Source organism: Priestia sp. AB, from assembly GCF_028369225.1.
Lineage (GTDB): Bacteria > Bacillota > Bacilli > Bacillales > Bacillaceae_H > Priestia > Priestia megaterium.
Window position 1 is genome coordinate 282,644 of the sequence record NZ_JAQMYN010000004.1, and the last position, 224,334, is coordinate 506,977.

254 protein-coding genes, 6 tRNA genes, 1 rRNA gene, 3 other RNA genes, 4 pseudogenes and 2 riboswitches (2 of these 270 only partly in view) are annotated in these 224,334 nt (G+C 38.6%); of the genes and pseudogenes, 91 read left to right on the forward strand and 177 right to left on the reverse strand.

Annotated elements, in window-relative coordinates:
* On the forward strand, positions 1-1,342 hold the 3' portion of the coding sequence (locus POF52_RS14610; RefSeq protein ID WP_271993258.1) for an alpha/beta fold hydrolase. It extends 47 nt beyond the left edge of the window; only the last 1,342 of its 1,389 coding nucleotides appear in the window; the start codon falls outside the window, past its left edge; it ends in the stop codon at positions 1,340-1,342.
* A gap of 34 nt (positions 1,343-1,376) precedes the next feature.
* On the opposite strand, the gene POF52_RS14615 is transcribed toward POF52_RS14610, so the two are convergent.
* Both POF52_RS14615 and POF52_RS14620 read right to left on the reverse strand, forming a co-directional pair.
* Positions 1,377-1,706, reverse strand: a complete 330-nt coding sequence (locus POF52_RS14615; RefSeq protein ID WP_271993259.1) for a 4Fe-4S dicluster domain-containing protein — start codon at positions 1,704-1,706, stop codon at positions 1,377-1,379.
* The gene (locus POF52_RS14620) at positions 1,706-3,304 is read right to left on the reverse strand and encodes an FAD-dependent oxidoreductase (RefSeq protein ID WP_271993260.1); all 1,599 of its coding nucleotides are present in this window, start codon (positions 3,302-3,304) and stop codon (positions 1,706-1,708) included. The genes POF52_RS14615 and POF52_RS14620 overlap by 1 nt, the downstream gene beginning before the upstream one ends.
* Before the next feature lie 483 nt (positions 3,305-3,787).
* Between POF52_RS14620 and POF52_RS14625 the strand changes: the two genes are divergently transcribed.
* The 5 genes from POF52_RS14625 (at position 3,788) to POF52_RS14645 (ending at position 8,887) form a co-directional block, all read left to right on the forward strand.
* Entirely contained in the window at positions 3,788-4,576 is a 789-nt protein-coding gene (locus tag POF52_RS14625; protein WP_271993261.1) for an ABC transporter permease subunit, read from the forward strand.
* Positions 4,577-4,598: 22 nt separating this feature from the next.
* Complete coding sequence (locus tag POF52_RS14630) at positions 4,599-5,600, forward strand: taurine ABC transporter substrate-binding protein (RefSeq protein WP_271993262.1); 1,002 nt, start codon at positions 4,599-4,601, stop codon at positions 5,598-5,600.
* A 63-nt stretch (positions 5,601-5,663) separates the two neighbouring features.
* Positions 5,664-6,476 carry an ABC transporter ATP-binding protein gene (locus POF52_RS14635; protein ID WP_334314407.1) on the forward strand — a complete coding sequence of 271 codons (813 nt, stop codon included), beginning with the start codon at positions 5,664-5,666 and terminating at the stop codon, positions 6,474-6,476.
* Positions 6,477-6,489: 13 nt separating this feature from the next.
* The gene (locus POF52_RS14640) at positions 6,490-7,425 is read left to right on the forward strand and encodes a TauD/TfdA dioxygenase family protein (RefSeq protein ID WP_057273586.1); all 936 of its coding nucleotides are present in this window, start codon (positions 6,490-6,492) and stop codon (positions 7,423-7,425) included.
* A 31-nt stretch (positions 7,426-7,456) separates the two neighbouring features.
* A complete protein-coding gene (locus POF52_RS14645) occupies positions 7,457-8,887 on the forward strand; it encodes an MFS transporter (protein WP_271993264.1) in 1,431 nt (476 codons plus the stop codon).
* A 105-nt stretch (positions 8,888-8,992) separates the two neighbouring features.
* Here POF52_RS14645 and POF52_RS14650 read toward each other — a convergent pair whose 3' ends face one another.
* A complete protein-coding gene (locus POF52_RS14650; RefSeq protein ID WP_271993265.1) occupies positions 8,993-9,535 on the reverse strand; it encodes a GNAT family N-acetyltransferase in 543 nt (180 codons plus the stop codon).
* Positions 9,536-9,628: 93 nt separating this feature from the next.
* Between POF52_RS14650 and POF52_RS14655 the strand changes: the two genes are divergently transcribed.
* Together POF52_RS14655 and POF52_RS14660 are read left to right on the forward strand one after the other, a co-directional pair.
* Positions 9,629-10,102 carry a hypothetical protein gene (locus POF52_RS14655; RefSeq protein WP_271993266.1) on the forward strand — a complete coding sequence of 158 codons (474 nt, stop codon included), beginning with the start codon at positions 9,629-9,631 and terminating at the stop codon, positions 10,100-10,102.
* 262 nt (positions 10,103-10,364) lie between these two features.
* On the forward strand, positions 10,365-10,553 hold the full coding sequence (locus POF52_RS14660; protein ID WP_271993267.1) for a hypothetical protein: 189 nt from the start codon (positions 10,365-10,367) through the stop codon (positions 10,551-10,553).
* Positions 10,554-10,571: 18 nt separating this feature from the next.
* On the opposite strand, the gene POF52_RS14665 is transcribed toward POF52_RS14660, so the two are convergent.
* Complete coding sequence (locus POF52_RS14665; RefSeq protein ID WP_271993268.1) at positions 10,572-11,756, reverse strand: M20 family metallopeptidase; 1,185 nt, start codon at positions 11,754-11,756, stop codon at positions 10,572-10,574.
* Positions 11,734-13,086 (reverse strand): LLM class flavin-dependent oxidoreductase, encoded by a 1,353-nt coding sequence (locus POF52_RS14670; RefSeq protein ID WP_271993269.1) that lies wholly within the window; start codon positions 13,084-13,086, stop codon positions 11,734-11,736. Before POF52_RS14670 ends, POF52_RS14665 begins: the two co-directional genes overlap by 23 nt.
* A gap of 448 nt (positions 13,087-13,534) precedes the next feature.
* On the opposite strand from POF52_RS14670, the gene sfnG reads away from it, so the two are divergent.
* Positions 13,535-14,608: a dimethylsulfone monooxygenase SfnG gene (gene sfnG, locus POF52_RS14675; protein WP_271993270.1), complete on the forward strand. Its 1,074-nt coding sequence runs from the start codon at positions 13,535-13,537 to the stop codon at positions 14,606-14,608.
* Between the two features lie 42 nt (positions 14,609-14,650).
* Positions 14,651-15,871: an acyl-CoA dehydrogenase family protein gene (locus POF52_RS14680; RefSeq protein ID WP_271993271.1), complete on the forward strand. Its 1,221-nt coding sequence runs from the start codon at positions 14,651-14,653 to the stop codon at positions 15,869-15,871.
* Between the two features lie 29 nt (positions 15,872-15,900).
* Here the strand turns inward: POF52_RS14680 and POF52_RS14685 are convergent, their stop codons facing one another.
* Positions 15,901-16,833, reverse strand: a complete 933-nt coding sequence (locus tag POF52_RS14685; protein ID WP_176584299.1) for an NAD(P)-dependent alcohol dehydrogenase — start codon at positions 16,831-16,833, stop codon at positions 15,901-15,903.
* A 170-nt stretch (positions 16,834-17,003) separates the two neighbouring features.
* Between POF52_RS14685 and POF52_RS14690 the strand changes: the two genes are divergently transcribed.
* The 4 genes from POF52_RS14690 (at position 17,004) to POF52_RS14705 (ending at position 21,488) form a co-directional block, all read left to right on the forward strand.
* Complete coding sequence (locus POF52_RS14690; RefSeq protein WP_026106650.1) at positions 17,004-17,696, forward strand: response regulator transcription factor; 693 nt, start codon at positions 17,004-17,006, stop codon at positions 17,694-17,696.
* A complete protein-coding gene (locus POF52_RS14695; protein WP_047932190.1) occupies positions 17,689-18,693 on the forward strand; it encodes a sensor histidine kinase in 1,005 nt (334 codons plus the stop codon). The genes POF52_RS14690 and POF52_RS14695 overlap by 8 nt, the downstream gene beginning before the upstream one ends.
* A gap of 100 nt (positions 18,694-18,793) precedes the next feature.
* Positions 18,794-19,555, forward strand: coding sequence for an ABC transporter ATP-binding protein (locus tag POF52_RS14700; RefSeq protein ID WP_271993272.1), 762 nt, complete (start codon positions 18,794-18,796; stop codon positions 19,553-19,555).
* Positions 19,545-21,488 carry an FtsX-like permease family protein gene (locus POF52_RS14705; RefSeq protein WP_271993273.1) on the forward strand — a complete coding sequence of 648 codons (1,944 nt, stop codon included), beginning with the start codon at positions 19,545-19,547 and terminating at the stop codon, positions 21,486-21,488. Before POF52_RS14700 ends, POF52_RS14705 begins: the two co-directional genes overlap by 11 nt.
* Positions 21,489-21,536: 48 nt before the next feature.
* Here POF52_RS14705 and POF52_RS14710 read toward each other — a convergent pair whose 3' ends face one another.
* The 3 genes from POF52_RS14710 to POF52_RS14720 form a co-directional block, all read right to left on the reverse strand.
* On the reverse strand, positions 21,537-22,151 hold the full coding sequence (locus tag POF52_RS14710; protein ID WP_271993274.1) for a GNAT family N-acetyltransferase: 615 nt from the start codon (positions 22,149-22,151) through the stop codon (positions 21,537-21,539).
* Between the two features lie 110 nt (positions 22,152-22,261).
* Entirely contained in the window at positions 22,262-22,861 is a 600-nt protein-coding gene (locus tag POF52_RS14715) for a dienelactone hydrolase family protein (protein ID WP_271993275.1), read from the reverse strand.
* A gap of 5 nt (positions 22,862-22,866) precedes the next feature.
* Positions 22,867-24,069 (reverse strand): aminotransferase-like domain-containing protein, encoded by a 1,203-nt coding sequence (locus tag POF52_RS14720; protein WP_176584305.1) that lies wholly within the window; start codon positions 24,067-24,069, stop codon positions 22,867-22,869.
* Between the two features lie 514 nt (positions 24,070-24,583).
* Between POF52_RS14720 and POF52_RS14725 the strand changes: the two genes are divergently transcribed.
* The 3 genes from POF52_RS14725 (at position 24,584) to POF52_RS14735 (ending at position 25,720) form a co-directional block, all read left to right on the forward strand.
* Entirely contained in the window at positions 24,584-24,910 is a 327-nt protein-coding gene (locus POF52_RS14725) for a PadR family transcriptional regulator (protein WP_028409358.1), read from the forward strand.
* Complete coding sequence (locus POF52_RS14730) at positions 24,911-25,450, forward strand: DUF2812 domain-containing protein (protein WP_271993276.1); 540 nt, start codon at positions 24,911-24,913, stop codon at positions 25,448-25,450.
* Positions 25,451-25,543: 93 nt separating this feature from the next.
* A complete protein-coding gene (locus POF52_RS14735; protein WP_016764944.1) occupies positions 25,544-25,720 on the forward strand; it encodes a hypothetical protein in 177 nt (58 codons plus the stop codon).
* A 40-nt stretch (positions 25,721-25,760) separates the two neighbouring features.
* Here the strand turns inward: POF52_RS14735 and POF52_RS14740 are convergent, their stop codons facing one another.
* From POF52_RS14740 to POF52_RS14800, 13 genes are all read right to left on the reverse strand, one after another.
* Positions 25,761-26,537: a sulfite exporter TauE/SafE family protein gene (locus POF52_RS14740; protein ID WP_271993277.1), complete on the reverse strand. Its 777-nt coding sequence runs from the start codon at positions 26,535-26,537 to the stop codon at positions 25,761-25,763.
* Positions 26,538-26,607: 70 nt separating this feature from the next.
* Positions 26,608-26,832, reverse strand: a complete 225-nt coding sequence (locus tag POF52_RS14745) for a sulfurtransferase TusA family protein (protein ID WP_176584307.1) — start codon at positions 26,830-26,832, stop codon at positions 26,608-26,610.
* A gap of 24 nt (positions 26,833-26,856) precedes the next feature.
* On the reverse strand, positions 26,857-27,984 hold the full coding sequence (locus POF52_RS14750; protein WP_271993278.1) for an MBL fold metallo-hydrolase: 1,128 nt from the start codon (positions 27,982-27,984) through the stop codon (positions 26,857-26,859).
* 66 nt (positions 27,985-28,050) lie between these two features.
* Positions 28,051-28,602: a sulfurtransferase TusA family protein gene (locus POF52_RS14755; protein ID WP_271993279.1), complete on the reverse strand. Its 552-nt coding sequence runs from the start codon at positions 28,600-28,602 to the stop codon at positions 28,051-28,053.
* 55 nt (positions 28,603-28,657) lie between these two features.
* Positions 28,658-28,954: a rhodanese-like domain-containing protein gene (locus tag POF52_RS14760; protein WP_271993280.1), complete on the reverse strand. Its 297-nt coding sequence runs from the start codon at positions 28,952-28,954 to the stop codon at positions 28,658-28,660.
* A gap of 22 nt (positions 28,955-28,976) precedes the next feature.
* Entirely contained in the window at positions 28,977-29,333 is a 357-nt protein-coding gene (locus tag POF52_RS14765; protein ID WP_271993281.1) for a rhodanese-like domain-containing protein, read from the reverse strand.
* A gap of 27 nt (positions 29,334-29,360) precedes the next feature.
* On the reverse strand, positions 29,361-29,843 hold the full coding sequence (locus POF52_RS14770; RefSeq protein WP_013058040.1) for a DsrE/DsrF/DrsH-like family protein: 483 nt from the start codon (positions 29,841-29,843) through the stop codon (positions 29,361-29,363).
* A 47-nt stretch (positions 29,844-29,890) separates the two neighbouring features.
* A complete protein-coding gene (locus tag POF52_RS14775) occupies positions 29,891-30,118 on the reverse strand; it encodes a sulfurtransferase TusA family protein (RefSeq protein WP_028409366.1) in 228 nt (75 codons plus the stop codon).
* 92 nt (positions 30,119-30,210) lie between these two features.
* Positions 30,211-30,471: a metal-sensitive transcriptional regulator gene (locus POF52_RS14780; RefSeq protein WP_047932200.1), complete on the reverse strand. Its 261-nt coding sequence runs from the start codon at positions 30,469-30,471 to the stop codon at positions 30,211-30,213.
* Positions 30,461-30,820, reverse strand: coding sequence for a hypothetical protein (locus tag POF52_RS14785; RefSeq protein WP_047932201.1), 360 nt, complete (start codon positions 30,818-30,820; stop codon positions 30,461-30,463). Before POF52_RS14785 ends, POF52_RS14780 begins: the two co-directional genes overlap by 11 nt.
* A 345-nt stretch (positions 30,821-31,165) precedes the next feature.
* Positions 31,166-31,483 carry a hypothetical protein gene (locus POF52_RS14790; RefSeq protein WP_029323073.1) on the reverse strand — a complete coding sequence of 106 codons (318 nt, stop codon included), beginning with the start codon at positions 31,481-31,483 and terminating at the stop codon, positions 31,166-31,168.
* 301 nt (positions 31,484-31,784) lie between these two features.
* The gene (gene fabI, locus POF52_RS14795; protein WP_074679795.1) at positions 31,785-32,564 is read right to left on the reverse strand and encodes an enoyl-ACP reductase FabI; all 780 of its coding nucleotides are present in this window, start codon (positions 32,562-32,564) and stop codon (positions 31,785-31,787) included.
* 130 nt (positions 32,565-32,694) lie between these two features.
* Entirely contained in the window at positions 32,695-33,567 is an 873-nt protein-coding gene (locus POF52_RS14800; protein ID WP_176584314.1) for a LysR family transcriptional regulator, read from the reverse strand.
* A 114-nt stretch (positions 33,568-33,681) separates the two neighbouring features.
* On the opposite strand from POF52_RS14800, the gene POF52_RS14805 reads away from it, so the two are divergent.
* Positions 33,682-34,575, forward strand: a complete 894-nt coding sequence (locus tag POF52_RS14805) for a DMT family transporter (RefSeq protein ID WP_176584315.1) — start codon at positions 33,682-33,684, stop codon at positions 34,573-34,575.
* A gap of 33 nt (positions 34,576-34,608) precedes the next feature.
* Here POF52_RS14805 and POF52_RS14810 read toward each other — a convergent pair whose 3' ends face one another.
* The 3 genes from POF52_RS14810 to POF52_RS14820 form a co-directional block, all read right to left on the reverse strand.
* Positions 34,609-35,100, reverse strand: coding sequence for a GNAT family N-acetyltransferase (locus POF52_RS14810; RefSeq protein WP_271993282.1), 492 nt, complete (start codon positions 35,098-35,100; stop codon positions 34,609-34,611).
* A 23-nt stretch (positions 35,101-35,123) separates the two neighbouring features.
* Complete coding sequence (locus tag POF52_RS14815) at positions 35,124-35,306, reverse strand: hypothetical protein (protein WP_271993431.1); 183 nt, start codon at positions 35,304-35,306, stop codon at positions 35,124-35,126.
* A 170-nt stretch (positions 35,307-35,476) separates the two neighbouring features.
* On the reverse strand, positions 35,477-36,187 hold the full coding sequence (locus POF52_RS14820; protein ID WP_271993283.1) for a GntR family transcriptional regulator: 711 nt from the start codon (positions 36,185-36,187) through the stop codon (positions 35,477-35,479).
* Positions 36,188-36,294: 107 nt separating this feature from the next.
* On the opposite strand from POF52_RS14820, the gene POF52_RS14825 reads away from it, so the two are divergent.
* The gene (locus tag POF52_RS14825) at positions 36,295-36,456 is read left to right on the forward strand and encodes a hypothetical protein (RefSeq protein ID WP_271993284.1); all 162 of its coding nucleotides are present in this window, start codon (positions 36,295-36,297) and stop codon (positions 36,454-36,456) included.
* Between the two features lie 13 nt (positions 36,457-36,469).
* On the forward strand, positions 36,470-37,909 hold the full coding sequence (gene bglA / locus POF52_RS14830) for a 6-phospho-beta-glucosidase BglA (RefSeq protein WP_271993285.1): 1,440 nt from the start codon (positions 36,470-36,472) through the stop codon (positions 37,907-37,909).
* Between the two features lie 76 nt (positions 37,910-37,985).
* Here bglA and POF52_RS14835 read toward each other — a convergent pair whose 3' ends face one another.
* The 5 genes from POF52_RS14835 to POF52_RS14855 form a co-directional block, all read right to left on the reverse strand.
* On the reverse strand, positions 37,986-38,135 hold the full coding sequence (locus tag POF52_RS14835) for a hypothetical protein (RefSeq protein WP_176547889.1): 150 nt from the start codon (positions 38,133-38,135) through the stop codon (positions 37,986-37,988).
* 200 nt (positions 38,136-38,335) lie between these two features.
* Positions 38,336-39,733 (reverse strand): NCS1 family transporter, encoded by a 1,398-nt coding sequence (locus tag POF52_RS14840; RefSeq protein WP_271993286.1) that lies wholly within the window; start codon positions 39,731-39,733, stop codon positions 38,336-38,338.
* Positions 39,734-39,978: 245 nt separating this feature from the next.
* Positions 39,979-40,242 (reverse strand): excalibur calcium-binding domain-containing protein, encoded by a 264-nt coding sequence (locus tag POF52_RS14845; RefSeq protein ID WP_176584320.1) that lies wholly within the window; start codon positions 40,240-40,242, stop codon positions 39,979-39,981.
* A gap of 104 nt (positions 40,243-40,346) precedes the next feature.
* Positions 40,347-41,279, reverse strand: a complete 933-nt coding sequence (gene bla / locus POF52_RS14850; RefSeq protein WP_271993287.1) for a class A beta-lactamase — start codon at positions 41,277-41,279, stop codon at positions 40,347-40,349.
* 171 nt (positions 41,280-41,450) lie between these two features.
* The gene (locus POF52_RS14855; RefSeq protein WP_271993288.1) at positions 41,451-41,996 is read right to left on the reverse strand and encodes a cupin domain-containing protein; all 546 of its coding nucleotides are present in this window, start codon (positions 41,994-41,996) and stop codon (positions 41,451-41,453) included.
* A gap of 137 nt (positions 41,997-42,133) precedes the next feature.
* Here POF52_RS14855 and POF52_RS14860 point away from each other — a divergent pair, with 137 nt between their 5' ends.
* Together POF52_RS14860 and POF52_RS14865 are read left to right on the forward strand one after the other, a co-directional pair.
* Positions 42,134-42,751: a LysE family translocator gene (locus POF52_RS14860; protein WP_176584323.1), complete on the forward strand. Its 618-nt coding sequence runs from the start codon at positions 42,134-42,136 to the stop codon at positions 42,749-42,751.
* A 117-nt stretch (positions 42,752-42,868) separates the two neighbouring features.
* Positions 42,869-43,051 carry a hypothetical protein gene (locus POF52_RS14865; protein WP_176584022.1) on the forward strand — a complete coding sequence of 61 codons (183 nt, stop codon included), beginning with the start codon at positions 42,869-42,871 and terminating at the stop codon, positions 43,049-43,051.
* 25 nt (positions 43,052-43,076) lie between these two features.
* Here the strand turns inward: POF52_RS14865 and POF52_RS14870 are convergent, their stop codons facing one another.
* Positions 43,077-43,391, reverse strand: a complete 315-nt coding sequence (locus POF52_RS14870; RefSeq protein ID WP_176584324.1) for an MGMT family protein — start codon at positions 43,389-43,391, stop codon at positions 43,077-43,079.
* A 354-nt stretch (positions 43,392-43,745) separates the two neighbouring features.
* Between POF52_RS14870 and POF52_RS14875 the strand changes: the two genes are divergently transcribed.
* On the forward strand, positions 43,746-44,297 hold the full coding sequence (locus POF52_RS14875; RefSeq protein WP_271993289.1) for a MerR family transcriptional regulator: 552 nt from the start codon (positions 43,746-43,748) through the stop codon (positions 44,295-44,297).
* Positions 44,298-44,329: 32 nt separating this feature from the next.
* On the opposite strand, the gene POF52_RS14880 is transcribed toward POF52_RS14875, so the two are convergent.
* From POF52_RS14880 to rnpB, 3 genes are all read right to left on the reverse strand, one after another.
* Positions 44,330-45,214 (reverse strand): LysR family transcriptional regulator, encoded by an 885-nt coding sequence (locus tag POF52_RS14880; RefSeq protein ID WP_176584326.1) that lies wholly within the window; start codon positions 45,212-45,214, stop codon positions 44,330-44,332.
* A 358-nt stretch (positions 45,215-45,572) separates the two neighbouring features.
* A complete protein-coding gene (locus POF52_RS14885) occupies positions 45,573-45,962 on the reverse strand; it encodes a VOC family protein (RefSeq protein ID WP_176584327.1) in 390 nt (129 codons plus the stop codon).
* A gap of 221 nt (positions 45,963-46,183) precedes the next feature.
* Positions 46,184-46,572, reverse strand: an RNA gene (gene rnpB / locus POF52_RS14890) — RNase P RNA component class B.
* A 248-nt stretch (positions 46,573-46,820) separates the two neighbouring features.
* Between rnpB and POF52_RS14895 the strand changes: the two genes are divergently transcribed.
* The 3 genes from POF52_RS14895 (at position 46,821) to POF52_RS14905 (ending at position 50,419) form a co-directional block, all read left to right on the forward strand.
* The gene (locus POF52_RS14895; RefSeq protein ID WP_176584328.1) at positions 46,821-47,639 is read left to right on the forward strand and encodes a histidinol-phosphatase; all 819 of its coding nucleotides are present in this window, start codon (positions 46,821-46,823) and stop codon (positions 47,637-47,639) included.
* Between the two features lie 290 nt (positions 47,640-47,929).
* Positions 47,930-49,510, forward strand: a complete 1,581-nt coding sequence (locus tag POF52_RS14900; protein ID WP_271993290.1) for a histidine kinase N-terminal 7TM domain-containing diguanylate cyclase — start codon at positions 47,930-47,932, stop codon at positions 49,508-49,510.
* Between the two features lie 144 nt (positions 49,511-49,654).
* Positions 49,655-50,419: an MBL fold metallo-hydrolase gene (locus tag POF52_RS14905; protein ID WP_271993291.1), complete on the forward strand. Its 765-nt coding sequence runs from the start codon at positions 49,655-49,657 to the stop codon at positions 50,417-50,419.
* 69 nt (positions 50,420-50,488) lie between these two features.
* Here POF52_RS14905 and POF52_RS14910 read toward each other — a convergent pair whose 3' ends face one another.
* The 3 genes from POF52_RS14910 to gdh all read right to left on the reverse strand — a co-directional run bounded on the left by POF52_RS14910 (position 50,489) and on the right by gdh (position 52,677).
* Positions 50,489-50,626, reverse strand: coding sequence for a hypothetical protein (locus POF52_RS14910; protein ID WP_162871491.1), 138 nt, complete (start codon positions 50,624-50,626; stop codon positions 50,489-50,491).
* 131 nt (positions 50,627-50,757) lie between these two features.
* Positions 50,758-51,747: a DUF4003 family protein gene (locus tag POF52_RS14915; protein ID WP_271993292.1), complete on the reverse strand. Its 990-nt coding sequence runs from the start codon at positions 51,745-51,747 to the stop codon at positions 50,758-50,760.
* A gap of 144 nt (positions 51,748-51,891) precedes the next feature.
* Complete coding sequence (gene gdh / locus POF52_RS14920) at positions 51,892-52,677, reverse strand: glucose 1-dehydrogenase (RefSeq protein ID WP_176584332.1); 786 nt, start codon at positions 52,675-52,677, stop codon at positions 51,892-51,894.
* Positions 52,678-53,124: 447 nt separating this feature from the next.
* On the opposite strand from gdh, the gene POF52_RS14925 reads away from it, so the two are divergent.
* Together POF52_RS14925 and POF52_RS14930 are read left to right on the forward strand one after the other, a co-directional pair.
* Complete coding sequence (locus tag POF52_RS14925) at positions 53,125-53,751, forward strand: nitroreductase family protein (RefSeq protein WP_034655063.1); 627 nt, start codon at positions 53,125-53,127, stop codon at positions 53,749-53,751.
* Positions 53,752-53,814: 63 nt separating this feature from the next.
* Positions 53,815-55,119, forward strand: coding sequence for an aldehyde dehydrogenase (locus POF52_RS14930; protein WP_176584333.1), 1,305 nt, complete (start codon positions 53,815-53,817; stop codon positions 55,117-55,119).
* 40 nt (positions 55,120-55,159) lie between these two features.
* Here the strand turns inward: POF52_RS14930 and POF52_RS14935 are convergent, their stop codons facing one another.
* The 4 genes from POF52_RS14935 to POF52_RS14950 all read right to left on the reverse strand — a co-directional run bounded on the left by POF52_RS14935 (position 55,160) and on the right by POF52_RS14950 (position 59,081).
* Positions 55,160-56,530 carry a DUF2254 domain-containing protein gene (locus POF52_RS14935; protein WP_271993293.1) on the reverse strand — a complete coding sequence of 457 codons (1,371 nt, stop codon included), beginning with the start codon at positions 56,528-56,530 and terminating at the stop codon, positions 55,160-55,162.
* A gap of 338 nt (positions 56,531-56,868) precedes the next feature.
* On the reverse strand, positions 56,869-57,639 hold the full coding sequence (locus POF52_RS14940; RefSeq protein ID WP_271993294.1) for a TPM domain-containing protein: 771 nt from the start codon (positions 57,637-57,639) through the stop codon (positions 56,869-56,871).
* Positions 57,639-58,208 carry a LemA family protein gene (locus tag POF52_RS14945; RefSeq protein ID WP_016766606.1) on the reverse strand — a complete coding sequence of 190 codons (570 nt, stop codon included), beginning with the start codon at positions 58,206-58,208 and terminating at the stop codon, positions 57,639-57,641. The genes POF52_RS14940 and POF52_RS14945 overlap by 1 nt, the downstream gene beginning before the upstream one ends.
* A 630-nt stretch (positions 58,209-58,838) precedes the next feature.
* On the reverse strand, positions 58,839-59,081 hold the full coding sequence (locus tag POF52_RS14950) for a spore germination protein (RefSeq protein WP_016766605.1): 243 nt from the start codon (positions 59,079-59,081) through the stop codon (positions 58,839-58,841).
* 220 nt (positions 59,082-59,301) lie between these two features.
* Between POF52_RS14950 and POF52_RS14955 the strand changes: the two genes are divergently transcribed.
* From POF52_RS14955 to POF52_RS14965, 3 genes are all read left to right on the forward strand, one after another.
* A complete protein-coding gene (locus tag POF52_RS14955; protein WP_013058076.1) occupies positions 59,302-59,619 on the forward strand; it encodes a winged helix-turn-helix transcriptional regulator in 318 nt (105 codons plus the stop codon).
* Between the two features lie 30 nt (positions 59,620-59,649).
* Positions 59,650-60,285, forward strand: a complete 636-nt coding sequence (locus tag POF52_RS14960; RefSeq protein WP_176584336.1) for an FMN-dependent NADH-azoreductase — start codon at positions 59,650-59,652, stop codon at positions 60,283-60,285.
* Between the two features lie 482 nt (positions 60,286-60,767).
* On the forward strand, positions 60,768-61,403 hold the full coding sequence (locus tag POF52_RS14965; RefSeq protein ID WP_013058078.1) for an FMN-dependent NADH-azoreductase: 636 nt from the start codon (positions 60,768-60,770) through the stop codon (positions 61,401-61,403).
* A gap of 60 nt (positions 61,404-61,463) precedes the next feature.
* Here the strand turns inward: POF52_RS14965 and POF52_RS14970 are convergent, their stop codons facing one another.
* Positions 61,464-62,003 carry a GNAT family N-acetyltransferase gene (locus tag POF52_RS14970; RefSeq protein WP_176584337.1) on the reverse strand — a complete coding sequence of 180 codons (540 nt, stop codon included), beginning with the start codon at positions 62,001-62,003 and terminating at the stop codon, positions 61,464-61,466.
* A 198-nt stretch (positions 62,004-62,201) separates the two neighbouring features.
* On the opposite strand from POF52_RS14970, the gene POF52_RS14975 reads away from it, so the two are divergent.
* From POF52_RS14975 to POF52_RS14990, 4 genes are all read left to right on the forward strand, one after another.
* Complete coding sequence (locus tag POF52_RS14975) at positions 62,202-62,411, forward strand: hypothetical protein (RefSeq protein ID WP_271993295.1); 210 nt, start codon at positions 62,202-62,204, stop codon at positions 62,409-62,411.
* Positions 62,412-62,415: 4 nt separating this feature from the next.
* Entirely contained in the window at positions 62,416-62,928 is a 513-nt protein-coding gene (locus POF52_RS14980) for a hypothetical protein (RefSeq protein ID WP_176584338.1), read from the forward strand.
* Between the two features lie 177 nt (positions 62,929-63,105).
* Complete coding sequence (locus tag POF52_RS14985; protein ID WP_271993296.1) at positions 63,106-63,999, forward strand: tyrosinase family protein; 894 nt, start codon at positions 63,106-63,108, stop codon at positions 63,997-63,999.
* A 232-nt stretch (positions 64,000-64,231) separates the two neighbouring features.
* Positions 64,232-64,501, forward strand: coding sequence for a YjcZ family sporulation protein (locus tag POF52_RS14990; RefSeq protein ID WP_034276228.1), 270 nt, complete (start codon positions 64,232-64,234; stop codon positions 64,499-64,501).
* A 69-nt stretch (positions 64,502-64,570) separates the two neighbouring features.
* Here the strand turns inward: POF52_RS14990 and POF52_RS14995 are convergent, their stop codons facing one another.
* From POF52_RS14995 to POF52_RS15010, 4 genes are all read right to left on the reverse strand, one after another.
* Complete coding sequence (locus tag POF52_RS14995) at positions 64,571-65,548, reverse strand: ring-cleaving dioxygenase (protein WP_271993297.1); 978 nt, start codon at positions 65,546-65,548, stop codon at positions 64,571-64,573.
* A 211-nt stretch (positions 65,549-65,759) separates the two neighbouring features.
* Complete coding sequence (locus tag POF52_RS15000) at positions 65,760-66,383, reverse strand: FMN-binding negative transcriptional regulator (protein WP_176584341.1); 624 nt, start codon at positions 66,381-66,383, stop codon at positions 65,760-65,762.
* Positions 66,384-66,658: 275 nt separating this feature from the next.
* Complete coding sequence (locus POF52_RS15005) at positions 66,659-67,036, reverse strand: hypothetical protein (RefSeq protein ID WP_013058086.1); 378 nt, start codon at positions 67,034-67,036, stop codon at positions 66,659-66,661.
* Between the two features lie 23 nt (positions 67,037-67,059).
* Positions 67,060-67,233, reverse strand: a complete 174-nt coding sequence (locus POF52_RS15010) for a hypothetical protein (RefSeq protein WP_176521191.1) — start codon at positions 67,231-67,233, stop codon at positions 67,060-67,062.
* Between the two features lie 293 nt (positions 67,234-67,526).
* Here POF52_RS15010 and POF52_RS15015 point away from each other — a divergent pair, with 293 nt between their 5' ends.
* Positions 67,527-68,093, forward strand: a complete 567-nt coding sequence (locus POF52_RS15015; protein WP_176584343.1) for a CBO0543 family protein — start codon at positions 67,527-67,529, stop codon at positions 68,091-68,093.
* Positions 68,094-68,312: 219 nt separating this feature from the next.
* Here the strand turns inward: POF52_RS15015 and phaZ are convergent, their stop codons facing one another.
* The 3 genes from phaZ to POF52_RS15030 all read right to left on the reverse strand — a co-directional run bounded on the left by phaZ (position 68,313) and on the right by POF52_RS15030 (position 70,228).
* Positions 68,313-69,209 carry an intracellular short-chain-length polyhydroxyalkanoate depolymerase gene (gene phaZ / locus POF52_RS15020; protein ID WP_176584344.1) on the reverse strand — a complete coding sequence of 299 codons (897 nt, stop codon included), beginning with the start codon at positions 69,207-69,209 and terminating at the stop codon, positions 68,313-68,315.
* 207 nt (positions 69,210-69,416) lie between these two features.
* A complete protein-coding gene (locus POF52_RS15025; RefSeq protein ID WP_013058089.1) occupies positions 69,417-69,608 on the reverse strand; it encodes a hypothetical protein in 192 nt (63 codons plus the stop codon).
* An 89-nt stretch (positions 69,609-69,697) separates the two neighbouring features.
* Positions 69,698-70,228, reverse strand: coding sequence for an ECF transporter S component (locus POF52_RS15030; RefSeq protein ID WP_271993298.1), 531 nt, complete (start codon positions 70,226-70,228; stop codon positions 69,698-69,700).
* A gap of 422 nt (positions 70,229-70,650) precedes the next feature.
* Between POF52_RS15030 and POF52_RS15035 the strand changes: the two genes are divergently transcribed.
* A complete protein-coding gene (locus POF52_RS15035) occupies positions 70,651-71,154 on the forward strand; it encodes a DUF1456 family protein (RefSeq protein WP_176584346.1) in 504 nt (167 codons plus the stop codon).
* Between the two features lies 1 nt (position 71,155).
* On the forward strand, positions 71,156-71,863 hold the full coding sequence (locus POF52_RS15040; RefSeq protein ID WP_271993299.1) for a M48 family metallopeptidase: 708 nt from the start codon (positions 71,156-71,158) through the stop codon (positions 71,861-71,863).
* A gap of 53 nt (positions 71,864-71,916) precedes the next feature.
* Here the strand turns inward: POF52_RS15040 and fbp are convergent, their stop codons facing one another.
* The gene (fbp, locus tag POF52_RS15045) at positions 71,917-73,845 is read right to left on the reverse strand and encodes a fructose-1,6-bisphosphatase (RefSeq protein ID WP_176584348.1); all 1,929 of its coding nucleotides are present in this window, start codon (positions 73,843-73,845) and stop codon (positions 71,917-71,919) included.
* A 765-nt stretch (positions 73,846-74,610) separates the two neighbouring features.
* Positions 74,611-75,486: a YitT family protein gene (locus tag POF52_RS15050; protein ID WP_013058095.1), complete on the reverse strand. Its 876-nt coding sequence runs from the start codon at positions 75,484-75,486 to the stop codon at positions 74,611-74,613.
* Positions 75,487-75,776: 290 nt separating this feature from the next.
* Here POF52_RS15050 and POF52_RS15055 point away from each other — a divergent pair, with 290 nt between their 5' ends.
* The gene (locus tag POF52_RS15055; RefSeq protein WP_013058096.1) at positions 75,777-75,977 is read left to right on the forward strand and encodes a cold-shock protein; all 201 of its coding nucleotides are present in this window, start codon (positions 75,777-75,779) and stop codon (positions 75,975-75,977) included.
* A 183-nt stretch (positions 75,978-76,160) separates the two neighbouring features.
* Here the strand turns inward: POF52_RS15055 and POF52_RS15060 are convergent, their stop codons facing one another.
* The 4 genes from POF52_RS15060 to POF52_RS15075 all read right to left on the reverse strand — a co-directional run bounded on the left by POF52_RS15060 (position 76,161) and on the right by POF52_RS15075 (position 80,660).
* Complete coding sequence (locus tag POF52_RS15060) at positions 76,161-76,331, reverse strand: hypothetical protein (RefSeq protein ID WP_176584349.1); 171 nt, start codon at positions 76,329-76,331, stop codon at positions 76,161-76,163.
* Between the two features lie 310 nt (positions 76,332-76,641).
* Entirely contained in the window at positions 76,642-76,845 is a 204-nt protein-coding gene (locus POF52_RS15065; protein ID WP_013056405.1) for a cold-shock protein, read from the reverse strand.
* Positions 76,846-77,133: 288 nt separating this feature from the next.
* Positions 77,134-78,537, reverse strand: a complete 1,404-nt coding sequence (locus tag POF52_RS15070) for an MFS transporter (RefSeq protein WP_271993300.1) — start codon at positions 78,535-78,537, stop codon at positions 77,134-77,136.
* Between the two features lie 908 nt (positions 78,538-79,445).
* Positions 79,446-80,660 (reverse strand): threonine synthase, encoded by a 1,215-nt coding sequence (locus POF52_RS15075; RefSeq protein WP_271993301.1) that lies wholly within the window; start codon positions 80,658-80,660, stop codon positions 79,446-79,448.
* Positions 80,661-81,166: 506 nt separating this feature from the next.
* Between POF52_RS15075 and POF52_RS15080 the strand changes: the two genes are divergently transcribed.
* Together POF52_RS15080 and POF52_RS15085 are read left to right on the forward strand one after the other, a co-directional pair.
* Positions 81,167-81,838, forward strand: coding sequence for a MarR family winged helix-turn-helix transcriptional regulator (locus POF52_RS15080; protein ID WP_271993302.1), 672 nt, complete (start codon positions 81,167-81,169; stop codon positions 81,836-81,838).
* A gap of 53 nt (positions 81,839-81,891) precedes the next feature.
* A complete protein-coding gene (locus tag POF52_RS15085; RefSeq protein ID WP_271993303.1) occupies positions 81,892-83,418 on the forward strand; it encodes an MDR family MFS transporter in 1,527 nt (508 codons plus the stop codon).
* 327 nt (positions 83,419-83,745) lie between these two features.
* On the opposite strand, the gene POF52_RS15090 is transcribed toward POF52_RS15085, so the two are convergent.
* From POF52_RS15090 to POF52_RS15110, 5 genes are all read right to left on the reverse strand, one after another.
* Positions 83,746-84,522, reverse strand: coding sequence for an SDR family NAD(P)-dependent oxidoreductase (locus POF52_RS15090; protein ID WP_271993304.1), 777 nt, complete (start codon positions 84,520-84,522; stop codon positions 83,746-83,748).
* A gap of 190 nt (positions 84,523-84,712) precedes the next feature.
* Entirely contained in the window at positions 84,713-84,847 is a 135-nt protein-coding gene (locus tag POF52_RS15095; RefSeq protein ID WP_255323389.1) for a hypothetical protein, read from the reverse strand.
* 205 nt (positions 84,848-85,052) lie between these two features.
* Positions 85,053-85,289 carry an abortive infection protein gene (locus POF52_RS15100; RefSeq protein WP_176584355.1) on the reverse strand — a complete coding sequence of 79 codons (237 nt, stop codon included), beginning with the start codon at positions 85,287-85,289 and terminating at the stop codon, positions 85,053-85,055.
* A gap of 170 nt (positions 85,290-85,459) precedes the next feature.
* Positions 85,460-85,687 carry a hypothetical protein gene (locus tag POF52_RS15105; protein ID WP_271993305.1) on the reverse strand — a complete coding sequence of 76 codons (228 nt, stop codon included), beginning with the start codon at positions 85,685-85,687 and terminating at the stop codon, positions 85,460-85,462.
* A gap of 29 nt (positions 85,688-85,716) precedes the next feature.
* Entirely contained in the window at positions 85,717-86,154 is a 438-nt protein-coding gene (locus POF52_RS15110; RefSeq protein ID WP_271993306.1) for a helix-turn-helix domain-containing protein, read from the reverse strand.
* 260 nt (positions 86,155-86,414) lie between these two features.
* On the opposite strand from POF52_RS15110, the gene POF52_RS15115 reads away from it, so the two are divergent.
* Both POF52_RS15115 and POF52_RS15120 read left to right on the forward strand, forming a co-directional pair.
* Entirely contained in the window at positions 86,415-86,921 is a 507-nt protein-coding gene (locus tag POF52_RS15115; protein ID WP_271993307.1) for a CcdC protein domain-containing protein, read from the forward strand.
* Positions 86,922-87,140: 219 nt separating this feature from the next.
* Positions 87,141-88,085 carry a phosphotriesterase family protein gene (locus tag POF52_RS15120; protein ID WP_271993308.1) on the forward strand — a complete coding sequence of 315 codons (945 nt, stop codon included), beginning with the start codon at positions 87,141-87,143 and terminating at the stop codon, positions 88,083-88,085.
* 88 nt (positions 88,086-88,173) lie between these two features.
* On the opposite strand, the gene POF52_RS15125 is transcribed toward POF52_RS15120, so the two are convergent.
* Entirely contained in the window at positions 88,174-89,436 is a 1,263-nt protein-coding gene (locus POF52_RS15125) for a SulP family inorganic anion transporter (RefSeq protein ID WP_271993309.1), read from the reverse strand.
* A 992-nt stretch (positions 89,437-90,428) separates the two neighbouring features.
* Positions 90,429-90,734 carry a hypothetical protein gene (locus POF52_RS15130; protein ID WP_271993310.1) on the reverse strand — a complete coding sequence of 102 codons (306 nt, stop codon included), beginning with the start codon at positions 90,732-90,734 and terminating at the stop codon, positions 90,429-90,431.
* Positions 90,735-91,335: 601 nt separating this feature from the next.
* Between POF52_RS15130 and POF52_RS15135 the strand changes: the two genes are divergently transcribed.
* Positions 91,336-91,617 carry a DUF4190 domain-containing protein gene (locus POF52_RS15135; protein WP_271993311.1) on the forward strand — a complete coding sequence of 94 codons (282 nt, stop codon included), beginning with the start codon at positions 91,336-91,338 and terminating at the stop codon, positions 91,615-91,617.
* A gap of 506 nt (positions 91,618-92,123) precedes the next feature.
* Complete coding sequence (locus POF52_RS15140) at positions 92,124-92,309, forward strand: hypothetical protein (protein WP_042452448.1); 186 nt, start codon at positions 92,124-92,126, stop codon at positions 92,307-92,309.
* 90 nt (positions 92,310-92,399) lie between these two features.
* Here the strand turns inward: POF52_RS15140 and POF52_RS15145 are convergent, their stop codons facing one another.
* Both POF52_RS15145 and POF52_RS15150 read right to left on the reverse strand, forming a co-directional pair.
* A complete protein-coding gene (locus POF52_RS15145; RefSeq protein WP_251530303.1) occupies positions 92,400-92,657 on the reverse strand; it encodes a hypothetical protein in 258 nt (85 codons plus the stop codon).
* A 56-nt stretch (positions 92,658-92,713) separates the two neighbouring features.
* Complete coding sequence (locus POF52_RS15150; protein WP_257061847.1) at positions 92,714-93,121, reverse strand: DUF1878 family protein; 408 nt, start codon at positions 93,119-93,121, stop codon at positions 92,714-92,716.
* A 159-nt stretch (positions 93,122-93,280) separates the two neighbouring features.
* Between POF52_RS15150 and POF52_RS15155 the strand changes: the two genes are divergently transcribed.
* Positions 93,281-93,481, forward strand: a complete 201-nt coding sequence (locus tag POF52_RS15155) for a hypothetical protein (protein ID WP_271993312.1) — start codon at positions 93,281-93,283, stop codon at positions 93,479-93,481.
* A gap of 62 nt (positions 93,482-93,543) precedes the next feature.
* Here the strand turns inward: POF52_RS15155 and POF52_RS15160 are convergent, their stop codons facing one another.
* Positions 93,544-94,041, reverse strand: a complete 498-nt coding sequence (locus POF52_RS15160; protein ID WP_271993313.1) for a hypothetical protein — start codon at positions 94,039-94,041, stop codon at positions 93,544-93,546.
* A 114-nt stretch (positions 94,042-94,155) separates the two neighbouring features.
* Between POF52_RS15160 and POF52_RS15165 the strand changes: the two genes are divergently transcribed.
* Together POF52_RS15165 and POF52_RS15170 are read left to right on the forward strand one after the other, a co-directional pair.
* Positions 94,156-94,326, forward strand: a complete 171-nt coding sequence (locus tag POF52_RS15165) for a hypothetical protein (RefSeq protein ID WP_271993314.1) — start codon at positions 94,156-94,158, stop codon at positions 94,324-94,326.
* Positions 94,327-94,340: 14 nt separating this feature from the next.
* Positions 94,341-95,114, forward strand: coding sequence for a Cof-type HAD-IIB family hydrolase (locus tag POF52_RS15170; RefSeq protein WP_271993315.1), 774 nt, complete (start codon positions 94,341-94,343; stop codon positions 95,112-95,114).
* Positions 95,115-95,140: 26 nt separating this feature from the next.
* Here the strand turns inward: POF52_RS15170 and POF52_RS15175 are convergent, their stop codons facing one another.
* From POF52_RS15175 to POF52_RS15185, 3 genes are all read right to left on the reverse strand, one after another.
* Positions 95,141-95,506, reverse strand: coding sequence for a cupin domain-containing protein (locus POF52_RS15175; RefSeq protein WP_271993316.1), 366 nt, complete (start codon positions 95,504-95,506; stop codon positions 95,141-95,143).
* A 31-nt stretch (positions 95,507-95,537) separates the two neighbouring features.
* A complete protein-coding gene (locus POF52_RS15180) occupies positions 95,538-96,791 on the reverse strand; it encodes an erythromycin esterase family protein (RefSeq protein WP_271993317.1) in 1,254 nt (417 codons plus the stop codon).
* Positions 96,792-96,931: 140 nt separating this feature from the next.
* On the reverse strand, positions 96,932-97,996 hold the full coding sequence (locus POF52_RS15185; protein WP_271993318.1) for a beta-carotene 15,15'-monooxygenase: 1,065 nt from the start codon (positions 97,994-97,996) through the stop codon (positions 96,932-96,934).
* A 232-nt stretch (positions 97,997-98,228) separates the two neighbouring features.
* On the opposite strand from POF52_RS15185, the gene POF52_RS15190 reads away from it, so the two are divergent.
* Complete coding sequence (locus POF52_RS15190; RefSeq protein ID WP_176584366.1) at positions 98,229-98,531, forward strand: hypothetical protein; 303 nt, start codon at positions 98,229-98,231, stop codon at positions 98,529-98,531.
* Positions 98,532-98,962: 431 nt separating this feature from the next.
* Here POF52_RS15190 and POF52_RS15195 read toward each other — a convergent pair whose 3' ends face one another.
* Together POF52_RS15195 and POF52_RS15200 are read right to left on the reverse strand one after the other, a co-directional pair.
* Entirely contained in the window at positions 98,963-99,289 is a 327-nt protein-coding gene (locus tag POF52_RS15195) for an antibiotic biosynthesis monooxygenase family protein (protein ID WP_271993319.1), read from the reverse strand.
* Between the two features lie 63 nt (positions 99,290-99,352).
* Positions 99,353-100,075 (reverse strand): FxLYD domain-containing protein, encoded by a 723-nt coding sequence (locus tag POF52_RS15200; RefSeq protein ID WP_271993320.1) that lies wholly within the window; start codon positions 100,073-100,075, stop codon positions 99,353-99,355.
* Positions 100,076-100,257: 182 nt separating this feature from the next.
* On the opposite strand from POF52_RS15200, the gene POF52_RS15205 reads away from it, so the two are divergent.
* Positions 100,258-101,082 carry a hypothetical protein gene (locus POF52_RS15205; RefSeq protein WP_271993321.1) on the forward strand — a complete coding sequence of 275 codons (825 nt, stop codon included), beginning with the start codon at positions 100,258-100,260 and terminating at the stop codon, positions 101,080-101,082.
* A gap of 57 nt (positions 101,083-101,139) precedes the next feature.
* On the opposite strand, the gene POF52_RS15210 is transcribed toward POF52_RS15205, so the two are convergent.
* Complete coding sequence (locus POF52_RS15210) at positions 101,140-102,597, reverse strand: S8 family serine peptidase (protein ID WP_271993322.1); 1,458 nt, start codon at positions 102,595-102,597, stop codon at positions 101,140-101,142.
* A gap of 257 nt (positions 102,598-102,854) precedes the next feature.
* On the opposite strand from POF52_RS15210, the gene POF52_RS15215 reads away from it, so the two are divergent.
* On the forward strand, positions 102,855-103,721 hold the full coding sequence (locus POF52_RS15215; RefSeq protein ID WP_271993323.1) for an alpha/beta fold hydrolase: 867 nt from the start codon (positions 102,855-102,857) through the stop codon (positions 103,719-103,721).
* A 240-nt stretch (positions 103,722-103,961) separates the two neighbouring features.
* Here the strand turns inward: POF52_RS15215 and POF52_RS15220 are convergent, their stop codons facing one another.
* The 9 genes from POF52_RS15220 to POF52_RS15260 form a co-directional block, all read right to left on the reverse strand.
* Positions 103,962-105,425 carry a sensor histidine kinase gene (locus POF52_RS15220; RefSeq protein ID WP_271993324.1) on the reverse strand — a complete coding sequence of 488 codons (1,464 nt, stop codon included), beginning with the start codon at positions 105,423-105,425 and terminating at the stop codon, positions 103,962-103,964.
* Positions 105,413-106,090 (reverse strand): response regulator transcription factor, encoded by a 678-nt coding sequence (locus tag POF52_RS15225; protein WP_271993325.1) that lies wholly within the window; start codon positions 106,088-106,090, stop codon positions 105,413-105,415. Before POF52_RS15225 ends, POF52_RS15220 begins: the two co-directional genes overlap by 13 nt.
* A gap of 7 nt (positions 106,091-106,097) precedes the next feature.
* Positions 106,098-106,868, reverse strand: a complete 771-nt coding sequence (locus POF52_RS15230; RefSeq protein ID WP_271993326.1) for an ABC transporter permease — start codon at positions 106,866-106,868, stop codon at positions 106,098-106,100.
* A gap of 13 nt (positions 106,869-106,881) precedes the next feature.
* A complete protein-coding gene (locus POF52_RS15235) occupies positions 106,882-107,709 on the reverse strand; it encodes an ABC transporter permease (RefSeq protein WP_271993327.1) in 828 nt (275 codons plus the stop codon).
* Positions 107,706-108,431: an ABC transporter ATP-binding protein gene (locus POF52_RS15240; RefSeq protein ID WP_176584376.1), complete on the reverse strand. Its 726-nt coding sequence runs from the start codon at positions 108,429-108,431 to the stop codon at positions 107,706-107,708. Before POF52_RS15240 ends, POF52_RS15235 begins: the two co-directional genes overlap by 4 nt.
* A 63-nt stretch (positions 108,432-108,494) precedes the next feature.
* Entirely contained in the window at positions 108,495-108,758 is a 264-nt protein-coding gene (locus tag POF52_RS15245) for a YesK family protein (RefSeq protein WP_042452457.1), read from the reverse strand.
* Positions 108,759-108,825: 67 nt separating this feature from the next.
* Positions 108,826-109,902, reverse strand: coding sequence for a DUF4030 domain-containing protein (locus POF52_RS15250; RefSeq protein WP_271993328.1), 1,077 nt, complete (start codon positions 109,900-109,902; stop codon positions 108,826-108,828).
* Positions 109,886-110,413 carry an RNA polymerase sigma factor gene (locus tag POF52_RS15255; protein WP_176584378.1) on the reverse strand — a complete coding sequence of 176 codons (528 nt, stop codon included), beginning with the start codon at positions 110,411-110,413 and terminating at the stop codon, positions 109,886-109,888. The genes POF52_RS15250 and POF52_RS15255 overlap by 17 nt, the downstream gene beginning before the upstream one ends.
* Positions 110,414-110,562: 149 nt before the next feature.
* Positions 110,563-110,874 carry a hypothetical protein gene (locus POF52_RS15260; RefSeq protein WP_271993329.1) on the reverse strand — a complete coding sequence of 104 codons (312 nt, stop codon included), beginning with the start codon at positions 110,872-110,874 and terminating at the stop codon, positions 110,563-110,565.
* Between the two features lie 559 nt (positions 110,875-111,433).
* Here POF52_RS15260 and POF52_RS15265 point away from each other — a divergent pair.
* The 3 genes from POF52_RS15265 to POF52_RS15275 are packed head-to-tail and all read left to right on the forward strand — an operon-like array spanning position 111,434 to position 112,654.
* Positions 111,434-111,916: a DUF2975 domain-containing protein gene (locus tag POF52_RS15265; protein WP_171776865.1), complete on the forward strand. Its 483-nt coding sequence runs from the start codon at positions 111,434-111,436 to the stop codon at positions 111,914-111,916.
* Between the two features lie 29 nt (positions 111,917-111,945).
* Complete coding sequence (locus tag POF52_RS15270) at positions 111,946-112,425, forward strand: DUF2975 domain-containing protein (protein WP_176584380.1); 480 nt, start codon at positions 111,946-111,948, stop codon at positions 112,423-112,425.
* A gap of 10 nt (positions 112,426-112,435) precedes the next feature.
* Complete coding sequence (locus POF52_RS15275) at positions 112,436-112,654, forward strand: helix-turn-helix domain-containing protein (RefSeq protein WP_013084157.1); 219 nt, start codon at positions 112,436-112,438, stop codon at positions 112,652-112,654.
* A gap of 270 nt (positions 112,655-112,924) precedes the next feature.
* Here POF52_RS15275 and POF52_RS15280 read toward each other — a convergent pair whose 3' ends face one another.
* Both POF52_RS15280 and POF52_RS15285 read right to left on the reverse strand, forming a co-directional pair.
* The gene (locus POF52_RS15280; protein WP_271993330.1) at positions 112,925-113,344 is read right to left on the reverse strand and encodes a GNAT family N-acetyltransferase; all 420 of its coding nucleotides are present in this window, start codon (positions 113,342-113,344) and stop codon (positions 112,925-112,927) included.
* 190 nt (positions 113,345-113,534) lie between these two features.
* The gene (locus POF52_RS15285; RefSeq protein ID WP_271993331.1) at positions 113,535-114,377 is read right to left on the reverse strand and encodes a LysR family transcriptional regulator; all 843 of its coding nucleotides are present in this window, start codon (positions 114,375-114,377) and stop codon (positions 113,535-113,537) included.
* A 117-nt stretch (positions 114,378-114,494) separates the two neighbouring features.
* Here POF52_RS15285 and POF52_RS15290 point away from each other — a divergent pair, with 117 nt between their 5' ends.
* Entirely contained in the window at positions 114,495-115,238 is a 744-nt protein-coding gene (locus POF52_RS15290; RefSeq protein WP_271993332.1) for an SDR family NAD(P)-dependent oxidoreductase, read from the forward strand.
* Between the two features lie 80 nt (positions 115,239-115,318).
* Here POF52_RS15290 and POF52_RS15295 read toward each other — a convergent pair whose 3' ends face one another.
* From POF52_RS15295 to iolE, 16 genes and pseudogenes are all read right to left on the reverse strand, one after another.
* Positions 115,319-116,038, reverse strand: a complete 720-nt coding sequence (locus tag POF52_RS15295) for a nucleotidyltransferase domain-containing protein (protein ID WP_271993333.1) — start codon at positions 116,036-116,038, stop codon at positions 115,319-115,321.
* 64 nt (positions 116,039-116,102) lie between these two features.
* A pseudogene (locus tag POF52_RS15300) lies at positions 116,103-116,489 on the reverse strand (sugar phosphate isomerase/epimerase family protein); the annotation flags it as partial.
* A 209-nt stretch (positions 116,490-116,698) separates the two neighbouring features.
* A complete protein-coding gene (locus POF52_RS15305) occupies positions 116,699-117,004 on the reverse strand; it encodes a hypothetical protein (RefSeq protein ID WP_271993334.1) in 306 nt (101 codons plus the stop codon).
* Between the two features lie 122 nt (positions 117,005-117,126).
* Positions 117,127-118,176 (reverse strand): LacI family DNA-binding transcriptional regulator, encoded by a 1,050-nt coding sequence (locus tag POF52_RS15310; protein WP_013084165.1) that lies wholly within the window; start codon positions 118,174-118,176, stop codon positions 117,127-117,129.
* Between the two features lie 252 nt (positions 118,177-118,428).
* On the reverse strand, positions 118,429-119,310 hold the full coding sequence (locus POF52_RS15315) for a sugar phosphate isomerase/epimerase family protein (RefSeq protein ID WP_216875281.1): 882 nt from the start codon (positions 119,308-119,310) through the stop codon (positions 118,429-118,431).
* Between the two features lie 89 nt (positions 119,311-119,399).
* Positions 119,400-120,437 (reverse strand): Gfo/Idh/MocA family protein, encoded by a 1,038-nt coding sequence (locus tag POF52_RS15320; protein WP_271993335.1) that lies wholly within the window; start codon positions 120,435-120,437, stop codon positions 119,400-119,402.
* 64 nt (positions 120,438-120,501) lie between these two features.
* Positions 120,502-121,689, reverse strand: coding sequence for an MFS transporter (locus POF52_RS15325; RefSeq protein ID WP_271993336.1), 1,188 nt, complete (start codon positions 121,687-121,689; stop codon positions 120,502-120,504).
* A gap of 113 nt (positions 121,690-121,802) precedes the next feature.
* Positions 121,803-123,260 (reverse strand): CoA-acylating methylmalonate-semialdehyde dehydrogenase, encoded by a 1,458-nt coding sequence (locus tag POF52_RS15330; protein ID WP_271993337.1) that lies wholly within the window; start codon positions 123,258-123,260, stop codon positions 121,803-121,805.
* Positions 123,261-123,284: 24 nt separating this feature from the next.
* Positions 123,285-124,292, reverse strand: coding sequence for a 5-dehydro-2-deoxygluconokinase (gene iolC / locus POF52_RS15335; protein ID WP_271993338.1), 1,008 nt, complete (start codon positions 124,290-124,292; stop codon positions 123,285-123,287).
* Positions 124,293-124,307: 15 nt separating this feature from the next.
* The gene (gene iolB / locus POF52_RS15340; RefSeq protein ID WP_271993339.1) at positions 124,308-125,126 is read right to left on the reverse strand and encodes a 5-deoxy-glucuronate isomerase; all 819 of its coding nucleotides are present in this window, start codon (positions 125,124-125,126) and stop codon (positions 124,308-124,310) included.
* A 94-nt stretch (positions 125,127-125,220) separates the two neighbouring features.
* Positions 125,221-127,143 (reverse strand): 3D-(3,5/4)-trihydroxycyclohexane-1,2-dione acylhydrolase (decyclizing), encoded by a 1,923-nt coding sequence (gene iolD / locus POF52_RS15345; protein ID WP_176584390.1) that lies wholly within the window; start codon positions 127,141-127,143, stop codon positions 125,221-125,223.
* A gap of 599 nt (positions 127,144-127,742) precedes the next feature.
* On the reverse strand, positions 127,743-128,498 hold the full coding sequence (locus tag POF52_RS15350; RefSeq protein ID WP_271993340.1) for a DeoR/GlpR family DNA-binding transcription regulator: 756 nt from the start codon (positions 128,496-128,498) through the stop codon (positions 127,743-127,745).
* Positions 128,499-128,877: 379 nt separating this feature from the next.
* Positions 128,878-129,717, reverse strand: coding sequence for a class II fructose-1,6-bisphosphate aldolase (gene fba, locus POF52_RS15355; RefSeq protein WP_074680827.1), 840 nt, complete (start codon positions 129,715-129,717; stop codon positions 128,878-128,880).
* A 46-nt stretch (positions 129,718-129,763) separates the two neighbouring features.
* Positions 129,764-130,621, reverse strand: coding sequence for a 2-keto-myo-inositol isomerase (gene iolI / locus POF52_RS15360; protein WP_271993341.1), 858 nt, complete (start codon positions 130,619-130,621; stop codon positions 129,764-129,766).
* Positions 130,622-130,643: 22 nt separating this feature from the next.
* Positions 130,644-132,062: a sugar porter family MFS transporter gene (locus POF52_RS15365; protein WP_271993342.1), complete on the reverse strand. Its 1,419-nt coding sequence runs from the start codon at positions 132,060-132,062 to the stop codon at positions 130,644-130,646.
* A gap of 20 nt (positions 132,063-132,082) precedes the next feature.
* Positions 132,083-132,976 carry a myo-inosose-2 dehydratase gene (gene iolE, locus POF52_RS15370; protein WP_271993343.1) on the reverse strand — a complete coding sequence of 298 codons (894 nt, stop codon included), beginning with the start codon at positions 132,974-132,976 and terminating at the stop codon, positions 132,083-132,085.
* 937 nt (positions 132,977-133,913) lie between these two features.
* Between iolE and POF52_RS15375 the strand changes: the two genes are divergently transcribed.
* Positions 133,914-134,174 carry an HPr family phosphocarrier protein gene (locus POF52_RS15375; protein WP_176584395.1) on the forward strand — a complete coding sequence of 87 codons (261 nt, stop codon included), beginning with the start codon at positions 133,914-133,916 and terminating at the stop codon, positions 134,172-134,174.
* 155 nt (positions 134,175-134,329) lie between these two features.
* The gene (locus POF52_RS15380; protein ID WP_271993344.1) at positions 134,330-135,385 is read left to right on the forward strand and encodes an NAD(P)-dependent alcohol dehydrogenase; all 1,056 of its coding nucleotides are present in this window, start codon (positions 134,330-134,332) and stop codon (positions 135,383-135,385) included.
* Between the two features lie 79 nt (positions 135,386-135,464).
* Here POF52_RS15380 and POF52_RS15385 read toward each other — a convergent pair whose 3' ends face one another.
* The 3 genes from POF52_RS15385 to POF52_RS15395 all read right to left on the reverse strand — a co-directional run bounded on the left by POF52_RS15385 (position 135,465) and on the right by POF52_RS15395 (position 136,711).
* A complete protein-coding gene (locus POF52_RS15385) occupies positions 135,465-135,854 on the reverse strand; it encodes a MerR family transcriptional regulator (protein ID WP_016764980.1) in 390 nt (129 codons plus the stop codon).
* Between the two features lie 248 nt (positions 135,855-136,102).
* A complete protein-coding gene (locus tag POF52_RS15390) occupies positions 136,103-136,279 on the reverse strand; it encodes an aspartyl-phosphate phosphatase Spo0E family protein (RefSeq protein WP_016764981.1) in 177 nt (58 codons plus the stop codon).
* A 243-nt stretch (positions 136,280-136,522) separates the two neighbouring features.
* Positions 136,523-136,711 (reverse strand): hypothetical protein, encoded by a 189-nt coding sequence (locus POF52_RS15395; protein WP_013058178.1) that lies wholly within the window; start codon positions 136,709-136,711, stop codon positions 136,523-136,525.
* Positions 136,712-136,986: 275 nt separating this feature from the next.
* On the opposite strand from POF52_RS15395, the gene POF52_RS15400 reads away from it, so the two are divergent.
* Positions 136,987-137,514, forward strand: coding sequence for a cupin domain-containing protein (locus tag POF52_RS15400; RefSeq protein WP_176584398.1), 528 nt, complete (start codon positions 136,987-136,989; stop codon positions 137,512-137,514).
* A 536-nt stretch (positions 137,515-138,050) separates the two neighbouring features.
* Here POF52_RS15400 and POF52_RS15405 read toward each other — a convergent pair.
* The 4 genes from POF52_RS15405 to POF52_RS15420 form a co-directional block, all read right to left on the reverse strand.
* Positions 138,051-138,206, reverse strand: coding sequence for a hypothetical protein (locus tag POF52_RS15405; protein WP_176584399.1), 156 nt, complete (start codon positions 138,204-138,206; stop codon positions 138,051-138,053).
* Between the two features lie 185 nt (positions 138,207-138,391).
* The gene (locus tag POF52_RS15410; protein WP_271993345.1) at positions 138,392-139,099 is read right to left on the reverse strand and encodes a hypothetical protein; all 708 of its coding nucleotides are present in this window, start codon (positions 139,097-139,099) and stop codon (positions 138,392-138,394) included.
* Between the two features lie 15 nt (positions 139,100-139,114).
* Positions 139,115-140,269 carry a ParM/StbA family protein gene (locus POF52_RS15415; protein WP_176584401.1) on the reverse strand — a complete coding sequence of 385 codons (1,155 nt, stop codon included), beginning with the start codon at positions 140,267-140,269 and terminating at the stop codon, positions 139,115-139,117.
* Positions 140,270-140,649: 380 nt separating this feature from the next.
* On the reverse strand, positions 140,650-141,519 hold the full coding sequence (locus tag POF52_RS15420) for an STAS domain-containing protein (RefSeq protein ID WP_271993346.1): 870 nt from the start codon (positions 141,517-141,519) through the stop codon (positions 140,650-140,652).
* 232 nt (positions 141,520-141,751) lie between these two features.
* Here POF52_RS15420 and POF52_RS15425 point away from each other — a divergent pair, with 232 nt between their 5' ends.
* Positions 141,752-141,964 (forward strand): cold-shock protein, encoded by a 213-nt coding sequence (locus POF52_RS15425; RefSeq protein WP_271993347.1) that lies wholly within the window; start codon positions 141,752-141,754, stop codon positions 141,962-141,964.
* 397 nt (positions 141,965-142,361) lie between these two features.
* On the opposite strand, the gene POF52_RS31170 is transcribed toward POF52_RS15425, so the two are convergent.
* On the reverse strand, positions 142,362-143,696 hold the full coding sequence (locus POF52_RS31170) for an SH3 domain-containing protein (protein WP_442956643.1): 1,335 nt from the start codon (positions 143,694-143,696) through the stop codon (positions 142,362-142,364).
* A gap of 347 nt (positions 143,697-144,043) precedes the next feature.
* On the opposite strand from POF52_RS31170, the gene POF52_RS15440 reads away from it, so the two are divergent.
* The 3 genes from POF52_RS15440 (at position 144,044) to POF52_RS15450 (ending at position 146,011) form a co-directional block, all read left to right on the forward strand.
* Positions 144,044-145,255: an AGE family epimerase/isomerase gene (locus POF52_RS15440; RefSeq protein ID WP_271993348.1), complete on the forward strand. Its 1,212-nt coding sequence runs from the start codon at positions 144,044-144,046 to the stop codon at positions 145,253-145,255.
* Between the two features lie 133 nt (positions 145,256-145,388).
* The gene (locus tag POF52_RS15445; RefSeq protein ID WP_016764990.1) at positions 145,389-145,691 is read left to right on the forward strand and encodes a hypothetical protein; all 303 of its coding nucleotides are present in this window, start codon (positions 145,389-145,391) and stop codon (positions 145,689-145,691) included.
* A 17-nt stretch (positions 145,692-145,708) separates the two neighbouring features.
* The gene (locus tag POF52_RS15450) at positions 145,709-146,011 is read left to right on the forward strand and encodes a hypothetical protein (RefSeq protein ID WP_218039764.1); all 303 of its coding nucleotides are present in this window, start codon (positions 145,709-145,711) and stop codon (positions 146,009-146,011) included.
* Positions 146,012-146,057: 46 nt separating this feature from the next.
* Here the strand turns inward: POF52_RS15450 and POF52_RS15455 are convergent, their stop codons facing one another.
* On the reverse strand, positions 146,058-146,999 hold the full coding sequence (locus tag POF52_RS15455) for a magnesium transporter CorA family protein (RefSeq protein WP_176584406.1): 942 nt from the start codon (positions 146,997-146,999) through the stop codon (positions 146,058-146,060).
* A 165-nt stretch (positions 147,000-147,164) separates the two neighbouring features.
* Here POF52_RS15455 and POF52_RS15460 point away from each other — a divergent pair, with 165 nt between their 5' ends.
* Positions 147,165-148,022 (forward strand): STAS domain-containing protein, encoded by an 858-nt coding sequence (locus POF52_RS15460; protein ID WP_271993349.1) that lies wholly within the window; start codon positions 147,165-147,167, stop codon positions 148,020-148,022.
* A gap of 41 nt (positions 148,023-148,063) precedes the next feature.
* Here the strand turns inward: POF52_RS15460 and POF52_RS15465 are convergent, their stop codons facing one another.
* The gene (locus tag POF52_RS15465; RefSeq protein WP_016764994.1) at positions 148,064-148,288 is read right to left on the reverse strand and encodes a hypothetical protein; all 225 of its coding nucleotides are present in this window, start codon (positions 148,286-148,288) and stop codon (positions 148,064-148,066) included.
* Positions 148,289-148,319: 31 nt separating this feature from the next.
* Positions 148,320-149,189, reverse strand: a complete 870-nt coding sequence (locus POF52_RS15470; protein WP_013058194.1) for an SDR family oxidoreductase — start codon at positions 149,187-149,189, stop codon at positions 148,320-148,322.
* A 222-nt stretch (positions 149,190-149,411) separates the two neighbouring features.
* Between POF52_RS15470 and POF52_RS15475 the strand changes: the two genes are divergently transcribed.
* The 3 genes and pseudogenes from POF52_RS15475 to POF52_RS15485 all read left to right on the forward strand — a co-directional run.
* Positions 149,412-149,750 (forward strand): general stress protein, encoded by a 339-nt coding sequence (locus POF52_RS15475; RefSeq protein WP_013084198.1) that lies wholly within the window; start codon positions 149,412-149,414, stop codon positions 149,748-149,750.
* Positions 149,751-149,831: 81 nt separating this feature from the next.
* Entirely contained in the window at positions 149,832-149,987 is a 156-nt protein-coding gene (locus POF52_RS15480; protein ID WP_169305194.1) for a hypothetical protein, read from the forward strand.
* Positions 149,988-150,094: 107 nt separating this feature from the next.
* A pseudogene (locus POF52_RS15485) lies at positions 150,095-150,448 on the forward strand (SDR family oxidoreductase); the annotation flags it as partial.
* Between the two features lie 45 nt (positions 150,449-150,493).
* Here POF52_RS15485 and POF52_RS15490 read toward each other — a convergent pair.
* The 5 genes from POF52_RS15490 to POF52_RS15510 all read right to left on the reverse strand — a co-directional run bounded on the left by POF52_RS15490 (position 150,494) and on the right by POF52_RS15510 (position 155,500).
* Complete coding sequence (locus tag POF52_RS15490; RefSeq protein ID WP_271993350.1) at positions 150,494-152,149, reverse strand: M14 family metallopeptidase; 1,656 nt, start codon at positions 152,147-152,149, stop codon at positions 150,494-150,496.
* Positions 152,150-152,630: 481 nt separating this feature from the next.
* Positions 152,631-153,215 (reverse strand): hypothetical protein, encoded by a 585-nt coding sequence (locus tag POF52_RS15495; protein WP_271993351.1) that lies wholly within the window; start codon positions 153,213-153,215, stop codon positions 152,631-152,633.
* 155 nt (positions 153,216-153,370) lie between these two features.
* A complete protein-coding gene (locus POF52_RS15500) occupies positions 153,371-154,450 on the reverse strand; it encodes a DNA alkylation repair protein (RefSeq protein ID WP_176584409.1) in 1,080 nt (359 codons plus the stop codon).
* 2 nt (positions 154,451-154,452) lie between these two features.
* Entirely contained in the window at positions 154,453-154,833 is a 381-nt protein-coding gene (locus POF52_RS15505) for a GNAT family N-acetyltransferase (RefSeq protein ID WP_334314409.1), read from the reverse strand.
* A gap of 181 nt (positions 154,834-155,014) precedes the next feature.
* Positions 155,015-155,500 carry a DUF2306 domain-containing protein gene (locus POF52_RS15510; RefSeq protein WP_176584410.1) on the reverse strand — a complete coding sequence of 162 codons (486 nt, stop codon included), beginning with the start codon at positions 155,498-155,500 and terminating at the stop codon, positions 155,015-155,017.
* 389 nt (positions 155,501-155,889) lie between these two features.
* Between POF52_RS15510 and POF52_RS15515 the strand changes: the two genes are divergently transcribed.
* A complete protein-coding gene (locus tag POF52_RS15515; RefSeq protein ID WP_176584411.1) occupies positions 155,890-156,360 on the forward strand; it encodes a hypothetical protein in 471 nt (156 codons plus the stop codon).
* Between the two features lie 58 nt (positions 156,361-156,418).
* Here the strand turns inward: POF52_RS15515 and POF52_RS15520 are convergent, their stop codons facing one another.
* From POF52_RS15520 to POF52_RS15540, 5 genes are all read right to left on the reverse strand, one after another.
* Positions 156,419-156,664 (reverse strand): hypothetical protein, encoded by a 246-nt coding sequence (locus POF52_RS15520; RefSeq protein WP_034650149.1) that lies wholly within the window; start codon positions 156,662-156,664, stop codon positions 156,419-156,421.
* A complete protein-coding gene (locus tag POF52_RS15525) occupies positions 156,639-158,198 on the reverse strand; it encodes a sodium:solute symporter family protein (protein ID WP_176584412.1) in 1,560 nt (519 codons plus the stop codon). Before POF52_RS15525 ends, POF52_RS15520 begins: the two co-directional genes overlap by 26 nt.
* A gap of 281 nt (positions 158,199-158,479) precedes the next feature.
* Positions 158,480-159,175 (reverse strand): FadR/GntR family transcriptional regulator, encoded by a 696-nt coding sequence (locus POF52_RS15530; protein ID WP_016765006.1) that lies wholly within the window; start codon positions 159,173-159,175, stop codon positions 158,480-158,482.
* A 225-nt stretch (positions 159,176-159,400) separates the two neighbouring features.
* Positions 159,401-160,030, reverse strand: a complete 630-nt coding sequence (locus POF52_RS15535; protein ID WP_271993352.1) for a CPBP family intramembrane glutamic endopeptidase — start codon at positions 160,028-160,030, stop codon at positions 159,401-159,403.
* Positions 160,031-160,134: 104 nt separating this feature from the next.
* Positions 160,135-161,064 carry a hypothetical protein gene (locus POF52_RS15540; protein ID WP_271993353.1) on the reverse strand — a complete coding sequence of 310 codons (930 nt, stop codon included), beginning with the start codon at positions 161,062-161,064 and terminating at the stop codon, positions 160,135-160,137.
* A gap of 114 nt (positions 161,065-161,178) precedes the next feature.
* Here POF52_RS15540 and POF52_RS15545 point away from each other — a divergent pair, with 114 nt between their 5' ends.
* A complete protein-coding gene (locus POF52_RS15545) occupies positions 161,179-161,679 on the forward strand; it encodes a GNAT family N-acetyltransferase (RefSeq protein ID WP_271993354.1) in 501 nt (166 codons plus the stop codon).
* Between the two features lie 73 nt (positions 161,680-161,752).
* The gene (locus tag POF52_RS15550; protein WP_176584416.1) at positions 161,753-162,442 is read left to right on the forward strand and encodes a YoaK family protein; all 690 of its coding nucleotides are present in this window, start codon (positions 161,753-161,755) and stop codon (positions 162,440-162,442) included.
* Between the two features lie 38 nt (positions 162,443-162,480).
* On the opposite strand, the gene POF52_RS15555 is transcribed toward POF52_RS15550, so the two are convergent.
* Together POF52_RS15555 and POF52_RS15560 are read right to left on the reverse strand one after the other, a co-directional pair.
* Complete coding sequence (locus POF52_RS15555; protein ID WP_176584417.1) at positions 162,481-162,690, reverse strand: hypothetical protein; 210 nt, start codon at positions 162,688-162,690, stop codon at positions 162,481-162,483.
* Between the two features lie 52 nt (positions 162,691-162,742).
* Entirely contained in the window at positions 162,743-163,501 is a 759-nt protein-coding gene (locus tag POF52_RS15560; RefSeq protein WP_013084219.1) for a DeoR/GlpR family DNA-binding transcription regulator, read from the reverse strand.
* 164 nt (positions 163,502-163,665) lie between these two features.
* On the opposite strand from POF52_RS15560, the gene POF52_RS15565 reads away from it, so the two are divergent.
* The gene (locus POF52_RS15565) at positions 163,666-164,541 is read left to right on the forward strand and encodes a Cof-type HAD-IIB family hydrolase (RefSeq protein ID WP_271993355.1); all 876 of its coding nucleotides are present in this window, start codon (positions 163,666-163,668) and stop codon (positions 164,539-164,541) included.
* 28 nt (positions 164,542-164,569) lie between these two features.
* On the opposite strand, the gene POF52_RS15570 is transcribed toward POF52_RS15565, so the two are convergent.
* On the reverse strand, positions 164,570-164,800 hold the full coding sequence (locus POF52_RS15570; RefSeq protein WP_271993356.1) for a DUF3953 domain-containing protein: 231 nt from the start codon (positions 164,798-164,800) through the stop codon (positions 164,570-164,572).
* 11 nt (positions 164,801-164,811) lie between these two features.
* Positions 164,812-165,777: a 2-hydroxyacid dehydrogenase gene (locus tag POF52_RS15575; RefSeq protein WP_271993357.1), complete on the reverse strand. Its 966-nt coding sequence runs from the start codon at positions 165,775-165,777 to the stop codon at positions 164,812-164,814.
* A 126-nt stretch (positions 165,778-165,903) separates the two neighbouring features.
* On the opposite strand from POF52_RS15575, the gene POF52_RS15580 reads away from it, so the two are divergent.
* From POF52_RS15580 to POF52_RS15590, 3 genes are all read left to right on the forward strand, one after another.
* Positions 165,904-166,392 (forward strand): DUF2500 domain-containing protein, encoded by a 489-nt coding sequence (locus POF52_RS15580; RefSeq protein ID WP_271993358.1) that lies wholly within the window; start codon positions 165,904-165,906, stop codon positions 166,390-166,392.
* 153 nt (positions 166,393-166,545) lie between these two features.
* The gene (locus POF52_RS15585; RefSeq protein WP_176584421.1) at positions 166,546-166,743 is read left to right on the forward strand and encodes a hypothetical protein; all 198 of its coding nucleotides are present in this window, start codon (positions 166,546-166,548) and stop codon (positions 166,741-166,743) included.
* A gap of 78 nt (positions 166,744-166,821) precedes the next feature.
* On the forward strand, positions 166,822-167,262 hold the full coding sequence (locus tag POF52_RS15590) for a DUF5391 family protein (protein ID WP_271993359.1): 441 nt from the start codon (positions 166,822-166,824) through the stop codon (positions 167,260-167,262).
* 77 nt (positions 167,263-167,339) lie between these two features.
* Here the strand turns inward: POF52_RS15590 and POF52_RS15595 are convergent, their stop codons facing one another.
* Both POF52_RS15595 and POF52_RS15600 read right to left on the reverse strand, forming a co-directional pair.
* Positions 167,340-167,474, reverse strand: coding sequence for a hypothetical protein (locus POF52_RS15595; protein ID WP_271993360.1), 135 nt, complete (start codon positions 167,472-167,474; stop codon positions 167,340-167,342).
* Positions 167,475-167,602: 128 nt separating this feature from the next.
* Entirely contained in the window at positions 167,603-168,214 is a 612-nt protein-coding gene (locus tag POF52_RS15600; protein WP_271993361.1) for a transglutaminase-like domain-containing protein, read from the reverse strand.
* 138 nt (positions 168,215-168,352) lie between these two features.
* Here POF52_RS15600 and POF52_RS15605 point away from each other — a divergent pair, with 138 nt between their 5' ends.
* Together POF52_RS15605 and POF52_RS15610 are read left to right on the forward strand one after the other, a co-directional pair.
* Positions 168,353-168,985: a LysE family translocator gene (locus POF52_RS15605; protein ID WP_271993433.1), complete on the forward strand. Its 633-nt coding sequence runs from the start codon at positions 168,353-168,355 to the stop codon at positions 168,983-168,985.
* Positions 168,986-169,136: 151 nt separating this feature from the next.
* Entirely contained in the window at positions 169,137-169,277 is a 141-nt protein-coding gene (locus POF52_RS15610; RefSeq protein ID WP_013058226.1) for a hypothetical protein, read from the forward strand.
* Between the two features lie 85 nt (positions 169,278-169,362).
* Here POF52_RS15610 and POF52_RS15615 read toward each other — a convergent pair whose 3' ends face one another.
* From POF52_RS15615 to POF52_RS15625, 3 genes are all read right to left on the reverse strand, one after another.
* Positions 169,363-169,776 (reverse strand): DUF5301 domain-containing protein, encoded by a 414-nt coding sequence (locus tag POF52_RS15615; RefSeq protein WP_271993362.1) that lies wholly within the window; start codon positions 169,774-169,776, stop codon positions 169,363-169,365.
* 31 nt (positions 169,777-169,807) lie between these two features.
* Entirely contained in the window at positions 169,808-169,972 is a 165-nt protein-coding gene (locus tag POF52_RS15620; RefSeq protein ID WP_013084226.1) for a hypothetical protein, read from the reverse strand.
* Between the two features lie 161 nt (positions 169,973-170,133).
* Positions 170,134-170,334, reverse strand: coding sequence for a helix-turn-helix transcriptional regulator (locus tag POF52_RS15625; RefSeq protein WP_013084227.1), 201 nt, complete (start codon positions 170,332-170,334; stop codon positions 170,134-170,136).
* A gap of 238 nt (positions 170,335-170,572) precedes the next feature.
* Here POF52_RS15625 and POF52_RS15630 point away from each other — a divergent pair.
* Positions 170,573-170,752 (forward strand): annotated as a pseudogene (locus tag POF52_RS15630) (hypothetical protein).
* On the opposite strand, the gene POF52_RS15635 reads toward POF52_RS15630, so the two are convergent.
* From POF52_RS15635 to POF52_RS15675, 9 genes are all read right to left on the reverse strand, one after another.
* A complete protein-coding gene (locus POF52_RS15635) occupies positions 170,730-171,230 on the reverse strand; it encodes a GNAT family N-acetyltransferase (protein ID WP_271993363.1) in 501 nt (166 codons plus the stop codon). The pseudogene POF52_RS15630 and the gene POF52_RS15635 overlap by 23 nt on opposite strands.
* A 144-nt stretch (positions 171,231-171,374) precedes the next feature.
* Positions 171,375-171,992 carry an acetate uptake transporter gene (locus POF52_RS15640; RefSeq protein WP_095379008.1) on the reverse strand — a complete coding sequence of 206 codons (618 nt, stop codon included), beginning with the start codon at positions 171,990-171,992 and terminating at the stop codon, positions 171,375-171,377.
* Between the two features lie 142 nt (positions 171,993-172,134).
* A complete protein-coding gene (gene metE / locus POF52_RS15645) occupies positions 172,135-174,429 on the reverse strand; it encodes a 5-methyltetrahydropteroyltriglutamate--homocysteine S-methyltransferase (RefSeq protein ID WP_271993364.1) in 2,295 nt (764 codons plus the stop codon).
* Positions 174,430-174,578: 149 nt separating this feature from the next.
* A riboswitch (cobalamin riboswitch) is annotated at positions 174,579-174,767 on the reverse strand.
* Positions 174,768-174,846: 79 nt separating this feature from the next.
* Positions 174,847-174,957: riboswitch (SAM riboswitch) on the reverse strand.
* A gap of 80 nt (positions 174,958-175,037) precedes the next feature.
* Positions 175,038-175,289 carry a hypothetical protein gene (locus POF52_RS15650; protein ID WP_013084231.1) on the reverse strand — a complete coding sequence of 84 codons (252 nt, stop codon included), beginning with the start codon at positions 175,287-175,289 and terminating at the stop codon, positions 175,038-175,040.
* Between the two features lie 306 nt (positions 175,290-175,595).
* Positions 175,596-175,730, reverse strand: a complete 135-nt coding sequence (locus tag POF52_RS15655; protein WP_255323393.1) for a hypothetical protein — start codon at positions 175,728-175,730, stop codon at positions 175,596-175,598.
* A 144-nt stretch (positions 175,731-175,874) separates the two neighbouring features.
* Entirely contained in the window at positions 175,875-177,254 is a 1,380-nt protein-coding gene (locus tag POF52_RS15660) for a sugar porter family MFS transporter (RefSeq protein WP_271993365.1), read from the reverse strand.
* A gap of 147 nt (positions 177,255-177,401) precedes the next feature.
* On the reverse strand, positions 177,402-178,826 hold the full coding sequence (gene araA, locus POF52_RS15665) for an L-arabinose isomerase (RefSeq protein WP_271993366.1): 1,425 nt from the start codon (positions 178,824-178,826) through the stop codon (positions 177,402-177,404).
* Positions 178,827-178,855: 29 nt separating this feature from the next.
* Complete coding sequence (locus POF52_RS15670; protein WP_013084234.1) at positions 178,856-179,554, reverse strand: L-ribulose-5-phosphate 4-epimerase; 699 nt, start codon at positions 179,552-179,554, stop codon at positions 178,856-178,858.
* Positions 179,548-181,179, reverse strand: a complete 1,632-nt coding sequence (locus POF52_RS15675) for a xylulokinase (protein WP_271993367.1) — start codon at positions 181,177-181,179, stop codon at positions 179,548-179,550. The genes POF52_RS15670 and POF52_RS15675 overlap by 7 nt, the downstream gene beginning before the upstream one ends.
* A gap of 338 nt (positions 181,180-181,517) precedes the next feature.
* Between POF52_RS15675 and POF52_RS15680 the strand changes: the two genes are divergently transcribed.
* Entirely contained in the window at positions 181,518-182,624 is a 1,107-nt protein-coding gene (locus tag POF52_RS15680; RefSeq protein ID WP_271993368.1) for a GntR family transcriptional regulator, read from the forward strand.
* 90 nt (positions 182,625-182,714) lie between these two features.
* Here the strand turns inward: POF52_RS15680 and POF52_RS15685 are convergent, their stop codons facing one another.
* The 5 genes from POF52_RS15685 to POF52_RS15705 form a co-directional block, all read right to left on the reverse strand.
* Positions 182,715-183,698 carry an HD domain-containing protein gene (locus tag POF52_RS15685; RefSeq protein WP_271993369.1) on the reverse strand — a complete coding sequence of 328 codons (984 nt, stop codon included), beginning with the start codon at positions 183,696-183,698 and terminating at the stop codon, positions 182,715-182,717.
* A 116-nt stretch (positions 183,699-183,814) separates the two neighbouring features.
* Positions 183,815-184,192 (reverse strand): hypothetical protein, encoded by a 378-nt coding sequence (locus POF52_RS15690; protein WP_271993370.1) that lies wholly within the window; start codon positions 184,190-184,192, stop codon positions 183,815-183,817.
* Positions 184,193-184,389: 197 nt separating this feature from the next.
* Positions 184,390-185,757 (reverse strand): nucleoside recognition domain-containing protein, encoded by a 1,368-nt coding sequence (locus POF52_RS15695; protein WP_442956644.1) that lies wholly within the window; start codon positions 185,755-185,757, stop codon positions 184,390-184,392.
* Between the two features lie 13 nt (positions 185,758-185,770).
* Complete coding sequence (locus POF52_RS15700) at positions 185,771-186,502, reverse strand: FeoB small GTPase domain-containing protein (protein WP_176584433.1); 732 nt, start codon at positions 186,500-186,502, stop codon at positions 185,771-185,773.
* Positions 186,495-186,752, reverse strand: coding sequence for a FeoA family protein (locus POF52_RS15705; protein WP_271993372.1), 258 nt, complete (start codon positions 186,750-186,752; stop codon positions 186,495-186,497). Before POF52_RS15705 ends, POF52_RS15700 begins: the two co-directional genes overlap by 8 nt.
* A 433-nt stretch (positions 186,753-187,185) precedes the next feature.
* On the opposite strand from POF52_RS15705, the gene POF52_RS15710 reads away from it, so the two are divergent.
* Complete coding sequence (locus POF52_RS15710; RefSeq protein WP_176584434.1) at positions 187,186-188,115, forward strand: DUF3298 and DUF4163 domain-containing protein; 930 nt, start codon at positions 187,186-187,188, stop codon at positions 188,113-188,115.
* 232 nt (positions 188,116-188,347) lie between these two features.
* Here POF52_RS15710 and POF52_RS15715 read toward each other — a convergent pair whose 3' ends face one another.
* Positions 188,348-188,515, reverse strand: coding sequence for a hypothetical protein (locus POF52_RS15715; protein WP_013058248.1), 168 nt, complete (start codon positions 188,513-188,515; stop codon positions 188,348-188,350).
* Positions 188,516-188,647: 132 nt separating this feature from the next.
* Here POF52_RS15715 and POF52_RS15720 point away from each other — a divergent pair.
* Positions 188,648-188,821, forward strand: a pseudogene (locus tag POF52_RS15720) (VOC family protein); the annotation flags it as partial.
* 140 nt (positions 188,822-188,961) lie between these two features.
* Here POF52_RS15720 and POF52_RS15725 read toward each other — a convergent pair.
* The 3 genes from POF52_RS15725 to POF52_RS15735 all read right to left on the reverse strand — a co-directional run bounded on the left by POF52_RS15725 (position 188,962) and on the right by POF52_RS15735 (position 191,399).
* The gene (locus tag POF52_RS15725; protein ID WP_271993373.1) at positions 188,962-190,167 is read right to left on the reverse strand and encodes a hypothetical protein; all 1,206 of its coding nucleotides are present in this window, start codon (positions 190,165-190,167) and stop codon (positions 188,962-188,964) included.
* Between the two features lie 295 nt (positions 190,168-190,462).
* A complete protein-coding gene (locus POF52_RS15730; RefSeq protein WP_097822971.1) occupies positions 190,463-190,846 on the reverse strand; it encodes a FixH family protein in 384 nt (127 codons plus the stop codon).
* Positions 190,847-191,051: 205 nt separating this feature from the next.
* Positions 191,052-191,399 carry a DUF6054 family protein gene (locus tag POF52_RS15735; protein ID WP_028409537.1) on the reverse strand — a complete coding sequence of 116 codons (348 nt, stop codon included), beginning with the start codon at positions 191,397-191,399 and terminating at the stop codon, positions 191,052-191,054.
* 143 nt (positions 191,400-191,542) lie between these two features.
* On the opposite strand from POF52_RS15735, the gene POF52_RS15740 reads away from it, so the two are divergent.
* Positions 191,543-191,962 (forward strand): MarR family winged helix-turn-helix transcriptional regulator, encoded by a 420-nt coding sequence (locus tag POF52_RS15740; protein ID WP_176584437.1) that lies wholly within the window; start codon positions 191,543-191,545, stop codon positions 191,960-191,962.
* Positions 191,963-192,008: 46 nt separating this feature from the next.
* Here POF52_RS15740 and POF52_RS15745 read toward each other — a convergent pair whose 3' ends face one another.
* Positions 192,009-193,172, reverse strand: a complete 1,164-nt coding sequence (locus POF52_RS15745; protein ID WP_271993374.1) for a DUF4179 domain-containing protein — start codon at positions 193,170-193,172, stop codon at positions 192,009-192,011.
* Positions 193,173-193,191: 19 nt separating this feature from the next.
* Positions 193,192-193,701 (reverse strand): sigma-70 family RNA polymerase sigma factor, encoded by a 510-nt coding sequence (locus POF52_RS15750; RefSeq protein ID WP_271993375.1) that lies wholly within the window; start codon positions 193,699-193,701, stop codon positions 193,192-193,194.
* Positions 193,702-193,849: 148 nt separating this feature from the next.
* Here POF52_RS15750 and POF52_RS15755 point away from each other — a divergent pair, with 148 nt between their 5' ends.
* Positions 193,850-194,863, forward strand: coding sequence for a S66 family peptidase (locus tag POF52_RS15755; protein WP_271993376.1), 1,014 nt, complete (start codon positions 193,850-193,852; stop codon positions 194,861-194,863).
* A 34-nt stretch (positions 194,864-194,897) separates the two neighbouring features.
* Here the strand turns inward: POF52_RS15755 and POF52_RS15760 are convergent, their stop codons facing one another.
* Positions 194,898-195,251 carry a DUF4181 domain-containing protein gene (locus POF52_RS15760; RefSeq protein WP_271993377.1) on the reverse strand — a complete coding sequence of 118 codons (354 nt, stop codon included), beginning with the start codon at positions 195,249-195,251 and terminating at the stop codon, positions 194,898-194,900.
* Positions 195,252-195,443: 192 nt separating this feature from the next.
* Between POF52_RS15760 and POF52_RS15765 the strand changes: the two genes are divergently transcribed.
* Positions 195,444-196,094 (forward strand): DUF975 family protein, encoded by a 651-nt coding sequence (locus POF52_RS15765; RefSeq protein WP_013058258.1) that lies wholly within the window; start codon positions 195,444-195,446, stop codon positions 196,092-196,094.
* A gap of 48 nt (positions 196,095-196,142) precedes the next feature.
* On the opposite strand, the gene POF52_RS15770 is transcribed toward POF52_RS15765, so the two are convergent.
* The gene (locus POF52_RS15770; protein ID WP_271993378.1) at positions 196,143-197,057 is read right to left on the reverse strand and encodes a DMT family transporter; all 915 of its coding nucleotides are present in this window, start codon (positions 197,055-197,057) and stop codon (positions 196,143-196,145) included.
* Between the two features lie 514 nt (positions 197,058-197,571).
* On the opposite strand from POF52_RS15770, the gene POF52_RS15775 reads away from it, so the two are divergent.
* Entirely contained in the window at positions 197,572-198,417 is an 846-nt protein-coding gene (locus POF52_RS15775) for a C40 family peptidase (protein ID WP_271993379.1), read from the forward strand.
* 57 nt (positions 198,418-198,474) lie between these two features.
* Here POF52_RS15775 and POF52_RS15780 read toward each other — a convergent pair whose 3' ends face one another.
* On the reverse strand, positions 198,475-199,140 hold the full coding sequence (locus POF52_RS15780; protein ID WP_176584444.1) for an MOSC domain-containing protein: 666 nt from the start codon (positions 199,138-199,140) through the stop codon (positions 198,475-198,477).
* A gap of 434 nt (positions 199,141-199,574) precedes the next feature.
* On the opposite strand from POF52_RS15780, the gene POF52_RS15785 reads away from it, so the two are divergent.
* Positions 199,575-200,750, forward strand: coding sequence for a NupC/NupG family nucleoside CNT transporter (locus POF52_RS15785; RefSeq protein WP_271993380.1), 1,176 nt, complete (start codon positions 199,575-199,577; stop codon positions 200,748-200,750).
* A gap of 344 nt (positions 200,751-201,094) precedes the next feature.
* Here POF52_RS15785 and POF52_RS15790 read toward each other — a convergent pair.
* The 12 genes from POF52_RS15790 to POF52_RS15845 all read right to left on the reverse strand — a co-directional run bounded on the left by POF52_RS15790 (position 201,095) and on the right by POF52_RS15845 (position 205,021).
* Positions 201,095-201,185, reverse strand: a tRNA-Ser gene (locus POF52_RS15790).
* A 114-nt stretch (positions 201,186-201,299) separates the two neighbouring features.
* Positions 201,300-201,376 (reverse strand) — tRNA-Arg (locus POF52_RS15795).
* 9 nt (positions 201,377-201,385) lie between these two features.
* Positions 201,386-201,470: transfer RNA gene (locus POF52_RS15800), tRNA-Leu, on the reverse strand.
* Between the two features lie 10 nt (positions 201,471-201,480).
* Positions 201,481-201,557: transfer RNA gene (locus POF52_RS15805), tRNA-Met, on the reverse strand.
* Between the two features lie 18 nt (positions 201,558-201,575).
* Positions 201,576-201,668, reverse strand: a tRNA-Ser gene (locus POF52_RS15810).
* A gap of 15 nt (positions 201,669-201,683) precedes the next feature.
* Positions 201,684-201,760: transfer RNA gene (locus POF52_RS15815), tRNA-Ile, on the reverse strand.
* A 340-nt stretch (positions 201,761-202,100) separates the two neighbouring features.
* On the reverse strand, positions 202,101-202,952 hold the full coding sequence (locus POF52_RS15820) for a tyrosine-type recombinase/integrase (protein ID WP_271993381.1): 852 nt from the start codon (positions 202,950-202,952) through the stop codon (positions 202,101-202,103).
* A 124-nt stretch (positions 202,953-203,076) separates the two neighbouring features.
* Positions 203,077-203,192 (reverse strand): 5S ribosomal RNA (gene rrf, locus POF52_RS15825).
* Between the two features lie 52 nt (positions 203,193-203,244).
* Positions 203,245-203,509, reverse strand: an RNA gene (ffs, locus tag POF52_RS15830) — signal recognition particle sRNA large type.
* A gap of 13 nt (positions 203,510-203,522) precedes the next feature.
* Positions 203,523-203,711, reverse strand: a non-coding RNA gene (gene ssrS, locus POF52_RS15835) — 6S RNA.
* A gap of 343 nt (positions 203,712-204,054) precedes the next feature.
* Positions 204,055-204,234, reverse strand: coding sequence for a small acid-soluble spore protein H (locus tag POF52_RS15840; protein WP_271993382.1), 180 nt, complete (start codon positions 204,232-204,234; stop codon positions 204,055-204,057).
* Between the two features lie 526 nt (positions 204,235-204,760).
* Complete coding sequence (locus POF52_RS15845; RefSeq protein ID WP_271993383.1) at positions 204,761-205,021, reverse strand: hypothetical protein; 261 nt, start codon at positions 205,019-205,021, stop codon at positions 204,761-204,763.
* Between the two features lie 356 nt (positions 205,022-205,377).
* Between POF52_RS15845 and POF52_RS15850 the strand changes: the two genes are divergently transcribed.
* Positions 205,378-205,533: a hypothetical protein gene (locus POF52_RS15850; protein ID WP_271993384.1), complete on the forward strand. Its 156-nt coding sequence runs from the start codon at positions 205,378-205,380 to the stop codon at positions 205,531-205,533.
* Between the two features lie 205 nt (positions 205,534-205,738).
* Here POF52_RS15850 and POF52_RS15855 read toward each other — a convergent pair whose 3' ends face one another.
* Positions 205,739-206,743 (reverse strand): AbaSI family restriction endonuclease, encoded by a 1,005-nt coding sequence (locus tag POF52_RS15855; RefSeq protein ID WP_271993385.1) that lies wholly within the window; start codon positions 206,741-206,743, stop codon positions 205,739-205,741.
* A gap of 434 nt (positions 206,744-207,177) precedes the next feature.
* Between POF52_RS15855 and POF52_RS15860 the strand changes: the two genes are divergently transcribed.
* Positions 207,178-207,729: a DUF4352 domain-containing protein gene (locus POF52_RS15860; RefSeq protein WP_013084258.1), complete on the forward strand. Its 552-nt coding sequence runs from the start codon at positions 207,178-207,180 to the stop codon at positions 207,727-207,729.
* 184 nt (positions 207,730-207,913) lie between these two features.
* Here the strand turns inward: POF52_RS15860 and POF52_RS15865 are convergent, their stop codons facing one another.
* Complete coding sequence (locus POF52_RS15865) at positions 207,914-208,528, reverse strand: TetR/AcrR family transcriptional regulator (protein ID WP_176584448.1); 615 nt, start codon at positions 208,526-208,528, stop codon at positions 207,914-207,916.
* Positions 208,529-208,717: 189 nt separating this feature from the next.
* Between POF52_RS15865 and kynU the strand changes: the two genes are divergently transcribed.
* From kynU to kynB, 4 genes are all read left to right on the forward strand, one after another.
* A complete protein-coding gene (kynU, locus tag POF52_RS15870) occupies positions 208,718-210,004 on the forward strand; it encodes a kynureninase (RefSeq protein ID WP_271993386.1) in 1,287 nt (428 codons plus the stop codon).
* A 116-nt stretch (positions 210,005-210,120) separates the two neighbouring features.
* The gene (locus POF52_RS15875) at positions 210,121-211,563 is read left to right on the forward strand and encodes an amino acid permease (RefSeq protein WP_271993387.1); all 1,443 of its coding nucleotides are present in this window, start codon (positions 210,121-210,123) and stop codon (positions 211,561-211,563) included.
* A gap of 39 nt (positions 211,564-211,602) precedes the next feature.
* Positions 211,603-212,457, forward strand: a complete 855-nt coding sequence (kynA, locus tag POF52_RS15880; protein ID WP_271993388.1) for a tryptophan 2,3-dioxygenase — start codon at positions 211,603-211,605, stop codon at positions 212,455-212,457.
* Positions 212,458-212,489: 32 nt separating this feature from the next.
* A complete protein-coding gene (kynB, locus tag POF52_RS15885) occupies positions 212,490-213,119 on the forward strand; it encodes an arylformamidase (protein WP_271993389.1) in 630 nt (209 codons plus the stop codon).
* A 90-nt stretch (positions 213,120-213,209) separates the two neighbouring features.
* Here kynB and POF52_RS15890 read toward each other — a convergent pair whose 3' ends face one another.
* The 12 genes from POF52_RS15890 to POF52_RS15945 form a co-directional block, all read right to left on the reverse strand.
* Positions 213,210-213,413: a 4-oxalocrotonate tautomerase gene (locus POF52_RS15890; protein ID WP_271993390.1), complete on the reverse strand. Its 204-nt coding sequence runs from the start codon at positions 213,411-213,413 to the stop codon at positions 213,210-213,212.
* 78 nt (positions 213,414-213,491) lie between these two features.
* The gene (locus POF52_RS15895; RefSeq protein ID WP_271993391.1) at positions 213,492-214,280 is read right to left on the reverse strand and encodes a 2-keto-4-pentenoate hydratase; all 789 of its coding nucleotides are present in this window, start codon (positions 214,278-214,280) and stop codon (positions 213,492-213,494) included.
* Positions 214,281-214,282: 2 nt separating this feature from the next.
* Entirely contained in the window at positions 214,283-215,308 is a 1,026-nt protein-coding gene (gene dmpG / locus POF52_RS15900; protein ID WP_271993392.1) for a 4-hydroxy-2-oxovalerate aldolase, read from the reverse strand.
* Positions 215,298-216,215, reverse strand: coding sequence for an acetaldehyde dehydrogenase (acetylating) (locus POF52_RS15905; RefSeq protein ID WP_271993393.1), 918 nt, complete (start codon positions 216,213-216,215; stop codon positions 215,298-215,300). Before POF52_RS15905 ends, dmpG begins: the two co-directional genes overlap by 11 nt.
* A 23-nt stretch (positions 216,216-216,238) precedes the next feature.
* Positions 216,239-217,018: a 2-keto-4-pentenoate hydratase gene (locus POF52_RS15910; protein WP_271993394.1), complete on the reverse strand. Its 780-nt coding sequence runs from the start codon at positions 217,016-217,018 to the stop codon at positions 216,239-216,241.
* Positions 217,019-217,042: 24 nt separating this feature from the next.
* A complete protein-coding gene (locus POF52_RS15915; RefSeq protein ID WP_271993395.1) occupies positions 217,043-218,512 on the reverse strand; it encodes an aldehyde dehydrogenase in 1,470 nt (489 codons plus the stop codon).
* Positions 218,509-218,982 (reverse strand): RidA family protein, encoded by a 474-nt coding sequence (locus POF52_RS15920; RefSeq protein ID WP_271993396.1) that lies wholly within the window; start codon positions 218,980-218,982, stop codon positions 218,509-218,511. The genes POF52_RS15915 and POF52_RS15920 overlap by 4 nt, the downstream gene beginning before the upstream one ends.
* A complete protein-coding gene (locus tag POF52_RS15925; RefSeq protein ID WP_271993397.1) occupies positions 218,954-219,997 on the reverse strand; it encodes an amidohydrolase family protein in 1,044 nt (347 codons plus the stop codon). The genes POF52_RS15920 and POF52_RS15925 overlap by 29 nt, the downstream gene beginning before the upstream one ends.
* Positions 219,982-220,530, reverse strand: a complete 549-nt coding sequence (locus POF52_RS15930) for a 3-hydroxyanthranilate 3,4-dioxygenase (RefSeq protein ID WP_271993398.1) — start codon at positions 220,528-220,530, stop codon at positions 219,982-219,984. The genes POF52_RS15925 and POF52_RS15930 overlap by 16 nt, the downstream gene beginning before the upstream one ends.
* An 88-nt stretch (positions 220,531-220,618) precedes the next feature.
* Positions 220,619-221,176 (reverse strand): NADPH-dependent FMN reductase, encoded by a 558-nt coding sequence (locus tag POF52_RS15935; protein WP_271993399.1) that lies wholly within the window; start codon positions 221,174-221,176, stop codon positions 220,619-220,621.
* Positions 221,177-221,231: 55 nt separating this feature from the next.
* Complete coding sequence (locus POF52_RS15940; protein WP_271993400.1) at positions 221,232-221,777, reverse strand: FAD synthetase family protein; 546 nt, start codon at positions 221,775-221,777, stop codon at positions 221,232-221,234.
* 87 nt (positions 221,778-221,864) lie between these two features.
* On the reverse strand, positions 221,865-223,343 hold the full coding sequence (locus tag POF52_RS15945) for a 4-hydroxyphenylacetate 3-hydroxylase family protein (RefSeq protein WP_271993401.1): 1,479 nt from the start codon (positions 223,341-223,343) through the stop codon (positions 221,865-221,867).
* Positions 223,344-223,718: 375 nt separating this feature from the next.
* Between POF52_RS15945 and POF52_RS15950 the strand changes: the two genes are divergently transcribed.
* A protein-coding gene (locus tag POF52_RS15950) for a Crp/Fnr family transcriptional regulator (protein WP_271993402.1) crosses the window boundary here: on the forward strand, positions 223,719-224,334 show its 5' portion. Its footprint extends 14 nt past the window's final position; the window shows 616 of its 630 coding nt (coding positions 1-616); the start codon lies at positions 223,719-223,721; the stop codon falls past the right edge of the window.

Genomic DNA, 224,334 nt, shown 5'->3' on the forward strand with positions numbered 1-224,334 from the left:
CGGACTTCAAGTACTCCCTATGTCCACTTCACCTGTTCAAGCTGAAGCAGCGGCAAATGCTGCTCATCATTCAGCAAAAGTTGAAGTCAAACGAGCAAACGCATTTTTAACGAATGTCGCCAACGGCAAAACAACAGAAGCTAAGCGCTACTTTTCCCGCAGCCTGCAGTCCAAAATGAGTGAAGACAACCTAAAAATATGGTGGTCAGCTCTAACGGCTCAGTTTGGTTCTGTAAAAAAGATTGGTACATCTGTACAAGGTGAAGTCAATACCGTTCATCGAAATATAGAAATCCCAATTGAATTTGAACACGTATCAGCTACTTTAACCGTTCGATTTAGTCAAAATCGTCAAATTGATGATTGGCGAATCGTACCGGAGGAGCGCCAGTTTTCGTTTTCCAAACCGCCTTATGACACCCCTAAGAACTACAGTGAAAAACAGCTTTCAATCGGCAAAGCACCTTACGAACTTCCAGCAACGCTTACTCTTCCAACACGTTCAAAACATCAAAATGTACCTGTTGTCATATTAGTTCACGGATCAGGACCTTCTGATCAAGATGAAACGTTTATGAGCTTAAAGCCGTTTCGAGATCTGGCTTCTGGACTGGCTTCTCAAGGAATCGCCGTTTTACGCTACAACAAGCGTACATACGAACATACAGCTAAAATGTCCGGTGAAAGTAAAATAAACGTTGACGATGAAACAACGGATGATGCCGTACTCGCAGTCAAAGCAATGGCAAAACAAAAAGGTATCGACAGCCGCAATATTTTTATACTAGGACACAGTCAAGGCGGCATGATGATGCCCAGAATTTTAAAGCAAACGCAGGACAAAAGCGTGCGCGGCTCTATTTTACTTGCTGCACCGAGCCGCACACTTCCACAGTTAATGCTTGAACAATTTGCCTATCTTGTATCGCTGAATCAGCTTCCGAAAGAGCAGCTTACTTTTTTTCAGCAGCAGTTTGCCATTTTACAAGACCCAAGCTTTTCGCCAGCTCAGCCGCCAAAAGAGTTCCTGCTTGGCACGCCTTATTTTTGGTATGACTTAGCTCACTGGCACCCTGCAGAAGTCGCAAAATCTCAGGACACGCCTCTGCTTTTTTTACAAGGAGCGCGTGATTATCAAGTAACGACGGAAGATTTTGAAGGCTGGAAACAAAGCTTATCTCAGCGTCCCAACACTTCTTTTAAGCTTTATCCAAAGCTCAACCACTTTTTCACAGAAGGAACTGGTGAAAAAAGCACGCCCGATGAATATGCTGTTTCAGCCAACATTCCTTCTTATATCATTGATGATATTGTCAAATGGGTTCGTGAAACGCAAAAGTAAAGAAAAAAGAGCGGCTTTGTCCGCTCTTTTTTGTCTATTTCCTATTTAAGATGATATGCGACTGATCGGAAGAAGCGGTGGATTTTCTTCCTTTTCCCCAGCCTACAGCTTCTCGGTAACTTCCAAGCAGGTGCTGATTAATTAGGTGCTGTTCATCTACTTCTGAAGTTTGTTCAGCTAAAGGCGTCACATATAAAGCATCTACCGGACAGTACAGTTCACACATAAAGCAAGTTTGACAATCGGATTGACGAGCTATGGAAGGAGCACCTCCCATTCGAGAGTGGTCAAAGACATTTGTTGGACAAACGGATACACAAAGATTGCAGTTAATACATCGGTCTTCACTAAGAAGCTCGATCATTAAATAACCCCCTTTACGTGATTAGAAGATTTTGTACCTAAGGGTCTCGCCCAGACTTCCTGCACCCCTCCGCTTAGAATGCGGTAGTGTTGCTTGGAATCCATAAACGGAAAATCGTCACGCCGGTGCATTCCTCGCGTTTCTTTTCTTTCTAATGCACTTGTATACATCCATCGCGCCGTTGCCGTCATGGCCGCAAGCTCTCGACTTCTCACGATGTTTCTTTCTTTATCATATACTCCATTCTTCAACTCATTCCACACGGCATTTAACTTCATAAGGGAATCTTGCATTCTTACTTCTGAACGGAACCAGCTTCGATCATATGGAAAGACTTCACGCTGAACCGATGCTATCATTTCCTTCGTATCAGCTGCATCAGAAGAAGCTACTGACTTTGTGATTCCTGACGCTTCTGATAAGCCTTTTGCATGTCGACTTCCGGCATTTTTCCCTTGCTTAACAGCAAATACTGCCGCTGCTTTTCCTGACCAGCAGCCTGAAGAGATAGCCCACGCTGCATTATGGCTGCCTCCTCCGGTAAATCCTCCGCAGATTAATTCGCGCGTTGCCGCATCTCCGGCTGCATATAAACCTGGAATGTCGGTTCTACACGTTTCATCTGTAATGTGAATACCTCCTGTTCCTCTAACAGTTCCTTCAAAACGCAGGGTGATTGGAAACATTTGAGTAAAGGGATTTATATGAAGACGATCAAATGATAAAAAGAAATTTGGCTGTGATAAGCGCATGGCTTTTTGAATGCTTTCATCCGCTTTGTCCAGCCTTGCATAAACGGGCTGGGTCATTAACGTTCTGGCAATGATGGAACGTCCTTTATGAGAACCGGCTCCTTCAATCACTGTACCGTCTTCATAATAAAATGTAGCCCATTTATAAAATGCAGATTTTGTGATTGGAGAAAAAGCTGGCGAAATCGAATAAGCATTTGAAAACTCCATACCTGAAAGGGCCGCACCTGCTTCTGTAGCTAATAAGTAACCGTCTCCTGTTAAAACATTTGTACCGAGTGCTCCGCTCAGAAATGCACACCCTCCCGTTGCAATCACAACTGCAGCAGCCTCCACTCTCCATTTTTCTTGCGTTTGATTATTGATTCCGCACGCACCTGCCACACCGTATTCATCTGCAAGAAGCTCCAGTGCGGGGCTATGGTCCAAAATCTGAACGTCTGCTTTTTGAAGCTGACGCCGCATTAATCTCATATATTCAGGCCCTTGAAGAGTCGTTCGCTGAGAAATCCCTTTTTCATCTACTGGAAACGGATAGCCAAAATGAGCTAACTCATTTACTTGGTCAAACGTACAATCAAGCACTCGCTTCATCCAGCTTCTTTCGGCTAAATATCCTCCCCGCTCTTCCCTGCTTTTCATCGCGGTCATCTGTTCATCAGAAGTGGGCTTTACATACCAAACTCCTGTACCAGAAGGCGCAGTTGCTCCGCTCGTTCCGCAATATCCTTTATCAACAAGTACAGCTTTTGCACCTTCTTTAACTGCTTGCAGAGCTGCCCATGCACCAGCAGGGCCTCCTCCAATAATTAATACATCTGTATGAAAATGAAAGTCGGCAGTCATATACGGATCCTCCTCTTAAAATGTTTACGCTCTCAAAAACCTTATTAAGAAAAAAACTTACTTACTGTCCATTCGACTATTTTGCTCATCGCTAAATCTATACCAACTATTCTGTTCCAGAATCCAATTTTTCCATAGCAGCCGTTCAATAAAAAAAGGAGACCAGTCCATTTGTTTCACCACAATGGTCTGGCCTCCAGTTGCCTAGTAGGCGCGTTTTTTCGTACAGCGTCAGAAATACCAAGTAATTCACTTTGTTTAATTATATATTAAAAGTTTATGCTAGGATTGTCAATGATTATGTTATTCTTAGAATTTATTTCGATTATTTTTATCTCTTATTGACAACTCTATGAATTTTTTGGTAAATTAATCTCACTAAACATATAGGATTTAAAAACCTACCAGTCAACTGGAGGCTCTCATTCTTTTTAAAAGATGAGAGTCTTTTTTGTTTAGAAAAACTTAAAAAGGAGGGATAAAGTGAAAAACACGTTGGTGGCAACTAAATCATTTAAAGTAAAAGGACTATCTTTTCTGAGTGTACTTATGATCCTCCTGCTTTGGACGCTTTTAAGTACACTTAAATGGGTAGATCCAATTTTTCTACCTACGCCTCAGAGCGTTTTGCATTCATTTATTAGTTTAGTAGTAGAAGGATACAAAGGAACATCTCTTGTTACTCACTTGTCTGCAAGCTTGTATAGGTTATTTACAGCCTTGCTGCTTGCTTTGCTTACAGCTATTCCGCTTGGGATTATATGTGGCTACTCTAAATACATACTGGCAATTTTTGATCCAATTATTGAATTTTATCGTCCGCTTCCTCCGTTAGCTTACTATGCACTTCTTGTTCTATGGTTAGGAATTGATGAAGGATCTAAAGTAGCACTACTGTTTTTAAGTGCCTTCGCTCCACTATTTATCGCAACAGTTGCAAGCGTACAACGCGTACCGCAGGACCGAATTAACGGGGCACTAACATTAGGTGCAACAAAGTTTAATGTATTTATTCACATCATTCTTCCATCTGCTCTGCCGGATATTGTGACAGGACTACGCACGTCCATTGGAATCACCTATGCAACGTTAGTCGCTGCTGAAATGGTTGCAGCTACTTCAGGAATTGGCTGGATGGTACTTGATGCAAGCAAATATATGCGAAGTGATATTGTCTTTGTGGGCATTATTATCATGGGTCTAATCGCTATACTTATTGATAGCATTATTCGCTTTTACCAACGCTTAGCCTTTTCATGGGTAGGAAAATAGAGCTTACTTAGGAGGAACATGGATGAAAAAAGGAATACTTGGTTTATTGCTATGCTTTATATTAGTCGTTTCCGGCTGTTCGAGCACTACATCTGGTTCTGAAAATGATGTACCGAAAGAAATACGTTTAGGCTATCAAGCTTCACCTAATGGAGAATTGTTAGCAAAAGCCCGTGGCTCATTAGAAAAGAAATATCCAGAAACTCAAATTAAATGGATTAAATTTGAGTCAGGCCGAGATATCAACAATGCCATTGCGGGAGGAAGCATTGATTTTGGACTCGTTGGAACACCGCCCGGCGCAATAGGAGCGGCTAATAAACTTCCTTACAAAGTGTATTATTTACATGATATTATCGGCGAAAGTGAAGCCTTAGTAGTAAAAAAAGGTGCGGACATAAAATCTTTAGAGGATTTAAAAGGAAAAAAAATTGCCACTACTTTTAGTTCAACGGCCCACTACAGCTTACTAAGTGCGTTAAAAAACAAAAACATTGATCTTAAAAAAGAAAATATCACACTACTAGACATGCAGTCTCCCGATATTTTAGCCGCTTGGAATCGCGGTGATATTGACGGTGCGTATGTATGGCAGCCTCTGCAAACAAATTTAATTCATGCTGACGGAAACGTGTTGATTTCATCCAAAGAAGTAGCCAAGCAAGGAAGCATTACAGGAGAATTTGGAATTGTTCATGAGGATTTCGCTAAAAAATATCCGAATATTGTGAAAGGATATATTTCGATCTTAAATGAATCCGTTAACTATTATCACAAAAATCCAGAAAAATCAGCAGAACTATTGGCTAAAGAATTGAACTTAACACCAAAACAAAGCTTAAAAACGATGCAGCAGCTAACCTGGCTAAATAAATCAGATCAAAAAGCATACTTTCAATCTAATGGTAAGTTGGCGCATGTGTTAAAAGATACAGGAGATTTTCTAGAAGCTCAAAAAGATATTCCTTCTTCTCCCGATTTAAAAACGTATCAACAAGCACTGCTAAATAATTTTTCTAAATAGTAGCGGGAAGTATCTCTTGCGGTCAGTCGAGGGATACTTTCTCGGTCAAAAGGAGTGATACATTTGAAAACTAGTGTTGCTGTTGAAGAAAGACCTAAACGTGTCCATAATCCTAAAGCCGTCGATGTAAAAAGCGTTGATTTCGCTTATGCTCAAACAAAACGTGAGCATCTCATACTACAAAATATTAATCTTTCTTTATATGAGCATGAGCTTGTTTGTGTATTAGGGCCATCTGGATGTGGCAAATCTTCACTTTTAAATATTCTAGCAGGCTTCCAACATCCTACAACAGGTACAGTCATGATTCATGGAGATGAACAGACCAAGCCTAATCCAGACGTTGGCGTTGTTTTTCAGCATCCTAATCTATTTCCCTGGCTGACTATTGAAAAAAACATTGAATTTGGATTGAAGATGCAAAAAGTCACCAAAGAAGAACGTAAACAGCTTGTTGCAAATTACCTGCAGCTGGTTGATCTAACGTCTGCTTCTAAAAAACTTCCTCATCAGTTGTCAGGAGGAATGAAGCAGCGAGCAGCCATTGCTCGAACACTCGCGACAGACCCTAAAGTTATTTTAATGGATGAGCCTTTTAGTGCTCTTGATGCGCTAACGCGGGAAGCGATGCAGCAACATTTATTAACCATTTGGAACCAAACAAAAAAGTGCATCTTTTTTATTACTCATGATGTAGAAGAAGCTCTTAAACTCGCAACTCGAATCATTGTGATGCACCCAAAGCCCGGAAGAGTCGTCTTAGATACGCAAAATCCATTACAGTCGGGACGTTACGAAGAAGGAACTTTTCAATATCACGAAAAGTTCATGGAACTGCGACAGTTTTTCATTTCAAAGATAAGAGAACAAGCATAAGGAGATGAACACAGTGTCTAATAATCTTTCTAGCTACCCAAGGCCTCTTCAGTTTCTTAACCGCGAGGTAAAAGAAGGTCCTCGTTTGTTAAAACGGTTGCCAGATGGTGTTGAAGAAAAGCCTTATACTTTCTTTTCCATTAAGCCCCTCACACCGATTATCGGTGCTGAAATCGAAGGTCTAGATTTATCCAAGCCTCTTGCAAAAGAAGTGCAAGAAGAATTAAATCGGGCTTTTTTAGAATGGAAAGTGCTTTTTTTTCGCAATCAAGAAATTACAAGCGAACAACATCTTGCTTTTGCAAAGCTATGGGGAGATCTTGAAGTACACCCTTTTTACAAACCTGCTTCACAAGAGCAAGCGAAAGAAATTGTACAATTCTCTAGAAATCAGAAACAAGGAGGATCTGAAAATGTTTGGCATGCAGACGTCACATTCCGCGAAAGCCCTGCCAAAGCTTCAGTACTTCGATTAATTGAAGTGCCTCCTGTGGGCGGCGATACGCTTTGGGCAGATATGGCTGCAGCATATGACAACTTGCCTGAGTCCATAAAAAAACAAATTGAAAATTTGAAGGCTATTCATGACTTCACTCCTTCTTTTGCTCATTTATTACAACCAGATGAACTGAAGGCTTTTCAACGAGAGTTTCCAGCGGTTGAACATCCTATTGTACGTACTCACCCTGAAACAGGTCGTAAAACGCTTTTTGTCAATTCATCCTTTACTACTCATGTTGTAGGTTTAGAACATTCTGAAGGCGAACAGTTACTTCAATCTTTGTTTAGGCAAGCTCATGTTCCAGAATACCAAGTACGGTTTCGTTGGGAAGTAAATTCAATTGCCTTTTGGGATAACCGTGCAACACAGCATTATGCTGTATCGGACTATTATCCTCATATCCGAAAAGCTGAGCGCGCGGCTATTATTGGCGATCGTCCTTTTTAACATTCGTTACATGCAGATTGGAGGTTAAGAAATGGGAAGCAGTAACACACATGTAATTCAATCGCGTCAAGACATTATCAACTTTGTTAATTCAAATCCAGTTACCTCTAAAAGCTGGAAAATCATTTTAGTAGCGTTAGGCGGCATTTTTGTCGATGCCTATGACTTTACCAGTCTTGGAATTGGAGCTGATCAGTTAAAAGAACAGTTTAACCTTTCTCCTGCCGGCCTTGGAAGTCTTACAGCTATTATGGCCCTCGGCGCTTTGTTAGGAGCTACTGTAGGAGGATACTACACCGACAAATTCGGCCGCAACAAAATGTTTTTAATTGATTTATTTTTTATGGTGTTCTCCGCTCTTGGCGCTGCTTTAGCAACTGATTTAGTTTGGTTATTTATCTTTCGATTTTTAATGGGTGTAGGCGTAGGACTAGATGTTCCCGTAGCGCTCAGCTTTATTGCGGAGTTCAGCAATTTAAAGAAAAAAGGTCAATACGTGAACTTGTGGTGTCCCCTGTGGTACGTGGCCGCAACTGTTACTGGACTTGTTGTTCTGCCTTTTTATCTGCTCGGGCAGCATGAGGATATTTGGCGCTGGTCAGTAGGATTTGGAGCTGTTGCTGCACTAATCGTGCTAATTTTGCGCTACCGCTACATGGATGAAAGCCCGATGTGGGCCGCTCATCACCTTCCCCTTAAAGAAGCTGTCAAGGTATTAGAGAAAACCTATGACATACAAGTCACGGTGGCTAAAAATGCAAAAGAAAAACCATTATCTCGTTCAAAAAAACTGTCTTACAAAGCTATTTTCCAAGGAAAGTATCGGGCTCGGACATTTCTAGCTTCCATCATTACGGCTACTCAAAGTATGCAGTACTTTGCCGTTGGCTTCTATATCCCAACCATTTCCACGCTTATTTTTGGCAAAGGAATGATTTATGCAATTATCGGTACTCTTTTCTTTAATTTATTTGGTATTATTGGCGGCTTTACACAATCAAGGCTAACTGAACAAGTCGGCATAAGAAAACTTGCCATTACAGGGTATACCATTTGCTCTTTAAGCTTAGTCCTGATGGGGCTCACAGGCGATACACATTTTATTGCGCTGCCGATTTTATTTATTGCTTTATTTATTTTTGGTCAATCTTTTGGCCCCGGAGCGCAAGGAATGACAATGGCCACTCTTTCTTACCCGACTGAACTGAGAGGACTAGGCTCTGGATGGGGGCAAGGAACAACGCGTATCGGCAGTATTTTAGGTTTTTACTTATTTCCGGTTGTCCTTTCAATTGGCGGGATCTATACGACGTTTCTCGTCCTTACAATCGTTCCCGTTATTGGATTGATCGCGACGATTCTTATTAAGTGGGAGCCTATTGGCACAGATGTCGAAAAAGAAGAAGAACAAGGATTTGAAAGCAATAAAAGCTTTAGTAAAAAAAGCGAGGTCTATCATTAACCATCATTCTAGTAAAAACGGAAAACACGCAAAACACCTTCAAGTGCAGTATGCTTGAAGGTGTTTTTTTCTTTAAATATCGATAGAATAAGGACGCAAAAAAAGCTATACAAAGCGCCCCATCACAACCGTATCATAGAACTTGCCGTCTGACAGCAGCTTGTCATTTTTTAATACCCCTTCTATTTCAAACCCGAACTTTGTATATAAATCAATCGCTTTTTTATTGGTCTCTAGCACATTCAGCGTCATTTTCTTCATGCCCGCGCTATCTGCCCATAATATAGACTGCTGTAAAAGCTCTTTGCCAATTCCGTATCCCCAACGTTCTTGTGCGATGCATACGCCAAACTCTACTTTGTGGGCAATTCGTTTCAACTCATTACCTTCGCACCTTGAAAATCCGACAATTTCATTATGTACAACCGCTACTAAAAATAAGTTTCGTTTACTTTCCATGTCACGACTAATAAGCTCTTCAAAATCCTCTTTATTCATATACCCTTCTCCTGGCTCACGATCTAAGTTTTCCGTTTCTCCGTCTAGCTGAACTCTTAGGTGAGACAATTCATCTGCATCGCTAGCGGCAGCTGAGCGAATGATGTACTGAAGTCCTTTTACACGGTAAATCTGCTGATTGATGACCATCGTATTCCTCCAAACGTCTTTATTTCATTAAATCTATCAATTGAATTTAATTTCCTTTACTATAAATATTATACATACAGAGATGAAAGAGAGTTGAACAAATTGGTCTGGTTATTGCTTTTAACCCTATACGGCATTTACAAGTTCTATAAATCAAGGAGACCACTAACGAAGTTTGATCATTTTTACGAGAGAGCGTTTGATCTGGAAGAGAAAAAGCGTTACGGAGATGCGCTTAATATACGTAACCAAGGAATTGAACTCCATACCCTTACCGATTTAGAACGAGCTGATTTACATTTAGCAAACGGGCATATGCTTTTGAAACTAAAGCAGTATGAACAAGCAACGAAACACTACGACGCCTCATTTAAACTAGCAAAATATGAAAAATTCCCTTACTCAGAAGGATTCGACGAAGTCATTGAAGCTTACTTGTATGCGGGGCGTAAAGAAGATGCGCTGATAATAACCAACGACATGTTAAAACGGCAAAGCTATGACCAAAAATTTAAAAAGCTAGAGCCTTTAAAAGAAAAGCTTCTTTCATATGAAGACTCATGGTAAAATTAAACAAATGAAAGCGTATTATTAAGAGCGATTGAGGTGAATGTAATGGTCATAACCGTTATTGTAGGAGTGCTGGGTTTGATTGGTTTAATTGCAGCAGGATTTGCGACAAATTATAAAGATACGAAGTAAGATGTCGTAAAGAAGAGTCGGCGGGACAAACGTAGTTTAGTTGAAAAAAGATCCGAACCATAAACTGTTGGGATCTCTTCATTGTGCTGGCGAACGTGAATTTAATCTATGTAGTAGCTTCTAGCTGTTGGTTGGAGGACAAGACGAAGACTCCTGCGGGAAAAGCGGAATAGGTGAGACCCCGCAGGAGCGTATGCGACGAGGAGGCTCACCGCCCGCCCGCGGAAAGCGAAGTCTTGCCTGGAAATCAACAGCGGTGTCACAAGCGACCCATACGAGCTCCTTTGTCCTTTTTTTCGTCTTTAGATTGGAGTAATTTTATGTCTGAATTTTTTTAACGAGCCAATAGCTTTTCTGTTATGCGCAAAAACATCTTTACTCCAATTTCAAGCGAGGCTTCATCTACCGTAAACTTTGGATGATGATGAGGGTACATGATGCCTTGTTCTTCATTTCGCGCTCCGATGTTAAAAAATGCTCCTTCCGTTTCCTGCAGGTAAGCTGAAAAATCTTCTCCTCCCATTTTAGGAGACAGCGTTTTAACCCGTTCTTTTCCATATTCTTCGATAGCTGTTTCTTCAATTAAACGCGTAATTTCTTCAGAGTTAATGACGGGATGATAGCCTTTTTCATATGTGAAGGTGTACTCCGCACCGTAAGCTTCTGTTAATCCTTTTACGATACGGTCAATTTGTGCCGGAACTTTTTCTCGCAGAGCTGCATCAAAGCTGCGAACGGTACCGTTCAACTCCACTTTATCAGGAAGTACATTGTGCGTAGTTCCTCCGTGAAATTGTGTAACTGATACGACTAATTTATCAATTGGATTGGTCGTTCTTGAAACAATGGTTTGAAGGTTGGTCACAATTTGCGCTCCTACAACGATTGCATCAACTGCTTCATGAGGCGCTGCGGCGTGTCCTCCTTTTCCTTTAATCGATATATTAAACGTGTCAGGCGATGCCATCATAGGACCTGCAAGCACGCCGATTTCTCCGACGGGAAGACCAGAATTCAAATGCGTGCCAATCACGTAATCCACACCTTCCATCACGCCTTCTTTGACAAGCTCCTGCGCTCCCCCGGGCAGCAGCTCTTCTGCGTGTTGAAAAATCAAGCGGATTTCTCCTTTAAATTCATTTCCTAATTGAGAAAGAACAGAGGCTACCCCTAGCAAAATAGCCGTGTGACCGTCATGGCCGCATGCATGCATCACGCCTTTATGAACCGAAGCAAATGCAAACGTGTTTTCTTCTTCAATCGGAAGCGCGTCCATATCCGCTCGAATCGCAACCACTTTTCCCTGCTCTTTTCCTATTAACCTAGCCACCACGCTTGTTGGTGTAGGACGCGTAATTATAAAGTTTCCAAACGAACGAAGCGTATCTTCAACAAACTGAGCCGTTCGGTGCTCTTGAAACGATAATTCAGGATAGCGATGAAAATGTCTTCTCCATTCAATTACCTGCTTCTTCAAGCTTTCTGTGACGCTGTATTCACCGATTGGTTTGACTGTCATAAACAAATTCCCCCTTTGTTTGACTATATCGATTGGCTGGAACGGAAAGATTTAAATTTCCGCGCAGCGTATCGCTTTCATATGAAGTGTCGTAAAGTCCTCGCTCTTGTAAAATAGGCACCACTTTTTCCACAAACTGATAAAACGTCTCGCTCATAAACGGGCGATGCACAAATCCATCCGCTGCTTCCTGCTCATACCATTTTTGCATTTCATCCGCTACGTGCTCAGGTGTTCCTGAAAACGGCGAACGAGGCAAAATTGTTTCAAGTGCCACTTGTCTTAACGTTAACTTTCGAGCAGCCGCTGCTTGTTTAATTTTATTTGTAGTGCTTTGAAACGCATTTGCTCCGATATCGCCTAACTCTGGAAACGGTGCGTCTAGGTCAAATTGCTGAAAGTCGTAGTCATCAAAAAAACGAGCTAAATATGTAATAGCGTGATCAATTGGAATTAGCGCAGCAAGCTCCCCATATCTTCTTTCTACATCTTCCTCGCTATCTCCTATAATTAAATCAATACTTGGAAAAATGAGAAGCTCTTCAGGATTTCTCCCGTAATTTTTTGCTCTATTTTTCATATCTCGATAGAATGCCTGCGCCTCTTCTAGTGTATGTGCATTTGTGTAAATCGCATCCGCATTTTCCGCTCCGAATCCTCTTCCTCTTTCTGATGAGCCAGCTTGAAACACAACTGGATGTCCTTGCTTTGAACGAGCAATATTTAAAGGCCCTTGAACTTGAAAATGCTTGCCTTTAAATCCAAGCGTATGCATTTTTTTCGGATCAAAAAACTGAACGGCTTCTTTTTGATAGATAAAAGCATCATCTTCCCATGAATCCCACAGTCCTTTTACTATGTCGAGATGCTCTTTTGCAATTTCGTATCGTTCGCTGTGAAGAGGAAGATACCCTCTCCTGTGATTGCGCGCTGCCCCTTCTTGCGGAGAAGTAACTACGTTCCACCCCGCTCTCCCGCCGCTTATATGATCAAGAGACATCAGCTGACGAGCGATTGTAAAAGGCTCACTGAAACTTGTTGAAACCGTCCCAACTAGTCCGATGTGACTCGTAGAAGCAGCGAGAGCTGACAGCAGCGTAATGGGCTCAAAACGATTTAAAAAGTGAGGAATAGACTTTTCAGATATGGCTAATCCATCCGCAATAAAGATAAAGCTGAACAGTCCTTTTTCCAATATACGCGCTTGTTTCTTATAAAACTCAATATTAATGCTTGCATCAGGCTCTGCGTCCGGATGTCTCCATCCATCCGTCGTACTTCCAAGGCCTTTAATATTTGCTCCTAGCTTTAGCTTTCTTTTCTCACTCACCGTATACTTCCTCCTTTTTACGACAATTAAAAAGAGATGCTTTGATTGTTCAAAGAAAGCATCTCCAGTGATCTGGTCGATCGTTTTTAAACGGCTATTTATTTGGAAAAAATAGATGTTTATTTCTCATTTGTTTAACATATTTGAATAGTATACTCACTATTCCTATAAGTCAAGTTTGTTTTTAGTTAAAATAGATGATCTCTTCCTTCTTTAGTTAAACTTAATTACGATTTCATTTCTTTTAAATTTCTTAAAACTCACTTTGACTATCGGAATAACCAGTGATATAACTATATGTACATTCAGCATCCGTACCGCCTGTCAGGCTACTGAAGGCTCTTATCTTCTCTTCAACTTGAAGCGAGATAAGAGCCTTTGGCATTTAAGGAGATGAATGTTTACCCTGCTCATTTATTTTCACTACTTAACTAAGGAGGCGTTACATATGAGTTTGCAATTTGCTTATTGGGCCCCGAACGTAAGCGGAGGCCTTGTCATTTCCAACATTCCTCAAAAAACAGAGTGGTCATTTGAAGCAAACAGCCGGTATGCGCAAATTGCCGAACAGGTGGGCTTTGATTATGTTCTCTTGCAAACTAGGTTTTTTGCAAGCTACGGAGCTGAAAATCAACTAGAAGCTGCGACACTCGCTTCTGCTTTGGCCGCCACTACTAAAAAAATCAACATTATTACAGCGGTTCTTCCCGGGTTATGGCATCCCGGCGTATTTGCTAAAATCATTTCGACTATTGACCATATCAGCAGCGGACGCGTCTCTGTGAACGTTGTAAGCGGCTGGTTTAAAGGCGAATTTAACGGCTACGGCGAACCATGGCTAGATCATGATGAGCGCTACCGCCGTTCTGAAGAATTTATTAACGTGCTTCGAGAGCTATGGAAAAACGAAACGACTACGTTCAAAGGAGACTTTTACCGATTAAATGACGCACCGTTAAAACCAAAGCCTCTTCAGCCGCCAAAAGTATTTCAAGGAGGAAACTCTAAAGCAGCCCGTGAAATGGCAGGCCGAGTATCAGACGTTTATTTCATGAACGGCAACTCGATTGAAAACTTAAAAAACCAAATTGAAGATGTAAAAGCAAACGCAAACGGCCGTGATATTCAATTTGGCGTGAACGGGTTTGTCATTGTTCGTGAAACAGAAGAAAAAGCAAAACAAGTGCTAAAAGAAATTGTGCTACAAGCGGATAAAGAAGCCGTTGAAGGGTTTGAAAGTCAAGTGCAATTTGCGGGAAAAGCTTCTCCTGAAGGTGAAGGCATGTGGGCAAACTCTTCATTTGAAAACTTAGTTCAGTATAATGATGGCTTTCGAACTGGCCTTATCGGAACGCCCGAACAAGTCGCCAATCAAATTATCGAACTGAAAAAAATCGGCGTGGATATTATTTTAACAGGTTTTTTACATTATGAAGAAGAAATCGAAACGTTTGGCGAAACCGTTATTCCGCTCATAAGACAAAAAGAACAGGAGCTAAAAGAAAAAGCAGGTGCATTATAAATAGTTTATCGTAACGAACATTAAAATTTTTGGAGGTATGTTATGTCAATCGAAGTTTCTGCACGTCCGGTATATAATCAATCTACGCGCGTTTATTACGCATCTATCCGCGAGAAAATCGCTTCTCTTGTAGATGAAGTGATCCGGCCTAATGCAGCCCTTACAGATGAAGAAGGCGTTTTTCCACGGAAAAATTTAGAAGCGCTTATTAAAGCAGGCTGGGGAAATATTCTTGTACCAAAAGCATACAGCGGCTTAGAACTTGATCACGTGGCTTTTGCGATTGTAGCTGAAGAAATTGCAAAAGCTTGTGCTTCCACTGCTTTGGTTTACGTGATGCATGTCGGAGCGATTCAAACTATTACGCTGTACGGAAACGACGATCAAAAGAAACGCTGGTTACAACCAATTGACCAAGGGCTGATTGGTACGTACTCTACAAGTGAAAAAGCCTCAGGAGGACACTGGTGGTACAACTTCAGTCAAGCGCAGCGAAATGGCGAAGATTATGTAGTTAATGCTGACAAATCCTTTACTACGAGCGCCGGGCAAGCTGATTTTTATATCGTCCAAACACGCAGTCCTGAAGCACAAGAAGCAACGGATATTAGCTTTTTTATTGTAGATGGAAAATCAGACGGCATCACCGCAAGTCCATGGGAAGCGCTGGGCGTTCGCGGCAATCACAGCGGTCCGATTTCTTATAAAAATGTACACGTGCCAAAAGAAGATCTTCTAGGCAGTGAAGAAACAGGGAAAGAAATTGTCTTAAACGGCGTTTCCCCTATTTATTTAATTGGCCTTGGTTCTGCTTGGCTTGGCGTAGCGGAACATGCGCTAGAGCTTGCGGTTAACCATGCAACGCGAACGATTCACCGCGATTTTAATAACCAGCTTAGCGACTATCAAGTCATTCGCCAGCAGATTGCCGAAGCAAAAGTTCTCATTGAAAGCACAAAACCATGGCAAATTGACTTGGCAGAACAGCTTGATATTTTACAAGCTGAACAAAAAGCACAGGGTGTTCTTACCCTTCCGCTGACTGAATTTAAAGTTCATGCTTCAGAAGTAGCCAACAAAGCGACGCGAATTGCCTTGGATGTAAGCGGCGGATACGGCTATAAAAAAGGCCCTATTGAACGCTTGTTTCGAGATGCCAGAGCGGGCATTGCTATGGGTCCTTCTAATAATATTGCCAGAGAATGGATTGGAAAGAATCTTGTAGGACTTCCGCTTGAACTTTGGATTAAAGGCGGAGAGTAAAGTTTAATATCGTAAAAAAGGAGAATCCTCTATAGAGATTCTCTTTTTGAATTTTTTAACGTAACAACTACACTCCCTATTTTATGTCCGGTTTCTACATACTCATGAGCTTCTGGAATTTGTTCTAAAGAATAGCATCTATCAATCACTGATTTAATCCTCCCTTCTTCCATCAGCTTTTTAAGAAGCAATAAATCTTTTGTCTGCACTTTCGCAATTCCTTGCCCTTCGACCGAAACAAAACGTCCATTTAAGGCTAACGCTCCCTTGCACTGATTTTTTGTGATTTTTCCAACGGCATCAAAAATAAGATTATATCTTTCTTCTTTTTTACTAAAATCTTCGTTTTGGTAGTCGATGACGTAATCTGCTCCTAAAGATTTTACTAGTTCACTATTTTTAGCACTGCACACGCCTGTCACTTCAGCTCCGTAATAGCTCGCAAGCTGTACAGCGGCAGTTCCTACAGCACCTGAAGCACCGTAGATAAGCACTTTTTGCCCGGCTTGAATGTTTCCTTTTCTAAAAAAATGCAGCGCCGTCGTGCCTCCGAAAGAAATAGAGGCGGCTTCTTCATGGGTTACATTCTCTGGCTTTACGGCTATCGTCCCCTTTTCTGGTAAGCAGATATATTCCGCATATCCTCCGAACTTCATGCCTGTCATCGCAAAAAGCTGGTCGCCTTTTTTGAACCGCGTTACGTTCTTTCCGACGTCCTCTACTTCTCCGGCCAGCTCTACGCCTAGTATTGATTTTCTAGGCTTCCGTAATCCTAAAACTATTCGCATTGGAAGCCATAACAGCAGTGGACTGTTAAAGCTCCTCACTCTGCAGTCGCCCGATGTGACCGTGGTGGCATGAATTTTTATCAGTATTTCATTCTCTTTTGGAATAGGCTTTTCCACTTCTTCAAGCTGAAGAACATCTGGTTTACCATACTTTGTACATACCATTGCTTTCATAACAGCTCTCCTTTTTTCACTAGAGTTCAATATATGTTTATAAACTATGCTCGTCAAAAGCTATTCTTTCACATTTTATAAAAAACGCTGGTGAATCTACTATCCCATATGGTAAATAAAAGGATATTGCTATAAAATAAGTATAAAAACAGAAAGCGTGGTACGTGTTATTGTTTAAACTTCTTTTAATTGAAGACGATGTAACGCTGTTTAACGAACTGAAAGAACGGTTGGAGCAATGGTCTTATGATGTTTACGGCATCCGTGATTTCAGTAACGTTATGCAGGAGTTCAGCGAGGTAAAACCTGATTTAGTTATTATGGATATTCAGCTGCCGAAGTATGACGGATTTCACTGGTGCAGAATGATTCGTTCTCATTCAAAAATCCCTATCATTTTTCTATCTTCACGTGATCATCCTTCTGATATGGTAATGTCTATGCAGTTTGGCGCAGACGACTTTGTGCAAAAGCCGTTTCATTTTGATGTGCTTGTAGCAAAAATACAGGCCCTTCTCCGCCGCGTGTATAATTACAGCGTTGAACAAGTAAACCTTCTTTCGTGGCAAGGAGCTACGATTGATTATGAAAAAAATAAAGTATCAGCGGGATCTACAGCTATTGATTTAACCAAAAATGAAATCTTTATTTTAAAATGCTTAATACATAAAAAGAATACGATTGTAAGCCGAGATGAACTGATTAATAGTTTGTGGGAAGATAAACGGTTTATCAGTGACAATACGCTGACGGTAAACGTCAATCGCCTGCGAAAAAAATTAGATGAAATTGGACTTGGAGCTTTTATTGAAACAAAAGTCGGCCAAGGCTACGTAGCCATTGAAGAGGAACGCTATGATTAAACTCTTTATTCGGGAGCGTCTAAGCTGGATTCTTTTCTTTTTCATCATACATTTTTTTATGCTTTTTATCGCGTATATTGATGAATCCATTCCTCTGTCTTCGATTCTCTATATCGTGTTTTTATCATCGATTATCTTTCTTATTTTCTGCGTCTTCCGCTATCACAAAGAAACGAAATTTTATCAAAAGCTAAAAGATGAAGAGGACTTCTTTGATTCTTCTACTCTTTCTCATCCGCTGCGTCCGTTTGAAAAGATTGTTCAGCGAAATCTGATGCAGCAATTAGAACAAGCGAAAAAAGATGGCGTGCAAACTCTGCTGCACGTGACGCAGGAAAAAGATGAACTGTTAGCTTGGATTCACGAAATTAAAACGCCGTTAACTGCGATGCATTTAATAATTGAACGCTTAGAAAATCGAGAAGTTAAAGCAAACTTGACGTTCGAGTGGCTACGTATTCACTTTTTACTTGATCAACAGCTGCATCAAAAGCGCATTTTCTTTATCCAAAATGATATGTATATTGAACATCTGGATTTAGAGTCCCTTATTTTCACTGAAATCAAAACGCTGCAAGCTTGGTGCATGCAAAAAAATATTGGGTTTGATGTGGACTTACAGGCAGAACGTGTACTGTGTGACGCAAAGTGGCTTTCGTTTATTATGAGACAGCTGTTAACAAACGCAGTCAAGTACAGTGAAGAATCTGATGTGATGATTAGAAGCTACGAGCACCGCGGTCAAGTATACATCGAGGTAAAAGATAACGGACGGGGCATTTCTCCTCAAGATATGCCGCGCATTTTTGAGAAAGGTTTCACCTCAACTACGCAGCATGAAGACGGCCGCGCTACAGGCATGGGCTTATATCTCGCTCAAAAAGCTGCGCACGCTCTTTCTATTCACATTGGCGTGCAGTCTGCTCTTAATGAAGGCACAACTTTTACACTTGCCTTTCCTAAATCAAATGATTTTGTGGATATGAAAAGCATGTGACAAAAATGTCACATGCTTTCGTTATTTGTTCGCTGAATCAAAGGAAAAGCTAAAGCCCTTTTTCTATAATAAACGTATCAGATTAAAGGAGTGAATACATATGAACATATTAGAAGCAACTAATATTCATAAAAGCTACGGAAATAAATTTAATAGACAAGAAGTATTAAAAGGTGTAGACATTACGATTATGAAAGGAGAATTTGTAGGAATTATGGGCGCTTCAGGCTCAGGCAAGACGACTCTTCTGAACGTGCTTTCCTCCATTGATAAAATCAACGGAGGAACCATCAAAATCGAAGGAAATGAAATTAGCAGAATGAAAGAAAAGCAGTTAGCAAACTTCCGAAAAACACATTTAGGTTTTATTTTTCAAGACTATAACTTGCTTGATACGCTGACAGTGAAAGAAAATATCCTCTTGCCTCTTTCCGTTGCGAAAACTCCTTCAGCAGTAGCTCACAAAAAATTTGACGTGCTGGCCAAACAGCTCGGCATCTATGAGCTGAAAGACAAATATCCAAGTGAAATTTCCGGGGGACAAAAACAGCGTACTTCCGCTGCAAGAGCCTTTATTCATGAGCCAAGCATGATTTTTGCTGATGAACCCACAGGTGCTCTTGATTCAAAAGCGGCCAGCGATTTGCTAAACAAACTGACCGAGCTTAATGACAAAAGAAGCGCAAGTATTGTGATGGTAACGCATGACCCAGTGGCAGCCAGCTATTGCAGCAAAGTCATTTTTATAAAAGACGGACAAATTTATACGCAGCTGTACAAAGGCGATCAAACGCAAAAAGTCTTTTTTGACGATATTATGAAAACTCAAGGCGTGCTAGGCGGAGTTCAACATGAACATTAATCAGCTGATTTTCCGCAACTTCAAAAAGAATGTAAAAAACTATTATTTATACGTTTTTGCACTAATTTTCAGCGCAGCTTTATATTTTGCTTTTGTCACGCTGCAGTATGACCCCGCTCTTGATGCAACCAAAGGTTCGATTAAAGGAGGCGCAGCGGTTCGGGCCGCTTCTGTTTTACTTGTAGCTATTGTTTCTATCTTTCTATTATATGCAAACACGATATTCATCAAGCGGCGCAGTAAAGAAATTGGCTTATTTCAGCTAATTGGCATGACCAAAACAAAAATTTTCCGTATTTTGACCGTTGAAAATTTTATGTTGTATTTTGCCTCACTGATTGTCGGCATTTTAATCGGGTTTTCGTTTTCAAAAGCGGTCATTATGATTTTGTTTAAAATCACGGATACAAAAGGCATTGCCAAGCTTCATTTTTCTGAAGAAGCCTTGATTCAAACGCTGATTGTGTTCGGCGCTATTTATTTGCTGATTATGACGATGAACTATCTTTTTATTAAAAGACAGACCATTTTGGCACTATTCCGCGTTACGTCATCAACAGAAAGCAAAACAAAAAAAATCAGTATTCTTGAAATTATTATTGGAATTCTTGGCATGATCTTTATTGCTTCCGGCTACTATATTTCTGCTAAATTGTTTGACGGATCTTTTACAAGCATGAATGCTTTGTCTATCGCAATGGTATCCATTTTAGCTTCGGTTATCATCGGAACCTATTTGTTTTATAAAGGCTCAGTTCGCTTTTTATTAAATCTCATGCGAAAAAGCAAAAAAGGCTATTTATCGATTAACAATGTATTATCTCTTTCTTCCATTATGTTTCGGATGAAATCAAACGCACTGTTGCTAACGGTTATTACAACCGTATCGGCTCTGGCTATTGGCCTATTGTGCTTGAGCTACATCTCTTATTATTCTGCTGAAAAGTCGGCCGAAGATTATGTGCCTAACGATTTTTCTATCAATAATACAAAAGATGCAGCTTCGTTTAAAGCTGCGCTGAATCGGAAGAAAATAGCCTACACGGAAAAAAAGATCGACGTCACCCAAGTAAAAGCAAACGTAAAAAGCATCTTAGAAAATAATTTGGAAGCCCCGATGGTAGACTCGTCCGCTATGTTTTTTTCGGTTGTTAGTGAAAAATCTGTTAGTGGTGTAAATGTAGCTCAAAATGAAACTTTGTTTACCGGCTATAATGATATGCTTCAACGAGTAAATTCATTTAAAGATTCCGGGGAAATTGAGCTAAAAGGAAAGAAAGAAGTCATTCCGCAAAAGTATATAGGCTTAAATCGAAAATTTCTCTTATCTACTTATTTTACGAGCGGTATGCCTACTATGATTGTAGACGATTCCGTGTTTAATGAGCTGAAAAAAGACGTGGATCCTTCTATTCAAAAAGAATCTTCTGTGTACACAGGGGTAGATATATCACAAGAAAATGACTTACCAAAAGCAAACGAGATTTTCAAAAAAATGAAGTTGGACAATCATAACTTCAATGATTCGCGTATCGAAACGGTAAAAAGCCAAAAGCAGACTATGGGTCTAATTATGTTCATTGTCGCTTTCCTTGGACTAGCATTTTTAATCACATCAGGGTGCATTCTTTACTTTAAGCAAATGGATGAAAGTGAAGATGAAAAACCAAACTATACGATTCTTAGAAAATTAGGCTTTACCGAAAAAGACTTATTAACCGGCATAATAATTAAGCAGCTTTTTAACTTCGGCATTCCGTTAGTCGTAGGTTTACTACACAGTTATTTTGCCGTACAATCCGGGTGGTTCTTATTTGGAACAGAGCTTTGGACACCAATGATTATCGTTATGATTATCTATACGGCCCTGTACTCTATTTTTGGTATTTTATCTGTTCTTTACTATAAAAAAATTATTAAAGAAGCTCTTTAAAAATCAAAAGCACAAGCTATAGCTTGTGCTTTTGATCTTTACATGCCATTAATTACTGGCATTTTCTTTATTTCCCTGACTGGCTGTATGTAAAAAACTTTCTAGTCGCTTTTTGACAAACGGCCACTCGTCGTCAATTACACTGAAAATAACTGAATCTCGTACGTATCCATCAGGTAAAACCATGTGTTTTCTGGTGATGCCTTCTTGCGTGGCACCCAAGCGTTTAATAGCCGCTCTAGATCGATTGTTTCGTACATCCGTTTTGAATTGAACGCGGTGAAGCTTCAGCTCTTCAAAACAGTATTTTAATAATAAATACTTACACTCCGTATTGACCCGGGTGCGCCACACGGATGGATGATACCACGTCCACCCTATTTCGACGCTTTTGTTGGGAAGTGATATATCTAAAAATCTTGTGCTTCCTACAATCGAATGTGACTCTATATCAAACACAGCAAAAGGCAGCTCTCTTCCCTCTTGCTTTGCTTTTAAAGAACTTTCAATCAGCCGTTTCATATCACTTAGACGATGAACTTTTACCGGGAGATGCTCCCAAATTCCTTTCGGTTTTGCAGCTTCATATAATTCTTGTTCATGTGTTTTTTCAAGCGGCACTAGCTTTACCGCTGTTCCTACAAGCTCAACTGACTGTAACATAACCTCGCTCCTTTTCGATACATTTAAAGTAAATGTTAATACATGTATATGTACTGAAAAAGGGTCAGTTTCTGCTTATTGTAGGGTATCACTTTCAGCATATATAGCTATTAATCAGCTAAGTGTTTTTTGAGAAACTCACTTATTGTTTGGAAGGCTTGGTCCGCTGATTCTTTATTAAAGGTGTGTGAAAAAGGATTCATAAAACCATGACCACCATAAAACTTTTTGATTTCCAAAAGCGGCTCTCTTTTTTGCTCTAATGAATTTATTAAACAGTCTACATCAAATGTTTGCTCTTCAGCAGGAAAAATAAGAAGAGTTGGACAAACAGGACTTCTATTTACATAATCTCTAATACGCGATCCGTAACAGCCAATCACGAAGTTACACAAATTATTTTCACTGCATAGCCACGATATCGTGGCTCCTACACTGAAGCCTATAACTCCTACTTCTTCATATTCTTGTTTTAATTGAATTAACATGTTAGTAATTCGTCTTGAACCCTCATCAATCCCAATGTTTTGAACAAAGTTTTGATAAGCCATTCCTTCTTCTTCATAACTATAGGAAACGTCCTTAGATAATAAGTTAGGACAGATAATATCTGCCTCTAACTTAGACAATTTCTCTTTCATAAACTTCATATGATCGTTCACACCGTATATTTCATGAATTAATAAAATTGCTTTATTTGATTTTTCCATTTCTTTTATAAAACAGTCGTTTCCCTTGTCAATTCACGATGCAATACGTCTCCCATGCGCTTCATGCCTTCAACGATTTGTTCAGCAGACATATTAGAGTAATTCAAGCGCAGCGCGTTGTTTCTTGTGCCGTTTGGAAAGAATGGCGTTCCAGGCACACAGGCTACGTTATTTTTTAGACACTCTGAAAAGATATGTGCTGAATCGATACCTTGGGGCAGTTCTACCCAAATAAACAATCCGCCTTCTGGCTTACTGTAAGACAAATTCTCCGGAAAAAATTCTTCAATGCACGACAGCATTTGGGTACATCGCTCTTTGTATACCGCTTTAATTTTTTGAATGTGCTCTTCGATATCGTAAAGCTCCATGTACTTAGCCGTTACGCGCTGAGCAAAGCTGTCCGTATGCAAGTCAGCCACTTGCTTAAACGCTACGTACTTATCAATGAAAGCTTCGTCTGCACATACCCAGCCGATTCGAAGGCCTGGTGCAAAAATTTTAGAGAATGTGCTGATATAAATCACTCTGCCTTCTGTATCAAAATGCTTAACCGGCGGCAGCGCTTCTCCGGCAAATCGGACTCCTCCGTACGGATTATCTTCTACAATCAGCACGTCGTATGCATTCGCAAGTTCGATCATTCGCTGACGTCTTTCCCGCGTTAATGTACGCCCTGTAGGGTTTTGAAAATCAGGAATCGTATAAATAAATTTAGCATGCGGATTTTCCTGAAGCTTTTTCTCTAGCTCTTCCATAATCATTCCGTCTTCGTCCATGTCTACTTCTACAAACGTCGCATTGTAGGATTTAAATACGTTAATGGCCGCTAGGTACGTTGGGCTTTCACAGATTACCACGTCTCCGTCATTAAGAAACAGTCTTCCGGTAAGATCGATTGCCTGCTGAGATCCGGACGTAATTAAAATGTTCAAAACCGTGGACTCAATGCCGATGTCCTGCATTCGTTTAGAAATTGCTTCTCGTAAAGGGATATACCCCTCTGTTGTACTATATTGAAGCGAAGCGGCTCCGTCTTCATTTAATACGGCGCGGCACGCATCGTTCATTGCTTCAACGGGAAATAGTTCCGGTGCTGGAAGTCCTCCTGCAAACGAAATGACTTCTGGTCGTTCCGTTACTTTTAAGATTTCACGCGTTTCAGAGGATTTTACAAGACTAGCTCGTTGGGCAAATTTATCTTTCATTGATGATCATTCCTTTTCTAGATTTTAAACTTTTAATAACGAGTTAATTATTCGAATAGTCAGAAAAATTAAAACGAAAACTTCCCCTATGAACTCAGGCTTCTTTTAAGCCTTGGAAGATGCCTTTTTAATAGACAACCAGCATCTGCTTGCTCGCTGACTCTTCATTTCTTCTTGATGTCACGTCCTCCTTTCGGTACATATTTTTCTCATTCACTATTTGTAATACAAATCAAAGGTCGTACGATAAATATGGCCTTGTATTTAATGTATGTTAAAAAGGATAACATAAAAATCAAATAAATAAACAATAAATTCTATAAATTCTTAATTTTTTATGCAAATATATTTATCTTAGTAAATTATTTTGTAAGATCCCTTCCCCTTTATACTCATTAAATCGTTTTATGAGGGAATCGCAAACCTATAATTTAACATTTTCTATTGACTATATATCATTAAATGATATATATTAATTAACGATATATCATTTAATGATATAAGGAGGTTGAATATGCCGCGAAACGATTCATTAGAGACAGGGGAACTTACCGATACGTCCTACTACATCTTAGTGTCCCTCATAGAAGCAAAACACGGGTATCTTATTATGAAAACTATTGAAGACATGACCAATCAACAGTTTTCAATTGGACCTGCATCCATGTACACCACGATTAAAAAGCTTCTTGCAGCTGAGTTAATTATGCTTTTTAGCGAAAGCAAAGACAAAAAGAAAACGTATGTTGCAACGGAAAAAGGAATTCAGTTTTTAAAAAAAGAAATTCAGCGCCGTAAAGAAATGATTAAACACGCTGAAGATGCTTTAGGAGGTTTATAAATGAAAAAGACAAAATACATAATGAGCGGGGGAACGGCTTTTGCAGAGCAAGAAGATTTACAAAAGCTCAGCGACTATGCTAAAAAAGGCTGGCTCTTAGATCGTTTCGCATTTTTAGGATATACCTTAAAAAAAGGAGAGCCTCAAGACCTTCAATATTCACTGGATTTTCAGGAAAATGCAGATGATGAATATTTTCTCCTTTTTAAAGATGCTGGATGGCAGCACGTTTGTTCAGAGGGGCATGCCATGCACATTTTCAGCGCATCTCCGGGAACAAAACCTATCTATTCCGATATAGAGACTATTATTGACAGATACAAACGAGAAAAGCATTTCGTAGGGAAAGCAGCGCTATCTATTCTTGCCATTATGATGTTTCTTCTGCTTTTTAACGCTATGAGCTCATACGGTTGGTTGCCAGAAGCAGTGGGAATGATTAGCGGCATTTTATTAATAATTTCAACAGTGCTTCTAGTATTTCCAGGACTTCCTTACTTAGCGTATCAGCGTAAGTTGAAAAAGCTTCGTAATATTTAAAAATTCCCTTTTCATTGACCTTCCGTGTAAAACCCTTTATAATCCTTATTAACTCGATAAGATTTAAAGGTTTTAGTACAGGAGTGATGAAAAGTGAAATGGCTTCATTTGCTGTTTAATGAACGATGCCCTAAATGCAAGCAAGTGTTGAATACATCAAAATCCAATGCGCTTCGCTCTACTGTTGTAAAAGTATGTCCGTCTAACCACTATCAAAAAGAATTTCATCCTGCGCTTGAAATGTTTGTGGAAAGTGATGAAGTACTATAAAAAAAGCTAACGCTATGGATTCCCATAGCGTTAGCTTTTTTTATAGCAGCCCCCACCAAATCTTAATTGCCGTTGCTAAAATCAAACAGGCAAGAATCCATTGAAGCACTTTTGTATTCATTTTCTGACCAACTTTTGCACCAATTGGCGAAGCAATCAGGCTGGCAGCAACTAAGATAAGTGCCGGTATAAATGGAACTTGATGCGTCACCAGCTTTCCAACCGTTGAGCCAATGGAAGAAATGAAGGTAACGGCCAGTGAAGTTGCGATGGTAATTCGAGTTGGAATTTTAAGCACTACGAGCATTACCGGAACTAAAATAAAGGCCCCTCCTGCTCCTAATACTCCTGCTACGGCTCCGATAAGCAGTGATAAAATAGACGCTAATCCTTTATTGAATTGAAGCTCCCCATCTTTGTTCCAATCTAAATTTTTCTTTGGAATAAACATCATAATAACCGCAATGAGACCTAAAACTCCATACACAACATTTAATCCTTGTTCACTCATATAATGTGAGCTGTAGCTTCCAAGCATGCTGCCGATTAGGATATTACTGCCCATATATAAAATTAATGATTTATTTAAAAATCCGCTTTTTCGATACGCCCATACGCCGCCTAATGTGGCAAAGAACACTTGAACAGCTCCTGCACCTGAGACTTGATGAGCCGTTAATGCTTCGACTCCTACTAACGGAGGAATATATAACAGCATCGGATAATTAATAACAGACCCGCCAATACCGACCATACCGGAAATAAACGACCCAATAAATCCAATAAGAAAAAGCGTGATGATAAATGTAAGATCCATCTATAGTCGCTCCGTTTCATATAAGGAAAGGGTACCTTTTACAAGAGATACCCTTTTCGTCCATTTTTTCTTATCCTTTTTTAATCCAAAATTTAAGAACGTCGCTTTCTTCTGTCTGAAGAAGCTCATGACCGCCAGATTTCGCCCAAGCTGCAAGGTCGTTTTTTGCCCCTTTATCCGTTGCGTGAATCTCTAACACTTGGCCAGCTTCTAGTTCATTCATTGCTTTTTTTGTTTTAACAATCGGCATTGGACATGCCAGCCCTTTTGCATCTAGTACTTTAGTTGATTCCATTTCTCTCTCTCCTTTGTTTAGGTTTTAGCGAATCGCACAGCGGTTTGGTCCAATCTCCATTTCACGCTGTTTTTCTTCATCTGGACTTACTTTCCCCATATTGGTTTCACGAATTTCTTGATACGCATTTGGCTGCGGCGGTAAGTTGTCTGTTACTAAGTGTCTGAACTCTGCTTCGTCTTTAATATTTAATCCGTGATTTTCCTCAAACAACGTACCTAACTTTTCAGCTACGCTGCCGTTGTCATTTAGCTCATCAATAATCATAAAATGAGCTGGCAATACGATTAACTCGTCTGACAATGCTTTATAGCGTGTATAAAGCGTCTCGCGCAGATCGCCTACCCAGTCTTCAGCCATACCAGCTAAATCAGGACGTCCAATTGAATCGATGAACAAAATATCACCTGAAAGTAAGTATTGATCGTCTACGATGAAAGAAGTTGATCCAATCGTATGCCCCGGTGAATAAAGAGGCTGAATCGTAATCGCTGTGTTACCAATCACGACATCACTGCCTTCTTCTAAAGCCTTGTAGTCAAAAATCACTTCTTCTGCATCTTTTGGAGGCAGCCAGTACGCTGCATTTGTTGCTTCCGCAATGACTCTTCCTCCTGAAATGTGATCTGCATGAAGGTGCGTATCAAACACATGCTTAACAGTGACACCAAGCTCTTTGGCAAAGTTGATATACACATCTGCCATACGCGTCGCATCAATAATAGCAGCTTCACCGTTTGATACGATCATATAAGATAAGCATCCTTTGCCGATACGAACAAACTGATAAATTTCTCCGCCGTCTTTTAAATCTCCGACTTTAACGGGCTCTAAATATTCACTCCATGCTTTCATACCGCCTTTAAGGTACGATACGGTAAGCCCCACTTCTGAAAGCATGTCAGCTACCATCACGGATGAACCTTCTTTGGCGCAGACAACTAACACTTCTTTATCAGAAGGGATTTTTTTTAAGATTTCTTCTACTCCGTCTAAAAGATCGAAGTATGGAACATTTAAATGATCGAAGTAATGACCTTCAATTTTCCAATCGCTAAAATCATTTTCATTACGAACATCCAAGACAAATAGCGGTTCTTTATTAATAATTTTAGCTGTAACTTCTTTTGCAGTAAGTACATGCACTGTCATATTAAAATACCTCCTTAGGTATATGAACTATCAAAATTTTTTAATCCATTATAATCGATTGGTTATTTATTCTACTTTACCTGTCCAGTCACGCATACCAGGAACCACGTTAACTAAGTGTTTAAATCCTTGCTTTTTCATCGTTTGCCCTGCCATTTCACTTCGTCTTCCAGAGTGGCAAATAATATAAATTTCATTCTCTTTATTTAGCTCATTCGAACGTTTTTCTACTTCACCAAGCGGGATATGAACTACGCCTGGAATATGAGCTTCATCGTATTCTTCTACTTCACGAACGTCTAAAATATGAAGATGTTCATCATTCTCTACTTTTTCCGCAAATTCTTCTAATGAAATTTCAGGAATTGGCGTTACGTTTTCTTCAGCGCCGCCTTTACGAAGAAAGTGGTGAAGAACGTCACCTGCTGCCTCGGTACCTAAATACTCATGACCTGTGCTTTTTGCCCACGCTTGTAAGTCAGCCGTAGAGCCTTTATCCGTTGCTTGGATTTCTAGTACTTGACCTGCTTCTAATTCATTCATTTTCTTCTTTGTTCTTACGATTGGCATTGGGCATGCTAACCCTTTTGCATCTAATACGAAGTTTGCTTGCATCATTTCTTTTTCCTCCTTGGTTTAAATACTAGTAGGGGTATATTTTTATCTAAAAAAATTAGACGGTTTCCCCTTTCCATCCCATCATTCCGCCTGTCATATTCGTTACACTGTAGCCTTGCTGCTCAAGAAAACGAGCTGCCATTCCGCTTCTGCCTCCAGAACGACAGACAACAATATAATTCTTTGCTTTATCTAACTCATGCATACGGAATTCTAATAAAGGAAGCGGGATATTTAACGCGTTTGGAATTTTACCTGTTTTTACTTCCTCTACTTCACGCACATCTAAAATGTGAATTTGTTCTTGTTTTTTTACTAATAGTTCTACTTCTTGTGCCGCTATTGTCTTCACGCTACGTCTCCTCCTTCTTGATTTATCTCCACGTATTCATGCCGCCTTTAATGTTGGTAATGGATGTAAAACCTTGCTTTTTCAACAGTTTACTTGCTTTCATACTTCTCATTCCGCTTTGACAAATAACGACTACTTCTCTGTCTTTTGAAAGCTGGCTTGTTTGCGCTGGCAGTTCTGGTAAAGGAATGTTTCGAAATCCTTTAATGTGTTTAGTCCGAAATTCATGCGGTGTTCGCACATCGATAAACTGTTTATGTTTATTTTTTAACTCTGCTTTTAATTCCATCGTCGATATTTGCTGTATTCCTTTTACTGGTGCAAAACGCTGATACAAAAACCACAACAGAAAGACGATAATAAGCGCATTGATAATCATATTAACCCTCGCTTCATGAGTTATCTTTTAGATGAATAAGTTTACGTTTCCGTCTTCTGCGTCGGCTAAATACGCCGCTACGCCCGCATATTCAATATTATCTAACAGTTCTTTTTCCTGTAACCCTAGAAGATCCATCGTCATCGTACAAGCCACTAGCTTCACATCTTGTTCTTGTGCCATTTCGATAAGCTGCGGCAGCGTTAGAGCATTATGCTTTTTCATTACGTTTTTAATCATTTTAGGTCCCATACCTGCAAAGTTCATTTTAGATAAGCCCATTTTATCCGCACCGCGCGGCATCATTTTGCCAAACATCTTTTCTAAAAATCCTTTTTTCACCGGCACCATTTCTTCTTTACGAAGCGCATTCAATCCCCAAAACGTATGGAATATCGTCACTTCATGGTCATAAGCAGCCGCTCCGTTGGCAATAATATAAGCTGCCATCGCTTTGTCATAATCACCGCTAAATAATACAATTGTTGTTCGTTTCTTTTGTTCAGTCATGTTGTTCCTCCTATTACCCTATGGGGTATATTTGTTTTTAAAAAAAATTAGCCTTTTTGAATGTAAAAGATAAATGTACTGCCTTCTTCTTTAAAATCAATAAGCTCGTGTCCTGTTGATTTTGCCCACGCTGTTAAATCACTTTTAGCACCTTTATCTGTTGTTTGCACTTCTAATACTTGGCCTGTTGTTAAAGTATCCATTGCTTTTTTTGTTTTGACGATTGGCATTGGACAAGCTAATCCTTTTGCATCTAAGACATGATCAATTTTCATAATATTTATCTCTCCTTTTTATATACATATACCTGTAAGGGTATATTATATTAAATAATGATATTCGTCAACTTTAAATAAGGTGACAATGATTAACGACTTTTCACTAACAGCTGTACAGCTTCTTTCACTAACCCTTCCGTTGGCTCTCCTTGCTGAAGGCTTTCTCTGACGCACTGTTCAAGATTGCTGCTCACAATGACTCCCATTGTGCGATCAATGGCACTTCTTGCAGCAGATAATTGAGTCACGACGTCTCGGCAGTCTTTTCCTTGCTCCATCATGCTGAGTACGCCTTTTAGCTGCCCTTCAATTCGGCGCAGGCGATTTTTCACCTGTTGGTTATACTCCATAATCGAATACCTCTTTCTTTCCTTTACTTTTACACACTGCTAACTCATAGCTGCGTACTTCAAAACCTTTTTTTCGTAAGAACCGTACGCCTAAATTTAACTCCACTCTATCTCCGGCAATCAGATGAACGCTGCCCTGTGGAATTTCTGAATAAAAGCGTTTGAGATATGCATACGGAATAACTATACTAATCGAATCGTGAACTTCATGATAGTGACGAATATCTACAACCGTTCGCCCAAGTTCTTTTGCTTCAGATTCACGTATGCACTGTATTCTTTTAACGGGATAATAACGTCTGTATGCAATAAATAAAATAGCAAGCAACAACACTGCTATATAGAGCATAACCATCACCGCCTTGCTATTGAATTAATGTTGTTTACACGCTCTATATTATACCCCTATAGGTATATTGTCAAGCGAGAAAATTATATTTAATTTTGCTTGTTTACATTGATCCTTTCATACGAAACAATCCACTTTATACAGCTTAGGAATCATGAATGCTTTCTTTAACTTGCTTTATCATGTGTACCCCCCCCCTATAGAGCAAACAGACTTTCCCGTTTTCATACATCACCTGGACTCATATAAATTACTAAAAAATAAGCTTACTGCACCATTCACCATCTGCACACAAAAGGGTCCAGTTCTCCTTGGGAACTGGACCCTTTTGTGTTAAAAAGCTGATTAGCTTTGATGATAAATATTATGCCATTGATTCCATGAACTGTGTGGATGCTGCTGGTGCCACTGATTCCATGGCACATATGGATTTTGCTGATGCCACTGATTCCACGTACCGTGCGGATACTGATGATGCCACTGATTCCATGGTGTGTATGGATGTTGTTGATGCCATTGATTCCACGTACCGTGCGGATACTGATGATGCCACTGCTCCCAAGGTACATGAGGATGTTGCTGATGCCACTGATTCCACGTGCCTTGAGGATGCTGATGATGCCATTGTTCCCATGGAATATAATGTTGCTGTCCTTGATGCATATTTCGTCAACTCCTTTTCCTTTGCCACATCATATGTTCTTTTTAGGATTTAGAGCTTATCTATTTTAAAATATAGGCGTTTGATTAATTGTGAATTAAATTACGTATTTTTTCTCTTTACTTATAGGCATGAGCTTTTGTTTTACAAGTGGAAGCACGTATTTATCTAGAAGTATAGAATGAATATTTCTTATGATTCACCTTATTGCTAATAATACTTCTTTAAAAGGTCTGTGTTTTTTGGGATGCATTTGTCTTCCCATGAAAAAAACACCTTCTCATTCGAGAAGGTGTTTAGGAATTAACCTACAATATTGTAACCAGCGTCCACGTGTACGATTTCTCCCGTTACGCCGCGTGAAAGGTGGCTCAGTAATACAACCGTCATGTCGCCAACTTCTGCTTGCGTTACGTTACGCTTAAGAGGTGCTTTTTCTTCAACGTGGTGAAGAATTTGGTTAAAGTCAGAAATGCCTTTCGCTGCAAGTGTACGAATTGGACCTGCTGATATTGCATTTACGCGGATATTGTCTTTCCCTAAGTCTAATGCTAAGTATTTTACTGAAGACTCAAGCGCTGCTTTCGCTACGCCCATTACGTTATAGCCTTCAACTGCGCGCTCTGCACCAAGATAGCTCATCGCTACAAGAGAACCGCCTTCTGTCATAAGAGGTTTTGCTGCTTTCGCTACGGCGATCAATGAATAAGCGCTTGTATCTTGAGCAAATGCATATCCGCTTCTTGATGTATTGATGAACTCACCGTTTAAATCCTCTGAGTGAGCAAACGCAACAGAGTGAATCACTCCGTGAACTGTGCCTGCTTCTTCTCCGATTTTTTTGAACGCTGCTTCAATGCTTTCATCGCTGTTCACGTCACATTCAGCAATTAGTGATGCTTGAATTTCATTTTTTTCTAGCAGCTTGTTCAATTTCCCTAGTGAACGCTCTTTACGGTATGTAAAAATTAAGTTTGCTCCTACTTGATGAAGGGCTTTTGCAACACCCCAAGCAATACTTCTGTCGTTGGCAACTCCCATAATCACAATGTTCTTGTTCTTTAATTGTAATAAATCTTCCATATTATCCTCCAAAAAAAATTAGTCATCAATGATGACTAATAGGTAATTGTATAGCTTTATTATAGCACAAAGATGCGCTTAGTTCCTAAGAGTCTTATGAATTAACCGATTTTGCTCTATAAATAATCTCCTACTTATCCGAATCCTGCAGCCATGATTGCGTTGTTTCAGCAAATTTTTTGGCTGCAGGTGAAAGATGATAACGAGTAGCTAGACCAATTGAACGGTAGCTGTCTACTTGAAACGGAATCGCACGCAGCTCTTGCGGGATCGAATCCAAAAGCATTTCAGGTAAAATGCTAATTCCTAAGTGATGCGTAACCATCGATAAAATAGCACTTTCATCCATTAATTCAAAACGAATGTCAGGCTGAATGCCACGTTCCTCAAACAGTTGCTTAATATCATGATAACCGCCGTATGTCGGCATAATAAACGGTTCTTTCTCTAGATCTTCAAAAGAAACGGTTTTCTGATGGTATAGAGCACTTTGATTTGATACGACGCACAGCAGCCGGTCTTTTTTTAAAGAAATAATATGAAATTGACTTGAATGCGTAATGTTGATAAAGCCGCAGTCTATTTCTCCGCTCAGCAGCCACTGTTCAATTTCAAGGTAGTCACCTTCCTTGAGCTGAATTTGAATGTCAGGATAGTTTTTCTCCATCAGCCGAATAATTTCAGGAAGCCATTTGGTTGACACACTTTTAAAAATACCGATTTTAATCGTTCCTTTTGCAAGACCTAAGAGACTGGCTGCTTCTTGATGAACTTTTTCATTTTCTTGCAGCACTTTCCGAATAGCAAGCAGCATCGTTTCGCCTTCTGTTGTTAAGGTAATACCTGATCTGTTTCGATTTACAAGCGAGAATCCAAATTCCGATTCAAGATTTGTAATAGCATGACTGACCGCTGATTGCGTGAGTGCCATCGCATCTGCCGCTTTTGTAAAGCTTTGCAACTCCGCTACTTTGTTTAAAATTTCATATTTTACTAAACTCATTTTACCCCGTCCTAACATGAATTTAATTCACGTTTATCATTATAAAGATTCATTTTATTAATATCAAATTCCTTTGTATACTGTGGGTACATGATAAAAAATGGAGGTTTGAACGTGAGTTACCGCACACGAGCAAATATGATGATGATTGGGGTAAACGTATTTTGGGGTATGTCGTACGTGTTTATGAAAATGGGGCTGAGTTCACTCGGATCATTTACCATTATTGCGCTTAGATGTTTGATTGCTTTTTTCATTGCCGGGCTGTTTTTTCATAAGCCTTTACGGCAAATGACGTGCAAAACGATTTTATCATCCGCTATTTTAGGCTTTTTACTGTTTTCCGTTTTTGCATTTGTCACGTTTGGCGTCAGCATGACGTCTGCTTCAAACGCCGGATTTCTTGTCAGTTTAACGGTCATTTTTGTTCCGTTGCTCCACTGCTTGTTAGTGAAGAAGCTTCCTTCTTGGCCGATTGGGCTTGGTATTATCACTACCCTAACCGGTATAGGTGTTTTAACTTTAAAGCACTCCTTTCATATGAATACGGGTGATGTGCTTTGCATTGGGACTGCACTGTGTTATGCCATTCATATTACGTTAACTGGCACGTTTACCAAAAATGAAAACCCAATTGCTCTCGGCATTTTACAGCTAGGGTTTGCTGGATTGTTTGCACTGCTTTGCAGCTTTTTATTTGAACACCCAAGCATTCCTACTACTTTATCATCATGGATTGCCATTTTAGGTCTTGGCGTTCTTTGCAGTGCGATTGGATTCATTTGTCAAGCCATTGCCCAGCGCTACACAACTCCTACTCACACAGGACTTATTTTTGCAACAGAGCCTATTTTTGCTGCGCTGTTTGCCGTTCTTTTTTTGCATGAACTGTTTACGCTTAAAGAACTGATTGGTTCTGTTATTGTGGTTGCGGGGATTTTAATTGCTCAGTTAGACAATTTGCTACTTAAAAAAAGAGTTCATTATCAAGAGACATTGCCAAAGTAAAAGCCGCTAGATTTATGAATCTAGCGGCTCACTTTATACCTTATATGTATAAAACTTTTTATCTACGTTCATCACCGGGAAATTCTCAGGCAGCTTTTCTTTCTCTATATGTTGAAACCCATTTTTCTCATAAAATCGATGAGCAGCTCTATATTGTAACGTGGTTCCTAAATATATTCTTTCCACTTCTCTCTGTTTTGCCCACGCGATGGCTGTATGCAATAACCGATGAGCTGTTTTGAAGTTTGCTCCTCTATAAGACTTTGCTACAAACATTTTCCGCAGCGCTACTTGACGGCTGCCAATGTCTATTAAAGCTACGTTTCCTACTACTCTTTCGTTGCAAACAGCAATCCAGAAGTTTCCGTTTCCCTGTTGATAAAAGCTTTCGATTTCAAACAAATCAGGCTGATCTTTTTCCGTTATCGGAATTTGGTATTCTTGCTGCTGAATATGAAGAATTAAATCCACTACTTGCTGTTGATACTTGCTAGTATATGGCTGAATACTGATACTTTCACTCAAAACCTCCACCGCCTCTAATCAGTTTACTCCATCTTACTGTTGACTGTTTTTAATACTGCACAGCCTACGTTCATTATAAAATCAATTACAACACCTGCAAGAATTGATATCACACCTACAGCGATAAAATCGCCTTTAGTCGGCTGAAATAAATTCATAGAAAGCAGGCCAAACATAAAAAGCATTGGAATAAGATAACTCAGCATCTTTTTCAACTTCGCACCTCATTTCCTTATCTTTATAAACCCTGTAACCATTTTATCGTATAGTAATTTCCTATTTATTACAATCATTATCTTATTTCATATTTTTATCGAAAAAATGAAATAAAGTGCCTGCCTCTCGTTCCTTACTAATTGAGAGACAGACACTTTTTTTATAAAACATGACTAGTTGCTTGTAAAAAGAACTGAGATTGTTCGTAGTTGTACGTTACTTTTGAAAAGTCAAACGGCTGGCCGTTGGCTAAGTGAAAAAGCGTTTCAATAAACAATTTAGGATCCCCTTCTTTTAACTCTAAGTACGTGGCTTCTTCTTCGTTCAGCTTGCCGACGTGAAGATATAGATCAGAAAACCCGATTTTTAAGCCGAGCCCTTCTTTAATGTAATGAAAAATAGACTCTGACACAATTTCGTTGTTTAAGTATGTAACGATGGATTTATTATAAAATGATTCTTCTAGACACAGCGTCTGGCCGTTAATATACCGTACTCTTTTGACATAATACGCGTCGCTATCTTCGGCTATGTTTAAATTTAACGCGGCTTCTTGCGTCGGCTTTCGTACATCTAGCTCAATCACTTCCGATGTTAAATGAAAATCTTCTAGTTCGCTTGTAAATCCTTGGTTAGAAAGCAAGCCGATATAGCCTGTTCGTTTATGACGGCGGACAAAAATGCCGCTTCCTCTCACTTGAAAAACCACGCCTTTTTTCTCCAGCAGATCTAGAGCTTTTGTTACCGTACTCTTGCTTGCCTTAAACTGCGCCATAAGCGTTTCTAATACAGGCAGCTTTTCTCCTTGCTGAAGCTTGTGTTCTTCAATATAGGTTTCAATTTCAATTGCAATTTGTTGGTATTTGATCATAGCTATACCTCTTTACTGAATTTGTCTCAAGAATAACACGATTATACCATAATCTAACTCCATACCATAAATTTTAATTATTCATTAATTATTATTTTATTAGGGTATTGATAAATTGTATCGATACAATTATACTGAAGCGTATAATCAACAAAGAGGTTACAATCACGCCGGTTATTATCACCAATTCAAGCGCTTATCGAGAAGTGATTGTTGAAGATATTGAAAATAGCGGGCTGAATCAAACATTATTTACCGTAGTGAAATAAGGAGGAACTAACAATGACAAAAATGCCAAAAAATTTTTTATGGGGCGGCGCATTAGCAGCTCATCAATTTGAAGGTGGATGGAACCAAGGCGGAAAAGGACCGAGCGTAGTAGACGTTATGACTGCAGGTGCGCACGGTGTAGCGCGACAAATCACTGAAACAGTGGAAGATGATAAATTTTATCCAAATCACGAAGCAATTGATTTTTATCACCGCTACAAAGAAGATATCGCGCTGTTTGCAGAAATGGGCTTAAAATGCTTGCGAACATCTATCGGCTGGAGCCGTATTTTTCCTGAAGGCGATGAAGCTGAGCCAAACGAAGAAGGACTAAAATTCTACGACGATGTATTTGATGAACTGTTAAAGCATGGAATTGAACCGGTTATTACGCTGTCTCACTTTGAAATGCCCCTGCATTTAGCTCGAGAATACGGCGGATTTAGAAGTCGAAAAACGGTGGACTGCTTTGTGAAGTTCGCTGAAGTTTGTTTCAACCGCTATAAAGACAAAGTGACGTACTGGATGACGTTTAATGAAATCAACAACAAAATGGACGTAAACAACCCTCTTTTTCTATGGACGAACTCCGGCGTTTCTGTAAAACCGGGTGAAAACGCAAAAGAAGTGATGTATCAAGCGGGACATCACGAACTTTTAGCAAGTGCTCTTGCCGTATCAAAAGGAAAAGAAATCAATCCAAATTTCCAAATTGGAGCGATGGTGTCACACGTGCCAATTTATCCTTATTCTTCAAATCCTGAAGATGTGATGTTAGCAGAAGAAACAATGAGACAGCGCTACTTCTTCCCTGACGTTCAAGTTCGCGGCTATTACCCAAGCTATGCGTTAAAAGAATTCGAACGAGAAGGCTATCATATTCCGTTTGAAGAAGGCGATGAAGAAATTTTACGAAATGGAAAAGTGGACTATTTAGGCTTCAGCTATTACATGTCAACAACGGTTAAAAGCGACGTTGAAGCTGATAACACGGGCGATATCGTAAACGGCGGATTGCCAAACGGCGTAGCAAACCCTTATATCAAATCAAGCGATTGGGGCTGGTCGATCGATCCAACGGGCTTGCGCTATACGTTAAATCGCTTCTACGACCGCTATCAAATTCCATTATTCATCGTAGAAAACGGATTTGGCGCCATTGATACGGTTGAAGAAGACGGTTCTATTCATGACGCATCGCGAATTGAATATTTAAAATCGCACATCGAAGCGTTAGAAAAAGCCGTGACGTACGATGGCGTTGATTTAATGGGCTACACGCCGTGGGGAATTATTGATATTGTTTCCTTTACAACAGGCGAAATGAAAAAGCGATACGGCATGATTTATGTCGACCGTGACAACGAAGGAAACGGATCAATGAAACGCTATAAAAAAGATTCATTTAACTGGTATAAACATGTGATTGAAACAAACGGTGAAGAACTATAAAAAATTAGAAAAGATGGGCTCCTGCGTAAAGACACAGGAACCCATCTTTTTTAGTGTAAGAATAAATGCAAATTTCTTATCTCGGTCTATCTACTAGCTGTGTTTGCGCAATTTCTGTTTGTTTAATTCCCGCTCGTTGAATTTCATCAGCAAACGATTCATGTTTCAGCGTTTTGATTACCTTTTCGCTTCCATCTCGAAGAGTATACACTCTAAATTCATACATACTCTGCCCTCTCCTTTAAGCTATGATTGATGCGATACATTAGATGCGCTCCTGTTAAAAGCAACTCATAATAGAAGTAACTTTTTACTCTTCTTTACTTTACCCACTTTTTAGGAAACTAGACAAAGAGATTTAATCTGACGCGATAGAAAACAAACAAAAAGCCTTTGCGGCAAGCAAAGGCTTTTATCGATGGAATGTTAGTATTCAAAGATGGTTCCTTTTTTAAATTTTGAATGTTTAAAAGTAAATTTCGTCAAAAGAATATACGCAACTCCTGCAACTACCACTCCTATAATCCAACTCAAATCGACTTCGATAAACGCAGCACCTGCACCGATGAGCATCGCAAGCATGGCGCATGGATTGCAGCCGGAGAACGGCCCTTTTTCTTGATACAATTCTTCTACGTTTACTCTTTGTTTTCGTAAAATATAGTAATCGACTAGTAAAATAGAAACAATCGGCCCTAAAAAAGCAGAGTAAATTAAAATGAACAGCCCAAGACCTGCAGCTGACGAATCTTGAACAAGCACCCAAGGGAATGAACAGAAAGCAAGCAGTCCGGTAATCGTAACCGCTACTTTATAGTTTGCTTTTGTCAGCAGCGTAATCACATACGTAGGCGGAATAATATTCGCCACCATGTTTACGGCAATCACGCCAATCACAATAAAAGCCGATACAGCGACAGTGATATACGAATTATCCACTACAACCGCGAACGCTTTAACTGGATTGGAAATACCCGTAGCAGAAGCAAGCATTGCCCCGATTGTAAGAACGAATCCATAGGCTACTAGAATTGGTGTAAAGTATAAGAACCCACGCTTTGTGTCGCTAATTCCTGGCTTCAGTTCTCTAGAGTAATCGGCTGCGCTTAGAAAAATCGCTGCATAATTCCCCATGAACATCATAATGAAAGAAAAGAACGGAAGTCCCCATGAACCTTTTGTATGTACCCACTTCTCCCCTACTACTTCACTATGAGAAGTTAAAAGAACGCCGAATACGTAAACAAGGCCAAGCAATATGATGATTGAAGCAAGCATCTCTACCCATTTAACCGCGTGGAAGCTGTACAGGGAAAGCACAATTTGCAGCAGCTGAATGATAATAAAACAAAGAACAAGATTGTCAAAAGACCCTTTACTCACAATTTTCCCGATTTCGTTTAAAGCTGTACCGCCTGTCCAGCTTTGGAAACCATACCAAATGATCGCTGGAATACCTCGTAAAAGAGACGAGATAACGGATCCTTTTATTCCAAAAGACATTCGAAGCTGCATCACATACGGTATGCCGGTCTTATAGCCAATTCGATCGTTTAATACAAAAAAAGTAGAAATAATACCAATGGCAATAATCGCTGCCACAAACGTTTGAAAAAGATTTAATACCGCAGTACCTGCAATTACCAAGCTAGCTCCAAGCGTCATATTTCCTAAATTAACGCCGTCTCCAATCCACATAAACATATAAGACATCGGAGTTAGCTTTCGATCACTTTCCGCTTTTGGCTTTAGTGACGGATCAAGACCTGCATCTTGATGAGAATGCACCTCTTCGATAACGGAATTTGTTGCATTTGTAGACACTATACACTCAACTCCTTTTTTATGATATTTCCACTCTCGTTCCTTACATTAGATGTAAGTTAAACTAACATATACATAGTTTATACAAATTCCAACGGAAGTTCATTATTATTTATGTGAATTTTCTGATATTATTTTGTGCGATTTGACTAATTTTTGACCTCAGCTCGCAATATACAGAAGTTGATGATAATAAAAAATCCAAGCGCTTATTATAAGCGCTTGGATGAGTGATGAGCTAGTATTTATTTTTCACAGGCAATGTAGTCTTTATCTCGATCTAGCTTTGTATTGGCATCATACAGTGATTTTGACACATACGGTTTGTACTTTGTTTTGCCGCCTTTATTTTTCACATTAGCCGCACGAGCTACGCCGCCTTTGTAGTCTTTGTTTAATTCCGTGCAGTTTTTGTAAGATTTAGCTGCCGCATCTACGCTTGAAACTGTGCTAAAAGATACGCTCGTTAATAAACCGAAAGATAGAACAATTGGAAAAATCTTTTTCATAAGAGATACTTCCTTCCTATACTTTTCCTAATTAATAATAGAATGTTCTATCGATCTTTTCAATCTTTTTTTTACATTTAAACTACTATTATCCAAATTTATTTTTATTTACGAGTAACTTTAAGAGCCTTGACCGCTTGTTTAGCCGCTTCTGCAATTAGTTTATCATTATACTCCACATCTTTTTCCGTACGATTGGAAAGGATCGCAAGAACAATTGGCTCTCCGTTTGGCGGCCAAAGAATGGCAATATCATTTCGCGTTGCGTATGAGCCTGCGCCTGTCTTATCGGCTACTTCCCAGCTTTTCGGCACGCCCGCTCGTATTAACGCATCCCCTGTTGTGTTTCGCTTCATCCAATCTGTTAAAAGTGCACGTTTGTCTTCAGGAAGTGCCTGTCCAAGTACATATTTTTGAAGACTTGCAGCGAGTGCTCTTGGTGTACTTGTATCGTGGGTTTCTCCTGGATTCACTTCATTTAAATCCGGTTCAAAGCGCTCAGGCAGCGTCACATCGTCTCCTATGTTTTCTAAAGCTTCTTTAAATCCGTCCGGTCCGCCCAGCTGCTGCAGAATTAAGTTCCCTGCCGTATTGTCGCTGTAGCGAAGTGATGCATCCACGAGTTCTCGAAGAGTCATGCCTGTATCCACGTGCTTTTCTGTAATTGGATTATAGTTTACAAGGTCATCCCGCGTATAAAAGATACGCTCGTTGAGATCTTCGATTGACTTCTGCTGTAAAAGTGCGCCGACAGCAAGAGCCTTATGAGTAGACGTATAGGCAAAACGCTCGTCCGGGTGATACGTTACCGTTTTATTTGTACCGGTATCTAATGCATAAATGCCAAGATTCGCATCATATTTGTCTTCAAGCTTAGCAAACTCTCGATCACTTTTAGTTTCTTGTCTTTGACATTTTACCGTTTCGGCATGTACCTCGCTGCTTGAAAAGCCTACAACCGCGGCGCACGAAAGAGCGAATACAGGCAGCATTTTTTGGAGCTTTGAAGCGCGAAACATCTTTTTCCATGTCTTCATTACCCTTCAACACCTTTCAAAAAAAGTATTTAGTATGTATTCTCTTAGGTAGAGATTACCAACAATGCTATTTTATCAATTGTTTACTCTCACAAACATGATAGTTTTATCACATTTATATAATAAAAGTGTCTCACACTGAAGATGAGCAGTATAAAAACCGTAAGTACTTTAAAAAACAGGCGGCGTAACGGAAAATAAAATAACGGCTTTCTCTTCAAACGTATTCTCCCATTTATGATTCAGATGCGAAGGGATTTTGACACTATCTCCTTTTTCTAGCACATATACTTCCTCTTCCAAATACACTTTAATTTTCCCTTCTAAGACGTATGCCACTTCCTCTCCTTTATGTGCTAAAGGAGCTTCTGATGAAGCCATCATCGATGGTACTTCCATAATTGCCGTAGCTAGATTCCCTGTGAAATCGGGTGATAACAGCGAATACGTTAGCTCTTTTACCTTCATTGTTTTACGCTCATTCGACCTTACGACTAAATGAGATGTGTTTATTTCTTCGAGCAAAAAACTGAAGGTAGGCGCATCGAAGCTTTTTGCTAAAAGTTTAAGCGTTGAAATGGACGGGTTAGCTAATCCCCGTTCAATTTGACTTAACATAGATGGCGTGATGTCCGCTAATTTTGCTAATTCTCGACTGCTTAGCCCCTTTTCTTTTCGAAATTTCTCTACTTTTTTTCCAATATCTATGTTTTCCATGATGATTCCTCCGTAAAAGATGTTTAATTATATTTAATTTTATTAAATTAAACTTAATAAACGGCGTTACTTATGTTAAATTATATTTAATAAATAAATTATAATTTAATACTATCACAGTAAGGAGGAAGAAAAAAATGAATGACATCTTGACCTTTTTGGTTCTCACATTATTTGTTATTATGAGTCCTGGTATCGATACTGCTCTTATCACCAAACGAACGATGGTAGATGGACAAACGGGTGGCTATAAAATGGCGTTAGGATTAGCAAGCGGTTCTTTAGTTCACACACTCGCCGCTACGTTTGGTTTATCAGCTCTTCTTCTTCAGTCAGCTCTTGCATTTGAAATCGTAAAATACGCAGGAGCCGTCTATTTAATGTACTTAGGAATTTCTGCTTTCCTTTCTAAAAAAAACGATACAGGTTCTTCTGCAAAAGAAGAAAAAACAAAAGAAACATCTGCTTTTCGTCAAGGTCTTGTCTCAAACGTTCTAAATCCAAAAGTGGCCGTGTTTTTCTTAACTTTTTTACCTCAATTTGTTCAAAGTGATCAAAACGTAACGCTTCAATTACTTCTGATGGGAATAACCTATACGATTCTGGCTATCACGTGGTTTTTCGTATTCGTCTTTTTTATTAACTATTTACGAAAATGGCTCACAACACCTAGCGTTCAGCGCTTTATGGATAAAGCAACGGGCGTCGTGTTAATTGGGTTTGGATTAAAGCTTGCTTTTGAAAAACATAAATAAGAAAATATGTTAGTTGAAGGAAGTTCCGAACGAGTTTGATTCTTGATGGAGAATCAAACTCATTCGGATTTTTTTATTATGATGGTGGACGCAGGTCTAATCAGGTGCTTCTAGCTATTGATTGGTGGGCAAGACGAAGAGTCCTGCGGGAAAAGCGGAAATGGTGAGACCCCGCGGGAGCACAAGCGACGAGGAGGCTCAGCGGCCGCCCGCGGAACGAAGTCTTGCACGGAAATTAATGGCGGTGTCACAAGCGGTTCAGCTCCTTTATCTCGTTTGTTCATCTTTAGATGGAATTGATTTCGTTATATCTCAATTTCTTTTGTTATTTATACACGTCAGGTTCATAGAGATAGACTTTAAGATCAAGCTTTCCATCCGAAGAAACGAGTATTCCTTCCGCTTCGAGGGAAAGTTTTTGAACAACGTACATTTCTTCGTTTTTAAACCCAATTTCTCCTTTAGAATTAATGACTCTGTGCCAGGGAAGATTATGTTTCTTACTCATCGAATGCAAGACTCGTACAACTTGCCTTGCACCTCGGGGACTACCAGCCAAGCGGGCGATTTGTCCGTATGTCATTACTTTCCCCGATGGTATTTGTTTAATAAGTGCTACTGCTCGTTCTGTAAAACTCAAGTCGCTCCTCCTTTCGTTTCTTCTTTAGTACAACATTACCATATTAAATAAACAGTGAAGTAATCACTCGATTTTTCTTCAGCAACATTATAAGATAATAGATAAGCGGTCCACTCATCATTGTTTAATCTACTTCAGACAAGTGTTTGCTGATTATTCCCTATTCTTCAACTAACAAATCTTTGTGGGAGTGCCAGCTTATACCTCATTTATGACACTGTGATTATAAAAACGTTACAGAAACCAACACAGCAAAGTACGTAGAAGCGTTACGTGATAAGATAAACAGTAGATACCAGTACAATTTCAAATGGATGCTGACGAATAAGTAATCATTTAAAAAGTGGTGAGAAAATGACAAAATGGCTTAGTGTAAAAGAATTATCTGAAGAAACGAGTATTCCTACTTCAACCATCAGAAGATATATAGATAAATTCCAATATTTCTTTATACAAAAAGAGGATCATCGACCAAAACAATATGAAGCTGCGGCTGCGACCGTTTTACTGAAAATTAAGCAGCTTTATGATGAGGGCTGTCAAGCAGAAGAAATCAATGAAGCGCTGCAAAAAGAATTCTCTTTGACTACAAGCGAGGATCAAGCTGCCGTGTCTCTAGAAGAAGCCGAAGAGGACACAGCAGAAGCAGCTGACCAGCCCGAGGCCGACGACCAGCAGCCGACACCTCCCGAACAGCCGGTACAGCCGGTACAGCCTTCACCCCAACAAGAGCCTGATACAAAACAAATTCTTCAGGAAAAAGATAAGCAGCTCATTCAATCTTTGCGTAAAAGCTTGCGTGAACAGCAGGCCATTTCAGAATTAGTAGAAGCTTCAAAAGAAAGCAGCGTAGTAGGTAAAAAGAGATCGATTATAAAACGATTATTCCAACGAAAAAAGGACTAAGTTTGTAAACAAATCTAGGCTACGAAACACCTTTATTTCTGCTCATGGAATTTATGTAAAACAAAGTTTCTAAACTGTTTAACAGCCGGCGATAGATACCTTCCTTCAATCCATGCTAGTCCAATTACTCGGTGGCAGTTGGCTTTAGCTAATGGGATTTTCACTATTTTACTTTGATCGATTCCGTGTAAATCTGGAAGGATAGAAATTCCTAAGCCGGCTCCTACAAGTCCCGCTACGGTATCAGCTTCCTCTCCTTCAAACATGATGTGAGGCTTTACCCCTGTCTCTTCAAATAACTGCTCAAACGTAAGGCGAAGAGAAAAACCTTCTTTTAAGTGAATAAAGGATTCCTCAGCAATTTCTTCTAGTGCAATACTTTCACGGCGAGCGTACCGATGATTTTTTTGCACAATCACAAACAGTTCTTCACTCCAAAGATGACGCCATTTAATAAACGATTTCTCTTCCATCGGCGCAATCAAACAAAGATCCAGTTCACCGAGCTGCAGCTGCTCAAGAAGAACGTGAGAAGGACTTTGCCTCAGCTGAAAATTCACCTTAGGATATAAGCGGCGAAACGACGCGATTAAATCTGGAATCAAATCTGTGCTGAGCGTATGTAAAAATCCAAGTGACACCTGCCCTTTTTCAGGATCTAGCAGCGCTTGAATTTCCTCCTGTCCTTTATCAAATTCTTTCATTATGTTATCTACACGCTTTAAAAAAGCTTTACCATATCGATTTAATTGAATGGAACGTCCTTGCCGGTCAAATAGAGGCGCTCCTACTTCCTCTTCAAAACGAGCGATTGAACGACTGAGCGCAGGCTGCGTAATTAACAGCTCTTCTGCTGCCCGCGTCATATGCTGCGTACGTGCTAGCGTTTGAAAATATTTAAACTGCTGCCATTCCATTTTACACCATCTCCTTATCAAGCGGCTCTACTCATTACATAGATGTATGAAAAATATGATTATAATGAATTATACATTATAAATAGCGAGTGTTACGATAAAAATTGGAAACATACTCGAGGATGTTTTTTGTTCATCTTGACGATTGCTGTATACGGCATCTATAAAATTTTGTAATCATCATTTTCTAGAAGAAAGAAGGATTTGGTATGAAACGTAAGGAAAGTTATTAAAAAGCTAACTAAGATATCGTAGTAAATACACATCAAAAAAGACCTTTCTATCACCATAAAAGAAAGGTCTTTTTTGAGAATCTAACACACATTTTTTCTTGTATGTACCTCTTAAAGTAAACTTTTTAAAGTTTAACCCGTTCTACTAACTGCAGCAACTCATCATTAGGTCCGTGAAATAAAATCATACGGCCGCCTTCAAGCGTTGGCTGAGGCTCAGATGATAAAAATTCAATTCCTTTGCTCTTATAATGTTGAATTGCCTTATTTATATCTTCTACCGTAAAGGCAAGGTGGTTAACAATCCCGCTTTTGTTATACTCTCCAATTGGATCAATATCTCGAATGAGCTCAATTTCAATACCCGGCTGTTCTTCAAGATACAAAAAAGCCATCTCTCTCTTTTCGTTAGAGCCTTGAAGGCGAACTTTGAAGCCAAACATATCACAGTAGTAGTGAATCGTTTCATCCATATTTCCAACAATAATTGCTGTATGCTCCATTTTTTTAATCATGAATATTCTCCCTTTCCCCGTATTTAGTAAGTACAAGTAAACTATACCGCAATTTAGACAATATGTATTTCCATATACCTTGAATTCTCATACTATAGTTAGGGAAATTCAAGCACTCTATCAATGGGTCGGCTATGATTTGAAAAATAACAAATAAAAAAACAAACCTCATTGGTTTGTTTTGGTTACGTATTTTATAGTCAGTCTCTGTTTCAACAACGTTCGATAAGCCATGTTTTGTACCTTTGTACTGCAAACGATTTTACTCTCGTACTCAGGCGGTAATCATCTATCTACGATTACACATGTAACCGTCCGTCTCTCCGTTGAATTCCTTAGAGACAGTTCCCCTACCATTGTTTGGGTTTCTCGCTCGTGGGGTTTACCGCGTTCCACCTTTGCTGTTTCCAGCAAAGCTTCGTCACTGTGGCACTTTCAGGGATACTCGACCATATCCGAGGACTTAGGTGGTTTTTCCCGCCGTCAGCTAAGCTATAAGCCAAGCTGCCCTAGCTTATTTTTTCACTAGGCACGAACACTACGGGCATCTCAGCACCGTGCGAGCATGGACTTTCCTCTACATCAAATGATGCAGCGATTACCTGAACGTTATTTCAGATCGTGTATGAGTAGTATATGTGTTTTAGCTTGCCGAATCAAATGTAACTTTTGGTATGGATTCCATGTCAATTTTTGCAGTAAATTAAATAAAATAACTTGTTTCTGTACACTCTTTTTAGTAGATGAAACATCCGTAAGCCCAAGAAATATTCGCTTCATCCATTTCTAAGGGTGATACTTTGTTTCTCTGTAGAATACTCTATAAACCACATAAAAAGATGACAGAGGTGATGAAAAATGAAGGCTGACTTAAAATTTGATTTTCATACCCATCACGACCGATGCGGACATGCTCGCGGAACGATTCGAGATTATATAGAGGCATCTATTGATAAAGGCCTTGATATCATTGGGATTTCGGATCATTCTCCTTATTTTGCGAGCGAAGAAGACCAGCCGTATCCTCACATTGCGATGGGAAAAAGCGCATTCTCCGGATATGTAGCTGAGATTTTGAAACTAAAAGAAGAATATAAAGAAAAAATTGAAGTGCTGTTAGGCGTAGAGTCTGATTTCTTTCCCCAGCATGCGGAGATATATCGTAGCTACTATAAAAAATATCCGTTTGACTACATAATCGGCTCTGTCCATCAAGTTGATGAAGTCAGCATCTTTCATAAAACGCGCTGGGAAGGTCTTTCTCAGCAAGAAAAGCAGCGCACGAAAGAAACGTATTATCAATTGATCGAAGAATCTGCCCGGAGCAAAATGTTTCAGATTCTTGGCCATATTGATGCCATGAAAGGATTCTATCCTTCTTTTTCTTCTATTCAGACAGCTGTAATCGATCAAACGCTAAAAGTGATTTCAGCACATGACATTGCTATAGAAGTGAATACATCAGGCAAAACCAAAGACTGCGGAGGCTGGTATCCTGCAGACGCTATTTTGGAAAGAGCCCTGCACTACGGGGTACGCATTACATTTGGTTCCGATGCCCATGACCCGGAGCGCATTGGAGACGACTTTGAACTAGTAAAAAAGCGCCTTAAAGAAATAGGTTTTACAGATTGGGTCTTTTTCAGACAGAAAAAAATGCAGGTGACACCTTTGTAAAACAGTAAACTTAAATACAAATATGCCTGAAGACACGCAGATGAAGGAACATCCCGTGTTTTCAGGCATGTGTTTTTTACCGAGAAACTTTGACTTTTGTAGCTGAAGATAAATCTTCTCCGTTCGTTTCAGCTACTTGTTGTTTAGGCACCATTTTTTCATCGTCCAGACCTATCCTTATAGTCCCTCTACTATCTCCAACACTACTAATTTCCTACATAAAATATCCACATTTCATTTCAATTGTGCTACATTTAACTAAAAATGATTTCTTAATGAGGGACACGATTGTGAATTTAGATTTAACAGCTTATATAACGCTTATCTGTACGTCCGGTGTTCTTAATTTATACTTGTGCTTTTACGTGTTTATTAAACGTCACCACTACAGCAATATTGCGCATTTATTTATTCTTCATACAGGTTTCACCGCTATTTATTGTATGGGTGCGGCCTTTAGCTTACTATCTGTTAATCTTGAGGAAATGAAATTTTGGACCGTCGTTCAATACGTGGGCATGCCTTTTTCGCCTCCTGCAGGGCTGCTGTTTGTTATGCAGTATGTCGGCATAAAGGTAAGGAAAAAACATATTTTTGCCCTTTTTATCATTCCATTTATTAGTTTGATTATGGTCGCAACAAATAACTGGCATCACCTTCATTACCGCGTGTTTGAAATTGACCCAGTTTTAGGTGCTCCTTACATTCATCAAGAAATTGGACCATGGTACACGATTCACGGCATGTTCATCTTTTCGTCTATGTTCGTTGCTTTTTTTCTCGCCGTTTACCGCTGGAAAGAAACAGCCAAAGCTTACCGCCTGCAGTTAATTGCATTAATGGTCGGGCAATTAGTCCCTATCGTCACAGCTTTTGTCTATTTAATGGGCTTTACGCCGCAGGGAATTGATCCAGTTCCGATGGTTTTATGGGTTTCTTCTTTTTTATATTTATGGTCCATTAACTCATCGGGTATGTTTACAGTCATGCCCGTTGCGAAAGATGCGATATTTAACAGTATCAATGACGGTGTTATCGTGCTTGATGAAGCTTACAGATTAATTGAATTTAACTTAGCGTCGAAGAACATGTTTCCGCAGCTGAAGAAAGCGATGTTTGGAAAACGGTTTGCTGATATTTGGTTCACGCTATCGGGCAGTTCATTTCCTTTTACATTCGAAAATAAAAACAGCAGTCAAGAGCTGCAGCTTTTTTCTGGGGACCAATCTCAGTATACGCATCAAGTTCGCACCTCTCCTTTGCAGTATGCTAACAACAGTCACGGCTTGCTGCTTATTTTTACGGATATCACGGAACTAAAAAGACTTCAGCTAAAGCTTGAAAATCAAGCTTATTACGATGAGCTGACGCAAATTTATAACCGCAGGGCATTTTTTCAGCACAGCAAGCAAGCGTTCGATGAAGCAAAAAAGTCCGCTTCTTCTTTTACGCTTCTTTTACTTGATATTGATTATTTTAAAAAAGTGAACGATACGTATGGTCATTATACCGGCGATCAGGTGCTTGTACATGTCGTAAAAGCCTGCCAGTCCGTATTACCGAAAGGAGCGCTTTTTGCTCGGTACGGCGGTGAAGAGTTTGTACTCACGCTAAAGGGCTATACATCATCAGAAGCTGAGGTCCTTGCCAATCAGCTTCGCAGGCACGTTGAGACTCAGCCCTTACGTATCAATGAAGAAACCATTTCTGTTACGCTAAGCCTTGGAGTAGCCCAAGCAGCAAAACAAGAAAACGACACGTTGGATGACCTTTTAAATAAAGCAGATATTGCTCTGTACGCTGCCAAACAAAACGGACGCAACCAAGTACGTTTGTATGAAGAGAAAAAAGAAATGCTAAAAAGAACCTGAACATCATTGTTTCGGTTCTTTTTGCTTTTGACTAATATTCTTTCATTTATCAAGTAAAAGGGCTAAAAGACTTGATTTTGTTTATGTATTTGAAAAACGCTCATCTTATAAACTGTATGTAGATCAAAAAAAGGAGAGATAGAGATGAAGATTACACATATTCGAAATGCTACTTTACTTGTTGAATACGAGGGAAAAACGTTTTTAATTGATCCTATGTTAGCGAAAAAAGGTACGTACCCTCCTTTCCCAAATTCGATCAGACAAGATCAAAACAACCCTTTAGTCAACTTACCGATATCCGTTGAAGAAATTATTGCTGATGTAGATGCGGTTATTGTCACTCACCTCCATTTAGACCATTTTGACGATGCCGCTAAACAGGCATTGCCAAACGATATCAAAATGTTCGTTCAAAATGAAGAAGATGCCTCAGTAGTAAAAGAAGCTGGTTTTAAAAATGTAGAAGTACTTACGCAAAACACGGTTTTTGAAGGCGTTGAATTAATCAAAACAAAAGGCGAGCACGGAAGAGGAGAAATTTTAAAGCGTACTGGTTTAGTGTGCGGCGTTGTTTTTAAACATAAGAGTGAAAAAACCCTCTATGTAGCTGGAGACACGGTATGGTATTCCGCTGTTGAAGAAGAAATCAACACCCATCAACCGGATGTCATTGTCGTAAACGGTGGTGATAATCAATTTTTAGAAGGCGGTTCTCTTGTAATGGGGAAAGAAGATATTTACGAAGTTTTTAAAGCGGCCCCTCGTGCTACGATTATTTCTGTCCATATGGAAGCTGTAAATCACTGGACGCTATCAAGAGAAGAGTTAAAAAGCTTTATCAACGAAAAAGACATGACATCTCACGTCTTTGTTCCAGATGATGGCGAGGTTTATACTTTTAAGTAGAAGAGATTGAGACATAACAAAATCATTCCAATCTAAAGACGGACAAATGAGATCACTTGAATCGCTCGCTTATGACACCGCCGTTGATTTCCGTGCAAGACTACGCTTTCCGCGGGCGGCCGATGAGCCTCCTCGTCGCTTGCGCTCCTGCGGGGTCTCATCTGTTCCGCTTTTCCCGCAGGAGTCTTCGCCTTGCCCTCCAATCAACGGCTAGAAGTAACTAAATTGAGTAAACCTACCTTCCCTCTGCCAATAAAAAATTCGACCGATTCATCGTTCAGGTCACCCTTCAACTAACATACTTTTGCCCCAGCCTCTTTTTATAGCCGTTTCATTTATCAAATAGTAGTCGTAGTAGCAACCGCTGAAGTGCTCGCAATAACCGCTAGCATAGCCGCTTGCTGAGCTTGAATAATAGTTTCAATCGTTGTATAGATGCCCGTTTCGACCAGTCTAGAATCCTTCAGCTTTTCACTGATAACTAAATTAACCGCCAGCATAACATTGATGTCTTTCTGCCATTTGAAAAGTTTGTCTGCGTTTAGCTGTTTCACTACTTCATGGATGATTTCAATTTCAGTTTCTGGTTTTTCAAATAGTGCTAATAAGCCAATGACCGGGTAATGCATCGCTTTCACTTTGAAACCTGACGATTCGCAGGCTTCTTTTACAGATACGCATATTTCAATAAGGGTATCCGCATGTAGGTTTTTATCGATTGCGAGAATATGACTTAAAAATTGAAGGTCATTTCCTTTTTTAAATCCATGCTGCGCCAATGTCATATAAAAGTGTTCAATTTCATGCATGAGATCATCAGTGAACTCACTTGTTTCAGCTAATAAAACCGCAAGAGGTACATCACCGCTTGATGTGAGGAAGAGATGCTTTTTTTTCATGCCCTGATAAATTTCTACTGACCTTCGAACCATTTCTTTATGACTTCGACTTGACTCATTCGACAGCATAGCCGAAGCCGCAATATACGTAAATGCGCCTCTCGTAAACCCGCCTTGTATCAATTGGTCGTATACATCCAGAAACTCATGAAACGTTTCTTTTGGATTCTTATAGCGAGTGTCTAGCATGGCTGCGATCGTAAATCGCTGCGATGATTTTAATGTAGAAAACATTCCTACTTGATTTTTAATATAGTCACTTAACTCAATATAAGGCTGAAGCTGAAGCGATTTGCCTTTCACTGCATACATAGAAGCGATAGCCATAAACTGCTTCGGATCTGCCACTTTCCATTTGAGTTCATTTTTTAAGCTGATATAAAAACCTCTATACTGATCTACTTTTTGTTGAATCGTTTCCGGTAGCATATCAACACGTCCTTTATTCGTCGTTAGCTTATATACGCAACACTTCAATAAAAGTTTCAATATTTGGTAAATACGCCGTACATTTATGACAATACGAAAAAGACCCCGGAATATTCCGAGGTCTTTTTCATTCAGTTCTACCTATTAACCTCTTCCCGCTTGGAAAGAAGGATATTTTGTCATACCGCCATCAGCAAATAGTGTAATACCTGTTACGTAGCTTGCTTGTGACGATGCTAAGAATGCTGCAACTGCTGCTACTTCTTCCGGATTGCCGATGTAGCCCATTGGAATCATGCTTTCTACGTCTGCACGCTGTTCCGGATCTGCGAATTTTTCAGCGTTGATTGGCGTATCGATCGCGCCTGGTCCAATGTTATTTACGCGAATACCTTTTGGCGCATATTCAAGAGCCAACGTTTCCGTCATTAGCTTCATACCGCCTTTACTTGCTGCATAGTGAACAAATAGTGGCCAAGGAATCATTTCGTGAACGCTGGACATGTTAATAACGTTTCCTTTAATGTCATTTTCAACAAAATATTTAATCGCTTCGCGGCTTCCTAAAAACGCGCCTGTTAAGTTTGTATCGATTACTTGATTCCAGTTTTCTAATGATAATTCATGTGAAGGAACCGGGTTTTCAACACCAGCATTATTAACCATAACGTCTAATGTGCCAAACTCTTTAACAGCTGTCTCTACAAGGTTCACAACGTCTTCTTCTTTTGTTACGTCGCCTCGAACAATAATTGCTTGACCGCCAGCTTGTTCAATTTCTTTTTTTACTTCTAGCGCTTCATCTTCATTGCTGCGGTAGTTTACAACCACTTTTGACTGCTCTTGACCAAAACGAACGGCCATTGCGCGACCCAATCCTTTTGATCCGCCTGTTACAACTACTACTTTATCTTTTAAATCTGTATACATCTTGAAGTCCTCCTAATTTTTCTGCCTGATATGTCTTGCTATACTGTACTAACTATGAATACAGTTTAGGTTTTAAAAAGAGAATAAACATTTCTCTATCTCTTCTTTCTTAAACTGTCATTCATTTAAAAAGTAACAAATTCACTTTTGCCTCTTTTCGTTACTTATCGTAACCAAGAGAAATAAAGTAGTCAAACTTTTTGTTTTATCATTCTTATTATTTATTTTTATCACTTACTCTCTTCATCTCTATTCCCCCCAGGATATGGTTTCACACTTCCTATTAACCCCGCTTCAAAAGTTTAAACTTTTTCCCTTGCAATTCTTAAATCAATGTATTATATTGTTGATGTATCAATTATTGATACGTCAAACAATTGTCTGCAATCAAAAATATGGGAATGACAATAAATAAGTTTAACGCCTAAAAAGAAAGGAATAATGACTATGACTACAAAAGACTTTAACGAAATTGCTTTAAAACGCCGTTCAATTAAAAATTATGATCCTTCAGTAAAAATCAGCCGTGAGGAAATGGAAGAAATTCTTACAGAGGCTATGCGTGCTCCTTCTTCTGTTAATATGCAGCCGTGGCGCTTTGTTGTAATTGAAACGCCGGAAGGCAAAGAAAAATTAGCTAAACTTGCGAAATTTAACAGTGAACAAGTTCATACATCTTCAGCTGTTATTGCCGTGTTTGGTGACATGAACAACGTCGAATATGCAGACGAAATTTTCGGAAAAGCAGTAGAGCTTGGCTATATGCCTCAGGACATTAAAGAACAGCAGCTAAATTTCTTTAAGCCGATTTACGAAAACATGCCAAAAGCAGATATGAAAGACATCGTGCTAATTGATTCAGGTCTTGTATCTATGCAGCTTATGCTTGTTGCTCGCGCTCACGGATATGATACAAATCCAATCGGCGGATACGAAAAACACTTAATCGCAGAAGAATTCGGTTTAGATAAAGAACGTTATCTTCCAATTATGCTTATCTCAATCGGGAAAGCGGCAAGCGAAGGCCATGCTTCTTACCGTTTACCGGTCAATACGGTTACAACTTGGAAATAAGCAGCAGCTAGTTCTATTTAGTAAATAAAGGGCTAAAATTGTGAAGTAAAAGGAGATTTTCTGATGAATAACTATCAAGAACTTACAAAAAAACAGCTTTCATTCTTTAATAGCGGTAAAACAAAAGACGTTGCGTTCCGTATCGAAACGCTAAAGAAATTAAGAGAACTTGTTGTACGTCATGAAGACGACATTTTAAAAGCAGTAAAAGCTGACCTTAACAAACCAGAATTTGAAGCAAAACGTGCAGAAGTTGGTCTTGTGCTAAGCGAAATCGACTTTGCAGTTGAAAATCTTGCAGAATGGGCAGCGCCAAAAGAAGTAGAAACACCATCTACTCATGCAGGAGCAAAAAGCTACATTTATCAAGATCCATACGGTTTAGCTCTAGTGATTGCACCTTGGAACTATCCGTTCCAACTTGCTGTATCACCAGTAGTAGGCGCCATTGCTGCAGGTAACTGCGTGGTGTTAAAGCCTTCTGAATTAACACCTCATACGTCAAGCCTTCTTGCTAAGATGTTTAATGAGAACTTCCCTGAAGAATACTTGACGGTAGTCGAAGGTGAAGTGGAAACAAGCACGGCTTTACTAAAAGAAAACTTTGATTACATCTTCTTTACAGGAAGTACAATGGTCGGAAAAATTGTGGCAGAAGCTGCTGCTAAACATTTAACACCTGTTACGCTAGAACTAGGCGGAAAAAGTCCTACAATTGTACACGAAGATGCAAATATTGAAGAAGCAGCAAAACGCATTGCGCGCGGTAAATTTGCAAATGCTGGTCAAACTTGCGTAGCACCAGACTACATTCTTGTTCAACGAAATGTAAAAGACGAGCTGCTAGCTAACCTAAAAGAAGTCGTAACAAACACGTACGGCGAAGATGTTTCACAAAACCTAGACTTCCCTCACGTAGTGAGCGAAAAGCATTTTGATCGTCTCAACAGCTTCTTAACAAACGGAGATATTGTTTTTGGAGGCAAAACGGATCGTTCTCGTCTGTTTATTGAACCAACTATTCTTGACAACATCTCATGGGAAGACAATGTGATGCAAGATGAAATCTTTGGACCAATTCTTCCAGTCATCGTATACGATGGAATCTCAGAAGTAATTGAAGCAATCGTAAAACGTCCAAAACCATTAGCACTTTATCTTTTCTCTGAAGATGAAGCAGTCCAAGATCACATCTTAAACAGCGTGTCATTCGGCGGCGGCTCTATCAATGATACGATTAACCATATGACGTCTCACTACCTTCCATTTGGCGGCGTTGGTGACAGCGGAATGGGTGCGTATCACGGAAAAGCAAGCTTTGATACATTTTCACATGCTAAAAGCATCTTAAAACGTTCAAATAAATAAATAAATAAAAAGCCGAAGTCAGCGTCTGACTTCGTTTTTTTTATTCCTTCATCTGTTTGGCGATTTGTTCATATTGCTCTTCTTTTTTTGTAGAAACCGCTAAATCACAAAGAATATGCAAAAAGTACTTTTTATCTTGAACAAATAAATACTCTTCTTCAAAACCTTTAGAAATGTATACAGCAAACTCCCAAATATCGTCGTAATAAGCCGGTCCAATGGCCTCAGCGAGATTTCCAAGCGTTTTGAGCAGCTCCATCGTGATGATAATATTCCGTCTCGCATAGTGCCGGATATTAGCGAATCCATCATATAAAAAGTCCTCAAATTTTTTATCAGGAATCACCATTCGTATCACGCCGCTGTCATCCACTAAATAAGAAGAAAATTGACTAACTTCACAAATTTCCCGAAGAATATCGCTAATTTGATGAATGGAGTTAACCGCCGTTTTAAAATCATCATTCCCCAGTGATTTAACTGCCATCTCCACAAACTTCGTAATGATATACGTAGTATCTTGAATATCAGTCTGAGATTTTCCTACATGGATATATTGGTGAAAGACGGTACAATCCATTTCATCGTGCTCTGTCGAATCTCTATGCCAATAATAAAACAATACGGTTCCGCTGAGCACATAATCCCCTACTTCACGCTCCATTTTTATAACTAAATTATGCTCTTTGGCGCAGTGAATCAATCGGCTGTAGTTCAGCGTTTGAATATAGCCGGATGTTTGAATACATACCGGCTTTTTCTCTCCTTCTGGAAAAGAAAATTGTTCGCTATGACTAGACTTTGTTCGGTGAATCTCCAGTTCCTCTCGAATCGTTGTCTTAATCGCTTTTATGGACGCTGTTTTCATCGATTGAGTCATATGATTTACTTGCAGCCACCTAACAGAATGATTAATAAAGTAGACAAACGTGCCCGCACTAAAAACAGACAGGGCTGTCGTCACAAACGGAATCGCAAAATATCCGTTTACTTGAGAGCTGTTTAAAAATAAAAACACAAAAAGTGTATACAAAAAACTCCCTATGAAAATACCCAGAATTCGCTGAGTAGACTTAGAAGAAGCAAAGTTTTTTAACACGCGAGGAGAAAACTGAGCTGCAAATGATGTAAACACAACAAGCATTAAGTTGAAGGTAAACGTCGTAATCGATAGAATTCCCGGCATAATCGTACTTACTAACGTATTGGTTAAATCCATGTTGATTGAAAAAAATGAAGGAACCTTCTCTCCTACTTTGCAATAATAGTCCAGAAACAGCGTCAATGCAGCTAAAAGGACAGAAAAAAGAGCATAAATTAAAGGACTAAACCATATTTGGCTATTTAGCTCATCTTTAAAAGCACGAGGAGAGAGCTGTTTCCTTGCCGCTATCCATCTAAATGTATTCATACAAAACTCTCCTTTTTATTTGTAAATCTCTAACTTTTTTCTTAGTTCCCTAATTTTTTTTGGTTATGCTTATACAGTGGAAAAAAATCTTTTTTTAAAAATATAGGTACACAAAGCAAAAATGAAATTGACACATACCTCATTAATTCAATCTAAAGACGCACAAATAGGATATATGAGCTGAACTGCTAGAAAGAACTGAATGAACATATGAAAGCTATGTTCACCATACAAATAAAAAATCCGAACGCGTTGGATTCTCAATCAAGAATCCATCTCGTTCGGATCTTCCTTCCACTAACCTAATTTTATCTCAGCCTCTTTTTACTCTTATCTTTTTACCAGCCCCGGCTCGCTCCGCCGCCTCCAGAGCTGCCGCCTCCCCCTCCGCGAGGACCGCTGCCGTTGCCACCGCCACCGCCTCTTCCTCCAAATATGACAAGGAAGTTTAGCAGAAATTGCGTGATCGCTCCTTTAAAAAAGACGAAGTCTAGAATAAGTAAGCCCACAATAACAGCTGCAATCAGCAGCGTTTGAAGAGTTGTTAAATGAACACCGCTATCAGAGGGCGGAGATGCTTTTGGCACTTTTTGTTCAAAATCTGTTCCTAAATCATACTCTTTCACCACTTGGTTATAAACAGCTTTGTATGTGCTTTCTAGCGCCGTATCGTATTTGCCGTTTTTCAAGTTAGGAATAGCATAAGAATCTAAAATTTCTCCAGATTTGATATCGGTGATAGCTCCTTCTAACCCATATCCTACTTCGATTCGGATTTTTCGTTCTTTTTTAGCGAGCAAAATAAGAACGCCATTGTTCAGCTTTTTATCACCTAGTTTGTACTTTCGAAACGCTTCATTCGCGTACTCTTCTACATCCGCATCACTTAATGAATTCACGGTAAGAATCGCTACTTGAGCTTTCGTTTCATCATCCAATTTTCTGCCCATTTGGTTTATTTCAGCTTTTTCCTGATCGTTTAATAAATGAGCAAAATCTTGAACGTAAATATCGCCTACCGGATTTGGAATATCAGGTGCAGCAAAAGCAACGCTTACCATATTACATAAAAGAGACAATAATAAAGCAAACGAAGCAAGAAATTTCATCACTTATCGCTCCCAAAATCAACTTTCGGCGCTTCTTTTTCTTCATTTGTTACTTCAAAATACGGCTTTTTTTCAAAGCCGAACGTACCCGCTAACATGCTTTTAGGAAATCTCTTAACCGATTTATTGTATTTCGCAACTTCATCGTTATAGTCTTTACGTGCTACAGCGAGTCGATTTTCCGTTCCTTCTAAACTATCCATTAAGCTTCTGAAGTTTTCATTCGCTTTTAAATCCGGATATTTTTCAACCACTACGAGCAGGCGGCTTAATGCGCCGCTTAACTGTTGATTAGCATCAGCTTTATCTTCAGGAGTTTTCGCTCCCGCTAGCTGCGCTCTTGCTTGAGTGACTGAATCAATTGCTTCCTGCTCATGCTTAGCATAGCCTTTGACCGTTTCCACTAAGTTCGGAATTAGATCAGCTCTTCTTTTTAATTGATTATCTATTTGGGAAAATTTATTATCTACATCTTCCTCTGCGCTAACAAGGCTATTGTAAGAGCTCACTCCGTAAATTACAACAAGCACTAACACAATGATCGTAGCGATCAAACCTTTGTTTTTCAATGTACTACCTCTTTTCTTCATCAAAATTATGTATCTACTTACTAGTACGAATCATACCCTAAAAAGATTCATTTTTTACCAATTTTATTTGTTTTGAACGCATACCGTAGATGAAGCATCTACTAACGATCAATCCCTTTATACTACTCTCATCGCAAACTCCTCATTTCTCAAACACGTTTCTCTATCTAGTCTTTCTATAATCTAGTACATGTAATCCTTGTTCATTTTATCTTATTTCATACATATAAAAAAGGAATGACTAAGAATCATTCCTTTTTCTGCATGTAATACTGCTATAGGTAATAAATTTGTTCAAAAGAACTCGCCAAGTAGTCAAATCCGCGAGGACGCAGTGTTTCAAACTGCTGATGAATTTTTATTCTTTCTTCTGACCCTAGAGGAAGGTCATATCTCTGTTTTCCCCTATATACTATTCAAAAAGTGAAAAGATGCTTGTACAATATGTAAAAAGTTTTAGAAAAGGCCTATATAATAGATTTGCGAACTTTCATCAGGTCAATCTATCTTCATTGTCACTAGCAAAACACTCTCTTATCATGAATAAGTACTTACTTATCAACATAAAAAAGCTGCTTACAACTTTATCTGTTATAAGCAGCTTACCCTTTATACCTGATTTCCATATACCCCATCAATATTCGCAACAGCGGTTTGATCAAATATATCTGCATCCATATTTGTGTTTTTCATTCGCGCACAAGCAGCTGAAATGTCTCCATATGTTGAGTTGATTCCAACAGATTTAACATCTGCCGTGTGTCCGTTGTGAAGAACTTCTCCAAAATTCATCGATCCGTTTCTCGCCATACCATTAATTCTTGTGTTACAGATGTTAATAACTCCTGCCATGGCCATACCACCTTTCCTTAAAGAGAATTCGTACATCGTATGCTGTGACAAGCCTATGTGTGAAAAGTTTTCAAGAAGTGAAAAGCAAAGTACAAATACTAGTGAAATTATTCAATTTCCCCTGCTTCACCCAAAGTTTCCACATGTTTTTATGCTTTTTCTGTTACAATAAATGCATAAGTTATTTTTCATCCATATTGTTTGAAGGAGGATACGTAATATGGACGAACCAAAAGATATTCAACCTAAAGTAGAAAAGAGTTTTGAACTTATTGGCAAAAAGTGGACAGGATTAATTATTTATGTACTGATGAGCGGTCCTAAGCGCTTTAGTGAACTAAATGAAAGTATACCAGCCTTAAGCAGAAGGCTTTTGACAGAACGGATTAAAGAGCTTGAAGACCACGGCATCGTTGTTCGAAATGTCATTCCGGATCGCCCTATTCGCTCTGAATATTCGCTGACTCAAAAAGGAACAGAGTTAGGTAAAATATTAGGGCCGATTAGCCAGTGGGCAGAAAGCTGGGTCCAAGATTAATAAAACTACTCCATAGAAAGGATGAGCATCATGACAAATGTTCTCTATATTACTGCACACCCTTTAGCTGAAGACGAATCACTTAGCATGGCTGTAGGGAAAGAATTTATTGACGTGTATAAGCAAACGCATCCAGATGATGATGTGGTTCATTTAGATTTATATCAAGCAGATATTCCATACTTAGATGCAGACGTATTTAACGGCTGGAAAAAGCTTCGTTCTCACTCTTCCATCCAGGATTTATCAACGGATGAACGATTAAAAGTGGGACGATTAGCCGAACTAGGCGGACAGTTCGTACTCGCTGACAAATATATTTTTGTCACGCCAATGTGGAATTTCTCCGTTCCTGCGATTATGAAGACGTACATTGACGCGATTACCGTGTCAGGTAAAACCTTTACATATACAAAAGAAGGCGCTCAGGGATTGCTTAAAGGAAAAAAAGCGATTCACATTCAGTCCCGCGGAGACGTGTATTCCCAAGGCCCTGAAATGGCAAGAGAAATGGGCCACCGCTACTTAGAAATCATGATGGACTTCTTTGGAATCGAAGCCTTTGAAAGCATTATTATCGAAGGGCAAGTAAAATTCCCGGATCAAATTCCGCAAATTAAAGAAAAAGCACTCCAAAAAGCCCACTCAATGGCCAAAACGTTTTAAATTCAATAAAAATCAAAAAGACCTCGAAGCAGATCGAGGTCTTTTTCTTTTCTTTCCTCCCTTATATTTCCCTTGAAATAATCATCACCTTCCTGCTCGTTTTACGCTCAAAATAGGTTTAAAGGAAAGATGAAACGCTGTTATTTTCTGTTACTATTAATAACGAGTAAAACAAAAATAGACGCTTTTTCGTTTTCGTTTTTTAATTATCTACGTTCAAAAAAGATAGTTCCTCTAAATGAATAACGTTTAGAATGACGCTCTATGCTGAAATAAACCTTGTTTTCAAAGGGTTCAGCTGCAAAACCCAAAAGCGTAATACTCTTAAAAACGTTTGTGAATATGATAAAACCCAATAAAAAACCTTTGACTAAATTTGTTACTTAAGTTACTATTAATAACGTAGTAGATGTTTTCGAACATATTATCTTTAATTCATGAAACAACATTTATATATTGAAGACAGAAAGGTGAAAAGAATTATGGCAAAAGTATTATATATTACAGCAAACCCTAACGATGCTACGCAATCATTCAGTATGGCTGCGGGAGATGCATTCATTAACGAGTATAAAGAAGTAAACCCAACAGATGAGATTGTTCACGTTAATTTATATCAAGAACATATCCCTCACATCGACGGCGATGTATTCAGCGGGTGGGGTAAACTTGGAAGCGGCGCAGAATTTGACGCGCTTACTCCTGAAGAACAGCGCAAAGTTGCTCGTTTAAACGAGTTAAGTGACCAATTTGCTCAAGCGGACAAATATGTATTTGTTACACCAATGTGGAACTTCTCATTCCCACCAGTGATGAAAGCATACTTAGATGCTGTAGCAGTAGCTGGAAAATCATTTAAATATACAGCAGAAGGTTCTGTAGGTCTATTAACAGATAAAAAAGCGTATCATATTCAAGCAAACGGCGGTATCTACTCTCGCGGCCCTGCTGGTGAATTAGAAATGGGTCACCGCTATATGCGCATTATGATGAACTTCTTCGGCGTTCCTTCTATCGGAAGCCTATTTGTAGAAGGACAGGCTGCAATGCCAGATAAAGCACAAGAAATTAAAGAAGACGGCATTGCTCGCGCTAAAGAAGCTGCACGTACGTTCTAATAACAAATATAAGCATAAAAAAAGGAACATCTCCCCGTGTTCCTTTTTTTATGCTTGCAATTATATCTTTGCTTCCTCGCGCAGTAGCGAATAAACATATGTATCAAACGGGATGCCGTTTTGGAACAGATACTCTCTTAGCGTCCCTTCCTTTTTAAATCCTAATTTGCTCAACAAGGCGATAGATCCACTATTTTGCGTAAATACAATCGCTCCTATACGATTGTATTGAAGTTCGTTGAAGCCATAAGAAATCGCTTCATGAACGGCTTCTGTTGCGTATCCTTTGTTCCAATACTCCGGAAAAAGAGCATAGCTTACGTTCGCTTTCTTATGCTCAGAAGACCACTCTTGAAACCCTATTGTTCCAATCAGCTTTTCTTTTCCTTTTAGCTGAATCCCCCATTTAATCAATTGCTTTTCTTCGTAGCCTTTGGAAAAATTCTTAATGATCTCCTTCACTTGGTTGATCGATTCTAAAGGTTTTTGCCCGTAATAGCGCAGAACCTCTTCATCAGAAAAGCATTCTAAAATCTCACCGGCATCATCTTCTACAATTTTTCTTAACATCAGCCGTTTTGTCTCTAATTCCGGAAACATTTTCTTCCCTCTTTTCTGTGCAGCTTATCTATCTACGGTAAACCATACTATTCTCCTCTCAACTAGCAATATCCTGCTAAAATCCTGCCCGGGAGGACTCATTTCCTATCCAAATAGTCGATTTACAGCGGAGATAGTGGTATTTTATATAGTGGGCATAAGTTGCTTTTTATCAACACAGAGGCGGTGAACGCATAAATGAACCAAGGTAAAGAATTGCTGTCCACGATACACGCTCTTCAAAAAGAGCTGCAGCAAGAAAAAGAAAACCGTGCGTATATGCAAAAAGATATGGACGAACTAAGAAGCGCTTTATTACAATCAGAACAAGTAAAGCAAAACTTAATTGATCAGCTAGAAAAGAAAGTCGATTTGATTTTAACGTTGATTCAAAAAGGAGACGCATAAAGGAATGGATTTTTTTAAAAACAGCAAAATACTATACACTATTGTGGCACTTGTTATTGCCCTCATCGCTGTATTTACCAACAATTCGCCCATTTCCCTCATTCAGCAGCATGAAAATTCAAGCAATACATCGAGTAGCACATCGGACACTACATCAAGCAACCAATGCTCTGCAGAGACTCAAAGCGACAGGTTATTTACCGGCAAAGAACTTGTCTTACAAGAAGGAAATGATAAATACGGATATTGCCACATTATCGCGCATATGCAAAAACCAGGCGTTGACAACTATCAAGGTAAAAGCCAATTCAGCAAGTATTTAAATGAAAAACAAGCGATGTCTGTTGCTGAAGAAGTCATCAACGAAGGCGAAGACGGCACCAACAATAAATCTGGCAACTACGTTAAAGAAAAGTATATTAGTTCTTTAAACCAAGAAGTTAGAGTTGTGTATACTGACTACAGAGGCAAAGACTATGACTACAGCGTAACGACCATGTATCCAATTGGTCATTAATAATAATGCAGTGAATAAAAGCAGGCGCATGCCTGCTTTTTTTATTTTACCTCTATTCATGATTTACACCTTTAAAAAAGTCTCTGTAAATTTACAGTAGCACTTTTACCTCTTGGACATATTCTAAATATAAAAAAGAAACAGCCCCTTGCTTCTTTTTTAGAAAGAGGTTAAAAAATGAGTAACAAGTACAGAGTTAGAAAAAACGTATTACATCTTACCGACACGGAAAAAAGAGATTTTGTTCGTACCGTGCTAATACTAAAGGAAAAAGGAATATACGACCGCTATATAGCCTGGCATGGCGCAGCAGGTAAATTTCATACGCCTCCGGGCAGCGATCGAAATGCAGCACATATGAGTTCTGCTTTTTTGCCATGGCATCGTGAATACCTTTTACGATTCGAACGTGACCTTCAGTCAATCAATCCAGAAGTAACCCTTCCTTATTGGGAATGGGAAACGGACGCACAGATGCAGGATCCCTCACAATCACAAATTTGGAGTGCAGATTTTATGGGAGGAAACGGAAATCCCAAAAAAGATTTTATCGTCGATACCGGGCCATTTGCAGCTGGGCGCTGGACGACGATCGATGAACAAGGAAATCCTTCCGGAGGGCTAAAACGTAATTTTGGAGCAACGAAAGAGGCACCTACACTCCCTACTCGAGATGATGTTCTCAATGCTTTAAAAATAACTCAGTATGATACGCCGCCTTGGGATATGACCAGCCAAAACAGCTTTCGTAATCAGCTTGAAGGATTTATTAACGGGCCGCAGCTTCACAATCGCGTACACCGTTGGGTTGGCGGACAGATGGGCATTGTGCCTACTGCTCCGAATGATCCTGTCTTCTTTTTACACCACGCAAATGTGGATCGTATTTGGGCTGTATGGCAAATTGTTCATCATAATCAAAACTATCAGCCGATGAAAAACGGGCCATTTGGTCAAAACTTTAGAGATCCGATGTACCCTTGGAATACAACCCCTGAAGACGTTATGAACCATCGAAAGCTTGGGTACGTATACGATATAGAATTAAGAAAATCAAAACGTTCCTCATAACCCGTTCTAGAAACAGCAGTATACAATCAAAAACAGGTAAACCCCTTCCCTTCTGAGATAACTTATAAGACCACAAGCATCGTAAAACTCACTGCTTCATTTCCATTCACCATAAAATATAGTTAATCAACCATAATTGGGCTGTGAATAAGCTTCATATAAGGACCTTGGAACATATGAATAAGTTATCAAAGCTTTATAAAAGTTTTATAAATGAAGGGAAGAAATTAAAATGCATAATAACGTAAACGCACCTTTTAGTTCTAATGAAAATATGCCATTCTCACCTGCTATGGCTCACCACGCCTATACAGCTCCCGCTTATGAGCACATGATTCCACACTGCGGGTATTCAATGCCGGACTATGGATATATGGTTCCTGAATGTGGATATGGCGTTCCTCACCACGGATGTAATGGTTTTGCCATTATCATCGTACTGTTTATTTTACTCATTATTATTGGTGCATGCGGTTGCGGTTTCTGGCACGATGAGTGTTAACCTAAAAAACTCCAGTATAAATACTGGAGTTTTTTCATGTCTTAATAGGCGGCAGGCACCTTCAGAATTCTATAGCTTTTCATCCAAATCTAGGGGTCTCAACTTTTCTTCGATTTCTTTGCGCTTCGGCTCTAAAAATGGCGGCAGAGCTAATGTTTGGCCCATCGTTTCAAGCGGTTCATCGGTCGCAAATCCAGGTGTGTCCGTTGATAATTCAAATAAAATGCCGTTTGGTTCTCTGAAATAAAGTGCTTTGAAATAGTATCGTTCTACTTTACCGGAATTCGGCAGACTGTTTTCATTTAATCGAGCTGCCCACTTATTGTATTCTTCTTCATTTGGAACACGGAATGCAACGTGATGAACGCCACCGCGCCCTAAGCGAACTTTCGGTAAATCGGGTCTCGTTTCAATATGAACTTCAGCTCCGCTTCCGCCTTCACCTGTTGCATAAACCAAAATATCTCTATGATCTCCTGCAAGAGATGGATAAGAACCCACGTAGCGAAATCCCATAATATTTGTCAGTACGTCAACAGTTGGTTCTGGCGTACCCACCGTTAGTGTGACCGGTCCTAAGCCGATAATCGCATGTTCTAACGGAATATCTTCGCACTTCCACGGCACGCCTGCGCTTACCCCTTTTTCACCGTTGTCCGCGACAAGAAGCAAACGTGTACCTTCATAATCTTTAAATGCTAACGTATCACGATTAGCTCGTATAGCTATTTCTTCATATTCCACTCCGTACTGCTCAAAGCGCTCTTTCCAAAAGTGTAAAGAATCCGTACTTTTAACGCGAAGCGAAACAGTCGAAATGTCAGATGCACCTTGATGCGTTCTTGCAAGCCCCGGAATATCAAAAAACGTTACTTCCGTTCCTGGCGTCCCTTCTCCATCTGCATAAAACAAGTGGTAAGACTGAGTGTTATCTTGATTCACCGTTTTTTTTACTAATCGCATGCCTAAAACTTTAGTGAAAAACTGATAGTTTTTCTCAGCTTTCCCCGTCAAAATAGATACATGATGCAACCCTAACAATTCCATCTGCTCCGCCTCTTTTCATAATATATAAATTTTTTAACTTCCACTAAAATTATCTTTAATTTAATTATCTTTAATTAAAGATAATTTTAAAGGATATACAGCCTGTTTGTCAATAACAAGAAAATGTTGTGAACATAAAAAAGAAACTAAACACATAGTTAGTTTCTCTTTATCTTCCCTTTAACAAACTGCTGATCTTTTCCAACAGCGGTTACTTTTTAAGCACGCACTGCACATTTTGCTTCATCAGCTCCGCAATTTTTGTTTCATTTTCACGAGACGTCTGCTCTAATTTTTCTATGACTAACTGCTGTCTTTCGACTGAATGATTTTGACTTATCTTTTGTTTGCCTTCCATTTTGCTGATGTCGATTTTAAACCCAATGATTCCTTTGCTTAAACCATTCATATAAGCAGGATCAACGTCATTTAGTGTATATGTACTGCTCGGGCTTTCATATTTCTCCACCATCTTCCTCAGCAGCCCAAGCAGTTCTGTTGGTTCTTCAATCATTTTCATGGTGCCATACACGTGAACAGCTTCATAATTCCATGTGGGTACAGCTTGATTCGTTTCATACCAAGACGGTGAAATATAACAGTGAGGCCCTTGAAAAACAACCAAAATTTCTTGATTTTCAGCATCTTTCCACTGCAGATTCGGACGAGCAAAATGTCCGTATAAAGCTTTTTCTTTCCGGTTTAACATCAGGGGCAAATGAGTAGCATAAGGCTTTTCATTATGATACGAAAACAAAGTGGCAAATCCATTGTCTTCAATAAATTCATACATTATTTGTTCCTCATTCACTTTAAAATACTTTGGAATATACATCGGCGCTTCTCCTTTATCTCTTATTTAGTAAAAGATATAATACTATACGTGTTTGCAACAGCGTCAGTTATGAACTTTTTATGGAGGTCAGCAAACATTTAACCATTTATGAATAGATTTTTTAAGAAGCTTATGCTATACTACTGCGATGTAAACCACTGTTTTTTTATATGTATTTATTTAGCACATGATGCAATTAGATGCATGTTGGTTAAATAAAGCTTCAGAAACTCCAAAAAAAGAAGAGCTTGTTTAAAACAGCTCCTTTCTCACGTTTATCTATACAATTGAGGATTTTTTTCTCGTTTGATAGGTCCGCCTTTGGCTATATGCCACTCAATGACGCGGTCGGTCAAACGATCGTATACGTCGTCTTCTAAATATGGATCTTCTGCCGAAGTGAGCAAGGTGTGAACATCGGCTTTTATTTCGGCTAACATAGCTGTGCTAAATACGTCCGGATCATTCAATACGTCTAGTATATATAGCACCAGCATCTCAAATCCGCCGTCCCAATTGGCATTTCCGTTGCCTTGAGCTTCACAGCGAAGCTTTTCAATGGCCCGGATGACTTCTCCTTCTACGATATCCGACTGCCCATTTCTCGGGACATAGTTTAACCATAGTTCTTTTGCTTCGTCAAAATACTTCATTCTGAACTCCTTCTTTCAAAACTTTATTCCTTTTTGTTCCTTTGATTTATTGCCGTTCCAAATGCAACACCTAAGGCTGTGCCGACCGCAATGCCGAACCCAATATTATCCATAAGCATACCGAGAGAAGCCCCCATCGCAACGCCCATCCCTAACCCCATTCCCAGATAATCTGTCTTTTTCTTTTCTTCAGACAAAAAACCACTCCTTTTTTCTACTATTTTATTGCTACCTTTTATACGTAAAAACCGCGCTAAAAGTTTCATAAAAATGGAAAAAGCAGTCGCTGTAACTGCTTTTTAAATGATGAGCTGATGAACGGCCTCCCCGAGCAGCAAGACCGAGGTAAGCATGCAGATCATACCAAATACGTACATCGTTTTACGTGCAGAAAAATACAAACAACTCAACAGGGAAAGGTATCCAAACCTTAAGAAAAGGGCATTTTAAAAGTAACGAAATTTTGCTTACTTAAAAAGGATGGATTACATTGACACCAAACCAACAGGAATATCTAAAAAAAATACATAGCATACAAGAAAATCTAGCCAAAACGTGGGCTGAATACTGGCAGCAATACTCCACTCCAGGCTCTTGGCAGTTTTGGGTTACCTTGGGCGCTTTCATTTTACCTTTAGTCATTCTCTATTTTTTTATTGATCGAAAAAAAGCCTTTCACTTAGGGTTTTATGGATTTAACGTGCACGTTTGGTTTCACTATAGTGACACCGCTGGAGTTTATAACGGGCTGTGGACGTATCCTTACCAAATCAACACAATCATACCCGTAAGCTTTAGCCTAGATGCTTCGCTTATTCCTGTCTCTTTTATGCTTCTTTATCAATGGACAATTAACCATCATAAAAATTACTATGTATATGCAACTGTTCTTTGTTTGTTTTTTGCTTTTATTTTCAAACCGCTATTAACAGGGATTGGCTTTTTCCAGCTGCATGAATGGGCTACTTACAGTTATTTATTTGTAGTTTATCTGGGTGTGATACTGCTATCAAAATGGATTACCAATCTGTTTCTTTATTTTGAAAAACAACATTAAATTTGATAAGTCCACTCAATAAAAAAACGTAAGCCTTTTTGAAAAGATCTTACGTTTTTTGTGATTGTTTTATTTACTAGCTGTCTGCTTCCTCAGAAGGTAACAGGCTTTGTTCATCTCAAAGCATTTTGCAGGCAGCTCCTTTTCTTTGTGTTAATTTAGAACATGCTGCATCTAGCAATAATAAAACTTCTGTTAGCAGCAAAAATCTCACTTTTTCTAAGCCCTGCTTAAATTAGCGTTGTATAAGTCCATTAAACTGCTTAAATCATCCAACAACGGGCAGTGGCCTACGCCTTTCATAATCTTTAACGTCGCATTTTCCCCTATGCCTTTCGCGATGTCAGATGCATCTCTTGTGGAGACCATCTTATCTTCATCGCCTTGAATAACCATAGTAGGAATCGTAATTTTTCCCACCTCTCCTGTTCCTTCCACAACACCGTTAAAATCGTTTGAAATATTAAATCTCATGAGGGCGTAATTGATATCAATTAAGTTGCGCTGCTTGATCGTTCCTTCTAAATATTTTTCAAATTGATCAGCAGACGGCTTATTTTTTGTATATAAAAATTGGCGCAGCATCATTTTTAAAAACCATGTGTTTTTTGTTTCTTTTGCATTTTCGACCATTCTAAATGCTTCTTTTACTTCTTCTTTGGTTTGTATAAAATTGTTAGGAATAGGCAGTTCTAGGAACGTTCTTCTTGGAATGGGGTAGCCTTTAATGTTGACGGAGCTTAAGAGAATTAAATTTTTGGCATCATCAGGATGATCAATCACATATTGCATAGCAACTGCTCCTCCTAATGACCACCCGCTTATTGTAAAAGCAGACAACTTTAAAGCATCCGCAAACAGTTTGACATCATCTGATAAGTCTTTGATTGTGTGGATAGGTGTATGATAAGTGGAGTCTCCAAATCCTCTTAAATCGATCGCATACGCTGTGATATGTTCTGGAAGTTCATTCATTAACACATCCCAGTTAAGGGAAGAATTCATGTTTCCGTGAATTAACAAAAGTACCTCTTTTCCGCCTTTTTTCATTCGGTAATTTACTGTTTCACCATTCGGTAATTCTACTTTTGCTTGTTCTAAAGCAGATACGGTCATCGCTATTTTCCTCTTTTCTTATATAATTAGAACGATCGGTAGCATTCATTTTTTAATACCCTATTTATCAAGATTTAAGCAGTTAGAAAGAAGTTGTGCAAAAGCCAACATAATGCTATGTTATTCTACTTGCTAAAAAAGACAGCCAAATACGCGATTCGGCTGCCTTTTTATAATGAAGAAATATACGAATGAGCAACAAGGCCATTACTTTTTCGGTGCGTCCAGTGCTTGATAGGCAAGCTGATATTTCCCGCCTTCAGCCACTTCTGCATGGTACAGAGCTTTAAGAGCAAAGTTTTTTTCAAGGCTGTGCTCTTTCATCAGTCCATTCAGCTTACCTTGCAGTTCCTGATTGTCTTTAATAAGTTGCTTCATCTGTGATTTTAAATATTTCATGGTGTTTTCCGCTCCTTTCACTTGATGAATATCTATCAAGTATATCACTTAAGGATCGGATAATGGTAAAACGACTTACGATTGAGCGATTAAATCTGTACAGCTCTGTTCTTTAAGCGTGCTACAAGCGGAACGACGATGATACCAGCGATAACCACTTGCATCACATTCCCCGGTATAGAGCCCAGCGGGAGGATCCAGTTACCGTAAAGAATCACTTCGGCAAAATAGTAGCCGACGACTTTTACAATCAGCGCAGCAACAACTGCCAGTGTGTTCACAAGTGCTCTTTTACCAGGTGCTTTTTCTGAGATAAGACCTGCTAAAAAGCCCATTGCCCCTACGATAATAAACGTAAACGGCGCCCATGCTGTCCAGCCGGAGATGAGGTCGAATAACCCCATTCCAAAAGCCCCGGCGATGGCTCCTGTCTTTTTGCCGTAAATAAAGGCTGCTATAAAAAGAGGAACGTTGCCTAAATGGATGAGGCCTCCGTTACCCATGATTGGAAGCTTGATGTTGATAAACATTGTCGCTACAAACGTCAGTGCGATAAAAAGTGCATGCATAGATAAAGCTTTGATTTTGGTTGATTCTCTTGGTGAGTATGTTGAATTCATCTGTTGACCTCTTTCTTTTTTTACTACTATCATACTCCTAATTACATACTAAATAAATACGTAAAACTATTTATTTAGTAAGGTATATCATTCTAGCAGCACAAAGGGATCCGCTAACTTCAAAAATTGTCCTATCTGTTCTTAAAAAAATAAAGCTGCTTCTGCTTCCTTTAGCAGACTGCGGCGCCTAATTTTTGTTATGGTAAAGAGTCTGTTCGGGCATAATATGAGCAAATCGTTCTTTTTCAAGAGTTGACGAAGGCTGATAAATATGAGAAGTTATATGTTTGTAGAAATGCATGGAATAACCTAGAATTCCAGCGGAACCTGTTACTATAATTGTACTGATATCGACCAAGTTCGTTCAGATTGTGGCAGTCATGATTTTTACATACAGCAAGCAAGTTATAGGAGGAGCAAGAATGGATAATAACGATATTTTAATTAGATTACGATATGCCTTGGATTTAAAAAATACAGAAATGGTAGAGATCTTTAATCTTGGCGGGGTAGACGTAACAAAAGAAGACGTATTAAAGATCCTTACGAGAACGCCGGACGAAGAAGACGAGGATGCAGTTCATGCGGACGAACACATCACGTGCAGTAACAATATGTTAGATTCTTTTTTAAACGGTTTTATTACCTTTAAAAGAGGAGAACAAGACCCTAAACCAGGGCAAGCACCTCCAGCGCCAGTTCAAAGCAATCAAAATATGTATAACGTCTTATTAAAGAAAGTAAAAATTGCTTTGTCCCTAACCAGTGAAGAGATGTTAGAAGTATTCGACGACGGTGGCATACGTGTATCTAAAGCAGAATTAGGTGCTTTGTTACGAAAAAAAGGCCACAAAAATTACAAACCGTGCAAAGAGAATTTTGCACGAAAATTCCTAAGAGGCTTAACCGTACAATATAGAGGATAAAATGATACACACTTTTTCAAATCAGAGTATCCATTATGAAATACGATATAAAAATCGAAGTTCTTTTGTGATTAAAGTAGACGGATACGGAACGGTCGAAGTCCTTGCTCCCAAAGGAACGTCTACTGAACAAGTACGGATGTTATTAGAGAACAACTGGGCATTGATTCAGCAAAAAATAAACGAAATGAAAGATAGAACGCATGGACCAAAGAAAAAAGTCTATGAACACGGAGAACGCTTTTTGTATGTAGGAAAAAACTATCCGATACAGATTCATCACGATTCGACCATTACAAAGGATTCTGTAGTGTTTGAAGCGAACACGCTTCAGATTTATGTCAATCAACACGACGATGAAGCGATAAAACAAGCGCTCAAACGCTTTTACTATCAACAATGTAAAGCGCTAGTAACCAAGAGTATCTCCTCCTATCAAAAACATTTTAAAACAAAGCCGCGCTCCATTTCGATTTCCGACAGCAAAAAAGCGTGGGGCACGTGTGATTCCAAGCGTCAGCTAACCTTTAACTGGCGGCTGGCAATGGCACCGCAGCACGTCATTGATTACGTAGTCGTTCATGAAATGTGCCACATGGTTCATATGAATCACGACCGGTCGTTTTGGCGTCTTGTCGGTAAAATCATGCCCGATTATCGTGAACAAGAGAACTGGCTGGAAATGTCGAGCTGGGAAATGACAGTGTAGTGGCTACATAAAAAAGAGCAGAAGCCCCGGGGCATACTGCTCTTTTTTTATCTTTAACTATAGCGATATTTTCTTAAATCTTTTAAAATCGAAATTTCTTTTAACAATTCTTCTCCGACGTTTGTTTCTAAAACCATTTTTCTTTCTAGTTCTTTATCAACCAATCGCTTTACGGATAAAACGTCCGTTCCTTCTAATAAAATCTCTTCTTTTGAATTAAAGTGTTTATGAGCGACTAGCTGCATACCGTAAGAATTATATAATAATGTATAGCCAGCAATCCCTGTTGTGGACTGATACGCTTTTGAAAAACCGCCGTCAATAACAATCATCTTTCCATTTGCTTTGACTGGGTTTTCTCCTTCAATTTCTTTGACTGGCGTATGACCATTAATGATATGACCATGATCCGGATTCAGCTTAAATTCTTCCAGAATGTTTCGGCAGACTTCTTCATTTTCCCGTAAGTAGTAATACGGATTCTTTTTTTCTTTATGCGTTGCTTTATCACTGATAAAATATCGTTCAAACGTCGTCATTGCGCGTTTCCCGAAAAGTGATGAATATTCCCCTGTCCATAGGTACCAGACCATATCTGTTGCCAAATCATCCGTTTCTTCAGGATGTGCAAAAGCCTCTTGTAAATAATGTTCAAACACATCAAGCAAGTTGCGTCCCGCATACGTTTTATCTTCTATCGTCATTTTTTCCATGTTTCCTTCTTCATCTAAAGGAATGCAGCCGTGTATTAATAAGTTTCCGTTGTATTTTAAATAAAGGCTGCCTTTTTTCATCAGAAACTTCATATGTCTCGCCAGTTTTTCCGAATGCTGTACAGAAAGCAGCAGTCTTTCCATTACCTGCTCTTCTTCTTCTAATAGCTGATCAGGCTGCGCCGGATTAATCGTTGCAAAGCAGCTGTTTTCTAGCTGATACGTGTTTCCGTATATCGTAATTTCATTTTTATCATAATCAATTTTTTCAAGCAACAGCCTTTCTGACATATTAAAGAAAGGACGTCTTTTTATAATCGGACTTTCAAGCTTGAACTGAATCATCGCAATAGCCTGATGAATTTTCGTAATTTGTAGTCGCTCGTGATCGGATAGTTTATCACTTGAGCTTACCTTTGGTCTAAAAGCAGGATTATCATCATAATATTTCTCCGCCAGGTTAAGCAGCGGTCTCAGGTTAATGCCATATACGTCTTCAATAATATCTAGATTGTCGTATCTCGCGCAGATACGAATAATATTGGCAAGACACACTTTCGAACCCGCAAAAGCCCCTAGCCATAGCACATCGTGATTTCCCCACTGAATATCAACGGAGTGATAGTTAATCAGCGTATCCATAATTTTATCCGGTTCAGGTCCACGGTCATAAATATCCCCTACTACGTGCAGATGGTCCACAACCAATCTTTGCGTCGTATAAGCAAGTCCTATAATAAGCTTATCGGCTTGTCCTAGAGAAATAATCTGCTGAACAATCTTTGTATAGTACTGTTCTTTATTTGTAAATTCATCCGTTTTATATAGCAGCTCTTCAATAATGTACACAAATTGATTTGGCAATGCTTTACGCAGTTTAGAACGCGTGTATTTAGAAGAAGCGTACGAAATGAGATTAAGCATACGATCAATGATTTCTGTATACCATTGATAGAGTTCCTTTTTGTTTCGAAACTGCGCTTTAATCAACGGTAATTTTTCTTCAGGATAATACACTAATGTCGCAAATTCATTGATTTCTTTGTCTGATAATACATTTTTAAAAAGGTCTTTGATTTTCTCTTTTACATTTCCCGAACCGTTTCGCAGCACGTGCTGAAAGGCTTGATATTCGCCGTGTAAATCACTGACAAAATGTTCGGTCCCCTTTGGCAGATGAAGAATAGCTTCAAGGTTAATAATTTCGGTTACCACTTTTTCTTCCGTATCATACTTTTGTGCAAGTAAATCTAGGTATTTTGTGTTCAAAACTATGTATCCCCTTTCAACGTTCACCATTTAGTATAACCACCGTTATAACCTTGTAAGATAAATTGTGATCATAATGTAACGCACCTCTTATTTAACTCTTTTCTCTCCACGCCTCACCCCTTTATTTTAACCTATTTTAAGTATAGGTAAAATGGTATAAACTCTATTTGTTTATAAAGATTAAACGATCTTGCCCCTTTAAAGATGACAGCTAGCTGGTAACATAAAAAAACCTGCTGATCTCAGTCAACAGGTTCGATACATATGAAAGAAGCGCACATAATTAAGAAAGTTTACTCCGACCTCTATATAATAGCAGGGTTTTTCTTCCCTAGCTGTGAGATATCTCACAGCGTTAAGACCTTGCTGGTGTTACAATAAAAATGACCTTTCTGAGACAGGAAAAGTCATCCTTTGTATTATATAAGAAACATCATTCTGGTGAATCTCTGTTCTTTTATGTTCAGAGATTTTTTCTGTTGGATTTGTTGGATGACGAGAAAAATCGAGGGAAAATCATCACATTAATGTCTGCTGATACCTTATCTACCCTAATTCTGACCGTTTCACTATTTCAGCATATCCGGTTTTAAAACCCGCCCCTAAGCAATTTAGCTATACAACGGGCGCCCTGTACTAAATGGATTTTGCAATATAAAAAAGCAGCGGATGTAAAACATCACGCTGCTTTTCTTATCTCTACACTCCAACCTAAAAGTGAATTATTACAGAGTGTTCATACAAATGTAGTGATTGGTGAACTTAGTGAATATTATTCTTTCTGAAATTACCGCCTTTAACTTCCGCTACGTCATATACCGTAACAAAAGCCGTCGGGTCAATTTCGTTGATAATTTCTTTCATTTTGCTTTCTTCCAAGCGGTTGATTACGCATGTGATTTCCTTAAATTTTTCATGAGAATAACCGCCGTAAGCTTCTTTGTATGTAGCGCTTCGACCTAAACGATCACGTATTGTCTCTACCATTAACGCAGGCTGAGAAGTGATAATCTGGAAGGTTTTCGATCCGCTTAACCCTACTTCTACGATGTGAATAACTTTGGATGCAATAAAGTATGCAATTGCAGAAAGAATCGCGCCTTGCAGGCCAAATACTAATGAAACGAAAATAAATACAAATGCATTTAAGAACAAAATAAGATCACTTGTTCCAAACGGCAGTTTTCGAGAAAGCAGCACGGCCAGCATATCGATGCCATCTAAGGCTCCGCCGTTACGAAGTGCAATTCCCATTCCAAACCCAAGGATAATACCGCCAACAACGGTTACGAGTAATGTATCTCCTTCAATAATTGCTGGAGTGTGATGCATGAGGCTAGTACCGACAGCTAATGAGACAATTCCGAGGATGGAAAATATGGCAAAGCTTTTCCCAATTTGTTGATATCCTAACCATACAAAAGGAATGTTGATAACGGCGATGAGAACCCCAAGTGGCAAGCCAAATAGGTTTGAAGCGACGATGCTAATTCCTGTTACCCCTCCATCTGAAACATGGTTTGGAATTAAGACAGTTTCTAAGCCGTAAGCTGCAATAATTCCTCCGATAATAACCATTAATGCTCGGAAAGCAATTTTTAGCCGCTTAGGCCTGTGATGTTTTTTAGTTGTGTTCATATAATTCCTCACTTTTAAATGTTTTTTACTATTTAAGTGTACCACAAACATTCTCTTTATTTGAACTAAGGAGGCTCACGTATCGTTTTTTAGCTCACATAGTGCAAACATAGATAAAAGAGAAATTGTAGCTGTACAGACTCTACCCTTGCAATAAGTCCCTAATTCTGTTAAGTTTAAGAAGAATTATTTTTGTTCGGTAAAGATTGATAAGTTACATAACTTTCGTCTATAGATTTGAGCAAGGATAGTAACACAATGTGTGCGTGTCACACTAGGAGGCAACAATTATGGAACAAGGTAAAGTAAAATGGTTTAACGCAGAAAAAGGTTTTGGATTCATCGAACGCGAAAACGGAGACGATGTATTCGTACATTTCTCAGCAATCCAAAGCGAAGGCTTCAAGTCTTTAGACGAAGGTCAAGCAGTTACATTTGACGTAGAACAAGGTCAACGCGGCCCTCAAGCTTCTAACGTTCAAAAAGCGTAATCCATCATAAATATAAAAAGACAGACTCCATGGAGTCTGTCTTTTTCATTCCCTTGAAAATGCCATAATAAAACCCTATCCACTGAGGAATAGGGCTTATTAATACAAAAATAGTAATCGGTAATACAAATGGTAAATTCAGTATAGCATAGTATAGGCAAAATCCAAACTATAAATCAATATTTATTCGCGTTTCATTAATTCTTCTTCAAAGAAAAACGTACTTGGATATTTATCCACTGTATAAGAGTATCTTTTCATGTTTTTTACGTAATGGCTTTTTAAGATGATCACTTTTTCATTAGATGCTTTTATATTTACAATTTCTCCATTGGAAAATAAGCTTATACTCATATCCCTCATCCTCTCTCGTATCAAAAATAATCAAATTTTTAACTTTATTTATCGGGAAATATAATGTGTTAATCCAGCGAAGGATAGTTATTTTTGAGACCTTCAGGCGTATATGTACTCCTAAAGTATACAGTTCTATAACCATAAGGGGGTTTTTTCTATTTTTTTGGGACACGGGATTTTACATATAGGTAGCTCTGCTTTGATAGCATTCTGTCTCCAATGTCTCTACTTATTTTTTACGTAATCTTTTTAAATTATTAAAATCCAAAGCAAAAAGACCCCTATGTGGAGTCTTTTTTAGTTTTAATTATGCTACTTTATGAACGTTAGCAGCTTGTGCTCCACGTTGGCCTTGTTCGATGTCAAACGTTACTTTTTGACCTTCTTCTAATGATTTAAAGCCTTCACCTTGAATAGAGCTGAAATGTACGAATACATCGTCTCCGCCTTCGATTTCGATAAAGCCGAAGCCTTTGTCTGCATTAAACCATTTCACTGTACCTTGTTCCATAATTGTTGCCTCCTGGTGTGGAATACTCCACGCTTGTATTACTACCCTTGTCCAACCATACTATCTTAAGATAAAAAATTCTATGGAAGACATTTCTCTTCTCTCAATCTTATACCGAACAAAAATAATTAACTTAATCGTAACATACAGAATCAAAGATAGCAAATACAGGGAATGGGATAAATGATTGAATGATAAAAAGAGCCTTCTCTATGCGATATAAGGAGAAGGCTCTTTTTAAGTGTTCATATTTTGCGCAGCAGTTAATGCAGTTGCTGTTTATTTACTTTATTTTTCTGTTTGCTCTGTGTGCCACCATAATGAATCTTTTGGATTTTCAACGGCTTCATTGTATTCAGATTTAGAAGCAACCGTTGGGTATGAACCTTTGAGTGATTTTCCTGCCGTGTTCGCAAACAGGAACAAGATTACGAAGAATCCAATGATACTCACAATCGTTAAATAGAACGCTGGAGCCAAGTGATTGCCCGTTGCGTGAACTAACCATGTCGCAACCAATGGCGTCGTTCCACCAAAGATAGAAACTGAAACATTAAACGTGATCGCTAATGTACGGTAGCGAATATCTGTGTAGAACATTGTTGGCAGCGTTCCTGGCATTGTTCCTTCATACGTAGCAAGTAAAACACCTAGAATAAGAATACCGATTGAAACAAATACTAAACCATTTAAGTTGATTAAATAGAACGAAAAGGCTGACAGTAAGCTCAATCCGCCTAAACCGATTAAGAAAACTTTCTTGTTTCCGATTTTGTCGCTCAGTTTTCCAAACATAAGAGCAAGCGGCACCATTAAAATCATAACTGCCGTAATTAATACCGTACCAACTGTGTTTGATAAACCAATAATTTCATTCAAATAAGAAGGCATGTACGATAATAGCATATAGTTTGTAATGTTAAAGAAAGCCACGGCTACGAAACAAACAAACACATCTTTTTTGTGATTTTTTAAAATAGAGAGGAAGCTTTCTTCTTCAACTTCGTCTTCGTTGGAAAGTTCATTTTCAAAAATAGGTGTTTCCCCTAAACTTCTTCGTAAATAAAAACCAATAAGTCCTAAAGGCAATCCTAATAAGAAGGGAATTCTCCAGCCCCATGAGGCCATTTGTTTATCCGACAGAATAAAAAATAGTAAGCTAGCTAGCAGTGAAGCAAGAATATAACCCACAAGTGTACCGATTTCTAGTCCACTTCCAAGCACATTTCGCTTGTTATCTGGAGACGATTCTGCAATATACACCATCGCACCAGCATATTCACCACCAGTTGAAAAACCTTGAATGATTCGTGCAATTAATAAAAGGATGGGTGCCCATATACCGATTTGATCATATGTAGGTAACAACCCAATGAGTAATGTGGAAAAGGCCATTAAAATAATGGTAGTGGTTAAAACGACTTTCCTTCCTAACTTGTCCCCAATTCTACCGAATATAACACCGCCTAATGGACGCATTAAAAAGGCAATCGCAAATGTAGCAAATGTGAACACTAATTTGAGCTGATCATTTTCAACTGCACTAAAAAAGTTTTGACTAATAATCACGGCTAAATATGAATACAAGCCAAAGTCAAACCATTCCATCGCGTTTCCTACTCCTGTAGCAAAGACGCTTTTTTTAGCTGTGTCAATATCTACGACGTTAATTTTTTTCTTATTAAACTTCATTTCATTACGTCACCTCCGCGGTATACGATTATACAAGACTGAGTAGTAAAGTCAAATTTGACTTACTATATTTCACACTTAAATGTATTGTAACTCTCTTTATTTTTAAGTAAAAAACGAAAACTATTCATGTGATGTTAAATATTAAAAAAGGTTATAGCTAAAGGGATTGAAGCCAAAAATTGCTGAGAAAGGAACGCTAACAAATAAATGAATTAAAACCAAAATAAACTTTTTTTATTTCAACGTACAATTCATCGCTATTTAAAAAACGATTTTCGCCTAAAATAGGGATCGTTTTCGATGAAATTACAGTCGCTGAAATAGTATCTTGGCGTTAAAGAGAGCGCATCTGGTTCACAATGTGCTTGGTAGCAATTTCCACTCAGGTTATCTGACAATTATTGTTACAACCCATTAGATATAAGCTTTATTTTGTAATAGATACACTGTTTCTATTACAAAAATTATGTAGCCTTAAAAATAAATATAAAGCTCGTTCTAACAAGTGCAGCAATGGATGATTCGGTCCATAGAATAAAACTTTAAGAGTTGGCTGGGGGTCGAGGGATAAAAATTCAACTCCTTTCTCTGTATAATCGTTCGTGGCTTCAAGTAAGTTTTCTACTGTAAAAGCAAGCTGGTTTACAGTGTTACTTTTGGCATATTATTCAACTTCCGTAATATTCCAGCTCCACTCCCTCACCACGCTGTTTTTCCGGATAGAAAGATACTCTCTTTCTTCTCTTAGATACCCCCTAAGACAAACTTTAAACCTAAATACACCCGTATAGTTTTGAACATAAAGATTCACACTTATTACATTTTTTTACATTGGATAAACATTTTATCTGCATTAACATAAAAAATAGACCTTCGCTTAGAAGAAGATCTATTTTTTACTTGCTTTATTTTTTAGTAAGGCTGCCATTTCGCTCTAAAACAGGGACTTCAATATCTACCGTATTTGGATATTTAACTCCAAGCCCTGTATTTAAAGCAACAACCGTTTCGTTTTCTTTAATCCATCCTTCTTCTCGCAAACGGCGTGCAGCTAAGAATGTAGCAGCGCCTTCAGGGCAAATGAACGAACCTTCAAGCTGCGCAACCTTTTTTTGCTCTTCAACAATCTTATCTTCTTCAACCGCAATAGCACATCCATTTGTATTGTATACTGCCTCTAAAACAAGAAAGTCTCCGATCGCTTTTGGTACGTTGATCCCAAAGGCAATGGTTGAAGAATCCGGCCAAAATTCAGATTCTTGTTTTCTTTCATTCCATGCTTTTACAATAGGCGCGCAGTTTTCAGCTTGTACCGCAACTAAACGAGGAAGATCACCTTTAATCCAGCCAAGGTCTTTTAATTCATTTAACGCTTTATAGATTCCGATTAAGCCAACGCCCCCTCCTGTTGGATATAAAATCACATCAGGAAGATTCCAAGAAAACTGTTCAGCAATTTCTAAGCCCATTGTTTTTTTACCTTCGATTCGGTACGGCTCTTTAAGCGTAGAAGCATCATAAAGACCCCAGGCTTTAATAGCTTCACCGACAATTTTACCCGCATCGCTGATGAGTCCATCGACTAGGTAAAGGTCAGCTCCAGCGACAGCACACTCATTTCGTGTAATAACAGGCGCATCTTTTGGCATCACAACGGTTGCTTTTATGTCAGCGCGTGACGAATAAAGCGACCAAGCAGCTCCAGCGTTGCCATTTGTAGGCATCGCTAACTGTTCAACGCCCAGTTCTTTTGCTTTTGACACCCCTACAGCGGCGCCTCTAGCTTTAAATGATCCCGTTGGAATAATACCTTCATCTTTCATATATAAGTTTGGAATGTTCATTTCTTTACCTAGCTTAGGCATTTTTATAAGCGGAGTCATCCCTTCGCCTAAGGAAACGACGTTTTTAGGATCTTCTACTGGAAGCAGCTCATGATATCTCCATAGATTTGGTTGTCTGCTTTGGACATCTTCTGGACTTAGATTGTCTTTCAGTCTCTCTAAATCATACGCTACTAATAAAGGTGAGCCACATTCACATAATTGATGTTTTTCTTTTGGACTATATTCATTTTTACATTTAGGACAATATAAGTGAGAAACATAACTAAACGACATCATACACACTCCTTTAAACTCTGTAAACATACCTATATACATTATAATTTATATTATTTTTATCAGAATTGTAAGGTATGATTTACCCATAATTTTTTGAACATTAAAAAATCAATAAATCCCTATTACATTAGGATTTTTATTCTTTTTCTCACTTTGTTTATATTCTTTTTTTAAAGTCAACATCAGTGAATTTAAATAAAAATGCGGAAAGAAATGTAATTCGCACTTTAGTTATAGGATTAATCATTTAAGAAGTAGTAACTGCTCTTCGAATTTCACCACAGAAACGTTTACTGCTATTCAAAATAAAATTTACTTAGCAAGACCTTTAACTATTCAGCTTTTATACATATGTTTAACTTTGTCAAAATATCTTTTTTATAAGATATTGACATTTTAATAAGGTACCTTTACTATTTGGTAAGGTACCTTATCTTTTTTTGAGAAGATAAAATTTTTTGTGCAGATAAGGATAACGTTAAATTAGTAAGGAGGCTTTTATCGTGAATGAAAGAGATAACGAATATTTACACGAGCAAGATTTGATTGATCAATTTTTCAGGTTCCAGAGACAGCTGGCAAGATACCAGCGACACTACTTTGTTAATCGAAGAGATGCTGGAGCACTAGGTGATCAGCACCGGGGGCAAGGACGGATATTAAAATTATTAAAATTGCAGCCTAAAACTACACAAAAAGAGCTGTCGTACTTACTGGATATGAGACCTCAGTCAATAGGTGAATTACTTAGTAAGTTAGAAAGAAAAGGTTACATTGTTCGTACGCCATCTGAGAAAGATCGGCGAGTACTTTCCGTTGAGCTAACAGAAGCTGGACTAGAAGCTATCGAGGCTACGGAGGAACAAGACAATAACTCAGGCATCTTTGATGTTCTTTCAGAAGAAGAGCAGGATACTCTTTCACATTTAATGCAAAAGTTAAATACTTATTTAGATGAAGAAATGTTAAAACAAGGTCATGATGAAAATCAAGAATTTCGAAGCCCTAATGACCTACGAGGATTTGGACCTCACCATAGATTTTTTGGCGGTGATCCAGAGCATGGTCCAAGAAGTTTTGGGCGCGGACCTTGGGGAGGCGGTGCTGAATTTAGAACACCGAGATTTAGAAACCGAAATTCCCGAGAGACTAATAGAGATAATAACGAGAAATGATTCACATGCTGTTTAGTGATCATTTCTAATAATTTCACGAGAGGAAACGCAATATGGAAAACATCTCAAATGTTGGAGAACAAGTTTTAAATAATAAAAACAATAAAATACTAGTAATGACTGGATTAATGATTGGAATTATTTTTTCTGAGCTTGATGAAACAGTTGTAAATACAGCCATGCCAACGATTATACGTGATCTTGGCGGATTATCTATGTATGGCTGGGTTGCAGGCATCTATATGCTAGCTCTATCTGCTTTCATGCCTATACTAGGAAAATTAGCCGATTTATTTAGTCGAAAAAAAGTCTACTTCGCTTCTATGGCTTTCTTTATTGGAGGCTCCATTATATGCGGGCTTTCTCATTCAATGATTATGCTTTTAATTGGACGAGGAATTCAAGGACTTGGCGCGGGTGGCTTAATGCCATTAGCCATGACGATTTCGAGTGATTTATTCCCTGTTGAACAACGAGCAAAAGTTCAAGCGTTTATGGGACCAGTTATGTTTATCCCTATGCTTTTAGGTCCGTTAATGGGCGGCTTTTTTGTAGATCAAGCAAGCTGGCACTGGATTTTCTTCGTAAATATTCCTGTAGGATTAATAGCAGTTATTTTTTTAGCAAGTGGGTTAAAAGAAGTACATGAAAGAAAAAAAGTAACAATTGATTGGGCAGGAGCTATTCTTCTAGTAGCTGCAATCATTTCGTTATTAATTACGCCTGTTTTAGTCGAGAACGAAGGGTATACGTGGAGCTCTCCATTTATCGTTTCGCTACTATGTGTAGGCGTGATTTTAATTGGACTGTTTATTTGGGTGGAATCAAAAGTGATTGAACCTATTGTACCGCTGCATCTATTTAGAAATCGTAATATTTTAGTATTGTCACTGCTTGTTTTTACTGTAGGCTGTGGATTGATGGGCTCATTCTCATCTTTCCCTTACTTTGCACAAAACGTATTAGGCCTTACTCCTACAGAATCTGGGTATTTAACTTTGCCCATGATGGTAGGTGCTGTTGCAACTTCAATCGTTTCTGGATTTCTATTAACAAAAGTTCGGTACCGCGAATTATTCGTGATTTCTTTCATTATGCCTGTTATCGGTTTTTATTTATTTTCTAAATTAGATATTAGTACCACTACCCTGCAGATCATTATTTTCTTTTTTATCACCGGTCTTGGTTTAGGCGTTATGTTCGGTGGAGATAACTTAATTGTTCAAGAATCTGTAGAAAAAGAACACAAAGGAATTGCCTTGGCAACCGTTCCATTGTTTCAGTCTATTGGCGCAACTGTCGGAGTAAGTATGTTTGGGACGCTATTATCTTCCACACTTACGTCAAAGCTAAGCAGTTTAGGCGATGAATTGCCTAAAAGTATGGCAAATAACATGAATAGCCTGGCAGCAGGAGGAATTCCAAACGGACTTACTCCAGAATTATTTATGAAAATTAAAGTTTTATTTATTGAATCGTTTCAGCATATCTATACTTACGCATTTGTACTTACGATCATTGCCTTTGTTTTATGCTTCTTTCTAAAAAAAGAAGTGCTATCTTCAAAATCAGAAGAGTAATAAAAGAGATTCTTGCTTTACAAAGGTGTATTTGTACAACAGTCGTTCCGAAAAATGCAAAAGCCAATTCGAATTTAACACGAATTGGCTTTTTTTATTAATAGATTAAAGGTTTTATCTTAGTTATTTCGGATTTATATTACCATCAATTGTACTCTTGATTGTTCCTTCTTTTTTTAAATAGATTTATTCACACTCTCTTTTTTAAAGACTCCTGTTAAAAGCGTAACGAGTCCTATTAAAAAGAAAATAGGAAACAATAACATCATTAATGCAACTCCTGCAAAACCTTCGCATCCCCTTAAATATCTTTTTATTCCATTATTCTTACTCAAACCTAAACCCAATTCCACCATCTACAATAATGTTTTGACCCGTAACAAAAGAAGCGTCATCCGAAAGAAGCCACTTTACTGCTTTGGCCGCTTCAAGCGGATCACCAATTCTGCCCAGCGCGTTTAGCTTTTGATAAGATTCATTGAGCTTTACTTTTTCCTTTGAAGATAGGTCTGAAAATCTTTCTTCTAACATAGGCGTACGAAATGCACCCGGGCAAAAAGAGTTAATTCTTATATTTTGATGGCCATATTCCTGAGCAACTGATTTCGTTAAAGCGATCACACCGCTTTTTCCAGCCGCATATACGCCAGTCCCCGCTGAACATAAAATCGCGTCCATTGACGATGTATTCACAATGATACCGCTGTTTTGTTTGGTCATTACCTGCAGCTGATACTTCATACAAAGCCATACACTTTTTAACGTAACGTTAATTAAATGATCAAAGTCCTCTTCTTTGAATTCATGTGTAGCACTAGAGGAAGCCTCAGTGTTAGCCGCATTGTTAAAACCCACGTCAATTTTTCCAAATGTAGAGTATGTTTGGCTAACAAGGTTTTTAACATCTTGACTATTCGTTACATCGGTTTTGATAAAAAGAGATCGAGGAGACCACTTTCTTAATCCTGAAAGAGCTTCTTCTCCTTTTTCACTATTTCTAGAAGCGATCACAACATGCATGCCTTCTTTTGCAAGTAATTCCGCTGTTGCTAAACCAATCCCCGACGTTCCACCCGTAATAATACCTACCTTTTCTTCACACATACGTTTCTCCCCTTTTGCGTTTAATAAGATCTCAACAAATTAAATTTAGCAGCATTAGTCATAAGAGTTATTCAGCTTTGGATAGATTAATACCTGCTTCGGAACTCTAAAAAGAGAGTGAGACCACAAACTAAAGCAATTAAATCTAAAGTCTAGCAAATTGGAGAAAGGAGCTAGTATAAGTCACTTGCTACACCGCTGTTAATTTCCGTGCAAGGCTTCGCTTTCCGCGGGCGCCCGCTGAGCCTCCCCGTCGCTTACGTTCCTGCGAGGTCTCACCTATTCCGCTTTTCCCGCAGGAGTCTTCGCCATGCCCTCCAATCAACCGCTAGAAGCACCTACCCACATAAACGAAACCTACGTCCATCACAATAACAAAAAAATCCGAACGAGTTTGATTCTCCATCCCTCGTTCGGATTCACCTTCAACTAAACTACTTTTGTCTCAACCTCTTTTAATTAGCCACTAACTTGATTATGAGAAACAGATAAAGTAGATTTTTGATTCCATAAATAGAAAGCATAACCGCTTAAAAATGAATTCTCGTTCTAAACGACATGTTTTGTTGAAAAGAGAAGAAATGCTGCCACTTTTTTGTTTTTGTGAGATAAAAAGCTATTCCTATTGCCAAAGGAACGATTCCTAAAAACTGAAGATAATGTGTAGTAGGATGCGTCATGCTCACGTATGCACCGTTTACCACAAACCAAAAAATGACTAAGATTTCTAGACCAATAACTTTCCACAAAAGTTTTGACTTAATCATTACTAAACCAACTTTCTCCTTTAGCTTTCATTAATAACCTATACTATTTAAGAATTTTATATGTTACTGACTCTTTTATCATTTGAGCTCGTAGAAAGTACTGAGTAAAGTTTAAGGCAACGTTCTATGCGTTTAAAATAAGGAGATGGTTTTCTCCTGTTTTACTGTGATTATACAAGGTACAAAAACGCACAAAATCCTGCCCATGTGACATAATCACTGAGCTCCATCTTTTTACCGCCTCTAACAAGTACATTTACAGCCCAATTCAAAGCACTTCCCTCAGACGTTTTATCTACATACTTTCTTGCTAAAGCGTATGCGACCACTCGAAATAAGTAATAGCTGGCTAAACATAAAAGAGATATGATCATAAAATTCAATTTCAATTCTTTCACCTGGTACACCTCATCGTTTTTCTGCTATTTCATCCTTGTTCATAAAAATCTTTTTTGACGTCTTTTAAAAGTTTTAAGATATCTTTATAAAAACAAGTAATTAACATTCCAGCGATGTTGGTTACCATCATAATCATAAGATTGCCGATAATCAGGCTAAGAAAAGTACCAAGAAACATAATACCTATTCCGATATAAAAACCTGGGTGAAACAGTTCATCGTCGTCCTTTTTTTCTTCTTCACGAATGTTTATTCTGTTTTGTAATGTGGCATCCTTTTTAATAAATTCATCAATAGTCGTCTCGTAGATGTCGCTTAATTTTAAAAGATGCTGAATGTCAGGATAGCTTTTATTATTCTCCCACTTATGTATGTGCTGTACCGATACACTCAGCTGCTCAGCAACCTCTTCTTCCGAAATCTTTTGTTCTTCTCTTAACTTTTGCAATTGATTTCCTAACCTCAACTCATTCACCTCTATAACTATGACAGCGTGTAAACAAAATTTATTTACACTACGCTTTCTATAATTATAACATATTATGGTAAAAAAGAGATAAACAGTTAATGAAGCATATACAAAAAACTAAAACGGCAGTCATAAAAAATAATGAGAATTCTCATGTGTAAAAAATGAAAGAATGCACTTTTATCTTCATCCTTTTATTGTTTATACTAAATAGTGGATTGTACGAACATCCAAATAAAAAAGGAGGAAACATGACGATGGAAATGCTATTTATTTATATATTGGTTATCGCTCTTATTGGATTCATTATTTGGAGAAGGGTTAAAAAGAGACATAGACCCATTAAAAGGAATGGACTTGGTATATTAGCTCCTATTTTGTTCATATTAATTGCATTTTCACTTAGTCTAAGTCAGATGATGCACATACCAGGCCAGCCCTTTCACTTACCACCCTACTGGGAAATGCTGATTGCTGGTGTATTAGGTGTTATATTCGGGCTCATTATGCTTAGCCAAACGGACTATGAAGTAAGAGAAGACGGCTTCATTTACTCAAAGCCAAATAAGAATTTTAAATATGTGATTATCGCTATTATCTTTATAAGAATGGCTTTGAGCCAGTACTTTAAAGGGTTAGATTCGATAGACTTCGCGGTCTTAACGATGACGCTAGCTTTTATATATATTGTCATTTGGAGAGTTGGCAGCTATCTAAAATTTCGTAAATTAAACGGTGATAATTACAGCGTAAATGCTGGGTAATCATCAATATGAATGGTCCTTCTTTCTGCTTGGAAAGAAGGATTTTTTGTCATAGGGAGTAAAAGTACCGCCTGTTGTGTAAGACAATAAATATGTTGTATAATACAATATGTGTTTTTTATAACGGTAGTCTATATATAAAAATAAAACAGATTAAATTAAAAATGTACCTGGTCATCCACTGTTTGATTTACAGGTAGGTTATGAAAGGAATATACTATGACATTTATCAATTCTGTAACAGGCCCAGTCAACGCGTCAGAACTAGGGCTAACGTTAATCCATGAGCATATGCGCGTTCGTTCTGAATCTGTTCATGCACAGTTTCCTCATTTGTATGATGAAGAACAAGAAGTTGCAAAAGCAGTCGAACAAGTAAATCGTGCGAAGGCACTCGGAGTCAAAACAATCTGTGATCCTACGGTGATGGAACAAGGGCGGGATATTCGTTTTATTGAACGAATTGCCCGTGAAACAGACACTCAAATCATTGCAGCCACAGGAATTTATACGTATAACTACATCCCTACCCATTTTCAAACTCGAAGCATTGACTATATGGCAGACCTGTTTGTTCGAGACATTGAAGTCGGCATTCAAAACACGTCGATCAAAGCAGGTTTTCTAAAATGCGCTACGGATGCACCTGGAGTAACGGCTGATGTAGAAAAAGTAATGCGCGCTGTAGCACGAGCTCATAAAAAAACAGGCGTGCCGATTATGACCCATTCACACCCCGCTAGCGGCACAGGCTTAAAGCAGCTTGATATCTTACTGGATGAAGGCGCTAATCCGAATCAAATCCTTATTGGACATACGGGAGATACGGATAACCTTGAATATATTTCAAATATTTTAAAACAAGGGGCTTTTATTGGAATGGACCGCTACGGTTTGACAAGAGAATGTTCAACTGAAAATAGAAATGAAACGGTCATTGAATTGGCTAAACAAGGATATTCAAACCGCATGTTTCTATCACAAGACTACTGCTGTACAATGGACTGGTTTCCAGAAGGCGTGATTGAAGAACGTTTTCCAAAATGGTCGATGAGCTTTGTGTTAGAGGAAGTCGTGCCGGAATTAAAAAGAAAAGGCGTAACGGAACAGCAGATTCAGCACATGCTTTTTGATAACGCCCGCTGTTGGTTTGAGGGAAAGTAATTGAGACAGTCTTTTTCATTACTACTAAAACCCCCACTGTCTAAGCCTACAGCGGGGGTTTTTACGCGTATTATTTTATATGCTTACATTAACCAGTTTTTCTTAATAGCTTTTGTTTTTCTTGGCTCTTTTTCACCATAAAGTGTACACCACACAGGCATAATCCAACGGCGATTCCAATTGTCAGGTTTGTAAACACCGTTAATGAAAATGTCGTAAGTAAAACCACTGAATGAAACGATTTTTCTTTTATTACCTTTGCGAACTGTTCTTTTTTACTGATATTCCACGCTACGACCATCAATACGGGTGCGAGACTGGCAAGCGCTACGTATGAAGCATACGGAGCAAGCACCAGCAGCACAATCAACACAAAGATAGCGTGCGTGATTCCTGCAATTGGAGATGAAGCGCCGTTTTTAATATTGGTAACCGTTCTTGCAATTTCTCCTGCTGCGGGAATACCTGAAAACATCGGCGTTACCATGTTTACGATTCCCTGGCCAATCAGTTCTTTTTTGCTGCTGTGCTTTGATTTTGTCATTTCATCTGCAACGCGAGCTGTCAGTAAAGATTGTAACCCTACAAGTACAGCAATGACAAATGCAGAAGGTAAAAGAGTGACCACCCTCTCCACTGTTATATCTGGAAACGCTGGCGCCGGGAAATGACGAGGTATCTCTCCGTAAATGGAACCAATGGTTTCAAACTGATTGGAAAAGAAAAAAGATGCCAAGCCCGTTGATACAATAATTCCAAGTAAATAAGACATTCCCAGCGACTTAGGTGAAAAGTAAAGAACAATTAAAATCGTAGCTAAGCACAGTCCTGCTGTAGCGATACTATAGATGTTGATGAAGTGTAAATTACCAAAGATCTCTTTTATATTCAAATGAAAAAACTGAAATTTGTCAATCGCGTGCAGCCCAAGAAAGTTTGGAATCTGCCCGCTAAAGATAATCAGCGCAATTCCTGACTGAAATCCTACAATAATAGAGGATGGAAAATACTTGATTAAAGCTCCTACTTTACATAGCGCAAAGATAATGAGGAGAATTCCGGACATAAAGCCGGCAATTAATAAGTTTTCATAGCCATATTGCAACACAATCCCTAATAAAACAGGAACAAATGCACCGGTAGGTCCCGCGATTTGAAACCTACATCCACCTAAAATAGCAATTAGCAAGCCCGCTACAATCGTTGTATAAAGTCCTGTAACAGGCGATATTCCAGAAGCTATCGCAAATCCTAACCCTAAAGGTATAGCTATAATGCCAACAACAATACCCGATAGTATATCTTTCTTCAAATGCTGCAAGGAGTAATTTCGAAAAACCTCTAGATTCATAAGTGTACATCAGCCTCCATTTTAAGTAGTGAGGTTACCCATTCGTATTTTCGTCATACAACCCTATTGAGCTTTCAACCACTCAAAATAAGGTGGGCTACTCGATTACTTTTATTTTAAAGGAGACAACTTACAAAAAAATAAAGAGGAAATTAGAAGTTTCTTAGCAAGTTATTAAAATTTTCTTAAAAATTATTGCTATTTATTCCTTTAGTTATTTTTGATGTATTAAATTTCTTTGTTATTAATCAAGCACGCTAACTAGACCCTATAGTAACTATAGAGTCTATGGGCCAGGCTGCACAGATTTTTAAGATTAAGTAGACTACGAGGACTGCCTCCAGTGGTTTAATTATATCGGAATTCATAGGACGCTTAGTTTCATAAGTCCGATTAATCACAAACTTGAACACTTTAAAATAGTGGTCTCGTTTAGTGCTGACATACCATAAACAAATTACGGGAAACCTAAAAAACAGAGGCTTTGAATTAATAAGCTACATAATACCAATTCCTTTGTAACTTTTTTATTTCTTCAAACTTCAGACCAAAATCGCCGATGAAGGTTTACGGTTGTTTGGGTCATAAACAAAACCTGAGAAATGGCCGAAGAGCCCACTGTTTGTAAAGAAAAGTACGGAAATTGCCTTTCCTTTGGTTTCTACTGCAACCTCAGCTCGACCTCTAGATACGCTCGCATACTCTTTAGGTAAAGCAATTAGTGATGAGAGGTCGGGTTATTGGGGAAAAAATTGAACGATGGGTAGTTGGCTTCATCGGGTTTCAGGACACCTTTTTATATTTTAGTTGCCACTTCTTCCCTCTTCTGCTGATGAATTATCACATATCCTTTTTCTTCTTTTCTTCTTATTAAACAAGTTTAGCCAAATAGTCAGCAGCCCCTCCCTAGAACATACGAGTCCTCTTGAAATCATACAAAAATAAAAAAGACAGAATTTCTCCTGCCTTTTTGCATATGTAATTCCTCTTCGTTATGTCAACTCAGCGCTTTTAGCCAGCATAAAAGCAGAGATACTAAACAAAACAATAACTAAAGAAGCGGCATGTAACAATAAAAAAAGAAATTTTTGACCGCCTCTAATGAAGAACGAATAAATCATTCCTAGGATTGTCACTAAGATTAAAAGTGCTGCTGCTATTTTAATTACTATAGCAAAGAAAGCTCCCGCAAATACAATTGATGGAATAAAAGACACTACAATAATGATATACAAAATCAGTGTAGCAATAAAAGCGTTTTTTGATACGTTTGAAGCCTGTTTAAACAAATTGCCCATATAATCTCCTTTCTCATTTTAAAACTGCATCTTTTACTATAATACATGTGCATAAAGGACACAATTAACTTTTGTAAAAGTGCTTATTACTTAAGCTTGATCACCAATCATATCAATTTAAATTTGTAATACACGCAGCATATGAGATCCTGAGCGCGTAAAAGATTCACGTTTTGTATAAGACACATGTCTTTATGCTGCAGACAAACATGCTTATGTATTGTTTGAAATGTAGCTAATTTAATAGCAGCATGCACAAAGAATGCCGTCATAATCGCACATGATAAATACAGAAAAGCATCCGGTATAAACAATTCCATTTATTCACATCCTTATGGATTATTGTATCATATTTTCCTTAATTTAGGTTAAATGTTTTATGAAGCAGATTTAATCTAAGGTAGCCCGCAAAATCGATTTTCTTATAGAAGTCAAAAAACAGGTTTCTTTTTGTACATGTCATCATACGTTTGACGAAACGGCGCATAGAAAATATACCGGGAAACATATAATTCTAAAAATTTCTACTTTTATTAGCAAAAAGGATATTATTCCTTTTTATGGTATAATCAAAAAATATCATTTATAGGGAGTGAATCTATTGGAAACTAATACAAAACCTCAAGTAAACACCAACTCTATTGTTTCTCTAACTCTAGGTATTCTGTCCATTTTTATTCCAATCATCGGGTTTATTACAGGTATTATTGGAATTATCTTCTACAAAAAAGCATCAAATCAAATAGCTGCTACCAATCAAAGCGGTAAAGGACTCGCTATTGCCGGGCTGATTTGCAGTATAGTAGGCGTAATTTCTCAGCTGTTTTTTGTACTGGGGATTATTACGTTTATGTTTGGCGGAACGACGGTTGACTATGAATAAAACAGGTCAATTAAAAAACGTAAGAAAATCGGGGTGTAGATAAGATTATTAAAATTTCTATATGAAAGAATAAAAGCTTGATTTTCGACTATTCGAAGATCAAGCTCTTAAAATTCAAACGTTAACTATGACACATTGTTACTGCACCTATAGCTTTTAATGTAACTTGCAAAGGAGAATAAAAAATTAAACCTAGCGTTGAATCCAAAATAAAAGAAATAGTAATTGTTTTACTTACTTTATTACTAGTAATCTCTGTGTTGATTAACTGTTCTAGCTATTTTAATAGTTCAGAGATAAAAACGTTTACTTCAAAATGTTATGATAACGGCGGAGAAGCCATAGTAGAAATACATAATCCAATTACCAATGACTATTCTTTTGAATGTAAATAAATGAGTTAGACTGCACCTAATCACTCAATAAGCTTTTTTAAAAGAGGGTTAACGATTTAGCCATCTTTTATACGTTAAAACATAGACGTATCAAGTCAAAAGGAGTTTTTTATGAAACATGTTATATTAGGCATCTGCGTATTTTTCTATGCAGTACTATTAGAATATCTAAAATATAACTATGGTCTTAACCTTGTAGGAAAGGTGCTAATTCTGTCCGTTTTAACTGGAATTACGTATAAAATTATTGAGAAAATATATGAGAATCGAGCAGCTACAACAAAGGATGAGGAGTAACGTTAAGTCAGCGTACTATTTTAATTGTTTCTACAGTGTGCTTACTAAAGGTTCTCTAAATGAGAATCTTTAGTATCTCTTATGTATCTGCTATGAAAAAAGATTGCCGATGAAGATAATAAATCCTGTCACTAGAATTAATCCAGCACTAATTACCAGCGTTAGAATACTTCTTAGAGCCGATGCCCAATTGTTTATTCCAAAGAACCCTATAATGCCGACGAAAAATAGAATCATCGCTAAACAAAAATTTATATTAAATAACGCTGGGTGATTAAAAGCGATGAAAAAGAACACAACGCACAGTAACGCACACATAAATGACCAAAAGTTGATAATTCGTGCCACTTCAATTAAACTTCCTTCCCTTTAAACTCTACATATTTAAAACCCTCTTAAATCATTTATTTCAAATCTGTTTTTAAACGCTTCAAGAAAAAATCACAAACTTCGGTTTGAATAAACTGCTTCTTCAAACTGCACAATAAATATTCTAGTTCAAATTCCTGATAAAAAATTTTAGTCACATACATTTTTAATTCTTCTAGCGTAGGTGGTTCTGACGCATATAGTTTATCTAACGAAAGGTTAAATTGAGAGAACAGCTGATCATTTTGATACCATTCGAAAATTTCTTCACCTTTTATTCGGTAGCTAAACACACCTAGTATTTTTAAGAATGCATTGACTTGATTTTCTTCAAATTCATGATCAATCGTGAACATAAAAAAAGGGTGTTCCTCTGCGTTAATCATATGTTTCATCAGACTCATTTGATATTTTAATAGCTTTACTTCTTTTACTACGTCCAACTTCTTCACATCTTTCTTAATATACTCTGTAAATTTTACCATAATACGGTAGTTACAATAAACCATTCATAATACTTTTATCTATTTGTAATTAATTGGATAACAAGGTATATTGTTATAAATAGGAAATTATTTTATAAACTGAAAGCGAGGATACATATGGGTCTATTAATGATTACTGCCATTATCACTTTATCGGTTATCTTGGACTACTTTATTTTTGACTATGATGATAAACACTGGGGCTGGTTAAAAAAAGCTTCTAAACCAGTTAGAAGAAGTGTTATTGGTTGTTACTTGCTTATGTCATTTGTTATTTATTTTGGTTTGAGTCTTCCATATATTAAGCCTTTTTTATAAATACTAGTCTACCTAAACTGGTTAGCCTATAACTCTTACCCAAAAGTTACAGGCTAACCAACTCACTTAACCACCACTACAAATTGTTTGTCTTCAAATGTAAACATTTCTCCTAATTCATAGATGTACTTCTTTTTATTTAATTTATAATGCTTTCCAAAATAAAGCGTTTTTAAGTTAATAAACGTATCTAGACTTGAATCTTTTTCTTCCGCTTCATCACCGTCCAAGCAAGAATATAATTCCATGTGACAGCCCTCTACAAGGCATTCCTCAATATAAGTAAACAACGCTCTTATTGATTTAGAATGTGCATCACAAGATACTTCGTAGATATAGGGCAAGGTGAATGCGTGCTCTATGTCACTGTACCCGTCGGTTAAGTGATTGATACTAATACCGTACGCATCTTCTTCTTTCTCGTAGATTGTAATTAGCTTATCTTTCTTTTGATTTCGATTAAAAGGAGAAACTTCGGATAAAGGCACCAGCGTTTCTTTTGTGCTAAAGCTTCCTGTAGGCAATTCATAAGGAGAACCTATATAGCGATGTACGGTCATACTCGTCACTTCTCTTTCTCTTTGCTTATGTAAAATACTATTATTCTATCGCTTTCACTAAGATTACATACAAATCCAAGGAAAATATGTATAATAAAGCCAGGAGGTGACAGCATGAAAAAACTACTGCCTTTTCTATTTTTAGCCGCTCTTTATTTGTATGACTCTTCATACAACCATACTGCTTTTTTACATAAACCAGTTGTTTCGGCGTTTTCATATGCGGCAGCTATCTTAGTTTGTGCATTATTATTTGCAAATGTAAAAAAAGATAGAGCTGTTTAAGCAAGGAGATTACTATGAGCTATAAAATCGTATTCTTTGACGTGGACGGAACTCTTACTCATCACGAAAACGGGACTATTTCCGCTAAAACTCGAGAGATTGTAAAAAGCTTAAAACATAAAGGAATAAAAGTTGTTGCCGCAACAGGCAGACCTTTATCTCTCTGTGAAGAAATTAAAGAATTAGGCATAGATACGCTCATTACCGCAAACGGAGCGTTTACTGTACATAATGAAGAAGTCATTTGTAAGCTGTCCATGGACAAGCACGTCGCGCGCGAAGTCTTTGAATATGCAGCCTCGCAAAATCACGGTCTTTCATTTTATACAAAAGAGCTCAGCATGAACGGAATCAAAGATGATAATATTTTAAAAGCCCTGAAGGAAACATTATCGCTCAGTGATTATCCTCAAATGAATGAGCGTATTTATGACGAAGATATTTATTTAATGTGTCTATATGGTGATGATAAAACGGCTGAGCAGTATACGCAGCGATTTCCTCATTTAATGTTTAAAAGATGGCACCCTTTTGTCGTAAGTGTTCTTCAAGAAGAAATTACAAAATCGGTAGCTATCCTGAAGGTCTTAGACTATTTTAACATCGATCAATCCGAGGCTATCGCATTCGGAGACGGAGAAAATGACATCGATATGATAGAATTAGCCGGCCTTGGAATTGCGATGGGGAACGGATCTGATAAGTTAAAAAACGCCGCAGATTTTGTCACGAAGAAATCGGGTGAAGACGGGATTGAGTTTGCCCTTAAAAATTTTGAAGTCCTATAGAAAAGTGGCACGCCTAGATAACTTATCTAAGCGTGCTTTTTTCTTTCCATAAATGTTTCAGGATGTAGCTCCTCCGATTGAATGACAATGGCCGTCATGCCGGTTTCACTTCCCGATGTATGCCACTCTCCTTTTTCCCACAGTACTGCTTCTCCACGTTTAATGGATATTCGTTTTTGATTCTCTCCTGTTACCCATCCCTCACCTTCGACTACGATAAATAGCTGAGAGATAGGAGCTTGATGATGCCCTATCGTTCCTTCTCCTTCTATATACATATAACCGATCGTAGCTGCTTCATTTGTTCGTGCCATTTTTATGTAAGTGGCTAAATGCGACTGATATTTTTCTACTTTTTTGCCATGTTCTTTGCTGCATTTATAGATTTTCAATGTGCACCTCTTCTTTGTTCATTACGATTTCTTATTTATTTTTACTGCGTTTAAGATACTCAGGCGGAGACACAGACTCAACAAATAAAGCACCGTCTAGCTGGTCACGCGGTACAAATAAAGTTGGCATAGTACCACTTTCTAAAAAGATCGTTTTAGTAAATATCCATTTGTTGTCTGATTTTTTTTCAAGCTGTGAGAAATCAGTAAATAAGGCCGGTGATTGCACTTGATGCATATAGTCCTCTAGACTTTTTTTAGGCGGCTTCTCTATTTTATATGGCTGCCCTGTATCCGTATGTATTTCACCTTCATACATAAATAAGCCTAAGTAATAAGACTGTTTTTTTATTTCATTAGAGACAATCGCTCCTAGAGGTTCAAATCCCGTAAACGTTTTGTATTGTTTAAAGATATGAAGATTATGTGCCCAAATAATGATGTTTTCCTCAGGATACAGCTCCTGACAAACCCACTCTAGATTTTCCTTCATCCTTTTTTCTCTTACTTTTTTATACGTTCGATGATTATGGTGAATATGGTTAATAAAATATAAGCGATTTTGCAGGCATCGAATAATTATTTTAACTTTACATACAAGCTCTTGATTTTCAAGATGCAAAACGTATTCTTCAAGTAGATAAGCTTCTAAATCTCCTATCACTGCGCTTGCTTTTTCTTTAAACTCTGCAAACTCACGTAGCATTTCTGCTGGGACTTTTTTTCTTCTCGCTTTATATTGCCCTAGCTGGTAGTACCATTTATATATACTTGATTCAATGTATTCTATCTTTTCTATCACGTCTTCAGACACTACGGGACTCAGCTGCTGAACAAATTTTACGAAAAGATCAGGATTAGAAGAAGGGTTAATATCTATTCCTATTAAACTTAAATCTGATTTTTTCATTAGCTGAAACAAAGGCAGATTTTCTTTTGTTGCCCATAAAGAATAAACGGCGTTTTTTAAAAAGTCTTCATCTGTAAACTCTTCCTTTAACTCATTAGCGCTGTAGCATTCAGCTAATCCGCTTTCAAATGCCAGTACGGTAAAATTCATTTCTTTATGTAGAAATTCTATTATTTTTGACTTCATCATATTATGTTCTCTTATGTTGTGACCATTTTCCCCTAACCACACAGTTCTCTTATCTTTTACGATATGACGGAGAAATTCAAACTCTTGAGGCGTACATTCAGCCGGTTCGCTTAAATGAATTGAGTTTTTAGATAGCCACTTCACAGAGTTTAAATACCTCTCTTTTCCTTTTGAAAAAATCCCCATATTCTATCCTCCTTCACCAAGTTACCTATTACTTCCATTTTACTAAAATACAGCTAACACTTCACTATTTATGTCCAATAGCTGATCAGCAGCAAAAAGACCTTATAGATACTCCTATAAGATCTTGTTTTTCTAAAGTTCTAGATCAACTCATCCCGCTGAGCTTTCTCCAAACGCTCTTTGACTATTTTTTTAAACGCGTGAGGATCATCTACGCGAATGGCAACCTGCTTGTATTTCTTTTTGATTCCCATAAAAAGCGTTGCTTCGATTGGAGATTTTAGTGTTAGTAAAAGATCAGGATGAACGGTTTCAAAATCGCGTGCGATAAATTCAATCGTGGTGTTAGGGATTTTTTGTTCGAGGATGTGAGTATCTTCAATTATTTCTTCAATATCTTGAAATCTGATTTTCATACGCTTGGCTAAGCCAAAAGAAACGTATAGACAATCATCGTCCACTCGCAAAGGGTTAAGCCTTAATGCTTGAATATCTCCTAAAAAGAAAACAATGCTGTAAATATTAAGAATCAGTAAAACGATTGAAAGAATGATAGACGTATTATGCAGCAGCCAGTGAAGCCCTAATGTTTCAATGACAATCGCATGAATAATCATAATTTGAAACGTAATAAAACTTGAGCGTTTATACAGAGTAAACGTATTCCCTTCATTACTGGGCTGCTTCTTCCACGTTCCAAATGCATAGTAAAACATCAGCATTTCTGAATAAAGGATGTGTATAAACGTTTGGTTGGGGAACTTTTCGTTTACAGCCCGCGAAAAAGAAAATAAAAGCGGCAAAGAGCTTGATTTGATCCTTCTCAAAATAGGCGGTACGTTTTTAACTAGCATAAACAACAGTGAAAATTCAAATAAAATGAGTAGTCTTTCTATGCCAACACCTAGCCACGTAACCGACTGAAAAGAAGCCAAGTATTCACTTGGAATGATAAAACGCGCAGCAATAAGGCCTGTGGCCATTAATACGATAAAATATTTCACGCTAAACTTACGCTGCCAGGCTAGAAATAAGAGTGGAGCCACAAGGCTTAAGTCTAAAATAGAACCTACTACTACTCCGTTGAGATCAGCAGGCAGCGACTGAAGTCCAAAAGAAGAATGATACAACACGTAATTTGAGCTTATCACTAACAGCAGTAAAAAAAGAGCAACAAAAGAAACTGTTTTTTTATGAAGAACCAAACAATCCACCTCACTTTAGTTAGTGAAACACGCAAATTCCTGTTACTTCCATTTTACCAGTGGAATTGATTTAAGTCACTTTGTAGCGTGACATTATGTTATAAAATCATTTTTTTCACCAATTTTTTTATACAAATAATTTACAATGTAAAAAGAGTTTGACATTTATGGAACTGATGATAAAATAATAAATGTAAAATACTTTTTACATTTATAATAAGGAGGAGTAAGAATGGATTGGGTTAAAATTGTGTATTCATTCATCCTGTTAGTTTGCGGAATTTTGATTTTTGTTACATCATCTTCTCGAAAAGGTGATGAAAGGAAGAAGTTTATCAGCACGAAGGCTCAATCATACGCATTTGTGGTAGTTATAGGTATGCTGATTTTAGAAGTTATAGAGTCCATTTATCGGACTTTTCAAGGAAAAAGTTCTTATGATGGCATTGGCATTTCGCCGCTAATATTTCTAACGATGATTTCAGTTGTATATTTGATAACGTTTCTCACCTACAGAAAAAAATACGGTGATTAAATGAAAGATCACGAGTAAGAAATAAAGAAGTTCAGCTCATCTTTCCTGATGAAACGATAAATATAGCCTTACTTTATAATTAGCTTTTAATACAGCCTCTAGATGATATACGACAGTAGATGAGCTTGTTATAAGAGTTTTATTAACAAGGAATAACTAGACCTCCTACTGAGGTTTTTTTTGTGCACTCTTAAAATAAAACATCTCCCGTAACTAAAGTCAGGAGATGATATCATAAACGTTTAGTTCATTAGCGTTTTCTCACTCTCTATTCCATTTCTCAAGTGATTCAACAATTCTATCGTTTTGTTTAACAATCGTTCTTAGCTTTGCTTCTAATGAACACAAAGGGATAAAAACGGCTATAAATTCTACAATAGCTAAAAATATAAAGGCTTCTCCCCTTTTTTAAATAATCAACCATATACTCCCTACATTTCAAAAAAGCTATGTCTTTCCACTTTGCACACTCTAAGCGAAAACGTTTGATACCATTCTTTTTTTCCTTTGTGCTGGGCTGCGCGGTGGGCTGAGTTTTCTTTCCACCTTCTTATTGATTCTAAGGAATCCCAGTATGAAACGGTAATGCCTAAATCTTGATCTCTAGCACTTTCTATTCCTAAAAAGCCTTTTTGTTTAGATGCAAGCTCCACCATTTTATCTGCCATTATCCCGTAACCCTTCTCTCCTTCTGTTCTTTCAGAAGCGAAAATGACAGCATAATAAGGGGGATCAGGGGTTTTAGCAATTCCAGGCATCTTAATTTCCTCCTTTAAATAAAGTCTAATTAATCACAAAAAGAGTCTAATGTGAAGACTCTTTTACTCTTGATACGTAGAAGCTACTACTTTATATTTTTTCACTTTTGCTAGTTCTTTATCAGGGATTTCCGATGAAGTAGCGTCAAAAGGAATGGATTTTCCAGGAGTCAGCTGCGCTTCTTCGGATTGAAATATAGTTCCTATAAACTCATTTTGTTTTCCATACAAGGCTCCACCAACCAGAATATATTCAGTAGATTCTTTGGTATTGTTTGTAGCTGTTCCTTTAATATGTAGGATGTGATTCTCTTTTTCCTGACTCATTGCGTCGCCTTTAATTTTCAAGCTCTGCACATTACTTGCAGGTTTTATCGGATTAATCTTGACCTTTACATTATATGTATCTGGTTCTTTATTAATAATTCCTTCCGCTGAAATGTACCCTTCCTCGCCCGGCTTTAGTACATAGGGAGCAAGATGAACGTCGGGGTCACTTGGAATAATATGCGGATCAAGGACTTTTCCAGTTTTGTTTACATATTTTATTGTTGTATCGTTTACATTAAGCGTTTGGTCACTTTCATTTTTTATAACCGCAGAATAACTCAGTACGTGATCATGAGTGATGGAATCTGCAAGTGTATAACTTTTTTCTTCTATTATTTTTATTTTCCCTTCTTTCGTTTTTTCTTTCTTATGCTGGGCATTGTCCGTTTCCTTGTTGCATCCAGCCAGAATGAACAAGAATGCTAAGAGTATTCCTAGCAGCAGTCTTACTTTCATGATGATTCCTCCGTTTAATACTATTTTTTTCACAAATTCCATTATAATACTTTTTTGGATTTATCTAAAGGGAATTTCACACCTAATTAGAATATGCTAAAATTATAAAAAGATAAATATTCCATTTATGTGATATAGTTCTTTACATATAAGTAATAAACAAATAGAAATGGAGTTTCAACATGAGGAACATAAGCAAGATAACAACTGGGACCATTACGATAGCTTTGGCGCTTGGATTAATGGGGTGCAGTCACACAAGTTCAAACAATGAAAGCATAGATGGAAGCGAGGCAAAAAAAGAGCTGGCTATAGAGCTGAAATTTCTCCAAAACGAGTCCGAACGCTTAATCAATAAAGACGGAAAGATAGAAGATAAAACGTTTCAAAGCTATAAAAACGATTTTAACCTGCTTTCTGCGTCTATTAATAGTACGTCAAAAGTAGAAACACAAAGTGATAGCGAGCTAAAAGAAAGCATAGCCCACTTAACAAAAGACGTAGATACTTTAACAGAAAAAGAGTATGTAAAATCCTATAAAAAATTTAATTCAAGTAAGACTATTTATGAAGTTACGCTAATGAACAATATGCATGACGTTATAGGTGCAACAAAAATTTCAGAAAAAAGCAATAACGTGTTAGACTCATTTGATGATAAACACTTCCATTCTTCTGAAGCACAAATAAAAAAAGATATGGGGCCTGCGATTGATCATATCAACACCGTATCTAAATATAAAATAGAGCTCATGCAAGACGAAATCCAAAAGCATCGCGATAGTTTCACCAAGCTGCAGCTTGAACAATTAAAAAAAGCCACTCATAATTTTGATTTGTCTCTCAACGATCAAATTAAATCGATTCAATCCTATCAACCTATAAGTGGAGATTATAATATAAGCAGAAACTTTCGCTATAATTCCTATGATAAATATACGAATGCCTGTGTATACATTACCGACTTCGAATCTAATTTAGGAATTGCTAAGGCCGGTGAATTTTAAGAAAACCTCTCTAAAATTAGTTTTAGAGAGGCTTTTTGGCTACATTTATTACAAACGCTAGTTCTTTATATCTTTTAACGCTCTATAAGCATTTGCTTCTCCTGAACCAAATAAAGCGTCATGTCCTTTTTTTCCATAGTCAAAAGCTGTTTGCTTAATACGTGCTGTTACTTGAGCGGGTTTATACTCAGGATGAGCTGCTTTAAGAACTCCTGCAATTCCAGCTACTTGAGGAGTTGCCATGGAAGTACCAGCATTTAACTCATAGGAAGTCCCTAAATACGTAGGCCATGTACTCAGAATTAAATTGCTTGGATCAGCCGCTGCAGGATCATTGGTTTTGGCATATTTCTCTCCAAAATCCCCTCCTGGAGCCGCCACGTCAATGGCACTGTTTCCATAGTTAGAGTAGAAAGCAAGCTGCTGAGTAGACCATTTTGTAGAAGCCGAGACATTAATCACTCCTGGCATTTGTGCCGGTACAACAGTTGCAGGACCTTTGACACTTATTCCATACGGTTCATACAGGGTATTTAAAAATTCATTTACTTCCTTTTTATTATCCAAATTCAAACTTTCATTTCCGCTACCGGCTACGACCGTTACGCCATTTTTTACTGCGTACTGAATGGCTCTTTTCCAAAGCAGTGTTTCAGCAATTGATTTATAACTTTCTCCTTCAATAGTCATTTTGTTATTATTATAGAAACGAAGAGACATATTAATAACATCGACTTTATCATTGGTTGCGGCAATAATTCCGTCTATAATCCAAGCAGGCATTCCAAGAGCTTGCTCTGAGTACAGGACGCGATAAGAACGTATTCCGAGTTCTGGTCCTACTCCTTTTACTTTTCCGTTCGCTCCGATGATCCCGGCAACATGCGTACCGTGTCCATTACGATCTTTTATATCTGCGGGATCCCCAGTTTCAGATTCATCCATTCCAGCCGGAACAAGATTACGTCCACCTAGTATATTATTTTTCAAATCAGGATGAGATGCATCAATACCCGTATCAATTACTCCCACCACTGCTTTATGAGTTGTACTACCGTCTTTATTTTTATATCCGCCTGTTTCTACATCATAAGATTTTCCGCCATTTGTCACTCGTTGAATATCCCACTGAGAGTCCCAATAATTCTCTGCATTCTGTGAGCTGATCATATTAGACTTATAGTTATAAGGACTAACTGATGTTTTGTCCAAGCTTAGAGGAATTTCCCTGTTAGCAGCTTCGATCGAAGAATTCCCTTTTAAATTATTAAGAAAAGAAGACTGTTCAGATTGAGCTTCTATCCCTCCTACTTCAGGAAGCGCTTTAGTCACTTTGCCACCAGCTTTTTGAATAATCTCTTGATAGTTGTCTGGCAATCCATTTTTAAAAGCGATTGTGTATGTGTTACTTACCTTTTGATCTTGACTCTTAGCTTGAGTAGGAACTCCGCCAACGGCAAACATTCCTGCTCCTACTGCCAGTGAAAGCACCGTATGTAGAATTTTCTTTTGCATATGTCTCCTCCTATATATGGAAATATTTATCATATACTATCTTATTACATACTCTTTTAAATTCCAAGTTTTTCTAATAGATTACGATTATTCAAAATAAGACTGGGGTTATATTTCATAAACAATAACCAAAATAAGGATTTTAAAAGAGCTTTATAGCTCATTTATCGCGTAAAGAAACCTTATTAGTTGATGCATCAACTAATAAAGAGTAAAGTTTTTCTATAATAAAGGTTAAAAGAGAAAGGATGAGTAACATGTTTAAAGACGGTTATGTAAAAGTAAACGATGTAAATCTTCATTACGTAACAAAAGGTGAAGGCGAGCTTATGCTGTTTTTACACGGATTCCCTTACTTTTGGTATACGTGGCACCATCAGTTAGAAGAGTTTTCGAAAGATTACCGCGTGGTGGCTGCAGATATGCGAGGCTATAACTTATCAGATAAGCCGGAAGAAATTTCTTCTTACAGCATGCCTCACTTAATGGAAGATGTAAAACAGTTAATTGAAGCATTTGGTGAAAAAGAGTGTGTGTTAGTAGCACACGATTGGGGAGGCGCTGTTGCATGGGCATTTGCTTATACATACCCGCAGTATGTCAAAAAGTTAGTGATGTTTGATGCACCGCACCCTTACACATTTATAAGAGAGCTTGCTGAAAATCCTGCTCAACGAGAAGCAAGCAGCTATATGAGCTTTTTCCAACAGTCGAATTCTCAAGATGAGCTACTCGCAAATAATAGCGAAAAGCTAAGAAATATGCTGACGGAGCCCGGCATTAAAAAAGGCTATTTAACTAAAGAAGAAGAAGCTAAATATGTAGAGGCGTGGAATCAGCCAAATGCAATGAAATCAATGCTTAACTACTATCGTGCGTCTTCCCTTTACCCATTTGAAGAGCGCGTTCATAAACCCGTAGCACTCCCGCATAAAGTATTTCAGTCTCCGACTTTAATTGTATGGGGAAATGCGGACGAAGCGTTTGAAAACAGTAATTTAGATGGTATTGAAGAGTACGTTCCAAACGTAACGATTCATCGCTTAGACGGTGTAGGACATGCGCCTCAGCATGAGCAGCCCCAAAAGGTAAATGAATTTATGAGAGACTTCTTAAGCAAATAAACTAGAAAAAGACTGCAAAGCACGGTATACAGCCAGCTGCTTTGCAGTCTTTTTTATAAATTATAAAACATATAGTCAACTATTAATTTCTATTATTGGATTATTTCTCAACTTTTTAATAGAGGTATACGGGGTATAAATTTTACTGTACAGATGCAGTCCCCCCAAAGGAACAGGTACATTTCTTTCTTACTTACCCTTTTTGGAACTCTCTTTTTTGAGGGTTCTTTTTTTACGCGTTTACTTCTTTCCCATCGGAAGAACAATCTTAAACAATGCTCCTCCCGTCTCCTTATTATCGGCTGTGATGCTTCCTCCGTGATTTTTCACAATGGAATGAGCAATATAAAGACCTAGCCCCAAGTTTCCGTGGCCGCTTGTTCTTGACGCATCTTCTCTGTAAAACTTTTTAAACAGCTGTTCTTTGTTGGATAGTGTAAACCCAGGACCCGTATCATATATTTCAAAGATTACTTCGCTATGATGAATGACGGTATTCCAAGCTATCTCCCCTCGTTCAGGCGTGTACCGAATACAGTTTGTGATGATATTATCTAATACTTGAGAAATGCGCTGAGGATCTCCGTAAAATTGATTTGGTCCGTCTGCTTCCCTAATCGAAGATATAAATGTAATCTCTTTTTTTTGACATAAAAGCTGAAATTCGTCTGCTTTCTCATAAACAAACGTGTTGATATTAATAGGCTCACTCTTTACGGCAAAGCCTGGATTTTCTATGACTGATACTTCTTGCAGTTGATTTAATAGTTGAATCGAACGCTGTGTATTTGTGTAGATCGTATGTAAATATCGATTAAGCCTCTCCGCGTCCTTTTTGCTTCCTTCTACTAAAATTTCGGTGTGACCGTGAATGATTGTAAGAGGCGTTCGTAAATCATGCGCAATCGCAGCCGTCATATCCTTACGGTCTTCTTCTAGCTGCCACTGTTTAGCTAGCGATTGCTTTAATTCTTTTCGCATTTCTTCAAAGGCATGCAGCAGCTGACTTAATTCTTTGGCGTCTTGAGTCACGGACAGCGAAAAATCCAAATTATTATGTTGAATATTCTTTGCGGCTGTCATCAGCTCGTTAAAAGGCCGTTCAATTTTTTTGCTAAATCGTCTTCCAAATAAATAAGCAAACAAATAAAAATAAAGAAACGGACTGGCTAGAGATAAAAACGTTACAAGCGCAACGATCCATTTAATATTTGGGTTAGCCGAAGCCATGTTTAATTGATATCTTAACGCAATGGCCCCGTTTACTTCGTCTTTTGAATCAAAAAGCGGATAGACTTTTATAATATATTTACCTGAATGGATATTTGTATTAACCTGAGAATAAAAATCGCGTTTGCTCTTGATATATGAAGTGGACATGGAGCCATACACGATTTGTCCTTCTTTTTTCATAATTTGATAATCCATGCCTTCTAGCGGAATAACCGATTCTACTTGGTTTTTAGCATCTTTAGAAAGGAGCGCATCTTCTTTTTTCTTAACGAACTGAAGAATATCGGGAATTTGTTTTTCATAATAATTTGCTGGATTCAGTGCTCCGGGCATAAAAAACCAGTTCACTGAGATGACAATTCCCCACGTTAAAAGCGTAGCAAGCAGGCTATACAGCAAAATCAAATGAAAAGATAAAACAAACTGTGCTTTTAACGTTGCCCTGTTCATCCATTTTTTTATTTTACCCATTTGTAGCCAATGCCCCAAACGGTCGAGATATAAGGTGTTTCGTCATATTTTAATAGTTTTGCTCTAATTTTTTTCACGTGTTCTGTAATAGTAGATGAATCTCCTTCCGCGTCGTAGCCCCACACTTTTTCATACAGCTGCTCGCGTGTAAACACCTGACCTGGATGAAGAGCAAGGAAATGAATGATCTCAAATTCTCTCGAAGTAAACGGAATTACTTCATTGTTATGTAAAATTTGATAGCCATTTAAATCAATGGTTAACTCTCCAAAATGAAGCCTGTTATAGGAGTTATTGCTAATTCTCTGTTCTCGGCGCAGATGAGCATAAATGCGGGCTTTTAGCTCTTTCATACTGAAAGGTTTAACTAAATAATCATCTCCACCGACCAATAGTCCTCTTACTCTGTCCTGCTCCGTTTGCTTTGCGCTTAAAAAGATGATGGGGCATGATATGCTTTTTCGGATCAGTTCACAAAGTGCAAAGCCGTCCATGCCTGGCATCATCACATCCAGCACAATTAAATCTGGATTTATTTTTAACTTTTTTAACGCTTCTTGCCCTTCGTAAGCGAACAGCACCTCATACCCTTCATCTTGCAGCGCATCTTTCATAAATGAAATAATGTCTTTTTCATCATCCACTAGTAAAATTGTTTGATTCATCTCCAGCTCACCCTACCCATTCTTTCTTTTTCCATACGAATAGGTTTATTATAAGGCTAATGAGTAAAATTGGAAATAATAGGTTCACTAAAAATTCAGAGTTTGGCCTGCTTAATTCATGAAAAACAGAATCGGTTACGGAGAAAAAGAAGCTTAGTTTATCTGACACATACACACTCCCAATTAAAGCACCAATGGTTGCGACGTAAGATAAAATGGAGTTAGGCATAAGAACACTCAGGATACTCCCGATACTAATCACCGCTATAAAGATACAAAAACAAATGCCGTAAAATTTTAGTGAATACAGCAATGCTCCAACAGTTCCTACAGTCTGTCCTCCTAAAAACGTTGTTTCATTTACATGAGGCATAACCATTTTCCCAAGGCATGTACCCACTAACCACGTAATACAAAGAATAAGAAAAACTAGTAAACATTGAACGGCCCATTTTACAAAAAACAGCTTCACGCGATGGTGCGGTCGAATTAGTACCATGCGCAGCGCTCCCGATGTGTACTCGCCGTTAAAGCTATCTGCCACAAACATCGGAATGACAATAAACGTAATCGCAAAGGATAGGTCTCGAAGAAGCAGCGGTGCTGAATTTAAAGAATCAATTTTCACGTCATGGTCTGCATCAAAAAATGAAATGCCTCCCCTTTGAAAAAAGAACCAAATAAAAGCAAGCAGTCCTGCGTACACGGCTAACACAGCCGCTGTTTTTTTTCGTTTAAACGTTCGCTCTAATTCACTGATAAAAAGTCCTGTCATCATGTCTTCTCTCCTTTTATAAAAATGATTCTTTTTTTCGAATAGCTACATATGTTAAACCGCTAAAGAATAGAACATAAAACCCTAACACGCCGAAATTCCAGCCTACAAACTGCGGTTTCTCTGCCATCATGACTGTGATTCCCTGCCATTGAATCATCGGTACAGAAGTAAAAAACAGCTGTCCAAAAAGCTCTTCACTCATCCACTGCCTAAATCCCGTTAATAAAGTCGGATAAGAAAATGAGATCAGTATAAAAGCAACACCGATTCCAACAGCCGTAGTAGTCGTTTTGCTGATAACAGAGATAAAAAACAGCACACAGCATATCGCAATAGTCGTTAAATAGGCATATCCATAGAATGAAAGATTATATACTAGCGCTTCTTTTATGTTGAAAGCATGACTGTGATAAAACACAAAGTAGGTTTGCGGATGTTCAAACATCAGAAAGCCTATCGCATAGCTCATGCAAAAATACGTCATAAAAAACAGTAAATTAAACAGCAGAATCACTGCGGCTTTTGCTAGGATGATTTCTTTAAACGAATATGATCGTATCATGACCATTCGCAGCTGTCCTGACCGGTACTCGCCGGTAACAACGAGCGTAATAAAAACTAAGAACATGGCATTAAAAACGGTAAATAACATTTCAGCTAAGCTCAGTACAGGAAAGTTTCCCGCAAACGTATACTGTGGTAAATCGACTGTGAGTGCTCCGTTTTCTTTTTGGAGATAAGATGCAGCAGCTAACAGCACCACCGGCACTAATAGAAAGGTCAGCCACGCCACTTTTCTTTTCCAGAGTCTTTCCCACTCTGCTACTAGCAGCTCCTTCATTGTGACACCAGCTCTACAAACGCATCTTCCAGATTTTTACCGGATGCTAACTGGTCCAGAGCGCCGTCCCATATTAGCTCTCCTTCTCTCATCACAACGATTTGATCACATACTCGCTGTAGTTCATCCAGCAAATGACTAGAAATCAGAATCGTTTTGTTATAGTCGCGTTTTAAGGTAAAAAGCAGCTCGCGCAGTTCACGTACGCCCATTGGATCTAAGCCGTTGGCCGGCTCATCTAGTATCAACAGGTCCGGGTCACCTAAGAGCGCTTGGGCAATTCCGAGCCTCTGCTTCATTCCAAGAGAATACGTTCGAACTTTATCGTTTTCTCTGCCAGTTAACCCCACGATATCAAGCACTTCTTTTACTCTTTGCTGCCTTTGTTGTTTTGTGTGAAATGAATGCAGGCGAGCTAAATTTGTCAGGTTTTCTTTTCCTGTCATATAAGGAAAAAAGATGGGCGACTCTACAATTGCGCCAACGCTTTGCAGCGCTTCTTTTCTTTGTGAAAAAATATGTTTGTTATTAATAAAAACTTCTCCTGCAGTAGGTTTAATTAACCCCGTCAATAAACGAATTAAGGTCGTTTTACCAGCTCCGTTTGGTCCTAGCAGTCCACATATTTCCCCTTCATTAATTCGAAACGATACTTCTTTTACTAAGTGACGGCGTCTTACCTTTTTCGAAACGCTTTTTACATCTAAAATGATATTTTTCATCTTAAATCCCCCCTACACATAGTATAGGAGGGATTTATAAAGAATTTATAAAGTTTATAAAAATTATTGTACAGGTTTTTTAGCTACGATATAGGATACCACTGCAAATAAAAGCAAAAACACGGATAAAAACAAATAGCCCGCACCTTCAAAGCCTCTTACTTCTACATAGCCAATATAAAAAAGTACAGCCGCAGTAATAAGGGTTAGAATTGAAGGAGCCATTCTAATGACCTTGTTCCATTTCATTTTTCTGAATAGCCAAGTTAACACGAGTATAAGTACACCTGGCAGCAGTGCAATAAGTAAAGGACCGCCTATCATCATCGTCTATCAACCTTTTAAAATATCTGTTACTGAGGAGCATGTATAGAGAAATATTTAAGTGCTGTGTTTAGTTTAGTTTTTTATTCCCTTTTCCGTAAATCACAACTGTGTAAGAATCACCTTTCACTTTATTTTTCATTTCTTTTGTTTCAAGAAATTCATCGATAATTCCTTTAAGTTTATCCGCAAATTTCTTATTATCTTCGGAAACGTTTAATGAAGTGTAGATAAATAATTGTGGTTCGGGATGAACAGAATAGCCTACCATCTTGACATGATATTTCTTTTTTCCTAATAAGTCTTCGCCTATATCCGTAACAATAGTTCCCCATCGATTATCTTGGTCACGTTTCTTAAGATTTATTTTCTTTATTTTTATTAAAGCATTCTCTGCCTTATTTTCAGCCAGAACAGCATGAATGAGGGCTTTTATTTCTTCTACTCTCTTTTCTGTATTAGGAATTTCCAGCTCTACTCTTGGCGGAGAATTAAAACTAACGTTAGCTATTAAAAAATCATAATGATGCTTCTCTAATTCTGTAGAAATATCAGTTTGAATCTTTTCAATTTTTTTCTCTTGTGCATTCGGTTCCGTATAGACATACGGCTCCATTCTTTCAATTTTAAACGTATAGGCATCATATTGCCTTTTGGACAAAATGTTGGTTGCAATATCAGTTATGTCTCCTCGTACCTTATTAAAATACTTCTCCGACCCTTCTACTGATACAACTAATTCTTTTTTCCCTCCATAATAGGTCTGCCCCACGCTAGCCGTTTTATATCCCTTTTTTTCAAGCTCTTGATATAATACATCTGCTATAGGCTTTTGCTTAAAAAGCTGTCCTACGTAAGGAATTTTAGCAGCCACTTGGGCCATTGCTGGAGAAACAAAAGCTGAACTAATGAATGCACCGCTCAAAAGAAAGAGGGCAATCCCACAATATACAATATTTCTTACCAGATGATTTTGTTTTATAGAAAATAAATTTCTTTTAGACTTTGGTGGTGAAGATTCTAATTGATCAATTGTTTCTAAAAGCCTTTGTTTATGTTTTTGCTTCCTTGTTGGTTTCCAAATCAACTCCTCGTTCAATTTTTCTAGCGAATTGTCATCTATATAAAAATTAAACGGTTTCTTCATATACGTATCCATCCTTTACTAACTGCTTTCTTAAAGCAGGAATTGCCCTGAACTGCGCTGATTTTACTTTACTTTCAGACCAGCCTAAAATAGTCGCTGTATCTTTAACCGAAAAACCTTGAACTTTGCGCAGTAAAATAATTTTACGATGTGAATCTTTGAGCTTTCCTAACGCTTGATACAGTTCTAGAGAAGTTTCCTTAAGCTCAATCATTTCTTGAGGTAAACGAGCATGATCCTTTTTCGAAAGAAGAAAGTCTTTTAAAAGACTAGCAGGCTTTTGTTTTCGAAAATAATCAATCGTTACATTATGGGCAATACGAAATAACCACGTCTTTTCACTAGCGTTTTGCTGAAATAAATCATAGGAAAGATAAGCTTTTACAAATGTTTCATGGGTTAAATCTTCAGCTTGCTGATAATCTTTTACGAGCATCAAAATAAATTTTAATAAGGCGTTACTGTGTTCGTCATACCAACGCTCAATCTCTTCTTTTTTCGTATTTTCCAATGTTCTGACCATCCTTTTAACTAATATTCGTTACTTAGACGTAATCTAGAATAAAAAGTTGTGGTTTTTATTTACAAAAATAAAAAAGCTCTCCTAATTAAGAAAGCTTTTACTATCACAATCTATGAAATTTTTAGTTAACCAAAGGCTTAGGGCTCGGAAATCCCATTCGCAATTGCTAATAAAAAAATTAAACCAGAAAGCAACACAAAAAAGATGCTGTTTGCGATAATGCTAAACCACACAACGCTCGGCTTTTTTGTTCGAGCTCCTAAAACTAATGCCACAATAAAGCCAATATCTATCGCATAAAACAGCCACAGCAGAATGGTCAAATCACCAGTTTCACTTGGGAAAATTGAATTTTGGGGAAGCAGCCGATTTGCAAAAAATACAACAAACGCACCTGCTATTAAAATAACTGTCAGTAAAATCAGCTTACTTTCTTTTGACATACTCATTTCAAATACCTCCTAACTAAAGAAAATAATACCATATATTATTGAATTGAAAAATACAGATTCTATGGTCCCAACATCAAAAAAAAGGACATAGATTTTTATTTACGGGTTCTTTTCTGAGGTGCAAAATTTAATTTCATAATGCATTTTCAGGGTGAATTCACACATGAATTCACGTTTTTTATTTGCTTGGTATTACTTCTATATTTACTATTCCCCCTTAAATTCAAGCAGGAATTCGCATAAAAATTCTTCAATATGGAAATAATTATTTGAATTTAACCGTGAATTATTTAGTGAGTTTTAAGGATATTATTTATTTTAAGTAGGGTCTGATATCTTTCGGTGTTGATTTTGGAAGTTTTGTTGAACAAGTTGTAAATTTAGCATTCTAAAGTAAGAGCATTTCTTTGTAATGAGAAATGCTTTTTATTTTGTATAAAATTAAAAGGATATTTTAATAACAACAATAATATAATAAAAAACGATAATATTTTATTGTAAAACGATAAATCATATGTTAAATTCGTATTATTATTAAATAATTGAGGTGTTTTTCATGAATGTTAAACGAGGCTCTACCACTTTCTTAAAGGTAATAATTTTTCTGATTGGAATTGCAGTGCTTGCCGCATGTATATTTTTGTTGCCTGAGGCAGCCAGAAAAGATGCTGTAGAGCGTCCTGGTGATTATTCGCTATATCCACTTTTGATATGTACATATGGAATATGTATCACATTTTCTTTAGCGTTGTATCAAACTTTTAAACTTTTAACCTATATCGAAAAGAATAATGCTTTCTCTGAGTTATCTCTTCAATCTTTGAAGGTAATAAAAAAATGCACTTTTACTGTCATTTTCTTTATTTTGTTAGCAATAGTTTATTTAAGGGTGCATGCTCAATTCACTGGTGATGATGCAGCAGGCCCAATATCTCTAGGTCTAATGGGCATCTTGGCAACAAGTATCATCGCAGCCATTGTGGACGTGTTTCAAAAACCTATAAAGAATGTCATGGATTCACAGCCAAAAAACAATTAACATTTAGAAATATAGGAGAGGTGTTTTTTATGAAGATAGCAACCACATTATTTTTGAAGATAGCAGTTATTCTCATTGGAATTCTAGTTCTCACTTTGTGCATATTTCTGGTTCCTGAACTGGCAGATGCGGTAGCGAATTTCTTGGGTACTTATTCCATAAAATATATCATTTTCATCCTTTTATATGGAGGAACATTACCTTTTTACTTCGCCCTTTATCAAGCTGTTAAACTGTTGAGTTATATTGACAAGAACATTGCTTTCTCCGAATTGTCTGTTCGAATTTTAATGAGCATCAAATACTGCGCCATTTCCATCTGTAGTTTGCATGTTTTAGGTTTGCCCGTCTATTATCTCGTGGCAGATAAAGATGATGCCCCAGGTCTCATATTTGTTGGAATGGTCATTCCTTTTGCTTCGTTGGTTATCGCAGTTTTTGCTGCTGTTCTCCAAAGGCTTTTGCAAGAAGCGATTAACATAAAATCAGAAAATGATTTAACGGTCTGAGGTGGAGGATATGGCAATTATTATTAATATTGATGTGATGTTAGCAAAACGAAAAATGAGCGTAACGGAGCTTTCAGAGAGGGTTGGAATTACTATGGCGAATCTTTCCATCCTGAAAAATGGGAAAGCAAAAGCGGTTCGTTTTTCAACATTAGAAGCAATATGTAAGACTTTGGATTGTCAGCCAGGCGATATTTTGGAGTACAAAAGTGACGAAGACAATTCATAATAAAAGACAACAAATTCCTTCAACCATGAGGATTAGGTAGTGAAATTAAAATGAAGAGGCAGCTTAATTGCTGTCCCTTCTCTGCTTTTATTGATTTATCTAATTAGAGAACTCGACTGAGAATTATATTAATATTGGTAACAAAAAGTGTGATGCGATTTGAAATGTTTGCACCTCAAAAGGGAACACGTTAAATTTTTCTACGTCCTCTTTATTATTCATTTAGTACATACTCTAAAATATCACCCGGTTGACAATCTTAGGCATAGCTCATTGCAAATATTCTTCCGCTAAAGAAGGGTTTAAGTAGCGAGCCATACCGGTTTTCATTTTACGAAACCCTGCTTTTTTATAAAACTCTTCGTTTCCTGATGTGGAAACAAGATGAACGCAGGAAATATCTTTAAGCTGAGCCAGCAAGTTTTCTATAATTTTCTGTCCGATTCCTTTGTTCTGATAGTGCTCATCAACCACAACATCATAAATCGCAGCATTAAACACCCCGTCTGAAAGAGCTCTGCCAAACCCTGCTATATTATCTTCATCATAAGCGATAGCTACTACGTTGCTTGATTGAAATACTTTTTTAATTTTTTCTTCATTATGGTTCGTCCATCCTACCGAGTGATAAATATCTTTCATTCTCGACCACTCAACATTTTCTATACAATTTGAAAGGGAAATCTTCATGGAACCTACTCCTTTTATTTTTATATAAACTATTTCTGTTTTCAAAAACAAAAGTCCTTGGTAGATCATTCATTTATCTTTCAAATCATAACGAGTATTAAGGGTATAAAAACATATATTCAATATATAAATGTAGACAAAAATAAAAGTTCAAATCATATACAATTTGAACCTAAAATAAATACTCGATTTATAGACTCCCTAAAAAATGAATAAATTTCTTAAGACTTTGAGAGCGCTGCTTCCCTTTCTTTACTACAAAATCAATATGAACGTCTTCTGAAAGCTCTTGATATTCAATGCTTTTCATATCACCACTAGAATTTACTACGCTAGCTGGGACTACACTCATGCCTATTCCATCACGAACGCCTTGTAAAATAGCTTCTAATGAATCAAATTCCATGATGTTAGCTTTATGTATATGATGTTCTTTTGAAAACTCTAATAGTCTGTTTCTATAGATGCAGTTTACATCACTATTGATGAGTAGCGTTAGTTGACCTGTTTCTGCTCTCTCTGCAGATAGAGGTGAAATAAGCACCACTTTTTCTGCATAGTGATAAACCGTTTCAAACTGAGCCTCGTTATAGGTACCGCTAAGAAAAAGTCCGTCAATTTCCCCGTACGAAAGCATTTCTTGTAAGACTTGTTTTCTATCTGTTTTGATTTTAACTTCAATATCCCGATGTTCTTTCAAAAAAGACGAAAATAAAGCTGGAACTTTACTAGCAGAAACTGTTTGCGAAGCACCAATGATTAAAGATTTTCTAAACTTATTCGGATTAACTTCTGCCTTAGCTTCCTCCATTAACAGTAAAATACGCTGGGCATAGTTAAACAAAGCTTCTCCTTCATCAGTTAACGTAACTCCTCTATTTGTACGTGTCAGTAATTTAGTATCTAACTCTTCCTCTAAGTTTTTCATTCGCTGGCTGATATGCGGCTGAACATATCCTAATACCTCCGCAGCTTTTGATAATGACTTTGCTTCTGCCACACATTTGAAAATTCGTAAGTCTTGGCTTTCCAATTTTAATTCCTCCGTTGATATCATTTTAAATGATACCTCTCTTAGTATTACCTATTATATCCTTTTTCCCATCGAAGATATAATAAAAGATGTTAAGAGAAAGGAAGGTTTATAGAAATGATCGTTTTTAAAAATAAAGTATTTATTATTACGGGCGGCGGCACTGGCGTAGGTAAAGCAACGGCTTTAAAGCTAGCTGACATGGGCGCGAAACTTGTGATAAACTACACCAACTCAGAAACAGAAGCGAAAAAAGTTGTGGAGGAGATTATAGAAAAAGGAGGCACCGCATTTGCTTTTAAAGCAAATGTAGCCAACGAGCACGAAGTGAATGAAATGATTCATCAAACGATTACACAATTCGAACGGTTAGATGGATTAGTGAATAATGCTAGTATTACAGCTCAAATCCCGATGAATGACTTAGAGTCTGCAACTGATGAAGTATGGGACTCCTTATATGATGTAAACGTAAAAGGCATGTTTCACTGTGTAAAAGCAGTCGTTCCACATATGAAAAAGCAAAAGTCAGGGGCGATTGTTAATGTAGGAAGTGTTGCGGGTACAACTGGAATCGGCTCTTCTATTCCCTATGCAGCGACAAAAGCAGCGATTCATACAATGACTAAGTCGTTAGCGATTGCACTAGCACCCCATATTCGAGTAAACTGCATCTCTCCTGGTGCAGTCGACACAAGGTGGTGGTCTGGCAACGAAGATAAAATGTATCAGCTTGCAGGAAATCTGCCTCTTCAGCGCATTTCTTCTCCTGAAGATATCGCAGATGCTATTTTGTTTCAGTTAAAGCAAGAGTCTGTGACGGGCCAAGTGTTTACGATCGATAACGGGCAAACTCTTTAAGCATACGTGAATATTCATAAAAAAGAACCCCACTACTAGCAAGAAATAGTAGTGGGGTTCTAACGAGGCTACTGATTTTATCATTCTTTCCCCAGTAAAAACCCTTCAAACAGCCGGCCTCCATGTGGTTCTAACACTTTATCCACCAGTTGAATTACTTTATCTTTATTCCCTGTTTTATAAAAGGTATCAAATGCCTCTACAAACTCTTTACTAAAGCGTTCATTATAGAGATTCAAAGATCGGACAATCCATTTAGAATCCCCGATCCAATGACCGTTTGTTCTTAAAACAAATTCGTGCGTTATGTAAGCGAGCGTATTGGCGATAAAAAGTGATTCACCTGTATTTGAAGAACCTATTAAATCATCTAAGGCATCGCTTATAAAATACCTTTTTAGTTTAATCGTATCTTCCGGCCATTTTTCCGGGCCTTTTTCAAGGAGTTGGTTTGCTTCTTCTTTTATAGACTGCACTACTCCTTTATCCACTAAAATAATTCCCTCGGAAATCATTCTCGGTAGTGATGGTCTAGCCCTCTTACAGTCGTTTTTTAAAAATAATTGATAGGAAGTCAGATTATGAGCAAAAACTTCAATTGCCCACCCAAACTCAATGAGGGACTCCCTAAAAGAAGAAGTAAAATTATCATTAAAAATAACAATATCAAGGTCGGACGTATGTGTAGCTTCTCCTCTCACTACGCTTCCAGCGAGTAATGCGCCTTGACAGTTAGGGTAATGTTTAAAAATGAATTTTGTAGCTGCCTGCAGCGGTTCTAACCTTTTTAGCTCTTTCATCGTATTCCTCCAGAAAATGATATCTATATTGTTTTTCTGGTTAGGGAGTGGAAATTCCTTCAAATTAAAAGCTAAGCGTTTGTTTTAATGCCTCAACGGAAGTGCGAACTCCAGCTTCAACTGACATCGTTAAATCTTCCATTTCTAAAGAAACTTCTTCATCATAGCCCATCATCTTAACCACGGAAAAAAACTCTTTCCACCACTGTAAATCCTGTCCACAGCCTATGGCCACGTAATTCCAGGCTCTATTTGCTACATCCGTCACTTCTTTTGTTTCCATCACTCCGTTCACTCCTGATAGATGTCTCTCAAGGCGCACGTCTTTTCCATGAACATGGTGAATGGCTGCTCCTAGTTCTCTAGCTGATAAAATCGGATTTGCGCCCATCCAAATTAAGTGGCTTAGGTCTAAATTTAATCCTAAGATAGGTCCTACCGCATTACGAAGGTAGTGAACATGAAAAGACATTCCGTTTCCTTGTGTACGATGGACACGTTCATTTAAAGAAATTTTCCCCGCGATAAGATTAGCTGTCCCATGCTCCACCTTCTTCTCAACTTAAGGAACCTGTAATTTATAAGAAATTTCAGAATTCAAACCCTGTTAAAATGTGACCATGATTGATGACAATGACCAGCCGTTTTATGTCTGACAGCTTAACTAGTTACAGGAGAAGGTTTTATTTCCTTAATTGTTTTGACGATAAACACAGGGACAGGCAGAAGGCTGAGTTTTCCTAATGACGTAATGATGCGAATATACTTCATTTCACCTTCTACATCGATTTCATCTCCGATATTCCAGCATTCCATTGATTTTTGACTAAGAACAGGAAGGATTTTCAGCACATCGCCATCAAAGGAGATATTATCTTTCACCTCTAAAAAAGAAAGGCGATCCATTCTTTTATAGTGATGCTTTGGATATGTTCTTTTTTTGAATACTGTTCCGGTAATTCTCACTAAAGTCACCTTCTCTTTTTTATCAGAGTATTCCTTCCACTTTTCTGTAAACAAGAGAAGACAAAGATGATTGTCTCTCTTGTTTACTTCTCAGCAAAAAACATCATAGCATTTAAACAGCACTAGTTAATTTTCTTAGCTGAGCCTTCAAGCTGGATAAAATTTTTCACTGTGGTTTTACTTCCGCAAGACTCGCGTACGATTAGTTCATCTTTTAATACAAACTTTTTTTGTTCTAACGCTTTTCCGCTCATTAATCCAAGCAGCAATTCCATCGCTTTTTTTCCAATTTCATATTTAGGCTGCTCAATTGTTGTAATATGAGGTTCAATGATATCCGACATTTTTGAGTTATCAAACCCTACTACAGCTATATCTTCAGGCACTTTTAACCCGCTGTCTTTTGCGGCTTTTATCGCTCCGATTGCCATTTCGTCGTTAAAAACAAATACGGAAGTTGGCCGTTGTTCTAACGATAATAAGCGAATCATTTGATGATAACCGGACTCTAAGCTAAAATCTCCTTCTTGAATAAAAGCCGAATCCACGGGTAAATCGTGGCTAATCATCGCTTGGCGGTACCCTTTTAATCGATCACGGCTTAAGATAACATTCATAGGACCAGTGATATGCGCAATTTTGGTATGCCCAAGGCTGATTAAATGCTCCGTTATTTTTCGCGCGCCGCTAATATTATCAATAGATACGGTAGAAATATCTAAGCCATCAATATATTCGCACGCAAGAACCGTAGGGAACTGTCTGGAGACTTGTTCAATTCTGTCTTTATCCATTCGGGCTGTTAGAAGAATCATGCCGTCCGCTTGCTTTTGGAATAATAAATCAACAAACTCTCCTTCCCGCTCAATGTCATTTTCTGTATCTCCTAAAATCACTCGGTAGCCGCTTTTGATGGCCGTATGCTGAATTCCTTTAAGAACTTCAGAAAAAAACGGGTGGGTAATATCAGGAACCACTACTAAAATGGTTTTTGTTTCTTTTTTTCTGAACTGTCTTGCGATGATATGGGGCTGATAATTTAATTCTTCAATGGCTTTTAAAACTTTTTCCTGCGTTTCTTTGCTTACTAGGTGGGGCTGACTAAGAACTCGCGAGACAGTAGCTGGAGCTACATTAGCTAGTTTGGCCACATCACTCATTTTAACTGACATACGTTCACTCACCTTTATCTGTAGTAATTAACATTTTATAATAAAAAGTTCTATCCGTTTTGCATCTATCTTTATTATACATTACTAGCATAATAAAGCCCCTCTTTATCATCATGATGGGGACCGAATAGAACAATTAAGACTATTTTAAACTAGCTATGTCCACAAGTTCTGACCTTCTTTCAAGCATAAACCATGAAAAGTGATGCAAAACATATCTTTTTATGCTTCGCATCACTTCAGTCGATCACGTTAAATGTTTAGGCTTTCTTTAATATTTAATCCTTCTGTAATTGACTTTAACGTTACTTCGTTTGACCATTCTGGTCGATCAGGGTAGGCAAATACAGAGTTTGTTACGATGCCGTCAAATTTAATTTCTCTTAATTTGCGATACAGTGCGTCAAAATCAATTTCTCCTTCACCAGGATTCAAATGCTGGTGAATCGTTACCTTTGCATCAGGCGGATTTACAATATAGCGCAGTCCAAACGCTGCTTTGTGGTTAAGCGTATCAGCAATCAGAACGTGTGCAAGCAAATCACCTGCTTCATCAATATGCTTTGCTACATCGCCAATGCCATCGTCATAAAAGAAAGCATGAGGAACAGAATAAACTAATTTAATCCAGTCTTTATCCAGCGCGCGAATCATTGCAATAGCTTCTGTGTTTAACTCGATAAAATCATTTGGATGCGATTGGAGGTTAAGCTTAATTCCTTCTTTTTCAAAAATCGGCATCAGCTCTTCCATCGATTTAACAAAAGCCGCTTCGCTTTCAACAGGCCGGCTCTTGTCGCCGCTGAATTCACTGTTCATTAAATCTACTTCCAGCTCAGAAGTAATTTCAATTGTACGCTTCCAGTTCCTTACTGCCGCTTCGCGTTCCTGCTCATTTGGTGAAGACCACTGCTGTACCGGAAGCACAGAAGAAATTTTCACCCCAGCATCGGCACAGTATCTTTTTAAGTCTTTTATGCGCTGTTTATCAACTTTTGGGTATTCATAAAACCAAATAAAATCTTTGCGCGGAGATAACTCTACGTATTCATAACCTAATCTTGCAACTGTATCAATCGTATCTTTTAAACTTGTATTGTCACGGTAATGTGACGGATCATATGCTAAACGCAATGTAAAACTCCCCTTTCTTTTATGCACACTAGACGTGCCCATCCCCTAAGTTTTAATTAAGCTGTGTTGTAAACAAAACGTTTTTACACTTACATTTTGCCTGCTATGCTTAATGTTTTATGATAGAAATCAGGACGCTCACCTAACGAAATAGGAACAATATTTCCTGATTTTTTTGCTTCTAAGCAAGCATCTGAAGTAACGGCCGCAACATAACCGTCCCAAGCAGTTGGTCCATTTACTTCGCCTTTAAGCGTTGAATTAATCCAGTCTTGCAGCTCTGTATCGTAAGAGTCAATGAATCGATCTTTCCAATCTACTAAAATCTCAGTAGATTTTTTTGCTTCGCTGCGTAACACGACGCTTGAAGGCTCAGGTAAATTAGCGATTCCTGTTTCTCCTACTACTTGACATTGAATATCATAGCCGTACTGGCAGTTTACAAAAACCTCAGCATCAATTCGAACGCCTTCCTTTGTTTCAAGCAGCACCATAATTGGATCTTGTAAATGTTCAAGCGCCTTGCTCGTTTTTCTTGGTGCCACGATTTGAACCGATACGTAATCGTCATTTAATAACCAGCGCAACACGTCAATTTCGTGGATGAACGTATCAACGATTGACATATCGCCTGTATATGTATCAGGTACCGTAGGATTTCTGTGTGCGCAGTGAACCATTAATGCTTCACCAATTTGCCCGCTTTCAATCACTTTCTTTAAAGCACGATACCCTGTATCATAGCGGCGCATATAGCCAACTTGCACCAATGGCTTGCCGTGTGTAATCTCAGCCTCAACGATTCTTTTGCAGCCTTCTGCTGTTGTAGCAAGCGGCTTTTCACAAAATACAGGTTTTCCAGCTTGAATCGCCCCTAGCACAAACTCCTCGTGCGTAGGTCCCCAAGACGTAACAACCACTGCGTCTACATCTTCTGATTTAATTAACTCATGTCCGTCATCATAAATAGCGGCATCTAAGTTTTGATTTTTGACAACAGCTTTTGCTTGTTCTTGATTTACATCCGTAACCGCAACAATTTTTCCGCCTGATAACGTATTTGTAATTCTTCTAATATGATCTTGTCCGATTGCTCCTGTTCCAATAACACCAATTTTCAACACCATAATCTATGGCCTCCTTTAATATGTGAGCTTTAAAAATAGAAATAGATGCTTGCTTCCATACGTTTTATTTTGCTTTAAAAACTTTATATGACGCTTCTTTCTTATCCCATGCCGCTGCAAAAGCAGTAGCGGTTAACCCTAAGGCTGCTGCAAAAAAGAAGCCTGCTTTAAGTCCCATCCAAGAATTTAATATTCCTGCAGCAAAAGGACCTCCGAATATTCCTAACGCATACAGCGCTTGGTAGCCTCCCATCGCCGTAGCTCTTTTTTCTACAGCTATTTTTTCAATAGACATTCCTAGCATAAGAGGAAACACTAATCCTAATGAAAACCCGTTCACGCTTTGAATGATACAAAGCAAAAGTTTATTTTCTGTCATAGGAATCATGCAAGTAAAGAATGCAGCTATAAAAAATGCAGCCTTCAAGATCGTCCATTTTTCAAAACGCCAAACAAATAGCTTTTCCATAATAAGAGGAGCAGCTGCATGAGGGATCATAAAGGAAAAGACAATCAAACTCAGCTCGCTCTCTTTAAATCCTGCGCTTAATGCGTACGCAGGAGTAAAACCAAACATGGTCGTGAAAATAATGCTGTGTGCTAAAATAGACAGCAGCGAAATTTTTAATAGCGACGGCTCTTTTATTACGCTCATTAATTCTTTAAGCTTTATAGGCGATCTCTTTACGTTCTCTTTGGGCTCGTAAATGAAAAGAGAAAGAATAGCGCCTATTACACTCAAGATCGTTCCTATCCAAAACGGAGCGTGCCATCCCCACTCACTTACAATGTAACCGCTTAAACTCATACCCAAAAGCTGAGCCAAAACCACTATAAACGAAATGATATTCATAGCACGAGTGGTTTTTTCACGTTCAAAGTAGCTTGAATATAAGATCGTAAAGGCAACCCACGTCGCTGCTGCCAATCCAGCCAAGCAGCGTGATATAAAAACGCCTATTAAGCTATCGGTTAACGAAAATAGCAGGCAGCTGGACAGGCTGGCTATCATGCCGAAGATAACAAACGGTTTTCTCATTTTCACAAAGTCTGAAAAGATCCCGAGCGGAAGGCGACATAATAGCTGCATGAGTCCATAGCTGCTTAACACTAAACCAATAAAGGCATACTTGCCTCCCAGCCCTTCCATATAAGGAGACAAAATAGGTACGTAAATAAACTGTGAGAACCAAAAGATAAATGAAACGGCTGCAAAAAGATACTTATCTTTGAGGGTACTTATAGCACTCAACTAATCACTTCCATTTTGTTACTGCGAAAAAAACGACTTCTATTTTTTTATACGATTGTACTACAGGGTACTAGCAAATGTCGCTAGTATCCCATAGTACGATAAGTGAATTCTTAGTAGCGTGCCGTAACCATTTTCTTTCTTGTATAAAACTCTACGCCGTCCGTACCGTTGGCATGAAGATCGCCGTAGAAAGAGTCTTTCCAGCCTGAGAATGGGAAGAACGCCATAGGTGCCGGCACCCCTACGTTCACTCCTAGCATGCCTGACTCAATATTTTCACGAAACTCGCGCACGCTTGCGCCGCTGTCTGTATAGATACAAGCTCCGTTTGCGAATCGAGAGTTATTGGCAATGTCAATTGCTTCTTCTAACGTTTTTACACGCACGATAGAAAGCACCGGTGCAAAGATTTCGTCTTGCCAGATTTTCATTTCTTGTGTAACGTTATCAAAAATAGTTGGTCCAACAAAATAGCCGTTATCTTTTACCTCATGATCTTCACGGCCGTCACGCACTAAGCGAGCTCCTTCTTCTACACCAGATTCAATATAGCTAAGCGTACGTTCTTTATGGTTTTCACGAATCACTGGTCCTAAGAAAACATCTTTTTCTAATCCGTTTCCAATGACGATGTTGTTTGACTCTTGAACAAGTCGTGAAATTAATTCATCTGCTACGCCTTCTTGCACCGTTACGACAGATGCTGCCATGCAGCGTTCACCTGCTGAACCGAAAGCAGCTCCGATAATTTGTTTTGTTGCTACGTTTAAGTCAGCATCGTTTAATACGATTGAATGGTTTTTAGCACCCGCTAATGCTTGAACACGCTTTAAATTTTCTGTACCTTTTTTATACACATATTCAGCTACTGGCTGTGAACCTACAAACGAGATTGCTTTCACTAATTTATGTTCAAGAAGGCCATTTACCACATCATGCGCGCCGTTCACAATATTTAATACGCCTTTTGGCAATCCAGCTTCTTCAAATAATTCTACTAATCTTGCTGCTAAAAGCGGCGTGCGCTCAGACGGCTTTAATACAAATGTATTACCACAAGCAATTGCAAGAGGGAACATCCAGCAAGGCACCATCATCGGGAAGTTGAACGGCGTAATCCCGCCAATAACACCGATTGGATAACGATACATGCCAGACTCAATGCCCGTCGCAATATCAGGAAGCTGTTTACCCATCATTAACGTAGGAGCACCCGCTGCAAATTCTACGCATTCAATTCCGCGCTGTACTTCTCCGCGTGCTTCATTAAAGCTCTTTCCGTTTTCAAGCGTCACAAGTTTCGCTAATTCGTCCCAGTTATCTACTAATAGCTGCTGATATTTAAATAGAATACGAGCACGTTTTGGCACCGCAGTTTTTGACCATCCTTTGAAGGCTTCATTCGCGGCTTGTACCGCTTGATCTACATCTTCTTTTGTTGAAAGAGGCACCTCTGCAATGATTTCACCCGTTGCAGGGTTATAAACTGGTTCTGTTAGACTTGTAGATGAATCCGCCCATTCGCCGCCAATATAGTTTTTTACTGTTTTTACTGTTGTTTGTGTCATGTTCATTCTCCTCTCAATTTTTGATTATGCTTGTTGCAGTACTTCTTCAGCTGTATCCATAAACTGCTTAATTTCTTCTACCGTTGGCATTGCATCTGAAGAACTGTGTTTTGAAATAACAATAGAAGCAGAAGCACCGCCAAATCTCATCGCTTCAGGAATTGTAAACCCTTGCATTAACCCGTAGATAAAGGCAGATGCGTAGGAGTCGCCAGCTCCAAATGTTTTGAGCACTTTTGTTTTAAAGATGCCGCCTCGATGAGACTGACCGTCTTTTGTATAAGCAATCGAGCCTTCCCCTCCGTGCTTGATGACGACAATCTTAGCATGATGCGAAAACCATCGTTCAGCTGTAACTTGATCATTTGATTCTTCATAATTTAAAAGTTTTTCCATCATATCGAATTCTTCTCGCGTACCAATAATTACGTCTGATTTTTCTGCTACTAAATTATAATAGACGGCAGTCTCAGCTTCTGACTCCCACGTATACGGGCGGTAGTCAACATCAAAGAATACAACCACGCTATGTTTTCTCGCATATTCAAGAGCAAGAAACACTGCTTCTCTTGAAGGACTTTTAGCAAGTGCAGTTCCAGAGATAAGCAGCGCTTTTGATTGCTTAATATACTCTTCAGAAACTTCTGTTGGATGGAGCTTCAAGTCTGCCACGTTATCACGGTACATCAGGATGCTGCACTCTTCAGGACTTTTAATTTCAGTAAAGGCCAGTCCCGTTACGGCTCCTGTTTGATCAACTACAATGCCTTCAGTGTTAATGTTATTTTGATTTAAATATCTGGTGCTGAAGCGGCCCATTTGATCATCTGACACTTTTCCAATAAAGCCTGTCTTCATTCCAAGCCTAGAAAGACCAATAGCGATATTAGCAGGAGATCCTCCTACGTATTTTGTAAACGTCATCGTTTCTTCCATCGGGCGATTAAATTCATTTGCATTTAAGTCGATGCAAAGCCTTCCTACTGCAAGAAGGTCAAATCGCTTTTGTGAATCAAATGTTAAATAACTCATACTCACGTCGTCTCCTTACTTTAATGCTAATTTTTCTTCCATAATCCATTCATGATCTTTGCTATTATTAAATTTCCATGTTCGAACAGGACCAGCCATGACGTTTAAATAATAAACTTCATAACCTGGAGGCGCAGATACCGGGTGATAGCCTTTAGGAACTAAGACTGCATCTCCATCTTTAATGACCATTGTTTCATCTAGAGATTGATCGTCCGTATATACTCGTTGAATCGCAAATCCATGTCCTGGGTTGACTTTATGGTAATACGTTTCCTCTAAATACGATTCATGCGGCAAGTTGTCTTGATCGTGCTTATGAGGAGGATAGCTTGACCAGTTTCCTTCCGGCGTAAACACTTCCACTACCAGCAGACTATCGGCCGGCTTTTGTTCTGGAAGAATGTTATGGACTTGTCTCGCGATATTTCCTGCTGCGCGATGCTCTACGCCCACATCCTGCGGTGCAATTAAACGAGCAGGGTATGTACCTTTTCCAGGCGCTGCGCATACCGCAATTTCCAAGTCGGTTACAGCTTCTACTTCATAGTGATCATCATTCGATACATATATGGAGTACGGAGGGATTTTTTCAAAGATATTCATTCGCTGTCCGATGTTTTCCCATTTTTCTTCTTTCGTAGAAACGTTGGACTTACCGGTCAAGATTACAATACAAACCTCTTGATTTTCCGTGTTCTTTTTAAGTGTTTGACCTTTTTTTAATGAGTAAACGTCAAAGCCAATGTACTCCCATCCCGCAGATTGTGGGGTGATGCTTAGTACTTTTCCATCACTGTCAGCTGTTCTTGTCGGTACGATTAAATCAGCCATTCCTTTCCACACCTTTCTATTTCTTGTTTTTTAAAGGTTTATACTAGGGACACTCTTTAATCAAGCAAACTGGATATTCTAGCTTTTTAAAAGATTAATATTTTCTTGCTTTTTGCAACTGGCTTTCTTTGCCTTCAAACGCCGTTTGAACATCTGAGCTTTCAGATACGGCTGCTACTCCTACATGCCACCAAGAATCGTAGCCGTCCGTCATTGTTTTTGGAAGAACTTTAATGTCAATCAGTGTACTAACACTTTGTTTTTTTGAATCTTCAATGGCATATTCAAGCTCTTCCATTGTATACACTTCGTATGTTTTGGCACCGTACGCAGCTGCAGATTGAGCAAAGTTGATGCGCATAATATCTCCATCAAGCTGCCCCGTCCGCGGGTTACGAACGCGGAACTCTGTGCCGAAGCTTTCAATTCCATTATCCATCTGCAAGTTGTTGATGCAGCCAAAGCCGGAATTATCAAAAAGAACAATATTTATTTTAACTCCTTCTTGAATGCTCGTTACCAGCTCACTATGAAGCATTAAGTAGCTTCCGTCTCCTACCATCGCATACACTTCTTTATCCGGCTCAGCCATCTTAGCGCCCAAAGCAGATGCAATTTCATAGCCCATACATGAATATCCGTATTCAAGGTGATACGTATTACGTTCATTTGAAATCCACATGCGCTGAAGGTCACCCGGGAGGCTTCCCGCTGCACATGTAATAATAGAATCAGGTGCAATTAGTTCATTTACTTTACCAAGCACAGTCGTTTGGACAAGTTCAGTGCTTAGGCTATCTTTATACTCCGACAGGCTGTGATCAAAATGCCCTTTAATTTCTGGAATAAATTCTTCGCCTGTGTATGCAATATTTTTTAGACGAGTCAGCTCTTGATTCCACTCTGATTTGGCTTCTTCAATTTCAGTTTCATAGCCTGATTTATAGCCTTCTAATGCAGACGAAAGAGCTTCAAGACCCACTTTGGCATCCGCGACAATTTTAGTAGCCTCCAATTTTGATGCGTGAAATTCAGAAATGTTAATGGTTAATACATCCGTCTCAGCGTAAAACAGCTTTGAAGAAGTCGTAAAATCTGTAAAACGTGTACCCACGCCAATAATTAAATCCGCTGATTGCGCTATTTTATTAGCAGCGCTGTTACCCGTTACGCCAACTCCTCCTAGATTTAAAGGATGATTGCTTTCAAGCCCGCTTTTTCCAGCTTGTGTTTCACTAAATGGAATATGAAACTTTTCAGCAAATGCAGCAAATGTATTCGCAGCCTCTGAATAACGAACGCCGCCGCCTAAAATAAGAAGAGGCTTTTTCTTTGATTTAATCAGCTTCACTGCATTTCTAATACTTTCTTGCGAAGGCTCGCGGCGTTCAATCAGGTGGGTACGCTCACGGAAGAAACTTTCTGGAAAATCCCACGCTTCCCCTTGTACATCCTGCGGCAGCGCGATTGTAACGGCTCCTGTATCTGCAGGATCTGTTAATACACGCATCGCATTGATCATAGCCGACATCAGCTGTTCTGGACGGCTGACTCGATCCCAGTACTTGCTGACAGACCGGAAAGCATCATTTGTAGAAAGAGATAAATCGTGCGTTTGTTCAATTTGTTGAAGTACCGGGTCCGGCTGGCGAGTGGCAAACACATCGCTTGGCAAAAGCAGCACCGGAATATTGTTTGCAGTAGCTGTCGCAGCCGATGTAACCATATTCGCTGAGCCGGGACCAACGGAAGAAGAGCAGGCCATGATTTGCTTTCGATGTTTTTGTTTTGCAAAAGCTACCGCAGCATGAGCCATCCCCTGCTCGTTTCTGCCTTGATACACTTCAAGCTCGCCTGGGTTTTCCTGCAGCGCTTGCCCGATCCCCACCACATTTCCATGTCCAAAAATGGTGAATACTCCTTTAATGAAACGCTCTTTTTTCCCATCAAACTCTACATATTGCTGATTTAGAAATTTTACTAAAGCTTGACTAGTTGTTAACCTTATCGTCTTCATATACCTTCCTACCTTATCTTCTGAAATTAATCACCATCAGATTGATTTTTCTACCCTTTTTTCACATTTTTAAATGAAATCGATTTCATTTGGTGTAATAAATGAGGTTCTATCCTTTTACTTCCTAGCTCTTTTCTTTGTTTCAGCTGCTATTTAGCGATGAGACAAATACTTTCAGCCCCTGCACTTTTTAACGCTTAAAGATGGAGAAAAGCTCGAAAATTCATCATAAATTCCACCTTCAAATGAAATCGATTTCATTTGGTGTTAAAAAAATATTTTTCAAACTCCATCCTTAACTTTCCCATCATTTTTCCATACTCTGTCTTACCTGTAAAACCAATTTTATTATACATGTAGCTTCGTTTGATGAAATCGATTTCATCTGATTTTAAAAGCGCTTTCTTATCTATGAACCTAGTTTATAATATTCAGTTTACTTTGTAAACACTTTTTTAAAAATTTTGTTAGTTTATCTTTTTGTTTACTGTAATCGCTTTCTAAAGAAGCGATTACAGTAAACAAAAAAGATAAGGCATACTTCTTTTGTATGCCTACTAGCTCTTAGTCTAAGCGTATGTATAATCACTCAAAAACATTTATTCTTCCGCATGGACAAACGTAATCTCATTTTCTTTTGCATAGTGCTGATAGCTGACGTCCACTTTATCTGTAATTAAATAATCCACTTCATGCAACTGACAATAGGTAATCATTGCATACTTATCAAATTTTGTATGATCTGCTAATAAAAACACTTTCGTACTTCTTTTTATGACGGTTTCTTTAATTTCACTTTCAACGGGCGATGAATTGGTAACCCCATTTGATATGGAAATACCCGTAGAAGCCATAAATACTTTATCAAAGTTGTAGTTCTTTACAGGATTGGCATGGTTAAAACTTGAAAATGATTGAGTTTCACGTTCAAGGTAGCCGCCTGTAGAAATTACTTTTAACGCATCAAAAGGCAAGGCTTTTACTATCACATCTAAACTATTGGTAACAATCGTGATCGATTTGTCTTTTAGAAATTCAATCATTTCTAACGTAGTGGTTCCTGAATCAATAAAGATTACGTCTCCGTCTTCTACATACTGAGCTGCCGTTTTGGCAATCAAACGCTTTTGAAACTGATTTCTTGTTTGTCTTTCATTAAATGATTCAAGCTTCACATGGTTAACAGCTACGCCGCCATATACTTTTTTTATATGCCCTTCATCCACTAACTTTTGAACGTCGCGTCGAATCGTGTTTTTGGAGACTTCAAACACCGAAACCAAATCATCTAATGAGACAGATTCATGTTCAAAAACATACTCTTGAATTTGTTGAATTCGCTTCGTTTTTAACATTTCTACCTCCCCCGTTTACCTTGCTTTTCGCTTTTTTGTTACTTACTATTATAACCTTTACAAAAGGCATTTTCTAGAAGTGTAACCGCTAAAACAAAGAGAGATTGAGACATGACTACATCAATTCCAGCTAAAGGCAAACAAGTTAGATACATAAGCTAGTAGGGATCGTTTGTTACACCGCTGTTGATTTCCATGCAAGGCTTCGCATTCCGCAGGAGTCTTCGCCTTGCCCTCCAATCATCAGCTAGAAGCAACTCAATGGATTAAAACCCTACCAAAGAAAAAATCCGAACGAGCTGGATTTTCTATCAAGAATCTCCATTCATCGTTCGGATCTTGCTTCAACTGTAATGCTTTTATTCCAGCCTCTTTTTTATTAAGCTTTATGACTTGTATGAAACTCTCTCATTTTCTCTTTTACAGTCGCCATCACCGCTTTTTTTCCCGGTGTAAGAATGGTTCGGGGATCATACACGTCACTGTCCCTTTCCAACGTGTGACGAACCGCACGCGTCCAAGCCTGAAGGCACTCGGTGTTCACATTAATTTTCGCATGTCCAAGAGCTATTGCTTTTTGAATTTGATAGTTTGGTATACCGGAACCGCCGTGTAAAACCAGCGGTACATCTGTTAAGTCAGCTATTTCCTTCATTTCATCAAAGCCCAGCTGCGGTTCACCTTGGTACTGTCCGTGAACTGATCCTAAAGCGGCCGCCAAAGCATCTACTCCCGTTTCTTTTACAAGACGCAGACATTCAGCGGGATCAGCGTACACGATGTTGCCAATAAGCCCGTCTTCCATGCCTCCGACTGTTCCAACTTCGGCTTCAACGGAGACATACTGAGCAGCAGCATAGTCTACTACTTGCTTAGTCATGGCAATATTTTCATCAATTGGGTAATGAGAACCGTCAAACATGACCGAGCTAAATCCAGCGTCGATAGCTTTTTTACATCTTTCTACGCTCATACCGTGATCTAAGTGAAGCGCAACAGGAACGGTAATATTCATTTCCTCTAACAAGCCTTCCATCATGCCTACAATGGTTTTAAATCCGCCTAAATAGTCCACAAGCCTGTCTGAAACGGCGGCAATGACAGGGGCTTTTTCCTCTTCGGCAGCTTGTAAAATAGCCTGTGCCCACTGAAGGCTGTTAATATTATACTGACCAACCGCATAGTTTCCTTTTTTAGCTGCTTGAAGCATATCTTTCATTGATACTAGTTTTGAAGATACTAACGTCACTGACTGACACTCCTTATCATGAATATGATTTTGTTGTTTGAAAGCTGTAGTATTCCGAGATAGCCTTAATGGTTGTCTCTTTAGCCGTCTTAATTGCTTCTTCCGCGTTTAATTGATAATATTCAGGTCGGAATAGCTCTACAGATACCGCGTCATTATAGCCTTTTTCTTTTAATGTTGAGAAAATAGCATCTAAATTAATTGCTCCTAGACCTGGCCATACTCGGTCTTCGTCTGTTAAGAAGCCAATAGGAAAATCTTCCGTGTCATCAATATGAACGATAAATATTTTAGAAATATCCGCTTGTTTTAAGTCTTCTAGTTTTGATCCCATCGCATGGAAGTGGAAGCAGTCAAATACTAATCCTACGTTATCGCGGTTTACAGCTTGCACAATGTCATACGCTTGACCAAACGTATTAACCGTACACTGAGGATGACCTACAAACTCAACGGCGATTTTAACTCCGTAAGGTTCAGCCAATTCCGATAATTCATTCAGCACTTGTACGCAGCTATTTTTAATCTCTGCTTTTACGATTTTTTGTTCTGTTACTAAAGGAACGGCTACGATATAGGGAGCGCCTATCTTTTGAGCGGTTTCTAGCATACTCTTAAACTCTTCTATCACTTCCTGGTACTCTTTTTCACTGCGGTTATTAAAGAAAACTAAAGCGTTCAGCGCTAGCGGTTTAATATGATTTGTATTAAAAAACTGCGCTAAATCATCCATTGAATGACTTTCTAAATACTCAGGGAGTTTATCCATTGTGCGAATTTCGATATAATCATATCCGTGCTTGCTGCAATATTCAAGGTCCTTTACAAGATTTGAATTTTCTAATGTTGTTGCTTCGTTAAAACATAGTTTCATAATGATTCTCTCCATTCTTTACTTAAATAATTTTATTGTCATTCATGACGTCAGCGTCTTCATTATCGTAGCTGCGGAACCTTTGTTCCAGTTCTTCAAGTGTAAGCCCTTTTGTTTCCGGCAAAAACTTTTTAACAAATAAAATTGCTCCTATGCCGAGTACAACAAAGACAAAAAACGTAGTGGATAAGCCAATGCTGGCCAATAAAACAGGAAACGTTAAACCTACAAGGAAGTTAATTCCCCACAGACAAAATACGGTAACACCCATCCCTAAGCCTCTTAATCGTAAAGGGAAAATTTCTGAAAGCATTAGCCACGTTACCGGAGATATAGCTCCTTGCTGAAATGCGAGAAACGTAATCGTTAGTGCTAATACGATATATGGAAGTGCCTCGGACCCTTCAAATATAAGAGAAAATATACCAATCAGCAGCAGGGCAGTAGTCGTCCCTACCAATCCTGTTATAAGCATTGGTCTGCGTCCAACTTTACCTAGCAGCCAAATTCCTACAAACGTGGCTAAAACGGAGATGACTCCATTTCCGATATTTCCAATAAGAGCAGCTTCTGTTTGAAAACCCGCGTCTTTTAAAATTTCAGTGCCGTAATACATAATGGAGTTTACGCCGGTAATCTGCTGTACAACAGCAATTCCAATACCAAGGAAAACGACTCTTCGAACCCACGGAGTTGTTAAGTCTTTAAATGTTGCTTTTTCCATTTTTGCTTCTTGTTCGTAAGCGCTCTCAATCTCCTGCAGCTCTGATTTGGCTCTTTTACTTTCTCGTATCTTTTGAAGAACCGTTAGCGCTTCGTTATTTTTCCCTTTTGACACAAGCCAGCGCGGGCTTTCTGGTACTCTAAGCATGCCAAAGAATAAAAAGACAGCTGGAATAGCAGCGATTGGCAGCATATATCGCCAAACGTGAGGGTTTTCTCCTAGCATATTTCCGATAATCGCGTTAAACGTAAAGGCAAGAAGTTGACCAGTAACAATCATAAGTTCATTTTGAGTTACCATTTTCCCCCGGCTTTCAGCTGGTGACATTTCTGCTAAATATGTCGGTACGGTAACAGATGCGCCCCCTACAGCAAGTCCTAATAGAAAACGGCAAAGAATCATAATGGCTGCGTTTGGCGAAATTGTACACCCAATTGTGGAAACAAAAAATAGAATGGCGAGATACAGAATCGTTTTACGCCGCCCGTTATAATCTGCTAGCCTGCCGCCTACTACCGCACCAAATGCAGCACCAAATAAAAGCGCGCTCGTTACAAGACCTTGAGTAAAAGAGTTGAGATTCAATTGATCAGATTCAGACATATAAGGCAGTGCCCCGTTAATAACTCCCGTGTCATATCCAAAAAGCAGTCCACCAAACGTAGAAACTAAAATGATCGTACGTAAAAATGAATGTTGATTTCCCTGTTTACCCATGCTAATTCCCCCGTCTTATTTTAAGAATGAATAACTAACTTTTCGTTAATGTACTTTCGGGCCATTAAAGCATATTCCAATGGATGTGCAATAGAAGGATCCTGTTCCGCCTCAACCACAATCCATCCTTTGTAATTGTAATCAACTAACGCTTTATACACGTTTATAAAATCTACACACCCATCACCCGGCACGGTAAACATACCGGCTAGAAACGACTGTAAAAATGACTTTCCTTCTTTTTTGCACTGCTCCAGCACGTTTCTTCTTGCATCTTTAAAATGAACGTGTTTAATACGATCTATATGTTTATGTAATAGCTCCATATAGTCTCCGTCAGAAACGTAAATATGTCCCGTATCATATAGCAGATGAACATGATTTGTGTCGGTTCCTTCCATTAATCGGTCAATTTCAGCTAATGTTTGTACGCCTGTCCCCATATGATGATGATAGACAAGACGTAAACCGTATTCTGTCGCAATTTTCCCCAGCTCATTTAATCCTGCACATAAAGCTTCCCATTCTTGATCACTGAAATAAGGCTTTTCAGCAAAAACGTTTCTTTCAATTCCTTGAACACTGTAAGTTTGCTCAGATACAACCGCCACATCAGCATGAACTTCCTGCAGATACTGACAATGTTTGTGAAATAAATTTGACGTCTCCTCTATCCCATCACGAATGATAAAACTGCTAAACCATTGACCTGCAATTCTTAAATTTCGCAGCTCAAGCTCTTTGTTTAATATGCTCGGTTCAGGAAAAAAACCTCCCACTTCCGTTCCTTGAAAGCCCGCTACGACGATATCGCTTAACAGATGCTGCAATGTGTTTTCTGCACCAATTTCAGGAATATCATCATTTCTCCACCCGATTGGAGCAATTCCCCACAGAATATTTTCGTTTCCCATTTTGATTCCTCTTTTCCCCTTATTGTGTAATGCTGCCTCACTAGCAACAGAGAGTGATAAAACTTACCAATCTTATAACTTTACAAATGAAATCGATTTCATTTGCAGATAAAAAAACTCGTTTGTTATGTGTTGGTTAAATATTGGTTAAGTTTGAATTAATACTAATATTAAAAACGCTTTCAGTCAATAATAAAATTTCAGAATTTTTTATACACTGCATCTACTTAAAAGCTTATTCTTTTTAAAAATGCTAGTTATAAAAGATATCATATCCGCTTATATAACTACATAAAAAAGCTTTATCTACTGTTATTTCAACAGTAAACAAAGCTTTTATCAGCAAAGTTATATTTCTTATTTTAATAGTATGATTATTTAGTATGAATTTATGGAATAGATTTATAAAAAAATGACCTGCACCTTTTATAATCAGTTTCCTTTTACTTTTATAATAGCTTCTCCGTAGCTTGTCATTGACGTTTTAAATTCAGTTATGAACTTCTCTACTTTTGAAATAGATTTTTTCATTTCATCGTCCCCTTTGCCTATTATATAGCTCTATTATCAACAATTGTCTGCTGTTTGACAAAGTCAGTGGAAACGGAAACATTCCACATGAAAACGTACACATATCTGTTAAAACAGGAAAATATTCTCATTTGCTTAGTATTTCATCATTTTTCTTTCTTTTTTGGGGCTCTTCTTACGTGTTTCGCTCATCCAACAAAAGGATTTATGAGAACTTTCCCTTAAAATCGGCTTTACACTTCGTTCACATTCCCTCGTACCAACAGCAGGACCACTATGCGCATTAACAGTAGCCTTACCTTTTCTTCCCCTTCCATTTTTTATCCAAATTACCTCTTGCCTTAAAGTTAACTTTAATGATTAAGCTAGTTTTATAGTTTTTAAAATACAAAAAAGGGGAAATACCATGCTGATTAAAAGAATGGCGGTGCAGCTTTCTGAAGGACTTCAAGCTAGACATACGGCTTTATTTGCACGTGAAGCTTGTTCGTTTCAAAGTGACATTTTTATTGCGAAAGATGGAAAATGTGTAAGCGGAAAAAGCATCATGAAGGTCATGGCTTTAGCTGTTAAAAAAGGAGATGAAATAACACTGCTGACAAATGGAGTGGATGAACATGCCGCCGCTCGCGCCCTTGAAGAGTTTCTTTTAACTAAACATAGATAAAAAGCTGCTACACTATCCCTTACTCTCCTTTTTTCATAAAATCATAGAAAGTAAAATTTTTTCAAAAAAACTCTTGCTTTAAAGTCGACTTTAACGTTTAAGCTAGTGTTGTACTTTTAAATACATCAAATGACGAAAGGATTGTGTTTTTACTTATGTGTAATCAACATACAACAACATCACGTGTTTTAAGTGCGCCGCATGCAAAGGCAAAATTCGAGAACACGACAATTGAACGCAGAGAACTGCGAGCAGACGACGTTTTAATTGATATTAAGTTTAGCGGTATCTGTCACTCTGATATTCATAGTGCATTCGATGAGTGGGGCGGCGGGATGTTCCCGATGGTTCCTGGTCACGAAATCGCAGGAGTAGTTGAAGCGATTGGCGAAAACGTAACAAAATACAAGGTTGGCGATCGCGTAGGCGTTGGATGTTTCGTTGACTCTTGCGGAGAGTGCGAGTACTGTGTGAACGGTGACGAGCAATACTGTACAAAAGGCGTTGTTCAAACGTATAATTCGTTGGATTACGACGGAAACCGTACATACGGCGGCTACAGCCAAAAAATCGTCGTGAAAGAAGGATTCGTTGTTCGTATTCCTGATAAGTTAAGTATGGATGCAGCAAGTCCCCTTCTATGTGCAGGTATTACAACATTTTCTCCGTTAAAGCACTGGAATGCCGGTCCTGGCAAAAAAGTGGCGATCGTGGGAATGGGCGGTCTTGGACATGTAGCGATTCAATTTGCACATGCAATGGGTGCTGAAGTGACGGTATTGAGCCGTTCTAACAATAAAAAAGAAGAAGCTCTAAGCTTTGGCGCAGATCATTATTTTGCAACAAGTGATGAGACAACATTTACTGAATTAGCGGGTCGCTTTGACCTTATCTTAAACACAGTATCGGCTAACCTGAACGTGGATCAATATTTATCATTACTTCGCGTAGATGGAACGCTTGTTAACGTTGGCGCACCGGCTAACCCAGATCAGTACAGCGTATTCTCACTTATCACGGGACGTCGCAGCATTGCTGGTTCACTTGTAGGCGGCATTCGTGAAACACAAGAAATGCTTGATTTTGCGGCTGAACACGGCATTGCTCCTATGATTGAAGTCATCGATGCAAATCAAGTAGATGAAGCTTACGAGCGCGTTCTTCGCAGCGATGTTCGCTATCGATTTGTTATTGACATTTCTACACTGTAAATTAGAAAAAAGCGGGCAGCTAATTGGATGAGCTGCCCGCTTTTTATTTCTTTATAAAACACGAAAAACAACCGGTAAATTAGGCTTTAGATGAAAGTTCTTCCTGATACTTTTGTTCTAATTTATCATAGTAATCAATTTTCGTTTCCACTTTTCTAAAAGCCGCGTCCAGCTCTCTTTGTTTTTCCATCATTTTCTCTCTATGCTTTTCAAATATCTGCTTGCGCAAACCGATTGTATCATCGCCTTCTTGTGTTAATTCAACAATTTTACGTAATTCTAAAAGGGCAATATCCGTTTTTCGTAAGCAAATAATAAATTCCAGCCACTCGATATCAGACTCGCTAAAAATACGATTTCCGTTTTCATCTCTTTTTATAAAAGGTAAAAGCCCCTGCTGTTCGTAGTATCGAAGCGTATGCGTAGGCAGCCCTACCTTTGCAGCGGTCTCTTTAATATGATATTCCATTCCACTATACCCTCCATCGCCATTCTTAGTACGGCGTTTGCTTTATGTATCTAAGCTTCCCTTTCCAAGGGTGCTTTCAACTCATCTTTTAGATTTCTACTATACGATATATATAATAGATTCCGCTATTTTCTTTGCTACAAGGTAACTGTATAAATAGTATCATAAACATTAAAGTAAACGTTAAGGCAACTTATAAAGAGCTGCCGTGAAGTCAGCAGCTCTTTTCATTTTTATATAAAATACGATTAATCTGCGGCCAGCACTTTACTTAGTTCATTTAATAAATAATCAAGGGTTTGACTGATTCGAACTGTATTACGGCTTGTAAAACCTTCTGTAAGTCCTAACATAACCATATGCTCTCTTGCTGTTTCGATTTCTGTCATTAAGACTTGCATGACAACTCCTTTATACCACTTCACAGCTCATCACCCCTTTTTACTATACATATATCTCATATGCGGTAATCTTAAACCTATCATACAGGTTTTTGGGGGTGAATAGCGAGTTTTAGAGCTTCAACAGTTTTATTTTTTATAAAGTCAATATACTAATATAATTATTGAAATAGAAAGTATCACTCCACTTTCTGCTCGAAATTAAGAAAAAGGCCTCCTAAATGGAGGTCTTTTCTTATTTCTTAGAAAGCAGTCTAATACAAAGCCTCAGCCTCTAAAATATTCTCTGTAATACGAACCTTTCTCACACTCTATCTCATAGCGCAGCCTCGTTTGCTTTCTGTAAAGCTCTTCGGACAGCTCATTAAATTCACCTTCTGTGATAGATCCATGAATTAAATTGTTGAATAAATTATTAAGATGTTCAGTTAATTCTTGAAGTTTTTTTTCTTTCAATGAACGTCACCCTTTAAAATAATTTTCATCTCCTAAAATTATATCAAATAAAACGTTTTCATACGATATATTTTTTACTGAATTATCGTATTAAAGTGATGAAAGTATTTTTTAACCACCGCAAAACAGTCGAAAGGCTCAGATAAATCATTAATCACATGATTTCAGCAAAAAATTAGTGGATAAAGACCACAGACAAAAAGGCAAATGGTATCAACCGTTTTGACAAAAGCATAGGATGAAAAGAAAAATTAAACGAGAAAAGGAGAATGAGTATGCACTATACACCTTATTACCATCAGTGGCAGAATCCAGTGTATTACGGCTGGCAGCCATATAGTTATTATGTGCCGAATCACTATCACACCAGCGAACAATTTCAGCAAAGAAACGGTAAATTAAAGGACTACGGACCAAGGCCGTTTGTTATTAACATTAATGAAGCGTCAAAGCAAAACAATACGTACCGCACTGCTTTATGGACGGGAACACATTTACAAGTGACGCTAATGAGTCTTAAGCCCGGTGAAGATATCGGCTTAGAAATCCACCCTAACGTTGATCAATTCCTGCGTATTGAACAAGGGCAAGGCGTTGTTCAAATGGGCAAAAGTAAAAACAATCTAACCTTTAAACGAAAAGTCTACGATGACGATGCGATATTTATCCCTGCCGGAACGTGGCATGATGTCACCAATACGGGTACCACTCCGCTAAAGCTTTACTCCATATACGCTCCCCCAAACCACCCATTTGGTACGGTTCATGTGACAAAAGCAAACGCTCTGGCTGAAGAACATTAAAGATAAGCAGAGCGTTATACAGGATTGGAACGCTTTTTCAGGATCAATACTAAGTGAATAGATGGATGTTGACTAAAAAGCTCGCTAGAAAATCGGTGTATGACCTTTTCTAGCAGGCTTTTTTTAAACTTGCTATACATAAAGGATTTTGTAGCCAAGGAAAGAATTATACAATAAAATAATCTTTTTAAACCGCTTAAAATAACTGAAAGGCAAACAGACGATGAAATTATTTTATAAAGTTCCCAAATCAAACGTACATCCTTCTCTTAAACTAGCAAGAAAAATTCTATATATATCTGTAGAAGCAGTCATTATGACCATGCTTGTGATTAAATCTTTTACTGTGGCCTATGAAAACGACATAAATTTAATTCTCAGGCAGCTAAATGAACTAAAAGCTTCCATTGGTGGATTTGGCATAAACGAATCGTTATTTTGGTTTATGATAAAATGCAGTATCTTCACCATTGTTACATTCGATCTTTGCTTATACGTCCGAAAAATGCTACAAAGAAACAAAAGAGCTTTATGATTTATACGCTAAAGCTTTTACATTGGACCGCTATTAATTTCCGTGCAAGGCTTCGCTTTCCGCGGGCGGTCGATGAGCCTCCTCGTCGCTTGCGCTCCTGCGGGGTCTCACCTGTTCCGCTTTTCCCGCAGGAGTCTTCGCCTTGCCCTCCAATCAACAGCTAGAAGCATTTAAACACATGAAACCTACATTCAGCATACCAATAAAAAGCCGAACAAGTTGGATTCACGATCAAGAATCAAACTCGTTCGGATCTTCCTTTAGCAAAAACACTTTTGCCCCTGCCTCATGTTTAATAGAAAAATAATAAAAGTAGAGGCATATTACACCTCTACTTTCTGTTTAGAAATCTACATCGATATCTTCTTGAATGGTTCCGGTCACTTTTTCACTTTTAATTAATTGACCTTCTTTAAATGTTTCTTCTTCCTCATTTTTAACGGGTTTCAGCTGTTTATAGGAAGGAGCTGACGCAGAGCCAAGCTCTTTTTTAAGCAAATGAATTTCGCCTAACAGCTCGGTTCTTAATGAATGAATTAACGATTGAAAATCTTCTTCCCGGCTGTCTTTCTGCCCGTTTTGTTCCACAAGCTTCGCTACATAATCCTGCAGTTCCTTTGCCTGCGAGGCCTCATACTCCTCACGATTTGCAGCAAGACGTGAATTCATTTCTTTTTTTAGTAAGTCAATTTCGTCCAACAGCTCTTTTCGAAGTGAATGAACGAGCGTCTCCACTTCATTTTCTTTGCTCTTTTTTTGCAAGTCTTGCTGTATGAGTCTTACTATATAGTCCTGTAGCTCGCTTGCGTGCTGTTTTTCTTTCAGAAATGATGACACTTCTGACGGAATGTCAGCAGTGTCGATTGTGAAATTTGCACGTTCATCTCTATTACTTACGGTCTTTTGTCTTGCTCCTATCATATCTGCTGATAGATTGCCAGCTGTCAGAAACGCATTTGATAGTAAGTAAAATGGTGCAGCCATTTGGGAGCTTAGCTGACCGTACCAATCATCTAGTGCTTCCTTAAGGCGAGTGTTTTGATGACTCATATATGCTCCCCCTTTTTAAACGTGAACTGCGTTTGTTTCATGTCTGCTTAAAATTTCAAGACCGTATAAATTTAATTTGCGCGTCTCCGGCAAGAAAAGATGATTTTCTTCTCTGATTTCTTCCCCGTACATGTTATCAATCTGTTCTGCAATAAACTGTTGAAGGATAGGAGCCAGTCCTCCAATATAAATATATTTATAGACTTTATCTTTTGGCGATGGAAATAGATTTTCAACTTTCGTTAATAAAATTTGCGTGTATTCTCTAAGCGAAGCGTGAATAGGCTCCGTGAGATCTACTTTTTTCCCGCTATTGCCGTCTCTTTGCTCCATTTTTGCTTTATGGATATTGGCAATAATAAACTCTTCTAATGAACGAACATCATCAAAATACTCAAGCAGTTTTTCATTTCTTAGCTTTTCAATATGCTTCAAATATGAAATATCCGTAAGACACTTCAGCGAATTTCTGCTTTTAGGAGCTTGTAGTCCCGCAGGAAGAAGCGCAAGGTCAACCGTGCCTCCGCCCAAATCTACAATTAGCGTTTCAAAATGTTTGAATGCATTTGCTTCTTCTCTATCTTGTAATTCAAAATCTTTTTTGATCGCCCAGCGAGCCACTTCGCTTTCAATACGGCATTTGCTCGTTTCAATGTTCACAGTAAGCGTTTTTTCTAATCCAGGAGTCAATACCGTAACCGTGTGCTCTCCTTGAAAACGTTCGGCCATCTTCTGCTGCATTTCACTGAATTTATTTGTTTTCTTAAGCAGCCAAATCGGAAGCATAGTCGAGAAATAATTAATCGTCACATGATTATCCTCTTTGTCTTTTCCTTTAAGTATGTTGTAATAAGCAACTGAAGCTAAAAACATCACATAAGGAATATCAGATTCAGTTTTATTATGTAGCTTATTAATATGGATATTGCCTAGCACGTGTTTCTCTGCTGCGTCTCCTACTAAATAATACTTTTCTACTCCTTCGATTGTTGTAGAAATCAGTAAATTTTGAAGAAGTAATTCCGGTTCATTTACACTTGAAGGAAAATGCCCCTCTGCCTGATCTTTTGTGACTTCTACTACGTTTGTAGGAATTTCATAGTAATAACCATCCACTAGCGTTTGAAAAATTGAGTTACCAAAATCAACGTTTTGACGTTTGATATCCATCCTTGTTTCTCCCCTTTATCTTTTCGTGACAACACTAATAAGTATATATTTTCCTCATTTGTTTGTCTAAGTATTTAAATAATTTATGTTATTCTAAATTGACAATTAATTAATTTTAGACGGCTAATGTAATTGAAAAGCACTTGGAATGCTTCTTTTTACCAGTACCCATTTTTACAAAGAATGTAACATGTGACGCTGTGACTTCCCCTTAACTTTTTTGCAATATAAGCCATTCAATCACCAGCTAGAAGCTGCCACATACATGAAACCTACGTTCACCCTAACAACAAAAAAAACCAAACCATCAATCAGATTAATAGTTCGGATTTAACGTCAACTAAAATATTCTTGTCCCAGCCTCTGGGCTTTTTTATTTATTAATAACGCCATTTGTCTTTTTTTCTTTGCGGGTTTTCTGGCAGTTTGCTAAAGCCTATTTCTTCAAGGCCTTTTTCTAACGTCGCTCTTGTTTTGATTGTTCCAAAATCGACGCCTAAATCCACAACGGTTTGCGCGATTTCCGGACGTATTCCGGTAATCATCGTTTTAGTGCCGATAAGCTGTAAGGCTTTTACAATTTGAAAAATATTGTCCGCTACCATCGTATCGACGATAAGAACACCTGAAATATCAAATATTAAATAACTCAGCTGCAGCTGAGCGCTTTTTTCTAAAGCCGTTTCCATAATAAGCTGCGAACGATGCGTATCAATTTGTCCAACGATTGGCATCACAGCGATTCCTTCAGAAAGAGGAACGATGGGAACTGATAATTCTTCTAGCGCTGCATAAGCGCGTTTTATGGTGTCCGTATTATGTTCTTCGTAGATTTCGACAAATATATGATTAAGCTCATCAAGCATCGGATCAATTTTTTTACTTACATCAAGCATCGTAATAGGAGCGAACTGCTTCTGCTGCAGCTCTTCTGTAAAAACACCCCATATCACTGTTCGAAACAGCGCAAGTGATTTTAACGTTTGACTCAAAGAAAGTCCGTTTTCCACAGCCACTTTTCCTATATCTGTACCCCACTGAACGATTTTCTTTAAAACGACCGAGCGCTCTTCGAATAACGACTCGCCTAAATACTCAATGAGTTCTGCTCTCCATTTTAAAACTTCGCTTTCTTCGTGGTAAACCAGCTTCCGCTTATATTCAGAGTCCATCAGATCAGAAAATTGTATCGCTAATTCCTGTTTATTATCGATAATTTTCTTCCCTATATATAACAACTCATCCCTCATTTTTTTCTTTATCTCCTTTAGTTAGCAGAATTAACGATTACATTTTATAACAATAGTTATATCACATACAATATAAAAATATAACCGAAATAAAAAAATTGTTAGGCCCTCCCTATTTACTTTTACCCCTATTCTTCTAATCGATATACCTACCATAATATGATTGAAATTTCAGCGTTTGGGTAAAAAACTACTATGAATTTATTTCTATACTTATAAGGGGGCTTTTTCAATGAGTAAACATAAAGGAACCGTTAAATCATTCAACGAATCAAAAGGATCTGGATTTATCACACCCGAAGACGGATCAAAAGAAGTGTTCGTTCATTCCAACGCGATCGACCGTGAGGAATATAAAAACCTGGCAGAAGGACAAAAAGTAGAGTTTGAAATCCAAGAAGGAGCTAAAGGACCCAGCGCTATAAAAGTATACCCAGTTGACTGATAGAGTGACATTTACATACAGGTTATGGGTAGACTGTCGAATCAAATACTTTTCGAACCCAAAAACACCTCTTCGACTTTTGTTCGAAAGAGGTGTTTTTTTATATGATGCAACTAATTCTACATTCAAATTGAGGCATAACTAAATCCATCCAATCTAAAAACGAACAAATGGGATAAAGCAGCTAGTATGAATCACTTGTTCCAACGCTGTTAATTTTTTTGCTGGCGGCCGATGAGCCTTGCCCTCCATTCAGCACTTAGAAGCCCCTGCATATATGAAACCTACCTTCATCAAAACAATAAAAAATCCGAACGCGTTTGATTCTCTATCAAGAATCAAACGCGTTCGGATCTTCCTTCAACTAAGCTGCTTTTATTCTAGCTTCTTTTTTAAACTACTTAATTCCGTAATATTCTTCAAGCGTAATGCCTTTACTTTTAATCGCCTGCGCCACTGGTTTGCCTACATATCGCAAATGCCACGGTTCATATTTATAGCCCGTTACCGCATCTTTTCCTTTTGGATAACGAATAATAAATCCGTATTCTGCTGCGTGGGCATCGAGCCAAGCTGCTTCTTTAGTTCCGCCAAAGCAGTCTTGAGCAGCACATGTGCCGTCTTCTTTTGTTACATCAATTCCAAGACCCGTTTCATGTTCACTCGTGCCTGGCAATGCGCTATAAGTTGCCGCTTTATCATAACCGTCTTTTTGAACATACGAACTAAAAAGCGCGCTTTGCGTTGCATGTGAACGGTAAGCCGATACGCCAAGAAGCGTAACGCCTTGTTTTTTCGCACCCGCAAACAACTGTGCAATAGCAGCGGCTGCTTCACTTCGCATTTTTTTCTTTTCCGTTTGTTCTTTGAATGTAAATGGAATCGTTGTATATACTAAATCTTTCGGAACGTAGTTTTCCGGAAGCTTGTTTTGTTTATTCACAACAACTTGGATGCTTTCAGGGTTCGAAACCACTTTCATGCCAGCTAATGCTCGTACGTATTGACCGCTTACATAGCCAACCTTACCTTGATACGTAATTTTCAGCCAGCCGTTTGCTGCTTTAGCCGTTACGTCGAGCTGTGTGCCGGCTTTAAGTGTTGCCATGACAGCACCAGAAGTTGAAGCAGTTGTTCGAACATTTAAATTCGCTGTCGCCACATAGACAGAAGCTGCGGGAGTAGGAGCTGGAGCCGGTTCAGAAGAACTCGTTGATTCCTTTACGTACTGCGTGCTCACATAGCCCGTTTTGCCTTGATAGCTTACTTTTAGCCAGCCGTTCGCTGCTTGTTCTGTCGACGTTAGCTGCGTGCCTTGTTTGATCGTTACAACAATCGCGCTTGACGTCGAGGGACCGCTTCGAATATTTAAATTTGCCGTCGTTACATAGGTTTTGATCGTTGAACTCGCTGACTTTTTAACATACTCACTGCTTACGTAACCCGTTTTGCCTTGATAGCTTACCTTCAGCCAGCCGCTTGCTGCTTGTCCAACTACCATTAGCTGCGTGCCTTGTTTGACCGTTGCAATAATCGCGTTGGACGTCGATGGGCCGCTTCGAATATTTAAATTCGCCGTTGTTGTATATGTTTCCGCCGCTGCGCTTGCGACAGTTGGCTCACCGGTAAAATGTAAAGAATGAAGACCTAGAGTTCCTGCCCCTACAAGGGTAAAAGCAAGACCTGTTACCGCTAGTTTTTTGTAAAATCTTTGTTTGTTCACTTCTGCCATTTTTTATACCTCATTTGCAAAATATAATAGAAATATATGCTGCTAGTTTAATAGGTTAAGTGAAAACAGGATCCGATGTTTAAGCTCAACCTTAAACTAGCTACATTAAATAAAATCATTTGACGTCTAGAGGCTCTATACATTTGTTCGTTCCAGCTAGCACGTATCTTTAGAATACCGGATAATCGTGTCAAAAGTATATCAAAATATTTCAAACTTGTTTCCAAACTGATACATTTTCAACAAAAATAGAATAATAGAGCAGAAACAGCAAAAAAACCCTTACGTTTACTCTCAACTGCTTAGGGTAGAAAATAACTAAAAACAAAGATTGAGATGGTGATAAAATGAACACGGCAACGGATTTTTCCTCAACTGCGTTTCGAGAACCTCACACATTAAAACAGCATATTTTTGATACGCTTCATTTCTACTACCCCGCTTGTATTGACAAAAAAAACGGCGGATATATCCATGAATACTACGACGACGGCACCGTCAACAACACGCATTCAAAGCACTTAGTAAGTACGGCGCGCTTTATTTATATCTTCAGTGTAGGGGCTCTTTTAGACGGACCGGATTGGTGCAAAGAAGCAGCTCAGCACGGCATTCGTTTTCTACAAAACAACCATTATGATAGAAAGCACGGCGGGTATTTTTTTGAAGTAGCCGATGACGGAGAAGTAAAAGATGATTCGAAACAAGCATATGGCCACGCTTTTGCTCTTTTAGCTTCTTCCATCGCGTATCAAGCCGGCATTTCAGAAGCAAAAGAAACAATTGAACAGGTACATGACGTGATGGAAAAGCACTTTTGGGAAGACGTGCACGGCTTTTACCGAGATGAATGGGACGCGCCGTGGTCAGCTTCTTCTTTATATCGCGGCCAGAATGCAAATATGCACATGTGTGAAGCGATGCTTTCTGCCTTTGAAGCAACAAGAGATAAAAAATACTTGGACCGAGCGTACACGCTTGCAAAAGGCGTTACTCAGCAGCTTGCTGAACGATCTGGCGGCATGGTTTGGGAGCATTATGATACAGACTGGCAGCCAGATTGGGACTACAATAAAAACAATACAAAAGATGAATTTCGTCCGTACGGCTTTATACCAGGACATCAGTTTGAATGGAGCAAGCTGCTTTTATGGCTTGATCGGCACCGTTCGGAAAACTGGATGACAGAACGTGCAAAAGATTTGTTTGATAAGGCCTGGAACCGGGGCTGGGATGCTAAGTACGGAGGTCTTTACTTTGCGCTGTCGCCTCAAGAAGATGTCATTGACCGGGATAAAAACTACTGGGTGATGGCTGAAGCCATTTCTGCGGCTTCACTGCTCGGGGTAAAAACCGGAGACAGCGGATATTGGAAAGCATACGATGCCCTGTTCTCCTACTGTCAGAAACACTTTATCGATCACACATATGGAGGCTGGTATCAGCTGTTAAATCAGCAAAACGAACGCTACAGCTCGAAAAAAAGCCCGGCTCCTAAAGCCGATTATCACCCTGTGGCAGCTTGCTATCAAACGCTGATAGCACTGAATTCTCTTTGAAAGAATGATCATGAAGAAACCGTTTTCTTCCAAATGCGTTTATTTCTTTTATTTAAGGGAATTTACTTACTAACAATCATTGTTTACACATTTTAGAAAAAGCTCGACTATATATATGCAAGGAGTGAGGACGATGTATTTTTACGCGTTAGCACAAGGAACAGATTCTGGAGATCCAGTAACACTGCACCATGAGAAGCAATTTTCGAAAAAAGAATTTTTAGAAATGTTTAATGAAGCATTAGATGAGTTGGATACGCATCCATCTCCAAGCGACGTCGGTGAATACCTTTGCCGTGCGTACGGATTTCAAGAAATTGAAATCGAGACGGGTGTTGTATGCTACTGCGCTCCGTTTAGAAAGCTAGACGACTCAGATATTATAGAAGACCGCACGTACATGGACGCCACGACAGGGACACTAAAATACAACTAATTAAAAAGAAAGGTTGGATGCGTGTGAAGACCGTACAAAACATTTATCGAACGAGTGAAGCTGTACCAGAATCGGGGGCTTACATTTGTGCGGAAGGTGAAATTAAACTCTTTCAAAAAGATGATCTTTTTACACCTTGCCCACACACACGTGAATCAACGACGTGGAAGCCCATAGATGACGCCTTTTCAACCGGAGAATTGGTTCCGCAAACCGGTCGCTATACCGATGAAAACGGCAATCAAGTAAAGCTAAAAGAAAACGATTTATTTCCAAGATGCCTTCGTTCAGGTGAGCCTACGACGTGGAGGCGAGGATAACAGCCAACAAAGCAGCCGCTTATTAAGCGGCTGCTTTTATTAAAGCTTATTTAAAAAATGAATTCTTTTTTCTTCCTTTTAACAGATCGCCCGTCCACCCTTTCATTCGTAAATAAAGATAAATAGCCACGGTCGACAGAACAATCAAAATAAGCGCATAGACATAGCCAAACTTCCAGTCAAGCTCGGGCATTCCTTTAAAGTTCATTCCCCAAAGGGCTCCAAAAGCCGTTAAAGGCGTGCTGATGGCAGTAAGGAGCGTTAAAGCTTTCATAATTTCATTTCCTCGATGAGTAGACACAACTTCTTCTAATTTAATTAACGCGTCAAATTCTTTTTGATATTGTTCAATCAGCGTTAAGCCAATTTCAATTTTTTTACACATCCGCTGATATTCGACCGTTTGGTTAATTTTTTTATGAAACGCTTCTTCTATTCCCATGGTGACTTCTCGAACAGAACTGATTAAATTTGTCCATATAAGCAGGTCGTACCGCGCTTTATGAATGTCATCCAACACGTCAATGTTATTATTATGGCGCACTTCCCACAGAAGCTCTCTGAAATGACTTTCAAACTGATCAAACCCATTTAAGTGTTTTTTCATAATTTCGCCTAAAAGAATAAAAAAACTTTCCGCCGTGTTAGCAGACTGCTTCATTCGTTCAATCATTCGTTCATGATTGGTGTTCTCTAGGATTTCCAAATCAATTCCTGCCGTTATAATAAACTCCTCGGTAATATAAAAATGAAACGAATCGTAATCCCTTTGATCAAACGACTTCTTATGATAAATCAGCGAACCATAAATAAGCTCGCTTTCTCCTATCACGTCTACTTGAATATGATTAGAATTTTTCTTTTGAAGCTGCTGGCAAAACCATTCATCTCTTGGATACTGATAGTCTTTGATTATATCAGCTATTCCATCTGCTTCTTCTAAATCAAACTGATACCATTTCCACTGATCGTTCGTCACGGTATTCATACTTTCCCTCTTTCCCCTTTTATTAGAATTTTTCCCTATATACAATCACTTAAAACCTAACATAAAAAACAAACATACATTTCATATCCATCTTTATGAAAAAGATGCTATAATAAATACGTTGCGCACCTGCGCATGCTTTATAAGTTTGAGAGGAGAATAACAGTGAAGAAAGATATCGCTTTACGTTCTTATCTGCTAGAAAGTGCACCAACTATGACGGAAGAATGGTATGAATCTTTGGACAAAAAATCTTCTGAAGGCGTATATACCTCTAATGATCCCGATGTCATTCAACGCTTAAAAGCGCAAAACTATGAATTTCATTTATATATTAGCAACGTCTTTATAGAAGATGAAAAAAGCTTTTTTGAATCTTTTAACACGTGGCTAAATAAAGTTGCCAAAGACCAACAGCATCTTAGAACCCCCATTCAAAGTATTATTAAAGAATTTATGAACGTCCGCAAACAACACTGTGAGTATATTCGCCGGTTTGCAGAGCTTCATGATGACATCACTCAGCAGCACATCGATGTATGGAATGAAAAAGTAATAAGAGTGTTTGATATTATTATTTTGAAATTCATCACAGAAGCGCAGGAATATGCATCAAACCGCCTCCGCTCTCAGCAGGAAATGATTCATGAATTAAGTTCACCTGTTATTGTGATTAAAAAAGACGTGGCTCTTTTACCATTAGTCGGCGATATTGATACGGCAAGAGCCAAAATGATCCTAGAAAGCACGTTAAAACAGTGTGCAAAGAAGCAAATCTCTCATTTGTATATTGATCTGTCAGGAGTTGTGATGATCGATACAATGGTCGCGCACGAGCTGTTTCAACTGATAAATGCGCTTGATTTAATCGGCGTTAAATCAATTTTATCCGGCATTCGTCCTGAATTAGCCACTACTGCGATGCAGCTTGGTTTAAGTTTTGACCATATACGAATTAAATCGAATCTTGCTCAGGCATTAGAAGATGATTCAAAAATTGTAATTGCTTCTAGCACTCATTAATATAGGGATACAAACAAAAAACAGCCCGAGAAGGCTGTTTTTTATTTTTTATGATGAATGTTTTCAGAACCTGATTCATCTTTCGTTTTCGTTTTATTTTTCTCTTCTTTTTGTTCAAGTCTTATATCTTCCAACGGCATAGGATCGACCGTTTCTTCTTCTTTGAAACGTTCAAATAACGTTTCGTCTTGATCTGTTACACGCTGTTCCGTTTCATCTCTTTTTTTTGGTGTATTTGAAATAGATCTTTTCTGGCGTTCTCCCATCTTTTCTCCTCCTTTACTATAGGTGAAGCAATTATGTGTTCATGAAATCTCCGCCGTTGACATGAAGCGTTTGACCCGTCATATAAGATGAATCATTTGAAGCTAGCAGTACATAGCAGCCTACGTGCTCCACAGGATGCCCAGGTCTGCCCATCGGTGTGTCTGTACCGAACTCTCCTACTTTATCACCCGAGAAAGTAGACGGGATAAGCGGTGTCCAGATTGGGCCCGGCGCTACAGCGTTAACGCGAATGCCATCTTTGACAAGCGCTTGCGCCATACTGCGCGTAAAGCCGTTGATTGCACCTTTTGTCGCCGTATAATCGATCAGCTGAGGATTTCCGCGGTAAGGATTAATTGACGTTGTATTAATAATCGCACTGCCTTTTCCTAAATAATCAAGCGCTTTTTTCGTAAAATAAAAGTATGAATAAAAGTTCGTTTTGAACGTTCGTTCAAGCTGTTCACTCGTAATTTCTTTAATGCTTTCTTTTGGATGCTGCTCTCCTGCATTGTTCACAAGGATATCAAGCTTTCCAAGCTCACTCACTGTTTTTTCTACCGCTTCGTTACAGAACGATTCGTCTCCTACGTCTCCTGCAATCAGCAAGCATCTTACACCTTCTTCTTCAATGCGGGCTTTTGTTTCCTCGGCGTCGCTATGTTCGTTTAAGTAAACGATGGCTACGTCCGCTCCTTCTTTCGCATAAGCAATGGATACAGCTCGTCCAATTCCGCTGTCTCCCCCGGTAACTAGCGCTACCTTTCCTTTTAATTTTCCTGTACCAATGTAATTGTCATCCTCATAAATAGGGAGAGGATTCATCTCACTTTCGATACCCGGCTGGCGGTCTTGCGTTTGTTGGGGCTGACCTTGTGTTTGTTGATCTTGTAAATTCATTTTAATCTCCTCCTATTTTTGATGGAACTTTTTAGTATAGTTTAGGTTTAGCCTTCTGTTTTGAAGTTCAAACATCTTTTTTTAAAAGTTTATGAAGTTTCTATTCTCTTTTACTATCTTAGAAAATTCATAGAAAACAAGTTTAAAGTTGGAAACAAAGGCTACAGAATGAGTAGAAGATGTATTTCAGAAATATCTTTTATCAGGAGGTTTGGTTCGTGTATGAAACACATTCAAGTAGCAGAAAACCAAGAGGAGGCAGTCTGCGTCATCCATTCTTTTTTAAAGAAAGGATTTACAAGCAAAGATATTTATCTGCTGGCCTACGATAAAGAATGGGCTCAGAATTTAACGGAGGCAACACATACAAAAAAGTACAGAATGGCAGAGCAAGGTATGTTTGAAACGGCGGTAAATAAGCTTCTTTCAAGAGAAGATGAGCTTCTTTCAAAGATGGCTTCGCTTGGCTTATCCAATCAAGAAGCAAACCGGTATAAAGAAGAAATGAAACAAGGAAATATCGTGGTTATTGGCGCACAGAGTCAATCAATTCCCTACTAAAACAGCGGAAACGTTTTTTATTAGCTTATAAGGGTATTTAGTAAAATAAACCATTGTCTATCAAGAAAGGAAGTTATAACGATGTTAAATTATTTGGGAATTCAGATAGGCTCTCTTTACTTTCCTACTAGTATTTTGCTTATCACGTTTCTTGTATTAATCGGCTTTTTTATTTATTTCCTCTCTAGAAGAAGAAAAAACCGCCATGAATCACGTGAGCAATCACGAGGAAAATAAAAGAGAATGCCAATTTAAAAGCCCTTCATGCAGAAGGGCTCTTTGTACTATAAAACAGGCAGATATTTTCATAGCGCGGGGTTACATAAAAAGGTGGACGAGGTCCTAAAAGCGGCAGCTCAATTATTAATACTGCTTCAATTGTGACGTATAAAGGCTATGAACAGTTAATTGACTACACGGCAACTAAAGGAGCCATTGTTGGTTTCACTCGAGCGCTGTCCAATAGTGTGATTAAAGACGGCATTCGCGTAAACGCAGTAGCTCCGGGCCGCATTTGGACACCGCTCATTCCAGCAAGCTTTTCAGCTGATCAAGTAACGCAAGTAGACAATCCGATGGAACGCCAAGGACAGCCGTTTGAACTTGCTCCAACCTACGTGTATCTCGCAAGCGACGACTCACGGTTTGTCACGGGGCAAACGCTGCATGTAAACGGCGGAGAGTGGGTTTCTTCTTAAAAATCTCAATATAAAAAGCGTGAAGCCAAGCTCCACGCTTTTTCATTATTTACGGGATTCTTTTTGCAAAGGCGATTTTTCAATGGAACGCGTAAACCGGTAAACATCAAGTTCTTGTCCTACCTCTGAAGGCAAATACCCAAACGTTGTGAAGCTGTCTACTGATTCCGGCTCAAGCGATAGAGACAATAAATTGTTTTGCGGCTGAGATGTTAAAAAGACGTAGCTTCCTTTTGGGAACGTCACCGTTTTTTTCTTCACGATTGTTTGCACGTCTACATTTGGTTTGTTTTCGTAGGCTTCATTTTCAATACGGCTGCTGACCGAATACGCTTCTACTGAAAGAGCCGTTTCTTTCGTTAACTTGAAGCCTTTTACGCCTTGTCTCTGCAATTTTGCTGCTAACTCTTCATGTCCTGCCTTTAAAATGTAAGCAGTTGGACGTTCGCGGACAAGCGTTGGCGTTGCCGCTTTGGCACTATAGTACGTCACAGGAATTTCTTTAACAGACGCGCTTTCCACATCAACCATTTCTAACGTAGAGTTTGGTATTTTTTTATTTTCACTGTTCACAACAATTGGATCATGATCATTTGCATTTTTTCCTTTTTTGACAAGAGCCGCTTTTTCTTTTGCAATCAGCGCTTTAATTTGTTTGGCATGGGCGGCTGTTTGCGTAATGAGCTTTTCTTGTGTAGCAATTTGGGCACTCACTCGCCGCGGAAAATCTTCTCGTCCAATGCCAATTCCTCTGCTTTCCACTAAAAACGAAAACGATGGATACAAGCCTAATGAATTTCGACCAATTCTCGGTTCAACTGAGCCTTCTTCCACTTCAAGCTGCCCTTGTTTATTCACTTGAGACGTATAGTATACTTCTCCTGAATATCCTTGCTTTTCAATGGCTGTAAGCGTACTATTCACAAACAGCTCATCAGACACGTCTCGAATGTTCTGCGGAATATTTAAGTTTCGACCAGACTGCAGTAAAATATCGTGATACTTCCACACGCCTTCTTTACCGATATTTTTAAATCCGCTGCTGTAAGGCGTATATTCATGAGCGTCGATGACAACTTCTGGTGAAAAACGGTTAAATTCAGCTCGTACGCTCTGCACTTCCGGGCTTTCAAGCTTTATGTAGTCGCGGTTTCCATCTAAATTATTTGCTAGCTGGCGCTTGAATGCATAAGATCCGTCTGGATTAATGCGCGGGACAATAACAATGTTCACTTTATTTAGCACATCTTTTCCAAAGTCTTCTGTCAAACGCGTTGCCACGGCGAGTACAGATTCACCGCTTGCCGGTTCATTTCCGTGAATTTGACTTTGAAGCCAAATCGTTGGTTTTTTAGATGGTTTTCCATCCGCAAACTTCTTTTCCTTTGAAAAATACAGAGCTGGAATGTCACGCCCTTGCTGTGACTTTCCGATAATCTTCAGCTTTACGTACGGACTTTTATGAGCAAGCTTTTGGACATAGCTCATCATTTCTTCTTGAGTCGTAAATGCGTCTTGTCCTTTCAGAAATGCCGGCGTCGCTTCATTCACCTTTATTTCCGGATAAAGCGCTTTAATTTTTTTCGGCTGACTATAGTCTTTTCCGTAATAAGGCATCTCAGCTTGTACCGCAAGTGGCGACAGCAATAATCCAATCGACAAAAGAGCCGGCACGGCCGTTCGTTTTACAGTTTTTTTCATTCATTTACTCCTCCCCATCCCTTTGATTAGACATTTTAAATTTTTAAAATATTTAAAATGTTTCATAAATAATTATACCGTTTAAGGAAATAACTTCAAGATAAGGGAGCTGAACCTTTTTGACTATTTTAATGTAAGAGAAGAGTGCGATTTTATAACAAAGAGATTAGGACATAACAAAATCAACTCTATATGAAGACGACTACTCAGGATAAATGATCTCAACCGCTTTTCCCGCAGGATCCTTCACCTTCAATTAACTGCTAGAAGGAATGAAACAAATGAAATCTCCGTTCGCTATAACAAAAAAATGCACCCCTAATCAAACATGTTGATCAATGGTTCATTTTTCATTTCAGCTAACATACGTTTGTTCCAGCCTCTTTTTTATGTATGAACTGCTATAAAACTTAGCATTTCCTCGAGCCCGTTTTGCGCTAGTCTAGCTGTTTCATATTCCATGCAGCTATCTCTCCTATATTCATTTCTTTACGGATTCTAGCGTTTCTAAATCATATCGGCCAATTTCTTTGTTGTTTCTCGTGATGACGAGTTTTCCATGCCTCGCTACCTTTTGGAGTTTTTTTAATTTCTGATCGGACGGAGCCATAGGCATTTCTTTGTTTTTAACAGTCGCGCCCAGATCGTAGTGCACATCGACTTTTCCTTTTTTCATATAGTCAAATTCTTCAATTCCCATACCTGTACCGAACTGCTCATGCCCCTCATCAAATACATTAACGCCTACTGTATTGATAGATGCTTTCTTTAAATCTTCATTCGGTATAATTTTAGCTTCTATTTCGTCTTTATCATTTTGATAGAATTTACGCTTGCCTTGCTGCTTCATTTTAAACTCGTAATACAGCGCTTTTGGTTTTACATCGACCATTTTTCCTTTGCTCTCTTGTATACCAACTTTTCCAATTAAATTGGCATCATCTGTTATCTTGACTTTCACTTTTTGAATGCTATAGCCGCTCTCTTCTTTGCTAGCAGAGTTTGAGCACGCTACCAATGACATTGCCAAAAAAGCACTCAATGTGCCCACCATAAATTTCTTCACTTTATCACTCCCTGAGGATTAATATACCATAAAAGGAATTTAAATGGATGTTTCTCAGTCGATTTTGTAAATAAGTAAAGAGGCAGCAACCTATTGACTTAAGTTTCCTTATCAACTCTATAGAAACATAAAAAACTCTCTCCATAAGGAAAGAGCTACTCTATCACAAAGTCCGCTTCTGCTTTTACTACTCCGTTTACAATAACAGAAAGCGTATGCGTGCCGCTGTAATGTTTTCTTGTACTTAAATCTTTAAACGCATGCTTTTTTGTGACTGTCAGCGTTTGACCTGCTTTTGCTTGAACATTTTTTAGCATAAACACTTTTTGAGTGCGGTTTCCTTTTGCTTTTACGTAATGAATTCCGTACTCTATGCGAAGCGGCATGGGTTTTTCCACGGATAGTTCAAAGGAAAAGTCAATGCTATCACCGATTGTAATAGTATGCGGCTGTAAGCTAAGCCCTGTGACAGTCACGCCAGGATCATCTCCATAGCCGAAAAGAGACAGAGCTTCAGGATCTCCTTTTTTCAAAAGTGAGCGGCACGCATGTTTAACGATCCAGTCGGTTTTAACGTCTTTTCCGTACCAGCTTTTCACCACATCAAGCATCCAGTCTTTTTCTATGTAAGAAATATCATTTAAATGATTGGCTACGCTTTTTCGGACATAGAGCGATTCATCGCATTTTAACTGTTCTAAAATCGGCAGCGTTTGTTTTGGATCTAGCTTTAACGCAGGTACTGATTGTCCCCACGGAAGTCTAGGCCGGCTCCCTTCGCTTGCTAATCTGCGAATATGATGGTTTTCATCTCCTGCCCATTCAATCATTTGCTGGAGCATTCGATTTTTATCTTGAATTAAAAACGGACGCACCGCAAATTCTGATGTGGAAAACGGCGTAAAAAAAGCGAGTGCTTTTATTGAAGCTTCCCAATCGTCCAATCCATACAGTTCAACGTAATCTGGAAAAATCGTGCCTTGAAGTCCTCCTACCGTTGGAGCCACTTTATAGAGGATATGAAGTGCTTCTTCATAATCTCCCGGCAGCACTTCATGCATGGAAAGCGTAATTCTTCTCATGCGCTCTTTAAGCGCCAAGTCTTGCCAATCTTGTTGAAAAACAAGCGCATGAAATGCTTTTTTATCAAATGAACTCATTTCACGTGAAAAAGCGTCGCTTAAGTGCGTAATCAATTCTTCATTAAACACGCTTTTACGTAATTCTTCAGCCATACTTATCCCTCTTTTCCAGGCAGTATTTTATTTTCTTTTGAATAAATCGCCCGCTCGTACATCCCTTTTTTAAAAATTTGCATGAACAGCTGCTTATTTTTAACTTCTTTAAATCCGTACTGACTGTACAAACCGTGAGCATCTTTTGTTGCCAATAAAATTTTTCGTACGTGTTGAATCGGCTGATAGCGAATCATTTCTTGTACCAGCGCTTTTCCAAGCCCATTGCCTCGTGCGTGCGGAAGAATAAACACATCCGCCAAATAAGCAAACGTCGCAAAATCAGAAATAATTCGTCCGAACCCTACTTGTTTATCGCACTCATCATACACGCCAAAACAAACGGAGTGTTCAATGGACGTTTGAACAAGGTGAAGCGGAATTCCTTTTGCCCAGTATGATTCATGATGAAGGTACTAGTAGATGACATCTATATCAAGCTTTTCTTTATTCGTATGTATGGTAAACTGATGATTTTCTTTCATGCTGCATCCTCCTTGCTTCTCTATCATAGCACAAATGTTCGCAACAGAAAAAAGCCTTTTCTGTAAAAGGCTTTTTTGCTTAGTATGATATTTTTTTAGAAACAGAAGCATTTTTTCTATAGCGTCTTACGACTATGTAAATAAGCGGACTGCCAATAATCGTCGGCAAAAACCAATAAGAAAGTGCCGGAAGCGTGTTTAACAGCGGAATACTGTCTCCAACATTTACAAGCAGTGCGGTAACAGCTCCGATATAAGACACCAGCATACCGCGAATATGATGCTGAAGCCAGTTCTTCCATTTTCGCTTGCGTGCTGCATAGCCATAAATCGCTAATCCGTATGAAAACACGGCAATATAAAATAAATAAGCAATTTCATTCCATTTCCAAATCGCTAACATGATAGCTGTGGCAGCTAGTGCTGCATAAGAAGCGTGATACACTTCTCCCCATTTGGTATGCCGTCCTTTTTTCTTAGCCGCTAGCATAGACACCATTCCTGAAAGCAAACAAATCATGCCGAGTCCAATATGGATACTTAATATAACTCCAAATAAATCCAACGTGCTCTCTCCTTTTACGTACTTCTCTCTTATATCTTCGGCTAGCGGACTTTTTTTTAACAAAATATTCCTATTTACTTTCCAACTCTTTACTTACATGATGCATATGCTACACGTTAAAAAGCGGATAGGCAGTGGAAAATGCTCGAATTAGCGGATGGCAGCTGCATGTATATGAAGGATTAAAAATCATTCCGTTCACTTTACATCTTCCGTTTTAAATTGTCATTCCTGCTCTTTTACTGGTGATCGCATTTTTAAGAAATCGAAAAAAATACAGTCTGTCCCTATGAAAAATACCGCAGAAAATTCGTAGTATGTTCATTTCTCTATTGGATTTAATCTCCTAAAATTATACAATATAGGTAAGAAGTAAAAAGGAGAACAGTATGATTGGATTAATTCTTTCTATTTTAGTATTTAACGTTCTTGCTTTTAAAACAAACAAGCGCTTCACTACAAATCAAATTGTACACATTTGGATGTTCACCATTGCTGCTCAGCATATCTTTGACGTCTTCATTAATTTCAAATTTCACGGCTACTGGTATTTTACACAAGAAACAGACTGGCAAGGTATTTTCGCCTATACTGTTCTCATTCCGCCTGTGAACATGCTTTTTCTTACCTACTATCCTTTTGCCGGAAAGCTCACAAAAAAAGCCGCCTATATTTTACTTTGGTCGGTTGCTGTTTTACTTTATGAAGTAGTGGCCCTTCTCCCTGCTCCTTGGGGCTATTTTCACTACGGATGGTGGACGTGGTGGTATTCGCTTTTCCTAAATCCGCTGTTGTTTTGGATGGTGGTGCAGTATTACCGGTGGGTGTGTAAGTTGGAGAGGGATTCTAAAACAATATAAGGAATCAATAAAAAAACAGCTTTTCTCCAAAAGAAAAGCTGTTTTTTTATAAAATTTATTATTTTAAAGTACTATCCTTCTTCTCCCTCACAAACTCCATCACAGGCCCCACAATAATGCAAATCCCTGCGATAATCAGCCAGCCAAACGCAAGATACGTCCAGCCTTTAAAAAAGGAAAGCGTGTATTGATAGCCCGTTAAAAACATCACGCCTGGAAACAAGAGGACAAACAAAAATGTAAGTCCAAGCGCCCAGCGCGTACAAAGCTTTGCGTCTTTATTTAACTGTTGTTGTGGATCCATACGCCACTTCCTCCCTTAATGGTTCATCTCCGTGTTCATCAAAGCTTTTAAATTTATCTTTTAGTTCATCAAAGTCAAATTCTTTTTTAGCAAGTAAGCCGTGTCCAATTGATATGACCCCGCTGATGATAAAAACGGTAGAATTTCCAATAAGCATTGGATACAGTCCGCCAAGGGCTTCTACGTTAATGTGACCGTTAATCAAGTAAGCAGATGTGTTCCATGCGACAACGCCTCCGATCATTCCTAACAGCGCACCATAGAATGCACCTGTGTTCGTCGCTTTTTTCCACATCAGTCCAAGCGTAACGGGAATAACGGCTCCGCTGACGAAAATACCCATGGCCATATAAACAAACCCAAGGCTAATTCCTAAATAAAACAGTAAAATGGAAAACACGCCCATCGCCAGCCCGAAGCCAAGCGTCACTTTTCGCGATGTGCTTAAGATTTTTTTACTGCTTGCTTTCGGGTTGATAGAACGCAGGTAAATGTCCGTTACGATAATATTGGTAATCGCCGTTAATTCAGCTGCTCCTGTCGACATTACTGCCATAAAAAGCATTGTTAAAAACAAAATAGAACCTAGATTTCCAAGCACGTGTGACGCCATAACCGGTGCAATAGAATCTGGTGAATCAACGGCAATTCCAAGACCAGCCGCGCTTACGCCGAGGAAAGTGGCAACCGCAAATGGAATCGAAAACCAAGCAATTCCGCCGTAAATATACGCTTTTGAAGCAGCGCTGTTTTTACTTGCAATGGCACGCTGCCAGTAAGCTTGATCCACAAAGACCGTACCAAAGTTCCCGATAATATTAATCATTCCAAACAAAAGCCCCGGCACCGATGCCATCGTAAGCATATGCTGTGACTGAGGCAGATTTTTCAACCCTTCGTACACGCTTGTTACGCCGAACTTATAATAGACGGCAGCAGCAAAAATAAATAAAATAACGAAAATAAAAACGGTGTTAAAATAATCAGCAACAAATGAGGCTTTTAAACCGCCAATCATGGTGTAGATTGTAAACGTAAGAGGAATTAAAATAGCGGCAACAAAAATATTCATCCCGGTAAGAGAGTTTAAAGCAATGGCTCCTCCTAAAATAACCATGGCGGTCACAATAATATTTGTCATAAGCGCAAAACCAAGCATTAAACGATGATTTTTCACGTCGAAGCGCTGTGCAATAAATTCTAAAAACGTATGAGCATTCGGTGCTTTTTTCTTCAGGTTAATCGCGACAATGGCAAACAGCAAAATTTGAATGCTTGCTCCCGCTGCGTACCAATACGGTCCGCTAATTCCGTACTGATAACCTGTGGAAGAAGACATCATTAACGTAGCGGCCCATGTCCATGCAGCAATAATAGATGCACTCGCCAGCCCAACGCCTACATTTCTTCCGGCTGTACTAAACTGCTCAGCCGTCATTTCCTTTCCTTGACGGCGCTGCATTATGATTGTGACGGCTGTAAAGCCTCCTCCAAAAATCAGTAAAATCAAATAACCCACGCTTGATGAAAGCATCTTATCCCTCCTCTTCCTCTTAATGTTATATTTACTTACATTAATATGTAAATAAAAGTAACATTTGTTAATAAAATACCACGCCACAAATTTATTAACAATACTGTATTTTCTGATTATTTAAGAGTATAATTAATTGTTTTCTCTATTCACACACAAAAAAGCCGGCACATTCGCACCGGCTTAAGCGTAAAATTTCGTTTTTAACATGTTTTATTTCCTTACATGAACGAAATAATAAAAAAATAAAAAACGATAGCCCTTGAGGCTATCGTTTTTTATTATTGAGATACCATTACTTTTTGGCGAACGTGCTCTAAGTGATCACGAACCGCTTCTGCTGCTTCTTCTGGGTCTCCATTTTTAATCGCTTCAAAAATGCGCTCATGGTCGGCGTCAGTTTGCTTGCGATTTTCTTTTTGGCTTTTATTTAACGAATAAGCAAGCGCTTTTCGATACAAATGGCCTAAATCTTCTACAGCATGAAGAAGGAATGAATTATGAGCTGCTTTCACGATATCATGGTGAAAACGATAGTCCGCTTCATGTCCAATTTCTTCACTGTTATGAACCGTCTTTTTAAATGCTTCTAACGATTCTTTAATTTCAATCAGTTCTTCATCTGTGCGGCGCAGCGCGGCTAAGCTTGCTGCCTGCGACTCAATGATAATACGCATTTCAATTAATTCAAGCACTTGATCTGCTTCAACCATTTCAAACGTCATTGGATCAAGCATACCCACTAAGTTTACACGCTTTACGTAGCTTCCTCCGCCTTGTCTTGATTCAATCAATCCGCTGGCAGAAAGAACGCTTAGCGCTTCACGAATTGGTGCGCGGCTCACTCCAAACATTTTGGATAACTCATGTTCCGACGGCAAACGAGACTCTGGCGGGAACGTTTTCTCTTTAATCATCTTTTTTAATTGATCAAGCACTTGACTAGACACTTTTTTACGCTCAATAGGTACAAACATACTTCTATTCCTCCTCCAAGTAATTATCTCTCTCTCTTTTTATAGTGTTCATCGGCTCCAGTATAACTGTGTGTATTCCGATTTATGTAAACGCTTCAATCTTTGTATTACAAGTATACATTATTTCAATTCAAATGTGTTGATAAAATTTTACTATTATTGTTATTATACCATGAAAACAAGTTATAAATGAATAACGATTCATGGTTTTTTGACATAATACCACTATCTTACATATAATCCGTATACAATCATAATCGCCGCGTCCGCTAACGCATGACTAATAATTGCCGCTTCGGCACCATATCGCTCCCTTATACACGCCCACGTTATACCTGCGAAAAAAACGCCTGCAGCCGAGATCCAATTAAAAGGAAACGCAAAAACGGGCAGAATAATAAACAGGTGATAAAGCGTATAAAAGCTTGATGTAACAATGGTTGAAGCGGGTAAGGGCAGATGCTTCTTCACTTTATTCTGTATATATACGCGCCAATACATTTCTTCCAAATAAGGATTAATAAAAATCAAAATGACGGCTAAAATGATCACTTTCCATCCGCTAAATCCCCATATTTGCAAAACCGCTTGCATATCTTCTACATGAAAGATTTTACCAGAAAAAAGCAGGCTACTTCCAATTATCACAGCGGCACATAGAACTCCGCTGAGAGTTCCCACATACAGAGATTTTTTTGTAAGCGCTACCTTCAAGTTAATTTTATTATTTGCATATAAAATCATAAACATCCAGCCGTAAAAGCACACAAATGTTACCAACACATTTTGGATAAGCCACAAACCGAAAAAAACAAAGATTGTAGGCATAAACAGCAAAAACAAAAATTTTATCACGTTTATGGCGCACCTTCTTTAAAAGCCGCTTTTCTTTTACCTAGTAAACCTTTCGTATTCAAAAGGTTTACTATCTTTTATCTTATAAAAGTCCGGGGGTATTTTCAATTATTTTTTAATTCCTGCTCCAGCTCACGAAGACTTTCAGCAAGCTTTTTCTTTTCTTCTTCAAAGTGAGCATCATTTCTAAAAGCAGGAGCTGAAGTCTCTGTCTCTTCATTTTCTTTTAGCCAATCCGGCGTCAATTCCTTGCGAACAACGCGCTTTTTATTAGCGTAGGAAAGCGGCTTTTCAGTCTGATGACTCGCTAGCGTGCGCTGTGATGTTACATAATGCTTATGAAAAAGATGCTGTTTAATGTAGGCAAATGCTCGAATGGTATCGCCGCTGTATTTAGGCACGTAGTGATCAAATGCTTCATGCAGTCCAGCTAGCGTCTCTTCTATAGGTATTTCGCTTTTGGCGACTTCATACATATGCTTCAAGTCACTAGCTGAAGGATACACCCCTCGGTTTCTTCTAGCAATAAAAGCGGCTTCTAACGTTTGTACATAAGCGTCATGCGCGGCTTCTTTTCTTTTTATTTGATTTGTATTTTCTGCTGTAGTCTCTGTTAATGAAGCCTTCACTGTGACGGGCTCCGCTGCTTCAATTTGACTCTCCCCTTCTGTCAAATTGACATCTTCGAGCTCTTCAAACTCATCGCTTGGCATAAGCTCTTCTAGTTTCTTATAATCAATCCGGTACCAAACGGTGTTGTTAAATTTAGAGCGGTTGTACTTTCCTTTTATAATCAACCCTTCTTTTTCAAGCTTTGAAATGATGCGTTGAATCGTTGAAAGCGACCAAAACGGAAACTGCTGCAGCCACTGCTGATTGGTGTTGTATACCCATGTATATCCGTCCTGCACGTTTACGCTTTTTTCAAGCCAGTAGTGAAGCTGCTGAAGAAACAGGGCTCCGTTCACTCCTACTTTGACTGCCAGCGCCGGCAGTACAATTAACGGCTGATCTTTTAATAATAATTTACTCATTATATCATCTCCTTTGTTATGTAAAATAGCTACTATATATATACAAAAAAAACAAAAAAACGGGGATGACCGTTTTAAAATTATGTTAAAATATAGAAAAAATGAGGTGGGCATATGATACGTCAAGGCAGAATTGGCGATGAAGCAGGCATCGCCAATGTACACGTAGAAAGCTGGAAATCAACTTATAAAGGACTTGTTCCGGATTCTTTTTTAGATTCATTGAGCGCTGAAAAGCAAAAGCCCGTCTGGAAAAAGCAGCTGGAATCAAATTCTATTTTTGTTGCAGAAGAAAACGGTCAAATCGTAGGCTTTGCTTCTTATGGCAAAGAAAGAACCAGCAAGCATCCTTTCTATAAAGGAGAACTGTATGCCATGTATTTACTCGCAGAGCATCAGCGAAAAGGAATTGGAAAAGCGCTTATGCATAAAATAGCGCAAGAGTTGGCAAACCAACATATACATACGATGCTCACATGGGCTTTTGAACAAAACGGCGCCTGTCAGTTTTACGAAGCACTTGGCGGAAAAAGAATCGATCGTGCTGAGGTTGTTATTGAGGGGACATCTCTATCTGAAGTGGCTTTTGGATGGGACACGTTTAAAAATTTGTAAGACAACTCTCTGGACAGATTTTTTTCTTCACGGTAAACTGTTTAGTTGGTATAAAAAGAAAGGATGACTTACCGTGACGAATTCTACTTATCGAAACATTATTCTGCTGGTTCTTTGTGTCACAGCGGGTATCGTCGATGTGATTGGCTACTTAAGCCTTGGCCATATCTTTACTGCAAACATGACCGGAAACATCGTGCTGCTTGGATTAGCAATCGGAAACTCGCTTGAAACAACTGTTTTTCACTCTCTGACAGCTTTAGGAGGCTTCATTATAGGAGTTGTAGGAGCTGCAATTTTAGTTGGAAACAAAGAAAAAACGTTTTGGCCTAAAGCCGTAACGATTGCGCTTGGAATAGAAGGATTAATTTTACTTGTTTTTGCACTTTTATCTTCGTTTTCTCCTTCTTTACACTTAACTTACTTATTTATTTTCTTATTAAGCTCAGCCATGGGTCTTCAAACAACGGCGGCTCGAAAGCTTGGCGTAGCCGGCATTTCCACAACTGTATTGACAGGGACGCTTGCTAACTTTTTTGAAGACGTAACGGCACGGTTTCGCAGTTCTCGCTACCGCAAAACGTTTAACACCGATGCTATTCTTCGCGCCCTGTCTCTTGTGCTTTACTGCTTTGGTGCTGTTATCGCCGCGCTTGCAGAGCCTGCTTATAAATTTGAAATTATTTGGCTGCCCATTGTGATTTTGTTAGCCATTATCATTTTTGTCAGCACGAAGTTTCACTCTGATTCAGAAAAAAAATAATAATGATAAAGACCCGTTTCGATAAAGAAACGGGTCTTTTATTTTCCTGACAGTGCCGCTAAAACGCCAAAAATGATTGCTGCTACAGGCCCTACAATGAATAGTCCAATTAAAATCGATCGTATGGCTTCCCATAATGACCGCAAAGGACCTTGCTTAGACTCTGCTTTTTCCACTCTTTCCTCTAGGTGTTCGACTCTTTGCTGAAGCTTCGCTAATTCCTGCGTAACATCTATTTGTTCGCTCATCGCTCAAGCTCCTTTTTACTCTACATTACCATATACTTCCTTACTAAAACTACTATTTATTTGTGATTACTTCAATGCCGATTTCGCGGTAAGCATTTAACACGGTTTCGTTCACATGTTCTTCTGTAATGAGCCAATCTAATGAGTTTGCTGAACTGAACGTGTACGTTGACGATGTATTGAGTTTTTTAGCTGTTACAATAGCCGCTACTTCACTCGCACTTTTAATCATTTGACTTTTAATGTGCATTTCTTCAAGCAAAGGAATGCTCATACCGATTTTAGGATCGATTGCGTATACGCCTAAAAAACAAAGATCCGCTCGAATTTGTTTTAACGTATCAACCACGCTTTGTCCTACCGTGACCATCGATTCTTTTCGAAACGTTCCTCCAAGAGAAACAACTTCTACAAAGTCATGTTCCGCTAGTGCAACGGTAATTAACGGACTGTTTGTAATGACGGTAACCTTCAAATTCTTTGGAAAAGCTTTGACGAGCTGAATATTTGTTGTACTTCCGTCCATCAAGAGCACCTGCCCGTCTTTAATTAACGGAAGCGCCGCAACGGCAAGCGAATGCTTAACATCCATCAATTCACGTTTTCGCTCTTTGTAATCAACCGCAGACGTGGAACGAGGCAGTGCTCCTCCGTGTACGCGCTGCAGCAGACCAAGCGCGTCCATTTCCCGCAGATCTCTGCGGATTGTATCTTCTGAAACATTCAGCGTTTGGCTAAGCGTGGTAGCCACAATTCGCCCTTCTTTTTCAAGCAAATTCATAATTTGTTTGCGTCTTTCTTGTTTTAACATTGCTTGTTCACCTGTTTTCTTTCTGCTTTTTACTTTATTATACTTGTTTCTTTTGTAAAAACAATGTAAAAACGCTTGATTATCAGTGTTTTTTCGTTTATTGTAGGATAAACAAGATAAAACACGTAAAAACAAGTAATAATAACCAAAGGGAGAGATAGTTTATGAAGATGATTTTTACAGATTTAGATGGAACTCTTTTAAATAGCAGCAGTGAAATTAGCACAATTAATGCAGAAGCAATTAAAAAAGCGCAAAAACACGGAGTTGAAGTCGTGGTTGCTACGGGGCGCGCTTATTTCGACGTGCAGGAAATTTTAAAAAAAGCTGATCTTTCAAACCTTTGGGTGATTGCCGCAAACGGAGCGACTATTCATGACCCGAACGGACAGCTCAGACATTCTGTTCCGATTGATGCACATCACGTCAAAGAAGCGCTTCAGTGGCTGGATGCAAACGAATTTTACTATGAAGTGTTTGCTGAACATGCGATTTATACGCCAAACTCAGGCCGTGAGCTGCTGGCCATTGAAATTGACAGAGTAAAAAGCGCCAATAAAAATGTGGACGAAGAAAGACTTCATCACGCTGCCGCTAAGCAGTACAGCCAAACGGGATTTGCCTTTGTTGCATCGTATGAAGATATTTTAAATACAAACGCGGAGCTTTATAACGTATTAGCTTTTTCATTTGATGATGAAAAACGAAAAAAAGGCTGGGATCACTTTAGCAAGCAGCACGACATGACGCTTGTCTCTTCCGCTGATCATAACTTTGAACTCGAACACAAAGATGCGTCAAAAGGAAACGCATTAACCTACGTTATAAAAGAGCTTGGCGGCTCTCTTCACGATACCATTGCCATTGGAGACAGCTTTAACGACGTATCAATGCTGCAGACGGCTGGAAAAGGAATCGCTATGGCAAATGCGCACGTGGAAATTAAAGCATTAGCTGATGATGTTACATTAACAAACGATGAAAACGGAGTGGCTTCCGTTATTGAAAAAGTGTTAGAAGCACAGCTGGAAGCACATTAAAAAAACGCTTGGCGTATGCCAAGCGTTTTTAAATGGTCATGCGGTAAATACCAACAAACCAGCTAAACAGCGCAACTAAAAACAACAGCGATGCGCTGGTTTTCTTTCTTTTTTGCCACTCGATTGCTCCTAAAACTAGCATGGTAAACCCGAGCAGTATATTTAAAAATGAAAGGAACTGGTAGCTGTGAGTGAGCATGATATAAAGAGCCAGTCCAACAGTAATAATTGAAAGAATAAGCTGTAATGCTTTTAACAAAAAATCTCTCCTTACTTATAATTCACTTCTTCATTCACACACGTCACTAAAGGCTTTTTCTCAAGACCTAAAAGCAAGTTCTGTACGGCTAAATCTGCCATGCGATTGCGCGTCTCGTACGTAGCACTTCCAATATGAGGTGTTACTAACACGTTTGAAAGCTGCAGCAGCTTGTGATCTGCCGGAAGCGGCTCTGGGTCTGTTACGTCCAGTGCGGCATACGCAATTTCTTCATTTTTCAGCGCTTCGTACAGTGCTTCCGTATCCACTAATCCTCCGCGCGCTGCGTTCACAAAATACGCGCTGCTTTTCATTGCTTTAAATTCCGCTTCTCCGAACATGCCTTTGCTTTCATTTGAAAGGGGTACTAAGCATACGATACAGTCAGCTGTGTGAAGAAGCTCTTCAAACGAAAGGTACACAGCATCAAGCTCTTTTTCGGCTTCATGCTTGCGGCTTCGATTATGGTAAACGATGTTCATACCCGATGCCTTTGCGCGTCTGGCCACGGCGCTTCCAATATCGCCCATCCCAACAATACCAAGCGTTTTTCCAAATAAATCAACGCCAAATACCGTTTCCCAGTTTCCTTGTTTCACTTTTTCATAGCCTTCATGAATGCGGCGAGCTGCTGACAGCAATAGACCAAACGTTAAGTCTGCCGTTGCTTCTACTAGCACACCTGGCGTATTACTAAACGGCACCCCTTTTTTGGTGCATGCTTCGACATCTACACTGTCATACCCGACGCCCGATTGAGAAATAACGCGCAGATTCGGCGCTGCTTCTAACAGCTCTTCGTCCACTGTGATGTGGCCGATATTAAAAAAGCCGTCGGCGTCACGAAGCCAGTCGCGCAGCGTTTCTTGTGAAATCTTTCCTTCTCCTTCCCACATTTGAATATCGCAGTGCTCCGCTAGCTTTTCGTAAGCGTTTGGCCACGTCTTTCCAGACATAACAACTTTGTATTTCCCCATGTGTATCTCTCCTTTTCCTTGTTCACTCATATGTATGAATAGCAACTAGCTATCCTATCATAAGCCTACTATAAAGATGAAACTTTTTCCATTCAGTAACCGTATTTATGGTAAGGGGGAATACGAATGTTTGAAGATGAAATAATATTTGAAGATGATCCGTCCGGAGATGACATTGTTTTTGAAGGTGATGTGCCCGATGACATAAGCGGAGGCGCTTTTTTTCCAGATGACGCGTTATTTAACGGAATGCCTACGTTTGTGATGCTGTTTTTTGTTATTGTTATTGGTATTTTTCTATTTTCTATTTTTAAAGGAATCGGCACATGGAGTAAAAATGAGCAGTCTCCCCGTCTCTCCGTAAAAGCAAAAATTACGGGCAAACGGACAAACGTCCACCGCCATGGCGGTCATGCTCACGAACATCATCACTCTCACACGTCTACAACTTACTACGTAACCTTTCAGTTTGAAAGCACCGACCGCTCTGAATTTACTGTTTCAGGCCACGAATACGGCATGCTAGCAGAAGGCGATGAAGGAATGCTGACGTTTCAAGGAACTCGTTTTTTGGATTTTCAAAGACATCCAAGTGAAGAACATACAGATGCTTAGCTTATGACCTCTTGCTTTTAGAGGTCTTTTTTACTGGAATGAGGCATTTATACAGCAAACGACCTATTTGTGCCCTTTTTACATTCTACAAGAACGTTATTCAATACAAAAACATACCGTGTAACACATTCATTTAAACAGGCAGGTGATTTTATGTATTCTCCTTATTCAGGCAGCGGTCTCTACTACGGACATTACGGCGAAGCCCCTCATTCGCACCCTATTCAAACAATACTGGCACAATACTGGCATGAAACCCACTATCCAGGTCCACACAAAAAATATGTACACGTGTATTATCTTAACCCGGCTTCTCTTCATTATTATCCACCCTATCAAAGGTTTTTGTAAAAAAATGGTGTTTCAATTGAGTTTTTTTATTGTAAAATTAATCCATATACTTATTTATTGGAAAGGAGGTTAAAAACAGTGCGCAATTCGACAGCAAAAAATAATGTGATAGTCACTACTTTGCTTTCCGCCCTATTTTTCTGCTTTACTTTGGTTCTTGCTTCGCTTTCTCCTCTAGCAGATTCAGGCCCCAATGTTAATACGTTTGGTTCAACAGGACTGTGGTTATCTCTTGGCATGATTCTGTTTTTATATTTGTTACCTTTAGCTTTTTATATGTTGGGGATGCATTTCTTAAAATTTGTCATGGCCGCTTTTTGCAGCATTGGACTTTTAATCGCTGCTAGTACTCTATTACTGATGCCGGCTCTGTTTTTATTCGGATTAGAAGATTTCTCAGGAAGCTTAGCTTCAATTATAGGAATAATGATTTCTTGTTTAGGTTTGCTGATCACGAATATTGTATGGTTTGTTGCTGCGTTTAAAAGACCGTCAGCCACCGTGCAGGAAAGCGTTTAAAATGGTGAAGAGGTTCAGGCATCTAAGTCCATTTTGCCTAAATACGAACAAATTGGAGAGATGAGCTGAACTGCTTGTTACACCGCTGTTGATTTCCGTGCAAGACTTCGCTTTCCGCGGGCGGCCGGTGAGCCTCCTCGTAGTTTCCGCTCCTGCGGGGTCTCACCTGTTCCGTTTTCCCGGGAGGAGTCTTCGTCTTGCCCTCCAATCATCAGCTAGAAGCAGCCATATACATGAAACCTTTCAATAAAAAATTCCAACGAGTTGGATTCTCCACCAAGAATCTCAATTCATCGTTCTAATCTTGTTTCAACTAACATACTTTTGTCGCAACCTCTTTTTATAGCTCGGTAGGCAAGTAGTGCAAATACATATCTAAGCAGTCTTCGTACTGCGACAAAACGTCCATTGTTTTTTTATGAGGTTTTGTATAAATAACTGGATAGTCAATTTCACCCCGTATATAATTCGCTGGGAAAGCCAGTTTTTCTTTTTTTAGCGAAAAGTCGGCCTGCACTCCTTCTTTATTTCCTCTCGCATCCAATCGAATCCATCTATCTTCACTTTTAATGTAAACTGCATTTAAAGCATGAATACAGTAGCCTGTGTCTATCGTATCTCCAAGTATCAGCCTTTGATAACAAAAGCCTGCAGGAATCCCTTCTGCACGCAGCAAAGCAGCTAATAGATTACACTTGCTGTAACAAATTCCTTCCTTTTCTTTTAAAGCCTCTGAAGCGGTTTTCGTGATGATTTTGCTTTGAATATCCCAGGAATGAGATACTTCATCTCTCACAAACTCATATGCTTTTTTTATGTACGCTAGGGAAGAATGAGGTAAGCCACTTTTGAGTTCACGCATCTTTTGTTGAATCAAAGGATGTGTAAAGTTCACTTCTGGAAGTTCTTGCGTGTAGTCTTCTTTTTCCAACGATTCACAAATTAATTTCATTTACTTTTTCCTCCTCTTATATTCATCATATGTTTTTTTATACATAATATTGAATTTTATTACATATTTTTATATAATGAAAGACCACTTAAACGGAAAATGATAGTAGATACGAGATTGAAAGAGGTTTTGTTTTTGGTGACGTTATTTTTAACAAATGTGCTGCTCGGTCTTTCGATTGCCCTCCCCGTTGGCACGGTGACGATTGAAATGACAAAGCAAGGTTTAAAAAACGGGTTTCTTCACGGTTGGGTTGTCGGACTCGGGGGCATGACGGTTGATTTATTACTAATTGTACTTCTTTACTCTGGACTGGCTTCTTTTTTATCGGCTCCTTTTATACAGCTTATCATGTGGCTTATAGGAGCGCTTTTTTTACTTTATATTGGCTATGACAGCATTAAACATGCCGACCATGATATAACGGCTCCTGGAGAGCACATAAAAAAGTCATTTGCCTCTTCTTATGTGAACGGGATCTTTGTTGCGATTTCTCCTAGCAATCTCATTTTTTGGCTCAGCGTGTTTGGAACGGTGCTGACCAATTCGCTTCAATCCTCTCATTCTTTTCATTTCTTGCTGATTGCTGCCGGAATATTAACAGGGATTTTAATTCATGACCTAGGCTTAATGACGATTGTCTCCGGAACTAGAAAAGTGCTGAATCAGCTTTATATTAAATGGGTTTCTATTGCGGCAGGATGTATCTTAATCGGTTTTTCATGCTATTTCCTCTACCGGTTTATTGAGAATCTGCGCATGTATTTTTAATATGACGTGCTATATTCCCTCTTTATCTAGTATAGAGAGGGGATTTTTACCATCTATCAGGGGCTATCAGACAAAAAGTTCACAATTTCGTCACATTTCTATTGATTTTTTTCTCTTTTTATACGAAAATATAAAAAAGGGAGGAAATATCATGAAAATCAAAAAAGCACTTCGCATCTTTATTGGATCAAACGTCCTTGTATTATTAACATTTGGCCTTCTTCCAGCACTATTAGTTAACCCTGATATTGACCTAATTCAATCATTTATTAATTATATAGGCAAGGATTAATTCCGCTTAAAATAATCTAAATTTTCAATCTATTATTTTATAAAAAAAGACAGCGCAGGCTGTCTTTTTTAGTAGGTTTACACGTTTATTTAGTTGAAAACAGCTTTTTAACATCCATTTTTTGATCTTTAACAATCGTATATGTCGCCTGTTTTTTATCTTCAAAGCTAAACGCTTTTATGTAGTCATTATCGTAAATCGTTAAGCCGTACGCGTCTTTTCCGTTTTCAACGATTTTTACCCAGTAAGCCTGGTCAAACTTTGGGTCGAGCTCCTTGCTTTTTTTTACTTCTACCTCTGACAAAGAGTGTACGATCTCTTTTATATTCTTTTTATCGTCTACTACACGCTTTCCTTCGTCTGTATCTATTTCAATACGCGTAACCTTTGCTTCATCTACTTTTATGACGTCTTTTAACTGATGGGCTTTCCCGGTATATGTAAAATAAAATACGACGATAAATAAAAGTGCAGCTATAATAATCGTTCTTTTTTTCAAAAGGAACCTCCTTTTCTACATCACGCTGCATTCACGTGATACACCTTTTTATTCCTCCTGTTCCGCAGCCCTTTAGTAGAATGCTGCTTCCTACAAGTAAACTATACGTTAATCCCGGAACAGGAAGTACTAACGTTACCATCAACAGTAACATGCCCGTACTTGTAAGAGCTACTCCGGCAGCTCGATTTTTCATTCATTTCACCACCGTTGCTCTGTAAATCTCTTTTTATAAAGTGATAGAAATAATATTGATCTACTATTTACTTATGTGCTTTTAGCTTATAGTACAGAAATGTCAAAACTTCTACTAGTAAGATCACTACTTCACATTACCTTCTCTTTTTAACTAACTCATCATGATTTATGAAATAAAAACAGCTCATCTACTGTTGCTCCCAACTCCTCAGCCAGCTGAAAAGCTAGCGTTAAGCTTGGATCATACTTATTGTTTTCAATTGCATTAATCGTTTGTCTCGATACGCCGCATACTTTTGCCAGTTCGTCTTGAGACATCTTTTTACTTTTACGCAGTTCTTTAATTCGATTTTCCACCATTCATCACTCATCTCTAAAGTGTAAAAAACTTTTTACACCCATATCTTATATTATTTCCTTTGTTACTGTCAAATATGTTTGACAAAATAGAGTCTTTTACATAACTGAAATAGAGGTTGGAACAAAAATAGGTTAGTTGAAGGACAATGCGAACGAGTTTGATTAAGAATTCACCTCGTGCTAATTTTTTTATAGGTACGGTGAACGTAGGTTTCGTGTATGTAGGTGCTTCTAGCTGATGATTGGAGGGCAAGGCGAAGACTCCTGCGGGGAAAGCTGAACAGGTGAGACCCCACAGGAGCGCAAGCGACGAGGAGGCTCAGCGGCCGCCCGCGGAAAGCGAAGCCTTGCACGGAAATCATTAGCGGTGCAAGAAGCAATTCATAGTAGTAACATTAAAGCTTCTTACTCATATTAAACCACTTGACGCCTGCATGCTGAGACTCCGCAACTCCTTGATTCACATATCCGTTCTTTTCGTAAAAAGGAATCAATTCTTCTTTACATGTTAACGTAACCGTTAAGCGCTGTTTGTTCTGCGCTTGTTTTTCAAACTCCCTTAGCAGCATACTGGCAATTCCTTTGTGATGATGCTTGGGATTTACAACGATTCCTAAAATACTTTGATAACCGCCTGTCTCAGGGTTCGAAATCGTTTTTTCAAACAAATCATCCGTAATAAACGGTGCTGAAATGACGGGACCGTTCACATATCCGATTATTTCTTCATTTTCTTCGGCAATGATAAACGTATCAGGAATGGTGTTAATCCGCGTGATAAATGCATCTTTTGAGGCAGCTTCTTCGGATGTAAAGCCTTTGTTTTCTAACGTAATTAATTGGTTTAAATCTTTTTCATCCACTTGTCTTATAATCATTGGAACGTTTCCTTTCATTATGTATTTCTCTTTTTTCTCTAAAAGCTTCTATTACATATAACTATCTCTTTCTACTATATATAAAAATACCCAAACAAAAAAGGATTGACCTCTGCATCATACAGAATTCAACCCTACTTCGCTTTTTAATTAACGTCTTGATTATTTAATAAATGCACCAAACGGCTTGCCCACCGGAAGCACAACTCGACCGTAGTGAGTATTTAATACAGCCGCTGCAGATCCATAGAATGAAAACAGAGCAATCAATAGCTCTGACACTGCTGCTAGTAAGTGCGTGTACTCATATGCCACACCAAATGTACTTAGCGATAATCCAATAAATAAGAAATCAATTAACACAAAAATAATAAATAATACTTTATGAGTGCCCATTGCGCCAACTGTCATAAAAACGCTGAAAATTAAGTAGCCGACAAAAGCAAATGCGAGCTGCTTCGGATCCGCTTCTTTTGCGAGCGCTTCCCCAAATGCTCCAAGCTGAATAAGCCATGTCATGCCGACACCTAACCAAAATAACCCAAAGGCACCAAAAGCCGTTGCGCCGAAGGTATTATTATGTTTGAAATCTTGCATAGACGCGATTAGCTGCCCTATCCCGCCTAAAAAAATTGCCCATGGCAATACCAATGAAACACCATCGGTTACCCCAAGCTTTTGAAACGATGCAACAAGTGTCACCATGGCAAGTCCGAATAGGCCTAGCGCTGATGGATCTGCTGTTACAATTTTAACGTGCTGCGTACTGTTGTTACTCATGTTTTACCTCCCTGATTTTAAAAACACCTTTAAAAAGATACAAAAATCTACGGGAAGTGTCAATGGATATTTTTGGCCTTTAAAAAACCCATCAGATCAAGCAGTGTAGCGTTTACACTGCTTGATCTTTACTTTCTTGTTATTAAACGTTTTGTAATAAATTTTGTCTTGTTTGTTTTGCAGACTCAACCATCACTTTTAAAGCTTCAACCGTCTCGCTGATTCCTCTTGTTTTAAGGCCGCAGTCGGGATTAATCCAAAATAATGCAGGATCAAGCACCTTTAGAGCGCGGCCAATGTTTCGTGTCAGCTCTTCAAGCTTCGGCACGCGCGGACTGTGGATATCATATACGCCAAGTCCAATTCCTTGATTGTACGTATGTTCTTCAAACGCATAAATTAATTCACCGTGGCTTTTAGACGTTTCAATGGAAATGACGTCGGCATCAAGCGCTTTGATCGCATCGATAATCTCTTCGAATTCCGAATAGCACATATGCGTGTGAATTTGCGTCTCATTTTGCACGGATACCGTGGCTAGCTTAAATGCGTACACCGCGGCGTTTAAATAATTTTCCCAGTTTTCTCGTTTTAACGGCAGTCCTTCACGCAGCGCGGGTTCATCTACTTGAATCATCGAGATGCCCTGACTTTCAAGTGCTTCCACTTCTTTTCTAAGAGCAAGCGCAATCTGATTTGCGACGTCGTAGCGCGGGATATCATCACGCACAAACGACCAGTTTAAAATCGTAATGGGACCCGTTAGCATTCCTTTAACCGGCTTATTGGTTAGAGACTGTGCGTATACCGTTTCTTTGATCGTCATCGCCTGCTCGTACGATACATCTCCGTAAATAAGCGGCGGCTTCACGCAGCGAGAACCGTAAGATTGTACCCACCCAAACTTCGTAAACTGAAAGCCTCCTAATTTTTCACCGAAGTATTCGACCATGTCCGTACGCTCAAACTCTCCGTGCACAAGGACATCTAAGCCGATCTCTTCTTGAATTTCAATCCACTTTTTTATTTCCTTGTTAATGTACGCTTCATATGCTTCATCGCTTAACTCGCCTTTACGCCACTTTAGACGCTCTTTTCGCACTTCTTTTGTTTGCGGAAAGCTTCCAATCGTTGTCGTTGGAAGAAGCGGCAGCTGAAACGCTTCTTGCTGAACGCGCTGACGTACGTCAAACGGCGCTTGGCGCTCTGCTTTATAGCTGTGCAGCTGCTTCAGCTCTTTTTGCACGTCTTGATGATTTCGAAAAGATGATCCATTTAATGCTTGAATTGCCTGTTTGCCTACGCTTATTTCTTCTTCTATTGCTTCTTTTCCTTGCTGTACCGCTTTCGTTAACAGCGTGATTTCCTGTAGCTTTTCATCTGCAAAAGAGAGCGCATTTTTCAATACTGGATCAATCGTCTCTTCATTTTTCACCGTGACAGGAACATGTAGTAGACTTGATGAAGGCTGCAGGATTAGACGATCTTTTGATACGGCTTCTTCAATTTCACTGATCGTTAAAAGTTGTTCATCCAAACTTTCACGCCAAATGTTTCGTCCGTCAATCACTCCTGCTGCCAGCACTTTATCAGTCGGAAAACCATATTTATTAAGCGCAGTGAGATTTTCTCCTCGGTCATGCACAAAGTCTAAACCGATTCCTTCAACAGGAAGAGACACGACTTCCTTATAGTAATCAACGCTGTCAAAATACGTTTGCAAAATGACTTTTACATTCGGTGCCGCTTCCTTCAAAGTTTGATAGACTTCTTTGTACAGCGCCAGGTCTTCTTTTGATAGCGTTGTAGCTAAAATTGGCTCATCTATTTGTACCCACTCTACTCCTTCTGCCTGCAGCTCCGCTAAGATAGTTGCATAAAGCGGAACAAATTGTTCAACTACTTTTTCAAACTCACTTTTTTTATATCCTTTTGACAGCTTTACAAATGTTACTGGACCTAAAATAACGGGCTTGCCTTCAATATTCAGCTTCTGCTTTGCTTCTTTGTAAAATTGAAGCGGGCGATTTTCTACAAGTGCCGGCGTACATTCCTCAAGCTCGGGTACGATGTAGTGATAATTTGTGTTAAACCATTTTGTCATCGTAGAAGCTACCGCACCTTTTGTTCCTCGGGCGATGTCAAAATACGTTTCAAGCGATACCGGTCCTCCGTCATAATCAAAGCGCTTTGGCACCAAACCAAACATAGCGGCTGTATCTAACACGTGATCGTATAAGCTAAAATCACCGACTGGAATCAATTCAATTCCTGCATCACGCTGTTTTTTCAGATGCCCTAGACGAAGAGCCTCAATTTCCTGCAGAAAGATATCTTTCTCTAGTTTTCCTGCCCAAAACTGCTCAAGCGCTTTTTTCCATTCTCGTTTTTCACCAATTCTTGGATAACCTAAGTTTGAACTTTTTACACTGCTCATTTTTTCCACTCCCTGTATATTTTTTATCGATAAACTAAAAAATCTCTCTTTTCGAAATGAAAAGAGAGATGATACGCATACTTAACTAAAGTTGAGATAGCCTGTTTTTCTCAACACGTATTCCTCACTCCTCTCTATATCCCGTAGAGCTTAAGTGCATACAACAGGCAGGTCTCCTGACTTAGGTTCATCGCTTCTTATCCCTTCCCATTTCAACATGAAACAGTGGTTAATAAGTTGCTCCCCATTACAGTGGCGGGACCGCGCCGGCTTTTCACCGGTCTTCCCTTTTAAGCTGCGTACATTCGTTCCACAGCACCTGATGCATTTTTATAAAATTGTTCATTCAAAACATATTCACATAAAATAAAAAGCCTCTCTATCACGAATAGAGAGGCATAGTATCTATGAAATCCTCTCTTATTTTTCAAAGCTGTACGCTTTGCAGGATGTAGCACCTTTTTAACAAGAATGTTAAATGGTTGCCGGGCTTCACAGGGCCAGTCCCTCCGCCTCTCTCAATAAGAGTTTTAATTGTTTATAATATTTTGAATGTAGAGTCATCTTAACACCTTACATTTATGTTGTCAAAAGAAATTTCAAAAAAATTAGTTTTTAGGAGGCGTTGACGCTAATTTTTGCCTTAACAATTTATAATCGTCTTTTCGATGTGTTTCGATTAAATCTTTTGCTCCTTGGTGATATCCTGACGAATAAATGTACTCTACTGCTGTTTCAATAAGCTTTCTTTTTTCTTCGGCACACTCCCGGTCCATTAAGGGGAACAGTCTACCTAAAAGGTCATTTAAATCTTCCTTGATAAAACGATTAAGTCCTTCTTGCATCTTTTCGTTTGCCATGATTGCTCCTCCATTTGCTGTGTATGTTCTAAGCCTCTATAAACAGGCAGTTCACTGTAAATTTTAAGATAAAGTTAAGTCATTAAACAGTATATCAAGTGAATGTTTTTCTTTAATTACATATGTAATACAAATATATGACAAATATAGAGAATATATCATCATTTATTATCTATTATAACGTTTGACTGCGCCTTCTGCTACAAGGTTTCGTTAAGAGTTATGCACATTTTTCCAAAAGAGGTTGAGACATAACGAAATGAATTCAATCTAAAGGCAAATGGGATACATGAGCTGAACCGCTTGTTACCCCGCAGTTGATTTTCGTGCAAGGCTTCGCTTTCCGCGGGCGGCCGATGAGCCTCCTCGTCGCTTGTGCGCCTGCGGGGTCTCATCTGTTCCGCTTGTCCCGCAGGAGTCTTCGCCTTGCTCTCCAATCAACTGCTAGAAGCAACAAAACAGCTGAAACCTGCGTTCACCATAAAAAAACGAACCACTAATCAAAGTGTTTGATCAGTGGTTCGTTTTTCACTTCGGCTAACATACTTTTATCGCAGCCTCTTATATTTAAAGCATTTAAAACAATTAGACGTATTTATTACGCTCAACTCGATTTAAAGACTTCCTTGCAGACCGAGCTGCCATGTCCGTTTCAATTTGTTCTAGGCTACGCCCTTTTGTTTCAACAACTACAAAACGTATGAAGAATAATCCGAGAACACAAATGATTCCGAACGTTGAAAAGATAACGCCTAAGCTAAATTGATCAGCTAAAATAGGGAACACAAGCCCTACTGCCAGCGATCCTGTCCAGTTAAAGGCAGATGAAATCCCAGCACCGATTCCACGTACAGAAAGCGGGAAAATTTCTCCTACAATGATCCACGTAAGCGGCGCCCAAGAAAACGCATAGCAAAGGATAAAGCAGCAAAGCGCAATTAACGTAACCCAGTTCACGACGACTTCATTAACGCCTAATGCTCCTAGAATAGCCGGTGTGAAAAATGAAAGAGCCATACCCGCGCCGCCAATTGTAAGAATGGTACGGCGGTTGAATTTATCAACAAACTGCAGAAAAATAAGGGTTGTCACCACAAAGATTACCCCAACGATGACCGTAAAACCAGCAGCTACCTGCGGGGCTAAACCAACTTGACGAGCAATGCTTGTTGCATAATAAACAATTGAGTTTGAGCCTTGAATCTGCTGAAAAGTTGCCATTCCGACACCGATAATTAAAGCTAGACGAAACTTTTTCTGAAACAGCTGTTTAATGCCTGATTGTTCATGCACAGCTACGCTTTCAATTTCAGACACTTCAGCTTCGACTTCCGCTGCTGAGGGACGAAGCGTGCGCAGTACTTCACGCGCTTTATCTGCCATTCCGTTTTTAATTAAGTAGCGAGGCGACTCTGGAAGCTTAATCATACCGATGCATAAGACGATTGCAAAAATACCGGCGCTGCCAAGCATTAATCGCCAGCTGTTTGGAACCGGCTCAAAAATAAAGGCTACGATATAGCTTAATAATAATCCAATTACAATCATTAGCTGATTTAAACCTGAAAGCTTCCCGCGAATATGAGCAGGTGCGATTTCTGACATATAAGCAGGAACTAAAGAAGAAGCCGTTCCTACTGCTGTACCTAAAAAGACGCGCGCAATCGTTAACGTAATTTCCTCCGGTGCAATCGCTGAACCGATAGATCCTAAAAGAAAGATGATAGACGAAATTAAAATTAATTTTCTTCGCCCAAACTTATCCCCTAATAATCCGCTTAAAATGGAACCGATAATTGCTCCGCCCATTAGCGACGAAACTACAATTCCCAGCCAGAGCGGACTTAAATGAAACGCTTCACGGATATGACCTTCTGCACCAGCAATAATCCCAATATCATAACCGAATAAAATACCGGCAAATGAGCCGAAGAAGAAGATAAACTTACTTGATACTTTACTCATGATTATAGATCCCCTTTTTATTGTCGTAGTTTTGCTTCCTATCACACAAATTTAAAACGCTTTCATTTATCTCTAAAAACGGCGTTCTTTTACTAACGCTATATTTTCATTTCCGAGGAAGCAGCGCTCCCTCGGAAATGTGAATGCTTACTTAATAATGACGTACTCTAGATCAACAAGCTTTGCATAGCTCACGATTTGATCCGTCGTTAAATTTAATGAAAGAACCGTATGATGGCCTCCTCCGTTTTCAATCCACGCTTTAACGCCTTCTTGGAAGTTCGGCTTAATGTTCCAAAGCACGCGCGCTACCGGAAGATTTGGAGCAGGAACTTCCGGCTCAAATGCCGATACTTCGTTAATTAACAGCTTGTAATGCGTACCGAAGTCAGCCATGGAAACCACTACGCCTTCTCCTTGTTTACCGTCAAACACTAAGCGGGCTGGATCTTCGCGGTTACCGATACCTAGCGGAGAAACGATTAGTTTTGGCTTGTTTACCGCTAGCGTCGGGTCTACTTCAAGCATGTGTGATTGAAGCACAGACTCACGTCCGGGAGCCAATTCATACGTATAGTCTTCCATAAAGCCCGTTGACTGATTATGGCTCATTACTTTAAGCAGGCGGTCAAGCGCCGCTGTTTTCCAGTCTCCTTCACCGGCAAAGCCGTAGCCCTGTGCCATCAAGCGCTGTACGGCTAGACCAGGGAGCTGTTTCATACCGTATAGATCTTCAAAGTTAGTGGTAAAGGCGCTGTAGCCTCCCTCATCTAGAAAACGTTTAATCGCAATTTCATAGCTTGCCTGTACTTTTACGCTAGACTCCCAGTCTTCTGCAGAATAATCGCCGTAAACAAATTCGTACGCGTCGGCATATTCAGCAAATAAATCATTGATTTCTTCTTCCGTAACGGCATTGACATATTGAACAAGGTCACCGATTCCGAAGTAGTCAACCGTCCAGCCAAATTGAATTTGTGCTTCAATTTTGTCTCCTTCCGTTACGCCGACGTTGCGCATATTGTCACCGAAACGCGCAACTTTAATGTTGAAGCTTTCGTTATAAGCAGCGGCTACATCCATCCATTGTGAAATTTGCTGCTGTACTTCAGGGCGCTCCCAGTAGCCTACTACGATTTTATTTTGTTTGTTCAAACGTGCGTTGATAAAGCCGTATTCACGATCACCGTGAGCGGACTGATTCAAGTTCATAAAATCCATATCAATCGTTTCCCAAGGAATGCTTTCGTTAAATTGTGTTGCTAAATGAAGCAGTGGTTTTTGCAGTAGTTTGGTACCGCGAATCCACATTTTTGCAGGCGAGAACGTATGCATCCACGTGATTACACCGGCAACTTCATCTCGGTAATTCACTTCTTTCATCATGCTTGTAATTGTATCAGCACTCACAGCTAAATCTTGCAGAACAATCGGATAAGGCAAGACACCGCTTTCATTTAAAGCATCGGTCATTGTTTGCGCGTGTGCTTTTACTTCTGCTAGCGCTTCTTTTCCGTAAAGATGCTGTGAACCAACAATAAACCAAAATTCTTTTTGAGCTGTTTTTAACATGATAATCCCCTTTTCTGTATGTAAGTCTTTTATTGTCCTTGCCCGTAATATGCGTTTTTTCCGTGTTTTCGTAAATAATGTTTGTCTAATATACGCTGCGGCAGCTCTTCAGCCAGCCCGTTTAATTTTTGTGTAAAGAAGTTCATTTTGGATACTTCGTCTAATACGACGCTGTTCATTACCGCCGATTTGGCATCTTTTCCCCACGTAAACGGCCCGTGCCCTTGAAGTAAAATACCAGGAACCGCTAACACATCTAAGCCGCGCTCTTCAAATGTTTCGATAATCACCTTGCCCGTTTCCACTTCATATCCGTCATTCACTTCTTTTTCGGTCAAAAAGCGCGCGCACGGTACGGAACCATAAAAGGTATCGGCATGTGTCGTTCCCATTGCCTGCACATCAAGTCCTGCTTGAGCCCAAATGGTCGCCCACGTTGAATGCGTATGGGCAATACCGCCAATTTGCGGGTAATGTTTATATAGTACGGCATGCGTCAGCGTATCAGATGACGGATTAAGCTCACCTTCTACCACGCGACCTTCTAAATCAACGACTACCATGTCTTGCGCCGTCATTTTCTCGTACGTCACGCCGCTTGGTTTAATCACAAACAAACCGCTGTCTCGGTCAATGGCACTTACATTTCCCCACGTATACTTGACCAGTCCGTGTTTTGGCAAATCGACGTTCGCTTGAAATACTTCTTCTTTTAATTTATCTAGCACACTAACTCCTCCCGTTCTTCGCTGTGGTGCTCTGCAGCTGCTTTTTCAATCACTAGCCCTTTTTTATATCTTTTAATAAATGCTTCAAACCCTTTTACGTCGAGTTCGTCAGGATAAATTTCTTGTGCGGTCACTTCTTTAAAGACTTTATCATCCAAGAAATCTTCTAAACTTTCATTCTCACTTTTATTGAGCATATAAGAAGAAAGAATAGCCATTCCCCACGCGCCTCCTTCTCCTGCTGTGTCCATGATAGAAACAGGCGTGTTGATTGCCGCTGCCATTATTTTCTGGCCAACTACCGGCGTTTTAAATAATCCTCCGTGCGCTAAAATGCTGTGAATCTTTACGTTTTCTTCTTTGACTAAAAGATCCATCCCTATTTTTAAAGCGCCAAAAGCTGTAAAAAGATGTGTACGCATAAAGTTTGCTAGATTAAAATTACTTTTTGCTGAACGGACAAATAACGGACGTCCACTTTCTACTCCGGTAATATTTTCACCTGAGAAATAGCCGTAGCTAAGCAAGCCCCCTCCATCAGGATCAGCTTCTAGCGCTTTATTTAACATCACTTCAAACAATTTATCCGACTCTACTTTTTGTCCCATCGCCTCCGAAAATTCCCGAAACAATCCGAGCCAGGCGTTTAAGTCGCTTGAGCAGTTATTCGCATGAACCATTCCAACTGGACTGCCGTTTGGCGTGGTAACCAAATCAATTTCCGGATAAACGTTTGAAAGCTTTTTATCTAGTACAATCATCGCAAAAACGGATGTTCCTACCGAAACATTTCCCGTGCGTTTTCTTACGCTGTTTGTCGCCACCATTCCCGTTCCCGCATCTCCTTCTGGAGGACAAAACGGAATGCCCGGCTGCAAATTTTTTGATTGATCTAAAATGCTGGCTCCTATCGCTGTTAATGTACCTGCTTGCTCGCCTGAAGTATGAACTGCAGGCAGAATATCTGATAGTTGCCATGGATATCCTTTGTAAGAAATAAGCTCATCAAACTGCTTCATCATATCTTCACTGTAATTTTGCGTGCGTTCATCAATTGGAAACATCCCCGAAGCGTCTCCAATGCCAAGCGCCTTACTGCCTGTCAGCAGCCAGTGAATATAGCCGGCTAGCGTTGTCATGTAATCAATGCGCGGCAGATGTTTTTCTTGATTAATGATTGCCTGATACAGATGCGCAATGCTCCATCGTTCAGGAATATTAAATTGGAAATGTTCAGTTAATTCTTTTGCTGCTGCGCTTGTTGTTGCATTACGCCACGTTCGAAACGGAACTAGCAGCTCACCCGTTTTATCAAACGCCATATATCCGTGCATCATAGCTGAAACGCCGATGGAGCCAACTGTTCGAATGGTGATCCCGTAGCTTCGTTCCACTTCTTGCTTCATTTCACGGTAAGCACTTTGCAGACCTGTAATAATATCGAGTAAGTTGTACGTCCAAAAACCGTCTTCTAAGAGATTTTCCCATTCATAACTGCCTGATGCGATCGTTTCAAAGTTTTCATCGATCAGCACCGCTTTAATACGAGTAGATCCAAGTTCAATTCCAAGGGACGTTTTCCCTTTAGCAATTGCTTGTTTTATGCTTTCTTGAGTTGTTTTCACGTTTAATCTCCTTTCTGATAGCTATAAAAATGCCTATAGCAGTAAGGAAGCGCTTTCCGTTTTATGTAACGCTGTTTGAATTTGTTAACAACTTAAGTATATTTATTTGTACGTACATTTGTCAATATAAAAATTATATATGCACACAAATACTTAAAACATCCTACTATTCCTTTCTTAAACTTTTAAAAAATCGGTATTCAACCCTTAAATCATTTTCCTTTCGATTAAAAATCAAGGAAATCTTTTCATTCATTCACGTTCATGATAAAATATGTCCATACAAATTTTCCACATAAAAAAAGTTGAATGTATACAACTACGAAAGAAGTGAAAACATGAAGCCAAAATATCAGGTGATTATTGAGGATATAAAAAGCAAAATTCTTTCAGGCGATTACAGCATGGGCGAACAAATCCCGACTGAATCGGTCATGCAAGAAACGTATGGTGTCAGCAGACATACGGTTCGAAAAGCCATTTTAGAGCTGTCGAATGAAGGATTTTTAAGAAGCGAAAAAGGATCTGGCACCTATGTAAGCAATCAGTATCAATCCAAATCTAGCGGGGCTTCTGCCAACAAAACAATCGGTGTAATTACCACGTATATTTCCGACTATATTTTCCCTTCTATTATTCGCGGAATTGAAAGCAGGTTAAATAAAGATAATTATTCGCTGCTGCTGGCGAGCACGAATAATGATGTGGAACAAGAAAAAAAAGCGCTGGAAATGATGCTTTCTTACGGAGTAGACGGTCTAATTGTTGAGCCTACAAAAAGCAATTTGTACAATCCAAACATCTCGTATTATTTATCATTTAAAGAACAAGACGTTCCGTTTACAATGATTAACGCCTATTACGAAGAATTGGATGTTCCATTTTTTTGTCTAGACGACGTTCAGTCAAGCTACCTCGCCACAAATGAATTAATTTCAAAAGGACATACACAAATTGGACTCATCGCAAAAATGGATGACCTGCAAGGAAAGTACCGGATGAAAGGCTACATAAAAGCGCTTGGTGAAGCAAAGCTCCGCTTTCAGCCTGAGCATATTTTGTCTTTTAACACCGAAACAAAGCTTGATTTGTATGCTAATTTAAAAGAATTTCTTACTGAAAATCAAGACGAAATGACCGCTCTTGTCTGCTATAACGATGAAGTCGGATTAGAAGTTGTAAATGTATGCAGACAGCTTGGCATTTCCATTCCGGACAAGTTGTCAATTATTGGTCAAGACAATTCGTACATCGCTAAAAATGCAACGATTAATTTAACAACGTTAACCCATCCGCAGGAACAAATGGGACACGACGCGGCGGATTGGATTATTAAAAAGCTGCAGGGCAAAAAAGAGTTGCCAAACGAAACTTACTATCAGCCTGTGCTAATTGAAGGTGAAACGATTAAAGAGTTAAATGCGAAGCGTGATGAAGTTCGTTAAAAGAAGGCTTCTTTAGGGGTCTATAAAACTTCTTATGAGAGAAAGGGATGCACATTATTATGCATCCCTTTCTCTATGTACTGATTCCCTTTATAACGGAGCCTGAATATTGAGATATACTCCTTTTTCTATCCTTTGTTTTGCGTCTTTTATTACTCTTTTAGCGGTAAGTGATAACTGAGATACGGGAGTCGCCCCATCTGAACTAATAACAAGAGGATCAACCCAGCGCATTTTTGTCGTTTGGTGAACATCATAACAAGACGCTGTTCCTTTTTGTACTTTGCTGTTAAAAAGAGCAGATAACATCCCTTCAACGCTGCTATCTCCAGCGTTTTTCAGCAGCCCAATCACATCGTCATCCTGCTTTAAAAAATCTTCGATAGATAAAATATCTTTTTGCAAAGCGAGCTTGATAGTTTCCGTCAGCTGATGATTTCCAAACATATTAAGCGGATTCATAAAAAAGCCAATCACTTCTTTGTAGTAAGCATCTACAAACCACTCTGCCGCTGATAAATTACTGCACGCCATTTGTCCATTAAATACGACAAGCTGATCCAAAAACGCATGCACTTCTTGTAAAGTAATCTCCCCGCATACGTACAAATCCCGCAGCGTATAATCCACGCGGTCAGCGCATAAGTGCGGAGCTTGCTGTTCGAGCAGCGTCCACTGGCTTTCATCGAGTAAGATATCTCGCCAGTTTAAACCGGCGCTTTTTAAAATAGAAGGAATAGACGACTGAGTCACAATTTGTTCGTAAATCATTTCATGATAATTTTCTTCTTTTTGTCCCAAAACATAGTCAATCACATGAGAAAATGCCGTATGTGAAACGTCATGTAATAAAGCCGCTATTTGCTCTTCCAAAGAGCCTCCGAGTCTATTTACAAGCATCATCGCACCAACGGAATGATCATATCGAGTAGTATTCCAGTTTTCATTTACAAACCGGCTCGCTCCGCCTTGGTAAATTCCTTTTAAACGCTGTACAGGATCACTTTGAATGAGTTCTAAAAGAACGCCGTCTGCTTCAAATTTCCCGTACAGCTCATCATAAAGTATGAGCATATTTCTCTCTCCTTTTACTAGCTATTTTGGACTTATTTTAATCTAACTTGAGACATCGCAGGGTTCCATTTGCCTGTAACTAAAAACGACCTCGTCTTACCAGAGGTCGTTTTTTATTATTCACTCGACGCTTTAATTCGATCAAAATACTGCTTTGCAGGAAGCAAACCAAGATTTTTTTCTTTCCGTATATATTTAATAACATCAACGTCTCTTCTGCCATTTCGAATCAAAAGATTGACTTTATTTTCAAAAGTCTCGTCTTTCTCTATTTCTAGCTGCTTCCACTCTTCATCTAAATTACGTTTAGGTGTTTTGAGCAGGAATATCACTAATATAACAAGAACGCTACTTGTGGTGATATAAAGCCAAAGCCAATCGAGAAACCAGCTGTTAATCACATTCACTATGATGAGAATGGTGAAACAAGAGTATAGCCTTGTTTGATACTTATTAGCTTTTTTTGAATCTATTTTATTAAAAAATATCCCCACCGTCAGCCTCCTTTTAGCATTTCATTGGCGCTTTTTTCTATTAATCTCTTTTTGTGCATGAAGCAAATCTATATCATACAAATTACCATTTAACCTAACAAATAGCAATCAAGTTCACCCTATCATACTCTTTATCTCATTGACTACTCATAAAAAATACAGGACTTTTCGCAAAGCCCTGCACGTTTATTTCATATTTAAATAAGGTTAAACATTTTTACGACTTGAGCAACCGCAAACGTAACGCCAATCGCAATCACTGTTGGAATCGCAAAAGCAAGAAACGTCCACTTTGCATTTTTGGTTTCTTTATAAATATTCACAAGCGTCGTTCCGCACGGAAAATGCAGAAGCGAAAACAGCATCATGTTAAGAGCCGTTAGCCACGTCCAGTGGTGATCAAGGAAAATTTGTTTCAGTCGAGTCGCATCTTCAATTTCAATTAATGAACCCGTTGATAAATACGCCATTAGTAAAACTGGTACAACAATTTCATTAGCCGGCAAGCCAATAATAAAAGCAGCTAATATATAGCCGTCTAGTCCCAGCGACTTAGCGAATGGGTCAAGAAACTGAACAAAATGCATTAAAATACTTGTGTCACCGATATAAATATTGGCCAATACCCACGTTAACACCGCTGCGGGTGCTGCAACAATAATCGCGCGTTTTAACACGAACAGCGATTTATCCAGCGTCGCACGCACAATTGTATCTACAAATTTCGGCTTGCGGTAAGGCGGGAGCTCTAGCGTATAGTGTGTTGGTACTCCGCGCAGCGCCGTTTTAGACAGTGCCCATGATACAAACAGCGTCACAACGATTCCAAATAACACTGTTCCGACTACCACAAGCGCCGTTACGAATGTTTTAGCGCTTCCTGTAAAGCCGGTCGCCATAAATAAAGAAGCTAATAAAATCAGCGTAGGCCATCTGCCGTTACACGGAACAAAATTATTCGTTAAAATCGCCATCATACGTTCACGCGGCGATTCAATAATACGAGTCGACATAATCGCCGCGGCGTTACATCCAAACCCCATCGCCATCGTTAGCGACTGCTTGCCGTGTGCGCCTGCTCGTTTGAACAAACGATCCATATTAAACGCTACGCGAGGCAAGTAGCCGTAGTTTTCTAAAAGCGCAAACACCGGGAAAAAGATAGCCATTGGAGGCAGCATGACACTAATGACCCATCCTGTACCTCGAAACAGCCCTAATACAAGAATTCCGTGCAGCCATTCCGGCGCATGAATCGCTTGAAAGAAAGCTGTTAAATACCCTTCGGCCCACCCAAATCCTTGTGCGATTAATCCGGAAGGAACATTTGCGCCGGCTATGGTGATATAAAAGATAATCGATAAAATGCCAAGCATAATTGGAAATCCCCAAATTGGCGAGGTAAAGACTTTATCTAGCTTTTCTGTACGCTGAAGCTTTGAGCGGTCTTGGTACACAACTGATTTTTTACATATTTGCTGTGACGACTGATAAATGCTTGCCACCATATTTGAACGATGATCTTTTTCTTTTGCCAGCTGGGCATAGCGCGTTAATTGTTCCATTGCTAATGAGTTTTCAGGAGTTAACGGATTTCCCATATGCGCTGTTCCTCCTTTCTGTGTGACTGATGTCTTGCTGCTGACGCTGCTGAATCGTTTCTAAAAATGACGTATCTCCATCAAGAACCCGTAAAGCAATCCAGCGCAAAGGAAATTGATTTCCAACAATAGAAGCGACTTGAGGCTCTAGCTCCTTTAGTGACGCTTCAATTTCTTTTGTGTACTGCACCTGGTAAGGGTTAAGCTTTACCTGCCCTCGCACGACTTCTTCAATTGCATCGAGCAAATTCGTAATTCCTTTTTTATTGCGAGCTGATATAGGCACAACCGGTACGCCTAACGATTCAGCGAGCTTTTTTTCGTTAATCACAATTCCTTTTTTCTTTGCTTCATCCATTAAGTTCACGCAAATCACGACGTTTTCAGTCATTTCCATCACTTGCAGCGCTAAATTAAGATTTCGCTCCATGGCCGTTGCATCGACCACTACAACCGTAACGTCAGGTCTTTCAAATAAAATATAGTCACGCGCTACTTCTTCATCTGCCGAATTTGAATAAAGTGAATACGTTCCAGGCAAATCGACAATTGTGTAGAGCTGCTGGTGGTGTTCAAACGTCCCTTCTGCTTTGGCTACCGTTTTTCCCGTCCAGTTTCCCGTGTGCTGCTTAAGACCGGTCAAGCTATTAAATAACGTACTTTTTCCTGTGTTCGGATTTCCTGCTAATGCAATACGATACTTACTCATCGTCATCACCTACTTTTTTTACATAAATTTTTGAGCTCTCTTCTTTTCTGAGACCAATCGTTGTATGACTGACTTGATAAGCAACAGGATCTCCTAACGGGCTTTTTTGAAGCACTTTGATAATTGCTCCTGGAATAAATCCTAAATCTAACAAGCGTCGCTTTAAGGCACCTTCGATTTCGATTCGCTCTAGCTGTACCGTTTCACCTATCGTAAATGTAGACAATGGATAATTATTTACACTAGCCATCTATTTTTCGTCCCTTCTCATTTTTTACCTAAGGTTATATTTTTTTCATTAGACCAACTTTTAAGGTAAAAAAATAGGCCCGTTGATTTTTAATAGGGTATTCTGCTGGTGCAGAAAAATGAACATGTCAGCATAATTTATTTAAAATTTTCAGTTTTTATGTGTCATAATACCAAAAGTTTACCACAGGAAACTTTTTTAGTCTAGGGTAAATAACTGACTTTTTTCTTCTTTCTACTAAAGGCATAAAGTGCGCCGGTCTATTTTATTTAATCATTTAATAAGAGGAATCAAGTCGAAAAATAATTTAGTAAAAACGAATTGATAAAAGTAAAAAACTGTAAAAATATGCTATACTAGTGAATGGGTTTTTTTTGAAAAATAAAGTATCGATTAGCTTTAAAACCTACAAAAATCACTTTAGGGGGCTTTTATGAAAAGGTTCAAAAGAGTTAGCGCAGTTGTTTTAGGTTTGGCTTTGTTATTCTCACCGCTTGCTCCGCAAACAGTTGCAGAAGCAAAAGTTGTGTGGGGGAATCAGGAACTGGTTAAAGGGCAAATAGGACGCGTTACCGTTTTAAAGAACACGAATCTTTACAACATCAAAAACAACAAGTTAGTAGCGGCTAGAAAAGTGACAAAAGGGCAAGTATTCCGCGTGTATTCTGAGTCCAGCAAATTTGGTGGTCTGTATGGGGTATCAAAGGGTACCTATGCTCAAAAGTCATCAAGTATTAAGTATGAAAAAGCGCCTAGTGACAAAATTCAAGCACTAGGAGTAACGGTTACAAAGAAATCTTTAGCAAGCAACATTCGCTATCCGCAGGTATCCGGCCTTATCAATAAACCATTTGAAGCTAGCTATAATCGAAAGTTTTTAAACATTGCGAAAGAAGCACAAAAAGAACACAACGAGCTAAAAGAACAAGAAAAGGAAGACCGCAAAAACGGCTGGGCACCAGGTCCTTATTCTCGTAATATGACATACTCTGTACCTTACAACCAAGATAATATTTTAAGTGTTGCTATTACGAATGATGCGTATGCTGGCGGTGCTCACGGCAACGCTTGGATTGATACTTATAATTACGATTTGTTGAAAGCTCGACAAATTAGCTTAAAAGATATTATTAACAACAACACTAAGTTGAATAAAGTTAATAACTATATTCGTAATGAAATGATTGCTCGCAATAAAAAAGGTGCTCAGTTCTGGGTTAATGAATTTAAGTCTGTAAACTTAAAAGAAGATCAGTTTTACTACACAAGTAGCGGCATTGCCATTATATTTGGTGAGTATGAGTACGGCCCGTATTCTAACGGCATTCATACGTTTAAAATTCCGTCCAGCGTTTATAAATAAGATAATCGTATAAAACAAAAAAGAAGCCTGCGAACCATCAGTTCATAAGCTTCTTTTTCTTTTTTTCTGCAAAATAAGCGGAGCAAAAAAGAAAGGTTATTCCTAATCCCCTTCCCTTTTACCATCATTTTTTTGGATATTGCAGAAAATCAAATTATACAGCCATGGAAGAACTCAGGGCTGCCTACATTACGCTGCTGATAGCCGAGGAAAACTGCTTGTTGAGGTATTTTTATAGTGTTTGAAAAAGAGAAATGGTCAGAACTAACGTCAGCAAGGAGCCTGCGGATGTTAACATCATTATTTTTCGGTTACTCTGATTCTTTTCAGGTTTTAAAAACTCTTGAATTGCTACAAACCAGATAACAAAAGTGATTAAAGAAAGTATCCCCATAGACATACAAGCCTCTCCATTCATATATGTATTTAAATTTTCAACACATCTAATCAACAAACTTTCCAGACCAAGTTACTAAAACAAATGCCACTACTTATCCAATATTAATATAAAATCCCATAACCCTTTAATGCATTGTGTAAAACCACAATAGAAAAAATCGAAAGCGTAATTAGTCATTTACAAAAACATGATGTAGAAATCGAAGAAGGACCCGTCAAACGAACAGGTGCTGTAGGCCCGATCTTTTCTGTTTATGTAAGAGATCCTGATCACAATTTGATTGAATTATCAAATTACGTAGATTAAAGCGTCCTTATTAAAAAAGGCTGTTTTCATAAATATTATTGCTATATCGTAGGAACCCAAAAGAAAACTCGCAATAGAAGTTTGCAAGTTTTCTTTATTATGTAAGGGACCTTGATTCCTATAAAATGCGCCTTTACAATCTAATTAACAACCAAATTGATCGTATCTTCCTGTATTGTATACTGCCCCATTATTTCTCCAATACCAGCAATTAAAAGGGAATCACCAGTTTCCAATGGTTTATCCTTTAATAGGATGAGTAATTTATTTATATTTTTTAATCCATCCGCACAATAGGTAAGAGATGGTTGTTGAATAAAGTATTCTTGGTTATTTATCCTTACTTTTATATAATTTTTATGTAATAACCTGTTCTCAAAAGGGACAATATTCATCGGATCAAAGGATAAAGCAATGATTTCTCCTTCGATAAAAAGATGGGTTCCTATCTGTGCTTCGAATTCATCAAGTTCTTTCTTCCTTGATTCAATTGCAAAATTTACTGCTGCTTCTGTTTCCGGGCTTATTTGAACCTCTTCAATTGCCTGTTTTCGAGGGGCAATATCAAGAAATTTGATTAACTCAAATAGTGTTGTTTTAGTACCAAAAAAACTTTCCTTCCAATCGGGTGACAATTCATCCAGCAACAAACACATAAATAAGCCTGAACTGTAACAGCTCCGCCTTATATTGGAAGTGGATTCAACGGCGTTTATTAGATTTTTTCCATACCTTTCTAAAACTAAATCATTAGCGAGCGAAGATTTTTCTGAAAAAGCCTTTATTTCAACGTACCAGGCAGGTCCTTCAACAGATTCAATTAAGTTTTCATATGTTAGATGCTCTTTTATTCCTTCTGCCCTTCTTTCCCTTAGGCTGATAAACTCGTTCAAATACTGCTTCTTTTTACTGATATCAGTTTCTAACGATGCATTATAAAGATTTTTTCTTTCTCGATTTCGAATGTCTACATTCTCTTTTGTTAAGGGATAGGTTATTCCCAGCATTTCATCAGGGAAACATTTTTCACTCTTTATATACTGATTTCCGTGGAATAATTCGTGGATCAATATTGAAAAAAGCCCTTCATAGTCATCGTACAATTCCATATCAGCAATAGCGGTAGGATAGCCATCAAATAGAATAAGCGTATTTCCCACAAACTGCTCGCCCCGTTTTAAAATTTCATATGATTTAGGAGGAATGTTATTATACCTAGGATGATTGAACAGGATTACACTGTTTTCGTCGTACAATGCATAGGCAACAAGTTCAAAATTTGGCCAATACCTTTCTAAGTTCATGTTAGTTAAGTCCTTGGCAATTTGATTCAGAAAATCATTCATTCTTTTCATCCCCAATTGGTAATTCCCTAAGGAAAGAGAATATTCTTTTTTAGAAAAAAGGGCTTGTTCAACTTGACTGTCCCGTTAGTTGAATAAGGTTACTGTCATTATCCTAATTTTAACATATTTTCTCAATATTTAGTTTGGTGTCTAGGAGAAAAAGAAATGATTAAAAAATTGGACCATTTCGTGTTAACGGTAAAAAAGATTGAAAAAACAACCTTATTAAAAAAAGAGAATGCACGAGGCATTCTCTTTTACATGGCTATATAAGCCCCTTCTGCAACTATAAATTTTACTCTTTAGACTTACCTACCTCTACTTTTTTCGTAAACATTTTCATGTCACCGTCTACCGTCACGTGAGCGGTAATCATATATTCGCCGTCTTCTTTAAACGTATAGTCCGTGCTGTATACACCTTTTCCTTCGTGCGGTGCTTTTGTCATTTCTTGATTGATATAGCCTTCTTTTTCAACTTGGAACTGCACGTCATCGGCGTTTTCCACTTTTTTATCTCCTTGCGTCACAAAGACTTTAAGCTTGACTTGTTCATTTGCTTGAATTGATTCCGGTACTTCAATCGTTCCTTTTACTTCTTTTGAACTTGAATCATTTCCTTTTGAACAGCCTACTATAGCTATCATTAAAACAAATAATACGATGCTGAGTTTTTTCATTATGTTGTTCTCCTTTGTTATGTAAATGTGAAGTCTTCCTGCAATTTCATATTATACTCATTTATCCGGTAAAAAGAGAAAAAATGCTTATTGTCCACATAAAGTTCTTATTTCTACAGTAGCTTTTGCATCTTTTCATTTCTCTACTCGCCCTTCGCTTTATAAAAAAAGCTGAAGAAGCTCATTGCCTTCTCCAGCTTTGCCTTTATCTCTGCGGTTCTTCTAACGTGTACGATGAGAGGGCGTTTTCTACCCATCGTACAAAATCTTTGCTTGCTCCCCAATCAATATTTAATATCCCTTCTGCGCTTCCTGAAGGAATACACTTTACTTTGTTTGGACCGGACACATTTTCTAAAATAATCGTTAGTGATCCTCTGCCGCCGGTGCGGAAAAAATAGCGTTCAAACACAAGCGTACACATCTGCTTACCGTCTCCGAGATCATAATATTCCTTGTATAATAAGTCACTTTCGGAATTATTTGCATTCACAAGCTTTTTTGCTCCATCAAAAGGAAGCAGCGTCGTTTTAAACTCAATTACCTTTTCCATCACTCAAGCCCCTTTCTATCGCAACAGATAGATACTACTTCTGTTTTTATCTTTAAAAAACCTGCCCGTTATCTTTATAAACAATATGGTACAATAGAAAAGAAAAGAAATTGTTTGAACGGAAAAAGGAGCACACAACCTCAATGAATACACGAGATGAACTTATCCAAGATGTGGTTTCAACGATGCGAAACCAAACGAAAAAAATGCAGCTGTCGGTTATTCCCACTTTAAAATCATATATTCCTTTAAATGAATTTTTAGCGCTTCACATGCTGTATAAAGAAGGGAATCATATCGTTTCTGAGATTGCAGAGCATATGCACATCTCAAACAGCAGCATGACGTGCGTCAGCGACCGTCTCATGGAAAGAGAATTTGTCACGCGCGTACGCAGTCAAAAAGACCGCCGCGTTGTCTACTTATCCATTACGGATAAAGGAAAAGCATTTGCAGAAGAAATGGAAAAAGTACTCACCAAAGAATATGGTGAAAAGCTTAGCCATTTTACGGATGAAGAATTACAAACGTTTCTTCGCTTGTTAAATAAAATGGATATCTAATAAAAAACCAGATGCACGCTAAGCAGGCATCTGGTTTTTATTTTGGTTAGTTGTTGTTTACCTTCAAATTAAAGGCGTCTGAAGTTAAATCTTTTGACCAGTCTTTTTCATGATCACTTACATATGGAATAAATCTAAGCATAATAACGTCTTTATCATTCCGGTACTCTCCGTCCATCTCTAGCACCTTGTCTGTTCCTCCTCCACTGCCGCTTTCAGAAAGGTTTCTTCCATTTTGGTCTTTTATGTCTACACCGACATCCGTTCCGCCTCGGATGCTTCCGGTTGACGATGTAAACGTATAGTGCAGCTTAATCGAAACAGGGGATACGCGAACTTCTTTGATGGACAATACGCCTTTTATTCCTTTTTCATTAATCGGAATTTCTTTATTCAACGGATACACTTTTGTATCAGCGATGATTTTTGAGCCGTTTACGCTTGTATGAACCGTCCAATTTCCTTTAATTTCTCCGTAGGAATCCCGGTAGTTCCCGCTTTTCGTCTGAGCAGGATTCTTTTCAAATTCTAGACTTGTGAACTGCGCACTGATTTGATAGTTTTTATTTGGATCAATATGATCTAGTACATTGTAGCCTTCCACATCGATTTTCCCGTCTCCGTCCGTGTCCGCTTGCGTTAGTTTTAAAGCGTACAGATAGTTCCAGCTTCCGTCTTTGTTTTTGATTGGTTCCTCTCTAATACTGGAAGCCGAATCAAAAAACGACATGTTGCCAATTTGCACGCGCAGCTCTCCCGGTCGAATTGATGCGTCTCGGTTAAGCCCTAGTGCAGTTCTTCTAAATTCATCTGCGCTGATCGTTAATCCAAGCAGCACCTGTCCGTCATCCAGCATCAGTTCATTTACTTTTACTTGAATGCCTTGGTCCGTGGCAGTTTCATTTACCGTTTTTTTATAGCCGCTAAAACTGCCTTCAGGTTTGTTCATAAGCAGCTCAATTTGCTGGCCAATTTGCTGACTGATTCGCACAGCCGATGCCCATACCGTTTCGTTTTGCATCATTACAGGCGTCACAGCAAGCAGCAGCACCGCAGCGGCGATCAGCGGACGCGCTTTTTTTCGAGTCGGCTTTATGTCACGTTTTAAGCGTTTTTTCATACGCTTTTTCTCTCTTGCCGTTAGCTCAATTTCTTCATATTCATCAAACTCTACAGAAGATCCATTTAATAAGTCATATTGATTTTTCATCTTTGTCCCTCCTTATTTCTTATTTAAAAATCGCTTTTAACTTTTTGCGTCCGCGCGACAGCCGGTTGTATAAATTGCTGATGGTGGTCTGCTGTTTTTTCGCGATTTGTTTTAGCTCGACTTCCTGTAAGTAATACGCTTTAAACAGCTCACGGTCTCCTTCATTTAAGTGACTTAAAAGTTCTTCTACGTCGCCTGCTTGGACGGCACCTCCTGCTTTTTCATCAAATTCCGCTTCGCCAAGCGCTTCGTGCTGCGTTTTTATGTATTTGCGCTGATAGTCAATGGCTTTGTACTTAGCAACAGCTGCAACCCAATTTTTAAACGTATTTTTCTCCGAATCAAAGCGGTGTATATGATGCCACACCGCTAACAATACGTCGTTTACACACTCTTCTTCGTAGCTTTTCAGCGTGCCTAAATATTTGCGTACAATGGCCGTAATTAACCCTCCGTACTGATCGATTAACAGCTCTAATCCTTTTTCTTTTTTTCGCGTTATACACGCAACAATCCAGTCATCTTCCATGACATTGCTCCTTTCCGCTTGCTTTTACATCTATTAATACGAATTCTTTTTACAAAACCTATCAATCTTCCTAAATTAAATGAAAAATAAGCTTGTTCAGTATTTCTCTCGCTGGTAAAATAAGCTAAAACCTTTGAAGGAGGTCGCTATGATTACCTATCCTTTTCTTATATCCAACCCAACCATCGGCATAACCGCACCTTCTTCTGGTGTACCTCAAGCTCTTCATTCCATGTTTTCTTTATCGTGTGAACGCATGAAACAAAAAGGCTTTTCTGCTATACCGGGAGAAACCGTTTGGACGCAGCATAAAGCAAAATCCGCTTCTCCAAAAAAACGCGCGAATGAGCTTCAAGCCATGATTGCTGATGAAAACATCGATATCATTATTCCTCCTTGGGGAGGCGAGCTGCTGATTGAAATTCTTGAACATCTAGACTTTACAAAATGGACAGCAAAATGGGTGCTTGGCTATTCTGACACCAGCGTTCTTTTGCTGGCTATTACACTTAATACCGGGATTGCAACGGCTCATGGAACCAACTTTGTGGACTTGCGAGGAGAATACTGGGATCCAACGAATGCGATGTGGCAGCAGGTGCTGACGACCCAAAAAGGAGAAAGCGTGGTTCAAGTTTCTTCTGATTGCTATCAAAAAGAATGGCAGCATGACAACCCGTCACCATGCGTGTTTCATTTAACCGAACAAACCGCTTGGAAGCATACAGAGTTAAGCGACGTGCACATCGAAGGGCGTCTTCTCGGAGGATGTATTGACGTGATCAGGCACTTAGTAGGAACTCCTTTTGGAGACGTAAAAACGTTTCGAGAAAAATACATTCCTGCTGAGCCGGTCATTTGGTACTTTGACAACTGTGAACTGACGACCGCTGACCTTCGCCGTTCACTTCTTCAGCTTAAGCTAGCGGGCTGGTTTAATAACTGCTCAGGTATTTTATTCGGCAGAAGCAGCGCTAATAAACCCGTTGATTCCTACACCGCTGAAGATGTGTATCATGACCTTGCCTCTGATTTACATATTCCAGTTATCTATGACATCGACTGCGGCCACCTCCCTCCTCAGCTCACGCTTATTAACGGCGCGTATGCGAGTGTTAACGTAGAGAAGAACAAAGGCACAGTCGTTCAATACTTTACATAAAAAAACAAGAGAACTTTTTTGTTCTCTTGTTTTTTCACATATCCGTCATCAGTAATATAAACGTCCCAAATAAGAAAAAAGTTGCACCAAACCACGAGTGGTAGTGCTCTTTTTGCTTTCTTTCAAACTTCCATTCTTCGAATCCTCGAATTACGTAGAGGAGAAAAAAGAAAAGAAACATAAAAACGGAGGTGTAGGCTGGAGGTATAACGAAGATGAGCATTAAAAACGCAGCAAGCATCACCATTTCAATTGTGACAAACAGCGGACACCTTCCTTTAAAGCTTCTCCAATAACTTTTTTTCATCTTTGTATGCAGCTTTTTTCGCATGACAAGATCCAGAAAGATATAAACAACTGCCAGAATCAGCAAATACACAAGCGTCATTTTCATTCCTCCTTCTGACCTAAAATATCCTTATACTTCCATTTTAAAGAACTTTCCATAAATTTCAAGGCTCTAAAAAACTTTATCCAACTTATTAGTGCAAGCATTCATATATTCAAAAATCGCTAATATATTGACTAATGTACAGGTTAAATTCTCTGTATAAACTCACCTAGAGGGGGACATCAAGTTATGAGAATAAAAGAAGTGAAGCAAGGTGCACTCGCAGCGCTGAAAAACCGCTGGGGATTTGCCGTACTGCTTACGTTCGTTACGTATCTAATTGCTGCTGGTATTCCAGGACTTATTGACTTTTTAATCAACGGATTTCCAAGCGGGTCCGAAACCGAATACTCGCAGTCTACCTTAGCTAATATTGTATCCCTGCTGCTCGTACCGCTCTTTTTCTCTTACTACTGGGTACTATTGCGTCTCGTGCGAGGAGAAAGTGTACGTGTAGGAAATGTGTTTGATTCGTTTTCATCTGCGGGATTATACTTTAGAACCCTCGGACTTTACTTGCTAACGATTATTTATACCGTACTATGGAGTATTTTATTAATCATTCCCGGCATCATCAAAAGTCTTGCCTATTCACAGGCTTACTACGTATTCCGGGATAACCCAGATTATTCGGTCAACCAGTCTATTACTGAAAGCAGACGGTTAATGAACGGCTACAAGTGGACCTACTTTTTACTTGTTTTAAGCTTTATCGGCTGGGGAATTTTAAGTATCATCACGCTTGGCATCGGGTTATTATGGCTCGTTCCGTATGTCACGACTTCGCTTGGCGTATTTTATGAAAAGCTAAAAGCAAATGAAACTGAAGTCGCTGAATAAACGAAAAACCGTATTCGAGTTGCGAATACGGTTTTTTTATGGATAGCTTTACGCTGCCTGGTCTCCTCCATCAGAGGGCTTTAACTTTTGATTCTTTGCTTTTTTATTCACTAAATAAATACTGATAATAATAAGCACCAGCCCTACAAGAAGTGACGACGTAAACGGTTCGTCTAAAAAGAGCGTGCCAATGACAATTGAAATAATCGGAACAAGAAAATTAAAGGACGCCACTTTGCTGGCCTCTCCTTTACTGATTAAATAAAAATAAATGAGCCACGCAACAGCAACGGAAAACAGTGCTAAAAATAAAAGCAGCAGCATAGATGATGAATTCCACACCATATGAGACCATCCTTCCACTCCGCTTCCGGCTGCTGTCATAACCACTCCGCCGATAAGACTTTGAACGGTAATAAGCCAAATGCCATCTACACTGTCGCTAATACGCTTGATATAAACGGTTCCAATCGCCCAGCTCAGTGCCGTAAGGACAGCTAAAAGAATTCCAACGGCTGAAGCATTGGCAGATAATTCTCCCGTGCTGATGGTAGCTACACCTACAAAGCCAAGAAGCAAGCCCCCTATCTTCACAGCGTTCATACTTTCTCCAATCCACAGCCATGCAATGATGCCGATGAGCACCGGCTGCAAGTAGACAATAACGCTGAAGACCCCTGCTGGCATAAACATAAGTCCAATCGTTTGCAGACCGTAGAATAAGATTGAATTAAATAGACCTGACACCATATATTTACGCCAGTTCTGCTTCCAGTGAAGCTGCCTATATCTTGGCAGTGCGACTGCTAATAAAATGATTCCCGCACTTAATGACCGCAGTCCAGATAACAAAATAGGCGATGAATAGCCAAGCGCCAGCTTCGACATCGGCCACGTTAATCCCCAAATCAGTACAAGAGCAGCTAAAAGAATTCCATTAATAAAAGATGATGACTGTTTCATACAACAACCACTCCTACATATATGAATGTAAATGACTCACGCATTCATTCCTCCTTGTATACTACGCTTCTTTTTTGCTCACTTCAATTGCACGCCTTTAATGTACTTCATGGATAGCAGTTATAGTAACTGAGTTTCTTTTATGACAACGTATCTTTCTTCTCTATATGCTCATCCAGAAAAAATAAAGGGCATCGCTAGTGACGATATCACTTTTTATCTATAGCTTTTATACATCCTAAAAGCCCTGAAGCCATTCAGCTGCTGGGTTTCTGCTCCCCTTTTTCATTTAGCTTACATATTTTCTAATAAATCTATGAATCCCCTAAACATTTCTACCTAGATAAATTGTCAGAATTATTACAGAGAAGGTGACAATTCTACTTATATCGCCCTTTAATATTAAAACTATGTTACAAAATGTCGTAATTTGGAATTAGATGTTTACTTTTCCTGTCAGGATTGATAGACTCACAGTTGTGAATAAAACAAGTTATGGAAAGGGAGAAAGAACATGCTAAAGAAAGCAAATCGTACAGTTATGAATATGGGGTTAGCAGCATTACTTGTTCCCGCTGCCCTAACATTTAGCACAACTTCAGCAAGTGCAAATGACGGAGGCGCTGCACCAGCACCCGTACAAGAAAAGGTAACGCCAAGCGTACCTCAACAACAAGCAACTACTACTACTAATCAAAAAGTCATCGTAAACGTGAGTGCGTTAAATATTCGTCAAGGAGCTAGCTTTTCATCTCCAGTCGTTGGAACTGCAGCACAAGGTCAAGAGTTTGCTATTTTAAAAGAAGCAAACGGCTTAGTTGAAATTGCACCAAACAAATGGATTTCAAAAAGCTCAAGCTACGTAACAATTGCATCAGGTAAACCAAGCGCAAGCCAAGTAAAAGGTGTAAGCACATCAACTCCTTCTACTTCTACAGCATCTTCATCTACATCTGCAGCACAAGAAACTAGCACACCAGCACCTGCTCCAACAACAAGCACGGCTTCTGGAAGCACAGTAAATGTTGCACGTAGTTTAGTAGGATCACCTTACCAATGGGCAGGAAACACACCAAGCGGATTTGACTGCTCAGGCTTTATCGCATACGTGTTCAACCATAGCGGTCACAGCATTTCACGTACAAGCGTAGCCAACTACTGGAATATGGCGACAAAAATTTCGTCTCCACAACCAGGAGATCTAGTATTCTTCCAAAACACATACACAAGCGGCCCATCTCACATGGGAATCTACATCGGAAACGGCCAAATGATTCATGCTGGTTCACACGGTGTAGCTGTAGCTGACCTAGATGTTTCTTATTATCAAGATCATTTCTTAGGATACGGACGCTTCTAAGAAAAAAATGCCCTCTAATCGTTAGATACGTTCTAACGATTAGAGGGCATTTACTTTTTATCGCTGCGCGACGGAAAGCGCCTTTTCAATGCGCGTTTGAAATTTATGCTTCCAGTCTTCAGCTAGCTCAGCCACTTCTAAAGCCCGCTTCATCCCTTCTACATCTTTTGGATGATGGAAATATAAATCAAGCGTAAACCAAACGGATACTTGGTTTGGATGAGCTTCAATCAATTTCACTTCTGCATCTTGCGTAATCGTACCTTCTTTCAGCACGCGGCAAAGATAGCCAGTATAGCTTGTCTCAATCATTCGTTTTAGAATTCCTTTAACGCCCGTTCGCTTTGTAATCGTGTCGCATGGATTTCGTCCTTGTGTTACTTGAATAATGGCGTCTCCTACTTGATAAACGTCTCCAATGCATACTTCTTTTTCAAGCATGCCTGCTACAACAAGATTTTCTCCAAACGCAGACATGGGGAGCTCCGTATCAAACTCTTCGTTCCATTTCTTATAGTGCTCATATGAATATACGCACACCGCACGATCCGGACCGCCGTGATACTTTAAGTTCGCTACGCCGTCGCCTTGGAATCCTTCTTTTGCTAAAAACGTTTCGTCTACTTGCTTCTTGCGTATGCCTGTACGTATTTCTTTGCCGGGACTGTATGCCATTTGTTCAGGCATGCCGGTTGCTAAATGAATTATTTTACGTTGATTCATTCGTATCTCTCCCTTCCCCGTTTCCCCTTACTAATTACGTCATATTTTACCACATTTTAAAGATGGATCTCTTATTTTTCATATATTCCACTAAAATCTTGGCAATATCATGAAAGTTTAAAAAATATTTCACAATTATATTAAAAATATCTTCATTTCCTCTTTTTCTTTTGTTCGAAATGATTTAAGATAGTAGAGGCTGTCGAAATATAAGTTATTATGTCAGTTCTGCATGTTTTTTTACATATTAGCACATAGTAAATATTATTTTACAATTACGTCATTTTTTACAATGGCCTAAAAAATTTTGCCCATTTTTACTAAAACTAGCGTGAAAGTCCTGATTTTTATATAAAATAGAGGCCGATTTACATAGTCATTTCTATGCACGTCCCTCTTTTATAAATATAGAATACATGTAAGGAGAAAAGTAAATGTCAATTTTAATGGGAATTATCGGGATTGTAATTGTCTTAGCAATTGCATTCCTCATGTCAAACGACAGGAAACTTATCAACTATAAAGGCATCGCAGTTATGCTTGTCATCCAGCTTGCTATCTCTGCTTTTATGATGAATACATCGATTGGTCGCAAGGTGCTTGACTTTATCACAAGTGTATTTACAAAGATCTTATCATTTGGTAACGACGGAATTTCGTTCGTGTTTGGAGATCTTGCAGGAAAAGGCATTTTCTTTATCCAGACGTTAGTTATGATTGTATTCGTTTCAGCATTATTAAGTATTTTAAACTACTCTCGTATTTTACCCTTTGGGATCAAATATATTGGAGGACTTGTTTCAAAAATTACCGGACTTCCCCAAATTGAAAGCTTCACAGCCGTGAATGCGATGATCTTTGGTGATACAACGGCGCTAATTGCGGTGAAAAACCACATCGGAGGTTTAACACCAAACCGTTTATTTATCGTTACAACAACATCTTTAGTATCCGTTTCTTGTTCAATTCTTGGCGCATACATGCAGATGATTCCGGCGGAATACGTATTAATTGCCCTTCCGCTAAACGTATTCTCTGGCTTAATCGTTTCTTCTATCGTTGCACCAGTAAAAGTAGAAGATGAAAACGAAGTCGATATCAAAGCGCCTGCTAAGCAAGGCACGCTGTTTGAAGCAATCGGTGACGGTGCCCTAGACGGCGGACGCGTTGCGTTAATCGTAGCAGCTATGCTTGTAACGTACGTTGGTCTTTTAGCATTAGTGAACTACGTATTAAACGGCGTAATTGGATTAACCGTTCAAGATATTTTAGGCTATATCTTCTACCCAATTGCCTTTATCATGGGTATTCCGGCAGATGAACTAATGAGAGCCGGCGGCGTAATGGGAACAAAAGTAGTAGCAAACGAATTCGTTGCCATGCTTGACTTCCAAAAAATGATGCCTCACCTTTCTGAAAAAACGGTTGGGATCGTATCAGCTTACTTAATCTCATTTGCCAACTTCAGCTCAATTGGTATCGTTCTTGGTACGATCCAAGCAATCAACGGCGAACAAGCTTCACGCGTTGCGAAGTTTGGCTTGAAGATGCTGTTAGTAGCGACAATGGGATCGATTTTAACAGGTATTATGGTTGGATTGTTTATTTAATGAAAAAGCACTCACTTTTAGTGAGTGCTTTTTTGTTGGGGGTGGTTCTTTTTGGGTTATATCTGGAGCGTTTCTACAATGTTGAAATTTATTAAATATCTCTGTTGACATACTCCGAGTTATCAGCACTATTATCAAATGCTTTTTATCTTCATTCTAATAACATTTAAATTAGTTTTACATAATGGATTAAAGCAATATCTCTTATTCAATAAAAAAGACAGCTTGCTTTATCAGCAAACTGCCTTTTTTGTAATGACCCGTCCGGGATGCGAACCCGTGTTATCTTTTTAAAAAGATAATCTCTTGACCACTTGACCAACGGACCAGATAAAATTATGAAATGGCAGAGAAGAAGGGATTCGAACCCTCGCACCGCGTTAACGATCTACTCCCTTAGCAGGGGAGCCCCTTGAGCCACTTGGGTACTTCTCTGTATGAATCTCCCACTGAGATACTGTGGAATAATAGTAGGCCTAAGGGGACTTAAACCACCGACCTCACGCTTATCAGAATTGGGCTCTACCAAAATGAGCTACTTCCCGTTTATGGCGCGCCCGAGAGGAGTCGAACCCCTAACCTTTTGATCCGTAGTCAAACGCTCTATCCAATTGAGCTACGGGCGCTTACTAAAATGGTGCGGATGAAGGGACTTGAACCCCCACGTCATAAGACACTAGATCCTAAGTCTAGCGCGTCTGCCAATTCCGCCACATCCGCGTGTGAAAAATGGTTGCGGGGACAGGATTTGAACCTGCGACCTTCGGGTTATGAGCCCGACGAGCTACCGAACTGCTCCACCCCGCGATAATAATAAATATACAATGGAAGAGGAAGAGGGATTCGAACCCCCGCGGGCTTTGACACCCCTGTCGGTTTTCAAGACCGATCCCTTCAGCCAGACTTGGGTATTCCTCCATATTTCAGGTTCAATGGTGGACCTTGTAGGACTCGAACCTACGACCGGACGGTTATGAGCCGTCTGCTCTAACCAGCTGAGCTAAAGGTCCTTTCTAAGCTCTTTATTAGAATGTGGATACGGCAATCGGATTTGAACCGGTGATAAAGGTATTGCAGACCTTGACTATGCCACCAATAAGTATGGAAGTTATTTATAGTCAGTTACATTTATCCGTATGCTACCCCTTCATATGAAACATGGACTAGTAATTTAATAATTAATATCTGTTTCGCTACCAACAAAAATCATTTTACTTTATAATTTCGCAGAAGTCAACATCTATGTAAGTTGTGTTTTAATACTTAATTTTGCAATTATTAAGTAGGAACATACACCTAAATAAAAAAACTCTGTAACAAGAATCATAATTCTTGTTACAGAGCTTATTTTTATAAAAAGGTTTGCGTAATCGCACTTTCTAAATCTCTTGTAGAAGATTTTAGGTATCGTTTTGTAACATTCACATCAGAATGGCCTGCTAGTTCGGCAACTGTTGCAATATCTATCCCTTTCTTAACTAACTCATGACAGAAAGTGTGGCGTAATTTATGAGGATTTACATTATATTTTTTTAACATGTACTGAACCGTACGTGCAGACATTCTTCGATCAAAATTAGAGACAAATAAAGCTTCATGATTAGAATCAAGTGAATCAATATATTTCTTCAAACTATTCCTTGCTTCTGTAGAAAGAGGAACAAATCGCTTTTTACATCCTTTAGCATTACGGATAATTAAAAAACCGTCAGATTTGTTAATCTCTACGTCTTTACGATTCAAAGCACAAATCTCTGATACCCGAATCCCTGTATGTAATAAAGTATATACAATAGCAATATCACGAAGGTTTCCCTGTTGCTTTACTTCAGATAAAAGGCGGTCACGCTCACTTGCTTCTAATGACTGTGGTACAACCTCGTTATTTTTCTCTTTTTGTTTACGTTCAATATTTTGAACAATTTCTGGTTTTTCAAGAAAGCGTACAAAAACGCTAATTGTTACAAAAGCTTTTTCTATAGTCGACGCACTTTTATTATTAGATTCAAGGTTAATCATATAAGTTTGAACATTATTTCTTGTTACTTGATCTAAATGTTCACCTTCACTTAGAAGCCATTCATGAAATTGGTTTAGCACTGCTCGATAGGTTTTAATCGTATTATCAGATTTGCCTGATTCCATTAACCATTGGCTAAAGTCATCAATCAACGGAATAACTTCTAGGCTATTTTTTTTCACTCTAAATCCTCCTACATATACTAATAAATTACGTAAAACATAACATTTAATTTCGTAGAAATCAATTTAAACGAAATTAATATACAAAAAAACAGCCCATCATTGATATGATGGGCTGTTTTTTGCCTGACAACGTCCTACTCTCACGAGGACAAAGTCCCCACTACCATTGGCGCTAGAGAACTTAACTTCCGCATTCGATATGGGAACGGGTGTGACCTCTCTGCTATCGCCACCAGACCTATTAAAGATAGTTTTCTTAACACTAAATAAAAATTGCTAAGTAAAAACACCGTGCACCCGTCATTGACATGATCAAATAAGCGTTACTTGTACAGTTAGCTCGACTGGGTTGTGCTGCAACACACAGAAGAAACTACTTATGGCTGCTTCCTTCCGGACCTGACCATGTTCATAGGTTTCTGTTGTGCAGGACCTAGTTGTCAACACCACTTGTCCAAGTCAGACCTTACCTGACTCATACCTCTGTTAGGAATTAAACCCTGCTAAGGCGGATTGCAGGTTACAGGGCACCGCCATCTCCCCGTCTAGCACGGTATGTATAGTTAAGGGATTCCCACCTATGTCGTCCTCCCAATCTGTTTTGTGAACCCGCGATCTCGCAGGTGGGTTTCCGCATATTAACGTTCCAGCGATCCTGTGTCAAAGACAGGCATGGCATCCGTCAACAAATGTAGGAATCCCAAATAAACAGTACGGTTCAAAACAAATAGGGCATAACGTGCATCGTAGGATAAGTATTTAATGTGTTTATTGATGATATAGATTATCCTACAATAAAATTTCGTAGAAGTCAACATAAACGAAAAAGTAACTCCTAACCTGCAATGTTTTCTTATTTGCTTGATTTACTGTTGTTGGGAAGGGATTTCTTTGAAAGATGGAAGTTATAAGGAGTCGTGTTTCATTATATTGAGTCCTCCATTTAAAAGTAAAGTTCATTACGGTTAGATTTTTATACATCCTTGATCTAACAACACTTTTCTAATGTAGTTACTTTTTCTTCTTATCCTCTCTCCATAAAAATGAGAGAAAAATAAAAAAAGCCTACATAAAACGGCTTTTTTATTCTAAGAGTAAATTATTGTTCTGCTAGTTCAGATATAGAAACACTTTGCTTATTATTTGGTTCATCCAGGTTATGAATTGTAGCTACCCCATTTCGTTGGTCTACATGCTCAATGTAAATGCTTTTCCCGTTATATATTACATTGGCCATGTCCACTGAATCAGCAATTTCTTGTGCTCTTTGTGCATCCATCTTTATCTAGCCTCCTTTTTATTTATGACAGTGACAGTATTTGTTTTTAATTAATTTTTATGCATTTAATTCCTCAGTATAAAATCAATTTTAATTTTTTAAATGGGACATAAAGCAGTAAAAAAACTATCTCCTTTATTATTTGAGATAGCTTTTTATTTTATTATTCAATTTAATCTTCTTCTGGAATCTTAATTAAAATGGCTATAGCTATTGTTGCCAAAAATATAACCCCTAAAGTTAGCAATAGACTCGTACTCATGTGCCTCATCTACCCTTCTCTCTTCATCCCTATGATTCCATTTTAGCAGAGGAAATTAGGTAATAAAACTGGAAATGATAGCGCTTCACTAAAAAATTTATACATGTTAAGATAATGTAGTTGTTTTAACTCAACCAATGTATTCAACTTTTTGCTTGAATAGAGCAAGCTACCTCTTTCCTATTTTGGGGTAGCCCTTTTTTTATCGTGATAAAATAAAATTTTGTTTTGGACCTATTCCTTCCTACCCTCGGTTTACATTCGTTATTTACGAATCTGTTCAATCTCTTCTTCTGTAAGCTCCGTTAATTCAGATATTGTTTGATTATCCATACCTTTTTGCACCATTCTTAATGCTACTCTCTTAATAGCTCTTTTTTCCCCTTGCTTTTCAGCTTTTTTTAATGTCAATTTTTCATCTACTTGGAATTCCTGGTTTACTTCATAAGTCATTAACATTTGTGGATCCTCAGTTACACGTGCCCATTCATTCATCGCGTTTTTCAACGTTTGATCTTTCTCCATTACAACTTCCTCCAAAAATGAGTAAAATCTTCATCTCTTGACACATTAAACAACAGTAATTGTTTTACTAATTATGTGTCTCTTTTACGATACTATTCTCACCTATTCCAAAATCAAATTAATCCCATAAAGCTTGTCCGTTCACCCTAAAACTAAAAAAGAGTAATTACTGCATTAGGTGAGGTGTAGGTAGTAATGTAAGATGTGCTCGGTTGTTTATATGCCGAGGTTAGCTTGGTGATAAATAGGGTTTTGATTCAGAAGCAACTAACAAATTATTTATTTAATTTATATGTTTTTTCTTATAGTTGCACATATTAAAAACAATACTAAATGAAAGCGAGATGAGATAAGTAATGTCAAAACAAGGGACACAGAAAAAGAACCAGACAAGAGAGCAAGTAGAGAAGCAAGATAAAAGAAATGATGTCGAATTAGGTAATGAATTTCAAACTGGCAACACAAGTTACCAGAGCCAGAAAAAAAGTGGACGCCAAGTAAATAAAAAATAAATTTAACCTTTCAAAGATAATAAGAAACCTCAGTTCAAATTTATGACTTGAACTGAGGTTTCTTTTATAGAGTGAAGAAGAATTATACGAAAAACAGGCACCAAGCTAAAGAGAATTTGAATTCTATTATGGAAACAGAATTCAAATAAAAAAGTGTAACTTAACATAACCACTCTTTTCGAAACTTATAATAAAAACGACCTTTTTATGAATACGATATTATCTTATATCTCTTTTTATATTTACCCTCAAATTTTCTAACCTGATTCTCTGTATAAAAGTGTGCTACTTTATATTCGTCGTTATTATAGGCTTCTGCGATTCTAAGAGGTTGTTTAACATCTTTTGGATAGTAAGTCGGCATTATGGTCGATATACGATTATAAGTCAGAACACCTGTATTTTTGCTTTTTTTACGATTTAGTAGATAAAGTCCTTTAAATATTGCTTCAAATCGTCCCGAAGAGGTTTTTGCATATGCGAATAGCGCGATCTTCTGATTCAGCTGATACATTCTTTTTTGAAAGTAGGCTTCGTTCTCTTCTGGAATTGTATTATATTCAATAAATATTTCCTCATTTTCAAGAAGTTGATTGTTCCACGTTTCGTTAGGGAAAAATTTTAATCTTTTAATATCTGTATCTTCTTCAAACTTATGTGGTGCGCCGCTTTTTTGAATTCCGTGAGCATAGCCAGCTCCAAACACATTGCAACAGTCTGCAACTAACCGTAAAGAAACATTGTCATCAGCATCTATATATCCTTGTTCAATATAAGTATTTGGATCATATTCCTTCTCCAAATCCCATGGAATAAACCATTTCTCCTTTGTTAGCAGATTAATTTTTTCTACTACCTGGTCGATCTTTTCGTGAATCTTTTCAAGAGATTGAGTAGCATCTATTCTGATAAATTCACAATCTAACGCATTCACAATATCGTTTTTTCTAATTTCATCCAGTGTTTGATTTATATCATTCTTATGATGGGCTTCATCAATTTCAATAGCCAAATTAAACTGCGGAAAATACAAATCAATTAATCCGTATTCAGCCTTTTGGTTTTTATTTGATCGTACTACATACTGTTGAGTATTTATTTTTATATCGTAATTATCAAGCAAATGCCAGATCCTTGTAATGATATAATTTTCATCGTTTTTTTTATTCGTTTTCGCTAATTGTCTTTTAATATAGTCATATTTGTTCATTACTTTTCTAGGTCCTCTCTTTTTCCTCTGCTGTAGCACTATAAAAATGAATGCCTAAATAACCATATCCAAACGGTAAAGGCAGTGCAACTCTTTTGATGAACTGTCTACTGGACCTTGCCATTACGATTCCTCCCTCTTGTTGCTATAAGTTTCTGCTAGTTATTTTGAGGTACATACTCACATACTTTTTCTAACATTTACATATTGGTAAAATAGTTAATATATAATAAAATTAACCGCAACAAACATATCGAGACTTAATTTCAGGATAATAAGTCCCTATTAGTGTATATTAAGCAGTTTGATCTAACCTATTATTAAAATAAGGAAATTCAATATTGTAATATAACTATATATATGTAAACATTAAACATGTATTTTAAATACATAATAAAGGCATGTTTAATGTTTACAGGAGGAAATGTACTAAAATGAAAAAATTTTTTAAGATTGGCTGTTTAGGATTTATTATTCTAATTGCACTTATTGTAGTAATTGCTGTCGTAGCATCAGGTGGAGACGATAGTGGTTCTGGATCTAGTTCTAACTCTTCAAAATCAGAAGAACAAAAAGCTCATAAAGTAGGAGACACTTTTACAGTAGATAATAAAGCGGAAGTTTCTGTAACAAAAGTAGAGGAAAGAGAACAAGTTGGAAACCAATATGCAAACAAAAAAGCTTCTGAAGGCGGTACACTTGTTGCTATTCAATGGACTGTTAAAAACATCTCTGACAAACCATTAGGTGCTTTTTCAACCCCAACAATTAACCTCGTTGATGAAAAAGGTACAAAATATGACGCTGATATTGATGCAACATCAAATTATGCAGTTGAAACTAACATTGATGATTCTAAGATTGCAAGTGATTTAAATCCGGGTATCAAAGTTACGGATGTTGACGTATTTGAGGTTTCAAAAGATAGCTATGCAAAAGGTACATGGTATATTGAAATAAACGGAAGTAAAGTTCAAATTAAATAATATTTTTCCATAGAGTAAAAAGCTCACTAAACGTTCAACGTTTAGTGAGCTTTATTATATTTATACTATTATCTATACCCGTGAGAGAGTATATGGGGAAACGGTCTTTTTTTCTGCAGAGAATGTTGAATAGTAGCGGGATACTATATACTTGTTTCAAACAAATTCAATTTACGCACCAAAATTATAAATAGAGCCCTTTAATGTAAATAGATGCGATATTCTTAGCAATTTGTTCTACAGGATGCTTATATTCATTACGAACAATTTCCCAAAGGTACATTTCATTGGTGAAAAACCACCCTCTTGCTACTAACTCGTTATGTACATCTTTACGTGCTAATCCATTGCGCTGCGCATAGGCAATGTCTTCTGAAATTCGTTGAATAAACTTTCCCCGAATGTTCTTCCATTTCTCTGAAACGAGAGGAGAAATACCAATAGCCTGCTCAAATACTTGCAGCATTTTTTGTTCATCCTCAGCCATTTTTAAAAACTCGTTCGTTTGTTTATGAATCATTTCTTCTGCTTCATTTACAGATGCGGGTAAAAATGCAGCCTCGGCAATTTCATAAAATTTCTCCATAACATTCTCCATTAATACAACTAAAAATTCTTCTTTTCCTTCGAAATGAACGTATGCAGTACCATACCCAACCCTTGCCTTTTTTATTATTTGAGTGATAGTTGCTTTGTGAAAACCTTCTTGTATAAATACTTCTCTTGCAGCTTCTAATAATTTTTGTCGAGTCTTTATTGAACGTAAATGCCGTTTATCTTCAATGTTATTCTCATTCATTAAGGTTCCTTCCTCCCTATCCGTTTTACTCTCTAGGATATAGAAGTTTTCACAAAACGAAAAGAAATAAAGATAATTTATTACAAAAATTATTTTTTTAATTTTCAAAATTATATTATTGACACTGTGTCATATTCTTTGTTACGATTCTTCTAGGATACATATTAAGTAATGCAGAGGAGGAAAATTATGCAATTAAATACCTTTAAACCCACATTAGAGCATGCCAAACAGTTAGATCAAGAAGACTCCCTTTCAAGTTTTCGTGATGAATTTTATTTAAAGCCTGATTCCATATATATGGATGGAAACTCATTGGGGCTTCTTTCTAAAAGAGCTGAACGCAGACTTATAGAAGTGTTAAATGATTGGAAAGAACAAGGAATTGATGGATGGACTCAAGGGAAACACCCATGGTTCTCCTTGTCCGAAAAATTAGGTGAAATGAGTGCGCCGTTAGTTGGGGCTTCTAGCGAAGAAGTAATTGTAACTGGTTCGACAACAGTTAACCTTCATCAGCTTGTAGCTACTTTCTACAACCCAAAAGGAACGCGCACAAAGATTTTAGCTGATGAACTGACCTTCCCATCTGATATTTATGCGCTTCAAAGTCAGCTGCGAACCCATGGATACAATCCAGATACTCACCTTATACGTGTAAAAAGCCGCGATGGCCGTTTTTTAGAAGAAGATGACATTATTGAGGCTATGACCGATGAGATTGCTTTAATTATCTTACCGACTGTACTCTATCGCAGCGGCCAAATATTAGATATGGAACGATTGACGGCTGAAGCACACAAGCGTGGAATTTTGATTGGATTTGATGGCTGCCACTCTATTGGTGCGATCCCTCACTCCTTTAGTAAATGGGATGTTGATTTTGCATATTGGTGTAATTATAAGCACTTAAACGGTGGACCTGGCTGTGTAGGCGGTTTATATGTAAATAAAAACCATTTTGGAACAGCACCTGGTTTAGCAGGATGGTTTAGTTCAAAAAAAGAAAAGCAGTTTGATATGGAGCACATATTAACACCTGCTGATTCAGCCGGTGCTTATCAAATTGGAACACCCCATGTTTTAAGTCTTGCTCCTTTAATTGGATCGCTAGAAATTTTCACTGAGGCTGGTATAGATAATATTCGAGCTAAATCTCTTAAAATCAATCATTATTTAATGTATTTATTAGAAAAAGAGCTGAGTAACTTCAATTTTACCATTGGAAGCCCTAGAGAAGATAAAAAGCGCGGAGGGCACGTAAGTCTTGAACATAAGGAAGCAGCGCGCATTTGTAAAGCATTAAAAGAGAATGGTATCATTCCAGATTTTCGCGCTCCCAATATTATTCGTCTGGCTCCTGTTTCTCTTTATACTTCTTATACAGAAGTTTGGGAAGTAGTACAAACTTTGAAGAAAATTATGAACGATAAAGAATATGAAAAATTTAAAAATGAACGTGAAGTAGTGGCGTAAAACCTAAACTACTTGTTTTTTACCAAGAAAAGTAAGCGCTTTCTAAAACTTAAGGAAGCTATTTGACGTGGATATGCAGCCAAACCATTATTTTGAAACTATGAGGGAGATAAAATATGAAAACCCACAATACTCAATTGCCAAACAAAGATGACGCAGAAAAGGGATTAAAACGAAATCTAAAAACAAGTCAATTGACAATGATTTCGATGGGCTGTGCAATTGGAACTGGACTTTTCTTAGGCAGTGGACTTGCGATTCAAACAGCTGGACCTAGTGTATTGGTTAGTTATGCTTTAGGAGCTTTTGTTGTATTACTTTTAATGGGGTGTCTGGCAGAAATGACAGTGGCCCACCCTACTTCTGGATCGTTTGGAACAATTTCCGAAAAATATGTACATCCCCTGGCAGGCTTTTTGGTTCGCTATTCATACTGGATAGCCAACGTTCTCGCCGTTGGAGTAGAAGTAAGTGCAATAGCCGTGTATATGAAGTACTGGTTTCCAAGCGTTCCGGGTATTGTCTGGATTTTAGTGTTTGCTACTATATTAATCTATGTAAACGCAACCAGTGTTAATACGTTTGCTACTTTTGAGTATTGGTTTTCTATGATAAAAATTAGTGCGATTGTGGGCTTTATTCTTTTAGGGTCCTATGTTCTGTATGGAACAGATGCACGTCCTAATATGGGTACAGGTAATTTTGTAATTGATGGTGGATTCCTTCCTTTCGGGTGGTGGGGAATGTGGGTAGCTGTCTTTATTTCCCTCTTTAGTTTCTTAGGAACCGAAATGATTGCAGTTACAGCTGGAGAAGCAAAAGAGCCTGATATAGCCGTTCCGAGGGCTTTAAAAGCAACTGTGTTTCGTTTAACTACTTTTTACGTTTTGACTATAGGCATCATGTTAATGATTGTTCCATGGAAGTCAGCTCAAGTTGATAAAAGTCCATTTGTGAAAGTAATGGAAATTCTGAATATCCCTGCTGCCTCTGGAATTATGAATTTTATTATTTTAACGGCTGCTTTATCAGCTATGAATAGTCAGTTATATGCTTCCACACGTATGATGTTCTCCCTCTCTCAAAGTAAACATGCACCAGCTTTTTTAGGGAGACTAAGCAAAAAAGGTGTACCGCTATGGGCCCTTGCTGTATCAACCCTGGGCATTTTTCTTGCGGCAGCAGTTAATGGACTGCTCCCAAGCTCTTCGTATGCCTTTATGATGGGTATTTCAATGTTCGGAGCTATGTTCACATGGCTTATGATATTTGTTTCTCACCTCTACTTCCGAAAAAAATGGGAGAAATCTGGCGGAAGAAAATTACCGGTAAGAATGCTTGGCTTCCCCTATTTTACGATTTTAGGAGCCATCTTATTACTCGGTTTAATGATTACCACTTGGTTTACAGATTTTAAAATTATGCTTCAGTTTGGAATTCCTTGGTTAGCTTTCTTATCCATTGCTTATTTTATCTCTAAGAAAAGAAAAGTTAACCATCATTTTGCAGAAGATATGGCTAATAGCAGCTTAAAAGAAGAATTAAAGGAATTACGTTAACGTTCAAGTTATTTTACATAAAAACAAGGGGGATACAAAATGAAAACGACAAATAATAAGGCATCAAATGCAGTTGAACTAGAGAAAGAACTTCAAACGGACTTTCAGAAATCTATGTCGTATGGAGACTACCTGCACCTTGATAAAATATTATCTAGTCAGCATAGACTTTCTAATCACCATGATGAAATGCTGTTTATTGTCATCCATCAAGCTAGTGAACTATGGATGAAATTAATTTTACATGAGGTAACAGCTGCTATTCAGTGCATCCGTGGTAATAACCTGGAACCTTCATTTAAAATGTTATCACGCGTTTCAAGAATTCAGCAGCAGCTAATTCAATCTTGGAGTGTTCTCTCTACGCTAACACCGGCAGAGTACATGGAATTTAGAGATAAATTAGGTCAATCTTCTGGCTTTCAATCTTATCAAAATCGCCTGATAGAATTTGCTTTAGGAAATAAAAATGTCCATACACTCTCTGTTTACCAGCATGACGCGGATTTGTATCAAAAAATGCAAACGGCTCTTCATGAGCCTAGTATCTATGATGCTGCTATTCATGCTCTTATGAAACGCGGATTGCAGGTAGATCAAGAGGTCTTACAAAGAGATTGTTCACAGCCTTACGAACCGAATGCCAGCGTAGAGGATGCGTGGCTTACTGTATACCGTAACGTTGATCAGTATTGGGACTTATACGAATTAGCAGAAAAATTAGTTGATATCGGAAATCAACAGCAAATGTGGCGATTTAGTCATATGAGTACAGTAGAAAGAATTATTGGAAACAAACAAGGTACAGGCGGATCTTCTGGAGTGAATTACTTAAAGAGAGCTCTGGATCAGCACTTCTTCCCAGAACTATGGAGCCTGCGAACGAAGCTATAAATATTCTATAAAAAGATAGAGAGGTAGTAAGAATGAGCAAATGGATTGATATTTCACAGCCTCTAGACGACAAAATAGCAAGATGGCCTGGTGATACTCCCTTTTCTTATGAAGTGAATTGGAGTAAAGAAGAGACCGGTTCTGTAAATGTTGGAAAAATAACAATGAGTATCCATACCGGTACTCATATCGATGCACCTTTTCATTTCGATAGTGATGGAAAAAAGGTTATTGATTTAGACTTAGATTTATATATTGGACGTACAAAAGTTGTCCATATCCCAGCTAATAAAAGCATTGGAATAAATGAATTGTCAGATGTTAATTTAAAAGGTGTTACACGCTTATTGATTCGAACAGACGCGTGGCAAGACCGAAGTGTTTTCCCGGAAACCATTCCTTACATTGAACCAAGCTTAGCTTCTTACTTAGCTAAGCTTGGCATTCGCCTGCTAGGCATTGATCTGCCTTCAGTAGATCCACTCGATAGTAAAGAACTAGCGGCTCACCATGAACTTGCATACCATAAAATTCACATTTTAGAAGGTGTTTTACTAGATAAAATCCCTTCAGGAGACTATGAACTAATCGCACCTCCTCTTCCTTTAGTTGAAGCTGATGGAAGTCCTGTGCGCGCGCTGCTGAAAAAAAGCGACTATTAAAAGAGCGATTCTTTTCCCTTATACAGTTTCTGATGTATATAAAAAAGAGCGGTATATAAATATACCGCTCTTTTATTATAGCTAATCAACTTATTTCTTCTTATTCATATCTATTTCTTTCCTTGATACTCCTGCAATTCCCCAGTGCGAAGATGGAACCTCGGTGACAATGATCCTTACTCTCTCCTTTTCAATGTCAAGGCTGTTAGAAATTGCTTCGGTTACTTCTACTAACATGTTTTTAATGTCTTTTTCTTCTCTTCCTTCCAAAAGGTGAACTTGTACAATCGGCATACTATCGACTTCCCTCAAAGTTTTCTATACAACAAAAGGTCTTTATATTCAGATGAAATAATTATTAAAAAATTCTAGTTAGCTGCAGCTGAATGATACGCTGCCTAAATCAGCGAACTGTGCATGGATACTATCACCTGATTTAAAAGAAATTGCTTCAGATACCGCTCCAGTTAATACAATATCCCCTTTTTTTAACCCTTCTTTATGTTCACCTAGTTTATTAACCGCCCAGGCGACAGCTTTGGCAGGGTGTCCTAGCACGGCAGCACCCGCGCCTACCGTAGCAACCTCTCCGTTTTTAGACATTACCATTCCGATATTAGCTAGATTCACTTGGTCAGGCTTTATCCAATTGCTCCCTACAATAAAACGTGAAGACGAACAGTTATCAGCTACTACATCAGGAAGAGTAAATTTAAAATCCAAGTAACGGCTGTCGATAATTTCAAGAGCTGGTGCAACATATTTTACTGCTTTTAAAACATCTTCTTCAGTTAAGTTGGTTCCACAGAGGTCTTCCCCCATTAAAAAAGCAATTTCAGGCTCAGCTTTTGGATGGATCAGCTGATTAAACACTATAGGTTCCCATTCAAGTCCCAGCATGTCGCTTGTTAAGTATCCATAAATCGCTTCATGTACCCCCATCATTTCCTGCTTAGCTTTACTTGTTAAACCAAGCTTTACACCTACTCGTTTTACACCGTCTTGCACTTTTCGTTGGATCAATTGTTTTTGCAAGCTGTAAGCGTCATCAATTGTCAAATCAGGGTAGCGTTCCGTCACTCTTGTTACTTCATACCCTTCTTTTTCTGCAGATAAAAGATAGTCAACGATTTCTAAATTTGCGCTTCTCGTTAAAGGCATTATCACATTTCCACCTTTCTTTGAGCTAACTCAGCAGCCACGTCTAGAATCATATCTTCTTGACCGCCGACTGCTTTTCTTTTACCAAGTTCAAGTAAAATATCACGTAAATCCAAATTAAAACGCTTTGCAGCACGCTCTGCATGAAGTAAGAAACTGGAATACACGCCTGCATAACCCATTGCGAGGCTGCCTTTTCGAATCTCTTGAGAGCCTGGCAGGATAGGTCCTACTTCTTCTTCAGCCAGATCCATTATTTTATATAAATTAATACCTACATCTATTCCTAAACGGTTTAACACGGCTATCAATGCTTCAGTTTGAGTGTTACCTGCTCCGGCTCCTAAACAACGAACACTTCCGTCTATTCTCGTGGCGCCTTCTTCAATAGCAGCAAGCGTATTTGCAACAGCTAACGAAAGGTTGTTATGAGCGTGAAAACCTACTTCAACTTGAAGAGAGTTACGCAGTGCTCTAACACGTTCACGAACTTCATGAGGCAAAAGAGCTCCTGCTGAATCAGTTATGTAAACTCCTTGTGCCCCATAGCTTTCCATTAGCTTTGCTTGCTCCACAAGCTTTCCTACGGGTGCTGAATGGGCCATCATCAGAAAACCGAAAGTTTCCATCCCTAGTTTCCGAGCATATTCAATATGCTGTGCAGAAACATCTGCTTCCGTCACATGTGTAGCTACTCGGACTAAGCCTGCCCCAAGGCTATTTGCTTGCTTCAGCTCATGTACCGTTCCAATTCCCGGAATTAAAAGAACAGCAACGGTGGCTTGTTTCGCTTCTTCTACCGCAGCCTCAATTAATTTCATTTCGTCAACGAGAGACTTTCCGTATTGCAGTGTTGAGCCTCCTAACCCGTCCCCGTGACTAACCTCGATATAGTGCATCCCTGCATCGTCCAGCGCTTTCGTGACACTTTTTACTTGGGCTTCTGTGAATTGATGTTTGACTACGTGACTTCCATCTCTGAGGCTGACCTCTGTAATCTTAATAGGCTTATCACTGTTACGTTTCATTCGTTATAGCCCTCTCTTTCTTTATTCGTCCATATAAGCTCTCTTGCAGTTTATAGCGCGCATAATCTTCCGCAACCTTCGCTGCAGCAGCCGTCATAATATCTAAGTTACCGGCATAAGAAGGAAAATAATCTCCGGCTCCAGTTACTTCTAAAAAGACTGTTACTTGATCACTATCAAATAATGGTTCTTGCTTTAAATTATAGCCTGGTACATATTCTTGTACTTTTTTGACCATATCCTTGATAGCCTTTTGAATAGCTTCTTTATTCATATTTTTCACTTTACAATAAATTGTATCGCGCATTAAGATAGGTGGATCAGCCGGATTTAAGAGAATAATAGCTTTTCCGCAGTCTGCACCGCCTACTTTTTCAATAGCTTTTCTGGTGGTAACAGTAAACTCATCAATATTTGCTCGTGTTCCTGGTCCAGCGCTTAGGCTAGAAATAGTAGCCACAATTTCTCCATAAGTTACATCTGCAACTTGGTTGATTGCATAAATGATAGGAATCGTCGCTTGGCCGCCGCACGTAATCATGTTTACGTTTTCTGATTCAAGATTTTCTCCAAGGTTAACAGGAGGACACACAAAAGGTCCTTTAGCAGCAGGAGTTAAGTCGATAACCATTTTCCCTAAGTCTTTTAAAATCTTTGCATGTCTAACGTGAGCCTTAGCGGATGTAGCATCAAACACAATTTCTGCCAGGTCTGGATTTTCAGCAAGGGCTTTTATTCCATTGCTGTATGTTTGATATCCTGCTTCTCTCGCTCTTTTTAGACCATCTGAATCCGGATCAATTCCAAGTACAGCTGTTAACTCGATAAATTCGCTGCGCTGAAGCTTATACATCAAATCGGTCCCAATATTTCCTGAGCCAATAATTGCGGCTTTTACTTTTTCCACTACTCTTCACCTTCTTTCCGATATTATTCAAAACGTACGGATATCGAACCAAGAGAACCGAATTCTGCTTTCACTACATCCCCGCTCGCAACTGGCACTGCTGAAGATAGAGCCCCTGGTAAGATTAATTCGCCGGCTTTTAAACAAATATCGAAATCAGATAGCTTATTTGCCAGCCATGCAACCGCATGTGCCGGATGTCCAAGGGCAGCTGCTCCAGCTCCTGTTGCGACGAGCTCTTTATTTCTATAGAGAAGCATACTAGTCGTACGTAAATCGGCTTGTTCAATTGTGGAATATTTATTCCCTACCACTACTTTGGCAGAAGAGCCATTGTCTGCAACCGTATCGACTAATTTGATTTTCCAATCGGCAATACGGCTATCAATGACTTCGATGGTCGGCACGACGTATTTCGTTGCCATTAAGACATCTAAATAGGTAACGTTTGGCCCTTTTAAATCTTCTTCTAGAATAAATCCAATTTCCGCTTCAATTTTTGGAGCCACCATTGAATGAATGTTGATTATTTCATTATCCGTTACTTTCATATCATCAAATAAGTGTCCATAATCAGGCTCACTAACTCCTAACATATCTTGCATTGCTTTACTGGTTAGACCAACTTTTTTACCAATAATTTTTTTTCCTTCTTCCAGCTTTCTTTTTACAATCTCTAATTGAATATGGTAAGAATCAGCTACTGATAAAGCAGCATGTCGTTCTGTAATAGGAGAAATTGGCTGATTCGTCTTTTCTGCTTCTAAAAGTTCTTCTGCAAGCTCACTAATAAGTGTACGCATCTATTAATCACCTCTTTTATAGAGTTAAAGTTTCATCGTAATTGTTTTGGCTTCGGTATAAAATTCAAAGCTGTGCCGGCCGCCTTCACGGCCAATTCCACTTGCTTTTGCTCCACCAAATGGCGTTCTTAAATCACGAATATACCAGCAGTTGATCCAAAGTAATCCAGCAGTAACTCCTGAAGCAACGCGTTGTGCTCTTCGTAAATCATTTGTCCAGACAACCCCTGCTAATCCATAAATAGAATCATTGGCAATTTGAATTGCTTCCTCTTCTGTTTTAAACGGAATGACAACAAGTACAGGACCAAAAATTTCTTCTTGAGCTACACGCATTTTGTTATCTACGTCGTAAAGAACAGTCGGCTCATAAAAATTTCCTGTTTCTAAGCCTTCTACTCTTTTTCCTCCGCATGCCAGCTTAGCTCCTTCCGCCAAACCAATTCGAACATATTCATCGACCGTTTCTAAGTGACTTTGTGATACAAGTGCGCCCATGTTTGTCTCTTCACTCAGAGGATCGCCTACTTTAATATTTTTTACCGCCGCTGTGAACTTTTCAAGAAACTGCTTATAAATGCTTTCTTGTACAAGTAAACGAGAACCTGCTAAGCATATCTCTCCTTGATTTCGATAGATTGCTTCGATAGATCCTTTTACTGCTTCATCCAAATCCGCATCTTCAAATACAATATTGGCTGATTTGCCTCCAAGCTCTAACGAAACAGGAATTAGGTTTTCTGCTGCATTTCGCATGACCGTTTTTCCTGTATTACTTTCCCCTACAAATGAAATACGGCGAACGGACGGATGAGTAGACATAGTAGTCCCTACCGTATTCCCTGGACCTGTAATAATATTCAATACGCCAGGAGGCAATCCAGCCTCATTAGCAATTTCTCCAAGCATCACTGCACTTAACGGTGTATAAGAAGCGGGCTTAATAACCACTGTATTGCCAGATGCCAAAGCAGCTGAAGCTTTCCATGTCATCTGCATAAAGGGTAGATTCCAAGGGATAATGAGGCTTGTAACTCCCGCTGGTGAATACTTGGCATAGGACATGACATTATGCTTTTCGTAATGCTCATGTACCATATATTTAGCCATCTCGGCAAAGAAACGAAAGTTTTGAGCTGCTCGTGGAATATCAAACTCTCGACTTTCTTTAATAGGTTTTCCTACATCTAGCGTTTCTAAATAAGCTAGTTCATCTACTTTTTCCATAATTAAGTCAGCCATTTTACAAAGGATGGCAGAGCGCTCTTCAACAGGCATCTTGCTCCAAATACCGCTTTCAAATGCACGCTGAGCTGCGTCGATAGCGCGCTTTGCATCTTCTGTGCCACCATTAGCTACAGAAGCTAATTTCTCATTCGTTGCTGGATTAAAGGTATCAAAGGTTTGACCGGATAGAGCGTCTACGTATTCTCCATTAATAAAAAGCTTTGCATCTTTTACCGTCATTTTTTCAATAACTGCCTCTTTACTCATCGGATATCCTCCTCATCCTCAATCTCTAAAACCATTTCAATTTCTACAGCTGTGTTATTGGGGAGCTGAGCCATTCCTACAGCTGAACGGGCGTGTTTCCCTTTATCCCCAAATACTTTTACGAGCAAGTCTGAAGCGCCATCCATTACTTTAGGCTGGTCCGTAAAGTCCTCTGTACTATTTACAAAACCAAGAATTTTAACGACACGCTTCACTTTGCTTAACCCTTCTAACTCGTAACTTACCGCACTCAATAAATTCAGCATGGATTGCTGAGCAGCCTTATATCCCTCTTCAATTGTTAAATCCTTGCCTAACTTGCCGTGATATTGATCTACACCTTGGCCAGCAGTAAACAATAAATTACCTGTTCGTACACGGCTGACGTAGTTTCCTACTGAAGGACGAACCTTTGACAGCGTTAAGCCAAGTTCTTGTAATCTATTCTCTGGTGTTTGTACTGTTGGCATAAATGTCACTCCTTTTCTCTTGCCCGATGTTTAAAAACTTCGCGGCATTTCCACCTAACATATCTAATCTTTGTTGCTCAGTTAAATCCAGCGTTTCATCCAGAACTTTTCCCGGAACAACTTCACGCAGTAAAAATGGATAATCCGATCCCATAAAGATTTTTTCATGTCCAAAACGTTCAATCATGTACTTTATGTTCAGTGGATCGTAGTTTAACGAATCAAAATAAAATTGCTTTGCATAGTAACTTGGAGGATGTGTTGTCAGTCTAAGGTGCGGCCATACTTCCCACCCTTTATCTAATCTAGGAAGAATATAAGGGAAAGATCCTCCTCCATGTGCAAAACAGACTTTTAATTTAGGGAATTTCTCCATAATGCCACTCCATAGAAGAGTTGCAGCCGCTAGTGCTGTTTCACTTGGCATTCCTACCGTATACATAAAGTTATGGTTTGGCATTCGATCGCGGCCTAACGTTTCCCACGGGTGAATGAAAATGGGCACTTCCCACCTTTCAGCCATTTGAAAAAACTGAATGAAAGATGGATGGTCTAAATTTTGGCCATTGACGTTTGTCCCAATTTCAATTCCATGCAGTTTTAATTCATTCACGCATCGTTCCATTTCTTTAATAGCCGTAGGACCGTCTTGCATAGGAACCGTCCCTAAACCAACAAAGCGATCAGGGTACTTAGCAACTGTTTCTGCAATAAAATCATTTTGGATTTTAGCCATTTCTAATGCATGTTCGGGCTGAGCCCAATAAGAGAACGTAACAGGGATAGGAGATAACACTTGAATATCTACTCCTTCTTTATCCATGTCAGCTATACGTTTTTCAGGGCTCCATACTTGGTCCGTTACGTCTCTGAAGTTTTTCCCTCCGACCATAATTGATGCTCCGCATGTACATGTACGTTCTAGCACGGGCCAGCGCTCACCGCCATATTTTTGAGCAAAATCAGGGAAACTTTCCGGAATGATATGTGTGTGAAAATCTATTCGCATTTCCATTCACTCGCTTCCGGTGCCATAACATGATTACACTTTTTACATGTGCGTAATTCTAAGCTGCTGTTGAACTCATGAATGGCTTCTTTTACTTGAACTTCAATATTAGTTAGCTGAACTTTTACCCGATGCATCTCGGCATCACATTCATCACAGAACCATACAAAGTCTTCTAACTCCCCTTTACTTCTGTTTCGCTCGATAACAATACCGATTGTGTCTGCTACACGATGTGGAGAATGCGGAACGTTTGGAGGAAGTAAATACACTTCGCCTTCTTTCACCGTTACAACTTCGCGCTTGCCTTCTTCATTAATGATTTCAACATAGCAATCACCTTTTAATTGATAAAAGATCTCTTCAGAAGGATCTACATGGAAATCACGGCGTTTATTGGGTCCTCCTAAAACCATAAACATCAATTCTGAGTCTTTCCATACTACTTTATTGTTTACGGGTGGTTTTAATTGATCTTTATGCTCTTCGATAAACTTCCAAAGATTTAATGGTTTAGATGATTGAATAGTATTTGTCATTGAGATAAGCTCCTTTTAATAAATTTTAATTTTTAAAAAATAATGGTTGGTTTGATTGCACTTAAAATACTAAGATCTTAAAATATGATTAATTCAGGATTTCCAGCTCGCTTACTTGTAGCTTTTTCTGCATGTAGACAACTTCATTTGCTAAATTCTTAATGCGACCTAACACTTCTGGATCGGCTACCTCATTCTTTTGATTAAAGTGAGTCGTATGAGCGTATACATAACTCGGTGCCACAAAAGCACGAAAGTAACCCGCAATAGGCTTTAACTGATTTTCAATGACTAAATAATGCTGATAAGTACCGCCTGTGGCAATGAACCCCATTACTTTATTTCGGAAAACCTGAGGATGTATTAAATCAAATACATTCTTAAGAGCACCCGTGATTGATCCTTGGAAGATAGGTGAACCAATTACATAAAAATCAGCGCTAGAAATAATTTCAATGACTTTTTTAGTATCTTCTGAATAAGCAGAGGGATCGCGGCCATCACAAAATTGGATGGTGTAATCTCGTAAATTTAAAAATTCAATTTCGATATCTGGATGCTGCAATTTAGCTTCTTCAAGTACTTGTTGAACAACAGCGCCTGTTTTAGAACCTATAATCGTGCCTGATATGCCTAGTAATTTCATTTTCACTTTCCTCCTTTTAAAAAAGTTCCATACTTATCTTCAAACACTCATTTTTTTATACATATTCCTTTTGTAAAGACCAACCTAATAAATCATTTGATTGGTCAATTGCGCCTTGCTGGATTAGCTGGCGAATTCTAGTAGAAGAAATTCTTGTTCCTTCTGCACAACAGACAGGTGGGATGATATCTACGAGAAAGTGCTTTGCCAGCAGTTTAATATCTCCTTCTCTATTTCGGCCGAAACGAAAATCGTTGCCTACTATGATCTCCGATGGATTAAGCTTTTTTAAGTTACTGATAAAATCAATTGATGGACGCTTAGCGTATAACTCATCAAAATGGATAATAACTGCGTAGTCTACTCCTAACTCAGCTATCAGACGTACCTTTTGATCAATAGGCGTCAACACTTGATCTTGTTGAAAATGAAAACGAGGAGGAGGATCAAATGTATAAACAACGCTAGGTATCTTTAACGCTTTGCTTCGAGTTACAGCTTGCTTAATTACTGCTTGATGTCCTTGATGGACGCCATCAAATGCACCTATAGCTATTACTGATGCTGGTAAAGTTAGTATTCCATCCTCATACCGTTGCATCTTTACACCTCCCTTATTAAGAACGTGAGGAACCTAGACCCTGTATCTATTAATAAAGTTCATTTTTAGATAAAAGCAGTATGGGTATCAGCTATTTGTTACTTCTTTCTTTTTAACTTCTGTATTTAAAGCAGCATCTACCATGGCAAATGAATGGCTGCGCTTATAGCTATTGTAGAAAATAGCTCTTTTACGGATTGGATCTCCTGTATAGTATCGCTCGTATTGAAGTAACCTTTGGCCAAATGCTTCTCCACATAAATCCCACGCTAATTTAAATAATTGAACGCGATCTATAGCAGGCACCCCTTCTCGGCCTCCATAATAACGATTTAAATCCTCTCTTAATTCAAGATTTTCAAAATCTGCTCCTGTAGGAGACATCAGCAAACCGCCTGCACCAATTGTTTGCATGACTTCAATAGCACGAGGGTACATTGTAGGAAGCAATCCACGAATTGTTTCTAAAGCCGTTTCGTTTGGAAGAGCTTCTCCTTTTTCATTAATCGTATACTCATACTCTGATGTTCGAAGCAAAGCCCTAATGGATTCTACTGACTGTATCAACTCCCCTAAGCTCTCTTGAACGTTTAGATATCCGTCTACACCAATTGCATCCGCTACTTTACAAGCTACTTCCGTTGCAAATTGAAGTTTAACTAATCCTCTTACGCCAGATTGATGTGCCGGTTGCTGAGCGATTCCTGTTTTAGGATAAAGAAGATTGGCAGCTTCAATATTGTTATATAAAAACACTCGGTTCCAAGGAATCAGCACATCGTTAAAAATCAAGACTGCATCCATCTCTTCAAATCGAGAGGCTAGCGGATGATCAAACACTGATCTTGTTCCGTCTTGCATAGCTTCTCGGCAAAGAATTCGAAGTCCCGGTGTATCAATCGGCAGCGCAAAAGCAAGTGCATAACGTTCATCGCCAGGTTTAAACCCTGGGAATGAATAGACAATCACTTCATCGGTAATAGGTGAAAGTGTAGCTAGCATTTTAGCTCCTTTTACAACAAGTCCATCCGGTGTTTCTTTTACAGCACCTAAATGAGTAAAGAGATCTTGCTGTTCATGTGAGGCTTTGCTTCGGTCGTTCTGCGGGTTGATAATAGCATGAGTTAAAAACAAGTCATTATCACGAATATAACGGTAATAATCTCTTATATTTTTGCCCCACTGTTCATTGTAATGATCTAGGAAACTAGCATTATGAAATAAAGAAGTGACTACAACATTTAAGAAATCCGGTGTTCGTCCCATCAGTCCAAAGGTAGCTTTTGCAAATGCTTCAAACACTTCTCGGCGAGCTACTAAGTCTTCGTAGCTTTTAGGAATTAAGAATGCATTTGATATTCTTTCTCCCGTTTCTTCGCAAATATGAGTAATTTTCTCTTGGTAAGCCGGGTCATGCTGCATATCGTACAACTTCGCAATTTCTAAAATAGGCTGTTGAAACACCTTTTCTTCAAATACATTTGTAATTTTTCTGCCTCCTAACCAAATTTCTGGCTGGCGTGATTTTAATGCATCAATATATTGAGCACCTGTACGAATCCCCATATTTGTTCATCCCCTTAAGGTTTAATAGTAATTAATTGAATTATAGTATTTGAATTTTTTCAGGGGTGTAGCCTCGTTAACATTTTTTTAGAGTTTTTTATTTTTGGAATGGACGGAGTAGCTCGAATAAGAAATTTATATTATTGCATTTACGCATTTTTCGCTTTAAGATATTGTAGAGAGCGTAACGTTTTTATAAAAATATTGGCTTATTAAAAAAGAGAGCAAATAAAGCGCATATTATTGTAAGCGCTTACTTATTTTGTTTTTTATAGCAACGTAAATAAAATATCCTACCCTCTAGTGTGTTACTTGATCTTACAATTGTCTTTTGAATTTTTTAGGCGTATCTTATATTTTGATTAAGGAGTGAGTATGATGTCTATTCTCTTCAATCATGAAAATAATTTCAAAAACTACTTAATGTACGGAAAAAGGCAATATATGAAACAAAAAAATGTGGTATATGAACAAGGAGACATTGGAAAAGGATTTTATTACTTGGACAGTGGATTAATTAAAGTCCACACCTCTACCCCATTAGGAAAAGAACGCGTATTAAACATTGTATTGCCAGGTCAATTATTGGGAGTCCAAGCAATGGACCAGCAAGCTCATTTCACTACTGCTACTACGGTAAAAGATTCTGTACTATATTATTTTAGTTATGACGATTTTAAAAAGCTTATAACTATTCACCCGCCCATACTAAACCTTATTACAAAGAGTATTATTCAAAAAATGCATATCTTAGCTGAACAAATTAATTTACATGCGTTAACTACCGAGCAGCAAATCGCCACTGTGCTTTTAAACATCTATCATGACTTTAAAAGCTATGAAATTCCTTTAACACAAAAGGACCTAGCAACGTGTACCGGTTTAACAAGGATTACAGTTTATAAAACGTTAAAAAAATGGAAAGAGAAAAAACTAATAGATAGTAAAAATAAAAGATTTCTAATTAAGAACCCGGATCTGTTAAAAAACT

What these genes read in the sequence shown, in the direction of transcription:
- POF52_RS14615 (WP_271993259.1), bottom strand. Translation starts at nt 1,706, where the DNA reads ATGATCGAGCTTCTTAGTGAAGACCGATGTATTAACTGCAATCTTTGT.
- POF52_RS14620 (WP_271993260.1), bottom strand. Translation starts at nt 3,304, where the DNA reads ATGACTGCCGACTTTCATTTTCATACAGATGTATTAATTATTGGAGGA.
- POF52_RS14630 (WP_271993262.1), top strand. Translation starts at nt 4,599, where the DNA reads ATGAAAAAAGGAATACTTGGTTTATTGCTATGCTTTATATTAGTCGTT.
- POF52_RS14645 (WP_271993264.1), top strand. Translation starts at nt 7,457, where the DNA reads ATGGGAAGCAGTAACACACATGTAATTCAATCGCGTCAAGACATTATC.
- POF52_RS14650 (WP_271993265.1), bottom strand. Translation starts at nt 9,535, where the DNA reads ATGGTCATCAATCAGCAGATTTACCGTGTAAAAGGACTTCAGTACATC.
- POF52_RS14665 (WP_271993268.1), bottom strand. Translation starts at nt 11,756, where the DNA reads ATGACAGTCAAACCAATCGGTGAATACAGCGTCACAGAAAGCTTGAAG.
- sfnG (WP_271993270.1), top strand. Translation starts at nt 13,535, where the DNA reads ATGAGTTTGCAATTTGCTTATTGGGCCCCGAACGTAAGCGGAGGCCTT.
- POF52_RS14680 (WP_271993271.1), top strand. Translation starts at nt 14,651, where the DNA reads ATGTCAATCGAAGTTTCTGCACGTCCGGTATATAATCAATCTACGCGC.
- POF52_RS14685 (WP_176584299.1), bottom strand. Translation starts at nt 16,833, where the DNA reads ATGAAAGCAATGGTATGTACAAAGTATGGTAAACCAGATGTTCTTCAG.
- POF52_RS14695 (WP_047932190.1), top strand. Translation starts at nt 17,689, where the DNA reads ATGATTAAACTCTTTATTCGGGAGCGTCTAAGCTGGATTCTTTTCTTT.
- POF52_RS14700 (WP_271993272.1), top strand. Translation starts at nt 18,794, where the DNA reads ATGAACATATTAGAAGCAACTAATATTCATAAAAGCTACGGAAATAAA.
- POF52_RS14705 (WP_271993273.1), top strand. Translation starts at nt 19,545, where the DNA reads ATGAACATTAATCAGCTGATTTTCCGCAACTTCAAAAAGAATGTAAAA.
- POF52_RS14710 (WP_271993274.1), bottom strand. Translation starts at nt 22,151, where the DNA reads ATGTTACAGTCAGTTGAGCTTGTAGGAACAGCGGTAAAGCTAGTGCCG.
- POF52_RS14715 (WP_271993275.1), bottom strand. Translation starts at nt 22,861, where the DNA reads ATGGAAAAATCAAATAAAGCAATTTTATTAATTCATGAAATATACGGT.
- POF52_RS14720 (WP_176584305.1), bottom strand. Translation starts at nt 24,069, where the DNA reads ATGAAAGATAAATTTGCCCAACGAGCTAGTCTTGTAAAATCCTCTGAA.
- POF52_RS14725 (WP_028409358.1), top strand. Translation starts at nt 24,584, where the DNA reads ATGCCGCGAAACGATTCATTAGAGACAGGGGAACTTACCGATACGTCC.
- POF52_RS14730 (WP_271993276.1), top strand. Translation starts at nt 24,911, where the DNA reads ATGAAAAAGACAAAATACATAATGAGCGGGGGAACGGCTTTTGCAGAG.
- POF52_RS14740 (WP_271993277.1), bottom strand. Translation starts at nt 26,537, where the DNA reads ATGGATCTTACATTTATCATCACGCTTTTTCTTATTGGATTTATTGGG.
- POF52_RS14745 (WP_176584307.1), bottom strand. Translation starts at nt 26,832, where the DNA reads ATGGAATCAACTAAAGTACTAGATGCAAAAGGGCTGGCATGTCCAATG.
- POF52_RS14750 (WP_271993278.1), bottom strand. Translation starts at nt 27,984, where the DNA reads ATGACAGTGCATGTACTTACTGCAAAAGAAGTTACAGCTAAAATTATT.
- POF52_RS14755 (WP_271993279.1), bottom strand. Translation starts at nt 28,602, where the DNA reads ATGATGCAAGCAAACTTCGTATTAGATGCAAAAGGGTTAGCATGCCCA.
- POF52_RS14765 (WP_271993281.1), bottom strand. Translation starts at nt 29,333, where the DNA reads ATGATTATCAATGCGCTTATTATCGTCTTTCTGTTGTGGTTTTTGTAT.
- POF52_RS14770 (WP_013058040.1), bottom strand. Translation starts at nt 29,843, where the DNA reads ATGACTGAACAAAAGAAACGAACAACAATTGTATTATTTAGCGGTGAT.
- POF52_RS14775 (WP_028409366.1), bottom strand. Translation starts at nt 30,118, where the DNA reads ATGAAAATTGATCATGTCTTAGATGCAAAAGGATTAGCTTGTCCAATG.
- POF52_RS14780 (WP_047932200.1), bottom strand. Translation starts at nt 30,471, where the DNA reads ATGGAGTATAACCAACAGGTGAAAAATCGCCTGCGCCGAATTGAAGGG.
- POF52_RS14785 (WP_047932201.1), bottom strand. Translation starts at nt 30,820, where the DNA reads ATGCTCTATATAGCAGTGTTGTTGCTTGCTATTTTATTTATTGCATAC.
- POF52_RS14790 (WP_029323073.1), bottom strand. Translation starts at nt 31,483, where the DNA reads ATGCATCAAGGACAGCAACATTATATTCCATGGGAACAATGGCATCAT.
- fabI (WP_074679795.1), bottom strand. Translation starts at nt 32,564, where the DNA reads ATGGAAGATTTATTACAATTAAAGAACAAGAACATTGTGATTATGGGA.
- POF52_RS14800 (WP_176584314.1), bottom strand. Translation starts at nt 33,567, where the DNA reads ATGAGTTTAGTAAAATATGAAATTTTAAACAAAGTAGCGGAGTTGCAA.
- POF52_RS14815 (WP_271993431.1), bottom strand. Translation starts at nt 35,306, where the DNA reads ATGCTGAGTTATCTTATTCCAATGCTTTTTATGTTTGGCCTGCTTTCT.
- POF52_RS14820 (WP_271993283.1), bottom strand. Translation starts at nt 36,187, where the DNA reads ATGATCAAATACCAACAAATTGCAATTGAAATTGAAACCTATATTGAA.
- bglA (WP_271993285.1), top strand. Translation starts at nt 36,470, where the DNA reads ATGACAAAAATGCCAAAAAATTTTTTATGGGGCGGCGCATTAGCAGCT.
- POF52_RS14835 (WP_176547889.1), bottom strand. Translation starts at nt 38,135, where the DNA reads ATGTATGAATTTAGAGTGTATACTCTTCGAGATGGAAGCGAAAAGGTA.
- POF52_RS14845 (WP_176584320.1), bottom strand. Translation starts at nt 40,242, where the DNA reads ATGAAAAAGATTTTTCCAATTGTTCTATCTTTCGGTTTATTAACGAGC.
- bla (WP_271993287.1), bottom strand. Translation starts at nt 41,279, where the DNA reads ATGAAGACATGGAAAAAGATGTTTCGCGCTTCAAAGCTCCAAAAAATG.
- POF52_RS14855 (WP_271993288.1), bottom strand. Translation starts at nt 41,996, where the DNA reads ATGGAAAACATAGATATTGGAAAAAAAGTAGAGAAATTTCGAAAAGAA.
- POF52_RS14860 (WP_176584323.1), top strand. Translation starts at nt 42,134, where the DNA reads ATGAATGACATCTTGACCTTTTTGGTTCTCACATTATTTGTTATTATG.
- POF52_RS14875 (WP_271993289.1), top strand. Translation starts at nt 43,746, where the DNA reads ATGACAAAATGGCTTAGTGTAAAAGAATTATCTGAAGAAACGAGTATT.
- POF52_RS14880 (WP_176584326.1), bottom strand. Translation starts at nt 45,214, where the DNA reads ATGGAATGGCAGCAGTTTAAATATTTTCAAACGCTAGCACGTACGCAG.
- POF52_RS14885 (WP_176584327.1), bottom strand. Translation starts at nt 45,962, where the DNA reads ATGATTAAAAAAATGGAGCATACAGCAATTATTGTTGGAAATATGGAT.
- POF52_RS14895 (WP_176584328.1), top strand. Translation starts at nt 46,821, where the DNA reads ATGAAGGCTGACTTAAAATTTGATTTTCATACCCATCACGACCGATGC.
- POF52_RS14905 (WP_271993291.1), top strand. Translation starts at nt 49,655, where the DNA reads ATGAAGATTACACATATTCGAAATGCTACTTTACTTGTTGAATACGAG.
- POF52_RS14915 (WP_271993292.1), bottom strand. Translation starts at nt 51,747, where the DNA reads ATGCTACCGGAAACGATTCAACAAAAAGTAGATCAGTATAGAGGTTTT.
- gdh (WP_176584332.1), bottom strand. Translation starts at nt 52,677, where the DNA reads ATGTATACAGATTTAAAAGATAAAGTAGTAGTTGTAACAGGCGGATCA.
- POF52_RS14925 (WP_034655063.1), top strand. Translation starts at nt 53,125, where the DNA reads ATGACTACAAAAGACTTTAACGAAATTGCTTTAAAACGCCGTTCAATT.
- POF52_RS14930 (WP_176584333.1), top strand. Translation starts at nt 53,815, where the DNA reads ATGAATAACTATCAAGAACTTACAAAAAAACAGCTTTCATTCTTTAAT.
- POF52_RS14935 (WP_271993293.1), bottom strand. Translation starts at nt 56,530, where the DNA reads ATGAATACATTTAGATGGATAGCGGCAAGGAAACAGCTCTCTCCTCGT.
- POF52_RS14940 (WP_271993294.1), bottom strand. Translation starts at nt 57,639, where the DNA reads ATGAAATTTCTTGCTTCGTTTGCTTTATTATTGTCTCTTTTATGTAAT.
- POF52_RS14950 (WP_016766605.1), bottom strand. Translation starts at nt 59,081, where the DNA reads ATGGCAGGAGTTATTAACATCTGTAACACAAGAATTAATGGTATGGCG.
- POF52_RS14955 (WP_013058076.1), top strand. Translation starts at nt 59,302, where the DNA reads ATGGACGAACCAAAAGATATTCAACCTAAAGTAGAAAAGAGTTTTGAA.
- POF52_RS14960 (WP_176584336.1), top strand. Translation starts at nt 59,650, where the DNA reads ATGACAAATGTTCTCTATATTACTGCACACCCTTTAGCTGAAGACGAA.
- POF52_RS14965 (WP_013058078.1), top strand. Translation starts at nt 60,768, where the DNA reads ATGGCAAAAGTATTATATATTACAGCAAACCCTAACGATGCTACGCAA.
- POF52_RS14970 (WP_176584337.1), bottom strand. Translation starts at nt 62,003, where the DNA reads ATGTTTCCGGAATTAGAGACAAAACGGCTGATGTTAAGAAAAATTGTA.
- POF52_RS14975 (WP_271993295.1), top strand. Translation starts at nt 62,202, where the DNA reads ATGAACCAAGGTAAAGAATTGCTGTCCACGATACACGCTCTTCAAAAA.
- POF52_RS14980 (WP_176584338.1), top strand. Translation starts at nt 62,416, where the DNA reads ATGGATTTTTTTAAAAACAGCAAAATACTATACACTATTGTGGCACTT.
- POF52_RS14985 (WP_271993296.1), top strand. Translation starts at nt 63,106, where the DNA reads ATGAGTAACAAGTACAGAGTTAGAAAAAACGTATTACATCTTACCGAC.
- POF52_RS14990 (WP_034276228.1), top strand. Translation starts at nt 64,232, where the DNA reads ATGCATAATAACGTAAACGCACCTTTTAGTTCTAATGAAAATATGCCA.
- POF52_RS14995 (WP_271993297.1), bottom strand. Translation starts at nt 65,548, where the DNA reads ATGGAATTGTTAGGGTTGCATCATGTATCTATTTTGACGGGGAAAGCT.
- POF52_RS15000 (WP_176584341.1), bottom strand. Translation starts at nt 66,383, where the DNA reads ATGTATATTCCAAAGTATTTTAAAGTGAATGAGGAACAAATAATGTAT.
- POF52_RS15005 (WP_013058086.1), bottom strand. Translation starts at nt 67,036, where the DNA reads ATGAAGTATTTTGACGAAGCAAAAGAACTATGGTTAAACTATGTCCCG.
- phaZ (WP_176584344.1), bottom strand. Translation starts at nt 69,209, where the DNA reads ATGACCGTATCTGCTTTAGAACAAGCAAAAGTAGAATTACCGAATGGT.
- POF52_RS15025 (WP_013058089.1), bottom strand. Translation starts at nt 69,608, where the DNA reads ATGAAATATTTAAAATCACAGATGAAGCAACTTATTAAAGACAATCAG.
- POF52_RS15030 (WP_271993298.1), bottom strand. Translation starts at nt 70,228, where the DNA reads ATGAATTCAACATACTCACCAAGAGAATCAACCAAAATCAAAGCTTTA.
- POF52_RS15035 (WP_176584346.1), top strand. Translation starts at nt 70,651, where the DNA reads ATGGATAATAACGATATTTTAATTAGATTACGATATGCCTTGGATTTA.
- POF52_RS15040 (WP_271993299.1), top strand. Translation starts at nt 71,156, where the DNA reads ATGATACACACTTTTTCAAATCAGAGTATCCATTATGAAATACGATAT.
- POF52_RS15050 (WP_013058095.1), bottom strand. Translation starts at nt 75,486, where the DNA reads ATGAACACAACTAAAAAACATCACAGGCCTAAGCGGCTAAAAATTGCT.
- POF52_RS15055 (WP_013058096.1), top strand. Translation starts at nt 75,777, where the DNA reads ATGGAACAAGGTAAAGTAAAATGGTTTAACGCAGAAAAAGGTTTTGGA.
- POF52_RS15060 (WP_176584349.1), bottom strand. Translation starts at nt 76,331, where the DNA reads ATGAGTATAAGCTTATTTTCCAATGGAGAAATTGTAAATATAAAAGCA.
- POF52_RS15065 (WP_013056405.1), bottom strand. Translation starts at nt 76,845, where the DNA reads ATGGAACAAGGTACAGTGAAATGGTTTAATGCAGACAAAGGCTTCGGC.
- POF52_RS15070 (WP_271993300.1), bottom strand. Translation starts at nt 78,537, where the DNA reads ATGAAGTTTAATAAGAAAAAAATTAACGTCGTAGATATTGACACAGCT.
- POF52_RS15075 (WP_271993301.1), bottom strand. Translation starts at nt 80,660, where the DNA reads ATGTCGTTTAGTTATGTTTCTCACTTATATTGTCCTAAATGTAAAAAT.
- POF52_RS15085 (WP_271993303.1), top strand. Translation starts at nt 81,892, where the DNA reads ATGGAAAACATCTCAAATGTTGGAGAACAAGTTTTAAATAATAAAAAC.
- POF52_RS15090 (WP_271993304.1), bottom strand. Translation starts at nt 84,522, where the DNA reads ATGTGTGAAGAAAAGGTAGGTATTATTACGGGTGGAACGTCGGGGATT.
- POF52_RS15100 (WP_176584355.1), bottom strand. Translation starts at nt 85,289, where the DNA reads ATGATTAAGTCAAAACTTTTGTGGAAAGTTATTGGTCTAGAAATCTTA.
- POF52_RS15115 (WP_271993307.1), top strand. Translation starts at nt 86,415, where the DNA reads ATGGAAATGCTATTTATTTATATATTGGTTATCGCTCTTATTGGATTC.
- POF52_RS15120 (WP_271993308.1), top strand. Translation starts at nt 87,141, where the DNA reads ATGACATTTATCAATTCTGTAACAGGCCCAGTCAACGCGTCAGAACTA.
- POF52_RS15125 (WP_271993309.1), bottom strand. Translation starts at nt 89,436, where the DNA reads ATGAATCTAGAGGTTTTTCGAAATTACTCCTTGCAGCATTTGAAGAAA.
- POF52_RS15130 (WP_271993310.1), bottom strand. Translation starts at nt 90,734, where the DNA reads ATGGGCAATTTGTTTAAACAGGCTTCAAACGTATCAAAAAACGCTTTT.
- POF52_RS15140 (WP_042452448.1), top strand. Translation starts at nt 92,124, where the DNA reads ATGAAACATGTTATATTAGGCATCTGCGTATTTTTCTATGCAGTACTA.
- POF52_RS15155 (WP_271993312.1), top strand. Translation starts at nt 93,281, where the DNA reads ATGGGTCTATTAATGATTACTGCCATTATCACTTTATCGGTTATCTTG.
- POF52_RS15160 (WP_271993313.1), bottom strand. Translation starts at nt 94,041, where the DNA reads ATGACCGTACATCGCTATATAGGTTCTCCTTATGAATTGCCTACAGGA.
- POF52_RS15165 (WP_271993314.1), top strand. Translation starts at nt 94,156, where the DNA reads ATGAAAAAACTACTGCCTTTTCTATTTTTAGCCGCTCTTTATTTGTAT.
- POF52_RS15170 (WP_271993315.1), top strand. Translation starts at nt 94,341, where the DNA reads ATGAGCTATAAAATCGTATTCTTTGACGTGGACGGAACTCTTACTCAT.
- POF52_RS15180 (WP_271993317.1), bottom strand. Translation starts at nt 96,791, where the DNA reads ATGGGGATTTTTTCAAAAGGAAAAGAGAGGTATTTAAACTCTGTGAAG.
- POF52_RS15190 (WP_176584366.1), top strand. Translation starts at nt 98,229, where the DNA reads ATGGATTGGGTTAAAATTGTGTATTCATTCATCCTGTTAGTTTGCGGA.
- POF52_RS15195 (WP_271993319.1), bottom strand. Translation starts at nt 99,289, where the DNA reads ATGCCTGGAATTGCTAAAACCCCTGATCCCCCTTATTATGCTGTCATT.
- POF52_RS15200 (WP_271993320.1), bottom strand. Translation starts at nt 100,075, where the DNA reads ATGAAAGTAAGACTGCTGCTAGGAATACTCTTAGCATTCTTGTTCATT.
- POF52_RS15205 (WP_271993321.1), top strand. Translation starts at nt 100,258, where the DNA reads ATGAGGAACATAAGCAAGATAACAACTGGGACCATTACGATAGCTTTG.
- POF52_RS15210 (WP_271993322.1), bottom strand. Translation starts at nt 102,597, where the DNA reads ATGCAAAAGAAAATTCTACATACGGTGCTTTCACTGGCAGTAGGAGCA.
- POF52_RS15215 (WP_271993323.1), top strand. Translation starts at nt 102,855, where the DNA reads ATGTTTAAAGACGGTTATGTAAAAGTAAACGATGTAAATCTTCATTAC.
- POF52_RS15220 (WP_271993324.1), bottom strand. Translation starts at nt 105,425, where the DNA reads ATGGGTAAAATAAAAAAATGGATGAACAGGGCAACGTTAAAAGCACAG.
- POF52_RS15225 (WP_271993325.1), bottom strand. Translation starts at nt 106,090, where the DNA reads ATGAATCAAACAATTTTACTAGTGGATGATGAAAAAGACATTATTTCA.
- POF52_RS15230 (WP_271993326.1), bottom strand. Translation starts at nt 106,868, where the DNA reads ATGATGACAGGACTTTTTATCAGTGAATTAGAGCGAACGTTTAAACGA.
- POF52_RS15235 (WP_271993327.1), bottom strand. Translation starts at nt 107,709, where the DNA reads ATGAAGGAGCTGCTAGTAGCAGAGTGGGAAAGACTCTGGAAAAGAAAA.
- POF52_RS15240 (WP_176584376.1), bottom strand. Translation starts at nt 108,431, where the DNA reads ATGAAAAATATCATTTTAGATGTAAAAAGCGTTTCGAAAAAGGTAAGA.
- POF52_RS15245 (WP_042452457.1), bottom strand. Translation starts at nt 108,758, where the DNA reads ATGATGATAGGCGGTCCTTTACTTATTGCACTGCTGCCAGGTGTACTT.
- POF52_RS15250 (WP_271993328.1), bottom strand. Translation starts at nt 109,902, where the DNA reads ATGAAGAAACCGTTTAATTTTTATATAGATGACAATTCGCTAGAAAAA.
- POF52_RS15260 (WP_271993329.1), bottom strand. Translation starts at nt 110,874, where the DNA reads ATGAGTATGTCAAAAGAAAGTAAGCTGATTTTACTGACAGTTATTTTA.
- POF52_RS15265 (WP_171776865.1), top strand. Translation starts at nt 111,434, where the DNA reads ATGAATGTTAAACGAGGCTCTACCACTTTCTTAAAGGTAATAATTTTT.
- POF52_RS15270 (WP_176584380.1), top strand. Translation starts at nt 111,946, where the DNA reads ATGAAGATAGCAACCACATTATTTTTGAAGATAGCAGTTATTCTCATT.
- POF52_RS15275 (WP_013084157.1), top strand. Translation starts at nt 112,436, where the DNA reads ATGGCAATTATTATTAATATTGATGTGATGTTAGCAAAACGAAAAATG.
- POF52_RS15280 (WP_271993330.1), bottom strand. Translation starts at nt 113,344, where the DNA reads ATGAAGATTTCCCTTTCAAATTGTATAGAAAATGTTGAGTGGTCGAGA.
- POF52_RS15290 (WP_271993332.1), top strand. Translation starts at nt 114,495, where the DNA reads ATGATCGTTTTTAAAAATAAAGTATTTATTATTACGGGCGGCGGCACT.
- POF52_RS15295 (WP_271993333.1), bottom strand. Translation starts at nt 116,038, where the DNA reads ATGAAAGAGCTAAAAAGGTTAGAACCGCTGCAGGCAGCTACAAAATTC.
- POF52_RS15310 (WP_013084165.1), bottom strand. Translation starts at nt 118,176, where the DNA reads ATGTCAGTTAAAATGAGTGATGTGGCCAAACTAGCTAATGTAGCTCCA.
- POF52_RS15320 (WP_271993335.1), bottom strand. Translation starts at nt 120,437, where the DNA reads ATGGTGTTGAAAATTGGTGTTATTGGAACAGGAGCAATCGGACAAGAT.
- POF52_RS15330 (WP_271993337.1), bottom strand. Translation starts at nt 123,260, where the DNA reads ATGACACAAACAACAGTAAAAACAGTAAAAAACTATATTGGCGGCGAA.
- iolC (WP_271993338.1), bottom strand. Translation starts at nt 124,292, where the DNA reads ATGAGTTATTTAACATTTGATTCACAAAAGCGATTTGACCTTCTTGCA.
- iolB (WP_271993339.1), bottom strand. Translation starts at nt 125,126, where the DNA reads ATGGCTGATTTAATCGTACCGACAAGAACAGCTGACAGTGATGGAAAA.
- iolD (WP_176584390.1), bottom strand. Translation starts at nt 127,143, where the DNA reads ATGAAGACGATAAGGTTAACAACTAGTCAAGCTTTAGTAAAATTTCTA.
- POF52_RS15350 (WP_271993340.1), bottom strand. Translation starts at nt 128,498, where the DNA reads ATGTTAAAAACGAAGCGAATTCAACAAATTCAAGAGTATGTTTTTGAA.
- fba (WP_074680827.1), bottom strand. Translation starts at nt 129,717, where the DNA reads ATGAAAGATATGCTTCAAGCAGCTAAAAAAGGAAACTATGCGGTTGGT.
- iolI (WP_271993341.1), bottom strand. Translation starts at nt 130,621, where the DNA reads ATGAAACTATGTTTTAACGAAGCAACAACATTAGAAAATTCAAATCTT.
- POF52_RS15365 (WP_271993342.1), bottom strand. Translation starts at nt 132,062, where the DNA reads ATGGGTAAACAGGGAAATCAACATTCATTTTTACGTACGATCATTTTA.
- iolE (WP_271993343.1), bottom strand. Translation starts at nt 132,976, where the DNA reads ATGGGAAACGAAAATATTCTGTGGGGAATTGCTCCAATCGGGTGGAGA.
- POF52_RS15375 (WP_176584395.1), top strand. Translation starts at nt 133,914, where the DNA reads ATGCTGATTAAAAGAATGGCGGTGCAGCTTTCTGAAGGACTTCAAGCT.
- POF52_RS15380 (WP_271993344.1), top strand. Translation starts at nt 134,330, where the DNA reads ATGTGTAATCAACATACAACAACATCACGTGTTTTAAGTGCGCCGCAT.
- POF52_RS15385 (WP_016764980.1), bottom strand. Translation starts at nt 135,854, where the DNA reads ATGGAATATCATATTAAAGAGACCGCTGCAAAGGTAGGGCTGCCTACG.
- POF52_RS15400 (WP_176584398.1), top strand. Translation starts at nt 136,987, where the DNA reads ATGCACTATACACCTTATTACCATCAGTGGCAGAATCCAGTGTATTAC.
- POF52_RS15410 (WP_271993345.1), bottom strand. Translation starts at nt 139,099, where the DNA reads ATGAGTCATCAAAACACTCGCCTTAAGGAAGCACTAGATGATTGGTAC.
- POF52_RS15415 (WP_176584401.1), bottom strand. Translation starts at nt 140,269, where the DNA reads ATGGATATCAAACGTCAAAACGTTGATTTTGGTAACTCAATTTTTCAA.
- POF52_RS15420 (WP_271993346.1), bottom strand. Translation starts at nt 141,519, where the DNA reads ATGAGGGATGAGTTGTTATATATAGGGAAGAAAATTATCGATAATAAA.
- POF52_RS15425 (WP_271993347.1), top strand. Translation starts at nt 141,752, where the DNA reads ATGAGTAAACATAAAGGAACCGTTAAATCATTCAACGAATCAAAAGGA.
- POF52_RS31170 (WP_442956643.1), bottom strand. Translation starts at nt 143,696, where the DNA reads ATGGCAGAAGTGAACAAACAAAGATTTTACAAAAAACTAGCGGTAACA.
- POF52_RS15440 (WP_271993348.1), top strand. Translation starts at nt 144,044, where the DNA reads ATGAACACGGCAACGGATTTTTCCTCAACTGCGTTTCGAGAACCTCAC.
- POF52_RS15445 (WP_016764990.1), top strand. Translation starts at nt 145,389, where the DNA reads ATGTATTTTTACGCGTTAGCACAAGGAACAGATTCTGGAGATCCAGTA.
- POF52_RS15450 (WP_218039764.1), top strand. Translation starts at nt 145,709, where the DNA reads ATGCGTGTGAAGACCGTACAAAACATTTATCGAACGAGTGAAGCTGTA.
- POF52_RS15455 (WP_176584406.1), bottom strand. Translation starts at nt 146,999, where the DNA reads ATGAATACCGTGACGAACGATCAGTGGAAATGGTATCAGTTTGATTTA.
- POF52_RS15465 (WP_016764994.1), bottom strand. Translation starts at nt 148,288, where the DNA reads ATGGGAGAACGCCAGAAAAGATCTATTTCAAATACACCAAAAAAAAGA.
- POF52_RS15470 (WP_013058194.1), bottom strand. Translation starts at nt 149,189, where the DNA reads ATGAATTTACAAGATCAACAAACACAAGGTCAGCCCCAACAAACGCAA.
- POF52_RS15475 (WP_013084198.1), top strand. Translation starts at nt 149,412, where the DNA reads ATGAAACACATTCAAGTAGCAGAAAACCAAGAGGAGGCAGTCTGCGTC.
- POF52_RS15480 (WP_169305194.1), top strand. Translation starts at nt 149,832, where the DNA reads ATGTTAAATTATTTGGGAATTCAGATAGGCTCTCTTTACTTTCCTACT.
- POF52_RS15490 (WP_271993350.1), bottom strand. Translation starts at nt 152,149, where the DNA reads ATGAAAAAAACTGTAAAACGAACGGCCGTGCCGGCTCTTTTGTCGATT.
- POF52_RS15500 (WP_176584409.1), bottom strand. Translation starts at nt 154,450, where the DNA reads ATGGCTGAAGAATTACGTAAAAGCGTGTTTAATGAAGAATTGATTACG.
- POF52_RS15515 (WP_176584411.1), top strand. Translation starts at nt 155,890, where the DNA reads ATGATTGGATTAATTCTTTCTATTTTAGTATTTAACGTTCTTGCTTTT.
- POF52_RS15520 (WP_034650149.1), bottom strand. Translation starts at nt 156,664, where the DNA reads ATGGATCCACAACAACAGTTAAATAAAGACGCAAAGCTTTGTACGCGC.
- POF52_RS15525 (WP_176584412.1), bottom strand. Translation starts at nt 158,198, where the DNA reads ATGCTTTCATCAAGCGTGGGTTATTTGATTTTACTGATTTTTGGAGGA.
- POF52_RS15530 (WP_016765006.1), bottom strand. Translation starts at nt 159,175, where the DNA reads ATGTTTGTACCTATTGAGCGTAAAAAAGTGTCTAGTCAAGTGCTTGAT.
- POF52_RS15540 (WP_271993353.1), bottom strand. Translation starts at nt 161,064, where the DNA reads ATGAGTAAATTATTATTAAAAGATCAGCCGTTAATTGTACTGCCGGCG.
- POF52_RS15545 (WP_271993354.1), top strand. Translation starts at nt 161,179, where the DNA reads ATGATACGTCAAGGCAGAATTGGCGATGAAGCAGGCATCGCCAATGTA.
- POF52_RS15555 (WP_176584417.1), bottom strand. Translation starts at nt 162,690, where the DNA reads ATGAGCGAACAAATAGATGTTACGCAGGAATTAGCGAAGCTTCAGCAA.
- POF52_RS15560 (WP_013084219.1), bottom strand. Translation starts at nt 163,501, where the DNA reads ATGTTAAAACAAGAAAGACGCAAACAAATTATGAATTTGCTTGAAAAA.
- POF52_RS15565 (WP_271993355.1), top strand. Translation starts at nt 163,666, where the DNA reads ATGAAGATGATTTTTACAGATTTAGATGGAACTCTTTTAAATAGCAGC.
- POF52_RS15575 (WP_271993357.1), bottom strand. Translation starts at nt 165,777, where the DNA reads ATGGGGAAATACAAAGTTGTTATGTCTGGAAAGACGTGGCCAAACGCT.
- POF52_RS15580 (WP_271993358.1), top strand. Translation starts at nt 165,904, where the DNA reads ATGTTTGAAGATGAAATAATATTTGAAGATGATCCGTCCGGAGATGAC.
- POF52_RS15585 (WP_176584421.1), top strand. Translation starts at nt 166,546, where the DNA reads ATGTATTCTCCTTATTCAGGCAGCGGTCTCTACTACGGACATTACGGC.
- POF52_RS15595 (WP_271993360.1), bottom strand. Translation starts at nt 167,474, where the DNA reads ATGATTGGAGGGCAAGACGAAGACTCCTCCCGGGAAAACGGAACAGGT.
- POF52_RS15600 (WP_271993361.1), bottom strand. Translation starts at nt 168,214, where the DNA reads ATGAAATTAATTTGTGAATCGTTGGAAAAAGAAGACTACACGCAAGAA.
- POF52_RS15610 (WP_013058226.1), top strand. Translation starts at nt 169,137, where the DNA reads ATGAAAATCAAAAAAGCACTTCGCATCTTTATTGGATCAAACGTCCTT.
- POF52_RS15620 (WP_013084226.1), bottom strand. Translation starts at nt 169,972, where the DNA reads ATGAAAAATCGAGCTGCCGGAGTAGCTCTTACAAGTACGGGCATGTTA.
- POF52_RS15625 (WP_013084227.1), bottom strand. Translation starts at nt 170,334, where the DNA reads ATGGTGGAAAATCGAATTAAAGAACTGCGTAAAAGTAAAAAGATGTCT.
- POF52_RS15635 (WP_271993363.1), bottom strand. Translation starts at nt 171,230, where the DNA reads ATGAAAGGAAACGTTCCAATGATTATAAGACAAGTGGATGAAAAAGAT.
- POF52_RS15640 (WP_095379008.1), bottom strand. Translation starts at nt 171,992, where the DNA reads ATGAGTAACAACAGTACGCAGCACGTTAAAATTGTAACAGCAGATCCA.
- metE (WP_271993364.1), bottom strand. Translation starts at nt 174,429, where the DNA reads ATGAGCAGTGTAAAAAGTTCAAACTTAGGTTATCCAAGAATTGGTGAA.
- POF52_RS15650 (WP_013084231.1), bottom strand. Translation starts at nt 175,289, where the DNA reads ATGGCAAACGAAAAGATGCAAGAAGGACTTAATCGTTTTATCAAGGAA.
- POF52_RS15660 (WP_271993365.1), bottom strand. Translation starts at nt 177,254, where the DNA reads ATGAGTAAAGTATCAAGTAAGTTTATCTTCTTCTTCGGCTCATTTGCC.
- araA (WP_271993366.1), bottom strand. Translation starts at nt 178,826, where the DNA reads ATGTTAAAAACAGCTCAAAAAGAATTTTGGTTTATTGTTGGTTCACAG.
- POF52_RS15680 (WP_271993368.1), top strand. Translation starts at nt 181,518, where the DNA reads ATGAAGCCAAAATATCAGGTGATTATTGAGGATATAAAAAGCAAAATT.
- POF52_RS15685 (WP_271993369.1), bottom strand. Translation starts at nt 183,698, where the DNA reads ATGCTCATACTTTATGATGAGCTGTACGGGAAATTTGAAGCAGACGGC.
- POF52_RS15695 (WP_442956644.1), bottom strand. Translation starts at nt 185,757, where the DNA reads ATGGAACAATTAACGCGCTATGCCCAGCTGGCAAAAGAAAAAGATCAT.
- POF52_RS15700 (WP_176584433.1), bottom strand. Translation starts at nt 186,502, where the DNA reads ATGAGTAAGTATCGTATTGCATTAGCAGGAAATCCGAACACAGGAAAA.
- POF52_RS15705 (WP_271993372.1), bottom strand. Translation starts at nt 186,752, where the DNA reads ATGGCTAGTGTAAATAATTATCCATTGTCTACATTTACGATAGGTGAA.
- POF52_RS15710 (WP_176584434.1), top strand. Translation starts at nt 187,186, where the DNA reads ATGAAAAGGTTCAAAAGAGTTAGCGCAGTTGTTTTAGGTTTGGCTTTG.
- POF52_RS15715 (WP_013058248.1), bottom strand. Translation starts at nt 188,515, where the DNA reads ATGTCTATGGGGATACTTTCTTTAATCACTTTTGTTATCTGGTTTGTA.
- POF52_RS15725 (WP_271993373.1), bottom strand. Translation starts at nt 190,167, where the DNA reads ATGAATGATTTTCTGAATCAAATTGCCAAGGACTTAACTAACATGAAC.
- POF52_RS15730 (WP_097822971.1), bottom strand. Translation starts at nt 190,846, where the DNA reads ATGAAAAAACTCAGCATCGTATTATTTGTTTTAATGATAGCTATAGTA.
- POF52_RS15735 (WP_028409537.1), bottom strand. Translation starts at nt 191,399, where the DNA reads ATGGAAAAGGTAATTGAGTTTAAAACGACGCTGCTTCCTTTTGATGGA.
- POF52_RS15740 (WP_176584437.1), top strand. Translation starts at nt 191,543, where the DNA reads ATGAATACACGAGATGAACTTATCCAAGATGTGGTTTCAACGATGCGA.
- POF52_RS15745 (WP_271993374.1), bottom strand. Translation starts at nt 193,172, where the DNA reads ATGAAAAATCAATATGACTTATTAAATGGATCTTCTGTAGAGTTTGAT.
- POF52_RS15750 (WP_271993375.1), bottom strand. Translation starts at nt 193,701, where the DNA reads ATGGAAGATGACTGGATTGTTGCGTGTATAACGCGAAAAAAAGAAAAA.
- POF52_RS15755 (WP_271993376.1), top strand. Translation starts at nt 193,850, where the DNA reads ATGATTACCTATCCTTTTCTTATATCCAACCCAACCATCGGCATAACC.
- POF52_RS15760 (WP_271993377.1), bottom strand. Translation starts at nt 195,251, where the DNA reads ATGACGCTTGTGTATTTGCTGATTCTGGCAGTTGTTTATATCTTTCTG.
- POF52_RS15765 (WP_013058258.1), top strand. Translation starts at nt 195,444, where the DNA reads ATGAGAATAAAAGAAGTGAAGCAAGGTGCACTCGCAGCGCTGAAAAAC.
- POF52_RS15770 (WP_271993378.1), bottom strand. Translation starts at nt 197,057, where the DNA reads ATGAAACAGTCATCATCTTTTATTAATGGAATTCTTTTAGCTGCTCTT.
- POF52_RS15775 (WP_271993379.1), top strand. Translation starts at nt 197,572, where the DNA reads ATGCTAAAGAAAGCAAATCGTACAGTTATGAATATGGGGTTAGCAGCA.
- POF52_RS15780 (WP_176584444.1), bottom strand. Translation starts at nt 199,140, where the DNA reads ATGAATCAACGTAAAATAATTCATTTAGCAACCGGCATGCCTGAACAA.
- POF52_RS15785 (WP_271993380.1), top strand. Translation starts at nt 199,575, where the DNA reads ATGTCAATTTTAATGGGAATTATCGGGATTGTAATTGTCTTAGCAATT.
- POF52_RS15840 (WP_271993382.1), bottom strand. Translation starts at nt 204,234, where the DNA reads ATGGATGCACAAAGAGCACAAGAAATTGCTGATTCAGTGGACATGGCC.
- POF52_RS15845 (WP_271993383.1), bottom strand. Translation starts at nt 205,021, where the DNA reads ATGGAGAAAGATCAAACGTTGAAAAACGCGATGAATGAATGGGCACGT.
- POF52_RS15850 (WP_271993384.1), top strand. Translation starts at nt 205,378, where the DNA reads ATGTCAAAACAAGGGACACAGAAAAAGAACCAGACAAGAGAGCAAGTA.
- POF52_RS15855 (WP_271993385.1), bottom strand. Translation starts at nt 206,743, where the DNA reads ATGAACAAATATGACTATATTAAAAGACAATTAGCGAAAACGAATAAA.
- POF52_RS15860 (WP_013084258.1), top strand. Translation starts at nt 207,178, where the DNA reads ATGAAAAAATTTTTTAAGATTGGCTGTTTAGGATTTATTATTCTAATT.
- POF52_RS15865 (WP_176584448.1), bottom strand. Translation starts at nt 208,528, where the DNA reads ATGAATGAGAATAACATTGAAGATAAACGGCATTTACGTTCAATAAAG.
- kynU (WP_271993386.1), top strand. Translation starts at nt 208,718, where the DNA reads ATGCAATTAAATACCTTTAAACCCACATTAGAGCATGCCAAACAGTTA.
- POF52_RS15875 (WP_271993387.1), top strand. Translation starts at nt 210,121, where the DNA reads ATGAAAACCCACAATACTCAATTGCCAAACAAAGATGACGCAGAAAAG.
- kynA (WP_271993388.1), top strand. Translation starts at nt 211,603, where the DNA reads ATGAAAACGACAAATAATAAGGCATCAAATGCAGTTGAACTAGAGAAA.
- kynB (WP_271993389.1), top strand. Translation starts at nt 212,490, where the DNA reads ATGAGCAAATGGATTGATATTTCACAGCCTCTAGACGACAAAATAGCA.
- POF52_RS15890 (WP_271993390.1), bottom strand. Translation starts at nt 213,413, where the DNA reads ATGCCGATTGTACAAGTTCACCTTTTGGAAGGAAGAGAAGAAAAAGAC.
- POF52_RS15895 (WP_271993391.1), bottom strand. Translation starts at nt 214,280, where the DNA reads ATGCCTTTAACGAGAAGCGCAAATTTAGAAATCGTTGACTATCTTTTA.
- dmpG (WP_271993392.1), bottom strand. Translation starts at nt 215,308, where the DNA reads ATGAAACGTAACAGTGATAAGCCTATTAAGATTACAGAGGTCAGCCTC.
- POF52_RS15910 (WP_271993394.1), bottom strand. Translation starts at nt 217,018, where the DNA reads ATGCGTACACTTATTAGTGAGCTTGCAGAAGAACTTTTAGAAGCAGAA.
- POF52_RS15915 (WP_271993395.1), bottom strand. Translation starts at nt 218,512, where the DNA reads ATGAGTAAAGAGGCAGTTATTGAAAAAATGACGGTAAAAGATGCAAAG.
- POF52_RS15920 (WP_271993396.1), bottom strand. Translation starts at nt 218,982, where the DNA reads ATGCCAACAGTACAAACACCAGAGAATAGATTACAAGAACTTGGCTTA.
- POF52_RS15925 (WP_271993397.1), bottom strand. Translation starts at nt 219,997, where the DNA reads ATGGAAATGCGAATAGATTTTCACACACATATCATTCCGGAAAGTTTC.
- POF52_RS15930 (WP_271993398.1), bottom strand. Translation starts at nt 220,530, where the DNA reads ATGACAAATACTATTCAATCATCTAAACCATTAAATCTTTGGAAGTTT.
- POF52_RS15935 (WP_271993399.1), bottom strand. Translation starts at nt 221,176, where the DNA reads ATGAAATTACTAGGCATATCAGGCACGATTATAGGTTCTAAAACAGGC.
- POF52_RS15940 (WP_271993400.1), bottom strand. Translation starts at nt 221,777, where the DNA reads ATGCAACGGTATGAGGATGGAATACTAACTTTACCAGCATCAGTAATA.
- POF52_RS15945 (WP_271993401.1), bottom strand. Translation starts at nt 223,343, where the DNA reads ATGGGGATTCGTACAGGTGCTCAATATATTGATGCATTAAAATCACGC.